The sequence below is a fragment of the Nocardia arseniciresistens genome (assembly GCF_046764875.1).
Lineage (GTDB): Bacteria > Actinomycetota > Actinomycetes > Mycobacteriales > Mycobacteriaceae > Nocardia > Nocardia arseniciresistens.
The window spans coordinates 344,497-555,931 of the sequence record NZ_JBKORD010000002.1; the positions used below are offsets into that span (position 1 = coordinate 344,497).

The 211,435-nt window shown below is 66.0% G+C and carries 189 protein-coding genes, 5 pseudogenes and 2 riboswitches (1 of these 196 cut by a window edge); of the genes and pseudogenes, 129 read left to right on the forward strand and 65 right to left on the reverse strand.

What is annotated here, in order from left to right; all coding sequences use genetic code 11:
* From ACLMAJ_RS05180 to ACLMAJ_RS05240, 13 genes and pseudogenes are all read left to right on the forward strand, one after another.
* Positions 1 to 633, forward strand: the 3' portion of a protein-coding gene (locus ACLMAJ_RS05180) for a FecCD family ABC transporter permease (RefSeq protein ID WP_412012314.1). Its footprint begins 471 nt before the window's first position; the window shows 633 of its 1,104 coding nt (coding positions 472–1,104); its start codon lies beyond the left edge, outside the window; the stop codon is at positions 631 to 633.
* Positions 630 to 1,496, forward strand: coding sequence for an ABC transporter ATP-binding protein (locus tag ACLMAJ_RS05185; protein ID WP_412012315.1), 867 nt, complete (start codon positions 630 to 632; stop codon positions 1,494 to 1,496). Before ACLMAJ_RS05180 ends, ACLMAJ_RS05185 begins: the two co-directional genes overlap by 4 nt.
* 71 nt (positions 1,497 to 1,567) lie before the next feature.
* Positions 1,568 to 1,957, forward strand: a complete 390-nt coding sequence (locus tag ACLMAJ_RS05190) for a BlaI/MecI/CopY family transcriptional regulator (protein WP_412012316.1) — start codon at positions 1,568 to 1,570, stop codon at positions 1,955 to 1,957.
* Positions 1,958 to 2,020: 63 nt separating this feature from the next.
* A complete protein-coding gene (locus tag ACLMAJ_RS05195) occupies positions 2,021 to 2,959 on the forward strand; it encodes a M56 family metallopeptidase (protein WP_412012317.1) in 939 nt (312 codons plus the stop codon).
* Positions 2,960 to 3,076: 117 nt separating this feature from the next.
* Positions 3,077 to 4,450, forward strand: a pseudogene (locus ACLMAJ_RS05200) (DEAD/DEAH box helicase); the annotation flags it as partial.
* Positions 4,451 to 4,771: 321 nt separating this feature from the next.
* Positions 4,772 to 5,617 carry a DMT family transporter gene (locus ACLMAJ_RS05205; RefSeq protein ID WP_412012318.1) on the forward strand — a complete coding sequence of 282 codons (846 nt, stop codon included), beginning with the start codon at positions 4,772 to 4,774 and terminating at the stop codon, positions 5,615 to 5,617.
* A gap of 120 nt (positions 5,618 to 5,737) precedes the next feature.
* Positions 5,738 to 7,174 carry a GuaB1 family IMP dehydrogenase-related protein gene (locus ACLMAJ_RS05210; protein WP_412012319.1) on the forward strand — a complete coding sequence of 479 codons (1,437 nt, stop codon included), beginning with the start codon at positions 5,738 to 5,740 and terminating at the stop codon, positions 7,172 to 7,174.
* 254 nt (positions 7,175 to 7,428) lie between these two features.
* On the forward strand, positions 7,429 to 8,829 hold the full coding sequence (locus ACLMAJ_RS05215; RefSeq protein WP_412012320.1) for a hemolysin family protein: 1,401 nt from the start codon (positions 7,429 to 7,431) through the stop codon (positions 8,827 to 8,829).
* Positions 8,822 to 9,886, forward strand: a complete 1,065-nt coding sequence (locus tag ACLMAJ_RS05220; protein WP_412012322.1) for a hemolysin family protein — start codon at positions 8,822 to 8,824, stop codon at positions 9,884 to 9,886. Before ACLMAJ_RS05215 ends, ACLMAJ_RS05220 begins: the two co-directional genes overlap by 8 nt.
* A 16-nt stretch (positions 9,887 to 9,902) precedes the next feature.
* Entirely contained in the window at positions 9,903 to 10,859 is a 957-nt protein-coding gene (locus ACLMAJ_RS05225) for a 3-methyladenine DNA glycosylase (RefSeq protein ID WP_479725026.1), read from the forward strand.
* Positions 10,860 to 10,979: 120 nt separating this feature from the next.
* Entirely contained in the window at positions 10,980 to 11,159 is a 180-nt protein-coding gene (locus ACLMAJ_RS05230; RefSeq protein WP_412012323.1) for a ribbon-helix-helix domain-containing protein, read from the forward strand.
* Position 11,160: 1 nt separating this feature from the next.
* Positions 11,161 to 11,505: a VOC family protein gene (locus ACLMAJ_RS05235; protein ID WP_412012324.1), complete on the forward strand. Its 345-nt coding sequence runs from the start codon at positions 11,161 to 11,163 to the stop codon at positions 11,503 to 11,505.
* Between the two features lie 5 nt (positions 11,506 to 11,510).
* Positions 11,511 to 12,431: a class I SAM-dependent methyltransferase gene (locus ACLMAJ_RS05240; protein WP_412012325.1), complete on the forward strand. Its 921-nt coding sequence runs from the start codon at positions 11,511 to 11,513 to the stop codon at positions 12,429 to 12,431.
* A gap of 51 nt (positions 12,432 to 12,482) precedes the next feature.
* On the opposite strand, the gene ACLMAJ_RS05245 is transcribed toward ACLMAJ_RS05240, so the two are convergent.
* Positions 12,483 to 13,223, reverse strand: coding sequence for a GNAT family N-acetyltransferase (locus ACLMAJ_RS05245; protein ID WP_412012326.1), 741 nt, complete (start codon positions 13,221 to 13,223; stop codon positions 12,483 to 12,485).
* 159 nt (positions 13,224 to 13,382) lie between these two features.
* Between ACLMAJ_RS05245 and mgrA the strand changes: the two genes are divergently transcribed.
* From mgrA to ACLMAJ_RS05270, 5 genes are all read left to right on the forward strand, one after another.
* A complete protein-coding gene (mgrA, locus tag ACLMAJ_RS05250; RefSeq protein WP_412012327.1) occupies positions 13,383 to 14,426 on the forward strand; it encodes an L-glyceraldehyde 3-phosphate reductase in 1,044 nt (347 codons plus the stop codon).
* Positions 14,427 to 14,564: 138 nt separating this feature from the next.
* Positions 14,565 to 16,139, forward strand: a complete 1,575-nt coding sequence (locus ACLMAJ_RS05255) for an LVIVD repeat-containing protein (RefSeq protein ID WP_412012328.1) — start codon at positions 14,565 to 14,567, stop codon at positions 16,137 to 16,139.
* A 2-nt stretch (positions 16,140 to 16,141) separates the two neighbouring features.
* Positions 16,142 to 16,804, forward strand: coding sequence for a DUF305 domain-containing protein (locus ACLMAJ_RS05260; protein WP_412012329.1), 663 nt, complete (start codon positions 16,142 to 16,144; stop codon positions 16,802 to 16,804).
* A gap of 85 nt (positions 16,805 to 16,889) precedes the next feature.
* A complete protein-coding gene (locus tag ACLMAJ_RS05265) occupies positions 16,890 to 17,546 on the forward strand; it encodes a HEAT repeat domain-containing protein (RefSeq protein ID WP_412012330.1) in 657 nt (218 codons plus the stop codon).
* Positions 17,547 to 17,561: 15 nt separating this feature from the next.
* On the forward strand, positions 17,562 to 18,602 hold the full coding sequence (locus ACLMAJ_RS05270) for a MerR family transcriptional regulator (protein ID WP_412012331.1): 1,041 nt from the start codon (positions 17,562 to 17,564) through the stop codon (positions 18,600 to 18,602).
* Between the two features lie 266 nt (positions 18,603 to 18,868).
* Here the strand turns inward: ACLMAJ_RS05270 and ACLMAJ_RS05275 are convergent, their stop codons facing one another.
* Positions 18,869 to 19,444, reverse strand: a complete 576-nt coding sequence (locus tag ACLMAJ_RS05275; RefSeq protein WP_412012332.1) for a hypothetical protein — start codon at positions 19,442 to 19,444, stop codon at positions 18,869 to 18,871.
* Between the two features lie 389 nt (positions 19,445 to 19,833).
* The gene (locus ACLMAJ_RS05280) at positions 19,834 to 22,017 is read right to left on the reverse strand and encodes a malate synthase G (RefSeq protein ID WP_412012333.1); all 2,184 of its coding nucleotides are present in this window, start codon (positions 22,015 to 22,017) and stop codon (positions 19,834 to 19,836) included.
* A 273-nt stretch (positions 22,018 to 22,290) separates the two neighbouring features.
* Between ACLMAJ_RS05280 and ACLMAJ_RS05285 the strand changes: the two genes are divergently transcribed.
* The 4 genes from ACLMAJ_RS05285 (at position 22,291) to ACLMAJ_RS05300 (ending at position 26,150) form a co-directional block, all read left to right on the forward strand.
* A complete protein-coding gene (locus tag ACLMAJ_RS05285) occupies positions 22,291 to 23,046 on the forward strand; it encodes an SDR family NAD(P)-dependent oxidoreductase (protein WP_479725027.1) in 756 nt (251 codons plus the stop codon).
* A gap of 70 nt (positions 23,047 to 23,116) precedes the next feature.
* The gene (locus ACLMAJ_RS05290; RefSeq protein WP_412012334.1) at positions 23,117 to 24,166 is read left to right on the forward strand and encodes an alcohol dehydrogenase catalytic domain-containing protein; all 1,050 of its coding nucleotides are present in this window, start codon (positions 23,117 to 23,119) and stop codon (positions 24,164 to 24,166) included.
* A 23-nt stretch (positions 24,167 to 24,189) separates the two neighbouring features.
* On the forward strand, positions 24,190 to 24,858 hold the full coding sequence (locus ACLMAJ_RS05295) for a TetR/AcrR family transcriptional regulator (protein ID WP_412012517.1): 669 nt from the start codon (positions 24,190 to 24,192) through the stop codon (positions 24,856 to 24,858).
* Positions 24,859 to 24,860: 2 nt separating this feature from the next.
* Positions 24,861 to 26,150: an acyl-CoA dehydrogenase family protein gene (locus ACLMAJ_RS05300; RefSeq protein ID WP_412012335.1), complete on the forward strand. Its 1,290-nt coding sequence runs from the start codon at positions 24,861 to 24,863 to the stop codon at positions 26,148 to 26,150.
* Positions 26,151 to 26,153: 3 nt separating this feature from the next.
* Here the strand turns inward: ACLMAJ_RS05300 and ACLMAJ_RS05305 are convergent, their stop codons facing one another.
* Entirely contained in the window at positions 26,154 to 27,185 is a 1,032-nt protein-coding gene (locus tag ACLMAJ_RS05305; RefSeq protein ID WP_412012336.1) for a saccharopine dehydrogenase family protein, read from the reverse strand.
* Positions 27,186 to 27,326: 141 nt separating this feature from the next.
* Here ACLMAJ_RS05305 and ACLMAJ_RS05310 point away from each other — a divergent pair, with 141 nt between their 5' ends.
* Positions 27,327 to 28,277, forward strand: a complete 951-nt coding sequence (locus ACLMAJ_RS05310) for an AraC family transcriptional regulator (RefSeq protein WP_412012337.1) — start codon at positions 27,327 to 27,329, stop codon at positions 28,275 to 28,277.
* Here ACLMAJ_RS05310 and ACLMAJ_RS05315 read toward each other — a convergent pair.
* On the reverse strand, positions 28,274 to 28,981 hold the full coding sequence (locus ACLMAJ_RS05315) for a winged helix-turn-helix transcriptional regulator (RefSeq protein WP_412012338.1): 708 nt from the start codon (positions 28,979 to 28,981) through the stop codon (positions 28,274 to 28,276). The two genes, ACLMAJ_RS05310 and ACLMAJ_RS05315, sit on opposite strands and share 4 nt — an antisense overlap.
* A 92-nt stretch (positions 28,982 to 29,073) precedes the next feature.
* On the opposite strand from ACLMAJ_RS05315, the gene ACLMAJ_RS05320 reads away from it, so the two are divergent.
* The 5 genes from ACLMAJ_RS05320 to ACLMAJ_RS05340 all read left to right on the forward strand — a co-directional run bounded on the left by ACLMAJ_RS05320 (position 29,074) and on the right by ACLMAJ_RS05340 (position 34,247).
* On the forward strand, positions 29,074 to 30,204 hold the full coding sequence (locus ACLMAJ_RS05320) for an acyl-CoA dehydrogenase family protein (RefSeq protein WP_412012339.1): 1,131 nt from the start codon (positions 29,074 to 29,076) through the stop codon (positions 30,202 to 30,204).
* A gap of 202 nt (positions 30,205 to 30,406) precedes the next feature.
* Positions 30,407 to 31,270: a cutinase family protein gene (locus ACLMAJ_RS05325; RefSeq protein ID WP_412012340.1), complete on the forward strand. Its 864-nt coding sequence runs from the start codon at positions 30,407 to 30,409 to the stop codon at positions 31,268 to 31,270.
* 308 nt (positions 31,271 to 31,578) lie between these two features.
* Positions 31,579 to 32,148, forward strand: a complete 570-nt coding sequence (locus tag ACLMAJ_RS05330; RefSeq protein ID WP_412012341.1) for an HNH endonuclease — start codon at positions 31,579 to 31,581, stop codon at positions 32,146 to 32,148.
* Entirely contained in the window at positions 32,145 to 32,420 is a 276-nt protein-coding gene (locus tag ACLMAJ_RS05335) for a WhiB family transcriptional regulator (protein WP_412012342.1), read from the forward strand. Before ACLMAJ_RS05330 ends, ACLMAJ_RS05335 begins: the two co-directional genes overlap by 4 nt.
* A gap of 150 nt (positions 32,421 to 32,570) precedes the next feature.
* On the forward strand, positions 32,571 to 34,247 hold the full coding sequence (locus tag ACLMAJ_RS05340) for a VWA domain-containing protein (RefSeq protein WP_412012343.1): 1,677 nt from the start codon (positions 32,571 to 32,573) through the stop codon (positions 34,245 to 34,247).
* A gap of 151 nt (positions 34,248 to 34,398) precedes the next feature.
* On the opposite strand, the gene gcvP is transcribed toward ACLMAJ_RS05340, so the two are convergent.
* The 7 genes and pseudogenes from gcvP to ACLMAJ_RS05375 form a co-directional block, all read right to left on the reverse strand.
* Positions 34,399 to 37,209 (reverse strand): aminomethyl-transferring glycine dehydrogenase, encoded by a 2,811-nt coding sequence (gcvP, locus tag ACLMAJ_RS05345; RefSeq protein ID WP_412012344.1) that lies wholly within the window; start codon positions 37,207 to 37,209, stop codon positions 34,399 to 34,401.
* Between the two features lie 156 nt (positions 37,210 to 37,365).
* Positions 37,366 to 37,466: riboswitch (glycine riboswitch) on the reverse strand.
* 133 nt (positions 37,467 to 37,599) lie between these two features.
* A pseudogene (locus ACLMAJ_RS05350) lies at positions 37,600 to 38,151 on the reverse strand (MerR family transcriptional regulator); the annotation flags it as partial.
* 214 nt (positions 38,152 to 38,365) lie between these two features.
* Positions 38,366 to 38,839 carry a bifunctional nuclease family protein gene (locus ACLMAJ_RS05355; protein ID WP_412012345.1) on the reverse strand — a complete coding sequence of 158 codons (474 nt, stop codon included), beginning with the start codon at positions 38,837 to 38,839 and terminating at the stop codon, positions 38,366 to 38,368.
* A gap of 253 nt (positions 38,840 to 39,092) precedes the next feature.
* Complete coding sequence (gene ftsR, locus ACLMAJ_RS05360; protein WP_412012346.1) at positions 39,093 to 39,905, reverse strand: transcriptional regulator FtsR; 813 nt, start codon at positions 39,903 to 39,905, stop codon at positions 39,093 to 39,095.
* A gap of 72 nt (positions 39,906 to 39,977) precedes the next feature.
* Positions 39,978 to 40,463, reverse strand: a complete 486-nt coding sequence (gene odhI / locus ACLMAJ_RS05365; RefSeq protein ID WP_378681376.1) for an oxoglutarate dehydrogenase inhibitor Odhl — start codon at positions 40,461 to 40,463, stop codon at positions 39,978 to 39,980.
* A gap of 169 nt (positions 40,464 to 40,632) precedes the next feature.
* Positions 40,633 to 41,031 (reverse strand): glycine cleavage system protein GcvH, encoded by a 399-nt coding sequence (gcvH, locus tag ACLMAJ_RS05370; protein ID WP_412012347.1) that lies wholly within the window; start codon positions 41,029 to 41,031, stop codon positions 40,633 to 40,635.
* A 43-nt stretch (positions 41,032 to 41,074) separates the two neighbouring features.
* A complete protein-coding gene (locus ACLMAJ_RS05375) occupies positions 41,075 to 41,731 on the reverse strand; it encodes a CDP-alcohol phosphatidyltransferase family protein (protein WP_412012348.1) in 657 nt (218 codons plus the stop codon).
* A gap of 193 nt (positions 41,732 to 41,924) precedes the next feature.
* On the opposite strand from ACLMAJ_RS05375, the gene ACLMAJ_RS05380 reads away from it, so the two are divergent.
* From ACLMAJ_RS05380 to ACLMAJ_RS05395, 4 genes are all read left to right on the forward strand, one after another.
* Entirely contained in the window at positions 41,925 to 43,628 is a 1,704-nt protein-coding gene (locus ACLMAJ_RS05380; RefSeq protein ID WP_412012350.1) for a GMC oxidoreductase, read from the forward strand.
* A 109-nt stretch (positions 43,629 to 43,737) separates the two neighbouring features.
* A complete protein-coding gene (locus ACLMAJ_RS05385) occupies positions 43,738 to 45,129 on the forward strand; it encodes a DUF2252 domain-containing protein (RefSeq protein ID WP_412012351.1) in 1,392 nt (463 codons plus the stop codon).
* A 103-nt stretch (positions 45,130 to 45,232) separates the two neighbouring features.
* Positions 45,233 to 46,129, forward strand: a complete 897-nt coding sequence (locus tag ACLMAJ_RS05390; protein ID WP_412012352.1) for a nuclease-related domain-containing protein — start codon at positions 45,233 to 45,235, stop codon at positions 46,127 to 46,129.
* Between the two features lie 31 nt (positions 46,130 to 46,160).
* The gene (locus tag ACLMAJ_RS05395) at positions 46,161 to 46,808 is read left to right on the forward strand and encodes a phosphatase PAP2 family protein (protein WP_412012353.1); all 648 of its coding nucleotides are present in this window, start codon (positions 46,161 to 46,163) and stop codon (positions 46,806 to 46,808) included.
* Between the two features lie 19 nt (positions 46,809 to 46,827).
* Here the strand turns inward: ACLMAJ_RS05395 and ACLMAJ_RS05400 are convergent, their stop codons facing one another.
* Positions 46,828 to 48,780: an acyl-CoA dehydrogenase family protein gene (locus ACLMAJ_RS05400; protein WP_412012354.1), complete on the reverse strand. Its 1,953-nt coding sequence runs from the start codon at positions 48,778 to 48,780 to the stop codon at positions 46,828 to 46,830.
* 157 nt (positions 48,781 to 48,937) lie between these two features.
* Here ACLMAJ_RS05400 and ACLMAJ_RS05405 point away from each other — a divergent pair, with 157 nt between their 5' ends.
* Genes ACLMAJ_RS05405 through ACLMAJ_RS05415 form a run of 3 tightly spaced genes read left to right on the forward strand, consistent with a single transcriptional unit; the run spans position 48,938 to position 52,163 of the window.
* Positions 48,938 to 49,573 (forward strand): TetR/AcrR family transcriptional regulator, encoded by a 636-nt coding sequence (locus ACLMAJ_RS05405; RefSeq protein WP_412012355.1) that lies wholly within the window; start codon positions 48,938 to 48,940, stop codon positions 49,571 to 49,573.
* Positions 49,573 to 50,532: an ABC transporter ATP-binding protein gene (locus ACLMAJ_RS05410; protein WP_412012356.1), complete on the forward strand. Its 960-nt coding sequence runs from the start codon at positions 49,573 to 49,575 to the stop codon at positions 50,530 to 50,532. The genes ACLMAJ_RS05405 and ACLMAJ_RS05410 overlap by 1 nt, the downstream gene beginning before the upstream one ends.
* Positions 50,529 to 52,163 (forward strand): ABC transporter permease, encoded by a 1,635-nt coding sequence (locus ACLMAJ_RS05415; protein WP_412012357.1) that lies wholly within the window; start codon positions 50,529 to 50,531, stop codon positions 52,161 to 52,163. The genes ACLMAJ_RS05410 and ACLMAJ_RS05415 overlap by 4 nt, the downstream gene beginning before the upstream one ends.
* Positions 52,164 to 52,327: 164 nt before the next feature.
* Here ACLMAJ_RS05415 and ACLMAJ_RS05420 read toward each other — a convergent pair whose 3' ends face one another.
* Positions 52,328 to 53,182, reverse strand: coding sequence for a TIGR03619 family F420-dependent LLM class oxidoreductase (locus ACLMAJ_RS05420; protein ID WP_412012518.1), 855 nt, complete (start codon positions 53,180 to 53,182; stop codon positions 52,328 to 52,330).
* 253 nt (positions 53,183 to 53,435) lie between these two features.
* On the opposite strand from ACLMAJ_RS05420, the gene ACLMAJ_RS05425 reads away from it, so the two are divergent.
* The gene (locus ACLMAJ_RS05425; RefSeq protein WP_412012519.1) at positions 53,436 to 54,881 is read left to right on the forward strand and encodes a threonine/serine exporter family protein; all 1,446 of its coding nucleotides are present in this window, start codon (positions 53,436 to 53,438) and stop codon (positions 54,879 to 54,881) included.
* Between the two features lie 67 nt (positions 54,882 to 54,948).
* Here the strand turns inward: ACLMAJ_RS05425 and ACLMAJ_RS05430 are convergent, their stop codons facing one another.
* Complete coding sequence (locus ACLMAJ_RS05430) at positions 54,949 to 56,454, reverse strand: sugar transferase (protein WP_412012358.1); 1,506 nt, start codon at positions 56,452 to 56,454, stop codon at positions 54,949 to 54,951.
* A 488-nt stretch (positions 56,455 to 56,942) separates the two neighbouring features.
* On the opposite strand from ACLMAJ_RS05430, the gene ACLMAJ_RS05435 reads away from it, so the two are divergent.
* The 4 genes from ACLMAJ_RS05435 to ACLMAJ_RS05450 are packed head-to-tail and all read left to right on the forward strand — an operon-like array spanning position 56,943 to position 60,689.
* The gene (locus ACLMAJ_RS05435) at positions 56,943 to 58,217 is read left to right on the forward strand and encodes a methyltransferase domain-containing protein (protein ID WP_412012359.1); all 1,275 of its coding nucleotides are present in this window, start codon (positions 56,943 to 56,945) and stop codon (positions 58,215 to 58,217) included.
* The gene (locus tag ACLMAJ_RS05440; protein ID WP_412012360.1) at positions 58,214 to 58,996 is read left to right on the forward strand and encodes a sugar phosphate nucleotidyltransferase; all 783 of its coding nucleotides are present in this window, start codon (positions 58,214 to 58,216) and stop codon (positions 58,994 to 58,996) included. The genes ACLMAJ_RS05435 and ACLMAJ_RS05440 overlap by 4 nt, the downstream gene beginning before the upstream one ends.
* Positions 58,993 to 59,643 carry a PIG-L deacetylase family protein gene (locus ACLMAJ_RS05445; RefSeq protein ID WP_412012361.1) on the forward strand — a complete coding sequence of 217 codons (651 nt, stop codon included), beginning with the start codon at positions 58,993 to 58,995 and terminating at the stop codon, positions 59,641 to 59,643. The genes ACLMAJ_RS05440 and ACLMAJ_RS05445 overlap by 4 nt, the downstream gene beginning before the upstream one ends.
* 2 nt (positions 59,644 to 59,645) lie before the next feature.
* Positions 59,646 to 60,689 carry an NAD-dependent epimerase/dehydratase family protein gene (locus ACLMAJ_RS05450; RefSeq protein ID WP_412012362.1) on the forward strand — a complete coding sequence of 348 codons (1,044 nt, stop codon included), beginning with the start codon at positions 59,646 to 59,648 and terminating at the stop codon, positions 60,687 to 60,689.
* Here ACLMAJ_RS05450 and rfbC read toward each other — a convergent pair.
* On the reverse strand, positions 60,673 to 61,227 hold the full coding sequence (gene rfbC / locus ACLMAJ_RS05455; RefSeq protein WP_412012363.1) for a dTDP-4-dehydrorhamnose 3,5-epimerase: 555 nt from the start codon (positions 61,225 to 61,227) through the stop codon (positions 60,673 to 60,675). The two genes, ACLMAJ_RS05450 and rfbC, sit on opposite strands and share 17 nt — an antisense overlap.
* Before the next feature lie 29 nt (positions 61,228 to 61,256).
* On the opposite strand from rfbC, the gene ACLMAJ_RS05460 reads away from it, so the two are divergent.
* Both ACLMAJ_RS05460 and ACLMAJ_RS05465 read left to right on the forward strand, forming a co-directional pair.
* Positions 61,257 to 62,360, forward strand: a complete 1,104-nt coding sequence (locus tag ACLMAJ_RS05460) for a class I SAM-dependent methyltransferase (protein WP_412012364.1) — start codon at positions 61,257 to 61,259, stop codon at positions 62,358 to 62,360.
* Positions 62,361 to 62,544: 184 nt separating this feature from the next.
* Positions 62,545 to 63,183 (forward strand): MspA family porin, encoded by a 639-nt coding sequence (locus ACLMAJ_RS05465; RefSeq protein ID WP_412012365.1) that lies wholly within the window; start codon positions 62,545 to 62,547, stop codon positions 63,181 to 63,183.
* Between the two features lie 81 nt (positions 63,184 to 63,264).
* Here ACLMAJ_RS05465 and ACLMAJ_RS05470 read toward each other — a convergent pair whose 3' ends face one another.
* Both ACLMAJ_RS05470 and ACLMAJ_RS05475 read right to left on the reverse strand, forming a co-directional pair.
* Positions 63,265 to 64,098 carry a glycosyltransferase family 2 protein gene (locus ACLMAJ_RS05470; RefSeq protein ID WP_412012366.1) on the reverse strand — a complete coding sequence of 278 codons (834 nt, stop codon included), beginning with the start codon at positions 64,096 to 64,098 and terminating at the stop codon, positions 63,265 to 63,267.
* Positions 64,099 to 64,110: 12 nt separating this feature from the next.
* The gene (locus tag ACLMAJ_RS05475) at positions 64,111 to 65,520 is read right to left on the reverse strand and encodes a polysaccharide pyruvyl transferase family protein (RefSeq protein ID WP_412012367.1); all 1,410 of its coding nucleotides are present in this window, start codon (positions 65,518 to 65,520) and stop codon (positions 64,111 to 64,113) included.
* 416 nt (positions 65,521 to 65,936) lie between these two features.
* Between ACLMAJ_RS05475 and ACLMAJ_RS05480 the strand changes: the two genes are divergently transcribed.
* From ACLMAJ_RS05480 to ACLMAJ_RS05525, 10 genes are all read left to right on the forward strand, one after another.
* Positions 65,937 to 67,049, forward strand: a complete 1,113-nt coding sequence (locus ACLMAJ_RS05480; RefSeq protein WP_412012520.1) for a glycosyltransferase family 4 protein — start codon at positions 65,937 to 65,939, stop codon at positions 67,047 to 67,049.
* Positions 67,046 to 68,254 (forward strand): glycosyltransferase family 4 protein, encoded by a 1,209-nt coding sequence (locus ACLMAJ_RS05485; RefSeq protein ID WP_412012368.1) that lies wholly within the window; start codon positions 67,046 to 67,048, stop codon positions 68,252 to 68,254. Before ACLMAJ_RS05480 ends, ACLMAJ_RS05485 begins: the two co-directional genes overlap by 4 nt.
* Positions 68,247 to 69,638: a lipopolysaccharide biosynthesis protein gene (locus ACLMAJ_RS05490; protein ID WP_412012369.1), complete on the forward strand. Its 1,392-nt coding sequence runs from the start codon at positions 68,247 to 68,249 to the stop codon at positions 69,636 to 69,638. Before ACLMAJ_RS05485 ends, ACLMAJ_RS05490 begins: the two co-directional genes overlap by 8 nt.
* Positions 69,635 to 70,732 carry a CgeB family protein gene (locus ACLMAJ_RS05495; protein WP_412012370.1) on the forward strand — a complete coding sequence of 366 codons (1,098 nt, stop codon included), beginning with the start codon at positions 69,635 to 69,637 and terminating at the stop codon, positions 70,730 to 70,732. The genes ACLMAJ_RS05490 and ACLMAJ_RS05495 overlap by 4 nt, the downstream gene beginning before the upstream one ends.
* Positions 70,733 to 70,734: 2 nt before the next feature.
* A complete protein-coding gene (locus ACLMAJ_RS05500; RefSeq protein ID WP_412012371.1) occupies positions 70,735 to 72,132 on the forward strand; it encodes a hypothetical protein in 1,398 nt (465 codons plus the stop codon).
* Complete coding sequence (locus ACLMAJ_RS05505) at positions 72,123 to 73,400, forward strand: tyrosine-protein kinase domain-containing protein (RefSeq protein ID WP_412012372.1); 1,278 nt, start codon at positions 72,123 to 72,125, stop codon at positions 73,398 to 73,400. Before ACLMAJ_RS05500 ends, ACLMAJ_RS05505 begins: the two co-directional genes overlap by 10 nt.
* Before the next feature lie 2 nt (positions 73,401 to 73,402).
* Positions 73,403 to 74,758 (forward strand): glycosyl hydrolase family 28-related protein, encoded by a 1,356-nt coding sequence (locus ACLMAJ_RS05510; protein ID WP_412012373.1) that lies wholly within the window; start codon positions 73,403 to 73,405, stop codon positions 74,756 to 74,758.
* Between the two features lie 3 nt (positions 74,759 to 74,761).
* Positions 74,762 to 76,126, forward strand: a complete 1,365-nt coding sequence (locus ACLMAJ_RS05515) for a GNAT family N-acetyltransferase (RefSeq protein WP_412012374.1) — start codon at positions 74,762 to 74,764, stop codon at positions 76,124 to 76,126.
* A 78-nt stretch (positions 76,127 to 76,204) separates the two neighbouring features.
* Positions 76,205 to 77,572, forward strand: a complete 1,368-nt coding sequence (locus ACLMAJ_RS05520) for a glutamate-1-semialdehyde 2,1-aminomutase (protein WP_412012375.1) — start codon at positions 76,205 to 76,207, stop codon at positions 77,570 to 77,572.
* Between the two features lie 108 nt (positions 77,573 to 77,680).
* The gene (locus ACLMAJ_RS05525; RefSeq protein WP_412012376.1) at positions 77,681 to 78,796 is read left to right on the forward strand and encodes a glycosyltransferase; all 1,116 of its coding nucleotides are present in this window, start codon (positions 77,681 to 77,683) and stop codon (positions 78,794 to 78,796) included.
* Positions 78,797 to 78,895: 99 nt separating this feature from the next.
* On the opposite strand, the gene ACLMAJ_RS05530 is transcribed toward ACLMAJ_RS05525, so the two are convergent.
* Both ACLMAJ_RS05530 and ACLMAJ_RS05535 read right to left on the reverse strand, forming a co-directional pair.
* Positions 78,896 to 79,303 (reverse strand): hypothetical protein, encoded by a 408-nt coding sequence (locus tag ACLMAJ_RS05530; protein ID WP_412012377.1) that lies wholly within the window; start codon positions 79,301 to 79,303, stop codon positions 78,896 to 78,898.
* Positions 79,300 to 79,572 carry a hypothetical protein gene (locus tag ACLMAJ_RS05535; protein WP_412012378.1) on the reverse strand — a complete coding sequence of 91 codons (273 nt, stop codon included), beginning with the start codon at positions 79,570 to 79,572 and terminating at the stop codon, positions 79,300 to 79,302. Before ACLMAJ_RS05535 ends, ACLMAJ_RS05530 begins: the two co-directional genes overlap by 4 nt.
* 73 nt (positions 79,573 to 79,645) lie before the next feature.
* Between ACLMAJ_RS05535 and ACLMAJ_RS05540 the strand changes: the two genes are divergently transcribed.
* Together ACLMAJ_RS05540 and ACLMAJ_RS05545 are read left to right on the forward strand one after the other, a co-directional pair.
* A complete protein-coding gene (locus tag ACLMAJ_RS05540; protein WP_412012379.1) occupies positions 79,646 to 81,352 on the forward strand; it encodes a bifunctional metallophosphatase/5'-nucleotidase in 1,707 nt (568 codons plus the stop codon).
* Between the two features lie 338 nt (positions 81,353 to 81,690).
* Positions 81,691 to 83,724: an SDR family oxidoreductase gene (locus tag ACLMAJ_RS05545; RefSeq protein WP_412012380.1), complete on the forward strand. Its 2,034-nt coding sequence runs from the start codon at positions 81,691 to 81,693 to the stop codon at positions 83,722 to 83,724.
* A 76-nt stretch (positions 83,725 to 83,800) separates the two neighbouring features.
* On the opposite strand, the gene ACLMAJ_RS05550 is transcribed toward ACLMAJ_RS05545, so the two are convergent.
* Positions 83,801 to 84,463 carry a cutinase family protein gene (locus ACLMAJ_RS05550; RefSeq protein WP_412012381.1) on the reverse strand — a complete coding sequence of 221 codons (663 nt, stop codon included), beginning with the start codon at positions 84,461 to 84,463 and terminating at the stop codon, positions 83,801 to 83,803.
* Positions 84,464 to 85,010: 547 nt separating this feature from the next.
* Here ACLMAJ_RS05550 and ACLMAJ_RS05555 point away from each other — a divergent pair.
* Both ACLMAJ_RS05555 and ACLMAJ_RS05560 read left to right on the forward strand, forming a co-directional pair.
* A complete protein-coding gene (locus ACLMAJ_RS05555) occupies positions 85,011 to 85,673 on the forward strand; it encodes a TetR/AcrR family transcriptional regulator (protein ID WP_412012382.1) in 663 nt (220 codons plus the stop codon).
* Complete coding sequence (locus ACLMAJ_RS05560; protein WP_412012383.1) at positions 85,670 to 87,361, forward strand: FAD-binding dehydrogenase; 1,692 nt, start codon at positions 85,670 to 85,672, stop codon at positions 87,359 to 87,361. Before ACLMAJ_RS05555 ends, ACLMAJ_RS05560 begins: the two co-directional genes overlap by 4 nt.
* 20 nt (positions 87,362 to 87,381) lie before the next feature.
* Here the strand turns inward: ACLMAJ_RS05560 and ACLMAJ_RS05565 are convergent, their stop codons facing one another.
* The 3 genes from ACLMAJ_RS05565 to ACLMAJ_RS05575 form a co-directional block, all read right to left on the reverse strand.
* Complete coding sequence (locus ACLMAJ_RS05565; RefSeq protein ID WP_412012384.1) at positions 87,382 to 88,137, reverse strand: expansin EXLX1 family cellulose-binding protein; 756 nt, start codon at positions 88,135 to 88,137, stop codon at positions 87,382 to 87,384.
* 371 nt (positions 88,138 to 88,508) lie between these two features.
* Positions 88,509 to 89,762 (reverse strand): bifunctional 3,4-dihydroxy-2-butanone-4-phosphate synthase/GTP cyclohydrolase II, encoded by a 1,254-nt coding sequence (locus ACLMAJ_RS05570; protein ID WP_412012385.1) that lies wholly within the window; start codon positions 89,760 to 89,762, stop codon positions 88,509 to 88,511.
* A gap of 87 nt (positions 89,763 to 89,849) precedes the next feature.
* Positions 89,850 to 90,473 carry a PadR family transcriptional regulator gene (locus tag ACLMAJ_RS05575; RefSeq protein WP_412012386.1) on the reverse strand — a complete coding sequence of 208 codons (624 nt, stop codon included), beginning with the start codon at positions 90,471 to 90,473 and terminating at the stop codon, positions 89,850 to 89,852.
* Positions 90,474 to 90,623: 150 nt separating this feature from the next.
* Here ACLMAJ_RS05575 and ACLMAJ_RS05580 point away from each other — a divergent pair, with 150 nt between their 5' ends.
* Positions 90,624 to 92,258 carry an MFS transporter gene (locus tag ACLMAJ_RS05580; protein ID WP_412012387.1) on the forward strand — a complete coding sequence of 545 codons (1,635 nt, stop codon included), beginning with the start codon at positions 90,624 to 90,626 and terminating at the stop codon, positions 92,256 to 92,258.
* Positions 92,259 to 92,402: 144 nt separating this feature from the next.
* On the opposite strand, the gene ACLMAJ_RS05585 is transcribed toward ACLMAJ_RS05580, so the two are convergent.
* Positions 92,403 to 93,140 (reverse strand): IclR family transcriptional regulator, encoded by a 738-nt coding sequence (locus ACLMAJ_RS05585; protein ID WP_412012388.1) that lies wholly within the window; start codon positions 93,138 to 93,140, stop codon positions 92,403 to 92,405.
* Positions 93,141 to 93,489: 349 nt separating this feature from the next.
* On the opposite strand from ACLMAJ_RS05585, the gene ACLMAJ_RS05590 reads away from it, so the two are divergent.
* The 5 genes from ACLMAJ_RS05590 (at position 93,490) to ACLMAJ_RS05610 (ending at position 97,461) form a co-directional block, all read left to right on the forward strand.
* Positions 93,490 to 93,984, forward strand: coding sequence for a flavin reductase family protein (locus tag ACLMAJ_RS05590; RefSeq protein ID WP_412012389.1), 495 nt, complete (start codon positions 93,490 to 93,492; stop codon positions 93,982 to 93,984).
* 172 nt (positions 93,985 to 94,156) lie between these two features.
* Positions 94,157 to 95,299: a 3-ketosteroid-9-alpha-monooxygenase, oxygenase component gene (locus tag ACLMAJ_RS05595; RefSeq protein ID WP_412012390.1), complete on the forward strand. Its 1,143-nt coding sequence runs from the start codon at positions 94,157 to 94,159 to the stop codon at positions 95,297 to 95,299.
* 11 nt (positions 95,300 to 95,310) lie between these two features.
* On the forward strand, positions 95,311 to 95,538 hold the full coding sequence (locus ACLMAJ_RS05600; protein ID WP_412012391.1) for a hypothetical protein: 228 nt from the start codon (positions 95,311 to 95,313) through the stop codon (positions 95,536 to 95,538).
* A 59-nt stretch (positions 95,539 to 95,597) separates the two neighbouring features.
* Positions 95,598 to 96,560, forward strand: coding sequence for a 2Fe-2S iron-sulfur cluster-binding protein (locus ACLMAJ_RS05605; RefSeq protein ID WP_412012521.1), 963 nt, complete (start codon positions 95,598 to 95,600; stop codon positions 96,558 to 96,560).
* A 13-nt stretch (positions 96,561 to 96,573) separates the two neighbouring features.
* Positions 96,574 to 97,461 (forward strand): VOC family protein, encoded by an 888-nt coding sequence (locus tag ACLMAJ_RS05610; RefSeq protein ID WP_412012392.1) that lies wholly within the window; start codon positions 96,574 to 96,576, stop codon positions 97,459 to 97,461.
* Between the two features lie 136 nt (positions 97,462 to 97,597).
* Here the strand turns inward: ACLMAJ_RS05610 and ACLMAJ_RS05615 are convergent, their stop codons facing one another.
* Complete coding sequence (locus ACLMAJ_RS05615; protein ID WP_412012393.1) at positions 97,598 to 97,894, reverse strand: three-helix bundle dimerization domain-containing protein; 297 nt, start codon at positions 97,892 to 97,894, stop codon at positions 97,598 to 97,600.
* A 162-nt stretch (positions 97,895 to 98,056) separates the two neighbouring features.
* On the opposite strand from ACLMAJ_RS05615, the gene ACLMAJ_RS05620 reads away from it, so the two are divergent.
* A complete protein-coding gene (locus tag ACLMAJ_RS05620; protein WP_412012394.1) occupies positions 98,057 to 98,539 on the forward strand; it encodes a nuclear transport factor 2 family protein in 483 nt (160 codons plus the stop codon).
* 153 nt (positions 98,540 to 98,692) lie between these two features.
* Positions 98,693 to 99,742 carry an aminotransferase class V-fold PLP-dependent enzyme gene (locus ACLMAJ_RS05625; protein WP_412012395.1) on the forward strand — a complete coding sequence of 350 codons (1,050 nt, stop codon included), beginning with the start codon at positions 98,693 to 98,695 and terminating at the stop codon, positions 99,740 to 99,742.
* 75 nt (positions 99,743 to 99,817) lie between these two features.
* On the opposite strand, the gene ACLMAJ_RS05630 is transcribed toward ACLMAJ_RS05625, so the two are convergent.
* Entirely contained in the window at positions 99,818 to 100,885 is a 1,068-nt protein-coding gene (locus ACLMAJ_RS05630; protein WP_412012396.1) for an NAD(P)H-dependent amine dehydrogenase family protein, read from the reverse strand.
* A gap of 1 nt (position 100,886) precedes the next feature.
* Entirely contained in the window at positions 100,887 to 101,678 is a 792-nt protein-coding gene (locus ACLMAJ_RS05635; RefSeq protein ID WP_412012397.1) for an SDR family oxidoreductase, read from the reverse strand.
* 100 nt (positions 101,679 to 101,778) lie between these two features.
* Between ACLMAJ_RS05635 and ACLMAJ_RS05640 the strand changes: the two genes are divergently transcribed.
* Together ACLMAJ_RS05640 and ACLMAJ_RS05645 are read left to right on the forward strand one after the other, a co-directional pair.
* Positions 101,779 to 102,648, forward strand: coding sequence for a helix-turn-helix domain-containing protein (locus tag ACLMAJ_RS05640; RefSeq protein WP_412012398.1), 870 nt, complete (start codon positions 101,779 to 101,781; stop codon positions 102,646 to 102,648).
* 111 nt (positions 102,649 to 102,759) lie between these two features.
* Positions 102,760 to 104,301: a serine/threonine-protein kinase gene (locus ACLMAJ_RS05645; RefSeq protein WP_412012399.1), complete on the forward strand. Its 1,542-nt coding sequence runs from the start codon at positions 102,760 to 102,762 to the stop codon at positions 104,299 to 104,301.
* A gap of 13 nt (positions 104,302 to 104,314) precedes the next feature.
* Here ACLMAJ_RS05645 and ACLMAJ_RS05650 read toward each other — a convergent pair whose 3' ends face one another.
* Genes ACLMAJ_RS05650 through ACLMAJ_RS05660 form a run of 3 tightly spaced genes read right to left on the reverse strand, consistent with a single transcriptional unit; the run spans position 104,315 to position 107,861 of the window.
* Entirely contained in the window at positions 104,315 to 105,310 is a 996-nt protein-coding gene (locus ACLMAJ_RS05650; RefSeq protein ID WP_412012400.1) for a TAXI family TRAP transporter solute-binding subunit, read from the reverse strand.
* Positions 105,307 to 107,400: a TRAP transporter permease gene (locus ACLMAJ_RS05655; RefSeq protein ID WP_412012401.1), complete on the reverse strand. Its 2,094-nt coding sequence runs from the start codon at positions 107,398 to 107,400 to the stop codon at positions 105,307 to 105,309. Before ACLMAJ_RS05655 ends, ACLMAJ_RS05650 begins: the two co-directional genes overlap by 4 nt.
* Positions 107,401 to 107,459: 59 nt before the next feature.
* Positions 107,460 to 107,861 (reverse strand): nuclear transport factor 2 family protein, encoded by a 402-nt coding sequence (locus tag ACLMAJ_RS05660; RefSeq protein ID WP_412012402.1) that lies wholly within the window; start codon positions 107,859 to 107,861, stop codon positions 107,460 to 107,462.
* A gap of 104 nt (positions 107,862 to 107,965) precedes the next feature.
* On the opposite strand from ACLMAJ_RS05660, the gene ACLMAJ_RS05665 reads away from it, so the two are divergent.
* Positions 107,966 to 108,562, forward strand: coding sequence for a TetR/AcrR family transcriptional regulator (locus ACLMAJ_RS05665; RefSeq protein ID WP_412012403.1), 597 nt, complete (start codon positions 107,966 to 107,968; stop codon positions 108,560 to 108,562).
* 16 nt (positions 108,563 to 108,578) lie between these two features.
* On the opposite strand, the gene ACLMAJ_RS05670 is transcribed toward ACLMAJ_RS05665, so the two are convergent.
* The 4 genes from ACLMAJ_RS05670 to ACLMAJ_RS05685 are packed head-to-tail and all read right to left on the reverse strand — an operon-like array spanning position 108,579 to position 111,902.
* A complete protein-coding gene (locus ACLMAJ_RS05670) occupies positions 108,579 to 108,944 on the reverse strand; it encodes a VOC family protein (protein WP_412012404.1) in 366 nt (121 codons plus the stop codon).
* Entirely contained in the window at positions 108,941 to 109,951 is a 1,011-nt protein-coding gene (locus ACLMAJ_RS05675) for an alpha/beta hydrolase (RefSeq protein ID WP_412012405.1), read from the reverse strand. The genes ACLMAJ_RS05670 and ACLMAJ_RS05675 overlap by 4 nt, the downstream gene beginning before the upstream one ends.
* Positions 109,952 to 109,961: 10 nt before the next feature.
* The gene (locus tag ACLMAJ_RS05680) at positions 109,962 to 110,744 is read right to left on the reverse strand and encodes a glucose 1-dehydrogenase (protein WP_412012406.1); all 783 of its coding nucleotides are present in this window, start codon (positions 110,742 to 110,744) and stop codon (positions 109,962 to 109,964) included.
* 27 nt (positions 110,745 to 110,771) lie between these two features.
* Positions 110,772 to 111,902, reverse strand: a complete 1,131-nt coding sequence (locus ACLMAJ_RS05685) for an LLM class flavin-dependent oxidoreductase (protein ID WP_412012407.1) — start codon at positions 111,900 to 111,902, stop codon at positions 110,772 to 110,774.
* A 152-nt stretch (positions 111,903 to 112,054) separates the two neighbouring features.
* Here ACLMAJ_RS05685 and ACLMAJ_RS05690 point away from each other — a divergent pair, with 152 nt between their 5' ends.
* From ACLMAJ_RS05690 to ACLMAJ_RS05740, 11 genes and pseudogenes are all read left to right on the forward strand, one after another.
* Positions 112,055 to 112,804 (forward strand): glucose 1-dehydrogenase, encoded by a 750-nt coding sequence (locus ACLMAJ_RS05690; RefSeq protein ID WP_412012408.1) that lies wholly within the window; start codon positions 112,055 to 112,057, stop codon positions 112,802 to 112,804.
* Between the two features lie 25 nt (positions 112,805 to 112,829).
* Positions 112,830 to 114,506, forward strand: coding sequence for a 3-oxosteroid 1-dehydrogenase (kstD, locus tag ACLMAJ_RS05695; RefSeq protein ID WP_412012409.1), 1,677 nt, complete (start codon positions 112,830 to 112,832; stop codon positions 114,504 to 114,506).
* Between the two features lie 46 nt (positions 114,507 to 114,552).
* Entirely contained in the window at positions 114,553 to 115,284 is a 732-nt protein-coding gene (locus tag ACLMAJ_RS05700) for a glucose 1-dehydrogenase (RefSeq protein WP_412012410.1), read from the forward strand.
* Between the two features lie 13 nt (positions 115,285 to 115,297).
* Positions 115,298 to 116,116: an SDR family NAD(P)-dependent oxidoreductase gene (locus ACLMAJ_RS05705; RefSeq protein WP_412012411.1), complete on the forward strand. Its 819-nt coding sequence runs from the start codon at positions 115,298 to 115,300 to the stop codon at positions 116,114 to 116,116.
* Between the two features lie 747 nt (positions 116,117 to 116,863).
* Positions 116,864 to 119,020, forward strand: coding sequence for a pyruvate, phosphate dikinase (locus tag ACLMAJ_RS05710; RefSeq protein ID WP_412012412.1), 2,157 nt, complete (start codon positions 116,864 to 116,866; stop codon positions 119,018 to 119,020).
* A gap of 128 nt (positions 119,021 to 119,148) precedes the next feature.
* On the forward strand, positions 119,149 to 119,916 hold the full coding sequence (locus tag ACLMAJ_RS05715) for a tyrosine-protein phosphatase (RefSeq protein WP_412012413.1): 768 nt from the start codon (positions 119,149 to 119,151) through the stop codon (positions 119,914 to 119,916).
* A gap of 62 nt (positions 119,917 to 119,978) precedes the next feature.
* Positions 119,979 to 120,110 (forward strand): hypothetical protein, encoded by a 132-nt coding sequence (locus ACLMAJ_RS05720; protein ID WP_412012414.1) that lies wholly within the window; start codon positions 119,979 to 119,981, stop codon positions 120,108 to 120,110.
* A 5-nt stretch (positions 120,111 to 120,115) separates the two neighbouring features.
* Complete coding sequence (locus ACLMAJ_RS05725) at positions 120,116 to 120,994, forward strand: glycoside hydrolase family protein (protein ID WP_412012415.1); 879 nt, start codon at positions 120,116 to 120,118, stop codon at positions 120,992 to 120,994.
* Between the two features lie 77 nt (positions 120,995 to 121,071).
* The gene (locus ACLMAJ_RS05730) at positions 121,072 to 122,484 is read left to right on the forward strand and encodes an L-fucose/L-arabinose isomerase family protein (RefSeq protein ID WP_412012416.1); all 1,413 of its coding nucleotides are present in this window, start codon (positions 121,072 to 121,074) and stop codon (positions 122,482 to 122,484) included.
* A 20-nt stretch (positions 122,485 to 122,504) separates the two neighbouring features.
* A pseudogene (locus ACLMAJ_RS05735) lies at positions 122,505 to 122,870 on the forward strand (thioredoxin family protein); the annotation flags it as partial.
* Between the two features lie 89 nt (positions 122,871 to 122,959).
* Complete coding sequence (locus ACLMAJ_RS05740) at positions 122,960 to 124,006, forward strand: glycoside hydrolase family 172 protein (RefSeq protein WP_412012417.1); 1,047 nt, start codon at positions 122,960 to 122,962, stop codon at positions 124,004 to 124,006.
* Between the two features lie 3 nt (positions 124,007 to 124,009).
* Here the strand turns inward: ACLMAJ_RS05740 and ACLMAJ_RS05745 are convergent, their stop codons facing one another.
* Positions 124,010 to 124,510, reverse strand: coding sequence for a hypothetical protein (locus tag ACLMAJ_RS05745; RefSeq protein ID WP_412012418.1), 501 nt, complete (start codon positions 124,508 to 124,510; stop codon positions 124,010 to 124,012).
* Between the two features lie 104 nt (positions 124,511 to 124,614).
* Here ACLMAJ_RS05745 and xylB point away from each other — a divergent pair, with 104 nt between their 5' ends.
* Positions 124,615 to 126,027, forward strand: a complete 1,413-nt coding sequence (xylB, locus tag ACLMAJ_RS05750) for a xylulokinase (RefSeq protein ID WP_412012419.1) — start codon at positions 124,615 to 124,617, stop codon at positions 126,025 to 126,027.
* A 41-nt stretch (positions 126,028 to 126,068) separates the two neighbouring features.
* Here xylB and ACLMAJ_RS05755 read toward each other — a convergent pair whose 3' ends face one another.
* Positions 126,069 to 128,522 (reverse strand): PEP-utilizing enzyme, encoded by a 2,454-nt coding sequence (locus ACLMAJ_RS05755; RefSeq protein WP_412012420.1) that lies wholly within the window; start codon positions 128,520 to 128,522, stop codon positions 126,069 to 126,071.
* A 166-nt stretch (positions 128,523 to 128,688) separates the two neighbouring features.
* On the opposite strand from ACLMAJ_RS05755, the gene ACLMAJ_RS05760 reads away from it, so the two are divergent.
* The 4 genes from ACLMAJ_RS05760 (at position 128,689) to ACLMAJ_RS05775 (ending at position 132,953) form a co-directional block, all read left to right on the forward strand.
* Positions 128,689 to 130,170, forward strand: a complete 1,482-nt coding sequence (locus ACLMAJ_RS05760; protein ID WP_412012522.1) for an FAD-dependent oxidoreductase — start codon at positions 128,689 to 128,691, stop codon at positions 130,168 to 130,170.
* 118 nt (positions 130,171 to 130,288) lie between these two features.
* Complete coding sequence (hsaA, locus tag ACLMAJ_RS05765; RefSeq protein WP_412012421.1) at positions 130,289 to 131,455, forward strand: 3-hydroxy-9,10-secoandrosta-1,3,5(10)-triene-9,17-dione monooxygenase oxygenase subunit; 1,167 nt, start codon at positions 130,289 to 130,291, stop codon at positions 131,453 to 131,455.
* A complete protein-coding gene (locus ACLMAJ_RS05770) occupies positions 131,455 to 132,306 on the forward strand; it encodes an alpha/beta fold hydrolase (protein WP_412012422.1) in 852 nt (283 codons plus the stop codon). Before hsaA ends, ACLMAJ_RS05770 begins: the two co-directional genes overlap by 1 nt.
* A gap of 125 nt (positions 132,307 to 132,431) precedes the next feature.
* Positions 132,432 to 132,953: a DinB family protein gene (locus tag ACLMAJ_RS05775; protein WP_412012423.1), complete on the forward strand. Its 522-nt coding sequence runs from the start codon at positions 132,432 to 132,434 to the stop codon at positions 132,951 to 132,953.
* Between the two features lie 10 nt (positions 132,954 to 132,963).
* Here ACLMAJ_RS05775 and ACLMAJ_RS05780 read toward each other — a convergent pair whose 3' ends face one another.
* On the reverse strand, positions 132,964 to 135,258 hold the full coding sequence (locus ACLMAJ_RS05780; RefSeq protein ID WP_412012424.1) for an ATP-binding protein: 2,295 nt from the start codon (positions 135,256 to 135,258) through the stop codon (positions 132,964 to 132,966).
* A 206-nt stretch (positions 135,259 to 135,464) separates the two neighbouring features.
* Positions 135,465 to 135,884, reverse strand: a complete 420-nt coding sequence (locus ACLMAJ_RS05785) for a DUF2000 family protein (protein WP_412012425.1) — start codon at positions 135,882 to 135,884, stop codon at positions 135,465 to 135,467.
* A gap of 50 nt (positions 135,885 to 135,934) precedes the next feature.
* On the opposite strand from ACLMAJ_RS05785, the gene ACLMAJ_RS05790 reads away from it, so the two are divergent.
* Positions 135,935 to 136,768 carry a helix-turn-helix domain-containing protein gene (locus tag ACLMAJ_RS05790; protein ID WP_412012426.1) on the forward strand — a complete coding sequence of 278 codons (834 nt, stop codon included), beginning with the start codon at positions 135,935 to 135,937 and terminating at the stop codon, positions 136,766 to 136,768.
* A 138-nt stretch (positions 136,769 to 136,906) separates the two neighbouring features.
* On the opposite strand, the gene ACLMAJ_RS05795 is transcribed toward ACLMAJ_RS05790, so the two are convergent.
* Positions 136,907 to 138,685: a 2-isopropylmalate synthase gene (locus ACLMAJ_RS05795; protein ID WP_412012427.1), complete on the reverse strand. Its 1,779-nt coding sequence runs from the start codon at positions 138,683 to 138,685 to the stop codon at positions 136,907 to 136,909.
* A 259-nt stretch (positions 138,686 to 138,944) separates the two neighbouring features.
* Here ACLMAJ_RS05795 and ACLMAJ_RS05800 point away from each other — a divergent pair, with 259 nt between their 5' ends.
* From ACLMAJ_RS05800 to ACLMAJ_RS05815, 4 genes are all read left to right on the forward strand, one after another.
* Positions 138,945 to 139,604 (forward strand): FadR/GntR family transcriptional regulator, encoded by a 660-nt coding sequence (locus ACLMAJ_RS05800; protein ID WP_412012428.1) that lies wholly within the window; start codon positions 138,945 to 138,947, stop codon positions 139,602 to 139,604.
* Positions 139,604 to 140,488, forward strand: a complete 885-nt coding sequence (locus ACLMAJ_RS05805) for an ABC transporter ATP-binding protein (protein WP_412012523.1) — start codon at positions 139,604 to 139,606, stop codon at positions 140,486 to 140,488. The genes ACLMAJ_RS05800 and ACLMAJ_RS05805 overlap by 1 nt, the downstream gene beginning before the upstream one ends.
* Positions 140,489 to 140,614: 126 nt before the next feature.
* A complete protein-coding gene (locus ACLMAJ_RS05810) occupies positions 140,615 to 140,971 on the forward strand; it encodes a YciI family protein (protein ID WP_412012429.1) in 357 nt (118 codons plus the stop codon).
* A gap of 15 nt (positions 140,972 to 140,986) precedes the next feature.
* On the forward strand, positions 140,987 to 142,297 hold the full coding sequence (locus ACLMAJ_RS05815) for an RNA polymerase sigma factor (protein WP_412012430.1): 1,311 nt from the start codon (positions 140,987 to 140,989) through the stop codon (positions 142,295 to 142,297).
* A 26-nt stretch (positions 142,298 to 142,323) separates the two neighbouring features.
* Here ACLMAJ_RS05815 and ACLMAJ_RS05820 read toward each other — a convergent pair whose 3' ends face one another.
* From ACLMAJ_RS05820 to ACLMAJ_RS05830, 3 genes and pseudogenes are all read right to left on the reverse strand, one after another.
* Positions 142,324 to 143,301 carry an alpha/beta hydrolase gene (locus tag ACLMAJ_RS05820; RefSeq protein ID WP_412012431.1) on the reverse strand — a complete coding sequence of 326 codons (978 nt, stop codon included), beginning with the start codon at positions 143,299 to 143,301 and terminating at the stop codon, positions 142,324 to 142,326.
* A gap of 47 nt (positions 143,302 to 143,348) precedes the next feature.
* Positions 143,349 to 144,328 (reverse strand): annotated as a pseudogene (locus ACLMAJ_RS05825) (acyl-ACP desaturase).
* Positions 144,329 to 144,386: 58 nt separating this feature from the next.
* On the reverse strand, positions 144,387 to 145,355 hold the full coding sequence (locus tag ACLMAJ_RS05830) for an RsbRD N-terminal domain-containing protein (protein WP_412012432.1): 969 nt from the start codon (positions 145,353 to 145,355) through the stop codon (positions 144,387 to 144,389).
* 529 nt (positions 145,356 to 145,884) lie between these two features.
* Here ACLMAJ_RS05830 and ACLMAJ_RS05835 point away from each other — a divergent pair.
* Complete coding sequence (locus ACLMAJ_RS05835; protein ID WP_412012433.1) at positions 145,885 to 147,435, forward strand: acyl-CoA carboxylase subunit beta; 1,551 nt, start codon at positions 145,885 to 145,887, stop codon at positions 147,433 to 147,435.
* 236 nt (positions 147,436 to 147,671) lie between these two features.
* Here ACLMAJ_RS05835 and ACLMAJ_RS05840 read toward each other — a convergent pair whose 3' ends face one another.
* The 5 genes from ACLMAJ_RS05840 to ACLMAJ_RS05860 all read right to left on the reverse strand — a co-directional run bounded on the left by ACLMAJ_RS05840 (position 147,672) and on the right by ACLMAJ_RS05860 (position 153,499).
* On the reverse strand, positions 147,672 to 148,208 hold the full coding sequence (locus ACLMAJ_RS05840; RefSeq protein ID WP_412012434.1) for an Rv1733c family protein: 537 nt from the start codon (positions 148,206 to 148,208) through the stop codon (positions 147,672 to 147,674).
* A 68-nt stretch (positions 148,209 to 148,276) separates the two neighbouring features.
* Positions 148,277 to 148,924, reverse strand: coding sequence for a TetR/AcrR family transcriptional regulator (locus tag ACLMAJ_RS05845; protein ID WP_412012435.1), 648 nt, complete (start codon positions 148,922 to 148,924; stop codon positions 148,277 to 148,279).
* Between the two features lie 108 nt (positions 148,925 to 149,032).
* Positions 149,033 to 150,709 carry a methyltransferase gene (locus tag ACLMAJ_RS05850; protein ID WP_412012436.1) on the reverse strand — a complete coding sequence of 559 codons (1,677 nt, stop codon included), beginning with the start codon at positions 150,707 to 150,709 and terminating at the stop codon, positions 149,033 to 149,035.
* 14 nt (positions 150,710 to 150,723) lie between these two features.
* The gene (locus ACLMAJ_RS05855) at positions 150,724 to 151,908 is read right to left on the reverse strand and encodes a 4-hydroxybenzoate 3-monooxygenase (RefSeq protein WP_412012437.1); all 1,185 of its coding nucleotides are present in this window, start codon (positions 151,906 to 151,908) and stop codon (positions 150,724 to 150,726) included.
* 160 nt (positions 151,909 to 152,068) lie between these two features.
* Positions 152,069 to 153,499 carry a short-chain fatty acid transporter gene (locus ACLMAJ_RS05860; protein WP_412012438.1) on the reverse strand — a complete coding sequence of 477 codons (1,431 nt, stop codon included), beginning with the start codon at positions 153,497 to 153,499 and terminating at the stop codon, positions 152,069 to 152,071.
* 354 nt (positions 153,500 to 153,853) lie between these two features.
* On the opposite strand from ACLMAJ_RS05860, the pseudogene ACLMAJ_RS05865 reads away from it, so the two are divergent.
* A pseudogene (locus ACLMAJ_RS05865) lies at positions 153,854 to 154,162 on the forward strand (carboxyl transferase domain-containing protein); the annotation flags it as partial.
* A 53-nt stretch (positions 154,163 to 154,215) separates the two neighbouring features.
* A complete protein-coding gene (locus ACLMAJ_RS05870) occupies positions 154,216 to 156,285 on the forward strand; it encodes an AMP-binding protein (protein WP_412012439.1) in 2,070 nt (689 codons plus the stop codon).
* Between the two features lie 22 nt (positions 156,286 to 156,307).
* On the opposite strand, the gene ACLMAJ_RS05875 is transcribed toward ACLMAJ_RS05870, so the two are convergent.
* The 3 genes from ACLMAJ_RS05875 to ACLMAJ_RS05885 all read right to left on the reverse strand — a co-directional run bounded on the left by ACLMAJ_RS05875 (position 156,308) and on the right by ACLMAJ_RS05885 (position 160,382).
* Complete coding sequence (locus tag ACLMAJ_RS05875; RefSeq protein WP_412012440.1) at positions 156,308 to 157,255, reverse strand: helix-turn-helix domain-containing protein; 948 nt, start codon at positions 157,253 to 157,255, stop codon at positions 156,308 to 156,310.
* 273 nt (positions 157,256 to 157,528) lie between these two features.
* The gene (locus ACLMAJ_RS05880) at positions 157,529 to 158,980 is read right to left on the reverse strand and encodes a lipase family protein (protein WP_412012441.1); all 1,452 of its coding nucleotides are present in this window, start codon (positions 158,978 to 158,980) and stop codon (positions 157,529 to 157,531) included.
* Positions 158,981 to 159,206: 226 nt separating this feature from the next.
* Positions 159,207 to 160,382, reverse strand: coding sequence for a lipase family protein (locus ACLMAJ_RS05885; RefSeq protein WP_412012442.1), 1,176 nt, complete (start codon positions 160,380 to 160,382; stop codon positions 159,207 to 159,209).
* A gap of 347 nt (positions 160,383 to 160,729) precedes the next feature.
* Between ACLMAJ_RS05885 and ACLMAJ_RS05890 the strand changes: the two genes are divergently transcribed.
* The 5 genes from ACLMAJ_RS05890 to ACLMAJ_RS05910 all read left to right on the forward strand — a co-directional run bounded on the left by ACLMAJ_RS05890 (position 160,730) and on the right by ACLMAJ_RS05910 (position 163,212).
* A complete protein-coding gene (locus ACLMAJ_RS05890) occupies positions 160,730 to 160,972 on the forward strand; it encodes a hypothetical protein (protein WP_412012443.1) in 243 nt (80 codons plus the stop codon).
* A 75-nt stretch (positions 160,973 to 161,047) separates the two neighbouring features.
* Entirely contained in the window at positions 161,048 to 161,593 is a 546-nt protein-coding gene (locus ACLMAJ_RS05895; protein ID WP_412012444.1) for a DUF2599 domain-containing protein, read from the forward strand.
* Positions 161,594 to 161,649: 56 nt separating this feature from the next.
* The gene (locus ACLMAJ_RS05900) at positions 161,650 to 162,345 is read left to right on the forward strand and encodes an SDR family oxidoreductase (RefSeq protein WP_412012445.1); all 696 of its coding nucleotides are present in this window, start codon (positions 161,650 to 161,652) and stop codon (positions 162,343 to 162,345) included.
* 31 nt (positions 162,346 to 162,376) lie between these two features.
* A complete protein-coding gene (locus ACLMAJ_RS05905) occupies positions 162,377 to 162,679 on the forward strand; it encodes a putative quinol monooxygenase (protein WP_412012446.1) in 303 nt (100 codons plus the stop codon).
* Positions 162,680 to 162,984: 305 nt separating this feature from the next.
* Positions 162,985 to 163,212 (forward strand): hypothetical protein, encoded by a 228-nt coding sequence (locus ACLMAJ_RS05910; protein ID WP_412012447.1) that lies wholly within the window; start codon positions 162,985 to 162,987, stop codon positions 163,210 to 163,212.
* Positions 163,213 to 163,593: 381 nt separating this feature from the next.
* Here the strand turns inward: ACLMAJ_RS05910 and ACLMAJ_RS05915 are convergent, their stop codons facing one another.
* On the reverse strand, positions 163,594 to 164,481 hold the full coding sequence (locus tag ACLMAJ_RS05915) for a helix-turn-helix domain-containing protein (protein WP_412012448.1): 888 nt from the start codon (positions 164,479 to 164,481) through the stop codon (positions 163,594 to 163,596).
* Between the two features lie 87 nt (positions 164,482 to 164,568).
* A complete protein-coding gene (locus tag ACLMAJ_RS05920) occupies positions 164,569 to 164,790 on the reverse strand; it encodes a DUF397 domain-containing protein (protein ID WP_412012449.1) in 222 nt (73 codons plus the stop codon).
* A 326-nt stretch (positions 164,791 to 165,116) separates the two neighbouring features.
* Between ACLMAJ_RS05920 and ACLMAJ_RS05925 the strand changes: the two genes are divergently transcribed.
* The 10 genes from ACLMAJ_RS05925 (at position 165,117) to ACLMAJ_RS05970 (ending at position 176,047) form a co-directional block, all read left to right on the forward strand.
* Complete coding sequence (locus ACLMAJ_RS05925) at positions 165,117 to 165,914, forward strand: SAM-dependent methyltransferase (protein WP_412012450.1); 798 nt, start codon at positions 165,117 to 165,119, stop codon at positions 165,912 to 165,914.
* 227 nt (positions 165,915 to 166,141) lie between these two features.
* Positions 166,142 to 166,372, forward strand: a complete 231-nt coding sequence (locus tag ACLMAJ_RS05930; RefSeq protein ID WP_412012451.1) for a hypothetical protein — start codon at positions 166,142 to 166,144, stop codon at positions 166,370 to 166,372.
* Between the two features lie 177 nt (positions 166,373 to 166,549).
* Entirely contained in the window at positions 166,550 to 167,809 is a 1,260-nt protein-coding gene (locus ACLMAJ_RS05935) for a PucR family transcriptional regulator (RefSeq protein ID WP_412012452.1), read from the forward strand.
* A 110-nt stretch (positions 167,810 to 167,919) separates the two neighbouring features.
* Positions 167,920 to 168,351, forward strand: a complete 432-nt coding sequence (locus tag ACLMAJ_RS05940; protein WP_412012453.1) for a CBS domain-containing protein — start codon at positions 167,920 to 167,922, stop codon at positions 168,349 to 168,351.
* A gap of 115 nt (positions 168,352 to 168,466) precedes the next feature.
* Positions 168,467 to 169,765 (forward strand): aminotransferase class V-fold PLP-dependent enzyme, encoded by a 1,299-nt coding sequence (locus ACLMAJ_RS05945; RefSeq protein WP_412012454.1) that lies wholly within the window; start codon positions 168,467 to 168,469, stop codon positions 169,763 to 169,765.
* Entirely contained in the window at positions 169,762 to 171,084 is a 1,323-nt protein-coding gene (locus ACLMAJ_RS05950) for a heavy-metal-associated domain-containing protein (RefSeq protein ID WP_412012455.1), read from the forward strand. Before ACLMAJ_RS05945 ends, ACLMAJ_RS05950 begins: the two co-directional genes overlap by 4 nt.
* On the forward strand, positions 171,081 to 172,679 hold the full coding sequence (locus ACLMAJ_RS05955) for a type III PLP-dependent enzyme domain-containing protein (RefSeq protein WP_412012456.1): 1,599 nt from the start codon (positions 171,081 to 171,083) through the stop codon (positions 172,677 to 172,679). The genes ACLMAJ_RS05950 and ACLMAJ_RS05955 overlap by 4 nt, the downstream gene beginning before the upstream one ends.
* Entirely contained in the window at positions 172,679 to 174,001 is a 1,323-nt protein-coding gene (locus tag ACLMAJ_RS05960; RefSeq protein ID WP_412012457.1) for a pyridoxal-phosphate dependent enzyme, read from the forward strand. Before ACLMAJ_RS05955 ends, ACLMAJ_RS05960 begins: the two co-directional genes overlap by 1 nt.
* Positions 174,002 to 174,229: 228 nt before the next feature.
* Positions 174,230 to 174,859 carry a TetR/AcrR family transcriptional regulator gene (locus ACLMAJ_RS05965; protein WP_412012458.1) on the forward strand — a complete coding sequence of 210 codons (630 nt, stop codon included), beginning with the start codon at positions 174,230 to 174,232 and terminating at the stop codon, positions 174,857 to 174,859.
* Between the two features lie 62 nt (positions 174,860 to 174,921).
* A riboswitch (M-box (ykoK) riboswitch) is annotated at positions 174,922 to 175,093 on the forward strand.
* A gap of 234 nt (positions 175,094 to 175,327) precedes the next feature.
* On the forward strand, positions 175,328 to 176,047 hold the full coding sequence (locus ACLMAJ_RS05970; RefSeq protein WP_412012459.1) for an MgtC/SapB family protein: 720 nt from the start codon (positions 175,328 to 175,330) through the stop codon (positions 176,045 to 176,047).
* Between the two features lie 62 nt (positions 176,048 to 176,109).
* Here ACLMAJ_RS05970 and ACLMAJ_RS05975 read toward each other — a convergent pair whose 3' ends face one another.
* Together ACLMAJ_RS05975 and ACLMAJ_RS05980 are read right to left on the reverse strand one after the other, a co-directional pair.
* A complete protein-coding gene (locus ACLMAJ_RS05975; RefSeq protein ID WP_412012460.1) occupies positions 176,110 to 179,019 on the reverse strand; it encodes a tetratricopeptide repeat protein in 2,910 nt (969 codons plus the stop codon).
* A gap of 80 nt (positions 179,020 to 179,099) precedes the next feature.
* Complete coding sequence (locus ACLMAJ_RS05980) at positions 179,100 to 181,583, reverse strand: P-loop domain-containing protein (RefSeq protein WP_412012461.1); 2,484 nt, start codon at positions 181,581 to 181,583, stop codon at positions 179,100 to 179,102.
* A 136-nt stretch (positions 181,584 to 181,719) separates the two neighbouring features.
* Here ACLMAJ_RS05980 and ACLMAJ_RS05985 point away from each other — a divergent pair, with 136 nt between their 5' ends.
* The 6 genes from ACLMAJ_RS05985 (at position 181,720) to ligD (ending at position 186,899) form a co-directional block, all read left to right on the forward strand.
* Positions 181,720 to 182,655, forward strand: coding sequence for an alpha/beta hydrolase family protein (locus tag ACLMAJ_RS05985; RefSeq protein ID WP_412012462.1), 936 nt, complete (start codon positions 181,720 to 181,722; stop codon positions 182,653 to 182,655).
* A gap of 88 nt (positions 182,656 to 182,743) precedes the next feature.
* The gene (locus ACLMAJ_RS05990; RefSeq protein ID WP_412012463.1) at positions 182,744 to 182,977 is read left to right on the forward strand and encodes a hypothetical protein; all 234 of its coding nucleotides are present in this window, start codon (positions 182,744 to 182,746) and stop codon (positions 182,975 to 182,977) included.
* A gap of 18 nt (positions 182,978 to 182,995) precedes the next feature.
* Positions 182,996 to 184,096, forward strand: a complete 1,101-nt coding sequence (locus ACLMAJ_RS05995; protein WP_412012464.1) for an SPFH domain-containing protein — start codon at positions 182,996 to 182,998, stop codon at positions 184,094 to 184,096.
* A 32-nt stretch (positions 184,097 to 184,128) separates the two neighbouring features.
* On the forward strand, positions 184,129 to 184,536 hold the full coding sequence (locus ACLMAJ_RS06000; RefSeq protein WP_412012465.1) for a cold shock domain-containing protein: 408 nt from the start codon (positions 184,129 to 184,131) through the stop codon (positions 184,534 to 184,536).
* 276 nt (positions 184,537 to 184,812) lie between these two features.
* Positions 184,813 to 185,901, forward strand: a complete 1,089-nt coding sequence (locus ACLMAJ_RS06005) for an ATP-dependent DNA ligase (RefSeq protein ID WP_412012524.1) — start codon at positions 184,813 to 184,815, stop codon at positions 185,899 to 185,901.
* Positions 185,898 to 186,899, forward strand: coding sequence for a non-homologous end-joining DNA ligase (gene ligD, locus ACLMAJ_RS06010; RefSeq protein ID WP_412012466.1), 1,002 nt, complete (start codon positions 185,898 to 185,900; stop codon positions 186,897 to 186,899). The genes ACLMAJ_RS06005 and ligD overlap by 4 nt, the downstream gene beginning before the upstream one ends.
* Before the next feature lie 9 nt (positions 186,900 to 186,908).
* On the opposite strand, the gene ACLMAJ_RS06015 is transcribed toward ligD, so the two are convergent.
* The gene (locus tag ACLMAJ_RS06015; protein WP_412012467.1) at positions 186,909 to 187,661 is read right to left on the reverse strand and encodes a DUF4190 domain-containing protein; all 753 of its coding nucleotides are present in this window, start codon (positions 187,659 to 187,661) and stop codon (positions 186,909 to 186,911) included.
* Between the two features lie 308 nt (positions 187,662 to 187,969).
* Here ACLMAJ_RS06015 and ACLMAJ_RS06020 point away from each other — a divergent pair, with 308 nt between their 5' ends.
* Positions 187,970 to 188,320: a hypothetical protein gene (locus ACLMAJ_RS06020; protein WP_412012468.1), complete on the forward strand. Its 351-nt coding sequence runs from the start codon at positions 187,970 to 187,972 to the stop codon at positions 188,318 to 188,320.
* A 27-nt stretch (positions 188,321 to 188,347) separates the two neighbouring features.
* Here ACLMAJ_RS06020 and ACLMAJ_RS06025 read toward each other — a convergent pair whose 3' ends face one another.
* The 3 genes from ACLMAJ_RS06025 to ACLMAJ_RS06035 all read right to left on the reverse strand — a co-directional run bounded on the left by ACLMAJ_RS06025 (position 188,348) and on the right by ACLMAJ_RS06035 (position 191,089).
* A complete protein-coding gene (locus ACLMAJ_RS06025) occupies positions 188,348 to 188,977 on the reverse strand; it encodes a TetR/AcrR family transcriptional regulator (RefSeq protein WP_412012469.1) in 630 nt (209 codons plus the stop codon).
* 25 nt (positions 188,978 to 189,002) lie between these two features.
* Positions 189,003 to 190,148 (reverse strand): acyl-CoA dehydrogenase family protein, encoded by a 1,146-nt coding sequence (locus ACLMAJ_RS06030; RefSeq protein ID WP_412012470.1) that lies wholly within the window; start codon positions 190,146 to 190,148, stop codon positions 189,003 to 189,005.
* Positions 190,149 to 190,393: 245 nt separating this feature from the next.
* On the reverse strand, positions 190,394 to 191,089 hold the full coding sequence (locus ACLMAJ_RS06035) for a TetR/AcrR family transcriptional regulator (protein WP_412012471.1): 696 nt from the start codon (positions 191,087 to 191,089) through the stop codon (positions 190,394 to 190,396).
* A gap of 210 nt (positions 191,090 to 191,299) precedes the next feature.
* Between ACLMAJ_RS06035 and ACLMAJ_RS06040 the strand changes: the two genes are divergently transcribed.
* The 3 genes from ACLMAJ_RS06040 (at position 191,300) to ACLMAJ_RS06050 (ending at position 194,306) form a co-directional block, all read left to right on the forward strand.
* A complete protein-coding gene (locus tag ACLMAJ_RS06040) occupies positions 191,300 to 192,232 on the forward strand; it encodes an alpha/beta fold hydrolase (protein WP_412012472.1) in 933 nt (310 codons plus the stop codon).
* Positions 192,233 to 192,359: 127 nt separating this feature from the next.
* Complete coding sequence (locus tag ACLMAJ_RS06045) at positions 192,360 to 193,817, forward strand: SDR family NAD(P)-dependent oxidoreductase (protein WP_412012473.1); 1,458 nt, start codon at positions 192,360 to 192,362, stop codon at positions 193,815 to 193,817.
* Positions 193,818 to 193,922: 105 nt separating this feature from the next.
* The gene (locus tag ACLMAJ_RS06050) at positions 193,923 to 194,306 is read left to right on the forward strand and encodes a DUF2784 domain-containing protein (protein WP_412012474.1); all 384 of its coding nucleotides are present in this window, start codon (positions 193,923 to 193,925) and stop codon (positions 194,304 to 194,306) included.
* Between the two features lie 11 nt (positions 194,307 to 194,317).
* On the opposite strand, the gene ACLMAJ_RS06055 is transcribed toward ACLMAJ_RS06050, so the two are convergent.
* Positions 194,318 to 195,091, reverse strand: a complete 774-nt coding sequence (locus ACLMAJ_RS06055; protein WP_412012475.1) for a thioesterase II family protein — start codon at positions 195,089 to 195,091, stop codon at positions 194,318 to 194,320.
* A gap of 221 nt (positions 195,092 to 195,312) precedes the next feature.
* Here ACLMAJ_RS06055 and ACLMAJ_RS06060 point away from each other — a divergent pair, with 221 nt between their 5' ends.
* Genes ACLMAJ_RS06060 through ACLMAJ_RS06070 form a run of 3 tightly spaced genes read left to right on the forward strand, consistent with a single transcriptional unit; the run spans position 195,313 to position 198,565 of the window.
* Positions 195,313 to 196,518, forward strand: a complete 1,206-nt coding sequence (locus tag ACLMAJ_RS06060) for a PP2C family protein-serine/threonine phosphatase (RefSeq protein ID WP_412012476.1) — start codon at positions 195,313 to 195,315, stop codon at positions 196,516 to 196,518.
* Positions 196,515 to 198,125 carry a sensor histidine kinase gene (locus ACLMAJ_RS06065; RefSeq protein ID WP_412012477.1) on the forward strand — a complete coding sequence of 537 codons (1,611 nt, stop codon included), beginning with the start codon at positions 196,515 to 196,517 and terminating at the stop codon, positions 198,123 to 198,125. The genes ACLMAJ_RS06060 and ACLMAJ_RS06065 overlap by 4 nt, the downstream gene beginning before the upstream one ends.
* Positions 198,122 to 198,565, forward strand: coding sequence for a response regulator (locus tag ACLMAJ_RS06070; RefSeq protein ID WP_412012478.1), 444 nt, complete (start codon positions 198,122 to 198,124; stop codon positions 198,563 to 198,565). The genes ACLMAJ_RS06065 and ACLMAJ_RS06070 overlap by 4 nt, the downstream gene beginning before the upstream one ends.
* Positions 198,566 to 198,603: 38 nt before the next feature.
* On the opposite strand, the gene ACLMAJ_RS06075 is transcribed toward ACLMAJ_RS06070, so the two are convergent.
* Complete coding sequence (locus tag ACLMAJ_RS06075) at positions 198,604 to 198,954, reverse strand: STAS domain-containing protein (RefSeq protein ID WP_412012479.1); 351 nt, start codon at positions 198,952 to 198,954, stop codon at positions 198,604 to 198,606.
* A 208-nt stretch (positions 198,955 to 199,162) separates the two neighbouring features.
* On the opposite strand from ACLMAJ_RS06075, the gene ACLMAJ_RS06080 reads away from it, so the two are divergent.
* From ACLMAJ_RS06080 to ACLMAJ_RS06090, 3 genes are all read left to right on the forward strand, one after another.
* Complete coding sequence (locus tag ACLMAJ_RS06080; protein ID WP_412012480.1) at positions 199,163 to 199,594, forward strand: ATP-binding protein; 432 nt, start codon at positions 199,163 to 199,165, stop codon at positions 199,592 to 199,594.
* Positions 199,584 to 200,402: an RNA polymerase sigma factor SigF gene (locus tag ACLMAJ_RS06085; protein ID WP_412012481.1), complete on the forward strand. Its 819-nt coding sequence runs from the start codon at positions 199,584 to 199,586 to the stop codon at positions 200,400 to 200,402. The genes ACLMAJ_RS06080 and ACLMAJ_RS06085 overlap by 11 nt, the downstream gene beginning before the upstream one ends.
* Before the next feature lie 110 nt (positions 200,403 to 200,512).
* A complete protein-coding gene (locus tag ACLMAJ_RS06090) occupies positions 200,513 to 201,859 on the forward strand; it encodes a CoA transferase (RefSeq protein ID WP_412012525.1) in 1,347 nt (448 codons plus the stop codon).
* Between the two features lie 12 nt (positions 201,860 to 201,871).
* Here the strand turns inward: ACLMAJ_RS06090 and ACLMAJ_RS06095 are convergent, their stop codons facing one another.
* Positions 201,872 to 202,450 carry a TetR/AcrR family transcriptional regulator gene (locus ACLMAJ_RS06095; protein ID WP_412012482.1) on the reverse strand — a complete coding sequence of 193 codons (579 nt, stop codon included), beginning with the start codon at positions 202,448 to 202,450 and terminating at the stop codon, positions 201,872 to 201,874.
* A 99-nt stretch (positions 202,451 to 202,549) separates the two neighbouring features.
* Here ACLMAJ_RS06095 and ACLMAJ_RS06100 point away from each other — a divergent pair, with 99 nt between their 5' ends.
* From ACLMAJ_RS06100 to ACLMAJ_RS06110, 3 genes are all read left to right on the forward strand, one after another.
* Positions 202,550 to 203,758 carry an FAD-dependent monooxygenase gene (locus ACLMAJ_RS06100; protein WP_412012483.1) on the forward strand — a complete coding sequence of 403 codons (1,209 nt, stop codon included), beginning with the start codon at positions 202,550 to 202,552 and terminating at the stop codon, positions 203,756 to 203,758.
* Between the two features lie 61 nt (positions 203,759 to 203,819).
* A complete protein-coding gene (locus tag ACLMAJ_RS06105; protein WP_412012526.1) occupies positions 203,820 to 204,854 on the forward strand; it encodes a nucleoside hydrolase in 1,035 nt (344 codons plus the stop codon).
* Positions 204,854 to 205,741, forward strand: coding sequence for an amidohydrolase family protein (locus ACLMAJ_RS06110; protein ID WP_412012484.1), 888 nt, complete (start codon positions 204,854 to 204,856; stop codon positions 205,739 to 205,741). The genes ACLMAJ_RS06105 and ACLMAJ_RS06110 overlap by 1 nt, the downstream gene beginning before the upstream one ends.
* 12 nt (positions 205,742 to 205,753) lie before the next feature.
* Here ACLMAJ_RS06110 and ACLMAJ_RS06115 read toward each other — a convergent pair whose 3' ends face one another.
* Complete coding sequence (locus ACLMAJ_RS06115) at positions 205,754 to 206,395, reverse strand: NAD(P)-dependent oxidoreductase (protein ID WP_412012485.1); 642 nt, start codon at positions 206,393 to 206,395, stop codon at positions 205,754 to 205,756.
* A 90-nt stretch (positions 206,396 to 206,485) separates the two neighbouring features.
* Here ACLMAJ_RS06115 and ACLMAJ_RS06120 point away from each other — a divergent pair, with 90 nt between their 5' ends.
* The 3 genes from ACLMAJ_RS06120 (at position 206,486) to ACLMAJ_RS06130 (ending at position 208,563) form a co-directional block, all read left to right on the forward strand.
* On the forward strand, positions 206,486 to 206,980 hold the full coding sequence (locus ACLMAJ_RS06120) for a MarR family winged helix-turn-helix transcriptional regulator (protein WP_412012486.1): 495 nt from the start codon (positions 206,486 to 206,488) through the stop codon (positions 206,978 to 206,980).
* 94 nt (positions 206,981 to 207,074) lie between these two features.
* Positions 207,075 to 207,677 (forward strand): phosphoribosylanthranilate isomerase, encoded by a 603-nt coding sequence (locus ACLMAJ_RS06125; protein WP_412012487.1) that lies wholly within the window; start codon positions 207,075 to 207,077, stop codon positions 207,675 to 207,677.
* A gap of 208 nt (positions 207,678 to 207,885) precedes the next feature.
* Complete coding sequence (locus ACLMAJ_RS06130) at positions 207,886 to 208,563, forward strand: respiratory nitrate reductase subunit gamma (RefSeq protein ID WP_412012527.1); 678 nt, start codon at positions 207,886 to 207,888, stop codon at positions 208,561 to 208,563.
* An 82-nt stretch (positions 208,564 to 208,645) separates the two neighbouring features.
* Here ACLMAJ_RS06130 and ACLMAJ_RS06135 read toward each other — a convergent pair whose 3' ends face one another.
* A complete protein-coding gene (locus ACLMAJ_RS06135) occupies positions 208,646 to 209,677 on the reverse strand; it encodes an NAD(P)/FAD-dependent oxidoreductase (protein ID WP_412012488.1) in 1,032 nt (343 codons plus the stop codon).
* 80 nt (positions 209,678 to 209,757) lie between these two features.
* Between ACLMAJ_RS06135 and ACLMAJ_RS06140 the strand changes: the two genes are divergently transcribed.
* Positions 209,758 to 210,345 (forward strand): helix-turn-helix domain-containing protein, encoded by a 588-nt coding sequence (locus ACLMAJ_RS06140; RefSeq protein ID WP_412012489.1) that lies wholly within the window; start codon positions 209,758 to 209,760, stop codon positions 210,343 to 210,345.
* 342 nt (positions 210,346 to 210,687) lie between these two features.
* Here ACLMAJ_RS06140 and ACLMAJ_RS06145 read toward each other — a convergent pair.
* The coding region (locus ACLMAJ_RS06145) for an HNH endonuclease signature motif containing protein (RefSeq protein WP_412012490.1) at positions 210,688 to 211,435 on the reverse strand (748 nt) is incomplete at its 5' end.

Sequence of the window (211,435 nt, forward strand, 5' to 3'; positions counted from 1 at the left end):
ACCGCCGTCACGATCTACCTGCTCGCGTGGGGCCGCAGCCCGACCGGCGACCATGGCGTCACCGGCCTGCGCTTGGTGCTGGTCGGCATCGGCGTGAACGCATTCCTGGTGTCAGGCATCAGCTTTCTGCTCGCCCGCGCCAGCCTGCAGGATGCCGCCCGAGCCCAGCTCTGGCTCAACGGGTCACTCAACAGCGCCGACAAGACTCGACTGATCCCCGCGGTGCTCGCGCTGGCCTTCGTCATGGTGGTTGCTCTCGGCTCGGCCCGCACCCTCGCCACACTGCGCCTCGGCACCGAGACCACCCGCGTGCTCGGTGTGCGCATCCAAACCCAACAGGCAGTGCTGATGGGTGCGGCGGTCGTGGCCGCCTCGGTCGCCACGGCGGCGGTGGGCCCGGTCGCCTTCGTCGGACTGGCCGGACCGCAGATCGCCCGCAGACTGCTGCGAACACCTGGCGAACCGCTCGTCGGATCGGCACTCGTCGGCGCCATCCTGGTGGTCGGCGCGGACGTAGCATCGCGGACATTGTTCCCAGTGGATTTGCCGGTCGGCGTGGTGACCGCGGCGTTCGGCGGTCCTTTTCTGCTCTATCTGCTCGTGCGCATGAATCGGAAGGCGACCCTGTCATGACCACCGCATCCGCCGAAAGCTCCGACGCGCACCGGCTTTCCGCCGAGGACATCACCCTCGGCTACGGCGATCGCGTCATCATCGACGGGCTCAGCATCGATATCGCCCCCGGTGTGATCACCACCGTCATCGGCCCCAACGGCTGCGGCAAATCGACCCTACTGCGCTCACTGGGCCGACTGCTGCGGCCGCAACAGGGTCGAGTCCTGTTGGACGGCAAGGCGATCTCGTCGTTGAAGACCAAAGACGTCGCCCGTGTCGTCGGCATGCTTCCACAGTCCCCTGTCGCACCGGAGGGCCTGACGGTCGCCGATCTCGTTGCCCGCGGCCGTCATCCGCACCAATCCTGGATCAGGCAGTGGTCGGCCACCGACGAAGCCGAGGTCATGACCGCGCTCGAACAGACCGGCATCGCCGACCTCGCCGACCGCCCGCTCGACGAGCTCTCCGGCGGGCAGCGCCAGCGCGCCTGGATCTCCATGGCGCTGGCCCAAGGCACCGACATCCTGCTGCTCGACGAGCCGACCACCTACCTCGACCTGGCACACTCGGTCGAGGTGCTCGACCTCGTCGACCGGCTGCACGACGATCTCGGCCGGACCGTGGTGATGGTGTTGCACGACCTGAACCTCGCCATCCGCTATAGCGACGAACTGATCGTGATGCGCGCGGGCAACATCGTCGCCAAGGGCAAACCCGGCGATATCATCGATGCCGCATTGTTGCGCGAGGTGTTCGATCTCGCGGCCTCGGTGCTGGAAGACCCGGTGTCCGGCCGACCGATGATCGTGCCCATCGGCACCAGGCACGTGCTCGCGGCCTACGAGAATCCCACGCAGTCGGGCGCAGTCCGTGATAAATAACACACAGCTATCAGACAGTTACGACAGGGTGTAGTACGCAATTGTGTCGTTGGGTCCGTAAACTCGAGGGTATGGCAGGACTTGGTGAACTCGAGAAAGCGGTCATGGACCAGTTGTGGTCGAGTGACGAACCGCAAACGGTCCGGCAGGTGCACGAGGCATTGGCTGCGCGACGTGAGCTCGCCTACACCACGGTGATGACCGTGTTGCAGCGGTTAGCGAAGAAGAACCTCGTGGTTCAGCAGCGCGACGACCGGGCACATCGCTATGCGCCGGTGCACACTCGCGACGAGTTGGTCGCCAGTTTGATGTTCGACGCATTGCAGCAGGCCGACGAAGCGGGCAGTCGCGCAGCGGCACTGGTGCATTTCGTGGAACACGTCGGCAGGGATGAGGCTGATGCTTTGCGCGAGGCACTCGCTAAGCTCGAAGCATCCGAGGGCACTGCGCCACCGCAGTAATCTTGGACCTGGCCCCACAATGCCGTGAGTGCCGTGGCCCCCACAACGCAGTGAGCTGAGTCGATGAACGCAACCGCGCCGGTATTCGCCGGACTCGCTTTGCTTCTCGCGGGGCCTGCCCCAGCGCTGCTGAGCCGGGCGACCTGGACCTACCGGTCACCTCGTGCCGCACTCGTGCTGTGGCAGGCCATCGCGCTCGCAGCCGTGCTCAGCGCATTCGGCTCCGGCCTCGCCATCGCCGCCGAACTGCTCGTCCCTGGCCCCGACGGCCGGCCGACCACCTCACCGGCCAAAGAAATCGACGCACTCGGGCTGCCGCTGTGGCTGGCCTATGTCTTCGTCTTCGCGCTCACCCTGATGGTCGGCGCCCGGCTGATCTACGCGGTGATCCGGGTCGGCGTGCACACCCGCAGGCGGCGCGCGCGACACCGCATGCTGGTCGATCTGCTCGATCAGAGCGGACCACACCGCCGCGCGGCTGACATCCGGGTGCTCGCCTCGACCGAACCGATTGCCTACTGCCTGCCCGGCCTGCGCCAGCGGGTCGTGCTCAGCGAGGGCACGCTGACCAACCTCGAAGACGCCGAGGTCACCGCCATCGTCAGCCACGAGCGCTCACACTTGCGTGCACGCCATGATCTGGTGCTCGAGGCTTTCACCGCCGTTCACGAAGCATTTCCCGTGGTGGTCCGCAGCCGGGCCGCGCTCGGATCGGTGAAGCTGCTGATCGAGCTGCTCGCCGACGACTCCGCTGTGAAGGTCACCGGCCCGACACCCCTGGCGCGGGCGCTGGTCGCCTGTTCGAAATCCACCGCACCGCAGGGCGCGCTCGCCGCGGGCGGGCCGACCACGCTGATCCGTATCCAACGGCTGGGCGGGCGCATCGGCGACATCCGGGTCGCCTCTGCCGCATATCTCGGCTCGATGGCGATCCTTGTCGTTCCGACGATGGCCGTCGCGGTACCCTGGCTGGTCGAACTGGATCGCCTTTTCCGCAACTGAAACGCCCGGTCCGCACTGACCACCCGGCCCACGCTCTTCCCCGAAGGCCGGGCCGACCATCTCGGCCGCACCACGAGTGCCCGGCTTTCCCGCCGTGCCGAGACACGAAAGGCACACATACCTTTGACCTCCTCGACTCCTGCCACCGCGGCGCCCGACGTGACCTTCGCCGATCTGGGCCTGCCGGTCCCGCTCGTGCAGGCACTGCGCAACGACGGCATCGAGGCACCGTTCCCGATCCAGGCCGCGACGGTGCCAGACGCCATGGCGGGCAAAGATGTGCTCGGGCGCGGCCCGACGGGTTCCGGCAAGACACTCGCCTTCGGCCTGCCCATGCTCGCCCGGCTCGCCGGTGCACCGGCCAAGCCGGGTAAACCGCGCGGGCTCGTGCTGGTGCCGACCAGGGAGCTGGCCGCGCAAATCGAACGCGCACTGGACAATCCGGCGCTTTCGCTCGGACTGCGGGTCGCGTCGGTGGTCGGTGGTGCGCCGATCAAGCGCCAAGCCGACCGGCTCGCGCGCGGCGTCGACCTGCTGATCGCGACACCTGGACGGCTGGAGGACCTGGTCAACCAGCGCTCCGCGGATCTCTCGGAAGTCCGCATCACCGCACTGGACGAGGCCGACCACATGGCCGACATGGGCTTCCTTCCCCAGGTCACCAAGCTGCTGGACCGGACGCCGAAAGATGGTCAGCGACTACTGTTCTCGGCCACACTGGACAGCGAGGTCGACAAGCTCGTCAAGCGGTACCTGAATTCGCCCGTGACGCACTCGACCGCGCCCGCGTCGGCCTCGGTCGCGACCATGTCGCACCACCTGCTGCACCTGCGCAAGCTCGACAAGCGCACCGTCATCGCCGAGATCGCCGCGCGCGACGGGCTGACCATGATGTTCGTCCGCACCAAGCACGGCGCGGACCGGCTTGCCAAGCAGTTGCGCGCCTCCGGTATCGCCGCGGGCGCCCTGCACGGTGGTAAAGCGCAGAACAACAGGACCAGGACTCTTGCCGCGTTCGCCGACGGCTCGACCCCGGTCCTGGTGACCACCGACGTCGCCGCGCGCGGTATCCACGTCGACGGGATTTCCCTCGTCGTGCACGTGGATCCACCTGCCGAGTCGAAGGCCTACCTGCATCGCGCAGGCCGCACGGCCCGTGCCGGTGAGGACGGCATTGTCGTCACGCTGGTCACCGAGGACGAGCGCGATGATGTGGAGAAGATGACGCGCAAGGCCGGTGTCGACATCGACGCGGTCGAGGTCGGCCCGGGAGATCCGCAGTTGATCGCGATCACCGGTGCCGGGCAGCCGTCGGGCATTCCGATCGTGGCGGCGGTGGTCGATGTTGATGAACCGAAGACGGGTCCGGCCCGTGGCCGCTCCGGGTCCTCGGGCCGCGGGTCCGGTGGTGCCGCGGCGGGTGGACGTGGCGCCAGCGGACGTGGCACTGGTTCCAGCGGACGTGGCACTGGCTCTGGCAGTCGCGACGCGAGCTCCGGCGGACGCGACGCGAGCTCCGGCAATCGAAGTGCGGGGTCGAAGAAGGCTTCCGGCCGTTCGGCGAACGGCGTGCCGGGAGCACCGGGCCACACGGCAGGTACGACGAAGACCTCCCGCTCCGGTGTCGACGCCACGTCGAACCGCACCGCCGGTTCGGCCGGTGCCACGCACGCGGCGGGTTCCGCGGGACGCACAGGAGGCTCGGCGAAAGCAGCGCCCATTCGCACAGGTGACACGCCGGGGCGTGCGCGCCGACGCGCCGACCGGCCGCAGGGCGTGCCTGCTAACCGCAACCGCTCGGCAAACTGACAGATGTCCGGCCATCCGCTGGGTGCCATCGTCTGCGCGTTGCTCGCGGCGCTGCTGTTCGCAGTCGCGGCGGTCGCGCAGCAGCATGCGGCTTCGGCGGTGCCCGAGGGCACCTCGCTGATCCGAGCGCTGCTGCGCAATCCACGCTGGTGGGCCGGAATCGTAGGTGACGCCGGCGGATATGCCATGCAGGTGGCCGCGCTCTCGTTGGGTGCGGTGCTGCTCGTCCAACCGATCCTGGTGAGCATGCTGGTCTTCGCGCTGCCGCTCTCGGCGCGCCTCAATGGCCGCCGAGTCACCGGACCGACCTGGGCGACGGCCATCCTGCTCGTGGCGGCCCTGGCTTGCTTCCTGATCGTCGGAGATCCGACTCAGGGCAATGCCAACGCACCATTGCGGCACTGGATCGTGCCGCTGGCTATTCTGCTCGGCTTGATCATCGCCGCAGTCGCCATCGGCGCCCTCAGCGCCGATCCCTCCCACCGCGCGATGCTGTTCGGCACCGCGGGCGGCGCGCTGTTCGGTCTGGCCGCCGCGCTCACCTCGTACGTCACAACCTTGTTCGAGCACGGCCTCGGCGACGTGTTCGGCAGCTGGCAGACCTGGGCGCTGGTCACATCCGGTTTGGTCGGCCTGTACCTACAGCAGCTGGCCTTCCAATCCGGACCACTCGTGGCCTCATTGCCCGCCATCACCATCTCCGAACCCTTGGCCGCCGCTTTCGTCGGCATCACCGTCCTCCACGAGCGGATGCGCACCGACGCTCTCGGTCTGGTGGTGATCGGCGGCACGGTGATCCTCATGTGCGCGACCACGATCCGGCTATCACGCGCCCAAGCCGAGGCTTGAGGTTCGCAGTACGACCGGGATGGCGAGTGTCCGCCGGTCTGTGATGCTCATCTCCCTACGCCACGCATCGAATGGTGGGGAATTGCACACGACCCATCGGAGCCGGTTATCATCGCTCAAGTGCAGTTTCTCCCTGGCCATCAGCCGCCGTATGACCTGACCTACGACGATCTCTTCCTCGTCCCGAATCGGACGGATATCGCGTCGAGGTTCGACGTCGATCTGTCGACAGTCGACGGGTCCGGCACCACTATCCCCATCGTGGTGGCGAACATGACCGCCGTCGCCGGACGCAGGATGGCCGAGACGGTCGCCCGTCGCGGCGGCATCGTGGTGCTGCCGCAGGATCTGCCGATCAGCGCGGCCGCCGACACCATCGCCTTCGTCAAGAGCCGATCGCTCACCGTCGACACCCCGGTCACCCTCGGCCCGGAGCGTTCGGTGTCCGAGGCCGTCGCCCTGATGCACAAGCGCGCCCATGGCGCTGTGGTGATCGTGGAGGGCGGCGCGCCGATCGGTGTCGTGACCGAGGCGTCGTGCGCCGATGTCGACCGGTTCGCTCGGCTACGCGACGTCGCGATGCTCGATTTCGTGCAGGCGCCGGCCAGCACCTCACCCCGCGACATCTTCGAGCTGTTGGAGGCCAAGCACTCGCAGCTGGCCGTGCTCGTCGCAGAGGACGGCTCACTCACGGGTGTCATGACTCGCACCGGCTCGGTCCGTGCGGGCATCTATCAGCCCAATGTCGATGCCGCCAACCAGCTTCGGATCGCGGCCGCGGTCGGCATCAACGGCGACGTGGCCGCACGAGCCAAGGCCCTTGTCGACGCCGGCGCCGACCTGCTTGTCATCGACACCGCGCACGGCCACCAGGCCAAGATGCTCGAAACCCTCAGCGCTATCCGCGATCTCGGGCTCGGCGTGCCACTTGCCGCGGGTAACGTGGTCTCCGCGCAGGGCACGCGTGACCTTGCTGCCGCCGGTGCGACCATCATCAAGGTCGGCGTCGGCCCCGGCGCCATGTGCACCACCCGCATGATGACCGGCGTCGGCCGACCGCAGTTCTCCGCCGTCGCCGAATGCGCTTCCGCAGCAAAAGAACTCGGCGTGCACATCTGGGCGGACGGTGGCGTTCGGCACCCGCGCGATGTCGCACTCGCGCTGGCCGCGGGCGCGTCGAACGTGATGATCGGCTCCTGGTTCGCGGGCACCTACGAGTCGCCGGGCGACCTGCGTGTCGACCGCGACGGCAATACCTACAAGGAGAGCTTCGGCATGGCCTCCAAGCGTGCCGTCGCCGCGCGGACCGCCTCCGACAGCGGCTTCGACCGCGCCCGCAAGGCATTGTTCGAGGAGGGTATCTCCAGCTCGCGGATGCGCTTGGACCCCGAACGCCCCGGCGTCGAGGACCTGATCGACCACATCTGCTCGGGCGTGCGTAGCGCGTGCACCTACGCGGGCGCGCGCAACCTGGTCGAGCTGCACGACAAGGCGGTGCTGGGCGTGCAGTCGGCCGCCGGTTTCGCAGAGGGCCGCCCGCTGCCCAGCGGCTGGTAGACACGCGCCGCACCCGCACCGGCCCACGCGACAAGTCGCGTGGGCCGGTAGCATGAGAGTTGCCGGTCTCCGGTACCACAGCTGCCATTTGCCGAAAGGAACAAGTTGTCACCCGCGTCCGAGGGCGCCGCACAGGAGGGCTCCTCTACCGAGCCGGGTGACAAACCCGGCGCCCTCCTTCTCGCAGCAGTCCACTCTGATTCAGCTCGATTCCCCGCGGTCGACCGTCCCGCGTCCTGCGGGTGGTGCTGACGATGTCCGTCGCACTCACCGTGCTCAGCCTGCTCGGATTCATCGCACTCACCGCAGGGACCGCGCTCTTCGTCGCCGCCGAATTCTCCCTCACCGCACTCGAACGCAGCACCGTGGAGGCGCACGCGCGCACCGGTGACGCGCGATCGCGGATGGTCCGCCAGGCGCACCACACGCTGTCGTTCCAGCTCTCGGGCGCCCAACTCGGCATCACGATCACCACGCTGATCACCGGCTACATCGCCGAACCGGTACTGGCCAGGCTGCTTTCCCCGCCGTTCACCGCGCTCGGTGTGAGCCAGAGCACCGCGCACGGCATTTCGCTGGTGCTCGCGCTGGTGCTGGCCACCTCGCTCTCGATGATCTACGGCGAGCTGGTGCCCAAGAACATCGCGATCGCGATGCCGCTGGGCACCGCGCGCCTGACCGCGGGCCCGATGATCGCCTTCTCGGTGGTCTTCAAGTGGATGATCCACTTCCTCAACGGCACCGCGAATTGGGTGGTCCGCCGCTTCGGTGTCGAACCGGCGGAGGAACTGCGCTCGGCGCGTTCGCCGCAGGAACTCGGCTCGCTGGTGCGCACGTCGGCGCTGCGCGGCGCACTCGATCAGCGCACCGCGATAGTGATCGACCGCTCGCTGCAATTCGGCGAGCGCAGTGCAGAGGAACTGATGACCCCGCGGGTCAAGATCGAATCGCTGGACAAATCCGATACCATCGCCGATCTCATCGCGGCCGCGAGTCGCACCGGGTACTCCCGATTCCCCGTGATCGACGGCGACCTGGACAACACCCTCGGCGTGGTGCACGTCAAACAGGCGTTCACCCACCCGGCGAACGTCCGAAACACCATCCCACTGCACCTGCTCGCACACCAGGTCCCGATCGTGCCCGCCAGCCTCGACGGCGACGAGGTACTCGAACGGGTGCGCGCCGATGGCATGCAGGTTGCGCTGGTCGTCGACGAATACGGCGGCACCGCGGGCATCGTCACCATGGAGGACATCATCGAGGAGATCCTCGGAGACGTGCGCGACGAGCACGACGAAGAGGAGCGCGACGTCCGCAGGGTCTCCGACGGCTGGGACTGCTCGGGCCTGCTGCGCATCGACGAGGTGTCGCGCGCCACCGGCTACGACGCGCCGGAAGGCGAATACGAGACGCTCGGCGGCCTGGTACTGACCCGCCTCGGCCGCATTCCGGTGACCGGGGACGAGGTGGTGCTGCCGAATCCCGGTTCGCACAACCGGGGGCCGAATGGTTCGTCCGACGAGGGCGGCTGGATCGCCAAGGTCGAACGGATGGACGGGCGGCGCATCGACCGCGTACGCCTGATCCCGGTCTCCGCCGACGAATTGCACTCGCGCATGCACCACGCGGACCAGGAGCACAGCCGTGGGTGACCTGTTCGGAGTTCTGCTCACCGTGGTGCTGCTCGCCAGCAACGCCTTCTTCGTCGCCGCCGAATTCGCACTGATCTCGGCACGCAGGGATCGACTGGAAGCGCTTGCCGCTCAGGGCAAACGCAACGCCGACACAGTGATCCGGGCTGGTGAGAACCTGTCGATGATGCTGGCCGCCGCGCAGCTCGGGATCACCATCTGCTCGATTCTGCTCGGCCGGGTCGGCGAGCCGGCGGTGGCGCATCTGCTGGAGGGCCCGTTCGAGCTGGTCGGCATGCCGGATCAGCTGTTGCACCCGATCGCCTTCGCCGTTGCGCTGACGATCGTGGTGATCCTGCACATCCTGTTCGGCGAGATGATCCCGAAAAATATCGCCTTGGCGGGGCCGGAACGCAGTGCGCTGCTGCTGGTTCCGATCCACCTGGCCTGGCTGCGGCTGGCTCGCCCCCTCATCGCGATCTACAACCTGGCCGCGAATCTGTCGCTTCGGCTGCTGCGGATCGAGCCGAAGGACGAGCTCAACGCCACCGTCTCCAGCGTCGAGCTCGCCGAGATGATCGGCGAGTCCCGGTCGGAGGGCTTGCTCGACGAGGAGGAGCACCGGCGACTGACGCAGGCGCTCGGCACCTCCGATCGGGTGGTCGCCGATGTGATGGTGCCCTTGGACATCCTCAGGTCGGTGCCGTTGCGCGGCAACGGAACCACGCTCGGCGACATCGAATCCGCCGTCGCGGAGACCGGATTCTCCCGCTATCCGGTCCGTTCCACCGACGGCTCGCTGGTCGGATATCTGCACGTGAAGGACGTGCTCGACAAGGTCGCCGACGAGACGGCCGGGCCGGGTACCCCCATACCGCGCACAGATATTCGGCCGCTGCCGACGGTGAGCATGGGCACCACGTTGTACGAGGCGCTCGCCCGCCTGCGCCGCACCAACAGCCATCTCGGCCGGGTCGTGGACAACCGTGGCAACACCACCGGCATCGTCGCGCTCGAGGACCTGGTGGAGGAGTTCGTCGGTACGGTCCGTGACAACACCCACCGGGTGATCGAATGAGGCGGGTCACGCTCGAATGAGTCTGCCGGTACTGCCCGCGGCGCGGTGGCGAGCGCAAGCCGTTGCGCATCGGGCGCGACTGGACGAGCTCGTCGGGCCGTATCTCGAACGGCGCTCGGCGGGTTCGTCGCATCCGGTGATCGACTTCCTGTTCACCTACTACGGACATAAGCCCGCGCAGTTGCGACGCTGGCATCCCGGCTTCGGAGTGGCCATGGCCGAGGCGTCGGAATACGAGGGTGCTCGCGGATATCACCGGCTGCCGAGCGAAACCGATGCGAAACCGAATATCGTCGAGCCCGCTCGTTCTCCTCTCGGAGACGGGCGGGCCGAATCCGGTTCCGGCGGTGGCATATTCACCGCCGACCCCGGCTTCCTGGCGCGACGTCGGGACACCATCGAGTTCGTCGCGAACCTGTTGCGCGCCACCACATCCCGACCGGCACAGTTGTCGTGTTTCGGACTGCACGAGTGGGCCATGGTCTATCGCACCGAGGACGTACGCCACCAGCAGGTGCCGCTACGGTTGGGGCGGGCAGGCACCGATGAGGTCGTCGAGTCGATGTCGTTGCGGTGCACCCACTACGATGCCTTCCGCTTCTTCACACCGGAGGCGGTCGGTCGCAATATCGAACCGCTGACCCGAGCGGACCAGGTAGCGACCGAGCAGCCCGGCTGTTTGCACGCCAACATGGACCTCTACAAATGGTGCTTTCACGCGAGCCCGCTGATCAGTTCCGAGCTGACTTTGGACTGCTTCGAACTGGCCCTCGCCGCTCGTGAGCTCGACATGCGCGCCAGCCCGTACGACCTGGCCCAACACGGCTACGAGCCGATTCGCATCGAGACACCGACCGGACGTGCCGAGTACGTCCGCCGCCAATCCGAGATCGCGGAGCGCGCTCGAATTCTGCGAGCACGCCTCCACGACGCGTGCCTCGACCTGCTCGCACACGTTCCTGACGTGCGATAGTCCCGCAGCACCTCGCACAGCGAAACCGGTTGCCCTTCCCGAACATTCACTCAGACCAGGCCGATGGCATAACTACCGCGACGGCTCGACACTAGGTTGCTAGCATGCTAGCATTGACTTGTGGGCGACGAGGAGATCAAGCAGTTCAACGTGTACCTGCCGGTCGGACTGATCAAGCAGGTCAAACACCACTCCATCGAGACGGGCCTTTCACTGTCGGCGTTGGTCGCCCAAGCGTTGCGCGCCTACCTCGAGGACGCCCACAGGCAACGACAGCAATCGACCGGGAAGGAAACCTGACATGGCGACCGATGGGATAGAGGCCGTGTTCCTGGAGACCCACAACTGGGGCAAGGCAGCGAAGTTCTTCCAGGCACTCGGCTACGAATTGGAGTTCTCGACCGACCACAATTCCGGCCAGCTCCGAAACGGAAACGGTCCCTACATCTTCATTGCCGAGGTCCCCGAAGACAGGGAGCTCGGAGTGCAGATCGTGCTGAAAATGACCGAGGCGGGTGCGCTCGGTCCCGATCCTGCCGTCGAGGTGGTGACACCGCTCTCGGACACCCATTACGGAACCAAGGAGATGACCGTTCGCGACCCGGACGGCCGTCTCTGGAGCCTGCAAGCTCCGACCGAGAACTGACCGTCATGGCGATCGCAGACGAGCCGACCGAGGCGCCGGACAGCACGGCGGTGCGAGTGGCCCTGTGGCGGGCGATGCACGTCCAGGTCGATCCGCCGCCGCACGTGCTCGAGGACGAGATCGGCCTGCGCCTGGCCGACCCCGACGATGACTGGCACCACCGCCCGGACATGGATCCGAACGCCACCAGCGGGTTTCGGGCAGCCATTGTGGCCCGCGCTCGTTTCATCGAGGAGCTGGTGGCCGAGCAGGCCGCCGACGGCGTCGTCCAGTACGTCGTCCTCGGGGCGGGCCTGGATACCTTTGCCCAGCGCAGGCCGGAGATCGCCTCCCGCATAGCGGTGTTCGAGGTCGACCAGCCCGGCCCCCAATCCTGGAAACGGCAACGCCTCATCGAACTCGGCTACGGCATCCCCGACTGGCTGCGACTGGTGCCGGTCGACTTCGAGGCGAGCGAGTCCTGGTGGGATCAGCTTGCTGCGGCGGGCTTCGATCCTGACAGGCCCGCGGTCGTCGTCTCCACCGGCGTGACCATGTACCTCACAAAAGAGGCGACCGCGGCCACCCTGCGCCAGCTCGCCGGGCTCGCTCCCGGTTCGACGCTCGCGATGACGTTCCTGCTGCCGCCCCAACTCCTCGACGACGCCGACAGCACCGGACTCCGAGCGTCGGAGAAGGGCGCGCGCGCCTCTGGAACACCGTTCATCAGCTTCTACACCCCGCGGGAAATGTTGACTATGGCCGGTGAAGCCGGTTTCGAGGCCCCGCGACACGTGCCGGGAACGGTACTCGCGGAGCGCTACTTCGCCGATCGCACCGACGGACTCCGCCCATCGAGCGGAGAGGATCTGCTGGTAGCCACCATCCCCACGCTGCAACCTGACGCAGCGCCTACGGACCGGGCCGAGCAATCCTCAGGAGCATGATCGACGAAGGAGGTCGACTGCGATCGAAGGCGGCGGAGACGGTTTCGGTGACTAGTGCGGCGCCGTCGCGCCGCCCGCGGACGATTGCGCCAGCGGTGCCTGCACGATCGTCAACACCGAGCGCTTGCGCAGTGTGAATCCCAGCGTTTCGTACACACTGATCGCCGTCGCATTCTGAGCGACAGCGTGCAGGAACGGCGTCTCACCGCGCGCCCGGATGCCCGAGCCGACTGCTCGGATCAGACGTGAGGCGAAGCCGCGGCCACGGAATTCGGCGTCGGTGCAGACAGCGCTGATCTCGGTCCAGCCGGGCGGGTGCATGCGCTCGCCTGCCATCGCCACCAGCCTGCCGTCCACCCGCAGACCGAGGTAGGTACCCATTTCTATGGTTCGCGGCGCGTACGGGCCCGGTTCGGTGCGGGCGATCAGTTCCAGGATCTCGGGTACATCGGCCGCGGTGAGTATGTCGAATTCCGGATCGTCGGCAACACGCAACGCCGCGCCATCCATCTGCACCGAGGCGAGTTCGTTCACGACCGTCCAGCCCTGCGGCGGCACGTGGCCATGCCCGCGCAGTGCGGTGCTGCCGCCCGGCCCGAGCAGTGTGGCCAGGTCGGCCCAGTCCTGTTCGCCCAGTACCGGCGGATGGCCGACGAACCTGGCGACCGCGGGGTCATAGCGGCCGATCCGGCCCACCCAGCGGGCGAACCGTCGATGCTCGCCACGCAACGACGCCCGCACCGGGTCGTCGAGCGGATGTATCGAAACGTCGATGGTCGACTCAATGGTCACCGCACTCTCCTCCATGACAGCGTTCAACCACAGAACGTTAGCGAGGCGCATAACCACCGGGCACCGATTGCACTCACCGCGATTCCGATTCCGCGGCACGCAATCGTGTCGGCCGGAGCGCACTATGGGACAGTCGGTACAAGTGACGAGGAGGTCCGAATGACATACATTCCCGAACCCACCAGGTACGACGGTGCGATGCGCTACCGCCGCTCGGGCCGGTCCGGTCTCGACCTGCCACTGCTCTCGCTCGGTTTCTGGCACAACTTCGGCGACGATCGCCCCTACCTCGTGCAGCGCGAGATCGCCTTGCGCGCCTTCGACCTCGGCATCACCCATTTCGACCTGGCCAACAACTACGGCCCTCCGTACGGGTCGGCCGAGATCAACGCCGGACGAATATTGCGCGAGGATCTCGCACCGTATCGCGACGAACTCGTCATATCCACCAAAGCGGGATGGGACATGTGGCCCGGTCCGTACGGACAGGGCGGTGGGTCGCGCAAATACCTGCTCGCCTCACTCGATCAGTCGCTGGCCCGGCTGGGGCTCGACTATGTCGATATCTACTACTCGCACCGATTCGACCCGACCACCCCGCTCGAGGAAACCGCAGCGGCGCTGAATACCGCTGTCCGCCAAGGGAAAGCGCTATACGTAGGGATTTCTTCGTATACCGCAGAGGATTCCGCCGCGATGGCGAAGATATTGCGTGAGCTCGGCACGCCGCTTCTCATCCATCAACCGTCCTACTCGATGCTCAACCGCTGGATCGAGACCGAGGGGTTGCTCGATGCCGCCGCTGAGGAAGGGTTCGGTGTCATCGGGTTCACCGCGCTCGCGCAGGGCATGCTCACCTCGAAGTACCTCGACGGTATTCCAGCGCAATCGCGTGCCACACAAGGTAAGTCGTTCCAAACCGAATTGCTCACCCCCGACATGATCGATCGGTTGCGCAAGCTGAACGAGGTCGCCTCCGGACGCGGACAGACGCTGGCGCAACTGGCCCTCGCCTGGGCGCTGCGCGACGCGCGTGTGACCTCGCTCGTGGTCGGCGCATCCAGCACCGACCAGCTCGCTCAGAACGTCGCAGCGCTGGACACTCTCGATTTCAGCGCCGATGAGCTCGCCGCCATCGACGTCCTCCTCGACGACGACGGCGAAGTCGATCTGTGGCGGTCGGCGCGCAAAGGCGCCCTCTGAGCGGACCGAGCATTGGGGATATTTCGCGAAATGACTCCCATAAGTTACTGACTGTTACTACTATTCAGTCAGTTCGCGGCCACTGCATGAGTCAGTGACTCGCATGGTTCGAGATCGAGGGAGTTGGGGGATGCGACGATGCGCCCATTGGTGAGGATTCGCCGTGCCCGATCGCTGGCTTTGGTCACTACCGCGGTGGTGGCCGCGATGATGGTGCCCAGCAGCGCCTCGGCCGATCTGCAATCGGATATCACCACCTTCGTGCAGGAATTCCTCGATGTCGGGCGCAGTTCGGTGCCCCGTGCCGACTGCGGAGCCGGGTCGATGCCGGAAACCGGTCTCCAAGGCGATGTTCCGGCGGCCGACCGCAACAGTCGGCGCAGCACCCAGGGCTATCGCTGCAATATGAGCATGCTCGGCAACTTCGCGGGGCGTGGCGCGGGCATCACCTCCACCAGCTACGAGAACTGTGCCTACATGGGCTCGTTCTTCCCCGGCGACCTGATCAGCGAAGGTCGCGGCGTCCAGGTGCTCGACGTGTCCGATCCGGCGAACCCACGACCGACCGCGACCCTGACCGAGCCCGCCATGCTCGCGGGCACCTGGGAAAGCCTGAAGGTCAACGCCGAACGCAAACTGCTGGTCGGCACCGGCGTGCCGGTCGGCGAGGGCGTCGGCTACTTGTCGGTCTATGACATCTCCGACTGCGCGCACCCACGCCTGCTCAATCCGGGCGCGGGCACCAATCTGCTGATGCCGCTGCCGATCACAACCCACGAGGGTGGCTTCTCCCCCGACGGCAACACCTACTGGGCCTCCGGTATCGCCCCCGGCTTCGTCAGCGCCGTCGATCTCACCAACCCGAGCAACCCGCGCGTCATCTGGCAGGGCCTGACCGGAATCGAGGCGCATGGCTTCGGCATCAGCGCCGACGGCAATCGGATGTATCTTTCGGCACTGGGCGGATTCACCGTGCTCGACATCAGCGCGGTGCAGCGCCGCGACCCGAATCCACAGGTGCAGCACATCGGCAGGACCTTCTGGACCGACGGCTGGGCCACTCAGCACAGCATCCCGGTCACCTACGGCGGCAAGCCATACCTCTACACCATCGACGAAGGTGGTTCCGGCGGTGTGAAACTCATCGACATCTCCGATGACACCGCCCCGAAGGTCGCGGGCAAGATCAAATTGGAGATCAACCTCCCGCAAAATATCGACAGCAATATCGGTTCGTCCATGGGTGGTTCGGTCTTCGCCTACGAGTCGCACTACTGCGCAGCCGACCGCCCGACCGATCCCACAGCATTGGCCTGCGGCTGGATCTCTTCCGGCATTCGGGTGTTCGATATCCGTGACCCGCACGACATTCGCGAGATGGCCTACTTCAACCCGCCCGCACGCACCGGCCAGAACCTTTCACTGTGGAACTCACCGCACGCCTTGGCCTCGATCATCGGCGTCCCGCTGATGACCGCGCCGCCCGCCGCTCGCGCGGTACTGGAGGGACAGTTCAACCCGTGGGACGCGTTCACCCCGCGCACCGGCAACCTCGCCTTCGGTGACGTCTCCACCGACTGGTGCTTCTCCCCGCCCGAATGGCGCGGCGACCAGCTCTACGTCGCATGCTCGGACAACGGCTTCATGGTCCTGCAACTCGACAACGCGGTGTACACCCCGCCCGCGGACCAGCAGTCGATCGTCGGGTCGTAGCGGTGTGGAACACCCGGTGGTTCAAGGTCGCCGCGCTCACCTCGCTGGCCGTGGCGCTGCTGGTGATCGGGGCGGCCCTACGCCCACTGGTGCTGCCCGAAGACCACACCGGCACACCGGTTCTCACCTCGGTAGAGGTCGGCTTCGCGCAGGACATGACCGTCCACCACCAGCAGGCCCTGATCATGGTGCAACGCCTCGACCGCGGCGCGGACCCCACCGTCCTGCGCCTCGCGCAACAGCTCGCCGACGCCCAGCGCATCGAAATCGGCACCCTGCTCGGCTGGCTGCGCCTGGCGAACGAAACCCCGCTTTCCCCACACCCGATGGCCTGGATGCACGCCGAACAAGTCGCACCCCACCAACATTCGGTAGCCGTCGCCGATAACCCGCAGCCACCGCCGAACTCCCTCATGCCCGGCATGGCAACCATGGCCGAACTCGACGCCCTGGCCACCGCTCGCGGCCGCGACGCCGCAATCCTCTTCTTACAACTCATGTTCCGCCACCACCAGGGCGGCCTCACCATGTCCAGCGCCGCCGACCAGCTCCTGCCGTCGGGCCCGGTCAAGGAATCCGCCCGCTCGATGTTCCAAAGCCAAAGCCAGGAAGCCGGTGTAATCGGCGTCCTACTCACCCAACTCGGCGGCCGCCCCCTCCCCTGACTCACCACAGCGCCAGCTGTGACTCCACCGCTTGACCTTGACACTGTGATAAGGACTTGAGTGGTCGTCGAAGGAGGTGGTTGTCGTGAACACAACCAACTACGGTGAGCCGGATGCTCGCCTCGTCGACGCTCTTGCCGGTGTCGATTCGTCTACGCGACTACGGGCGGCGCTCGCGGTCGGCACACTGGGCGATCCTCGTCTCGCTCAGACCCTCGTCGCCCGGTGTGCCGTCGAACCGGACTTCTTCGTCCGGGACATGCTGACCTGGGCGCTATGCCGGATGCCTGCCGAGATCACGGTACCTAGCCTGCTCGAAGAGCTCGGGTCCGATACGACGCAGGCCCGCAGTCAGGCGCTGCATACCCTGTCCAAGATCGGCGACCCGAGTGCCTGGCCTGCGGTGTCGACACTGTTGCACGACGAACACGACGAGGTGGCGCGCAGTGCGTGGCGGGCCGCGACGGTGCTCGTTCCGCCCGGCGAGGAGGGTGAGCTCGCAGCCGATATGGCGACCGCGCTCGGACGGGGTGACTACCATGTGCAGCTCAGCCTGAGCCGGGCACTGGCGGCGCTCGGAGAGGCCGCCGCATCAGTTCTGGACGCCGCCACGGCGAATCCCGATCCACGCGTTCGCGCTCATGCGGAGGCCACCGAACGGCTCCGTCGTGACCCCGATAGCGGGTTCACTCTGGCGTTCGAGATGGCCGAGCGCGTCGCTGTGACAGGTCCGGACACCTAGCAGGAGGACGACGGGATGTTGATCGGTGAGGTCTCGCGGCGTTGCGGCGTCAGCACCCGCATGCTGCGCCACTACGACTCGCTGGGGCTGGTGACACCGACGGGCCGCACATCCGGCGGTTACCGTGCGTACTCCGCCGACGACATCCGTCGTCTCTTCCATGTCGAGTGCCTCAGGACCCTGGGGCTGTCGCTCAACGACGCCAAGCGGGCGCTGGACGAGCCCGACTTCGCGCCGGCCGAATTGGTCGGAGAGCTCATCGGGCACACGCGAGCGCGGATTGCCGCCGAGGAGGAACTGCTCAGGAAGCTCGAGCGCGTCGATGCGGCCGCGCCGGCGCAGTGGGGGGACGTCATGGGCATCGTCACATTGCTGCGCGCGCTCGAATCGGAGTCCGGAGCCCACCGTCAACAAGCGGTGCTCTCCCAGAACGAGGGCGCGGCGCTGCCCGTCGAAGCGCTGGTCGAGGCAGCACTGTCGGAGGACGACCTGAATGTCGCCGGCGCGCTGCGGTGGTCGTTGGCGAGGGCGGCCGGTGCCGGGCTGACGGACCTGGCTGTCGGCCTGGATTCGACGGTGGTCGAGGTCCGGCGCCGCGCGACTATCGCGATAGCGGCGGTGCCGGCCGCGGAAGCGACGGTGCTGCTGCGGAAAGCCCTCGACGACCACGACGCGACGGTGCGAGATCGCGCTGCCCTGGCTCTCGGTGCCCGGCGTGTCACCGAGGCGGTGCCTGCCCTTCTCGAGATGGTCGTCGAGGGCCGGTCCGACGTCGAGGCTGCCGAGGTGTTGGGATTGCTGGCGGAGGTCGTGACGGCCGCCGACGACATCGTCCGTGCCATGCGGAACACGCTCGACAACACCGTCGATGCCCCGACCCGCTTGCGAATCACGCAGGCACTCGCCGAGCTTCCCCCCGCCGCGGCACGGGAGGCTCTCAACGAGCTGGCCGGTGACGGCGACCGGAAGATCGCGGCGACCGCGTCTGCGATCCTGCGCACCCGAGACCCCCGGAAATCTGATTTCGCAGGTAGATCGGCAGTCGAGCTTCCCTAGCTCTCGGGTCGCTGATCCCAATAGTCCGGTCGTGCGACGAGATAGGTCGCGGCGACGCGGTTCGGTGGCATCGCAGAGCGCCGGTATCGTCGATCATGATCTGACATCAGGGATACCGAAAGAGTTGAGGCGGCGCGTGATCCAGGTCGCCTTGGCAACTCCTACAGGCGATCTGTGCGCCGTCGCCGAGGCGTTGTGGATCGAACCGAAGCCGGTCGAGCACTGACCCGATACACGAGTTCCGTTGCGACCAATGCTTATCGAAACTACGACGAGTCTACGAACCGGTACCAGCGCCCATCGTATTGCCAGTATTCGACGCCGCGTTCGACCGGAGCCCCCGGACTCGGTGGCGCGCTTTCGGGTGGGAAGTAGGCGAATCCTTCCGAATTCTCCGATGTCCCTTGGACATAGAAAAGGCAGCCGCCGTCGCGAACGGTCACGGCGGTCACGGCGTACACGCCGAGGCGGGTATGGCGGCCGGGGTTGACGCAGTCGATCGACTGGTCCTCCAGGATGCCTCGGGAAACGTGCCAGCCCGCGTCCTGCGGGGCCTCGAACCAAACCAGCGCGGCGAGCGCGATGATCAGCAATGGCACCGCCAGGCTCACCTGGATGGTGTGATATCGAACCAGCCCGATAAGGCCGAAGAACAACGCGACCACGCTGACCACCGAAAGCCCCACCCACAGAAGCACTTTGGTGAACTGATCACCGAGAGACGCCAACTCCCAACACAGGGCGACGCACAATAGCGCGACCACGCAGGTGAGAAAGCTCATCCACACAACGAACCAGCGCGGTGCGCCCGAACGCGCGCGGACCCTACCGGCACTGCTCATCTGAACAAGATACGTCGGCGGGCACCTCCATCGCGAGTCCTCATGCGAGAAACAAGAAAACCCCTGGCCGCGGGGCCGATATCGACGGCCGCAAAACCAGGGGTTTTCGAGTGCTGGACGTTCAGCCCTGCGTCACAGTGGCGGGAATCCGGCCGAGCCGGTGACCGCCCAATTCCAGAACGACGCCGCCCGATTGGCAAGCAGAGCGATCACATCAAGGACAACGCTTCCCATAAAACTTCCTCACATCGGACATCTTCAGTGCAGGCAAAGGGTAACGGAATCAGCATCCGGCTCGAAACTCGCCCGGCAGCGGGCAGCAACCATCGACTGATACGTGAAACCCCCCGATCGGCGGCGTGCCGACCAGGGGGTTCACGGTAGCGAACTCAGAGGCAGTTCAGCGCCTTGGCCTCGCGGCGACGGCGGTGCAGGATCGGCTCGGTGTAGCCGTTGGGCTGCCTGGTGCCTTCGAGGACCAGTTCCTTGGCGGCCTGGAAGGCGATGCTGCCTGCGAAGTCCGGCGCCAGCGGCCGGTAGCTCGGGTCGCCCGCGTTCTGCTTGTCCACCACCGGTGCCATCCGCTCCAGGCTCGCGAGCACCTCGTCGGCGGTGACGACACCGTGACGCAGCCAGTTCGCCATCAGTTGGCTCGAAATACGCAGGGTGGCACGGTCTTCCATGAGACCGACATCGCGGATATCGGGCACCTTGGAGCAGCCGACACCGTGGTCGATCCAGCGCACCACGTAACCGAGGATGCCCTGGGAGTTATTGTCCAGCTCCTGCTGCTTCTCCTCGGCCGACCAGTTCGGGTTCGCGGCCAGCGGGATCTCCAGGATCTGGTCGACGGTCGCGCGACGACCACCGGCGGCGATCTCCTGCTGCCGCTCGAAGACGTTCACCTGGTGGTAGTGGGTGGCGTGCAGGGTCGCGGCGGTCGGCGACGGCACCCATGCGGTGTTGGCGCCCGAACGCGGGTGGCCGATCTTCTGCTCGAGCATGTCGTGCATCAGATCCGGCATGGCCCACATGCCCTTGCCGATCTGCGCCCGACCTGGCAGGCCGGTGGCGAGACCGGTGTCGACGTTCCAGTCCTCGTAGGACAGGATCCATTGCTCCTTCTTCATTTCGGCCTTGCGGACCATCGGTCCGGCCTCCATGGAGGTGTGGATCTCGTCGCCGGTGCGGTCGAGGAAGCCGGTGTTGATGAACACGACCCGCTCGCTCGCTGCCTCGATACACGCCTTCAGGTTCACCGTGGTGCGACGCTCCTCGTCCATGATGCCGACCTTGAGGGTGTTGCGCGGCAGGCCGAGCACGTCCTCGATCCTGCCGAACAGTTCATTGGTGAAGGCGACCTCGTCGGGGCCGTGCATCTTCGGCTTCACGATGTAGACCGAGCCGGTCCTGCTGTTCTTCAGTTCGGTGTCACCGCGCAGCGAGTGCGTGGCGACCAGCGAGGTGACCAGGCCGTCCATGATGCCTTCGGGCACGTCGTAGCCGGCGGAGTCGATGATCGCGTCGCTGGTCATCAGGTGACCGACATTGCGAACGAACAGCAGCGAACGGCCGTGCAGCACCAGCTCGCCACCGCCGATCGCGGTGTAGACGCGGTCCTGGTTCATGGTGCGGATGAAGGTCTTCTCGCCCTTGCTGACCTTCTCCGCGAGATCGCCCTTCATCAGGCCGAGCCAGTTGTGGTAGCAGAGGACTTTGTCCTCGGCGTCAACCGCAGCGACCGAATCCTCGAAGTCCATGATCGTGGTGATCGCGGACTCGAGCACGACGTCCTTGACGCCCGCCGGATCGGTCTTGCCGATCGGCGACGAGCCGTCGATCTCGATCTCGGCGTGCAGCCCGTTGTGCTTCAACAGCACCGAGGTCGGCGAGGCCGGGTCGCCGAGGTAGCCGACCAGCTCGGCACCGTCGGCGGCCAACGTGGTCACCTCGTCGTTGGCCAGCGTGACGGCCAGCTTGCCGTTGTCGATGGCGTAGTGCGTCGAGCTGCGGTGCGAACCGTTGGCCAGCGGGGCCGCGGTGTCGAGGAAGTCGCGGGCGAACTCGATCACGCGGGCGCCGCGGACCGGGTTGTAGCCGGTGCCCTTCTCGCCGCCGTCGGCCTCGGAGATGGCGTCTGTGCCGTAGAGCGCGTCGTAGAGCGAGCCCCAGCGCGCGTTGGCGGCATTGATCGCGAAGCGTGCGTTCATCACCGGCACTACCAGCTGCGGGCCCGCGGTAACGGTGATCTCGGTGTCCACGTTCTCGGTGGCGATCGCGAAGTCGGCCGGTTCCTGGCGCAGGTAACCGATCTCTCCGAGGAAGCTCTTGTAGGCAGCCTTGTCGTAATTCGCGCCGGGATGCTCGGCGTGCCAGGCGTCCAGCTTGCCCTGGATCTTGTCGCGTTCGGCCAGCAGGACGCGGTTGCGCGGGGCAAGGTCATTGATGACCTGCTCGGCACCGGCCCAGAACGCGGCGGAATCTACGCCGGTACCGGGGAGCGCCTCGTTCTCGATGAACTCGTGGAGAACGCTGGCCACCTGGAGCCCGCCGACCTGAATCCGCTCTGTCATCTACTGCCTCACTTTTGAGAAAGTCGGGTAGGAAAATCGACACCAATGTTACCCGTGGGTAGTGACACCTCGGCGCGTTGGGTCAATACGCCACGCTCCAGCAGTTTCCGACACAGCCTGCCGCCGAGCCGAGCCGACGGTACCGATTCGTTCGCGCGTCGGACGTGCGCGAGGTGGATGCGCTCGGACCCTTGATTGTATCGGCCGGTCCAATTAATGTACTGACTGGAACATTTCCTATACGTTCGAGCGCCTAGATCAATGGAGTACAGGGTGTCGTTGCCGGGACAGTCGTTGTCGGACAAGGTCGTGCTGGTCACCGGGGGTAGCCGGGGCTTGGGTAGGGAGATGGTGCTCGCGTTCGCCGAAGCGGGCGCCGACGTGGTGATCGCGAGCCGGAAACTCGATGGGTGCCGCGCGCTGGCCGACGAGGTGAAGAGCACCCGCGGCCGCCGCGCCTTGCCGGTGGCCTGCAATGTCAGCGAGTGGGCGCAGTGCGATGCGCTGGTGGAGACCGTCTACGCCGAGTTCGACAAGATCGACGTGCTGGTCAACAACGCCGGGATGTCGCTGCTGTATCCGAGCCTGGACCAGGTGACCGAGACGATGTTCGACAAGGTGATCGGGGTGAACCTCAAGGGCCCGTTCCGCCTGTCCACCTTGATCGGGACGCGCATGGCGGCCGCCGGCGGCGGCGCGATCATCAATATCTCCTCCATCGAGGCGTCGCGGCCCGAACCACTCGCAGTCCCTTATGCGGCGGCCAAGGCCGGGTTGTCCAACCTGACCGGCGGTCTCGCGCAAACCTTCGGACCGACCGTGCGCGTCAATACCATTCAGTGCGGCGCATTCGCCACCGATATCTCCAAGTCGTGGCCCGATGAGTTGCGGGCGGAGATGACCAGGCACAACGCGATGGCCCGGGTGGGCGAGCCGAACGAGATCGTCGGCGCCGCACTCTTCTTCGCCACCGACGCATCGGCCTTCTGCACCGGAGCCACCCTCGCGGTGGACGGCGGCTGGCGATGACGGCTGTCAACCAAGGTACGCAACCGATTTCGCGCACACCAGCGCTCGACGATGGGGACGGCAGTATCCGATGAAGGCTTTGACCTACGCAGGCCCACAGCAGATTTCGTTCACCGAGGTTCCCGACCCCATATTGCCCGGACGCGACGGTGCGGTCATCCGCGTCACCGCGGCGGGCATCTGTGGTAGCGATCTGCATATCTATGCCGGACACGGGTTCACCGATGGCACCGGATACACCATCGGACACGAAGCGGTCGGCGAGATCGTCGAACTCGGGCCGGAGGTCAAGGGTTTCACGATCGGAGACCGCGTGCTCGCGTCCGCCTCGGTCGGCTGCGACCGGTGCTCGCAATGCAAGACCGGCATCGTCGCCGCCTGCGAACGCCATCCACTGCCGATCGACGCCTGCTACGGACTCGGCGGATCGCTGGCAGGTACGCAGGCCGAACTGCTCGCGGTCCCGCATGCCGAAGGGAACCTGGTACGACTCCCGGACGCGGTCAGCGACGAGGCCGCGGTCGTTCTGACCGATAACGCCCCCACCGCTTGGTACGGCGCGCGCCGTGCCCGCATCGCAGCGGGCGACACCGTGGTGGTTATCGGCCTCGGCCCGGTGGGGCTGATGGCCGTCCAGTCGGCATTCGCCATGGGCGCCGCGCGCGTGCTCGGTGTCGATCTGGTCGGCGAACGCCGCAAGCACGCCGCCGAATTGGGCGCCGAACCCATCGAGTCCGACGACCCGAAGGCCGCCATCCGCGACATGCTCGGCGACGGCGCGGATGTCGCGATCGAAGCGGTCGGTGCCGATGCCACCATCAAACTCGCCATCAGCGCGGTCGGTCATCGCGGCAGGGTGAGCGTTGTCGGCGTCAGTCAGAATCGCGCTTTCCCGTTCCACATGCAGCTGGCACAGGTCAAGGAGCTCGAATTCCACATCGGACTGTGCTCGATCCAATACGAGTTGCCCGCATTGCTCCGCCTCACCGCCGCCGGTCGGCTTGATCCCGAAGCGGTTGTCTCCCATCAGCTCCCGATGTCTGATGGCTCGAGCGCCTACCGGATGTTCGCCGACAGAGCCGACGGGGTCTCCAAGGTCGTACTGGATCCACGACGATGAGTGCGGCAGCGCGCAGTGACTCGATGCGGGGTGGCGGCCGAGTGCCGGATGGGCCGGACACCCTCGCGCCACGCCGCCGCGGCCGCCCGCCCGCCGCGGAAACCACCGCCGAAGCGACCCGCGAACGCATCGTGGATGCGGCGGTGGAGTTGTTCGCGGAGAAGGGTTTCCACGGCACCGGAGTTGCCGAGATCGGCGATCGAGCCGGTGTACAGCGTGGTGCGCTCTACTACCACATCGGGTCCAAGGAGGAACTGCTCTGGCAGATCCTGCGTGACTACATCCAACTGATGCTCATCGATGCGAAGCGGATCGCGGACAACGCTGACGACCCGATCACCAAGCTCCGCAAGCTGATCCACAGTCACCTCGACCTGATCGTGCGGCACCGGCGCGAAGTCGCCATCCAATTGCGCGATGTCACCGCGCTGACCGGTGACCGAGGCACCGAACTACAGGACCTGCGCGATCAGGTGCAGCAATGCTGGCAGCGCGTCATCGATGCGGGCTACGCGGCAGGATCACTGCGCACCGACGACCATGTCGTCACCAACAGCGTGCTCGGCATGCTGAACATGGTGACCTTCTGGTATCGCCCGCAGGGTGGACATTCCACCGAACAGATCGCCGACATCCTCGCGACCACCTTCCTCGACGGCATTGTGCACCCCACCGAACAGACGAAAGGCTGACCATGGCTTGGGATTTCGAAACCGATCCGGAATATCAGAAGAAGCTGGACTGGGCCGCGGAGTTCGTCCGCACCGAGGTGGAGCCACTGGATCTGCTCTACCCCAATCCCTATGACCGTACCGACACCGAAGCCATGGCGCTGATGCGGCCGCTCAAGGAGCAGGTGAAGGAACAGGGCCTGTGGGCCTGCCACCTCGGCCCCGAACTCGGCGGCCCCGGCTTCGGGCAGATGAAGCTCGCGCTGCTCAACGAGGTGCTCGGCACCTCGATCTGGGCGCCATCGGTATTCGGTTGTCAGGCACCGGATTCCGGCAATGCGGAAATTCTCGCGCACTACGGTACGCCCGAACAAAAGGCGAAGTACCTCACGCCGTTGCTGTCCGGCGAGATCGGCTCCTGCTATGTGATGACCGAACCGACCGGCGGCTCGGATCCGACGACATTCACAACGACGGCCGTGCGCGACGGCGACTCCTGGGTGATCAACGGCGAGAAGTGGTTCAACTCGAACGCGCAGTTCGCCAGCTTCCACATCGTCATGGTGGTCACCAACACCGAAGTCAGTGCCTACCAGGGCATGTCGATGTTCATCGTGCCCGCCGACGCACCCGGACTCGAGCTCGTCAAGAACTTCCACGTCAACGGCTTCAGCGAGCACGAGGGGCACCTGCGCTTCACCGACGTCCGAGTCCCCGCCGACCATCTGCTCGGCGCCGAGGGACAGGGCTTCATCGTGGCCCAGACCCGCCTCGGCGGCGGCCGCGTGCACCACGCGATGCGCACGGTCGCGTTGGTACGCAAGGCCTTCGACATGATGGCCGAACGCGCAGTCTCCCGGCCGATGCGCAAGGGCCCGCTCGCGGGCCTGCAAATGACGCAGGAACGCATCGCCGACAGCTGGATCGAGATGGAGCAGTTCCGCCTCCTGGTGCTACGCACCGCCTGGCGCATCGACAAGGAGCAGGACTACCTGAAAGTGCGCAAGGATATCGCCGCCATCAAGGTCGCGATGCCCAAGGTGATGCACGACATCGCCCAGCGCGCACTGCATCTGCACGGCGCCATCGGCGTCAGCACCGATCTCCCTTTCGTCGACATGCTGAACTACGCCGAGGTCATGGCCATCGCCGATGGACCGACCGAGGTCCACAAGATCACCCTCGCCAAGGAGGTCCTGAAGGACTACACCCCGGGCGACCCGGTCTACCCGAGCGGCTACCGCCCCGCGCTGCGCGAACAGGCACGCGAACTGGTGGCGCGACGCCTCGAGCACATCGTCGGAAGCCTCTGAGCCTCAGCGGAGGTCCTCGACCTGCCAGGTGACTGCCTCGGGTGTGAGGAAATCCAGAAAGTCGGCGGCATCGAACGCCTCGGCCGGGGCAAGTGCCCCGGCCGGTGCGCCGCCCGCGGCGAGTCGTCGGGCGGCTTCGACGGCGATCACCGCGGTGAGCCGATATCCGTCGGATCCGGCCACCCAGCCGCGCGCTCGACGGCCGTCGGTGCCGATCGCTTCGGCCATCATCAGCCAGCGCCCGGCCTGCCGCGCGTCCCGCGCGATCGACTCGGGGATCGACTCGACGATGTCGGAGGTCAGCGCGGAAAATAGCGCGGCAACTTCGGTTCTGATCGCGCTGCGCACTCGCCGGGTGCGAACGTGGCGCGGAATCGTCACGACACCGGGCAACGCGAAAGCAGAGACCGGCACCGCGACGGCCTCCCCCGGCGGGACGATCGGCTCCGGGCCCGGCTCGGTCGCCGCGATCCACTCGCCGTCGACGAACTCCCACGGACCTTCCTCGAAGACCGAGGCCATCGACCGCGCGGTGCCGCGCGACGCGCTGCCGGGCAACCGCAGATCGGCGATCACGACCTCCGCGACCTCCGGTACCCGAGACGCGGTCAGTGCGGCGATCAGATCACCCGGCCCGCCGTCATCCGCCATCGCGGGCACGACCGTCACCCCAGCCTCCTCGGCGTCCTTGCCGAACTCGGTCAGGATCCGGTGCAGATACCGCTGCTCGCCCGTGGTGTCGACGTAATGGCGGCCCGCGGCTATGGCGGCGCGGACGACCGGCTCACCCCAGCGTGTGAACGGCCCGGCACAATTGACAACCGCGACGCAGTCCGCGAATGCGGCCGTCAGCGCGACGGAATCGTCCAAACCCGCCACTCGCACTTCGGCATCGGGCACGCCGGATGCCACCGCAGCAGCCCGGAGCCGATCCGCATTCCGGCCGACCAGCACCGGTTCGATACCGCGGCGGACCAACTCCGCCACGGCCAACCCTCCGGTGAACCCGCTCGCGCCGTGCACGGCAATTCTCATGTGTCGAACTCCCAGATTCTATGAGCGACGGAAATGTCGCTCCCCAAACCTAAGCGGGCCGAAGAGGACGTTCCATAACTGAAACTCCTGCCGACATGTCCAATCGTCCTTCCCCGCGGGCGGATCCCGTATGTTGGCTGGGTGGACGTGCTCAGCGACGCGGTCGCCGCCATGCGGACAGGTCAACCGCATTCAGCCCGCACCCAACGGCATGCTCCGTGGGGAACTCGATTCCTACCGCAGGCGGGCGCCGGATTTCACGTGGTGCTACAGGGTTCGTGCTGGTTGCTCCCGGCGCGTGGCGAACCGATCCATCTCAATACCGGCGATGTGGCATTCCTGCCCCGCGAACTCGGCCACGCCATCGCCGATACACCGACAACTCCTCTCGTCGAGGTCACCACCCCGACTGGAGAATTGCCAGTTCCCGTCGCACCCAGTCCGACCGACGGCGCGACCACGCTGCTGCTCTGCGGCGCCTACCGCCTTGATCAGTCGCGCCCGCATCCGCTGCTGGCCGAACTCCCCGACATCGTCCACTTGCCTGCCCGTGTCGGCAGGTACCCTGCGCTCCGGTCCGCGATCGATCTCCTCGGCTATGAACTGGACACAGAACAGCTGCCCGGAGCATCCGGCGTCCTCACGCCCCTGCTGGATATGCTGCTGCTGTACATCCTGCGAGCCTGGTACGGCGAACAACCCGACCATATCGAAACCGGCTGGGGTGCAGCACTATACGACCCCGCAGTAGCGTCCGCCCTGCATGCGATCCACAACGATCCTGGCAAGGCGTGGACTGTCGAATCCCTCGGCGCGACCGCGCGGTTGTCCCGATCCGCGTTCGCCCGCCGTTTCACGACGATGGTCGGCACCGCGCCGCTGGCATATCTCACCTGGTGGCGTATGACCGTCGCCGCACGCACGCTCCGGGACACCGACGCCCTACTGCGCGTTGTCGCCGAAAACACCGGCTACACTTCGGAATTCGCCTTCGCCAAGGCGTTCAAACGCGAGTTCGGAATCGCTCCGGGTCACTATCGGAGCGCCGCACGGGTCCAACCCTCCCCGGCGGTCGTCCCGGCTGCCCGTTAGGAGGCACGGTTGGCGACGGCGTCGATTCGTGACGGATCCAGGTACGGGGCAACAGGACTCAATCGCAGGACTGCGGGCATATGGCGCGTCAGGGCGGAGGGACCGGTGAATTCCACTCTGCCGGTTCGGATCGCATGCGGCAGCGGCAATCGGCCCAGCCACACTTGATACAGCGAGCCGACATCTGCGGTAATGGTGACGTCGACCGGGTAGCCGGGGTCGGCATCACACACCGAAGCGACGCCGAATTCGACGACGATCCAGAAGCGGCGAGGTTCATCGGTGAATCGCACGCCGAGCACCTGGCGCTTGCCAGGAAACTTCGAGGTGTCCAGACGGTTGTGCATCCACCACACCAACAGCGCAGCATCGAGTTCCTCGGGTTCCGGATCGCCGAAGGTCCAGCGTGCACCCCATTCACCGAGGCCGAACAAGATCGGCTCGAGGTCGCGTCCCGCGTTGGTGAGCAGGTACTGTCCGCTGAGCTTTTCGACCAACCCCGCCCGCTCGAACTGGCGCAGTCGCTTGGTGAGCAGGCTGCGCGACAGGCCGGGCAGGCCGCGGGCGAGGTCGTTGAAGCGGGCTGTGCCGAGCAGCAGGTCGCGCAGGATCAGCAGTGACCAGCGATCCCCCAGCACGTCGAGGGCCCGCGAAATCGGGCAGTACTGGCCGTACCCCGTGGTCGTCGGGTGGTGGACGGGCATCAGAGTCACCTCGCGAACGGGTCCATTATCTGAACTGGAAGGGTCCACTTTCTGGACTATCTGTTTATCGCGGCCGTTCCTAGTTTCGAAACATGACAACTACCGCCGCAAACACCACCACCGACTGGATCGCCCGCGCGCGTCAGGTCGGCCAGAGCCTGAGCCCCGGCGTCGCCGCCCGCGACCGAACCGGCGACATCGCCGAGGACGCCTTCGATCTCCTGCGCACTACCGGACTCACCGCCGCGCTGGTGCCGACCGAATTCGGGGGCGGAGGCGCCACCCACCGCGAGATGGGTGAGATCCTGCGCGAACTTGGCGGCCACGATCCATCGACAGCGGTCGCCTTCGCCATGCATTCGCATCTGGTGGCCGCGCAGCTGTGGCGCCACCGCCACGGCATCGACGCAACGCCCCTCTTCACGAAGGTGGCCGGGGGCGCGATCCTGGTCAGCACCGGCGCCTCGGACTGGGTCGAATCCAACGGCAGGGCCTCGCGGGTCGAGGGCGGCTACCTGGTGAGCGCACGTAAGGCGCCTGCCAGCGGCTGTGAGGTCGGTACGGTGCTCGTCACCAGTATCCGATGGGATGACGCGCCACAGGGTCCGCAGGTACTGCATTGCGCGATCCCGTCCGTCGCACAGGGCGTTCGGATCGAAAAAACTTGGGACACACTCGGTTTGCGTGCAAGCGGGTCACACACGGTGGTCTTCGACGAGGTCTTCGTACCCGATGCCGCGGTGTCGTTGGTCCGCCCGGTCGGCATCTGGCCGCCGATACTGAACGTGGTGATCGGCGCGGCTATGCCGCTGGTGATGGCCGCCTATCTCGGCATCGCCGACGGCGCGGTCGAATCGGCCGCCGCGCTGGTGGCCGACCGTACCGATCCGCACATCTTCCAGCTCACGGGCGAAATGCTCAATGTCCACACCACCGCGGCCGATCTGATCGCGGCCATGTTCACCGACTCCGACAATCTGCGCTTCGACAACACCGACGCCTACGCCGGCCGCACCCTGAGCCGCAAAACCGTGGCCGCCGACGCCCTGATCTCTACCGTCCGCCTCGCCATCGAAACCGTTGGCGGCCTCGGCTATTCCCGCACCTGCGACCTCGAGATGCGCTACCGCGACGTGCACGGCAGCTTGTTCCACCCGCTCCCGCGAGCCAAGCAAACCCGGTTCAGCGGGCGCGTGCGGCTCGGCCATACCCCGCTCGGCTGAACCCCGCTCGGGACCGCTCCAAATAGCCACTCTGCGAAAAATGTCTGCCCTTCGTCGGCCGTGGTTCGCGCAGAACTCGCTGGCCAGACCGTACGGTTGTCTGCGTAAAGACCACAGGCAGCGGCGACAAGCCGGCTTCGGAACCAGCACACCGGGGTAATCAATGATGATTCGCAGGATGATCGGCGCCATCGTGGGAACCATGACGATCGGTACGGTAGGCGCTGTCGGCGGGACGGGCGCGGTATCGGCCGCGGCGGAATGTCCAGATCTCTACGTCGTCGCGGTTCCCGGTACCTGGGAAACCTCCGATAGCAAACCCGGCGAGGGCTTGCTCGCGAATGTCACCGACGATCTGCCCTCCGACATTCGCACCGACTACGTGAGCTACGCGGCCACCGCCTTCCCGTGGGAAGGCGATGTCTACGGCCGCTCCAAGAAGCAGGCGACCGACAACGCGCGCCGGTTGGTCACCGCCATGGCTCAGCGGTGCGACGCGACGAAGATCGCGCTCATCGGCTACAGCCAGGGTGCCGACGCCGCGGGCGACCTGGCCGCCGAGATCGGCACCGGCTTCGGCCCGGTCCGGCCGGAGCGCATCGTCGCGGTCGGCCTCGTTTCCGATCCGCGGCGTTCACCGAGCGACACCTTGATCGGACCGCCCGTGCAGGGCGCGGGTGCGGGCGGCCCTCGGATCGGCGGCTTCGGCCTCCTCGAGCACAAGACCAAGACTTTCTGTGCGGACGGCGACCTGTACTGCGCGACGCCGCCCACCGATTTCGCGGCTCGTTTCGCGGGCTTCCTCGCTCAGGCCTCCGACGCGAACCCCTCGCAACTGTGGCGATACCAGCAGGAAGCCGTCGCGATCATCGATGATCTGATGACCGTTGGTGTCGTCCCGATGCTGCAAAATCAGCTCGCCGATCCCGGCATGGACGAGCGCAAGCAGAAACTCGAGGAGTTCTACAACTCCTTCGTCCACCAGAACTATCCCGCCTACGTAGTCGACCGGTCGGGCGCCACCGCCACCACCTGGCTGCGCCAGTGGCTGGTCGACCAGACCTGAGCCGCCGGCCCCAGCAGCCCCGCACACACGCGCCCGCCGGAAAATGACCCGACAACAGCAGGTGTGGTGTGCCACCATGTGATTCGACGACGATCACTCCTTTCCGAGGGTGGTCATGAGCACGAAGAAAGGAGGAGGTGGCTTTGACCTACATGAATCCCATTGCGATTCAGCGGATTTCCGTGTCGGTCCCGTGCCGGTGCCATACCAGCAGCGGACCGGATCTCGGCCGCCTCCTGGCCGGCAACTGACGCCCAGCCCTCCTCCTTCGAAATCGCTCGCTCTCTTCTCGAAACATGGTGATTCCCATGACGTTCCGCCGTGCCACCGATCCGGTGGCGTTGACTGTCGACAACTGGATACACACTCGCGTTGTGGTGCTCAACGCCAGCTATGAGGCGCTTTCCGAGGTCACCGCGGAACGGGCCGTGGTGCTGCTCATGGGCGGGGTCGCCGAGGCTGTCGCCGACCGGGAGCCACACTTCCCGATCCGGTCCAAGCACCTCGAGATCGCGCTGCCGGAGACAATCCGGCTGCGACGCTACGTGTATCTCGAGCACATGGTTCGAGTACAGGACGAGAGCCGCGCGACGCTGGCAGGCGTGCTGCGACGCGACAGTCACCGGTGCGGCTATTGCGCCGAGCGGGCTCGCACCGTCGATCACATCCGCCCACGCAGTCGTGGCGGACCGAACACGTGGAGCAACCTGATCGCCTGCTGCGCACCGTGCAACACGATCAAGGCCGACCGCACCCCCGAGGAAGCGGGTATGCGGCTGCTGTGGCAACCGAGGGCGCCCACTCACCTGGCCACACGGCAGCGACAGATCTGGAAGCAAATGGCTTGCGACTGCAAGAGAGGAGAAGGATCGCCATGATCGTCCGACTGGAGACCACCGCACCCGCCGAAGTGACACTGACCGACCTGCTTCCGCTCTCCGACAGCCAGGGCTGGCACCGGGCGGCATGTCGCGGCGACGCGAACCACGAGGCGTGGTTCCCGTATCCGTCGCAGGATTTCGACTATGCCCGTGAGGTATGTGCGGGCTGCCCGATCCGGGCGTCCTGCGGTGAATTCGCCACGCGCACAAGTCAATCCGGAGTCTGGGGCGGCCATGAATTCGACCGGGGGCGGATGATCCGCGAGTAACAGTGCGCCGACGGGCGCAATCACGCAACGCCGGGACCCGCAGATGCCGAGTCCCGGCGTTTCGCTCTACCCGACCGGTGCATAGTGTCGGAAATCTCGATCGGTGCCACGGTCGCTCGGCGAATCCGACGTGAACATACACTTGATCTCGTGGGCACTCATCGCAGCGGAACCCGGTCCCGTGGCATCAGCAAAGGTCCGGTTATCGCCGTAGTCGCCGTTGTGCTGTTGGTCGCGGGTGTGTTCGCGTGGAATCAGCTGAGCAACCGGGCCGCCGACCAGGACAGTGCCGCCGCGGCGGAATGCATGGAAGGGGCCGCGACGCTCTTTATCACGGCGGACCCGGACATCGCGCCCACCGTGCGTACGATCGCCGATGCCTACAACGCGACCAATCCGCGCATCCGCGACCACTGCGCGAAGGTGCAGGTGACTGCCCAATCGTCCGCGGCGATGGTGGCGGCCTTCACCACGACCGCGCCGTGGAACCAGCAGCTCGGACCGCAGCCCGCGCTGTGGATCCCTGATTCGCTGCGTTCCATCGAATCCATGCGGGCACCCGGCCTGATCGAGGGCAATCCGGCGCCCGTCGCGGTGAGCCCGATCGTGCTCGCCGTTCCAGAGGAACTGCGCGGCGCACTCGATCAGGCCAAGATCGCCTGGGCGGATCTGCCACGCCTGCAACAGGGTTCGCTCGCCGACATCGGCCTGTCCGGCTGGGCCGGGCTGCGCATGGCACTGCCGCCCGGCGACGCGACGGTGGCCGCGGCGGCCGCGGTCGGCTCGACCGTTTCCGGCACCGAGCCGCTGTCGGATCAAGCCGCGCAGTCGGGCCAAGTGGTGTCCGCGATCTCGCTGCTTGCCGCGAATGCGCCCGAGGCGCAGGACATTACGATGGCGCTGGCCGCCGTGGCCGGAGCGCCCCAACCAGCGAGCGCGCCGATTCATGCGGTGGCCGCTACCGAGCAGCAGGTCAAAGCACAGGGCGGCGGGGTAACCTTCAGCCCCGCGGGCTCCGCGCCCGTCGCCGACCATCCGGCCGCGCTGATGTCGGGCCCATGGGTGGACAAGACCCAGAATCTGATCGCGGGCATCTTCGCCGACTATCTACGTGCCCCGCAACAGACACAGACCTTCACCACCGCCGGTTTCGCCGCCGCACCGGCCGGCCCGACGGCCGTGCCATCGCGCGCGGCGCTGGACAAAGTGCACGCTACCCTCGCCAACCCGGTTCTCGGTGTGCAGTCGACAGTGCTGGTCGATGTCTCCGCCTCGATGGGCAACACCGACGGCTCGGCCACGCGCCTCGCGAATGTTCTTGCCGCCCTTCGCTCGACGATGAATGTCATGCCACCGGACTTCGGCCTCGGTGTGTGGACCTTCGCCAAGAACCTCGACGGTACCGTCCCATACCAGATCCAGACCGTGACCGCACCACTGACCAACGACCAGCGCACCGCGCTCGGCACGGCACTGGACGCCGTCGTCCCCACCGAATCCCGCACCGACCAGGCCTACCCTTCCCTGCTGGCCGCCTACCGCGCGGCGGTCACCGGATACACCGCTAATCGCACCAATTCCGTCCTCCTGATCACCGACGGCCCCGACGACGACTCCACGCTGACCGGCACCAAACTACTCGCCGACATCACTGCCGCCACCGACAAGTCGCGCCCGGTCCGCATCGACGTCATCGTCATCGGTGGCAACGGCACCGAAACCCTGCAAAGCGCTGCCCAGCGCACCGGTGGCAGCTACACCCGCCTCGCCAGCTCCGACGACATCAGCTTCGGTACTGCCATGGTGCACACGCTGACAACGCCCTGATTCCGGCACGATCACCATCCCACCCGCACCTGGCCCCGACGAATAGGCCTGGCGCAGCGAATTCAGCGCGGTCGGCCGCGCGTGCAGCCGGGCTACCGGCACAGCGATTACGACACACCGCACCTGAGGAAGGGGCGGGCCGTATCCGCCCTCAGTCGGTGTACGCCTCCAGCGGCGGGCAAGAGCAAACCAGGTTGCGGTCGCCGTAGGCACCGTCGATACGGCGCACTGCGGGCCACACCTTGCCGCGAGCGGGGGTCAGGCCATGCGGGAACACCGCGACTTCCCTGCTGTACGGGTGATCCCATTCGCCGACAAGGCATGCCGCGGTGTGCGGTGCACCGCGCAGCGGGTTGTCCTCGACCGGCCATACGCCTGCGGCGACCTGGCTGATCTCATCGCGGATCGAGATCATCGCGCGGATGAAATCGTCGAGTTCGGCCAGGTTTTCGCTCTCGGTGGGTTCGACCATCAGCGTGCCCGCGACCGGGAAGCTCATGGTCGGGGCATGGAAACCGTAGTCCGCCAGACGCTTTGCGACATCGTCGACGGTGACGCCGGTCTGCTTGGTGATCTCGCGCAGATCGAGGATGCACTCGTGGGCGACCATGCCGTGCTCGCCGGTGTAGAGCACCGGGAAGTGTGCGTCGAGGCGGCGGGCGATGTAGTTGGCCGAGGCGATCGCCGTCAGTGTCGCCTTGCGCAGACCGTCGGCACCCATCATCCGAATGTAGGCCCAGGTGATCGGCAGGATCGAGGCCGAACCGTACATGGCGGCGGACACCGCGTGTGAACCGGTCTCGAGCGGATCGCCCGGCAGGTACGGCGCCAGGTGCGAGCGCACCGCGACAGGGCCGACGCCGGGACCGCCGCCGCCGTGCGGAATGCAGAAGGTCTTGTGCAAGTTCAGGTGGCTCACATCGCCGCCGAAGCGGCCCGGACGGGCAAGCCCGACAAGCGCATTCAGGTTCGCGCCGTCGACATACACCTGACCGCCCGCATCGTGCACCAGCGCGCACAGCTCGGCGACCTCGTGCTCGTACACGCCGTGGGTGGACGGGTAGGTGATCATGATGCACGCCAGCCGGTCGGCGTGGTCGGCGATCTTGGCGCGCAGGTCATCGAGGTCGACGTCGCCGTTGTCGCGGCACTTCACCACCTCGACGCGCAGCCCGGCCATCGAGGCGGAGGCCGCGTTGGTGCCGTGTGCGCTGGACGGGATCAGGCACGTATCCCGGTGTGTGTCACCGCGATCCAGGTGGTAGCGCCGGATGGCGAGCAGACCGGCGTACTCACCCTGACTGCCGGCATTCGGTTGCAAGCTGACCGAGTCGTACCCGGTGATCGCCGAGAGCCAGCCCTCCAGATCGTGGATCACCCGCAATAGGCCGGGGACGTCCTCGACCGGTGCGTAGGGATGCACTCGCGCGAAACCGGGCCAGGTGATCGCCTCCATCTCGGCGGTCGCGTTCAGCTTCATGGTGCAGGAACCGAGCGGAATCATGCTGCGGTCCAAGGCGATGTCTTTGTCCGAGAGCCGCCGCAGGTACCGCAGCATCGCGGTCTCGGTGTGGTAGCTGGTGAACGCCGGGTGCGTGAGGTACTCGGAGGCACGCGTCTCGACCGATGCGGCGGCGGTCGCGGGCGCGGAAACCTCCGAAGACAGTGCGGTGCCGAAGGATTCGAGAACAGCAGCGACATGCGTCGCGGTGGTCGCCTCGTCGCAGGCGATACCGACGTGATCGGCATCGACGAGCCGCAGGTTGATACCACTCGACTTCGCCTTCGCCACAACGGCTTCCGCACCCCCGGGCACATGGGCGAGCACGGTGTCGAAGAAGTTGTCGTGCACTACGGCGCCGTCGAGTCCGGTGGCGATGGCCCGCGCGTGCCCGTGCACCCGTCGCGCGATTTCGCGCAGTCCGTCGGGGCCGTGATAGCTGGCGTACATCGCGGCCAGAATCGCGAGCAGCACCTGGGCGGTACAGATATTGGAGGTCGCCTTCTCGCGGCGAATGTGCTGCTCACGAGTCTGCAGCGCGAGCCGGTAGGCGACCGAGCCGTCCGCGTCCACCGACACTCCGACCAATCGGCCCGGCAGCTGCCGGGCATGCTTGGAATGCACCGACAGGTACCCGGCGTGCGGCCCGCCGAAGCCCATCGGGACACCGAAGCGCTGCGTAGTGCCGAAGCACGCGTCGGCCCCCTGCTCCCCCGGCGGCGTGATCAGTGTCAGCGCAAGCAGATCCGCGCCGACGGCAACCAGCGCGCCACGCTCGTGCGCCGCCTCGATGAGCGGCGCCCAGTCGACCACCCGACCCGACGCGCCAGGGGCCTGAACAAGTACACCGAAGAAGTCGCCGTCAAGCAGACCGGAGGCCAGTTCGGCCTCGACGATCTCGATCCCGAGCGGCTCGGCTCTGGTGTAGAGCACGGTCTTGGTCTGCGGAAACAAATCCGTGTCGATGAGCAACCGCGCCGACTTCGACCGGCCTGCCCTGCGCAGCAGCGTCATCGCCTCGGCGGCCGCGGTGGCCTCGTCGAGCATGGAGGAATTGGCGACTTCCATGCCGGTCAGGTCCGACACCATGGTCTGGAAGTTGAGCAGCGCTTCGAGGCGGCCCTGGCTGATCTCCGGCTGGTAAGGCGTGTAGGCGGTGTACCAGGCCGGGTTCTCCAGCAGGCTGCGCACCAGTACGGGCGGAGTCAAGGTGTCGTAGTAGCCCAGACCGATCATCGAGGTGGCGACGGTGTTCGAATGGGCAAGCTCGGCCAGCTCCGCCAGCACCTCGTGCTCGGTGGCTGCCGCCGGGAGTACCTCGAGGCCGGAGCTGTCGAGAATGCTCGCGGGCAACGCGGCGGTCGCGAGCTCATCAAGCGAACCGACACCGACAACGTCCAGGATCCGGGCGAGTTCGTCCAGGTCGGGTCCGATGTGGCGGTCGGCAAATGATCGAGTCACGGCAGCTCCAAAAGGTCGGGCGGGTCGACCACACGGTCGACGAGTACCAGCCCTCCCCCTCTGTCGCGGAGCCTGAGAGATTCGGGGTGCGACCCCTTTCCCCATGGGCGGGCGACCACGCGCTGTCTGCAGCGGTCACCACTTTCCAGAGGCGTCGAAGCCCGTACGGTCCCTGTTGCCTGAGAGATTGACGGGGAGGTGCTGCTCCTTCGGCGCCCGGGCTCTTATGAAGACCAGGACTCTCCCGCACGGCGGCGACGCATCGCTAGTTTATGCCGCGCGCGCAACGAATCGCTCCACCGGACCCCGAATGGATGTGTCGTCCTCGTCACTTTCGCCGCATACGAACAGTGCCCGCCGCGGACGACGGGCACTTCACAGCGAAAATTTTTAGCCGGTCTTCTGGTTCATCCGCGCCTTGCGGCGGAACGACAGTTCATCCTCTGGACGCTCGCTCGCGCTGCCACTGACGGCCCGCTCGGCTGGGAAGTTGGCGATCGCGCCGGTCAACTCGCGCATTGCACCGCTCACCGCGATGCCGAAAACGCCCTGCCCACCCTGCAGTAAATCAACTACCTCCTCGGCCGAGGTGCATTCGTACACCGAGGTGCCGTCGGAGAACAGGGTGATACCCGCTAGGTCCTGCACGCCGCGGCTGCGCAGATGATCGACCGCGATGCGGATGTTCTGGAGCGAGATGCCCGCGTCCAATAGTCGCTTCACGATCTTGAGGACCAGGATGTCCTTGAACGAATACAGCCGCTGGCTGCCCGAGCCCGCGGCGCTACGGATGGACGGCACCACTAAACCGGTACGCGCCCAGTAGTCGAGCTGCCGGTAGGTGATCCCGGCCACCTGGCACGCGCTCGGAACGCGGTATCCGACGAGATCGTCAGGTACCGAGTCGTCCGGGAACAGGCCTGGCTGTACCACTCCCTGCGATTGCTCTGCCACTGACCACTCCCTTGCTTCGCCGCCGCCTTGGCCTCATCAATAACCCGGCTCCGTTGACCACATACACCCAGTCAGAACGCACGTGGTCCAACTATCGAGATTACTCCCCTTGATTGTCACGGGAGCGGCATCGTCGGACCAAACGCGACGCGCGGTACGAGTCTCGACCTGTACTAGAGGTCTAAAAGATAGTTCTGACCTCTCAGCTGTCGGTCGCCTTGAAGTCGTCCGGGGAGACCGATTCCAGGAACTCCTTGAACTTCTCGACCTCGTCCTCGCGCTCGTCGGGCATCACCAACCCGGCCTCCTCGAGGACCGGTTCCTCGGCATAGATCGGGCAACCGACCCGCAAGGCGATCGCTACCGAATCCGACGGCCGCGCCGAGACCCGCAGATCGTTCTCGAAAACCAGATCCGCGTAGAAGGTGCCCTCTTGCAGATCGACGATCCGGACTTCCTTGAGTGTGTGCCCGAGGTCGGTGATCAAGATCTTGATCAGATCGTGAGTCAGCGGACGGACCGGGGTCACCCCCTCCTGCTCGAGCACGATCGCGGTCGCCTCGGCCTGCCCGATCCAGATCGGCAGATACCGATCCCCGGACGCCTCACGGAGCAACAGCACGGGCTGGTTCTGTGGCTGCTCGACACGAATGCCGATCACACGCATCTCACTCATGCCTGAGCCTCGCTAACACTCGGCTCCGACATGAGCGAAGCACACTGCATCATGATTCGTTCGCTGCGCTCACTCATCGCACTGCCTCCCAATACTTCGCCGGCCACCCGGCATGAACTACCGCAGAGCTCGCCGTACCTCCGAGTCTAAGCGAACAAGAAGGTGTCCAGCATTCCGTGTGCACAGCCGAAATCAGTGTGTTGTGACCAGCGGTACCTGCTTTGCGGCGCGCGGAGAACCCCGAGCCGAACGCTCAGCCGCCGAGCGAGTTCCGCACCGACGCCTTCACCAGGCAGGTATGCAAGGTCAGCGACAATGCCGCGAGCTCGCGCACCATCTCCTCGGCCCTGGCACGGGCGCCCGCGTCGCGGCTTTTGGCAATCGGGGCCGCGATCTGGGCGACCAGGGCCGCTTCCCGGTCGGCGGCGAGTTTGAAGGCACGCAAATGCCGTGCCTCCAGCCCGAATTCCGCCATCGCCTTCGCGGTCCGCGCGAGCGTCACCGCCTCGGCGTCGAAGAAGCCCGCGGCACCGGGGGTGATCAGGTTCGCCCGGATCAGGTCGTTGAGGAACTTCTCGTCGATGTCGGCCTGCGTGAGCAGATCGGCACGAGTGAGCCGGATTTCGTGATCGAATCGCAGCTCGTCCGGCGAGACCTCACCCGGCACGACGCCGAGCCTGCGCGGCCCGCCGACGCTCGCGCCGTGTGCCGACTGCCCATTCTCCGATGGCACGGCGAGCTCGTTGTCACGGGCGGAGTGCGCCCGGGCGCGGGCTTCCCGCACACCGAGCGTCGCCGCACCGCTATCGATCGCCTCGAGCTGTTCCTTGATCACCTTCAACGGCAGGTACTGATCGCGTTGCGCGGTCAGTACGAACCTGAGCCGTTCACAGTCGGCAATCGAGAATCTGCGGTATCCGGACGGAGTGCGCTCCGGCCGGATCAGACCCTCAGCCTCGAGAAAACGGATCTTCGAGATGGTGATGTCCGGAAAGTCCGGCCGCAGCAAGTCCAGCACGGAGCCGATCGACATACCTCCGCGCGCCCACTGCGCCGCGCCCGTCATAGCATCGAGTCTTTCATGAAGCCGCGTTCTTCCCTGCCAACACGGCCGTCACGAGGACCCGTGCCGCTTGCGTCATAGACTGCCGGCACCCGCAGACGACTCGTTCACCTGGGCGCGCGGACCGGTGAGGAAGACGAGACGGAACTTTCCGATCTGCACCTCGTCACCGTTCTGCAACTCCGAGGAATCCACCGGCTCCCGATTGACATAGGTGCCGTTGAGGCTGCCCACGTCGACCACCTGGAAGGAATCGTCGTCCTGCCGGAACTCGGCGTGCCGACGGCTGACGGTGACGTCGTCGAGAAAGATGTCACTGTCGGGATGGCGCCCTGCCGACGTAGTCGGCTGATCCAGCAGGAACCGCGAGCCCGCATTCGGTCCGCGCTTGACAACCAGCAGAGCCGCGCCGACCGGCAGACCCTCGACCCCTTGGACCGGCTGCTCGCCGGTCTGCTCTGCGGAGCGCGACGCGTCGACCTCGTTCAGGAAATCCGCGCGGAAGACCGACGTCGTCTCGGCCGCGGTCTCCCCGTAACCCGGGTCTTTGTTCTCGCTCACCGTTTCTCTCCTCCTCGAACCTGATTTTCCATGCAAGCAGGTGCTGCCTCACCGCCACGACCTGGGATCGTTGACGCTAGAAACACCGGAACAGCTCACCGGCACATCTGTTGGCATTGACCGTACCCTGCCAGGGCGTGCCCGTGCAGGTAGAACCGGGAAGGCTGATTCAGCCCCCGATAACTCCTTGATAACCTGCGGCATCCAGCAGCTCGCCGAGTGCAGCATCCAGGGTTGCCGGGTCGGCCAGTTCGAGCTCGAACAGCCATCCCTCGCCGTACGGATCGGTGTTCAGCGTTTCCGGCTTCTGCACCAAATCCTGGTTCACCGCAACAACTTTCGCTGCCAGCGGTGCGTAGATATCGGACACGCTCTTGGTCGACTCGACCTCCGCGATACTTTCGCCCGCTGCCGCATCCCGATCCGCCTCCGGCAGCTGCACGAACACAACGTCACCGAGTTGAGACTGGGCGTAGTCGGTGATGCCGATTCGAACCCGCGTCGGGCTGATCCGCTGCACCCACTCGTGCTCTTCGGTGTAGTGCAGATCCTCTGGGGTTTGGGTCACAGGCCATCCTTTCTGTCGGGAACCTTCACGCAAACTCTAATCACTATGTCCTCCGGTGCGGCACAGCCGGTATCGCTCGCGCGACCGCGACGGCTTTCCCCGCATAGAGGACACCGGTCCACACATACACCGCCGTACCCCAGACCAGGAATGCCCCACCGAAGGCCCGGCCGAAACCTGCCAGTGCCCAATCCATCTGACCGGCCAGCAACCATGGCAATGCCGACATCAGCGCGAAGGTGGCCGCTTTACCCAGGTAGATCACCTCCGGTGGGTCCAGCTCGCGACGTTTGTACACCGAGAGCGTCAGGGTGAGCAGCAGATCACGGCCGACGAGAATCACCGCCACCCACCATGGGAGCAGTCCGCGGATGACGAAAGCGGCCAGAGTCGTGACCAGGTAGAGCCGGTCGACGAACGGATCGAGCAGTGCGCCCAGGCGCGAGGACTGGTCGAGTAGCCTGGCCAGCTTGCCGTCGAGGAAGTCGGTGAAGCCACTGGCGATCAGCAGCGCGAATGCCCAGCCATCGGCCCGCTCGACCAGCAGCAACCACACGAACAGCGGCACCCCGAGGAGTCGGAGCACGCTCAGCGCATTGGGGACAGTCAGAATGCGGTCGGCGAAGATACCGCCTGCCGCACCGTCACCGCTGGAGTCGGCGCGCTCGCCCGGCTCCGTCGTCCCCGATTCCGTTGTCACAGCCCGTGCATACCGCACCGACCCCCACCGGCGCCATCCGGGCACGCCGGTTTCGGACATATCGGCCGATCGGCGGGGTGCCGCTCGGAGTGCTCGCGGGTCGCTCGAAAGTACATGGATTCCATCGCATCCGACTCGGTGACAGAATGACTATGAAAGTATCTCATCCGTTGTCCGGTAGTGAGAGGAAGTCATGCCCGAATTCGACTACGACGTGGTGGTGATCGGTTCCGGATTCGGCGGCAGTGTGAGCGCATTGCGGCTGACCGAGAAGGGGTATCGGGTCGGCGTGCTCGAGGCAGGCAGGCGCTGGAACGCCGAGGACATCCCGAAGACGAATTGGAATGTGCGCAAGTCGATCTGGGCGCCAAGACTCGGCCTGACAGGCCCGCAGCGGATCAGCGTCCTCGGCAAGTGCGCGGTGTTCTCCGGCGCGGGTGTCGGCGGTGGCTCGCTGATCTACGGCAACACACTCTACGAGCCGCTGCCGAACTTCTACACCGACAAGCAGTGGTCGCACATCACCGACTGGAAATCCGAGCTCGCGCCGTATTACGACCAGGCTCAACGCATGCTCGGCGTGGCACCCAACCCACGGATGACCCCGGCCGACGAGGTAATCAAGGAGATAGCCGACGACCTCGGAGTCGGGCACACCTTCCATGCCACGAACGTCGGCGTGTTCTTCAACGAGGACGATCCCGGCACCGAAGTGGACGACCCGTACTTCGGTGGCGCTGGTCCGCGACGGCGCGGCTGCGTGCACTGCGCGCAATGCTTCACCGGCTGCCCGAACAATGCGAAGAACACCACCACGACCAACTACCTCTACCTGGCCGAGCAGGCGGGCGCCGAGGTCCACCCGCTGACCACCGCGACGGTCGTGCGCCCACTCGGCGCGAGCGGCTACGCCATCGACACCGAACGCTCCGACCGCTGGATCCGCAAACAGCGCAGGACCTTCACCGCCCAACAGGTGGTCTTCGCGGGCGCCGCACTCGGCACCCAGAAGCTGCTGCACAAGATGCGCGACGAGCACGTGCTGCCCAACCTCTCGCCACGCCTCGGCGAGCTGACCCGCAGCAATTCCGAGGCCATCCTCAACGTGGTGAGCCGCTCGCGCCGCGATTTCGCCGAGGGCATCGCGATCACCTCCTCGATCCATCCCGAGGCCGACACCCACATCGAGGTGTGCCACTACGGCAAGGGGCAGAACGCCCTCTTCCCGATGTCGGTGCCGATCGTCGACGGCGGCGCGTTCCGATTCCTGCGTTTCCTGCTGGCAATCGTGTTGCACCCCTTGGTGTTCCTGCGCAGCCTCAATGCCAGGCACGCCTCGGAGAAGTCGGTGATCCTGCTCGTAATGCAGTCGCTGGACAACTCACTGACCTCCTTCCGCAAGCGCGGGCTGCTGAAAACCAAGGCGGGCACCGGCGAACCGAACCCGACCTGGATTCCATTGGCGCACGATGTCGGCCGTCGCTTCGGCGAGAAGGTGAACGGCGACACCCAAGGCCTGATCATGGACGTGCTCAATATCCCGGCGACCGCGCACTACATCGGCGGCTGCGTGATCGGCGAGAACCCGGAGACCGGCGTCGTCGACCCGTACCAGCGGGTGTACGGGCATGCCGGCCTACATGTCGCGGACGGTTCGGCGGTAACAGCCAATCTGGGTGTCAACCCGTCGCTGACCATCACCGCGCAGGCCGAGCGGGCGATGGCGTTCTGGCCCAACAAGGACCAGGCGGATCCGCGCCCCGAGCTGGGTTCCGCGTACATGAGGATCTCTCCGGTCGCACCGAACCATCCGACCGTGCCGAGCGCTGCGCCCGGAGCACTGCGACTGCCGATCACCCCGATCGCTCCGGCCGACCCGGTCGTTCCGGCCAACTGAGCAAGCCGAACCGTCGTCCCACCCGGCGCGGGTGGGACGACGCGACGGCGCCACGGCGTGGCGAATCCGACACCATCAGGCAGCTACACACCGGCTAGCGTTGGCTGTTGTGTCCAACAGTGGTATCGACCTTCGCACCTTCGTGCCCGCCGACGAGGTGCGCGGCCGCGGCCGAGCGCAACGGCAGCGGGTTCCGGTCACCGCGCGTGATCGCGCGGCCACCTGGGCTACTCGACCGAGCGTGCTCGACTTCATCGAGGCAAGCAATGCGGGCCGCTTGGCGCACCTGGTGCCGTTGCGGATCGGCCGCATGCTCGCCTCGCCGTTCACTTTCTATCGTGGCGCGGCCGGGCTGATGGCCGCAGACCTGGCAGGCAGTCCCGACAGTGGCCTGCCCGCACAGATCTGCGGTGACGCGCATGCCGCGAACTTCGGTCTGTACGGCACGCCGCGCGGCGAAATCATCATGGATATCAACGACTTCGACGAAACCGTCGTCGGGCCGTGGGAGTGGGATCTGGAGCGCCTCGCGGCCAGCCTGGTGCTCGCGGGCCGCGAGGGCGGTGCCGACGAGGACAACTGCTATCGGGCGGCCCGTGACGCGGCGACCTCCTACCGGCTCGCGATCACCGGGGCCGCGCAGCTGCCGTTCATGGATTCGTGGTCCGCGCTGCCCGATGAATCGGTGATCAGCACGGCAAGGGCCGACGCGCTGCTCGACGACTTCAAGAAGGCCGCGAAGAAGGCGCGCAAGAACAACAGCGCCAAAGTAGTGGCGAAGTGGACCGAGCACCTCGAGGATCATGAGACAGGCATCCGCAAGCACCGATTCGTCAGCGACCCACCGATTCTCACCCACGTCGAGGACAAGGTCGCCGAAGCGGTCATCGATGGCCTACAGCGATACACCGAAACACTGCCCGAGTCCCGCCAGAATCTCATCACCCGATTTGCCGTGTCCGACATCGCCTTTCGAATCGTCGGCACCGGTAGTGTCGGAATGCACAGCTACGTAGCGCTGTTGCACGGCAATGAAGGAGAGGCGCTGGTACTCCAGGTGAAACAGGCGAATCCCTCTGCTCTCGCTCCGTTCCTGCCCGGGGCGAAGACGCGGCACGAAGGGGAACGAATTGTGCAGGGCGCCAGGCTGGTTCAGTCCGAGAGCGATATCCTGCTCGGCTGGACCTCACTGGAGCTGCCCACAGGCGAGTTACCATTCATCGTGCGCCAATTCCGCAATCTCAAGGGCGACATCGACCCGGCCGAGCTGCCGCAGAGCGACCTCGACGATTACGGCAGGCTGGCGGGTGCCCTGCTGGCTCGGGCACATTCGCGGTCACTCGATCCACGGCTGGTCGCGGGTTATCTGGACGGTGACGATCGCTTCGACGACGCGGTCGCCCGATTCGCCGTCCGCTACGCCGACCGCACCGAAGCCGACCACACCGAACTGGTCGCCGCCGTGCACGCGGGAAAGGTCGTCGCCGAACAGCCGCAGTAGTTCTCGTGCCCAACACGCCGTGTCTGGCCGTACGCGCGAGGAACCCGGCCCGTTTTCTCGTATCCTTTCCACCATCGAGTGTCGACGTGAAGGGCGGTCGTGAATGCTCGTGCGAGTGCAGAATCCGGCAGGCACCAATGCCGAAAGGGCGTTGCTCGACTGGCTGCGCACCTGGAAAGACGCGGCCAGCCCGCATGGTGTCGCCACGATCAATTGCAGCCTGTTCCACAAGGATCGACTGCACCAGTTCGACGCCGTGGTCTGGACACCGAACAGTTGCGTGGTGATCGAGGCGGAGGCGCTGGTCGCCCGCCAGGACGGTGTGCTGGAGATCCCGCTCAACGGAGCATGGACGATCTCGGGCGAACCGGTCGCGATGGAGAGCAGGGATCGGCGTACCCCGCTGGAGAAATCGCGCGAGCATACGTTCGCACTGCAGACCTGGCTGGCCGCGCGTGGCCTCGGCCAGCGCGCGGTACATGGCGTCGCGCTGATGGTCCCGCTGCGCGGTGCGGAGTTGAAGGTCCAACAGGCTTGGAGCGACCCGAGTTTCGATGTCATCCTCGGCAACGACCCCGGCAGGCTGCGCCACTACTTCGACGTGCTCGCCGAGAGCGAGAAGCAGTTGTGGACCGCCAACGATGTCGCGGTGGCCTTCCGTGGCCTCGGCATCCTGCCGTATCTGCCCGCGCCACAGGAACTGCTCAACGAGGGTTTCATCGGCCCGATCGACATCACGCTCTGGCACGGCGGCCCGCAGCAGGCGCAGGCCGAGGCTTACGCCGACGAACTCGCGATGGCCGAGCGCGAGGCGCGCTCACCCGCCATGGTGATCGAAGCGCCCTGGTACAGCCCGTGGAAGTTGTATCCGCGCGAGTCGGGAGACATGGATCTCGGCCGTGCCTTCATGCGGATCACGTTGGCGATCGGCATGATCATCGGCTTCGCCTGGATCCTGTGGTTCTTCATCACCGCGATCCTGACCTACGGCCCCGGCTGATCCACCGCGACCCGACGCTATCGTCGTCGGCGTGAGCACCGCACGACAGGACCGTGATCGGCCGACCGCACTTCGGCTCTGTCTTGTGCTGTTCTGTGCCACGGTCGCGATCGGGCTGCCGCTGACCTTTCCGCACGGCGGCGGGCCGACCGAAGTCGATAACGACCTTGCCGCGCCGATCCACTCAGCACTCGACAGCCATCGCGGCGTGTACCGAGCCCTGGTGATCCCGAGCAATGGCTACATCCTGATTCCGCTGCTGCTCGCGGCGGCCTGCTGGTTCGCCTACCGGGGCCAACGGTGGCGCGCGGCAACAATGGTCGTGGTTCCTGAGCTCGCCGTGGCGATCAACAGCTGGCTGCTGAAACCGCTGTGGGACCGGCCGCTGCACGACTACCTCGCCTATCCGAGTGGGCACACGGTGCACCTGGTCGCGGTCGGCACCGCCTTCGTGCTGCTGACCGATGTGGCGAGGGCGCGGACGAGCGCACTTGTCCTCGGCGCGCTCGCCCTGCTCGGTGCGGCAATCGGCATGATCGGTCTCGGCTATCACTTACCGACCGATATTCTCGGCGGCGCGGCGGCCGCGATCGCCATGGTCATCGCGCTGTGGTGGCCTGTCGAACGGTGTGTCCTGCGGACCGAACGCGTGCAGTCGGCGGTGCGAGTCCACAACTGAGGGCAGCCGTGCGCGCCGCCTACACCGGCGCCTCGCTGTGAGCCGTCCGCTCGAATACGCTCGCATCCGCCAACATGGCCGCACGCAGCATGCTCTCCGGCACACCCATGCCTTCGACCAGTGTGAGCGCGTCCGGACGCAGCCGGTCGACCAACTCGTTGACGCCGCGGCGCACCGCCTTCGCACGCTCGACCGACATGAATCGGTGCATGATGAACCAGGCCGAATTCTCCTCCAGCATCGAGTACACGAACAGGTCGCAGACCGTCTCGGCGAGCTCGCGCGCCGCCGGATCCTCGATGCCCGCAATGCCTTCGATGAATTCCTCGAGGATCAACCGGTCGATATGGGCGGTACCCGCGGCGAGGATGTGGTCCTGCGCGTTGTTGAACGCCTCGAACGGGGCGGTGTCCTCGGCGCGTGCGCGCAGCCGGTGTCCCGCTGTGCGAACCAGGTAGTCCTCACGGTCGGCGAACAGCTGTAGCTGCACCGAGCGGCGCGACACATCGGCCTCGTCGACGGTGTCGTCGCCGCGGTCGCGCAGGGTCTGGATCAGTTGGCGTACACCGGAACGCTTGCGCACCACGTCACCGGCCATGGTCGCGGCGAAGCGCACCCAGCCGAGTGCGTCGAGCTCGCGAATCTCATCCGAGTAGGAGGTGAGCAGTTCCTTGGCCACCAGCTGGGTGAGCACGACATTGTCGCCCTCGAAGGTGGTGAACACATCGGTGTCGGACTTGAGCGTGACGAGCCTGTTCTCGGTGAGATAGCCTGCGCCGCCGCAGGCTTCGCGGCATTCCTGGATGGCGCGGGTCGCGTGCTCGGTCTGCGCGACCTTCAAACCCGCGGCGCGTTTCTCGAGGGCGCGCTGCGCGCCGGGGTCCAGATCCTGACCGGTTTGCACCAGGTGCATACGGCGCACCAGGTCGTTCTGCGCGAAAGCCAGCGCGTAGGACCTGGCGATCAACGGCAGCAACCGGCGCTGATGGCTGCGGTAGTCGAGCAGCAGCGTTTCCTGGCCGTTGTCGGGGTCGGAGAACTGCCGCCGCTTCAGCGCGTACCGCGTCGCGATGCTCAGCGCGACCCGCGCACCGGCCGCCGCCGCGCCACCGACACTGACCCGGCCGCGCACCAATGTGCCGAGGGTGGTGAAGAATCTGCGACTCGGATTCTCGATGTCGGTGTCGTAGGTACCGTCCGGCGCGACGTCGGCGAACCGGTTGAGCAAGTTCTCCCGTGGCACCCGCACTCGGTCGAACACGATGCGCCCGTTGTCGACACCGGGCAGGCCGCCCTTGAGCCCGTCGTCATAGGTGGTGACGCCCGGCAGGTCGGTGCCGTGCTCGTCCCGGATCGGTACCAGCAGGCAATGCACGCCACGGTTCTCCCCGTTGGTGATCAGCTGCGCGAAAACCGCTGCCATCCTCGCATGTTCGGCCGCGCCCCCGATGTAGTCCTTGCGTGCCGAGGGTGTCGGCGAATGCACGACGAATTCCTGGGTGTCCGGATCGTAGGTCGCGGTCGTCTCGAGGTTGGCGACGTCGCTGCCGTGCCCGGATTCGGTCATCGCGAAGCAGCCGAGCAGATCCAGTGACAGCAGTCGCTTGACCACATCCCGGTGTCGTTGGGTGCCGAGGTTCTCCACGGCTCCACCGAACAGGCCCCATTGCACACCCGCCTTCACCCACAGCGACAGGTCCGCGTAGGCCAGCATCTCCAAGCCGACCACGGCCGCGCCGGGTTCTCCGGTGCCGCCGTTCTCCAGCCGGAATCCGCGCTCGGCGATGCCCATGGTCGCGATGGCCCGCATCTGATCGAGGACCCGCGCCCGCGCGGCCCTGTAGTCGAGGTAGGGGTCTCCGGCGAATTTATCGTCCGCGAGCTGGATTCGAGCCGCTTCCCGGACCGCGCCCCACGGTCCATCAAGTGCTGCGCGGAGGTGATCTGCCGTCGATGCGATGCCGGTAGTCATAACTCGACATTAGCCCGCGCGGGACCGCGCAAACCGTGACCGTTGACACGACATCCCGGACCGACCTCTTGCCGATTGTTGAACGAGCGTTTAATGTATTGAACATGCGTTTAATCAGAGTTCCATATCGCAAAGACCCGCCGAGGTAGGGTTCGCCATGAAGCCGACGACGACCTCAGACCTCACAACCGCCGCCCGGATTCGCGACGCCGCGATCGAGGTGTTCGGTGAGCACGGATTCCAAGTCGGCGTCCGTGTCATCGCCGCCGCCGCCGGTGTCTCCCCCGGATTGGTGAACCACCATTTCGGCTCCAAGGACGGCCTGAGAGCCGCCTGCGATGAGCGGGTACAGCAGCTGACCAGGGACGAGAAGGCCAAGACGATCGCCGGGCCGAACATCGCGAAGGGCATGCTCGCCGCCCTGGCCGATATCGAGGAATACGGTCCGCTCGTCGCCTACATGGTGCGCAGCTTGCAGTCGGGCGGACCACTGGCCGAATCGCTTTTCGAGCACATGGTTTCCGATGCCGAGGTGTACATCCAGGCCGGTGTCGACGCGGGCACCATCAAGCCGAGTCGAGACCCGGCAGCTCGAGCCAGATACATCATGATGCTCAATCTCGGCGCGACCTTGCTCTACGTGCAAATGCGCCAGAAACCGGGCGAAAAGCTCGACTTCCGCAAGATCACCCGTGAGCTGACCGACGAACTCACCCCACCGGCCCTGGAGTTCTACACACAGGGCCTGCTCACCGACCCAACGATTTTGGACACCCTCAACAAGGAGACCTGATGTCCGACATCATCGAAGTTCATGATCTGCACAAGAACTTCGGCCACGTCGCCGCCCTCGATGGACTGGATCTCGCTGTCAGCGAGGGCGAAATCCATGGCTTCCTCGGCCCCAACGGGGCGGGCAAGTCGACCACCATCCGCGTGCTGCTCGGCATTCTGCGCAGCACGTCGGGACGGGCCGAACTGCTCGGCCGCGATCCGTGGACCGATGCCGTCGCTCTACACCGCGAACTCGCCTACGTACCAGGCGATGTCACGCTATGGCCGTCACTGTCCGGCGGCGAGACCATCGACCTACTCGCCAGAATGCGCGGCGGCATCAACGCCGATCGACGCGCCGAGCTGATCGAGCGGTTCGACCTCGATCCGCGCAAGAAGGCCCGCACCTACTCGAAGGGCAACCGGCAGAAGGTCGCACTGGTCTCCGCGCTCGCCTCCGACGTGCGCCTGCTGCTACTCGACGAACCGACTTCGGGCCTGGATCCGTTGATGGAGCAGGTATTTCGCGAATGCGTCGAGGAGGCCAAGCAGCGCGGCACCACCGTTCTACTGTCCAGCCACATCCTTTCCGAGGTGGAGGTGCTCTGCGACCGGGTGACCATCATCCGCGCGGGGCGCACCGTAGAGACCGGCTCGCTTTCCGATATGCGACACCTTTCCCGGACCGCCATCACCGCCGAATTGCTCGGCGACCCAGGCGATCTCAGCCGGATCGCCGGCGTCGAGGACATCGAGCTCGACGGTTCGACACTGCACTGCCAGGTGGAGGGCGAACATCTCGGCGAGCTGATCCGAATACTCGGCGACACCGGAGTGCGCAGCCTGACCAGCGCACCGCCGACGCTGGAAGAGTTGTTCATGCGGCACTACCACGTCGATGGGGACGACTCTCATTCCACGGCAAAGCATTCCGGGGCAGAGCGCGCCGACCATGCCGGGGAGAAGGTGCAAGCATGACCACCATCGCCGCGGGCAGGCATTACGCCGCCCCCGCCGTGCGCGGGTCGGCCGACTTCGCGGGCACGGCCCAACTACTGCGGCTGTATCTGCGCCGTGATCGCATCGTGTTGCCGCTGTGGGTACTCGCCTTCGGGCTGCTGCCAGCCTTCTATGTCGCGAGCACCAAGGGCGTGTACGACACACAGGCCGAACTCGACAATTACGCGCGGTCCATCACGGACAGCCCGGCTCTTGTCGCCATGTACGGGCCGGTATTCAGTACCGATCTCGGCTCGGTCGGCCTGTGGAAGGCCGGGCCGTTCTACGCGTTGGTCGCGATCGCGACCATCCTCACCGTCATCCGGCACACCAGGGTCGAGGAGGAGACCGGTCGCGCGGAGTTGGTCGGTGCCACCAGCATCGGCCGCTACGCGGGTCTCACTGCCGCCATGGTGATGACCACGGCGGGTTGCCTGATCGTCGGAATCCTCAGTGCCGTCGCGCTGTACGGCATTGACCTGTCCGCCGCCGGTTCCCTGGCCTACGGGGCGACACTCGCCGCGTCCGGCCTGGTGTGGGCAGGCGTCGCGGCGGTCGCGGCACAGGTGAGCTCCGGCGCGCGGGTCGCCCGCGGTGTGGCATTCGGCGCGCTCGGCACGGCCTTCGCGCTGCGGGCGGTCGGCGACGCCGGAAACGGTGTGCTGACCTGGTTTTCACCGCTCGGTTGGTGTATCAATATGCGGCCCTTCGCAGATGAGCGCTGGTGGGTGCTTGTGCCATTGCTTGTCGCTGCCGTGGTGGCGAATATCGCCGCCTACTCGCTACTGCGCCACCGTGATACCGGATCGGGTCTACTCGCCGAACGGTTGGGGCCGCCGACCGCGGCAACGGCGTTGGCGGGTCCGACCGGACTGGCTTGGCGTCTGCAACGCGGCACGCTGCTGGCCTGGTCCATCGGTTTTCTGCTCTACGGATTGCTCATGGGCGGTGCCATCAACAGTATCGGCGAGATGCTCGACGACAGCCAGCCGATCCGTGACATGCTCGCCCGCGTCGGCGGCACCGATGCCCTGCAGAGCTCCTTCATCACCTTCGCGATCGCCATGCTCGCCATCGCGTCGGCGGCCTACTCCATCTCGGCAGTACTGCGACTGCACGAGGAGGAAATAAGCCAACGCGCCGAGGCCACCCTGGCCGGATCGGTGAGCAGGGCGCGATACGCGCTCAGCCACATCGGTTTCGCCCTGCTCGGACCCGCGGTAATCCTGCTGATCGCAGGCGCGGCGCTCGGGATCGTCTACGGCGCGACCGACGGCGACCTGGCCGGCAAGCTGGGCGACTCGCTCGGCGCCGCATTGGTCCAGCTGCCCGCGGTGTGGATCGTGACCGGAATCGCGGTGGCCATCTACGGCATCGCGCCTCGATTCACCCCGGTCGCCTGGGGCGTGCTGAGCGTCATGCTGGTGATCTTCTTCGTCGGTTCGCTCGACGGTCTGCCCCAGTGGATGGTCGACCTGGTGCCGTTCGTCCATCCGCCGAAGCTGCCCGGCGCGGCCTTCCAGGTGGCCCCGGTGCTGTGGCTGCTCGGGATCGCGGCCGTGTTGCTCGCGGCAGGCATCGTCGCCTTCCGCCGCCGCGACCTGCGCTGAGCAACCGGCGGCCCGCCAGGAGTTCCCACTCCTGGCGGGTCGCCGTGCGGTGGCTGAACAGTTGCTGTCTCCCATACGCGCGGGAATCGACGAGGACTCCATGGTGTACACCGGTTCCGGCGGTGCGGCGAGTGGGGAATTCGTCGATGCGATGGCGGGTGAGGTCAGCGAGCAGCTTCGATGCCGAGTTTTCCCGCCAGCCGCGTGAGGTAGCCGCGCACTTCGTCGGCGTCGCGGTCCGGCACTCCGAAAACTGCCTCGGTGACCCCCCATTCGGCCCATTGCGCGAGCTGGTCACTGTCGTGGCGCCCGGCGAGCGCGATGACCTCCGGCGTCCCCGTCCGCTCGTGTTCGCGCCAGACCCGGTGCAACAATTCGATCTTGGTATCCAGACCGTCTTCGGTCGGCGTGGTGAGCCAGCCATCGGCATTCTTCGCCAACCAGGTGAAGGACTGCTCGGTACCCGCCGCGCCGAGGATGACCGGAATGCGCTTCTGTACCGGCTTCGGCCACGACCAGCTCGGCCCGAAATTCACGAACTGCCCCGCGAAACTCGCTTCCTCTTCCGACCAGATGGCCCGCATCGCGTCCAAATGCTCGCGCAGCACCGTGCGCCGCTTGTTGGCTGGCACTCCGTGGTGGGCAAGTTCGTCGGTGTTCCAACCGAATCCGACACCGAGGCTCACCCGGCCGCCGGAGAGGTGATCCAGCGACGCGAGGGTCTTGGCGAGGGTGATCGGATGATGCTCAGCAGGCAGCGCCACCGCGGTGGAGAGCGTGATCCTGCTGGTCACCGCGGCGGCGGTGGCCAGAGCGACCCACGGATCGAGCGTGCGCAGATACCGATCGTCGGGCAGGCTCGCATCTCCTGTGCGCGGATGCGCCGCAGCACGCACCACCGGGATATGCGTGTGTTCCGGCACGTAGAAGGCGTCGAAGCCGGCCTGTTCGGCGGCGGCGGCCGCTTCGGCGGGCGTAATGCCCCTGTCACTGGTGAACAACACAATTCCGTACCGCACCGTACGCACTCCCATCGCCAAATTAGAACAAGTTCTACCACCTTTACCAGACAGGACCAAGGACCGTGCGCTATCGCGGCAGTACTGGCACACGTGCTACGAGCAGCCCGGATGACCGCGCCACCCTGAAGTGACTATGTTCGCGTCCATGGGTCCTGACACTTTTCCGGAAGGAGACACCGCCGATCCGCGGATCGGCGAACTCCACGAGCGCCGCGCGCCGTGGTTTCGCCGGGCACCGCGAATTTCGGTGATGAGCCAGGCCATTGGGCGCCTGGTCGCCGACCGGCAGGCCATCGCCGACACCATCGTCTCCGCGCCGACCCCACTTCAGCCGATCGATCTCACCGACGACGCACGGGTCGCGGAGGTCCTCGATCTCGCCGTCCGGGTCGGCGAGGTGGTGCTGGCATCGGGCACCGGCGTGGTCGACACGACCACCCAGGTGCGGTTCATCGCCGCCACCTATGGTCTGTCGCGTTGCAGCATCGACGTCACCTTCGACGCGATCAGGATCTGGGCCGAACGCGGAGCGGAACTGCCGCCGGCCAGCACCATGCGCATCGTGCATTATCGATCGCTGGATTTCACCAGGCTCGCCGCGGTCGATCGCCTCACGCGCCGCATCCGCAACGAAGTGGTCGCACCCGACGACGCGCGCGCCGCGCTCGATGCGATCACCTCGGCGCCCCATCCTTATCACCGCTGGATGGCCACCTTCGGCTGGTCTCTGCTCGCCGCGTCCATCGCGGCTCTGCTCGGCGGTGGCACGCTGGTCGCCGCGATCAGCTTCGCGACCACCTTGGCGATCGACCGGGTCAACCGGGTGCTCAATCGGTTCGGCCTGCCGTTCTTCTTCCAGCACATGGTCGGCGGCGCCATCGCGGCCACTCCGGCGATCGCACTGGCCACATTGGCGGGTCCGATGGACATCGATGTCGACCCGACACTGATCATCGCGGCCGGAATCACGGTGCTGCTCAGTGGTTTACAGTTGGTCGGCGCGGTTCAGGACGGCATCACCGGCGCACCGATCACCGCATCCGCGCGCATGCTCGAGGTCGTGATGATGACCGGTGCCATCATCGCCGGCATCGCGGTCGCGTTGCGGATCGGCGATCTCGTCGGCGCCACGGTGCCGCCGGTCTATCTAGCCAGCCGCGACATCACCGACCTCGCGGTCAAGGTGGTCGCGGGCGCGGTAGCGGCGCTGGCCTTCGCGTTGGCCTGTTATGCCGAGCGCCGTGCGCTGGCCGCGGCCGCGATCAGTGGCGCCGCGGGCACCGTCTGCTTCCTGCTCGTGCAGCAGACCGGGTTCGGACCGGTCGTCTCCTCCGGCGTCGCCGCGACACTGGTCGGCCTGGCCGGTGGTCTGATGGCACGCCGGGCACTGACGCCGCCGCTTGTCGTCGCGGTCGCGGGCATCACGCCGCTGCTTCCCGGCCTCAAGGTGTACCGCGGCCTCTACGCGCTACTCAACGACGAGTTGCTGATCGGAGCCAACCAGTTGCTGGCGGCCATCGGCGTCGGCTGCGCACTGGCCGCGGGCGTCACGCTCGGCGAATGGTTCGACCGGACGGTACGCAGGCCGCGGATCCTGAGCCGCTTCGGTTCACTGCGCAGGCCGATTGTGCGCCGCCGACGTGCCGACAGAGGATTGCGCGCTGCGTTGCGGGACTCCGTGCGATCGCCGCGGTGAACCGGTACCGTCGTACCAATTCGGACGTACCTCTCCTCGACGATCTCGAGCGTCCCGCCTCGGAGCTTCAGTACGCGCCTTCGCCGCGAGCCACAGCGCCGATGGTCTTGGCGATGAGCAGCAGATCCAGCACCATCGACCAGTTCTCGACGTAGGAAAGATCCAGTCGCACCGAATCTTCCAGCGACAGATCCGACCGCCCGCTGACCTGCCACAACCCGGTGACACCCGGCTTCACCAGCAGCCTGCGCCGCATGTTGCCGTCGTAGGAGTCCACTTCGCGCTGTACCTGCGGCCGTGGCCCGACCACGCTCATCTGCCCACCGAGCACGTTCAGGAATTGCGGCAGCTCATCGAGGCTGAACTTGCGAATGACTCGCCCGATCGGAGTGATGCGCGGATCGTCCTTCATTTTGAAGAACACCGGGTTGCCGCCATTGCGCTCGATGAGTGCGGCGACGTTGCTGTCGGCGTCGACATACATGCTGCGGAACTTGATCATCTGGAACGGTTTGCCGCCGCGCCCGATTCGCTCCGACAGGTAGAACACCGGCCCCGAGCTCGTCAGCTTGACCGCCAGCGCGATGGCGAGCAGCACCGGCGCGATGGCAAGCAGCACAGTGCCCGCGAAGCAAATGTCGAACACCGCCTTGCCCGTCGACTTGGCCCTGTCGTATTGCGGCTTCGCGATGTGCAGCATCGGAACACCCGCGACCTGACGGTTTGTCAGGCGAGTGCCCGCGATATCCACGACACCGGGAGCCACGATGAGCTCCACCCCGATCGTGTCGAGTTCCCAGGCCATGCGCCGCAGTTCGATCGGCCCGAGATGATCGGTCGCGGTGACCGCGACGGTGTCGGCACCGCTGCGGCGCACCGCCTCCAGGACCGACCGATCGTCACCGACCACCGAAAACCGGCTCGATGCATCGTGGTGCGCGATGTTTCCCTCGACGCCATCCGGAATGCACACGCCGACGACCTGATACCCGGAATCCGGATCGCGCGAGAACGCCGTCGCCATCGCCTGCGCCGCCTCGGCACCACCGACTACCAGCACCGATGTCCGGTACTCGCCCGAGCCGCGGCGTGCACGCGCGTGCAGTCGCCACATCAACCTGCTGAACATCAGCCCGAGCAGGCCCAGCGGCAATGCGATCGCCAGATATCCGCGCGCGAACTCGATCTGGAAGATCAATGACGCGATGGCGAGGAACCCGAACAGCCGCATTGTCGCCGAGACCAGGCGCCGATATTCTTCGGAGCCGTTGCCGACGACTTGCGGCGATCGGGTGTTGCACACGGCAAGGAAAGTTGCCCATGCCAGCGCGAGGGTCGTCGAGACCACGCCGTAGCCGACCTCGTAGGGCATCGGCCAAGCCAGCGGCGGCGCGACAGGTCCGCCGAAGCGGATACCCTGCGCCAAACCGACGGCGACGGCGATCACCACCAAATCTGTTGCGGCCAAGCGCCGCAAGTACTCGGCCTGCCACCGCTCACGTTCCGAGCGCGGCAAGGTCAGCGGCGGTCCGGACACGTCCAGATCGTCGCCATCGGTGAGCTCGAAGCTCATGGATAATGCACCTCCCCCTGGGAGAGAAGTCGATTGCCCCCGATCTACATCGATCGGTCCCTCGGCTCAGCCTGACCGCCTGCGGTGTTCCATCAGTCGTTGATCAGAAGCTGATTGTTACAGAACACAATCTGTTTCACATATCGAATCACAAGGGCCACAAAGTGTTCCACGGGATAGCCAACAGAGGGTCGGCCGGTTCTCCTCTGCTCGTTCGATAGCCATCACCGCGATAACTCAGCAGGTGACGCACCTGCAATACTGATAGCCGAACTCCATAATTGGGTTATTACCCCCGGTAATTCAGGTAACCAACAGAATGCTACCGGCCATTAGGCTCCGAATTGCGTCCGGAAACCGCTACTGCGCGGTCGGTTTCAAGATCGCCACGCAGGCGATTTGTTGTAACGTCTCACGGGATCATGCCGACGTCAGGGCGTGCCGGTAATGCGCCGGGCGATCGAACTAGTCGCAGAAGTGGGGCCTGCATGCGTTGTCGACTGTGTGATTCCTATCGTCTATCAAGCGTTCTCGATCTCGGCGCGACCCCGCCCTGCGAGAAATTTCTCGGCGCAGACGAACTCGATCTTCCGGAACCAACCTACCCACTGCACCTGCGTTTGTGTGACGACTGCCTCCTGCTGCAGATTCCGGCATTGATCACGCCCGAGGAAACATTCACCGAATATGCCTACTTCGCCTCGTATTCCGACAGCTGGGTCAAGCATGCCGAGGTTTTCATTCTGCAAGCTATCGAAAAGCTCGGCCTCGGACCGGAATCGTTCGTAGTCGAGGCCGCGAGCAACGACGGCTACCTGCTGCAACACGCGGTGGCCGCGGGCATCCGGTGTCTCGGAATCGAGCCATCGGTCAATGTCGGCGCCGCCGCCCGGCTGGCGGGGGTTCCCACCGAAACCGCCTTCCTCGACGAAGAAACCGCCGCGAAGATTCGCGCCCAGCACGGGCCCGCGAACCTCGTCGTCGCCAACAACGTCTACGCGCACGTCCCCGACCTGCGCGGATTCACCCGAGGGCTGCGCGAACTCCTGGCCGAGGACGGCTGGCTGTCCATCGAGGTGCACCATGCGCTGAACCTGATGCGGCTCGGGCAGTTCGACACGATCTACCACGAACACTTCCAGTACTACACGGTGCTCTCGGCCCAGCGGGCGCTGGCCAGTGCCGGATTGACGGTGGTCGACGTCGAACTGCTTGCCACACACGGCGGCTCGATTCGGCTGTGGGCCCGGCCCGAAGCGGTCGCCGGCGCACCGAGCGAACGGATGATCGAGGTGCTGCGAACCGAGCAAGCCGCAGGCCTTCATGACGTCGAGGGCTACCGCGACCTGCAACCCCGTGCCGACGCGGTGCGCCAGGAGCTGCTTCGCTTCCTGCTCGAGCAGCGCGCCGCGGGTAAGCGGGTCGTCGGCTACGGCGCACCGGGCAAGGGCAACACGCTGCTCAACTATTGCGGCATCCGGTCTGACCTGCTGAACTATACGGTCGACCGAAACCCGTACAAGCACGGGAAATTCACGCCGGGCACCAGGATCGCGATCCACGCACCCGAGCGGATCGACGCCGATCGGCCCGATGTCGTGCTGGTCCTGCCGTGGAACCTCGAAGCCGAGATCACCGCGCAGTTGAGCCACATCGCCGAATGGGGCGCCCACCTGGTCTACCCACTGCCGACCCTGCACATCGCCGATCTCGACAACGGCGCCGATCTGAGCAATCAAAACATCGAAAGGCCTGCGCGATGAAAGTTGTGCTGTTCTGTGGCGGCTACGGCATGCGGATGCGTGACGGCACCGACGACGTCATCCCGAAGCCGATGCAGATGGTCGGTCCCCGACCGCTGCTGTGGCATGTGATGCGCTACTACGCACACTTCGGGCACAAGGATTTCATCCTGTGCCTCGGCTACGGCGCCCAGCACATCAAGAACTTCTTCCTCAACTACCAGGAGTCGGTATCCAACGACTTCGTGATCCGCGACGGCCGAGTCGAATTGCTACACAGCGATATCAGCGACTGGTCGATCACCTTCGTCGACACCGGAGTCCAGTCCGCCATCGGCGAACGGCTGCGCCGGGTGCGCCCCTATCTCGAGGGTGAAAAGACCTTCCTCGCCAACTACGCCGATGTCCTCACCGATGCGCCACTGGACGAGATGATCGAGAAGTTCACCGCCTCCGGCGCGGCCGCGTCGATGATGGTCGTGCCGCCGCAGTCGTCGTTCCACTGTGTCGACGTGGAGCCCAACGGCGAGGTCAAGGCGATCATGCCGGTCTCGAGGATGCCGATCTGGGAGAACGGCGGCTACTTCGTACTCACCCAGGAGGTCCTCGACCTGCTGCCGCCCGGCGGCGATCTGGTCGAGGACGCCTGCGGCGCGCTCGCGGGACAGGGCAGGCTGTTCGGTTATCAGCACGACGGTTTCTGGAAGCCCGCCGACACCTTCAAGGAGCGCGCCGAGCTCGACGCCGGCTACCGCACCGGCATTCGTCCGTGGATGGTCTGGGAGAAGCAGCCGGCATGATCGCCCTCACCACATCGCCACTCACCGAAATCGCCGTGCTCGGCGCACATTGCGACGACATTGCCATCGGCATGGGCGCTACCCTGCTTGCGCTGGCCGACAAGCATCCCGGCCTGCGGGTACGCGCCCTGGTGATCTCCGGCGGCGGCAGTGAACGGGAGTACGAGGAGCAGACCGCCCTCGCCGACTTCTGCCCGAATGCCGACCTCGATCTCACCGTGCTCGATGTCCCCGACGGCAGGGCGCCCGCGCATTGGGACCGGATCAAGAACGCGCTGCAACGCTTTCGCGGCACGTCGGACCCGGAGCTTGTCTTCGCGCCACAGCGCGGGGATGCCCACCAGGACCATCGACTGCTCGCGGAACTGGTCCCCACCGAGTTCCGCAACCACCTGATCCTCGGATACGAGATCATCAAGTGGGAGACCGATACCCCGCAGCCCACCGTATTCCACCAGGTCACCACGGAATTCATCGAGGCGAAGTCCCGGCTGCTGCTGAAGCACTATCCGTCGCAGGCCGGCCGTGACTGGTTCGACGAGCAGGCGTTCACCGGCCTGGCCCGGTTGCGCGGTGTGCAGTGTCGAGCCGAATATGCCGAGGCATTCATGATCGACAAGGTTGTCCTCGATTTGGGAGGGAAATGAATATGCGAGTTCTGGTCACCGGACATCAGGGATATCTCGGGACCGTCATGGTGCCGGTGCTACGCGCCGAAGGACATGACGTGGTCGGACTCGATTCCGGGTTCTTCGCCGACTGCGTCCTCGGCAAGCTGCCCGGCGATCCTCCCGGCATCGCGGTCGATCTACGCGATGTGACCGTCGAGCAACTCGCCGGTTTCGACGCGGTGATCCACCTGGCCGCACTGTCGAACGATCCACTCGGAGCATTGCATCCGGAGATCACCTACGACATCAATCATCACGCGTCGGTCCGGCTGGCCAGGCTCGCGAAGGAGGCAGGCGTACGACGCTTCCTGTACGCCTCGACCTGCTCGGTGTACGGCGCGGCGGGCGAGGACCTTGTCACCGAGGACGCACCGCTGAAGCCGATCACGCCCTACGCGGAGAGCAAGGTGCGCGTCGAGGACGATGTCGTCGCGCTCGCCGACGCCGACTTCACGCCGGTATTCCTGCGCAACGCCACGGCATTCGGCTTCTCGCCGCGGCTGCGCGCGGACATCGTGCTGAACAATCTGGTCGGATACGCGGTGCTGACCAGCGAGGTCAAGGTCCTGTCCGACGGAACACCGTGGCGGCCGTTGGTGCACGCCGCCGACATCGCTTCGGCCTTCGCGACCTGTCTCGCAGCGCCGACCGAGTCGATTCACTGCCGAGCGTTCAACATCGGCACCGAGGCCAATAACCTGACCGTCGCGGACATCGCGCGGGCCGTGGTAGACGCGGTCCCGGGTTCGCGGCTCAACATCACCGGGGAAAGTGGAGCGGACCCGCGTTCTTATCGCGTTGACTTCTCCGCCGCACGCGAAGCCATCGGCTTCCGCGCCGCATGGAGCGTTCCGGCGGGCGCGCAAGAGCTCTACCAGGAGTACACGGCCAGGGGACTCACCAGTGACGACTTTTTCCATCGGTTCACCAGACTGCCGCACCTGGAAAAGCTCCGCGATGCGGGGATTCTCGATGAATCAATGCGTCGGATCGTTGGCGCCGGTGTCACTGCGCCCGCGTGATCAGCTGCTGCCAACTGCCTGCGGCGCGGTCCCGAGCGGACACGACGGTGACCGGCAATGGCCAGGTGATCGCCAGGTCCGGGTCGTCGTAGGCGACGCCGATGTCCTCGGTCGGATCGTGCGGGCGGTCGATGCGATAGCACACGTCGGCCGTCGCGGTGAGCGCCTGGAAACCGTGCAGAAAGCCGGGCGGCACGTACAGGTGCCGGAACTCGTTGTCGTCGAGCAGGAACGCCTGCTGCCGCCCGAAGCTCGGCGACGACGGCCGAATATCGACGAGCACGTCGTGCACCGCGCCGTTCGCGCAGCGCACGAGCTTCGCCTCCCCACGCCCGCTGCGCCCGTGCATGCCTCGGATCACCCCGCGCGTCGAACGCGACTGCGAGTCCTGACGAAACGAGGCAGCGGCGCCGGGAACACCCAGCTCGGCTTCGAACTCCTCGGCATCGAAAGTCCTGGTGAAAAGCCCGCGTTCGTCACGAAACGGCTCGGGTACCAGGACAAGGACATCGGCGAGTTCGGTCGGCTCGATACGCACGAGGCCATGGTGTCACGAATGCGGGCGTCGTGAATCCCGACCGGGGGCGTTGTCGCGGCTGCGGGAGCAACCGGCTGACAACGGTTCTGGATCTCGGCACGGTGCCCGCCGCCGATTATTTCCCCGAGGCCGGCGCGGCGATCGGCGCCCGAGAGAACGTGCACCCGCTCCGGATGGACGCGTGCGCGGCGTGCGGGCTCGCCCAGTTGGCCGATGACGACACCCGCGCCGAGGAGCCACGCGGGGTAGAACCGCGGGCACTGCGCGATCAGGCCGCGGACGCGGTCGAGCGGGTCGCGATGGCGGGTCTGCTGCGCGGTACCACCGTGCGCGAGTTCGGCAGCCCGCACGGCGGTACCTGGCTGCCGCTGCTCGCCGAACGCGGTTTCCGTACCGACGCCGGACCCGCCGATATCGTGCTCGACTGCTTCGGCATCATGCATGAGCCGGATCAGGCCGCGGCATTCAAGGAACGGGCCGCGGCCACCGCACCCGACGGTCTGCTGCTGATCCAGTACCACTCGCTGGCCGCCATCGCATCGGCGGGTCAGTGGAACGCGCTGAGACACGGACACTTTGCCTACTATTCGCTGGCGGCCCTGAGTCGATTGCTCACACTCGCCGGTATGAGCGTGGCCACGGTATGGGAATTCGACCTGTACGGCGGGACCGTATTGGTCGGTGCCGTACACGGCGAGGTCGAACCGGATCAGACGGTGCGTACGGTCCTCGCCGCCGAGTCGGAGCACACCGATGTTGCTGCGCTGCGACGGCTCCAGCACACGACCGATCGGCATGCCGCATCGTTGCGGGAGTGGCTCGAAGCGGCCGCCGCCCGCAGGCAACGGGTGTACGCGTACGGCGCCGCCTCCCGCGCGGTGGCATTGTTCAGCCTGGCGGGGCTGCACCGTGGACTCGTCGCGGCGGTGGCCGACGCCTCGCCGACCAAACACGGACGCCGGATGCCCGGCACCGACATCCCGATCATCTCACCCGCCGAACTCGTCGCGGCCCAACCAGATTCGGTGCTGCTGACGCTGCGCGATCTCCTGCCCGAGGTTCGGGCCGGGTTCCCCGAGCTGGATGGACGCTGGGTACTCGACGACCCCGCCGGCCCCTCGGAAGGATGGTGAGATGTTGCATTGAATTCGCTGCCGCAACCTGAGTGTTGCCGGAATACCGCAATGTAGTTGAAGTTTATTTACCGCCACCAGCCCACCCCGGACGATTGAAGGCTTTAGTCCCCACAGCCGGGGGGTCGGGCGCCGAGTGCGGCAGTGCACTCGGCAGTGTGGGGGAATCAAAGGGGTAAATCTGATGAAGGAAACTACCAATTTCGGTAGTCGAAGTGTGCGTTCTTTCGCGATGGCCTCGGCTGTCGCGACCGGCTTGATCTTCGCGAATGGGGGCATCGCGAGCGCCGCTATCGACAGCAGCAACCAAGTCGTCGACCATGGCGACCGCGTGGTCGAAGCAATACAGCAAGATACTCGAATAGATTTCGTGCCACCGCTGGACGGCAACCCATTCACCCGTGAGTGGTACCACAACGGCGAGGCGGCGTTCCGGATCTCCGGCCCGAACGCCGAGGGCTGGACCGGCCATATCACCGTCGGCTACCAGGTCGGATTCCCGGCCACCTTCAGCGGCAAACTGCGATTCGAATGGTTGTCACCGGGGGTCGGCATCGATCTGGGCGGGTTCAACCCCGGGCTCCACCTCAACGACCTCGTCCCGCGCGGCGGAATCCAGCTCGAGGTCGGTCCAGGTCCCGGCATCCAGACGGTCGAATGCGCGGGCGGCGAGGTCTCCGGTTCTTCGGGATTCATCCGCATGTCCGGATTTCACGGCACCGTCACCGGTGTGCTCGGCCCGACCAACATCCGTCCGTTCGTCCGGGTGGTCAGCTCCAGCGGCGACACCGTTGTCACTTACGGCAGGCTCTGGACGATCTGAGCTCCGAAACAACGAACGTGGTGTCCACCGCAGCGGACGCCACGTTCGTCGTCGAACCCGGATTCAGCGTATGGGGGGGATTCAGAGTAGATCGGGACGGTGCCGCACGGTCGCGACGGTCCGGATCCGCAACCGTTGCAGCGCCGCCCTCGCCAGCCGGGCATCACCGGCCAGCACATCTGCGGTCTTCACCAGTTCCGGGTAGTCACCCGCGAGGCGGTGGTGGAAGCGCAACATATCGGTGAGCTTGCTCACCGTCGAGGTGCTGCTGCACAGATTGAACGATGAATTCCGCCATGCGGCAGTGATTTCGGGCATGCCGTAGAACACACCGAACGACGACACCCGCGCGAACAGGTCGACATCCATCGGAAACACCAGATCCCCGCGCAGGCCGCCGACGAGGTCGAAATGCTCGCGGTGGAACATCGCCGCCGCGGTCGGCCCGAAGTCGGCGGGGCCGCGGCGCACGATTGTGCGGGCCAGCGCGCGGGCGGACTGTCTGCCCTCCAAACCGGCGAGCCCGAGATCGGTTTCCAGGATCTCCCCGGCCTCGTCGATCACCTCGAACCGGCTGGCACAGATCGCGATCGACGCGTCGGCCATTACCGCCAACTGTGCGCTCAGCGCGCCGGGTCGCAGCACATCGTCGGCGCAGACCACCTTCACGAGCTTCCCGGTCGAGGCCCTGATCACGGTGTTCCAGTTGTCGCCGATCGGCAGCACCGAATCATTGCGGATCACCCGGATGCGCGGATCGTCGAAGGAGTGCGCGATCTCGGAGGTGGCGTCGGTGCTCGCGTTGTCCAGTACGAGGAGCTCGAAATCCACCTCCTGTTCGAGCACCGAGCGCAGCGTCGCCGCGAGCGTGCGCGCGGAGTTATACGCCGGAACACACACCGACAACGTTGTCATGACAGGTACCCCCTAGACGGTTGCCCGGCGCACCGGGCCGCTCTCGACCAACCGGAACACTCGCTCCAAGCCGGCTCGACTAGCGTCGATCTGCTCGACAGCCTTCTGCCGCAATGGATCACGGACAGCCGGCGCATCGTCCCATACCTCCTGGATCGCGCGACCGAGATTGTCCTCGAGCGCGGCGTCGTTCAGATGTACCACTCGCAACCCGGTACCGAACATTTGGGCCAGTCCGTGGAACTTGTCGTCGTAGTACTCCGAGGCGGTAATTCCGACCGCAGGAATGCCTTGCGACAGTGCGAATACCGCTAGATGGTAGGCACTCGTTACAAGGAGCCTGCATCCGGCGACCTGGCGTGCCACATCGTGCGCGGTTCCGCCACGTCCGACCGGCGACACCGTCCTGGCCGCACCGGCCAGCAACGGCATGGTCCCCAGCCGATCCTCCGAGGCGTATTCGGAGATGATCAGTGGCACCACCCCCGCATCGCGCTCGACGGCCCGGTCCCGGACCACCCTGCCGAGCGTCGTCTGGGCGGCCGCGGTGACCTTCGAATAGTCGGCCACCCGCAGACACAGCCCGATATCGGTCCCGATCCGCGCGCCGCGCCGCCGGTAGCCGAATTCGACCGCGTCGTCGCCGGTGATCATGACCCGACTCGGCTCGACACCGAATCCGGTCAGTAGATCCGGGCCGCGGCGGCCTTCGCGCAGCGCGATGAAATCGGCGGACGGCAGCACCTCGGTGGCACGGCGCAGCAGCACTGGATCGCGCAGCGGCCCCAAACCCTGGCCGACCATCGCAGTCGGAATACCAAGCATCTGAGCGCGTTCGAGCAGGTTGATGGTGCGATTGGCCTGATAGCGGTCCACGTCGGTCATGTAGCCGCCGCCGAGCGCGAGCACAAGCGACGACTGTGCGATCGCGGCCGGGATCTCGACAGGAAATCCCTCGTCGGCGGCCTCGGCACCCAACTCATCTGGAGCACAGTGGGTGCGCGCGCTGGAACGCAGGGCGCGCAGCCGGTCTTTCGGACCGTCGGTCGCGGCGCGCCAGCGTAACGCCGCGGGGCCGAAGAGTTTTGTTCCCGCCGTTCGGGAAAGCCGCCCCTGCCAACTGCCCGAACCCCAGCACCACTCGGGTCCGCAGATCGGTTCCACTTCGGGCAGCAATGCCTGGAGTACAGCGGGTTGATGGGTCAGCACGCCGATGCGCGCATGCGGCCAGCGTTCTCGCAGCCGCTCGACGGTAACGGTCATCATGGCGACGTCGCCACGATTACGGAGCCAGTACTCGCCATTCTCGACAAGTACTCGAATATCTTGTTGGTCGATACCGGAACGATCTGCAACCGAATGCTCGGACCCCACTGTGTTGTCCTCCCGCCAGCGCCCCGCGGGTCGGTTCGTGCCGAACACGAACTCGCTGTGAAATCTACCGTACCCGCGGTGGGCGCGGCCAGATGTGACATACGTGCGGACGAACTTCGATCTGGCCCACCATGGAAGGCGCCGACGAAGCGGGCAACACCGCAGTTGATGCCCTGCTGGAGGCGGCGGGTTCGAGCGCACCGCATGCCCAATGGTTCATCCGCGGATCGATACCGGCTTTTGAGCCGCTGCGCCAGCAAACATCTCACCGAGCTCGGTCCTCCGCTCGTCGGTCGCTGACACAAGACTGCTCCCGCCGCTGGTAGATCTACTTCGGGTGCCCGCGATGCCCGAAGTCACCTAGGATGTTGCGCGGAAACCGAGTTCGTCAGAGGGGCTCGGATCAAGATCGCCAGCAACAGGGGGCAACGGTGACGGCACCGACTGGGCCGCTCCGCGTACATATGACAGGGTCCGAGTGGTTTGCGGCAGCGCCCGGCGGACTCAATCGGTATTTCACCGACCTGTTCGACGCACTCACCCGACAACCGAATGTCACCGTGTCCGCCACGGCCTTCGGCGCGGTGTCCGCGGATTCCGCCGAGAGCCTCCTCGGGGCCCGATCCTGGGGTCCGCTCGGCGGATCCACCCTGCGTCGCGCGCGCACGGCCTTCTTCGACCGCGCCGAACTGCGTCGAGCGACGGTGCTCGACCGGCACTTCTGTCTGTACGGACCCGCCGCGATCGATCGGCGCGGACGATTGCCGCTGGTCGTGCACTTCCACGGTCCCTGGGCCGCCGAGAGCAGGCTCACCGGTCAGAGCGAACTCGGCGCGAGGGCGAAATACCTGGTAGAGCGCCTGCGGTATGCCGGAGCCGACCGATTCGTCGTGCTGTCCAACCACTTTCGCGATGTGCTCAGCAACGACTATCGGGTGCCCGCCGAGCGGATATCGGTCATCGCTCCCGGTGTCGATCTGAGCCGCTTCCGCGCGACACCGATACCGGCTGCCGATAGTTCCGTCACCGGGCCCGCGCGGCGCACCGTGCTGTGTGTACGCAGGCTCGAACGCCGCATGGGCATAGCCAATCTGCTGCGCTGCTGGCCAGAGGTCCTCGACCAACATCCCGATGCCCGTCTCGTACTCGTCGGAACAGGAACGGCGGAGCAAGAATTGCGCGCACAGGCCGCCGCGCTGGACAGCAAGGCCGCCGAATCCATCGTCTTCGCCGGTCACATCGACGACACGCGACTCACCGAACTCTACGAGCAGGCCGAACTGACCGTCGTCCCGACTATCGCCCTGGAAGGATTCGGCCTGATCGCGTTGGAATCGCTCGCCGCGGGCCGCGCGCCCATCGTGACCGACTGCGGCGGACTCCCGGATTCGGTACAGGGACTCGACCCCTCGTTGATCGTGCCCGCGGGCGACGCCGACGCGCTCGGCGACCGAATCACCGCAGCGCTGCGCGGCATTCTACCCTCCCCTGCCGAATGTCGATCGCACGCAGAAACTTTCTCGTGGGATGTCACAGCGGCGCGGCATTCAGCGATGTACGAGGAATTAACGCATTGACGAAAGCCCTCTTCCTCGCGCACACCGCCGCACCCTCCGGCGCCGAACTCGCCACACTGCGGCTGCTGGCCGCGTTGCGGGAGCTCGGGCGCACCGAGGTCACGGCGATATTCACGGAGGATGGCCCGATGGTCGAGCGCATGCGAGCGCGCGGGATCGAAACCCGCGTGCTGCAAAGCGGATTCGACAGCCGCGCCATGACCATCGGATCCGGTCCCTTCCGCCTGCTCGCCGGATTCCTCGCCCTGCTACGTCTCGGCTGGACAATCGGCGCGACCGCGAAAAGCACGGGGACCGAAGTGCTGGTCGCCGAGAGCAGCAAAGCACTGGTGATGGGCGCGGTCGCCGCGCGCCGCGCGGGCATTCCGCTGGTCTGGCAGGTGCACGACCGCATCGCCGCCGACTACTTCGGCCGGGTGCCGACCCTCGTTCTGCACACTCTCGGACGACTGGTTGCCGCCGGCTATATCGCTAATAGCAAAACAACATTGGCGACACTCCGTACCGGACGTAGTCCCGCGATCGTCGCCTATCCCGGAGTCGAATTCGGCACCGATACCACCCCGGAGCACTGCGGCGACCAGCGCGAGCCCGAGGAAACGGTGGTCGCCGTCGTCGGCAGACTCAGCCCGTGGAAAGGCCAGGACGTGCTGCTGCGCGCCGCGGCCGCCGCGAAAGTGCGCCCGCGCCGGATCCTTCTGATCGGCGGCACCTTCTTCGACGAAGAGCCCTACCGCGCCGAATTGGAACAACTCGCGCACGACCTCGCGCTGCCGGTGACCTTCACCGGGCACGTCGAGGACCCCAACCCCCACCTGCACGACGCGGACATCCTGGTGCACTGCTCGGTCCTGCCCGAGCCGTTCGGCCAGGTCGTCGTGGAGGGCATGCACGCGGGCTGCGCGGTTATCGCCACAGGTCCGGGCGGCCCGGCCGAGATCGTCGAGCCGGGCGTCAGCGGACTGCTCGTGGACGGCGGCGACGAAAAGCAACTCACCGCCGCGCTCGACACCCTCATCGAGAATCCCGACCTGCGTACCCGCCTTTCGGCTGCGGGCCGGGCACGCGCCCGGCATTTCGATGTCGACGAATCGGCGCGCACCGTCGCCGATTTCCTCGACACCCTCACCCGACGCACCGACGCTGCGGGACACCAGAATCCGGAAAAACGGACTCCGAGTGTCGAACGGAACCCGCATGTCTGAGCGCGAAGAAGGCGAGGACCAATCCCTGCCGACCAACCAGCGAACGCCAGGCGCCCACCGCAAACACGGCGGCGGCAACGGCGGCGGCGCGCACCGCTCGCAGGGCATCGTCGCGGTGCTGCGCGATATCGGCCTGGTCACCTTCGGCAAATACGGGCAGTACGTCATCACCCTGGTGACCGTGCCACTGATCGCCAGGGTGCTCGGCGCACACGGCCTCGGCCTGCTCGCGATCGGCATGTCGTCGTACTTCATCGGATCGCTGCTCGTCGATCTCGGCATCACCTCCTTCCTCGCCGCGCGCGTTCACGACGCACACGACCGCGAACGCACCGCGCACATCAATCAACTGCGCGGTGACTACCTCGCCATCCGCTCGGCGATCCTCGGTCTCGTCGGCGCTACCCTGCTGATCAGCCTGGCGGCGGGCGCGTCGGATCAAGTGGAAATGCTGCTGCTCGGACTCTTCGCGGGTGGGTTCTGGTCGGTCTCCGAGGATTGGCTGCTGATCGGGCAGGGCAGATTCGGCTCGTCCACCGCCTATCAGGCGGTCGGGCGGGTCGGCTATCTCGTACTGCTCGTGGTCGTATTGCCGCGAATTCCCAGTGCCGAGATCGCGATGCTGTGCCTGCTCGTCTCGTCCATTCCCACCGTGATTCTCACCTGGTGGGACTCACTGCGGACCTTCGGTCCCCCCTCGCGGCCACGGCACTTCCGCGAGGTACTGCGCACCGGTGCGCCGGTTTTCGCCTCACGCCTGTTGGTCACCACCTACGGCCAGGGCGCCGCCGCGGTGTACGCCGCGGTACTGGACGCGGTCTCCCTCGGCCTGTATTCCGCGGGCGACCGGCTGGTGCGCGCCATCCAATCCACGCTGGACCCCATCGGTTTCGCGTTGCTGCCGCGGATGGCCAAGCGCAGCGCCGAGTCGGGGTTCTGGCGGCGCGCGCTACAGGCACTCTCGGCCTGCGTGTGTCTGGCCTGCATCGCCGTCATCGCCGTGTGGCTGGCCGCGCCCACACTGATCCATCTGGTTTTCGGCGACGAGTTCGCCTCGGCAGTCGGGCTATTGCGCGTCGAGGTCTTCATGCTGCCCGCCACCACCATCACTTCCTTCATCACCACCGCCTTGCTTCCGGTCCGCCAGGACACCACCGGCGTGCTGATCGGCGCGATTCTCGGGACATGCATCGCGGCCGTCGCGCTGGTCATCGCCTTCCGCACGCACTCGGTGTGGACGCTGGTCTACGGCAGTGTGATCGTCGAATGGACGGTCGCGCTCTGGTATCTGGCGCGCATCCGCGCCCTCATCACCCGCGAGCGCGCGCTCGCGGCCGCCGGAGCTCCGGCGGTCGTGCTCATGCGTGAGGAGAGACGGTCGTGAAAATCCTGTACGTCGGTGACGATTGGATCGGCAGCAACGCCCGCTCACTTGCCGACGGATTCCGGCAGGCCGGGCACGAGGTCGTCGTGATCGACTCCACCCCGGTCACCCTGCCGACCCGACTGTCACCACCCTGGGTCTACGCCAAGGCCACCCACCGGCGCGCGCCATGGGCGGTCGAGCGGGTGCACGCCGAGATCGACCGTGCCGCAGCCGATTTCCGGCCGGATATACTGTTCGCCTTCAAATCCGTACACCTCGACCAGCAGCGGCTGCTGGACACTCCCGCCCGTCTGCATGTGCACTACAGCCCCGACGACGTCGCCAATCCCGAGAACATCAGCCCCGAATATCTCGCGCACGAATCGAAATGGGACCTGATCGTCACCACCAAACAGCACAACGTCGCAGAGCTGCGCGATCGTGGCGCCCGTGCGGTGAGTTTCGTGCGCAGCGCCTACGACCCGGCCTGGCATCATCCCGCCGCGCGCCGCGGCGCCGGGCAATTCCTCGTCGGCTTCATCGGCGTCTGTCGCCCCGACCGTCGCGACGACATGGTCGCACTCGCCCGCACCTACGGTGACCGGATGCTGGTCCGGGGCCCTGGCTGGCGTCGGGTCCCCGAACTGCGCGCCACCGGCGCGGTGGTGGCCGGACCGGTGTACGGGCAGCACTATTCGGCGGTGATCGCCGATGTCACCGCCAATCTGGTGCTGCTCAACTCCGACAACCGCGATACCCACACCTGTCGAAGTTTCGAAGTGCCCGCGGCGGGTGGCCTGTTCGTCGGCCAGCGCACCGACGAGCATGCCGAGTTACTGCGCGACACGGTCGAATGTTTCCTGTTCACCGAATCGGCCGAGCTGCACGAGATCTTGACGTGGTGCGCGACCCATCCGGAGCAGGCGGCGGCGGTCGCGGCGGCCGGCCACCGCCGGATCGTCGAGGACGGCCACCGGTATGTCGACAGGGCACGCGAAATCATCGCCTCGATCGAACGACCCGCGCGCGCCTCGCCCGTCGGTGATACCCCGCGCACAGGTCACAACACGACACTTGTCGGTAACGCGCGGCGCCGCGCCGACGAGGCATAGTCGTGAGTGCCTATACCGAGATCGCGTTGATCGTGTGCGCGCTGGCCACGCTGGTGGTAGCGGCAGCGTGGGTTCCCGGTGTCACGCGGGTATTCGTGATCGCGCAGGCCGCCTTCTGGTCACTGTCGTATGTCGCTCGCCCGGTCGTCCTGCTGGTGGTCAAACCCGATCCGCACTACGGCGACAACGTGCCCGACCCCCGGCTCGCCGAATACGGCTACGACGACATCATCGCGCTGGTCCTGCGGCACGTGGTGTTCGGCATGTGGGTATACGCGGTGCTCATCGTCGGGTACGCGATCTGGTCGCGTCGGCGATCCTCGGCAGTCGGCGTCGCGCGCGAACCCGCGATCGTCGCCGACCCGGACTTCATCCCCGCCCTTACCGCCATCTACGTCGTGGGTGTCTTCGGACGCGGCGCGACGATGGCGGCGGGCGCCACCGGCAAGGCTGGCGATGTCGACAGCGCCAACCCGATTCTCAACTTCGTCGCCATTCTCGGCACGGTGGCCGCGCTCGGGCTGATCATCTTCGCAAGGCCCGCGCGACAGGCGACTACGGTGCTGCTGCTCGGCGGACTACTGGTTATGGAGCTGGGATGGACCGTGGTCACCGAATCCAAGACCCCCATTCTCGGCGCAGCGCTCGCGGTGGCGGTCCGGTTCGCGATCGTCGGGTGGACAAAGGGCAAGGCCGTCGGAGTGATGGTGATCGCGGTGCTCGGCATCGGCGGCTTCGGCTGGTTACAGTCGTTCAAATCTACGGAATTCGCGAAAAGTGAATCGGCACTTGCCAATTCGAGTTATCCGCCGACGGTCCAGCCGTTTCTCAGTATCCTGCGCCGCTTCGACTTGCTCGAGGCCGCCACTGACGCCTACTATCACGGCCCGGGCTTCTGGGTCGCGCCCGGCGAGGTAATCCAGCACGCCGCACTGACCCTCATTCCGACCCAGTTGCTCGGCGTCCAGAAGTTCCAGTCCGGTACCGCTTGGGCCAACGACGTTCGCGGCTCCTCGGTGGATATGACCACTGTCTCGGTGTCACTGGCCGAAGGCAATGTCAATGAGGGCTACGTCCTCGGCGGCTACACGGGCGTGGTGGTCTCGGTCGCCTTTACCTTCGTGCTGCTGCTGGCGTGGGCCAAGTCGCTGCACTCGCGTTACTTCCCCATCGTGGTGCTCGGCCTTGCCATGACCGGCGCTTCCGCGCTGTTCGAGCGCGGGATCCTCGGCAGCATGGAAGCCCTCGGCAAGTTCGTGCAGTCCGCCGTGCTCGCATGGCTCATCTATCTGGTGGTCAAAGAGTATCGGCGACGCGCCCTGCCCGGGCCGACGCCGCTCGCACCACCACAGGCAACACCAGTATTCATCGCGAAAAGAGGATCCGGGCAATGGGTTTGATCGACTATTGGCACATCGCGCGCAGGCGCTGGCTGATCATTGCCGGTGTGCTGCTTGTGTGCGTTCTCGCGGCGGCGGGCTATGCGCAAAGCCTGCCGACCACCTATGCCGCCTCCAGCAGTATGTATGTGTCGATGGCCACCGGAACCTCGGTGAACGATTCGTATCAGGGCGGCCTTGCGGCCCAGCAGCGCGTGCGCTCCTATGTCGATCTGGCCGCCAGCGCGACACTCGCCAAACGCACCATCGATGACCTCGGACTGAAGATGTCCATCGGTGATGTCCAGGGCAAGATCACCGCAACCTCGCCGCCGGCGACCACGATGATCATCATCACGGTCAACGACAGCAATCCGGTGCGCGCACGCGATATCGCCAACACCGTTGTCGCCCAATTCCGGCGCCTCATCGGCGAGCTCGAAACCATCGAGGTCGGCGCGGCCCCCGCGGCGCGCGTCGAGGTCATCGATCGCGCCGAGGTACCCACTGAACCGACCGGTCCGCAGAACACCCGGCTGCTCGCACTCGGGGTGCTCGCCGGTCTCGGCCTCGGCTGCCTGGCCGCCTACACCCGCGACCGCACCGACCGCAGGCTGCGTACGTCCAACGATCTCGAGGCTGTGCTCCCGGTGCCCATTCTCGCCATCATCGACTCCGGCCGCCCCGGCGCCGACGACGAAACCCGAAGGCTGCGTACCCGGCTGCTGCGCAAAGGCGAGGCGGCCACGATCATGCTGACCAGTCTGTCGGCCAAGTCGGAGTCCGAGGTCACCATGGCACTGGCGAAGGCATTCGCCGACACCGGCCGCCATGTGGTGCTCATCGATGCCGACACGTCGCATGCCGGACGCTCACAACCCTACAACTCGGAGCAATCCCCCGGGTTGGCTCGCGTACTGCGCGGCTCAGCTCAGGTCTCGGAGGCGCTGACCTGGTGGCAGCAGACCGGCGTCACCGTGTTGCCGCTCGGCGACGCCGACCCACAGACCTCCGATCTGCTTGCCTCCGACCGGTTCTCGGCCGTGATCGCTAAACTGCGCACCGATTTCGATCACGTCATCGTGCAGGCGGCCCCGATTACCCACGCGGCCGACGCCATCGCGATTGCTCCGCTGTTCGAACAGACTCTCGCCGTCGCACAGCTCGGTACCACCTCCTCCGCGCAGGTTCGCGGTGCGCTCGCCACCTACGGTGACGCCCCGCTCACCGGCGTTGTCGCCCACAGCGTTCCGAGTAGCTGGCTGCAGCGACTGATGGGGAGGCCGTAGGAATGCCCAAGGACGCCGTCGGTCGACGACGACTGCTCGCCGCGTCGCTGGGGGCCGCCGCGGCACTTCCGCTCGCGGCATGTGCCTCCTCCGATGTTCCCGCCACCCCCTACCGCTCGCCGAATGTCACCGACGCACCCGCCGCGCGTAATGTCCGTGACTTCGGCGCGGTGGGTGACGGCGTCGCCGACGACACCGCGGCCTTCGCCGCGGCGGCCGCGGTCGGCAACACCGCACTGGTGCTGTATCTGCCCGCCGGGCACTACATGGTGCGGTCCTGGCCGGAAATGTCGGACTATGCAACGGTTCTCGGCGATGGTGCGGACGTATCGATCATCGTCTGCGACACCGACACCACACTGATCAACCTCAGCAAGCGCAACCGAGTCCGTTTCGCTCGCCTCGGCATCTTCATGGCGGGGGCGCATTCCACCGCCGTCGTGCTTTCGGAGTGCTTCCGCTGCTCGTTCGACGCGGTGGTGATCCGCGGCAACCATCTCAGCGACAACCACCCGAGGTATCTGGAACAGCGCGGCGTCGTCCTCGAAAACAACACCGGCGGTACCGCATTCATCAACTGCGACATCAACAATTTCGGTGTCGGCATCGTCACCTCGTGCATCCAGAACTACGTCACCTCCTCCAAGCTGACCAGCAACTACATCGGAGTGCTCGGCACCGGCAGCGACCACAATGCCGGATTGGCCATGACGAACGTCGAGTTCGTCTCCGACAACGACCCGCGCACCACCGACAAGCACATCGCCATCGACGGTGCGGCCAACGACTGGTGGCTGACCAATGTCTGGTTCGAGGGCGCGGACATCGCGCTATCGGTCGGCCAGCGTGATCGCGGCGGACCCGCGCAGTTCGGCATGATCAACTGCAAGGTCGCCGCCCGCACAGTCGGCATCGACCTTGTCTATTGCCGTCAGCCCTATCTCACAAATGTGCAATTCGACGCCGACCTCGACAAGCCGCCGATCGAGCTGCGCATCGACCCCACGGGCTGCCCCGAGGGCACCGCCATCAACCTGATCTCCGGTTCCACCGATGAGCTGAACCCGGCGATGTTTCCCGACGCCTGGCACGTGATGGGCCGCAACAGCGTGCACTCTCCTCGATTCACCGGAACGATCGTCGGAAGGGCCGGGCGCGGCGATACCGACATCTTCCAGGCCCAGACCGCCGACGGAGCGGTGCGCTCGGCCGTACTGTCCAGTGGCGCATGGCTTTCCGATCATCCAGAGAGCGGGATTGTGCTCAAGGACCCGGCGGGCGGCTACTGGCGACTCTCGGTCGCTACCGACGGTGCAGTGAAAACAAGCTCGCTCGGCAGTCAGCGCCCCAGGGAGTGAGCCGTGACCGATCACCGACCCGCGTTGTCCGGAATCCGGCTGGGCCCTGCCATTCTCCACGGCGCTACCGTCGTGCTGCGGCCACCCCGGATCGGCGACTACGCACAGTGGCGGCGGATACGGTTGCGCGACCAGCACTCCATCGAGCCCTTCTGGACAAGTTCGCCGCTGGACTGGAACGACCGGCACAGCGGAAAGCAGTGGGTCCGTGAATGTCTCATGGTCCGCGCGCAGGCACGCGCGGGTCGGCGGCTGCCGACGGTGATCGAGATCGACGGCCGCTTCGCCGGGCAGATCGAGCTCGTCTCGGTCGAATCAGGCACCGGATCGGCCGAAATGGGATTGTGGGTGGATGCCGACGTGGCCAGGCACGGTTTCGGCGGGCTCGCGGCGTCGCTGATGCTGGACTTCGCTTTCGACGTGGCGCGCCTGCAACGGATCACCGCACCGATCTCGCCCGCGAACATCGCCACTTCCCGCGGCGCCGCACTGATGGGTTTCCGACGCGAGGCGATGATGACTCGCTATTTCGATGTCGGCGGCGCACGGCGCGACCACGAGCTGTGGGCGATCACCCGGGAGGCGGTCCCGCCGAACGGCTTCACCGCACGCTGGATCGACCGCTACGACACCGAACAGTCGGCGATGCCGATGCCGCCGGAGGTCCCGAGCATTTCCGAGAACGCGCCGGTGCCGCTTACCACGGTGCTCGTCGCCACCGCCAGGTATTACGCGGGCCGGACACTGCACATGATGGATCCGCTGCGGACGCCGAAACCCATCCGGCTCACCGACGCCGAGCATCCGGCACTGGTGCTGCGCAGCCGCAGGAGTGCGGACTGGGCGCAGTGGTGCGCAGCGCGCTTGCACAGCCGGGGCAGACTCGACCCACGACCGGGCGAACCGGAGGCAGCCTGGGCCGCACAACACTCCCGTTTCCGCTGGTGGCGTGAACTGCTCAGGGCCCGAACCGGTTTGCCGTCCTCGGGCGGACTGGTGCTGGCTATCGAGGTGGACAGCGGGTACCGCGGTGAAGGCAGGCTTTTCGATCTCGACATGTTCGACCACAACGCCAAAATGTTCGTATGGGCCGACACCACCTGCGACGAACAGACCCGGCTCGCGGCCACCCAACTGCTGCTCGACTACGCCTTCGCCGAACTCGGCCTGTGCCGGATCGAAACGGCCATCGAGCTCGACGATCACAACGCCGCAGAAGTCGCCGCGCGCGTCGGCATGATTCGCGAGGGGCGGATGCACTCCTATGTCGGCGCCACCGGCCGCCGGGCCGATCACGACCTGTGGGCGGTCACCACAGCAGCCGACCAGTCTTCGCGGGGACAAGTCCCAGAACCGGACGTACAGTGATTTCGAGATTCCATCGCACGCAAGCAGATCGTGCCGACGGCTTTCTGTGCGTGCCTGACGACCCATCGGGAGCCGATCATGGTCCACCTCTCGGGTAGCAACCCGTCGGCCGATCGCCGATCCTTCACCCGCAGCAATGAACTGCAGTCCCGCCTGCACGATCTGGTGCCCGGCGGTGCCCACACCTATGCGCGCGGGGCCGATCAGTATCCCGAGTTCATGGCGCCGATCCTGGTCCGCGGCAGCGGCGCGAGGGTGTGGGACGCCGATGGCAACTGGTATGTCGAGTACGGGATGGGACTGCGTTCGGTCACACTCGGGCACGGGTACCGACCGGTGCTCGACGCCGTCACCGCCGCGATCGCCGACGGTGTCAGCTTCAGCCGCCCGACCGAACTGGAAGTGCTTGCCGCGCAAGACTTCCTGTCTCTGGTGCCGGGCGCGGACATGGTGAAGTTCGCCAAGAACGGCTCCGACGCGACAACGGCAGCGGTGCGCCTGGCCCGTGCGGCCACCGGGCGCACCGTGATCGCGATGTGCGATCAGCCGTTCTTTTCGGTGGACGACTGGTTCATCGGAACCACACCGATGGACAGCGGCATCCCGCCCGACGCCTCGGCGGGCACCATGAAATTCCGGTACAACGACCTGCCGTCGGTCGCCGCCGTGCTCGATACCGGCGCCGTCGCCGCCGTCGTGATGGAGGCCGCCACCGCGCTCGCCGAACCGGAACCCGGCTTCCTGCAGGGCGTTCGCGACCTGTGCGACCGCTACGGCACCCTGCTCATCTTCGACGAGATGATCACCGGTTTCCGCTGGTCGGCCGGTGGCGCGCAAGCGGTGTACGGCGTCCGCCCCGACCTGTCGTGCTGGGGCAAAGCCATGGGCAACGGCTTCCCCATCTCGGCGCTGGCGGGCAAACGGGAATTCATGGAACTCGGTGGACTGCGCACCGAACACGAACGTGTGTTTCTGCTGTCCACCACACACGGCCCGGAATCAGGGTCGTTGGCCGCTTTCCGCGCCGTCGTCCACGAATACACCACCGGCGACCCGGTCGCCCGTATGGAACACGCCGGGCAACTGCTCGCCGACGGCGTCAATGCGGTCGCCGCCGAGCTCGGCATCGGCGACTACCTTCAGGTTCTGGGCCGCCCCTCCTGCCTGATCTTCGTCACCCGCGATGCCGATGGCCGTCCCTCCCAAGGGTTTCGCACGCTGTTGCTTCAGGAACTTCTCGAACACGGCGTCCTCGGCCAGTCCTTCGTCACCTCCGCGGCGCATACCGACGCAGATATCGCACACACCGTCGGCGCCTGTCGCGAAGCGGCATCGGTCTATCGCAAGGCAATCGAACAGGGCGGCGTCGACGGACTGCTCGAAGGCCGCCCGGTCGCGCCCGCACTGCGCAGACACTCCGCGCCCCGCAGGATCGACCCGACATGAATTCCCCTACTGATTCCACCCCCATGCTCCGACAGGATGTCGAATGATCCATCGCCGCCGCGACGACGGCTTCCACCCACGCACACATATCGCCGAATATGCCGTCGGATGAACGAGCCCCGAATCGCGATCGTGCACGAACGTTTCACCGAATTCGGCGGCTCCGAGGCCGTAGTCGGCGAATTCGTCGAAACATGGCCGCACGCCGAAGTATTCGCACCGATCGTGGAACCGAGTGGAGTTCGACCGCCGCTGAAAACGGTGCACGACACCTGGCTCAGCCGCGCCTACACAGCCACCGGCGGGCGCTCGCACGCCCCGCTACTCCCCTTCGTACCCCGGGCCCTTCGCGGCCTACCGCTGCGCGCGGGGTTCGACGCCGTCCTCATCAGCCACCATTCCTTCGCCACCCAAGCCGTATTCGCCACGGACGCACCGACAATCGTCTACGTCCACAGCCCGGCTCGCTGGGCCTGGGACGCCGAGTTCCGTGCACAGGAGGCCGGTGGTCGCGCGGGCCAGGCGGCACTCACCGTCCTCGGGCAGCTCGCCCGCCGCGCGGAACTGCGCGCGGCCCCGCACCTCACCCACATCGTCGCCAACTCGCACGCGGTCGCCGACCGTATCCAGGACTGGTGGGGCCTGCCCGCCACGGTGATCAACCCACCGGTGCAGGTCGAGCAGTTCACACCGGATCCCGCGATCCCTAGGGAAGATTTCTTCCTCTTCGCGGGTCGCCTGGTCCCCTACAAGCGTCCCGACCTCGCCATCCGCGCCGCGCAGCGTGCCGGGGTGCGCCTCGTCATCCTCGGCGACGGCCGTTTCCGTGCCCAACTCGATGCCGTCGCCGGCCCCGAAACCACCTTCCTCGGCGCCACATCCTTCAACGTTCTACTCGACACCTACCGGCGCTGCAGGGCGTTGCTCATGCCGGGCATCGAGGATTTCGGAATTGTCCCTGTCGAGGCAATGGCTTGCGGTACACCGGTTCTCGCCGTCGGCCAGGGTGGCGCCATGGACACCGTGCTGCCCGGCGTCACCGGTGCGCACGTCGAACACGGCACCGACGAGCACGTCATCGAAACCATGGCCGAGGCAATGCGCACCTTCGACCCGACCGCCTTCGACCCCACCGCCATCCGCGACCACGCGATATCCTTCTCCCCCAGCGCTTTCCGCGCCAACATCGCCGAAACGGTCGCCGCCGTCACCGATCACCCGTAACAACGGCGACCCCGGCGCTATCGGTCGGAGAGGTCGGTTCCGAGGTGTTGCAGGGCGGCGCGAATCCTGGACTTCGCCGGGCCCTCCACACCAGGGCGCCTATGGAATAGGGTCGGCCTGAACTTCCGCGTGCAGCCCTCGCAGTACCGTCGCACGGTCGGTCAGCACGGACCAGTTGCGGGAGATGGCCTCGTGCACGGCGTGCGCGGCCGGGACGAGGGTGTCGGCGTCGGGGTGCTCGGCGAGCAGACCGCCGACTTCGGCGGCGATGCGCAGGTCCAGGGCCGGGACGATGGTGTGCGGCATGCCGAGCAGTGCGGCGAGAATGTCGAGTTGATCGGCTGGCACGAGTGCTCGTGCCGCGGCGAGCACGGTGGCGGGGACGACGATCGTGTTGCCGGAACCTGCTGTGGCCCATGCGATCGCGTGTGGATAGGGGTCACGTCTACACCAGCCGAGGACCGCGCCGAGGTCGAGGACGACCCCGGTCAGGGTTGCGGGGTTCACGCGGCGCCGGCCGCGTACTCATCCTCGGTCAGGGGCGGTAAGCCCAGTAGTCGGCGACCGTGATTGATCATTTCCAGCGGTGGCTTGCCGCCGTAGACGCGCTCGATGGTGGCGACCGACTGCGCGCGGTCCATCCGCTGCTGGACCGACTCGGCGACGAACTGGGATACCGACTCGATCCGGCCGCCCTCACGCCATCTATCCAGGGTCACGGCGATTTCCTCGGGGACCGTGACCGTCACCTTCCGAGTTTTACGCTCTCTCGCCATATCGGAAGTGTACTCGGATATGGCGTGCGAACAGCGGGTGCATATCCGGCGGTGACATGGGAAAGTCTCGGTCATGAGAGCGCACGGTCGCATCGCCGTAGTCATCGCCGGGTTCGTGAGCGTCATGCTGGTGGCGGGTTGTGGCGCAGGCACCCAACCCGGCGACGGGCCTACAACCTCCACCGTGTCCGGGGTTATTCCACTGATCTCGACCGATGACCTCAGCAACGCACTGCCGGACGAGGTGCATCTATTCGGACTGAACGACCTACACGGCAACCTCCAGCCGCCGACCGGATCGACCGGAAAGATCGCAGGCCACGACGCGGGTGGGGCCGCGTACCTTGCCACCCATTTGGCGCGGCTGAAGAAGGCCTATCCGGCCAGTGCCGTCGTCGCGGCGGGTGACAATATCGGGGCGAGTCCGCTGATGTCGGGTCTGTTCCGCGACGAACCGACGATCTCCTTCCTGAACTCCATCGGGCTTGCCGCATCCTCGGTCGGCAATCACGAATTCGATCACGGTGTCCTCGAATTGGCCCGCATTCAGCGGGGCGGCTGCGCACCGGACGGCTGCGCCCCCGGCGCGCCGTTCACCGGGGCGAAGTTCCCGTACCTCGCCGCGAATGTCACCGACGCCCAGGGCAAGCTGCCACAACCCTTGCGCCCGTGGACCATGCTCGAGGTCGGCGGCCATCGGATCGGTGTGGTCGGTACCGTCACACCCGATACCGCCAATATCGTTTTCCCCGAAGGCATTCGGGGGTACAAGTTCGGTGATCAGGTGGCCGCGATCAACGCTTACGTGCCCGAGATGAAGGCGGCGGGCGCCGAAACCATCGTGGCGCTGCTGCACGACGGCGGCGTCCAGAAGGCGGCGCCCGACGCCGCGGTCGACTACAACGGCTGCGCGAACATCTCCCCCGAGGTCGCCGCGCTGGCCACCGGCACCGACCCCGCCGTACGGGCGCTGGTCACCGGGCACACTCATCAGCCGTATGTATGCACGATCGAGGGCAAGGTCCTGACCCAGGCCGCCTCCTACGGTCGGCTGATCACCGACATCACCCTGAAATTCGGCGGTGGCGAGGTGCAGGCTTCGGCGGTGAATCGGGTGGTGACCCGGGAGGTCACCCCGGACCCGACCAGCACGGACCTCGTCGATTTCTATGCCGATCAGGCCAAACCCCGAGCGGCCAGGGTGGTCGGCGCGGCAGCGCAGAACCTCACACACGAACCGGCGGCCTCCGGCGAATCGCCGCTCGGCGATATCGTCGCCGACGCGATGCTCGCGGCCACCACGGCCGCGCCCGCCGCAGCGGTTGCGGCGGTGATGAACCCCGGCGGCGTGCGCGCGGACCTGAAGTCCGGCGAGATCACCTACGGCGACATCTACACCGTCCAACCGTTCGGCAACCAGGTCGTCACGGTCACCCTCACCGGCAGCCAGATACTGCGCCTACTGGAACAGCAGTGGGACAACCCCAGCAAGCCCACAGTGCTGTCGCCCTCCGGACTCACCTACACCTATGTGGCCTCCGCGCCCAAGGGCGGCAAGGTCGTCGCCGCCAGCGTCCGCATCGCGGGACAGCCTCTCAACCAGGTCGCCACCTATCGAATCACCACAAACAGCTTCCTGGCCGGGGGCGGCGACGGCTTCGCGGTCTTCACCGAGGGCACCGACAAGGCCGTCGGCCCCATCGACCTCGACGCGTTCGAGGCGTTCGCAAAGGGCCGCCCACCGCTGCAAGCACCACCCGCGCGCGCCGAAAAACGGTAGCGCGCAATGCATCAGGACCCTGCGTTGGCGGTCGATCACAGTGCCCGGGTTAATTTGGACGAATGACCAGTCATTACTCCAGGTAACTGAAATTCTATGTAACACACACCCTTTGACCTGCACATACGGTGACCAACCCCACAGGCCGCGCGAGGCCCGACGGCTTGCCGCGACCGCACCGAGCCGCTTAAAGTTACTCATCAGTAAAGGACGAAGATGTTCCTACTTCGGCCCGACCATTATTACTCGGGGGCCTGATAATCGAATTCCGCATTCACTGCCGCATGCCGGATGAGCGTTGTCCGACAACTTAGTTCGAATAAGAGCAGGAGAATGCGATGACCACATACATCGTGACCGGTGGTACCGGTTTTCTGGGCCGCCGGGTCGTTCAGGGACTCCTCGACGCGGATTCCGACGCCATTGTGCACGTTCTGGTGCGCGCCGCGTCGCTGGCGAAGTTCACCGAACTCGCCGAAGGCTGGCACGGCGGTGAGCGCGTCTTCGCGCTGGTCGGCGATCTCACCGCGCCCAGGCTCGGACTCGACAAGGACGCGCCACAGGCCGATCACATCATCCACCTCGGCGCCGTCTACGACATGACCGCCGACGAGGACACCGCGCACGCGGCCAACGTCGCGGGCACCCAGTCGGTACTCACGCTTGCCCGCGAGCTCGGCGCGGTCCTGCACCACGTCTCCTCGGTCGCCGTCGCAGGCGATCACAAGGGCAAGTTCTTCGAGGAGGATTTCGACCTCGGCCAACGACTCACCTCGCCGTATCACCGCACCAAGTTCGCGGCCGAGCGACTCGTGCGCGAATCGCACGACGTGCGCTGGCGGGTCTACCGGCCTGCCATCGTTGTCGGCGATTCCCGCACCGGTGAGATGGACAAGATCGACGGTCCTTACTATTTCTTCCCCGCCATCGCCAAGCTCGGTTCCCTGCCCACCGACCTGCCGCTGCCGCTACCCGATCTCGGTGCGACGAACATCGTCCCTGTCGACTACGTCGCTGCCGCCATGGTCGAACTCGTGCGCCGAAACGGCCTCGACGGACGCACCTTCCACCTGGTCAACCCCGAACCGCAGCCTTTCGGTGATATATATGCCGCGCTCGCGACGGCAGCGGGCGCGCCCGCCGGGATCGGCACGATACCGGGCAGCGGGCTCGCGCTGAGCGGCCTCGCTCACCTGCCCGGCGTTCCCGCCGCACGCGATTTCCTGTTGGAGCAGCTGGGTATTCCGGCCGCCGTCGCACCGCACACGTCGTTCTCCGCCGAGTTCATCTCCGACTCCACTCGCGCCCATTTGCGCGGCAGTGGTTTGTCGGTGCCGTCGTTCGACAGCTACGCCGAGCGACTGTGGGCGTACTGGCGCGAGAACCTCGACCCGAACCGCGACCACGTAACGGGAAGCGGTGACCCATTCGCCGGGCGCACCGTGCTGATCACCGGCGCGTCGTCGGGCATCGGCCTGGCCACCGCGCATGCCGTGGCCAGGCGCGGCGCCACGGTCCTCATGGTCGCCCGCGGTCGTGAGGATCTGATCGCCGCCGCCACCGCCATCGGCGCCGAAGGGGGTGCGGCCTACGCCTATCCGTGCGACATCACCGATTCCGAGGCCGTCGAAACGCTGGTCTCCACACTGCTCGCCGACCACGGTCATGTCGACTACCTGGTGAACAATGCGGGTCGCTCGATCCGCCGTTCGGTGCTCAATTCCACCGATCGCATGCACGATTTCGAACGAACCATGGCGGTCAACTACTTCGGCGCGGTCCGGCTCATTCTCGCCCTGCTCCCCTCGATGCGGGCGCGGCGCTTCGGGCATGTCGTCAATATCTCCTCGATCGCTGTGCAGACCAAGGTGCCGCGCTTCGCCGCCTATGTGGCGAGCAAGTCGGCCCTCGACAACTTCAGCGAGATCGCCGCCGTCGAAAACCACGACGCCGGAATCACTTTCACCTCGGTACGGATGCCGTTGGTACGCACCGCGATGATCGCACCCACCGACCTCTACCGCTCGCTGCCGGTCCCCGACCCGGACCAGGCCGCCGCCATCGTCGTACGAGCGCTGACCGACCGGCCCGACCGCATCGATACCCCCGTCGGCACCTTCGCCCAGGCGGTCGAGCTGCTGATGCCGGCGGTCAAACGCTCCATCATGCACCAGGGTTTCCGCTTTTTCGGCGAATCCCATGCGGCACAAGGTGTTCCCGCCCTGGTCCCCGCCGCGCCCGACAAGAGCACACCGGCACCGAAGCCAGAGCGCAGCGCCCTGCTGGCCCTCGCGCCGGTACTGCTCCCGCTGATGGCGCTACCGAGCCCTGCCGCGCGGGTGGCACGGGTGATCCCCGGCCTGCACTGGTAACAATCGCCCGGTTCCGGACACACCGGCGGCGGGGCCGACCCGATATCGGCCCCGCCGCGCGGATTTCCCGGCGGGTTTATACCTGGCTTGCCGCGAACCAGGCAGCAGGCCACATGGCCCAGCCGTAGTTCGAGTGCTGGGTCGGATCAATTCCGCCGCCGCACACCGGATCGCCGCCCGCACAGTAATTCGCTGTCCGCCAACCGAATTGGCCGGGAACTCCCCATCCGATCAGTCGTATCGGGTCGCCGAACAACAGCACCGAGGACACCTTCCACTGCAACTCGCCCGGCAGCGGGTAGATGCCGGGCAGTGCGGTGACGATGCCGGTGCCGAGGACACCGTGCACGACCGCCGCGCCCTGCGAGTAGCCGACAAGAATGAACCGCTGATCCGGGCAGGCCTCGGACTGCTGGATAACGTGGTTGGTCATATCCTGGGTTCCGCGCGACAGCGATGCGGCATCGAGCAGGTCCGCAGGGTAATTCACGCGGTACGCGCCCGCGCTCACCGGAAGCGCTTGCTGGAGTGTGTCATACAGTGGATCGCCGATGGTCGCGCCGAGGAATCCCGGCTCGTGAGTGCCCCTGGCGACGACCACATCGACCGCCGCACAGTCATCCGCGTGTGCCTGCATTCCCAGATTCGTTGTGGCCGTGACTCCGACCCCGAGCAACAGCACCGCGAATATCCGCGCCGCACGCCACCTTTCGAACAGAGAAACCTTCCGATTGACCATCGTGATCACCTCTCACGCCGTTGTGAGGAGCCAAGAATCTGACGATTGTCAGTGACAATTGCTCGGCTATATACCCGATGGTAAGAAGGACCGGCGGTCTCGTCGAGCAACCGTACTCGAGCGATACCGAGTTACCGCACAATCGTGTCCTTGCTGGTCTCGCGGGAGTTACGAGAACCGCTGCGCTGGTGACACGCTCGCGCGCAAGATCCGCCAAGACGCGATCCGCCGTATCCGGGGAGTACCCCCGCAGGGGCAGGTGTATGCGACATTCGCTTGCGAGCGCATGGAATTCACGCGCGACAGCGTGGGGGTCCGCAGTCATCGAGCAAATTTTCCGCTCCTGGAACAGGTGCCGCTGACCGTTCAGCACCCGAGCCATGATCGAGCGCTACCGGCGCCGCGGGTAAGGAGCATCGCGAGGGGCGCGCCCGACCCTTCCTACCCGGTTTCCCGACTCCGCGACACCCGTTCTGATACATTTCTGTATTGAATACATTCATGTATCCATTGGACCGGGCAGCCGGTCCCCCAGAGGAGGTCTGCCTTGGCATCGTCCAGCGCTGCGGCGACCCCAGCTCGCCGAGTCACCCGACGACGCACCGAGACCAGAAACCGCCTGCTCGAGGCCGCCTACGAGGTGTTCGCCGAGGACGGCTTCGGGCGATCGACGGTGGAGCGAGTCTGCGACCGAGCGGGATTCACCCGTGGTGCGTTCTACTCCAACTTCTCCTCGCTCGACGAACTGTTCCTCGCCATGTGGGAACAGCGGTCCGCGGCCATGCTCGCCGATGTCCGCGCCACCCTCGACGGCTTCCCGGTCGACGGTGTGACCGACCTGCGCGCGGCAATCGAACGCCTCGATCGAGCGGTGCCGATCGAGGAGGCCTGGTACCGCATCACCGCCGAGTTCACCACCCACGCGTTGCGCAATCCGGCGCTGCGGCAGGTCATGGCCGCCCGCGAAGAGGCGATCGGCGCGGCACTTATGCCGACCGTCGTTGCCGCACTGGCCCGCGTCGGGCGCACCGTCCCAGAACCGGCGGCACTCGGCCAAGCTCTCGTCGCCGTGCACGACGGCACCGCCGTGCAGGTCCTGATGGAACCACGCAGTCGCCGGGTGCGCCGTCGACGCACCGAGCTCTTGTGCCACGTCGTACTGGCCTACAGCCGCACCACCACCGACCCCAGCCACGCAACCAAAGGATGAACATGGCCGACCGCAGTCCCGAATTCGCGCAAGAGGCAGACGTTATCGTCGTCGGCGCCGGCCTGGCCGGTCTGGTAGCGACACACGAACTGGTCAAGGCGGGCCGCAAGGTGCACGTGCTGGACCAGGAGAACCGCAACAATCTGGGCGGGCAGGCATTCTGGTCGCTCGGTGGCCTGTTCTTCGTCGACTCCCCGGAGCAGCGTCGCCTCGGCATCAAGGACTCCTACGAGTTGGCCATGCAGGACTGGCTCGGCTCAGCGGGCTTCGACCGCGATACCGAGGATCACTGGGCTCGCCAGTGGGCGCGGGCCTACGTCCAATTCGCCGCAACGGAGAAGCGGGACTACCTGCGCGACTTGGGTTTACGTGTGACACCACTGGTCGGCTGGGCCGAACGCGGCGGCGCCTTCGCCGATGGCCACGGCAATTCGGTACCACGCTTCCATCTGACCTGGGGCACCGGTCCCGAGGTAGTCCGGGTCTTCCAGGAGCCGGTCCTCGACGGCGAGCAACGCGGCCTTGTCGGCTTCGGTTTCCGCCACCGGGTCGATGAGCTCATCGTGGAGGACGGCGCGGTTGTCGGCGTGCGCGGTAGCGTGCTCGAGGACACCGACCTGGAGCGTGGCAAAGAATCCTCGCGAAAGGTGGTCGGCGACTTCGAGTTCCGCGCGAAAGCCGTGATCGTCACCTCCGGCGGTATCGGGCACAATCATGAACTGATCCGCCGCAACTGGCCGACCGAACGGCTCGGCCCCTGCCCCGAAACCCTCATCTCCGGCGTACCCGCGCACGTGGACGGCCGAATGCTCGGGATCTCGGAGTCCGCCGGCGGCGCGATCGTCAACCGCGACCGCATGTGGCACTACACCGAGGGCATCATCAACTGGGATCCGATCTGGCCCGACCACGCGATCCGGATCATTCCCGGACCCTCGTCGCTGTGGTTCGACGCCAACGGAAAGCGGCTGCCCGCACCGTGTTTTCCTGGTTTCGATACCAACGCAACCATGAAGGAGATCCTGGCCTCCGGCCACGACTACTCCTGGTTCGTGCTCACCCAATCGATCATCGAGAAGGAGTTCGCGCTCTCGGGTTCCGAACAGAACCCGGACATCACCGGCAAAGACCTCAAGCTCACCCTCCAGAGTCGAGTGGCCAAGGGCGCACCGGGACCGGTCGAGGCCTTCAAGCAGCACGGCATCGATTTCGTGGTCGCCGACAACCTTGGCGAACTTGTCGAGGGCATGAACAAGATCGCGCGCGGACCGCAGCTGGACCAGAACGCCCTGGAACGCCAGATCGTCGCCCGCGACCGCGAGCTGACCAACAAGTTCTCCAAAGACGCCCAGCTGATGGCAATCGCCAACGCGCGTCGATACTTTGGTGACAAGGCGGGCCGGGTGGCAAAACCGCACCGCATCCTCGATCCCGCGCACGGACCGTTGATCGCGGTGCGGCTGAACATCCTTACCCGCAAGACCCTCGGCGGCCTACAGACCAATCTCGACTCGCAGGTGATGCGCGAGGACGGAACGGCGCTGCCCGGCCTGTACGCCGCGGGTGAGGTCGCCGGGTTCGGCGGTGGCGGTATGCACGGCTATAACGCACTCGAGGGCACCTTCCTCGGCGGCTGCATCTTCTCCGGCCGGGCCGCCGGTCGCGCACTGGCCGCGAAACTCGCCTGACCGCAACACTTCCTCTTCGATCAGGGCCGGCAGCCCGCAACCCGGCCCGGTATCTGCTCGGCCAGGGCCGTGGTCGGCACCGGGGCCGCCGCGGTCGGTGCCGCGACGGTCGCTGGTGTCGGTACCAGTTCGACGGAGTAGAGCCGCGCGCCGGTGTGTCGCTGCCCGGGTTCCAGCGAGATGCCCGACACCTCGACCTGATGTCCGTACACATCCACGACTCTGGCGGAGAAAGGTCCTGGTCCCGCGCCGGAGATCGTCCAGAAGTTGTCCATCCGGCGGTTGAGTTCCTGCCAGCGCCCACCCGTGCTCGGCCGGATCGCGACACGCTGGATCGGATTACCCGTTCCACTCACCAGGATCGCCAACCACTGCGCGGAAGAATCCGGCTTCACCTCATAGACCAGCTCAGGCGCCGGATCCGGGTCGCGGACAACCGAATAGCCGATCTGCGCGACACCGTCGGACTGTTCGGCGATCTGCTCGAAGGCGTCGGTGCTCAGATCCAGTTGCCCCGGAGCGCATCCGGGACAACGATCGGCGATGAGTGCCCGCACATCGCCGCGTGGACCGTGCACATCGAGGTACGCGCCGCATAGGTCGGCGGTGCGGTACTCCTGCGTCGACACCCCGACATAGAAGCCGTCGAGAGGTAGGTCGGGGAAGGAGCAAGCCACACCCTGACTGAACGAGTAGTACCGCGCCTGACCTGGCACACTGGGATCCGGAGGCGACGGAGTGTGGCGAGCCGCGACCTTGGAACTATTGGTAGCCAACGGTATTCGCATCGTCGTGGGGTTCTGGCCGACGGTGTGCGAGGCTTCGCACGACGCGGGATCCGGCCGCGCGGCCCAGACCGCCAGCCCGACAACCGCCACCACCGCCCCGGCGGCCGACCATAGTCGACCCGAGCGGAAATGTACTTGCCTGATAGGTATTCGGTGCACCGCTGTCCCCGGCTTCCGGCTCACCCCGCTCACGGACTGTCCATCCTGACTGCATCAGGAAAGCAGTTGAAACGGCAATGTGTGTCTCGAACGAAAATCTTCGTGGTGAAACCACGATTGTTCGGCAATCTCGCCGCAAATAGCCAGCATTCACCTCAGCGACAGCGAGGCGAGCCGGAAAAGATCCGGAGCACCGACGTTTACGATGTCGCCCGTTCTCGGACCGAGTCGACCTCGGAAAGCTGACGGTCCATCCGGTCCCGCTTGGCGCGCAGGTACCGGATGTTGTGTTCGGTCGGCGTCGTCTGCAACGGCAGCCTGCGCACCACCGCGATGCCGTGCGCCACCAATCCGGCCGCCTTGGCCGGATTATTGCTCAGCAGCCGCACCGACCGGAGGCCGAGGTCGGCGAGCACCTGCGCACCCGCCGCATACCCACGGGCATCCACTGGCAATCCGAGCGCGAGATCGGCTTCGACGGTATCCGCACCGTGATCCTGTAACTCGTAGGCCCGCAGCTTGTTCAGCAGTCCGATGCCGCGACCTTCCTGGCCGCGCAGATACACGACAACGCCACTACCCTCCGCCGCCATCGCGCGCATGGAGGCGTCGAGCTGATCGCCACAATCGCAGCGCAGTGAGCCGAGCGCGTCACCGGTGAGGCATTCCGAATGCAACCGCACCAGTGCGGAATCGGGGCGCGGCGTTCCGAAAATCAGTGCGAGGGTTTCGGTTCCCGTGATGTCGTCGCGGTAGCCGACCAACCGGAACTCACCGAACCTCGTTGGTAACCTTGTCTCGACGATCCGGGTCAGCGTGTGCTCGACGCGGCGGCGGTAGTCGATCAGGTCGGCGATCGAAATGATCGGCAGGCCATGGGTATCGGCGAAGTCGAGCAGGTCGGGCAGCCGCGCCATCGATCCGTCGTCGAGCACGATCTCGGCGATGACACCGGCCGGCGCCAGCCCGGCGAGCCTGGTCAGATCGACGGCGGCCTCGGTATGTCCTGCGCGGCCGAGCACACCGCTGGGATGTGCGCGCAGCGGGAACACGTGCCCCGGCCGTGTCAGCTGACCCGGTTCGGTGTTCGGATCGGCGAGCGCCCGCACGGTGTGTGCCCGATCGGCGGCCGAGATACCTGTCGTCACACCGGAAGCCGCGTCTACCGACACCGTGTAGGCGGTGCCCTTGGGATCCTCGTTGACCGACATCATCGGCGGCAGTCGGAGCCGATCGAGGTCGGCGCTCGCCATCGGCGCACACAGCACGCCACTGGTGTGGCGAACCATGAAGGCGATCGTCTGCGTCGTCGCCGATTCGGCGGCGAGCACCAGATCGCCTTCGTTCTCCCGGTTTTCGTCGTCGACAACCACCACCATGCCACCCGCCGCGAGCGCGGCGAGCGCCGTATCGATCGAGTCCAACGAGCGCTGCCGCACGAATCCGGTACCCATGAGCACCTCCTATATGACTAGTAGATATATACCTGCCAGTCATAGGAAGTGAGTGTCCCGCTCAGCGGACCACCGTAGGGGCCCTCCTCAGGAACCGCGCTTGCCCTTGGCTTTCGGAGAATGCTCGATGGCGAGCCTGTCGACGTCGGCGAGCAGTTCCTTCGCCAGGTCGCGCTCGGCTTCGTAGTGGCGCACGCACCACCGCAGCACGGCGCCAGGGTAGGCCCAGTCGGGATTCTCGTCGGCACCCTCGGCATCGACCTCGGCCAGCTTGCGCATCTTCTCGGCGTAGCCGATGTGCTCGGTGAGAATGCCACGCAGCCGCTCCGGCTCGGCGAGGTGGCCGAGCCAGGCGCGCAGCATCACGCTGTGCTTGAGCACCGGCGCTTCCACCGGCGCGTGGTTCACCCAGTGCGAAGCCGCCGCGCGGCCGCTGTCGGTGATCGCGTACATCCTTTTACCGCGCACGCCATCGTCCTGCAGGACGGTGCGCGAGGTGGCGTAGCCGTGCTTTTCCAGGCGTTTGAGCTCGGCGTAGATCTGACTGAACGACGGGCTCCAGTAGAAGAATTGCAGGCTCCAATCGGCCCACTTCTTCAAGTCGTAGCCGGAGAGCTCGTCGGCGTGCGAGAGCATTCCGAGCACGGCCCAGCTGGTCGTGGGCAGATCGAGAATCCCGGCCTCCACAGAGGCAGGCTTGGCAGCGGTCACACTAGGACTATATCGCTTAGGCATATTTCGGGTGAAACATCTCGTTGAGCGGGATTCGGGTGATCCGGATGCCCCGACCCTGTGACAGGTTTCACAACACGCAACTCCTGCGTATCCGAACGTAGTTCCCGAAACACCGGAGCGTGGCCGATGTCCACCATTTCCAAAGACCCTTCCGCTACCGAAAGCCCTGGCAGCACAGTTGAATCCGATGTCGACACCGGCAGGCTCGACGGCGCGTCGCGTGCCAGGATCTTCACCGTCCTCGCGGTCATCGTGCTGTTCACCGAGGTAGCGCCGATGCAGTACACCATCGTCGCCGCCGCGCTGCAGAAGATCGCGCCGACCTTCCCCAGCGTCGGCGCCAATATCAACTGGGCGATCATCGTTTTCGGCCTGATCGGCGCCGCCGCGTCCCCGCTGATCGGGAAAATGAGCGATGTCTGGGGCAAGAAGCGGATGTTCCTCGTCTGCGGCGTGCTGTTCATGATCGGCTGCGTGCTCTGCGCCGTCACCGACAGCTGGGCGATCTTCCTGATCGGCCGCGGCCTTCAGGCCACCGCCATCGCGACGGCGGTGATCGCCTATGGCCTGATCCGAGATCTGATGCCGCGCAAGTACGTTCCGCTCGGACTCGGTGTCACCGCAACCGGTCTCGGATTCTCCGCGATCGGCGGACCGCTGCTCGGCGGTTACCTCGTCGACAACTACAGCTGGCGCGCCATCTTCTGGGTGCTGGCCGGATTCACGCTGCTGATGCTTCCGCTGGTGTGGATGGTCGTGCCCGAGTCCAAGCTCCGGGTCAAGGAGCGGATCGATGTGCTAGGCGCGCTGCTGCTGTCGGCCGGTGCCGGGCTCACGCTGATCTACCTGGACAAGGGCCAGGATTGGGGTTGGAGCAAGCCGCTGACGCTGGCCTGGTTGTTCGGCGGCATCGCGCTGCTCGTGCTGTTCGTGGTGGTGGAGCTGAACGTCGCCCGCCCGATCATGGATATGAAACTACTGTTCCATCCCCGCGTGACGCTGGTACTCGGTGGTGCGCTGTTCGCGTCGTTCCTGATCGGCGTCCAGTCCTATGCCCTGGGCTACATGACACAGTCCCCGGACTCCGATACGGTCGTGGCCGGCGTCCAGCAGGCGACGCTCGCACAGATCCAGCAGCAGACCGGGCAGCCGATGCCCGCCGCCGCGGTCCAGGTAGCCCTCGACCCCGGCTACAGCTACGGAAACGGTTTCACCCTCCTCGAATTCGCGATACGCATCGCGCTGCTGCAAGCCGTGCTCGCCATGATCTGCGGCGCGGCGGCAGGTGTGCTCGCCCGCAAGATCGGCGCCCGCATCCCCCTGGTGTTCGCCCTCGCGCTGTTCGCGGGAGCGGGCGTCTGTTACGCCGTCCTTCCCCACACCTGGGTCGTATTCCTTTGGGTCAGTGCGGCATTCGGCATCGGCTTCGGCTTCTACTACGCCTCCATGCCTATCCTGATGGTCGAAGCGGTCCCCCAGGAACAGCAGGGCATCAGCCTCGGCATGCTCGGTGTCATGCAATCCATGGGCGTCGCCGTCGGCCTGGCCATCGTCACCGCCTACCTCAACGCCAGCCCCATCACCGCCCAGGTCAGCGTGGCAGGCCAACCCCCACAGGGCAGCGTCATCCCCCAGGTCTTCGCCGACCACGGCTACGAAATGGGCTTCTGGTTCGCCGCGGCCGCCGCCCTCGTCGCCCTGATCATCGCGGTCGTCATGCGCCACGGCCGCACTCCCGCCACCGGCGGCACCGCCTACTGAAAGGCCCCCTCGCTACACCCGGCGAACGGGACATGACAGAGCAACTTCTCGCACGTTGCCGCAGTCATGTCCCGTTCGCCGGACTTGGCGGCCGAGGCGGGCGGCCTCCAGTCCGGCGCTTCACCCCGTTGCCACGGGAACCGGCTACCGCCAGCGGGCGTGCCGGGGAAACAAGGCGCGGGCGGCCTCGTGGGAAACCTCGACAAGTACCCGAGCCAGGCGGGCGGTGTCGAGAGCCGGTCGGTCGGCGCCGATTTGGCCCGAGAGCGACAGCGCGCCCACCGCGGCGCCACGGCCCCGGATGGGGACCGCGACGCAGGCGATGCCGGCGACAGACTCCTCGTTGTCGACGGAGACACCCTGGCGGTGCCGGATCCGGGTCAATTCGCGGTGCAATTCCGCTTTGTCACAGATCGTTCGGGGCGTCAGTTGAGGTAGTCGGTCTCGGAAGGAGGCTTCGACGATGCTCGGTTCCAGGGTCGCCAACAGCGCCTTGCCGAGGCCGGTGCTGTGCGCGGGCATCCGACCGCCGAGGCGGGTCGGGATGCTCGCGGTGAAGCGGCCGCCCGCCTTGTCCAGGAAGAGCACCTCGCGCCCGTCGAGCACGCCGAGGTGCCCGACCATGCCGGTTCGCTGCGAGAGATCGTGCAGCAGTGGGCTCACCACATCGCGAATCTCGTTGTGGTCGGCGGCAAGTCCGCCCAGTTCGAACGGCCGCAGCCCGAGCCGGTAGCCGCCGGGTGCGTGCGCGAGCCAGCGCAGCCGGATCATCTGGTCCAGAATGCGGTGCACGGTCGAACGGGGCAGCCCGGTGCGCTCGGCCAGACCGAGCAGCGTCAGGACCGGCGTCGAACCGTCGAAAGCATCTAGGATCAGCGTCATTCGCTCGATCATCGAAACCGGTGGTTGATTGTTGGTCCGCGCTGTAGTGGGATTTGCTCCCGACCACTGCTCTTCGGACTCGGGGTGGGTCATCACCTCGACCGTCATGGCTCACCTCCACTGTGTAGCTTCTCTAGCTTAGAAGTATTTCGATTAGGCATGTCCATTTTCGGCATATCGCGTTGTGCCTCCCATCACATTGCCGCCGCGAAGGCCAGAGGGAATCCCGGAAACTACGTAGACCGCTACGGATCTTCTCGGTGGTCGGAATCCGTTATTGACAGGCATCCGAGGTCGCCGGTTTCCTTTATGACGAAACGGAATATTTCTAGTCGAAACTAGGAGCACCATGGCCGTCGCCCTCGACTTCAAGGCCGTCCTCGGCCGGTTCTGCACCGGAGTCACCGCGATCACCGCACTCGACGGCGACGAACCGATCGGGTTCGCCTGCCAATCGTTTTCCGCACTCTCGCTGGATCCGCCCGCGGTGGCATTGTTTCCCGCGCGCACCTCCACTACCTGGCCGCGGATTCGCGTGGCCGAACGATTCTGCGTCAACGTCCTTGCCGCCGACCAGCAAAACGTGTGCAAACAGCTCGGTCGCAGCGGAGCGGACAAGTTCGCCGGTCTCGAGTGGAGTTTGTCGCCCAACGGCTCGCCCCTGCTCGCGGGCACCATCGCCTGGATCGATTGCACGCTGGCCGGTGAACTCGACGGCGGCGACCACACCATCGTCATCGGCAATGTGACCGAACTCGGCGAGGGGCACGATGCGGACCCACTGCTGTTCTACCGCTCCGGATTCGAGCGCCTGCTGAGCACCGCGGACCCCGCCCGTCCCTAGGCGCTCATGAGTGAAGCGCGGACCAGGCCGAGCGGAGACACGCCGCTTACCAGCGTTCGAGCGCTGCGCAACGGCCTCGGGCAAAAGCGTCCGATCAGTGGGACCACGCCTTCCGACGACGGCCGCCCCACCGAACTATCGAAACAACGACGACCGTGGAGGAACCGACATCATGAGCCTCGCGAACACCGACGATCAGGTGCGCGTGATCGATACGGGCGCACCGCCGGCCCGATATGCCCGCGGATGGCACTGCCTCGGCATCGCCGAGCGCTTCCGTGACGGAAAGCCGCACACCATCACCGCTTTCGGCACCGAACTGGTGGTATTCGCGGCCTCGGACGGCACCCTCAGCGTGCTCGACGCGTACTGCAGGCACATGGGTGGCAACCTCGGTGACGGCACCATCAAGGGCGACACTCTGGCCTGCCCATTCCACGATTGGCGATGGAAGGGCAGCGGCCGCTGCGCCGCCATTCCCTACGGCCGCCGGGTGCCACCGCTGGCCCGCACCAAGTCATGGGTGACCCTCGAGCAGAACAAGCAGCTGTTCGTATGGAACGACCCAGAGGGCAACCCACCGCCCCAAGACATCACCATCCCCCGCATCGACGGCGCGTTCAGCGACGAATGGAGCGACTGGACCTGGAACGAGATCGTCATCGACGGCGCGAACTGCCGCGAGGTCATCGACAACGTCGTCGATATGGCGCACTTCTTCTACGTGCACTTCGCCTTCCCCACCTATTTCAAGAACGTCTTCGAAGGCCACATCGCCAGTCAGTACATGACCTCGATCGGACGCGATGATGTACAGGGCGAGACCGCCAAGGAGACGGGCGGCAAGAACGAACTGCAGTCCGAGGCCCACTACTATGGGCCGTCCTACATGATCGACCACCTGATCAGTGCCTCGAACGGGCAGAGCGTCGAATCTGTGCTCATCAACTGCCACTACCCGGTCTCGCCCACCAAGTTCGTGCTCCAGTACGGCGCGATCGTCAAGAAACTGCCAGGCCTGTCCCCCGAGGAAGCCGACGCGATGGCAGTGCGGTTCGCGGGTGGACTCGGCCGTGGCTTCGAACAAGACGTCGCGATCTGGCAGCGCAAGACCCGCATCGACAATCCGTTGTTGTGCGAGGAGGACGGGCCGGTCTATCAGCTGCGCCGCTGGTACGAGCAGTTCTACCGGGATATCGCCGAGGTCGAGGACAAGATGACCGACCGCTTCGAGTTCGAGGTCGACACCTCCCGCGCGGTTTCCGCGTGGGAGGCGGAGGTCGCCGAGAACCTGGCCGCCCAGCGCGGCGTCTGAACGGCACGGTCATGGACTCCATCACCTGCCGGACCTGCGGAAACCGGGTTCAGGTAGTCAAATTCAGCCCGGCGCACACCAGCGTGCAGTGGAACGCGGCCACCGCGAAGAACTGCGCCGAACTCGCCGACAACGGCGGCGGGCCCGTCCGCGGGTGCGCAGCCTTGCGCGCGGGCATCGAGAGTGCCGTCACCGCGGGAGTGGTAGGGCTGAGCACCCGAGATCGGGACCTGTTGTGAATCCCGGTGTCGCGGTGGCATTGCGGGTGGTCGGGGTGGTCGCCGAAACCCGGGATGCGATGTCGCTGGAACTGGTCGCAGAATCAGGTGAGCCACTGCCCTATCGTCCCGGCCAGTTCCTGACACTGCGGATTCCCAGCGACCGAACGGGTTCGGTGGCTCGCTCCTACTCACTGTCCAGCGCACCGCACGAGGGTGGGCCGCTGAAGGTCACCGTCAAGAGGATCGCCGACGGATATGGATCGAACTGGTTGTGCGACAACGCCAACGCGGGAATGATCATCGACAGCCTGCCCCCTGCGGGCGTGTTCATCCCCGAATCCCTCGACACCGACCTATTGCTTTTCGCGGCGGGCAGCGGGATCACCCCGGTGCTTTCGATTCTGAAATCCATACTGGCGCAAGGCAATGGGCGCTGCACGCTTATCTACGCCAACCGCGATGAGGAGTCGGTGATCTTCGCCGACGAACTGCGCGCGCTTGCGGCCGAATACCCCCATCGACTGGTGATACTGCACTGGCTGGAGTCGGTGCAGGGCCTACCTGCCGCGCGCTCGCTGACCGATCTCATCGCTCCGTGGTCGGACCGAGAGATCTTCGTCTGCGGCCCAGTCCCTTTCATGGATGCTGTCGTAACAGCAGCGCGCGACCTCGGTGTCGACCGCGAACGGGTGCACGTCGAAAAGTTCGTCTCACTGTCGGGCGACCCCTTCGCGCAGGCGGTGATCGACACACCGGACACCGCGGATTGCGCCACCGTCGAGGTCGAGTTCGATGGTGACACACATGAATTCGCGTGGCCACGCAGCGCGATGCTGCTCGACCTGCTGCTGGTCCGTGGCGTGGCTGCGCCCTACTCCTGCCGTGAAGGCGCGTGCAGTGCCTGCGTCTGCCGTGTCGTCGACGGCGAAGTGAAACTGCTGCGCAACGACGTACTGGAACAGCAAGACCTGGACGAGGGCTACGTGCTGGCCTGCCAGGCGGTGCCGGTCACCGACTCGGTCCGGATCACCTACGAATGAGGAGAACGACCCCATGACTGCCATCAGCTCGCTCGGATATGTGAAGGTCGCGGTCGCCGACCCGGATGCCTGGCGCACCTTCGCCTTCGACGTGATCGGGTTCGCCGAGGGATCGGGCCCCGACCCCGACGCGATCTATCTGCGCATGGACGAGCGCGTCGCGCGCATGGTCCTGGTGCCGGGCGACACCGACAAGGTGCTGGCCATCGGCTGGGAGGTTCGCGACCATCGAGCACTGTCCGAGGCGCGTGAAGCCGTGCAGAAGGCCGGAATCGCGGTAACCGCACTGACGGTCGCGGAGGCGGACGCGCGCAGCGTCGAAGCGGCGATCACCTTCGTCGATCCCTCCGGTACTACCGTCGAGGTCTTCCACGGCCCGGTCCTCGACCACAGCCCAGTCGTCGGCAAGCACGGCAACCGATTCGTCACCGACGGCCTCGGTCTCGGCCACGCGGTGCTGCCGGTCCCCGACCTGGATGTCGCCTTCCGCTTCTACACCGATGTTCTCGGCTTCCTACCACGCGGCGCGTTCCGCCTGCCGACACCGCCGGAGTACGGGCCGATGCGCATCCGTTTCCTCGGCGTCAATCAGCGCCATCACAGCCTCGCGCTGATCCCCTCCGGCGGCAAGGAGGGCTCGGGACTGGTGCACATCATGGTCGAGGTCGACCGCCTCGACGACGTCGGCCGCGCGCTGGATCGGGTGAACAAGGCCGGATATCACCTGTCCTCGACGCTGGGCAGGCACACCAACGACAAGATGATCTCCTTCTACGTCCGCACCCCGGGCAGCTGGGATCTGGAGTTCGGCACCGAGGGTGCGCTGGTGGACGAAACCACTTACACCGCAGAGGAAATGACCGCCGACAGCTACTGGGGTCACGACTGGGATCGAAGCTGAACCGGGGAACCGCTGGTGATGGCGCTGCCGTGGCCTGTCGACCACACGGGCCAGATCCACGCCGTCGGCTTCTCCGACTACTTCCCAGCCGGCTATGGGGAACGAATGGTTTTGCAAGCCATGGCTTCGGAACCGATCAGATCCTGGTCCGACCGGATCTGTGAACGCCACGGGCGGGCCGGGCCGAGGAGACTTCGTCCGTCATCGCGTGCAGCCATTCGCGGGTGTAGCGCTCGGCCAACAGGGGTAGAAAATTGTCGACCGTCGCCGGTCCGGCCACGTGATCGTAGGCGGAGTGCAGGCACTGGTCGATGGCATCGCTACCGACGGCATCGAACTCGCGAGCCAAGCGGTGGGCGGCGGTTCGCAATGCGGCCTCTTGGTCGATCGACGGGTCGGGCAGCGGCTGGCGGGCAGCTGGACCTTCAGTCATGGCGGACTCCTGGTCATGTCGGAGCGTGAAAGACAACGGACGCAGTGGTGCGTACCGACGACTGCGTCCACTCCCTGAATACCCGATCCGCCCGATCGAACACCCACTACCCAAATAGAACAGGTTCTTGTCTCGGCACCGCGCACGTGCCAGGCTTGACCAATGGATCTCGCGGCCATCGAAGCCATCCGCCAGCTCAAGTACCGCTATTTTCGGACGCTGGACCTCAAACAATGGGACGAGTTCGCCGACACGCTCGCCGCCGACGTCGCGGGCCGCTACGGCACCCACGCACTCGGCGAGCCGCTCACCCTCGACGGCCGCGACACCATCACCGCCTTCATGCGTGAGAACCTCGGCCCCTCGGTGGTCACCACCCACATCGCCAACCACCCCGAGATTGTCGTCGACGGCGAGACCGCCACCGGCTCATGGGCTTTCGAGGACACCGTGATCGCCACCGAATACGGCGTCCTGATTCGCGGCGCGGGCTACTACGCCGACAGCTACCGCCGCGACCCCGACGGCCACTGGCGTATCACCGCAACGACCTACCAACGCATCTACGAATCGATGCAAGCCCTCTCCGACACCCCCAGCTACCAACTGCTCTCGAACATGTGGGCAACTCCGACGCCCCAGTAGTCCGCCGCAGACCCTACGGCTGTCCGACCAGCACACCCGGGGACAACGACATCTCGCCCGAGTGCCAGGTGCCTGCCTGCCGTATCCCGAAATCGGTCCACTATCGGACTGCTGGCGCTGGACGCCGGCTGCCTACGGGCGCATGCTGCGGATATGACTTCGCTGGCGCCGGATGAGTTCAGTCCCGAGACCACCTATCTCAACACCGCCTCCTACGGGCTGCCTTCGGCCAGGGCATCGGCCGCCGTTCGGGATGCCAACGCTCAGTGGGCGGCGGGCCGTGGCGGGCCGATGGCACACGACAATGTCATCCCCGATTTGCGGGCCGCGTTCGCACGGCTGCTGGAGGGTGCCACGGTCGATGACATCGCGTTCGGCAGCGGTGTCGCCGGGCTCATCGCACCGGTAGCGGTCGCGCTGCCGCCGGGTGCGGAGGTGCTGCTCGCCGAGGGCGAATTCTCTTCTGTGTCCATGCCTTTCGTGCACCGCGGCGACCTGTCGGTGCGCTTCGTGCCGTTGGAGCGATTGGCCGAAGAAGTCCGCCCGGAGACCGCGTTGGTCGCGGTAAGCGTGGTCCAGTCGAGGGACGGCCGGATCACCGACCTGTCGGTGCTGCACGCGGCCACCCGAGCGCATAACGCCAGGCTGCTGGTTGACGCCACCCAGGCCGCGAGCTGGCTTCCGCTGCGTTTCGCCGACGCCGACTATTGGGTGTGCGCGGCATTCAAATGGCTGATCGGCGCCCGCAGCATCGCCTTCTTCGCCGCGACGCCGCAGACCGCGGCACACTTACGCCCGCTCGGTCCCAGTTGGTATGCCGCGGCGGACGCCTGGGCCGAACTCTACGACCCGATCGCGCTCCCCACCACGACCAGGCGCTTCGACGCGACACCGGACTGGCTCGGCGGGATCGCGGCCGCGGCGGGTATCGAACTGATCGAGGAACTCACGGTGGAGAAGATCGGCGCCCACAACCTCGACCTCGCCGACCGCTTCCGTGCGGGTCTGACCGAACTCGGTTACGAGCCGATCCCCGGCCCCTCGGCCATCGTCTCGGTACCCGGTGCGGGCGACGCCGCCCCCCACCTCGAACGAGCCGACATCGTCGCCTCGGTCCGCGGCGGCGGCCTCCGCTTCGCCTTTCATCTCTACAACAGCACCACCGACGTCGACCACGCCCTCGAAGCCCTTCCGAAGAGGTAGGCCGAACCGGCGCGTGCCTTCATGGAGTGCCGCTCGCGCGCGAAAGTTTCGGCAGGCAGTCGAATTCCGCGAGGCTCAGTGGGTGGCGGGGGTGGTTATCAGTGGGAGGTCGAGGGCCGTAAGGATTCCTGGGGGTGCTCGGACCACCGCGGGGACGGCGTTGACTATGCGCATGGCGGTGGCGAGCAGGGTGGCGTGATTGTGGTCGCCGTGCGGGCTCGAGGTGACCAGGTCCATGGAGTAGCTGGGGTCGCCGGTGATTTCTACTCGGTAGGAGCCCTCGGGGTGGGCTGGTTGCGGCCAGTCGGGGCAGAGGTCCTGGCGGAGGCGGGTGACGTGTTCGAGGACGGTGACCGGTTGGTCGCCGACCATGCCGCGCACCTCGAAACGCAATGCGGCAGCGGTTCCTTCGGCGATGTGGCCGGTGGCGATGTCGAAGGCTTCCGGTGCCGGAATGCGTTCGTAGGTCTCGGTGACGGAGTCGAGTGTTACCCCGATGCCCGCGGCGAGTTGGCGCACCGTGCCGCCCCAGGCGAGGGAAAGGACGCCGGGTTGCAGCAGCAGCGGAATGTCGTCGAGTGGCTTGCCGAAGCCCATGATGTCGAACATCACCTCACGATTGTCGTAGCTGGCGTAGTCGACGATTTCCAGACACCGCAGTTGATCGATGCGCAGACAGGTGCCCGCGAGCGCCAGCGGAAGCAGGTCATTGGCGAAGCCCGGATCGATGCCGTTCACCCATAGTGACGAATTGCCTTCGGCCGCGGCCTCTTGCACGGGCTTCAGCAGCTCATCGGGCAGCACACCGTAGGGGTATTGGAAGAACACCGGCGCGCACGCGACGACGTTGATGCCCGCCCTCAGCAGCCGTTGCAAATCTTGTACGGCCTCGAACAGGCGGTTGTCGGTCATCGAGCAGTAGACGACGCAGTCCGGCGCGGCGTCGAGGATCGCCTCGACATCCGTCGTCGCGGTCACGCCTACCGAATGATCGAGTCCGGCAAGGGTTCCCGCGTCGAGCTTGTCCTTCGAGGGCCCCGACACCCACACGCCTGTCAATTCGAGGTCGGGGTTGGCGATGATGCCCGCGAGCGCGTGCTTGCCGACATTGCCTGTACCCCACTGCACTACGGAATATTTCATGTCACAGATCCGGAATCGGGAGGTCGAGGTTGGGACTGATGAGGCCACCGTCGGGTTCGAGGATCTTCCCGGTGACGTACTTGCCCGCGGGCGAGACCAGATACAGCGCGGCGGCCGCGATGTCCTCGGGATCGCCGATGGTGTGCAGCGGTGTCTTCGATTCCAGCTCGGTGCGCATGGCTTCGTTACCCGCGACGATTTCCAGCGCCGAGGTCAGGATGGACCCCGGCGCGATGGCATTCACCCGAATGCGCGGGTTCAGATCGAGCGCGGCCAGCTTGGTGTAGTGCGCGAGCGCCGCTTTGGCCGTGCCGTACGCGGCGAACGCCCGGCCCGGCAGGCGGCCCATCGTCGAGGTGATATTGAGAATCGAACCGCCACCGGCGGTTTCGAGGATTCTCGGCACCGCGGCCCGCACCAGCGCGTGCGCATTGGTGACATTGAAATTGAACGCGTCGACCAATGCTTGCGGCGTCGTGTCCAACAGTGTGCACGGCAGCGCGCCACCCACATTGTTGACCACGATATCCAGCCGTCCGAAGCGCTCGACGGCGGCGGCAGCCAGGCCCGCCGTCGCCTCGATATCACTCAGATCGGCGGGCACCACATGCGCTTGCCGCCCGACCGCGGCCACCTTTTCGGCCACCTCGTCGAGCTGGCTCTTGGTGCGCGCGGCGATGACGACATCCGCACCCGCCTCGGCGAAGGCAACGGCGATAGCCGCGCCCAAACCGCGGCCCGCACCCGTGACAACGGCGACCTGCCCGTCGATTCGGAATCGATCCAGAATCATCCAGCGCTCCATCCATCACAGTTATGTCGGATATTCGACACGTCGTGTACTAATATTCGACATCGTAGGTCGTCCATCCGAACCGAACAAGAGGTGCGCCATGCCGGACCGGTCACCGTCGCCCCCGACCCGCCGCGTCGTCGAGGTCATCTCGCTGCTCACGGCCGCTGCCGAACCGATCAGCGTCGCGGGCATCGCCGACCGACTCGATATCGCCCGCGCCACCGCGACCGCGATTCTCGTCGAACTGGATTCGGCGGGCTGGGTCGTGCGCGACCCGAACCGGGGTTACGCCATCGGCCCCGCACTCGCGGGCCTCGGCAACTCCGCGCTCCCCCATGGCATCGGCGAAACACTGACCGCCCTCACTGCCCGCACCGGCTGTGGCGCCACGCTCAGCCGCATCGAACCCCACCGGCTGACCGTCCTCGAGGTCCGGCACGGCCCGGCCCGTGTGGTCCCCGGAATCCCTGTCGGACACCGCATCCCGCTGCAATTCCCCGCGGGTGCCAGCGTCATGCCGTGGCGCGCGGCCGCGGAGCAGAACGCGTGGCTCGCCGCCGCACCCGACGGCGATCGCCGCACCGCGAGCACGCTGCTCGCACTGGTCCGCGCGCGCGGCGTCGCCGTCTTCCGCCCACTCGCCGACGACGCGGGCATGGTCGAGCTCCTCGCCGACCTGCTCGGTGCGATGGGACCCGAACTCCTGAAACCACATCTACGCACCCGTACACTCCGTCAACTCGCGTCCCTCACCTCCCGCCCCTACACCAAGAGCGAACTCGATTCGGACACCACGCTTCCCCTGAGCTACCTGGCCGCGCCCGTCTTCGACACCGAGGGCACCGCGGCCTATGAAGTCCAGCTCGGCCCACTGAGTACGGCGACCACCAAGCCCGAGCGCGACGAATACATCGCCGCGACCCTCGACGCCGCCCGCGCCTTGACAGCCGCAATGACCTCTCGCTAGCGGCCCGACGCAGCCCCTCACGGGTTTTTACCGGTGCGTACGATAGGCGTAGTTGCCGCATGGCCAACCGTGGGGCGCGGTGCGCTAACAGCTGTCGTTGTGGGGATTCACATGTCACAAGAGACGTTTTCCGATCGACTGGTAGCAGGCCGGTACCGATTGACGGGAGTGCTCGGACGCGGCGGCATGGGAGTGGTGTGGTCCGCCACCGACGAGGTGATCGGCCGGCAGGTGGCGGTCAAGGAGATCAGAGCGCCGGCCGAGGATGACGACGACGACAACGACATCTTCATGGCCAGGGCACTTGCCGAGGCACGCAATGTGGGACGGATAAGCCATCCGGGGGTCGTAGCGCTCTACGATGTCATTCCCGCTGGTCAGGACGATGACGCCGTCTATCTGATCATGGAATTGGTCGCCGCGCCGACGCTGGAGCGGTTGATCAAGGTGTACGGGAAGATGCCCAGCCACGAGGTGGCCGAGATCGGGTTGCAGATACTCGACGCGCTAGAGGCCGCGCATGCCCTGGACGTCGTCCATCGCGACGTCAAACCGGGCAATGTCTTGGTACTGCCCAGCGGCCAGGTCAAACTCCTCGATTTCGGCATCGCCCGCGCCGCCACCGATCCCCGGCTGACCCAGTGGGGCGCCCTCGGCACCGTGTCCTACATGGCCCCGGAACGGTTCGCCCCCGGACCGATCACCCCCGCCGTCGATTACTGGGCTCTGGGAGCGACGCTCTATCGTGCCGCGACAGGCAGCGGCCCGTTCGAGCGCGAGTCCACCGCACAGACCCTGCAAGCCATCATCTACCAGGACCCGCCGACCCCCGACTGCGAAGCACGGCTGGCGGCCGTCATCAGTGCCCTCCTCGCCCGCAACCCCGACGACCGACCAACCGCCGACCGCGCACGCGCCATGCTTCGAGATGCCGCGAAAACTCAGCTACCGACGCAAGCTGATCACCAGGCAGATCGATCACCAACGATGGCCGACAGCAATGTAGATCAATCGCCGACGCGGCCAGGCCGCGACACAGATCGGCCATGGACGCCGGTCGACAGCGAGACAGCTCAATCACCATTGCAAGCCGACACCGAGACAGCTCAATCACCATTGCAAGCCGACACCGAGACCAATCAATCACCATTGCAAGCCGACTCCGAGACGGATCGACCACCAACCCAGGCTGATGGCGGGACAGATCGTTCATCGACCCACGCTGATGGCAACGTTGGGTACGGATCGTTGAACACCGCGGTGACGCTGCCCGCCCCACGTCGTATCGCTCGCGATCCGGCACCCGATCCGCAGCAGGAGTCCTCGGCCGAGGCTGCCCTCGCCGAGGCGCCGCGGCCGGAAACGGCGGCAGCCCGAGCGATCAAACCGCTGGCAGCGGCGGCACTCTGGCTCTTTTGTGGTGTCGTGTTCCTGACCCCCGGCGTGACGGTCATCGCGATCGCGGCCAAGACGATGCTCACGGACTCGAACGCCGCGACGGCTGCCGAGCGCTTCGTCGGCCCTGGCATCGGCGCGCTGGTCGGTTTGGCGATGATCGCTCTCGCCGTCTTCCCGATATCGATCGGAATCCGCGAGCTCAAAGACCTGCGAGCCCAACGAGCGGACGCCCGCGATCTGCTGAAAGGCGAGTAGCCGCCAGCGATGATTACTTGGTCAACGCTGCGGCGGCGCCTCGGTGCAGGTTGACAGGTGAGGTCAGTGTCGCGGCATCGCGAGTGATGCCCTTGGCTGCCGAGTTGGCTTGTTCCAGTTGGGTTTTGCGGTCGAAGAGGGTTTTGGTGAGAACACAGGCGAGGTCGGCGTCGAGATCGTCGCGGACCAAAAGAACGTTCGGTACGACGATGGTTTTCACATCAGCGGGCAGGTCGTAGGTGGCGGCGGGGATGGTGCCCTCTTCGTACACGGGGTTGGACGTGCGCATGCTGCCCGCGAGATCGGCGATATCGAGGAAGCGCACCTTGTCCTCGGCCGAGGTGAGCAGGTCGGTGATGCCAGGGGTGGGCAGGCCGCCGGAGAAGAACATTGCGTCGATGGTGCCGTCCTTCATGCCGTCCACGGTCTTGGTGAGATCAAGGCGCTGGGCCGAAATGTCGTTGTCCGGGTTGAGCCCGGCCGCCTGTAGCACCCGCTGCGCGATCACCTCGGTGCCGGACTTGGGCGATCCGGTGGAGACCCGCTTGCCGCGCAGGTCGGCGAGCGAACCGATACCGGCGCCGGTCCGAATGATCACCTGGGTGTAGTTCGGATAGAGCCGCGAAAGCGCTTGTACTGGTTGCCTTTTCCCGTCGAAGCTCGCCGAGCCGAGCACCGCGTCGGCGGCGGTGTCGGCCAGCGAGAACGCCACTTGATAGGTGCCAGCGACCAACTGCTGGATGTTCTGCACCGAGGCGCCGGTCTCCGCCGCGGTGGCCTTCACCTTGCCACCGGTGGCCTGTGAGATCTGTTCGGCGTACGCATTACCGAGTGCGAAGTAGACACCGGTCGCGTTGCCGGTCGCGATACCGACCCGGGTCTCCTGCTTCACCTCACAGGTCACCGCACCACCCGCATCGGACCTCGGCGCGTCACGGCGTCCACCGCAGCCGGCGAGCAAGCCCGCCGCCATTACCGCGATGACGAAACCTATAGCGACTCTTCTCATGTCGTCCTCCTTCGAGACAGCAGAGTGATCCCGACGGCCACGGTCGACGCGGCCACTCCGGCGACGAGCGCGCCGGGCTCCAGGTACAGCAGCGCCAGCCCGCCGAATCCGGCGAACACCCGCGCGACCGGTCGCGCCGGGCCGATGCCGAGGATCCAGCCGCCGGTCGCCGTCGCCAATGCCGCGACGCCGATGCAGGCAACCACCGTCGTCCACAACACACCGAGCACCGGCCCACGCCCCAGCAGATATTCACCGGGACCGCTGAGCACGAACACGATCGGCACCAGGAACGCGGGCAGCGCGTATTTCAGCGCCTGCCACATGGTCGGCACGGTGCGCGCGCCGGTGATCGCGGCCGCCCCCACTGCCGCGAGCGCGGTAGGCGGGGTCACCTCGGAGAGCACCGAATAGTAGAAAACGAACATCGCGGCGGCCGGGGCAGGCACTTCCAGCGCGAGCAGCGCGGGGCCGATGATGACCCAGCCGATGATGAACGATGCCGTCACCGGTACCGCGAGACCGAGCACGGCCAGCGCAATGGCCGCGAGCACGACCGTGCAGGCCAGCACCACGGTGCGATTGTCCGACACGTTCTTCGCCGCGCGCACCAGCAAGGACGCCAGTTGCGCGCCGAGACCGGTCTTCGTGGTCATCGCCGTGATCACACCGGCCGAGGTGCACACCGCCACCACCGGCAGCGCCGAACGCACCCCGCTGCCGAGCGCCTGGAACACCTTGCGCGGCGAACTCGCCGACGCACGGGTCCGCGAATCGAAAAACGCGAGGACGAAGGCGAGTGCGGTGGCATAGACGACCGCGCGCGAGGCGCTCACCCCGATCAGCAGCAGCACCACGATCGCGAACAAGGACAGGAAGTGGTATCCGAACCGCGCGAGTAGGCGCCACACGGACGCACCGCCGATCTCCACCGGCTTGGTCCGCAACCGGCGCGCGTCGATTTCGACCGCGAGCAGGATCCCCAAGTAGTACAGAATCGTGGGGATCATCGCCCAGCCGAGCACCGTCACATAGGAGACGTCCAGATATTCGGCGACGATGAACGCCGCGACTCCGAGCGTCGGCGGCGACAGGATCGCACCGACTCCGGCCGCGGCGAGCATGCCGCCCGCCTGCTCGGGTGGGTAACCGGCCTTCCGCAAGATCGGCCAGGTGACCGCACCGACGGTCACCGCCGTCGCGGTGCCGGAGCCGGAGACGGTGCCGAGCAGGAAACCCGAAGCGACCGTTGTCCTTCCGGCCGCGCCACGCGAGCGACGGAACGCGGCGACCGACAGGTCGACGAAGAACTGTGCGGCGCCGGAGAATTCCAGGACCGCGCCGTACAGGGTGAACAGCACGATGTAGGTCGCCGCGACATCCAATGGGGTGCCGTAGAACCCGCTGCCCGAATTGAACAGCGCGTCGATGATCTGCCCGAAGTCCAGGCCCGAGTGCGCGACAGTCCATTGCTGCGGGAGAAATCCGCCGTAGTAGCCGTAACCGACGAACGCCAGACACACCAAAGGCAGCACCCACCCGGTCGTACGTCTGCATGCCTCCAGCACCAACACCAGCAGCACCGAACCCGCGCCGATATCGACCGGATCGAACTGTCCCTGCCGGTCCAGGAACGCGTTGTACCCACCGCCGCCAGAGCCGATTGTCATCGGCAACAACGGATACAGGCACACCAGCAGCGTCACCGCGGCCAATATCCAGTCGAGAACCCCCGGCCCGTCTCCGCGATCGAGCCAACGCACACCCGACCGATACGCGATGAACACCAACGGCAGCGTCCCACTGAGGAACACCACCAGGTAGTACTGACTGCCCTGCGACAGCGGCCGAAACACCTGCCACAGCACCAGAATCGCCACCGCGAACATGGCGGTCGCGACCACTTGTTCGGGCAGCCCGGTCAGTACCCGCGCCGGGCGCTCTTCATCGTCGACCTCGATCTTCAGTGGCTGATCGCCGACCGGATCGACATTCGTCTGTCGTCGATCGCCGTCGAGCTTCTCCTCGGCGCCCCCACCGCTATCTTTCGGTAGCGCCGTAACTGGATCAGCGCCACGCCTGTCCGACATGGCGCGACACTATCAACGCACGGCCGTCCGTATGTGGCTAATCCGGAGTGCTCGTCGGTTCAGGCGCCCAATGGCGCTCTTCGCGCACTCACCTTCCGATACGAGATTCGCCAGCCGTCCGGGCTGCGGACGACCACATCGTCGTATCGGGCGCTGCGACTGGTTCCGTCGGCATAAATGCCGATACCCTTGGATTGCACTCGCGCCGAATCCTCTTCGGCGTCGACGATAATGACATTCGTGATGTGGTGTCCCACCGGGTTCGCCGCACCCAGTGTGATCGCGGCGTCGCGCAATGCCGGGATCCCGTGCAGTTCGCCGAGCCCGAAATCGCTCAGTTCATAGACGATTCCGTCGGTGAACAGCTCGTCCATTCGATCGAGCTCCCCGGCATCCATGAGATGGCCGTGCCGCGCGATCAAGTCGTTGATATCGATTCGGTCTTGTGCCGACAGCATCATGCGACGACCTCCTGCCGCCTCACTCATACAATAAGATGAGGCATAGTCCGGTTATCCGAGATATTAACGGACTATGTCCCCGGTTATCAAGAGAGGTGGCGACAATGCGCGAAACACCGTCCGGCGCAGCGCGGCCGATGCGCGCCGATGCGAGGCGAAACTACGAAAAACTGCTCGACCAGGCCCGCATCGCCTTCGCCGATCATGGCGTCGACGCATCTCTCGACGACATCGCCCGCCGTGCCGGAGTCGCAAGCGGAACCCTCTACCGCCACTTCCCCACCCGCCTCGACCTCATCGAAGCGGTGCTGGGAGAACGCGTCGCCGAGCTCACCGAGCAGGGCCGCAAACTATTGGACGAGCCGGACACCTCTGCTGCCCTCGCCATCTGGCTGCGCGCCGCGATCGGCCACGCACTCACCTTCCGCGGCCTCTCCGCCGCCGTCATGAATTCGGCGATCGACGGCGGCGCGGAGCTGGTATCGGCCTGGCACACAGAGACATTCGCTATCGGGGCAGCACTACTCGACCGCGCCAAGCAGTCCGGTGCCGTCACCGAATCAGCCCAAGATACCGACGTACTTCGCATGATCGGCGCGATCGCCTGGGCGGCGCAGGACACCGTGGATCCCACGGCGCAAGCCGACCGACTCCTGACGCTGCTTCTGAACGGCCTACGCCCCACCGCCTCGCACCCCTGACCGACAGTTCCGCACGTCACCGAGGGGAAGGCGTTACGGCGGGCGTGGGTTCGTATAGGACTATCGCCCACGGGGATTCGAGCGAGGGGCGAACCGAGGTGCGGCGTTCGTGTGGGCCGGTGACCGGGTCGGCGGCGGCGAAACCGGCGGCGCGCAGGCGGGCGAGGGTGGCGTCCAGGTCGGTTACCTTCGCCGCCAGGGACGGGGTGTCGCCTTCTCGGTCAGTACCCGCGAGGCTCACCCGGGTCGGGCCGATGTCGAACTGTGCCCAGCGGTCGTTGTCGACGAATGTTGCCGCCGTGCCGAATACGGCGGTGAGCAGATCGATCGCGACAGCAAGGTTGTCGGCTGGGAAAATCGTGCCGAGGCGTTCTATTGTCATCGTCGGACCTCCAATGCTCGACGGAGTACGGAAAAGGCCGTGGTAGTGGCTTCTTTCGCGTCGGGCAGGTTCTCGGACATGCTGAAGAAGCCATGGAATTGGCCGTCGTAGCGGATCACTTCGGCACGCACGCCGGATTCATGAAGTCGCACACCGTATTCCTCACCTTCGTCCCGCAATGGGTCGAACTCAGCGGTGACGATGTGCGCGGATGGCAGGCCGGACAGGTCGGAGGCGCGCAGTGGCGATGCGTAGGGATGGTCGGTGACGCCGTGGGGGCCCAGGTATTGCTCCCAGTACCACCGCAGATGGTCGTCGGTGACGAAGTATCCGCGCGCGTTGTCTCGGTAGGACACCGTGTTCCTGGCCGGATCCAGCATCGGGTAGACCAAGAGCTGGAAGGTGACGGCGGGGCCGTTGCGGTCCCTGGTCATCAATGTGGTTGCCGCAGCCAGGTTTCCGCCGGAGCTGTCACCGGCGACGGCAATCCTCGCCGGGTCGCCACCCATCGAACCGGCATGCTCGGCGACCCAGTTCAGGGCAGCGAAGCCGTCCTCGGCGGCGGCGGGGAACCGGTGCTCGGGCGCCTGCCGGTAGTCGACCGACACCACGATCGCGCCGACTCCGTTGGCCATGGAGCGGCACAACTGATCGTGGCTGTCGAGGCTACAGATGACGAATCCGCCGCCGTGGAAGAAGACAACGACAGGCAGCGGCGTTGTCGGGTCGGTGCAGCTCGGGTCCGATCCCGCACCGGTTGCCGACGAACCCGCGCCGAGCGGCGCTCGCGCGGGCCGGTAGATCCGCACCCGGACCTCCGGGTCACCTGCGGGCCCCGGGATCAGACGCTCCTCGACATGCCCGACGGGGATCGGTTCGACCGGCGCCCCCGGACGCGCCGCAAGGATGCGGCGCGCCTCGGCGGCGTCTTGAATCTCGGTGCCCAACAGGGGAAACGACGCGGCAGCCAGGTCGACGATCTCCTGCGCTTCGGGTTTCAGCGGCATGCCCGGATCCTCACGCTCGCGCCGTCGCACCCGGCAACGCGCCGGGCGGAATGAACTGTCCTGCGGACAATCCGCCATCGATCGCCAACTCGGCACCGGTGATGAAAGCCGATGCGTCGGAGGCGAGGAACGCCACCAGCTCCGCCACTTCGCTCGGCAGACCGACGCGCCCCAGCGGCAGCGACGGGAAACTGCCCGGGCCGGTGCGCAAGCCCAGATGCCCGATCATCGGGGTGGCGATCGGTCCAGGATGCACCGAGTTCACGCGAATGCCGAGCGGGCCGAGCTCGAGCGCGGCCGTCTTGCTCAGCCCGCGCAGGCCCCACTTCGACGCGCCGTACGCGGAATGCCCCATCAGGCCCTGCAATCCGGCCTGCGAGGAAATATTGATGATCGAGCCGCCACCCGCGGCACGCATCGGCTCGATGACCGCCTGTATGCCGAGGAACGAACCGATGAGGTTGATCCGCAGAATGCGTTCCAGCTCCTCGGCCGTGGTGTCGGTGAGCGGTTTGGCGGTGTAGACGGCCGCGTTGTTCACCAGCACATCGAGCCGCCCGAACTCGCGCACCGCCGTCTCGACGGCGGTAGCCCAATCGGCGGCACTGCTCACATCGTGGCGAACGAAACGCGCGGCGTCACCGATGGATTCGGCGACTTCCTCGCCCTCGGGCTGCAGCACATCGGTGAGCACCACGCTGCCACCGCACGCGGCGACAAGGCGGGCCTCTTGCGCACCCTGGCCTCGGGCGGCACCGGTGATCACGACCACCTTGCCGGTCAGATCAGTCATATTCGGCTCCTTGCTCAGTGGCGGGGACTACTCGCCCTTGCGGAAATGTGGAATGACCTTCTCGCCCCAGTGCCGGATGGTCTCCATGCACGCTTCCTGCGGCACGGTGCCCATCTGGATCAGGCACAGGATCTCGTCGGCGCCCGCTTCCTGTAGCCGCTCGACGTAGGCGATCGCGTCCTCGGGGCTGCCGTAGGCGTGCTCGGCGTTGAATACCGAAGTGGCGCCGGTGCTCACCGGGATCTTGGCCTCGTGCAGGTAGGCAACGTGCTCCTCGGCGGCCTCGCGAATCTTGGCCACCTCGTCGACATTCGGGTCGACGGCCTCGTCGGGGACCGGGCCCGCTCCGTACCAGTGCTTGATGGACTGGGCGAAGAAGCGTTGTCCGCGCGCACCGATCTGCTGGGCCCGCTCGCGGTCGTCGAGGACGATGGTCGGGCACAGCGCGGCGAAATGATCGTTGACGACGGTGGAGACGAACTTCTCCCCGGTGCGCGCCGCGATGGCAGCGTCGTAGGTGCGGCGCAGCTCAGCGATCTCCTCCACACCCGCGAAACCCAGTACCAGCGCGCCGATTCCGTACTCGGCGGCCCGCTCGAGGGTGTCCTTCTTGGTGCACGCCATGAACAGCGGGGGGTGCGGAAGCTGCACAGGGCGCGGCAGCATCGGGTGCGGGTCGATATCGAGAAGCTCGCCGTGCCACTCGAATTCGCCCTCCGGGTCCTGCCATGCCTTGCCGATGATCCGCAGCGACTCCTCTACCTCCTGGTAAGTGCTATCGGGGTCCACGCCGCACATGGAGGTTTCTTGCGGGGTAGCGCCGCGGCCGGCGCCGAGGTTCACCCGACCGTTGGACAGCACGTCGAGCATGGCCGCGCGTTCGGCCGCACGGACGGGATGGTTGAAGTTGAACGGCATGCACACCACGCCGTGGCCGATGCGGATCCGTTCGGTGCGCGCGGCCACCCAGGTGAGGAAGATCTCGGGGGCGCTCATGTGGGCGTACCACTTCAACCCGTGATGCTCGACCGCCCATACGGTGTCGAAACCCATCTCCTCGGCCAGTACCGCCTGCTCGACGCAGTCGCGCAGCACCTGCCGTTCGTGATCGGCGGACGGATTGGTCATTTGTGCCTCGAAGATCATCGAGAACTTCATGCATTGCCTCCACTTCTTCATATACCTAGTAGGAATATTTCCGATGCTCTCGTTGAGGTCAGGTGCATGTCTCGGTGGATGGGACTGTGCGGGCTCGCGCAACCGTCGCGCCCCTAGCGTTCGGAGGTGACGCTGGAGAAAGGAAGGGCCAAGTGGGCCGACTCGATGGCAAGGTCGCACTGATCACCGGTGGCGCACGCGGGATGGGCGCCGAGCACGTCCGTCGCTTCGTCGCCGAAGGTGCGCGGGTGGTGTTCGGTGACGTGCTCGACGCCGACGGCAAGCAGCTCGAATCCGAGATCGGAACCGACTGCCGCTATGTGCACCACGACGTGACGAGCGAGGCGGACTGGGTCGCCGCGGTGGCCGCGGCTCGTGCGGAATTCGGCAAGCTCGACGTGCTGGTCAACAATGCGGGAATCCTGCGATTCCAGTCGATCATGGAGATGAGCCTCGCCGATTTCAGCACCATCATGAGCGTGAACGTCACCGGCGCGTGGCTGGGTATCAAGACCGCGACGCAGGCGATGACCGAGGCAGGTGGTGGCTCCATCGTGAACATCTCCTCGGTCGAGGGCTTCATCGGCGCCGCGAACCTCTCCGCCTACAGCGCGAGCAAATTCGCGATCCGCGGCCTGACGAAATCGGCCGCACGCGAGCTCGGCAAGCACGGGATCCGGGTCAATTCGATTCACCCGGGCGGCATCGCCACACCGATGACCGCGGCCGCCGGTTCCGGTGTCGACGGCGACAAATTCTTTGCCGGACTACCGATTTCGCGCTGGGGACAGCCCGAGGAGGTGTCCGAGGCCGCGGTGTACCTGGCCTCGGACGGCGCGAGCTACTGCACAGGAACCGAGATCGTCGTCGACGGCGGCATGCTCACCGGCGCGGGTTACTGATCACGTGAACGACAAGGAGACGGCGATGTCCGAGGAACACGTGTACGACGTCGTGGTTGTTGGTTCGGGGGCCGCTGGCATGACCGCGGCCCTGACCGCCGCGTATCGCGGGCTTTCGGTGGTGCTGATCGAAAAGAGCCGCAGCTTCGGCGGTTCCACCGCGCGCTCCGGCGGCGGCGTGTGGATTCCCAATAATCCGGTACTGGTCGGTGAGGGTGTGCCCGACAGCCCCGATCTGGCCCGCGTCTACCTGAAATCGGTGGTCGGCGACCGGGTTCCGCAGGAGAAGCAGGACGCGTTCCTGGACAACGGTCCGCGCATGATGACCTATCTCGGCGCGCGCACCGGTCACCTCCAGTTCGTCTACGACCGCGGCTATTCCGACTATCACCCGGAGCTGCCCGGCGGACTGGCACAGGGTCGCAGCATCGAACCGGCGATCGTCGACGGCCGCCTGCTCGGCGAGGACCTGGACAAGATCAACCGGCCGACCATGTCAGGCCCCAAGGGAATCGCGTTCACCGTCAGCGACTTCCACGACCTCAATATGATCGCGCGGACCTGGAAGGGTAAGCGCACCGCCATGAAGGTCGGCGTACAGGCGGTGCTGAACAAGCTGCGTGGACGACTGCCGCTGAGCCTCGGCAAGGCACTGGTGGCACGGCTATGGCTTGCGTTGCGGGATGCGAACGTGCCGGTGTGGCTGAATACGCCGCTCACCGAGCTGATTATCGACAGCGACACGGTGATCGGTGTGCGCGCCGAGCGCGATGGTGCGCCGATCATCATTCGGGCAAGGCGCGGTGTCGTGCTCGCCGCGGGCGGCTTCGAGCACAACCTCGAGATGCGCAAGCAGTTCTTCACCGGACCGGTGAGCACCGACTGGACCGTCGGCGCGACCGAGAATGTCGGCGAAGGCATTCGCGCCGGTGAGAGTATCGGTGGCGCATTGGACCTGATGGACGACGCTTGGTGGGGACCTTCGGTGCGGAACCCGGACGGGCCGCCCTTCTTCTGCCTGGCCGAGCGCTCACAGCCCGGCGCCATCATGGTCAACGACGCGGGTGAGCGTTTCACCAACGAATCGGCCAGCTACGTCGACGTGGTGCACACCATGTACGAGCAGCACGCGAAGGGCATCGGCCATGTACCCGCGCACTTCATCATGGACCAGCGCTTCCGCGACAGGTACCTGTTCCTCGGCACCTTCCCGAAACAGGCCATCCCGCAGAAGTATTACGACTCCGGGATCATCAAACGGGCCGACACCCTCGCCGAACTCGCCACCGAGATCGGCGTGCCCGTCGACGCACTGACCGCGACGGTGAACCGGTTCAACGGTTTCGCGAAAACCGGTCGCGACGAGGACTTCCAGCGCGGCGAATCCGCATACGACCGCTACTACGGTGACCCCACCGTCGAGCCGAACCCCTGTCTGGCCCCCATCGATCAGGGTCCGTTCTACGCGGTCGAGATGGTCCCCGGCGACTTGGGGACCAAGGGTGGTCTCGTCACCGACGAGCATTCCCGTGTACTGCGCGCCGACGGCACGGCGATCGCGGGACTCTATGCGGCGGGCAACAATTCGGCCGCCGTCATGGGCAACAGCTACGCGGGGGCGGGGGCGACCATCGGCCCCGCCATGGTGTTCGGCTATATCGCCGCCAACCACCTGGCCGACGCCGAGCCGAAGACCGCCTGATGCCTCAGCAAGCAAGTCGATCAATTCAGCGGAACAGGAGCATGACGTGGACAGAGTGAGTGGCAAGACGGTGATCGTGTCCGGCGGGGCTCGCGGCATGGGCGCAGCCTTTGCCCGACGCCTCGCCGCCGAGGGGGCATCCGTCGTCGTGGCGGATGTCCTGGTCGAGGAGGGCGAGGCGGTCGCGGCCGAGCTCGGTGACCGGGCACTGTTCGTCGCACTGGATGTCACTGACGAATCCGCGTGGCACGCCGCCGTCGCCGCGGCGGAGGAGGCTTTCGGCCCGGTCTCCGGTCTGATCAACAATGCGGGCATCGTGCACGTCGACCCCATCGAGAAGCTGGCGGAGGCCGACTACCGCCGCGTGATCGACGTAAATCAGCTGGGGGTGTTCCTCGGTATGAAAGCCGTTGTCGCGTCGATGCGTTCGGGCGGTGGCGGCTCGATCGTCAATATCTCCTCGATCGGCGGCATCATCGCCTTCAGCAATATCCTCGGTTACGTGGCCTCCAAGTGGGCCGTGCGCGGGATGACCAAGGCCGCGGCACAGGAGTTCGGCGGCGACGGAATCCGGGTCAACTCAGTACATCCCGGCGTCGTCGCCACCGAGATGACCGCCACCTCCACGCGCTCCAACTCGATGGTGCACGACCTGCCGCTGCCGCGCGCCGCCGCGCCGGAGGAGTTGGCAAGCCTGGTGCTGTTCCTCATCTCCGACGAGGCAAGTTATTGCACCGGTTCCGAATTCGTCGCCGACGGCGGCTATACAACCAAATGAAGGACTAACCGCTGTGAAGAACTTTCAGGACAAGGTCGCGGTCATCACCGGCGCGGGCGCGGGTATCGGGCGCGCGCTGGCGGTGGAGCTGGCTCGCCATGGCGCGAAGCTGGCGTTGTCCGGCCGAAATCTGGCCAACGTCACCGAGACTGCCGCACTGTGCGAGCAGGAAGGCGCGAAAGCCCGTGCCTACAAGCTCGACGTGACCGACCGCACCGCGTTCTACCAGCACGCCGAGGAGGTCAGATCCGACTTCGGTCCCGCCAATCTGGTGGTCAACAATGCGGGAGTCTCGCTCACCGCCACTGTCGAGGAGCTGAGCTGGGAAGACTTCGAGTGGATCGTCGACATCAACTTCTGGGGCGTAATGTACGGCACGAAAGCCTTTCTGCCGCAAGTCATCGCCTCCGGAGACGGCCACATCGCCAATGTTTCCAGCATGTTCGGCCTCGCCGCCTGCCCGAGCCAGGGTGCCTACAACGCGACGAAATTCGGCATCCGCGGCTTCACCGACGCGCTACGCCAGGAAATGAAGATCGCCGGATACCCGGTCAGTGTGAGCAGTGTGCATCCCGGCATGATCAAGACCGAAATCGCTTGGAAGGCCAGGGCGGGCGGCGACCGCGACCGTGACGCGCTCGCCGCGAACTTCGACAAGCTGGCGAAGACCACCCCCGAGTCCGCCGCCACCACCATCCTGCGTGGCATCCGCAAGGACAAGGCCAAGATTCTCATCGGCGCCGATGCCCGGGTAATCGACCTGTTGCCAAGGCTTTTCGGCTCCGGCTATCAACGCATCATCACCGCTCAGATGAAGAAGGAAGTCTCGTAGGAGTCAATAGAGCGCGGCGGCTGCAGCGCGATCGGCGACCGGCGCCCCGCACCGAGACTCATCCATGGTGCAACCCTTCTCCAAACTATGCGGCTCGTGACTACCGACATGCATGAGAACTCCGTTGTCCTCGAAAGTCGCCATTGACTCCCAGGAACCCGATTCTGCGCCATTACCCACCTGTTTCCGCGAGTAGTCAACTACCTGTCTTGGACCGCATCAAGGCAGGTCAGAGCACTCTCGATCCAGCAACAGTAGGTAGGTCGCCAGCTCGGACGCGGAAGCTCTCGATCGGTTCCGGCGCCGAGGCGTGCACCAGGAACACGACGCGGCGCGTCGGGCGGGAATGGGCCAGTGACCGGGCGACGAGCGCGGCCGCGACCTCACCGACCCATGAGCCTGACCGCTGGCGGCCGAGGTCGGTGTGCCTACGTCTTGCTGACCGGGACGTTCGATACGCCGACGGGTTGTCGGCAGGCAGGCTGACATCACGCAGCCCCGCGATTGCTTCGCGCACGACCGAGACTCGCGCTATTCGCAGGGCGACCGGCGACTGGCGACCGGCAGGCCGGTGACCACCAGAGTCGCCTACACGCCATGGCGTAGTCGGCAGCACGACACCCACAACTCAACCAACGCCACCGACGAATGCTCGCGCATCCAACCCCTGGAAGGAGGATGGCGCTTCCCCTCCCCCGTGACCGAGGGAGTATCCGCCAACACCCAATGACGACCGGAGTGCAGCCTGTGGATCGACCGGAACTTGCCGCTGTGGAGAGCATCGCGCCATCGGTTGCCGAACTCGACGGCGCCTGTCCGCTGTCGCGGGATCGGATCGGTGGAAAGGCGTGGAGCGTGAACCATATGCGCGCGCTCGGGCTACCCGTTCCGCCCGCCTTCGCGTTGACCACCGATGCGTGGGCCGACTTCGGGGCGAGCGGAGTGCTCGGCGCGGAAATCTGGGCCGGGGTGCGCGCCGGAATCGCTGCCCTGGAACGTGGTACGGGTCGGGAGTTCGGTTCGACCGAACGCCCGCTGCTGGTGTCGGTACGCTCCGGCGCCGCGGTGAGCATGCCGGGCATGATGGACACGGTGCTCAATCTGGGTATGAACGCCGAGGTCGAGCAGGCACTGACCAACGAGACGCGAAACCCGGGATACGCCAGCGATACGCACCGCCGCTTCCTCGCCCAGTACCGCGAGATCGTGCTCGGCGACCAGAGCGGCCTGGTGCCGCAGGACCCGTGGGAGCAGCTGCGCGGCGCCATCACAGCGGTGTTTCGATCCTGGGATTCCGCGCGCGCCAAGACCTATCGGCGCACCCGTGGTGTGTCCGACGAGCTCGGGACCGCGGTCACGGTGCAGGCCATGGTTTTCGGCAATCTCGATGCACTCTCCGGGACCGGCGTGCTGTTCAGTAGGAACCCGAACACAGGCGAACGACCCGTTTTCGGCGAATGGCTGATCGGTGGACAGGGTGAGGATGTCGTGTCCGGCCGTACCACCCCGCGCCCACTCGACGAGCTGGCGATCATGCTGCCCGAGGTGCACACGCAGCTCATCGCCGCTGCCGAACTGCTCGAGCGTGACGGCCGCGATATCCAGGACATCGAGTTCACCGTCGAATCCGGACAGCTCTGGCTCTTGCAGTCGCGACCCGCGAAACGCTCTGCGCGCGCGGCGGTTCGCGCTGCCGTCGCCATGTCGGATGAGGGGCTCATCGGGGCCGGGCAAGCGTTGCGCCGAGTCACCGCCGAACAGTTACGCACCGTTTTGCGCCCCGCCTCCACCGAGAATGCCGGGCTGTGGCCACTGGCCAGCGGCGAGCCCGCGTGCCCCGGGCTGGCTTCCGGCGTCGTAGTGACCGATCCCGACGAAGCCGAGGCCCGTTGCGCGGCGGGTGAACATGTCATCCTGGTCCGCCCGACCACCAGTCCCGACGATCTGCACGGCATGATCGCCGCGCGGGCCGTGGTGACCGAACTCGGCGGTGCGACATCCCATGCCGCGCTGGTCAGCAGGGAGCTCGGCCGTCCGTGCGTGGTCGGGTGTGGTCCAGGTGTCGTCGACGCGCTCGTCGGACGCATCGTCACCGTCGACGGCGGCGCGGGAACCATCTGGCCGGGCGAGGTCACCGGCAAACCGGTCGACGACTCGGTGTTCGAGGACGTTGCGCGCCTTGCCGAGTGGGCCGAAGTCGACCCCGCCCAGCTACCCGCCTTCTTGTCCGGCGACCTGCTGTCCTCCGATGAAACCAACTCGACGACAACGCATTCCATTGCGGTACGCCAGATTTCGGAGCTGAGCCTGCTGCGGCTGATCGGGATCAAGGGCCGCGTCGAGCCAGAGGCCATCGTGTCCAGCCTTGGCCTCGTCGAATCCGAAGCGGTCTCGCGCAGTGCGGATTTCGTCGCGCGCGGGCTATGCGCGAGCACACCCGTCGGCGCGCGCCTGACCCCGCAGGGCCGCGAACATCTTGACCGACTCCTCGAACAGGAACGCGACGATGTGGACCAGAACGCCATCGCCACGGCCTACGATGAATTCTGCGAGTTCAACGCCGAGCTGAAAGAAGTCATTACAGCTTGGCAGATGAAGGACGCGAGCACGGTGAACGATCACTCCGACACTGCCTATGACGCAGCGGTATTGGACCGGCTCATCACCATGCATCGACGCGTCGCACCCCTCGTCGCACAGATCGGAGCCATCGCACCGCGCCTTGCGCACTACGCCGATCGCCTCGAGCTGGCGGTCGAGCGGATCAACGGCGGCGACAACTCCTGGGTAGCCCGGCCGATCATCGACAGCTACCACACGGTGTGGTTCGAACTGCACGAAGATCTGATCGGTCTGTGCGGACTCAGCCGCGCCGACGAGGCGGCGGCGGGCCGAGCACATTAGCCCCTGCTCGGGTCGATTACAGCGACCCGACTCGGGTGCGGCACAACAGCCCGACGCGGGCGCACCGCAGCCCGACGCGGGCCGAGCCAACCAGCCCGAAGCGGGCCGAGCGCACGAGCGAGGATTCGATGTATACCGATAGCGCACAACGGCGATGGGTGGAATTCGCCGAGATCGACAATGTCCGCGACCTCGGCGGTCTTCCGGTGAGCGGCGGCGGCACCACACGTTTCGGCGTCGCCTTCCGCGCCAGCACGCCACAGCATCTCACCGAGGACGACCTCGGCAGGCTGATCGGGCCGGTCGGCCTACACACGCTGATCGACCTACGACTACCCGACGAGATCGAACGCGAAGGCTACGGCCTGCTGGCAGGCTCCGACGTGCGCCTGGTCAATCTTCCGGTACGCAAAAGAACCCAGACCGACGCCACCCCGGCAGACCTCGTCCCTGACGGACGCGAGTACGACCTCGTCGCGCTCTACCGCGAACTCCTCGCAGGCAGTATCGAATCCGTCGTCACCGCCGCCAGAGTGATCGCCGACGCAGCACAGCATTCCGTTGTCTTCCATTGCGCCGCGGGCAAAGACCGCACCGGTCTGCTCGCCGCCGTCCTGCTCGACGCGGTGGGAGTCCCCTCGGACGCGATCGCCGCCGACTACGCCCTCACCGGCGAACGCCTGGAGCGCATTCGCGAACGCCTCGACACCCTGCCCTCGTATCACGGGCTGCCTCCCGTCCGTACCGGCATCCTCGCCGTCGACCCGGATGTGATCATCCGATTCCTGGCGGAACTACACGCCACACACGGCAGCGCCGCGGGCTGGCTGCGCGCCAACGGACTCACCGAAACCGAACTGGCATGCCTGCGAGCGGTTCTGGTCGAAGCTCCGTAGGCGCAGCAGACGCGCGGCGCCGGGTGCCGATCCCGTACCTCGAGTAGGGCCCCGATCGGGTGGTGAAGTCCAGCCTCACCGACGAGGCCGCCGAGTCGCTGGCCCCTGTGACTGCCCTGACCGGCGTGGTCACCGCGGCGCGCCGCCGCAATTTCGCTACCTGGCCGCGCTGGGCGCATTCGGCGGCATCATGATGCTTATGGCGACGCGCGAAGTGGTGAAGGCGGGCGTGTTTGCGAGGGTGTACGACCCTGGCATCGGTGAATCGGAGCCGTGGTACATCAACGACCACACCGTGGTTCGCGACCACTCGGAGCGCTGGCACCTGTTCGGCATCACCCACAAGGAACCGGCGGATCCCTTCGATGAGATCGAGTTCGCCCACGCCACCGCCCCGGAGCCGCACGGGCCGTGGACCAAGCGCCGATCCGTGCTGACCGTCGATCGAGAATACGGCGAAACCCACCTGTGGGCACCGCATGTCATCGCGGCGCGGGGCAGGTATTTCATGTTCTACGCCGGTGGTGGCGCCGATCGAACGGCCGCCGCGATGAACCTGGCCACCTCGACCGACCTGTTGCACTGGACCCGCAGCCCGGCAGGTCCGCTCTTCCGCGACGGCTACGACGCCCGCGATCCGATGGTGCTGCGGGTCGGCGAGAAGTGGATCATGTACTACTGCGCGACAAGCGCACCTACGGGCGGGCACCACGTAGTCGCCTATCGCACCAGCACCGACCTCCTGCACTGGAGTGAACGGCGCATCGCTTACACCGACCCGACCAGCGGCACCGAGGCCGGCAACACCGAATCCCCGTTCGTCGTGCCGCACGGCGGCTCCTGGTACCTGTTCATCGGCCCGCGCCCTCACTATGTCGGCACCGACGTGTTCCGCAGCGACAACCCCGTCAGCTTCCGCATCGGCGACAAGGTCGGCCATGTGGCGGCGCATGCCGCCGAACTCATAGCCGACAAAGGCCGCTGGTGGATTACCAGCGCGGGGTGGGCGCAGGGGGGTGTGCACCTTGCTCCTCTCACTTTTCCCAACCCACGCACGATCAGCGACGTGTCCCGGTAGCCCGAGATGCCCACTCGGCGACCCGCGGGCATGGATAATCCGATCTGGGTGGTCCTGCGGACATGGAGGCGATCTGAATGGCGCGTATCGGAGTAATCAGCATTTCCGACGGTCGGCCCTATGTGCACGGGGGCATTGCGGAGTTCATCGAGTCGGCTGAGGACCGGCTGGTTTCCGCGCTCACCACGGCCGGGCACGAGGTCATCCGTGGTTCCGAACCGATCAGCACCAATGCACTGGCCGGATCCGTGGCCCGCGAGGTCGGCTCCGCCGGAGTGGACCTGACGGTAGTGCACTACGCGGTCTGGGCATTCCCGCACTTCACCATGCTGGCCGCGGGCGCGACCAATGGGCCGCTGCTGCTGTTGTCCAATATCGACCCGGTCCAGCCCGGCATGGTCGGCATGCTCGCCGCGGGCGGTGCCCTCGATCAGATCGGTCGCGCGCACACCAGGCTGTGGGGCGACCCGGCCGACCCGACGCTGATCGAGGAGATCGGCGTGCAGGCCACTGCGGCGGCCGCGGTATCGAGCCTGCGCGGAGCTACCTTCGGACGTTTCGGCGGGCGGCCGATGGGGATGAACACCGCCGTCGCCAATACCGATCAGTGGCAGCGGCTGTTCGGTATCGACGTCGAGGAGATCGATCAGTGGGAGATCGTGCGGCGCGCGGAACTCGCCGATGCCGGTGAGGCGCGTGGCGCACGAGAATGGTTGGAGCGCAACACCGCGGGCGTGCACTACGACGGGGTGAAGCTGACCCCGGAACTGCTGGAGCGCCAGATTCGCTCGTATCTGGCCGTGCGGGAACTGATCGATGAATGGCGGCTGGACTTTTCGGGAATCAAAGGGCAACCCGAACTGACCCAATACTTCGCCACGATGGACATCACCGAGGCCTTCCTCAACGACCCCTACGATTGGAACGGCCCCAAGCAACCACACGTCTGCGCCACCGAGGCCGATATGGACGGCGCGCTGACGATGCAATTGCTCAAGCAGATCACCGCGACCCCGGTGCTTTTCGCCGACGTGCGGCACTACCACGCCGACCGCGATATCTGGGATCTGTGCAACTCCGGCCAGCACGCGACCTGGTACGCCGCCCGCAGCGACGACCCGGCCGAGAACCTCGCCAAGGTGCATCTGTATCCGGAGGTGTTCTTCTTCCCCGCGGGTGGCGCCTCAGTGCATCATCTCGCCGCGCCGGGCCGGATGACCCTCGCGCGGCTCACCCGCAAGAACGGCGACTACCGAATGCAGTTGATGCTCGGCGAGTTCGAGAACTACGACACCGCGACGAACGAGGCCCTCATGAGGCAATCCACCTGGGAATGGCCACACGCGTTCGCCCGCCTGGACGCGAAGGCCGAGGATTTCCTTTCCCGCTTCGGCGCCAATCACATTCATGCCGTTCCCGGCGATCACCGCGCGACCGTCCGCGCCGCGTGCACCCTGCTCGGTATTACCCTCGACGAGTTCACGCGCTGAGGAGCCGAAAGGCGGACACCATGCCCACATCGACCCTGACCCAACAGAATTTCCAGACCACGATCACAGGCCATCCCGTTGTGCTGGTCGACTGGTGGGCGGGCTGGTGCGGGCCGTGCCGCCAATTCGCGCCCGTCTATGAGGCCTCCTCCGACCGGCATCCCGAAATTGTGCACGGCAAGGTCGATATCGAGGCCGAGCAGGCGCTGACCGCATCGGCGAAGGTCGACCGGTTCCCGACCCTGATGGCATTCAGGGAGGGGCTGCTGGTGTTTTCGCAGCCCGGTTTCATGACCGCCGAGGTGCTGGAAGATCTGGTGCAACAGGTCCGATGGCTGGATATGGAAAAGTTTCGACGCGAAGCGGCACAGCAGCTCGACGCCGAGCCCTCCGTCACCAACGATTTGCCCAGTCCCGGCTCCGCACGGCTGGCCGGTCACGCTGCCGTGGCTGTTCGATACGGCTGGCCAGGGCTGTGACCGCCCCGGGATACGAACTATGGCGGCTCGACGGCGCGCGCACCCGATCGATCAGCGCGGAAAACCCGACCGGCGCACCGGGAGCGGGTGCTCGTGCGGTCGACGGCACCGGAGCCGACGCAGCCCGGCTCCTCGGACCAGGGTGGAAGATTTCGCCATCGATCGAACTGGCGGTCGGCGAAACCGCGACGCTCGCAGATATTTCCGGCCCCGGTGTCATCCGGCACCTGTGGCTTACCACCGCGCGCACCGTGCTTCGTCAACTGAGGCTGCGGATGTACTGGGACAACGAAGCCGAGCCATCGATCGACCTGCCGCTGGGCGACTTCTTCTGCAACGGCTGGGACGAGCTGGCGCTGTTGAGTTCGGAGATGGTGGTCGTCGCGCCCGCGGGTGGGCTGAACAGCTTCTGGCCCATGCCCTTTCGAGCGGCTGCCCGCATCACCCTGCACAACGGCAGCGATCGCTCGGTACCGGTGTACTACCAGGCCACCTACACCGAGGAGGACGTGCCCGACGCCGCGGGCTATCTGCACACCCAATGGCACTCGAGTGGTCGGCTCGGCGACCCGGCGGTACACACCATCCTCGACATCGTGCCCGGTCCCGGCCGTTACGTCGGGACCTACCTCGCCATCCAGCCCGGCGCACCTGGCTGGTGGGGCGAAGGCGAAATCAAGTTCTACCTCGACGGTGACACCACCCACCCGACCCTCTGCGGCACCGGTACCGAGGACTACTTCGGCGGCGCGTGGAATTTCGACCTCGACGGCGCCTACCGCACCTACTCCACGCCCTACCTCGGCCTGCACCAGGTCCTGCCCCCGGACGAGATCTATCAATCACACCAGCAATTCGGCATGTACCGGTGGCATGTCCGCGACCCGATTTGCTTCCACCGCGAACTGCGAGTCACGCTGCAGGCACTTGGCTGGCAGGACGAACAGACCTACCTGCCGCTTACGGACGCGCGAATGGCCAGTACCGCGCTGTGGTACCAAAGCAAGAGCCCCATCGCGCAAGGGTGGCAGTACCCGGCGTAGTTCTCAGATGTCGTCGATGTCGATCGACAGATCGGGGATATCCATCGCCAGCAGCTCGTCCGCTCGCGCCATCGCGTCATCCATCGTGGATTGGATATCGTCCATGACGGTGAAGCCGTCGAGCAGGCTTTCCAGCTCGCGGCGCGTGGTCTCCAGTTCCGCGATCGCCGGGTCGACGGGGAACCACGCGACGCCCTCACGCCACCAGCGGTTGCTGTCGATCCAGGCCCACATGACATCGCGAACGAGGCTGGCGTCGGGGGTGTACATCTGGAAATACTCATCCGGAGAGCCCGCGCGATGCTCGAGTTCATAGACGCCGTCGGGCAGCAACCGCGTCTGGATGTAGTCGTGGTCGCCGCGGCTGACGACGATGAATGGGCATTCCGGATCGGGCAGCGCGCTGAGCAGGTCGTCGAGTAGCGGGTCCGTCAGGTGCGGCACCGTGGTCCCGTCGACGGTGCGGACGTGCACGTCGGCGTGTGGGTCCGGATCGTCGCTCACCCGCGACAGTCTGCCTCATGCCCGGTGGCCGCGACTGGACCGGACGGCGAAACCGGATGCCCGAAATCCACCGGGCGCCGGCCGATCGGGGCAGAGTGTTGCTGATGGCCAGAGTCGCAGGAGTGGACAGCTCCACTCAATCATGCAAAGTCGTCGTCTGCGATGCGGACACCGGCAAGATATTGGCGCAGGCGCAAGTCCCGCATCAGGCGGGCACCGAGGTGCCTGCCGAATCGTGGTGGCAGGCTCTGCGCGCGGCGGGAGACGGCTTGATCGATGATGTCGACGCCATCGCCGTCGCCGGTCAGCAGCACGGTCTTGTCGCGCTGGATGCCGACGGGCTGCCGGTGCGCGATGCGCTGCTGTGGAACGACACCCGGTCCGCGGGCGCTGCCGAGGACCTGGTCGCCGAACTGGGTGGTCCGCAAGCATGGGCCGACGCGGTCGGCAGCGTACCTGTCGCCGCGTTCACCGTGGCGAAACTGCGCTGGATGGCCGATCACGAACCCGATCTGGCGGACCGGACGCGCCGCATCATGCTCCCGCACGACTATCTGACCTGGCGGCTGCGTGGCGGTCCGACCGCGCGGGACATCGAACCGAGCACCGACCGAGGGGATGCCTCCGGCACCGGCTACTGGTCACCGGCCGCGAAACGCTATCGCACCGACCTTCTCGCCCTTGCCTGCCGCGGCCGGACACCGGAGCTGCCCCGCGTCGCCGAGCCGTCCGAAGTCGTCGGTCGGACGGCCGCTGGCGCGCTGATCGCGGCGGGTACCGGCGACAATGCGGGCGCCGCACTCGGATTGGGTATCGAGGACGGCGATATCGTCATCTCCCTCGGCACCAGCGGTACCGTCTTCACCCGGACATCGCACCCAAGCGCCGATGCCACCGGCGCGGTGGCCGGATTCGCGGACGCCACCGGATCTTTCCTGCCGTTGGTATGCACGCTCAACGCCGCCCGCGTCCTCGGTTCCACCGCCGAACTGCTCGGAGTCGAGCTCCCCGAGCTGGAAAGGCTTGCGCGACAGTGTCCCCCGGGATCGGACGGGGTCGTGCTGCTGCCCTATCTTTCCGGCGAACGCACCCCGAACCTCCCAAACGCGACCGGCAGCCTGCACGGGCTGCGACCGGATTCCATGCGACCGAGCACCATTGCCCGAGCAGCCTTCGAAGGCATGCTCTGCAATATGGCCGAGGCGCTCGATCACCTACGCAGCCGCGGCGTCCCGGTCCGGCGCATCCTGCTCATCGGCGGCGCCGCGCGCTCCGCGCTCGTCGCCGAAATCGCCGCCCAGATCTTCGGCGTCGCCGTCACGGTTCCCGAACCGAACGAGTACGTCGCCATCGGCGCCGCCCGCCAGGCGGCCTGGGCACTGAGCGGAGCTGCGCAGGCCCCACACTGGCCCGCGCACACGATCGCCGAGGTTCCCGCACCCGGCGACGGCAGCGCCGCCGGAGCCGGAATTCGGGCGGAATATCAACGTGCCCGGGAGTCCGTTTACGGTCGCTGACACGGTGCGATACGCGCTGCTCCGCTGTAGGACCGACGCACCTACTGTGTGGCGGCCTCGAGCAGCGTGACGGTGCCCGCGGCACCGTCGACACGAACAAGTTGGCCGTCGGACAGGCTGGTGGTGGCGGTCTTGGTGTCCACCACGCAGGGGATGCCGAATTCGCGGGCCACGATCGCGGCATGCGAGGCCGAGCCGCCGATATCGGTGATCACCGCGCCGGCGTAGGCGAACATCGCGGTGTGGCCGGTGTCGGTCACCGACGCGACCAGGATGTCGCCGGGTTCGATGTCGTCGTCGAGTGAGAGCACCAGCTTCACCCGGCCCTCCACCACACCCGCGCACACACCGATGCCGGTCAGGCTCTCGTCGGTACCGAGCGCACCGGCGTCGGCGGCCGGTTCCCAGTGTCCGGCGATGACATCCGGCATGCGCAGGGCTTGCAGTCTGGTCCGCTCGGCGCGGCGACGGGCGACCTTGGCAGCGACATCGGCCGGGGGGCTGAAGATTTCGTCCAGCGTCAGATAGCAGGCGTCGTCGATCTCGCGCAGTCCTCCCGCACGGACCAGACGGTCGGCGCGTTCGCGCACCGTGAGCCGCAGGCAGTGGGTGATTCGAACGACGCCGTCGCGGGCGCGTTCGCGCGCGACGGTGGCGCCCGCCGCCATCTTGGCGGTGCGGCTCGGTGACGAATCGGCGGGCGCGCGCATGGGCGCGGACAGTTGCGCGGCGCGGGCGGCGGCACTCACCAGCAGGGCGGGCCGATCACCGAAGGTCGGATTGATCAGCTCGCATTCGCCGGGTCCGCGGTGCCCGATCTTCACCAGCTCCTCATCGAGCGCGGCCGCGAAAACAGGCGATTTCGCCCGTGCCGCAGCAACATCCCCTGCCCGCGCCGCCTCGTGGAGGTCGGCATCGGCACGGCACAGTTGCGCCAGCCGTTCGACCGCGAGCATAGGCTTCGCCGACTCCAGGCGGTTCAGATCAATCGGCACCTCGCCCGCGTCCTTGCCTCGGGCGTGCACGGCGGTGGCGGCACCGGTCATCATCACCCCGATCGAGGCGACCTGCCAGGCTTGATATAGCCGGTCGCGCCACAGTAGGGCGCGCACGTGCAGTTGTTCGTCGCTCAGTTCGCGAATCTTACCGGGGCTCAACGCTTCCACGTGCGAGGCCGCATTGATCAGTTCCGCGGACTTGCGGAACCGGGTCGCAGTCGTCAGCACCCGGGAGGTCGCTCGCCAGGTCGCGACGATACTCGCGAATCCGGTGGGCATCGCCGGCTTGCCATGCGGCTGCAATGCGATCTCCGCCGGAATGTTGCCGTAGGCGTCGCGGCGGATGCTCTCCTCGTCCCAGCCCGGCATGTTCTCGGCGGCGAGCACGCCGATCGAGGCATTGATGTAGACGTGGTGGCCCAGGACGGTAGTGACTCGACTCGTCCAGTGCTCCAACGCGATTCCGTCGAGCGCGATCATGGTGCCCATCGCCTCGTTGGCGAGGCGGATCGCACCCGCGTGCAGGTCGATGGTCAGCGGAGTCATCGGTCCCGGCAGCGCTTCGGAGGTGTTGGTCGCGGTATGTACCGGGTAGCGTTCGTCGACCCGATCGTCGAACTCGCCCTCCAAACCTTCCGGCGCGACATCGGCCAGCCGATGGTTGTCCGAGGTGGCGGCGCGCGAGGGAATAACGTGGGCAGGCAAGGGAATCGCGCCGCGTCGGGTGCGGAAACCGTCACCGTCGGGCTTGCGGCCGATCAGTCCACGCACCAGATCGGCGACGACCTCGCGGGCGGTCCAGCCGCAGCGAAAGTCCCACAGCTCCTGCGCGAGAGTCGGATCCAGTAACTCGCGGCGGCTCGACCGGCCCGGCACCCACGCGGAATAGCGCACGCTCGCTTCACGCATCATCCGGCGCACCTCGTCCTTGGTGACGACACCGGAGGCAGCGAGCTCGACGATGTCCAGACCGTCGAGCGGTTCTCGAGTCGGCACAGTGGTGGCCACGACAGCCAGGAAGCGGTCCAGGTCATCGCTGTGCAGCAACTGGAATCCGTCGTCGGAGCGCGACCTCAGAATCGGCTCGAGCGCCCTTCTGGTCTCGTTGCCGATGCGACGGCCTGCGACAGGTGCGGTACGCACCAGCAGGCCACCGGCTACGGAAGCGCGCAAGATCGTCGCTACGTCGCCCTCCGGCAGTCCTCCCGAACGCGCGCCCGCTATCACCGGAACCACCATGCGCGCACCAACATTGCGCGCGGCGGCGGCGACCTCGGCAACCCCGCGACCGGACAGGTGCACGACGCTCGCACAACCGTCGACGACTCGGGCGCAGGCACCGGCATTCGCGGGATCACCCGCAGTGAACCGGACCCGCGGATCGACGTGGCGATGCCACCGGCGGTCGAGGCCGACCACTTCGTGCCCGGCGGCCAACAGCATGCGCGCCACCGCGCGGCCGCTCGGCTCGGTGATTCCGGTGACCAGGACCCGCATCGATATCCTCTCTTCGTCGGCGTCGGGAGCACACGTGACGCCGTTCACACACCATCACCAGTGCGCCGTCGGACAACCGGATTCAGTCTCACTGACCGGGCGGATCGGGTCGGCTACCGAGATGGTCGATTCCCTCGCGGACCCCACCGACTGGAAAGTCGAGCCCATGACGGTCCGGAATTCGGTGGCGCCGCGCGCCGCCGTCGAGGTGAGCCAATACGACATCGAGACCGACGTGCTGGTCGTCGGGTACGGCTGTGCCGGTGCGGCAGCCGCGTTCGAGGCGGCTCGCGCGGGCGCGGAGGTGCTCGTGCTCGACCGGGCGGGCGGGCCGGGTGGGGCGTCGGCCATGTCCGGCGGCGAGATCTACCTCGGCGGCGGCACCCCGATCCAGCAGGCCTGCGGATTCGATGACAGCCCGGAGCAGATGGCGGCATTCCTGCTTGCCGCACTCGGGCCCGGTGCCGACGAGCGGAAGATCGTGCACTACAGCGAGCAGAGCGTCGCGCACTTCCACTGGCTGGTCGATCGCGGCGTGCCTTTCAAACCGAGCCTGTGGGATTCCCCCGCCTGGGTGCCGCCCACCGACGACGGGCTGATGTGGCTCGGCGAGAACAGTTGGCCGTTCACCGAGATCGCCACCCCTGCCCCGCGCGGACATCGGCCGACCGCCAACGACTTCGGTGGCCGCCTACTGATGGACATCCTGGCTTCGGCCGCCCAATCTGTCGGTGCGACAGCACAATATGACACCTACGTGACCAACCTGATTGTCGGCGTGGATGGTTGCGTCGTCGGCGTTGTCGCTCGCCGCTACGGCAAGGAGCTCACCATCCGGGCTCGGCGCGGATGTGTACTGACCACCGGCGGTTTCGTCGACAACGATGACCTGCTTGCCGCGCACGCGCCCCGCTTGCTCGGGCATACCAAGGTCAGTGCGGGCACCGACGACGGCAGCGGCATCCTGCTGGCGCAGGCCGTTGGCGCGGCGGTGCGGCACATGGCGACCGGACAGGTCGGCATCTCGCTCATTCCCGCTTTCGCGGCCCGCGGCATGATCGTCAACGAGCACGGCCGACGGTTCATCAACGAGGACACCTATCCGGGCCGTATCGGTCAGGCGGCCCTGTTCCGACAGGACATGAACGTGTGGGTGGTGCTCGACGAGCGGGGCTATGAGCAGGTGCCCGAGCGGGAACGGTGGGGTGTACGGCCGACACACGTCGCGGAATCGGCGGCCGAGCTGGACGAACTGCTCGGGATGGCGCCCGGCGCGCTGGCCGCGCAGATCGAGCGCTACAACGAATCCGCCTCGCGCGGGGCTGATGTCGACTTCCACAAGTCGGCGCGTTGGTTGCGACCACTGACCGCACCGCTGGCCGCGATCAATGTCAAAGCCGGAATCCGCCCGCCGGCGGAATCAGGCGACCGCCGAGGCACCGGCGCCTCGGTCTTCACCCTCGGCGGGCTGCACACCGCACTCGACGGGCACGTGCTCGATCTCGACGGCGCACCCATCCCAGGGCTATTCGCCGCCGGCCGGGCGAGCTCCGGCCTGCACGGCGAGGGCTACATCAGCGGCACCTCCCTCGGGGACGGCACCTTCTTCGGCCGCAAGGCCGGAACCGCCGCAGCCCGAAACACCTGACCCAGTGCGGCACGATTCCGATCACCGAGACTCTCGCCCGTGCACGGGGTCGCACGCGCATAGCGTCACAGCAAGCGCCATTCGCGCCGCAGCCCAGAACCACAGGAGGACACCCGCCATGACCAACAAGGTGCTCGATCGGGTCCGGGATCTGCTCCCGGCGATCCGGGAACGAGCCGCGGACACCGACGCGCAGCGGCGGGTTCCCGTTGCGAGCGTCAGGGAGCTGACCGAGGCCGGGGTGTTCCGGATGTTGCAGCCGTCCCGATTCGGCGGCGATGAGGTCTCCCCTGTCGAGTTCTACGAGGTCATTCGCGCGATCGCCTCGGCGTGCCCGTCCACCGGGTGGGTCTCCTCGGTGCTCGGCGTGCATCCGTGGCAGCTCGCGCTGTTTCCGTTGCAGGCGCAGCAGGAGGTGTGGGGCACCGATTCCGACACCCTCATCTCGTCGTCGTACGCGCCCACCGGCCGGCTGACCCCCGTTACGGGCGGTTACGAACTCACCGGCCGGTGGAGCTTCTCCTCCGGATGCGACCATGCCCGATGGGCTTTCCTCGGCGCCCTGGCTCCGGACGAAAACGGTAATCCCCGTGACTATTTGACGATTCTCGTGCCGCGCGCCGACTACACGATCGACGACACCTGGCACGTGGTCGGCCTGTCCGGCACCGGCAGCAATGACATTGTTATCGAGAAGGCGTTCATACCGCACCATCGCGCCTACAGCGCCACCGAACAGTCCCAGCTGCGCGGACCGGGTCAGGAGGCCAATCCCGCCGCGCTCTACAAGATTCCCTTCGCGGGCGTGTTCTCCAATACGATCACCGCACCGATCATCGGCGCCGCACAGGGCGCCTACGCGGCGCATATCGAGATGATGCGCGAGCGGGTGCGGCTGTCCTATGGCGGTCAGAAGGTCGCCGAGGACGGTTTCGCGCATGTCAGGGTCGCCCGTGCCGCCTCCGAGATCGATGCCGCGATCCTGCAGATGGAACGCAACATCTCCGAGCAGTTGCGTTATGCCGAAGCAGGCGAGGAGATTCCGGACGAAGTACGCCTGCGCACGCGGCGCGACCAGGTGCGCGGCACCGAACGCGCGATCGCGGCGATCGAGCTGCTTTTCGACAATTCCGGCGGCCACTCGATTCGCAAACCCAATACGATCGAACGGCATTGGCGTGACGCGCATGCGGGCAGCGTGCACGTGATCAACGATGTGGAGCGCGCGTTGGCGATGTTCGGCCGTGGCGAGTTCGGGCTGCCGGTCGAAGATCGGATGGTGTGATGCCGACCGCCGAGGCCACCAGTCACCATGCCACCGTCGACGGGCTGAAACTTCGCTATCACGAGGCGGGTTCGGGCCCGCCGCTACTGCTGTTGCACGGCTCTGGGCCCGGCGTCTCCGGTTGGGCGAACTTCGGCGGCAACCTGCCGGTGCTCGCCGAGCACTTCCGCTGTCTGATCCTGGACCAACCGGGCTTCGGTGCCAGCGAGCGGCCAGAGGTCTACGAACGCAACTACCTGCGCATTTCCGCCGACGCGGTGATCGGGCTGCTGGATCGGCTGGAGTTGCCGAAGGTGCATCTGCTCGGTAACTCCATGGGCGGTGCGGTGGCTACGCTGGTCGCGCTCGAGCACCCCGATCGGGTCGAGCGCGTTGTCCTCATGGCCCCTGGTGGTGTCGGAATCAATGTGCTGGGACCCGAACCGTCCGAAGGGATTCGGCGCCTGCTCGACTTCACCGCCGATCCCACCCGTGAGCGGGTGGTGAGCTGGCTGCGGACCATGGTGTTCGACGAGGCGGTGCTCACCGAGCAACTGGTCGACGACCGGCTCGCCGCGGCCTCGGATCCCGCCGCGATCGCGGCCATCCGGGACGCCTACATCACCTTCGCGAATCCCACTCTCGCCGAACCGCTTCCGCTGTGGGCGCGGCTGCGGAATCTGCGGCACGAGGTGTTGATGCTGTGGGGCCGCGATGACAGGGTCACTCCCGTCGAGGGTGCACTGCTGCCGTCACGACAACTCCCCAACGCGGACCTGCGCCTGTTCGGCCGGTGTGGGCATTGGGTGCAGATCGAGCGCAAGGACGCTTTCGAGCGCGCGGTCATCGACTTCCTCTCCACGGGGCTGTAGCGCCTCCACCAGCGAGGACACCGCCCATACCGAATGCCGCCGTGCCGGGGTGAACACCATCGGCAACGCGGCACATGGCGTTTATTCGGGAGCTGCGTCAGAGGGTTTCGGGTTACAGTCGGCCGGTGACGTGGACCGCTCCTGATATCGACCGAAGCAAGACACCTCTCATCGCCGACGAGCGTCCGATGCTGCAGGCGTGGCTCGATTTCCACCGGCAGACGCTGCTGGTCAAGTGCGCGGGCCTCAATCCCGAGCAGCTCAAACAGCGCTGTGTCGCGCCGTCGACGCTGTCGTTACTCGGCTTGGTCCGGCATATGACCGAGGTGGAACGCGGGTGGTTCCGCGCGGGCGCGGGCGGCGAAGCGCTGGATTATGTCTATTGCAGCACCGACAACCCCGACGGCGACTTCGACGACATCGCGAGCGCGGACGCCGCCACCGATTTTGCCGCCTATCGGCAAGAAATCGAACTGGCCGACAAGGCGGTCGCCGCACTGGCACTCGACTACACGTTCACCCATTCACGCCGCCCGGTCGAGTACGGCTTACGCTGGGTCTATGTGCACATGATCGAGGAATACGCCCGCCACAACGGCCACGCCGACTTCCTGCGCGAACGCATCGACGGCGTCACCGGCGACTGATCGCGCCGATTCAGCTCAGGTTCTCGACGACCCAGCCCACGATCTGCGTTCGGGAGGTGAACCCGAGCTTGGTGAGAATGTGGTCGACGTGGCTCTCGGCGGTGCGGATCGAGATGACCAGCTCGCTCGCGATGGCTTTGTTGCTGCGACCGGCGGCGATCAACCTGGCCACATCCCGCTCGCGGCGGGTGAGCACGTCGGCGACGACGGCTTTCACCGGCGCGGCGTCCGGTTTCGATTCCGTGCCCAACGCGTAGTCGACGGCGTCGTCGAGTCCAAGGGCCGCGCCCGCGTCGAAGGCGGCGCGGAAGTCCTTGTCCCCCATCGCGGCACGCACCTGCGACTGGACCTTGTCTCCCACCGCCTCGGTCATAGCGTGCGCAAGGCGCTGCGTACTGCCGTGCCGCACGGTCGAGGCGGCACCCATCAGCCGCGCCGCACGGACCCGATCGCCTTCGGCGGCAGCCACCCACGCCAACCCATCGAAGCCCGACGCGGTCCACACGCATCGATCGAAGAGCCGGAACATTTCCACCGCCCTCCGTAGGTCGCCGATCGCCTTGCCCTGGTTGCCTTTACGCCACTGATCGGTCCCGACCGCCCAGTACCCGAGGCCACCCAACAGGTGCGAGCCGTATTCGGCGGTCTCGGCGAGAAAGCGCTCCGCGATGGCCCCAGCGCGCTCGTCTTCGAGCACCAGCGCGCACACATATGCGAATGCGAGGCTTTCCATCTCCGCACCGTGATGCGCGCAGGTGCGCGCCTGGTCCGCGGCCGATTCGGCGATGTCGAGAGCCCGGCGCGGGTCGGCGTCGGTGAAGGCTAGTAGCGCGGAAAGCAGGGTCGCCTCCACCAGCACCTCGACCGCGTTCAATTCGGTGGCGATCTCGACGCATTCCTCGACGTACCGCGTCGCCGCCGCGGTGTCCGAGAGCATGGCCGCGATCACCGAAGCCGCAGCCAACGCCCTGGCCCGGTCTCTGGTGTGGCGTAGGTCCTTCACCAGCGCATCGCGTAGCCAGCGGTAGCCCTCGAGCAGGAACCGGTAGTGCTCCCAGAACGGTCGCAGCTCGGTGGCGATTTCCAGCCCGCGGTAGGCAAGGTCAGGGTCGGCCAACGAGAATTGCAGTGCCGCACGCATATTGGCGTGTTCGCGAGTAACGTCCCGGAACCAGGTGACATCCTGGCTGCCCCAGTAATCGGTACGCCCGCGTCGAGCGACACGATAGTAGTAGTCGCAGTGCCTGATACGGACCATGCGCTCGTGACCGTGCGCTATGAGCCGGGCCAGCGCGAACTGCCGCAGCGGTTCGAGCATGGTGTACCGGCCGGTGCCGTCGCTGTCGTGCCGGTGGCCGAGCACCGACTTCTCCACCAACCCGGTGAGCGCGTCGAGCAGCGCGTCCGGTGGGTCGACCAGACAGACCGATTCGGCGGCTTCCAGATCGAAACCGCCCGCGAACACCGACAACTGCTCCCACAGCCGCTGTTCCTCGGGCGTGCATAGGTCGTAGCTCCACCGAATCGCGGCTTCCAAGGTCTGCTGCCGCTGCGGGGCGGTCCGCAGCCCGGTGGTGAGTAGTCGCATCGCATCGTCGAGCCGTGCGAGCACCTGATCCGGCGTGAACATCCGCAACCGCAGCGCGGCCAGCTCCAAGGCGAGCGGGATCCCGTCGAGCCGTCGGCAGATGGCCACGAGCGCACCGCGATTGGCGTCGGTCAGCTGAAAGTCCGGGTTCGCCGCGGCCGCCCTCTCGATCAGTAGCCGCAATGCCTCGCTGTCGACGGAGAGGGCGTCGACCGGCGCATCGGAGCCTTCGTCCAGTTCCGGCACCGGCAGCGGCGCCACTGGCATGACCTGTTCCCCGGAGACGCCGAGCGGTTCTCTGCTCGTCGCGAGAATCCGCACCTCCGCCGTGGCCGGAATCAACCGGTCGACCAGTTCCGCGCACGCGTCGATGAGGTGCTCACAGTTGTCGAGAATCAGCAGCAGGGTCTTATCCGCAAGAAACTCCGTCAATCCAGCCAGCGGCACACTCGTGTCATCACTCAACCCCAGCGCCTGCGCCACACTCAACGCCACCAGTTCGCCGTCATTGACGTGCGCCACTTCGACCAGCCACACCCCATCCGGAAACGCGCGGCCCACCACCTCCCCGACCCGCCGACTCAGCCGCGTCTTGCCCACCCCACCCGGCCCGGTCAACGTGAGCAGCCGCGTACTGGCCAGCAGCTTCCTGGCCGCGGCAACCTCGGCACCACGACCGACGAAGCTCGTCACCTCAGCGGGAAGGTTCCCTGACACGTGCCGCACCACGCTGGATACCTTCGCACGACCGCACCCGATATAGGGCATTTTGCTAAATATGTCGCATACTCGCGACGGCCCAGCACATCTCGCGGCCATCCCGCACCCAGCCGACGTCAGCAGCATGCCGACTCCGCGCATCGAGCGGCGCGAGTCGAGCAACGTCACAGCGAACCGAACGCCGGGCGAAGGTGGCGCTCGGTTCACGGATGCATACGGGCACCTTTGAGTACCTTGTCCACGACGTTGCGCGGTCCGTACACCGCGACGCCGACGAGGTCCAGGCTGTCGGTGCCGACAGCCCGCACCGCGGCCCGGTTGTCCCGATCGTTTCCGGTGGTGAACAGATCGGAAGTGAACACCGCCGTCCGCAGCCCCCGAGCCAGTGCCTTGCCGTGCACGCCGCGCAGCACCTCCTTGCTGCCCTCGAAGACGAGCAGCGGCTGCCGGAACATCGGGAGGTAGATCGTCGCGTCCGCGTCCTCGTAGGGGTCCCCGATCACCTCCGGTTGCGCGGTGCCGAGACCGCTGACCAGAAATGCCGTCACATTCAGCCGCTGCCAGGTCTGTAGGTCCGCGCGCAGCAGTACCGCGATCTTGGTGTCGAATCGCACGTTCTCCATGCAGATGACTGTGCCGCCATCGGACCCGCCGAGGCTTGTACGATCCTGGCATGGTTGCCGACGGCACAGTCGAGCAGGTCAGGGCCTGGCAGCCGCGAGTGCCGGGCATTGCCGAAGTTTTTCACGCGCGTTTCATCGAGCACGTCTACCCGATGCACGCCCACGACTTCTGGACGCTACTGATCGTCGACGATGGAGCAGTCCGCTACGACCTCGACAGGCACGAACACGGAGTCCTCGGCTCGGTGGTCTCGCTGCTTCCGCCGCATGTTCCGCACAACGGCCAGGCCGCGACCGCGCACGGGTTCCGCAAGCGTGTGCTGTACCTCGACCATGACCACCTCCCCGAGACGATGATCGGCTACGCCGTCGACACCCCCACCTTCAGCGACCCACTGCTGCACAGCCGCGTCCGCCGACTGCACGCGACACTGACCTCCCTCGGCGAGGAACTGGAGGCCGCCAGTCGCCTCGCTCTCATCCACGACCGGCTCCGCGACCTGCTGCGCGGCACCGATCCGCCGTCTCGGCGCGCCGATCCGAGGTTGGCTCACCGCCTGCGGGGGCTGCTCGATGCCCGAACCACCGAAGGCATTTCCCTCACCGAGGCCGCGGTCATATTGCACGCTGATCCCACCCACCTCATTCGCGCGTTCGGCCGCGAGTTCGGGATGCCACCACACCAGTATCTGATCTCCCGCCGTGTCGATCTCGCCCGCCCGATGCTGCTGGGCGGCATGTCTGCGCGAGACGTGGCCGCTGCCACCGGTTTTCATGACCAGCCGCACCTGATCCGACACTTCAAACGCATTCTGGGCACGACGCCCGGGCAGTATGCGAGCAGCGCTGACGGCCCCGCGCGGACGACGAGCCTGGATTCATGAGCTATCCGTGAGCAAGCCAAGGGGCGGCACCGGCCATCGCTACACCAGCGGCGCACCTCTGCCCCGCAATAACCGATCTCCCAACCCGTTGCCCCGCTGAGCCTCGCAAGAAGCCCAGCGGGTTGAGACGGGGCGCGACTACTGAACCTGGCGGTCGATGGTGTTCGCGGCGCGGAGGATGGCGGCGAAAGACGCCTCGAGTACGGAATGACTTCGGCCACAGGTCCATTCGGTTCGGCCGTCGGCGCGGTATTCGAGGTAGGTGATCGCGGTGCCGTCGTTGCCTGCGCCGATCGACTGCTGGGTCAGGTCGAGCACCTCGATTCGGTGGCCGATGCGGGCCAGTGCGTCGGTGAGAGCTTCTATGGGGCCGACGCCGCGGTGTTCGGTTCGATGGGTGGCGTCGGCGGCGGTGAGGGTGATTTCGGTGTGCGCATCGGAGCCGTCGCCGGTTCGCCAGTCCTTCAGGGCGACCGGGCTCGAGTCCGTGGCATCGAGGTAGGTTGACTCGAACAGGTCGTGGAGTTCGGTCGCGGTGGTTTCCAGGCCGGTCTCGTCGGTGTGTGCCTGTACATGGCGGGCGAAATCTATTTGCAGGCGACGGGGCAGGTCCATGCCGTATTCGGTGTGCAGCAGGTAGGCGATGCCGCCCTTGCCCGATTGAGAATTGACCCGGATCACGGCGTCGTAGCTGCGGCCGATGTCGGCGGGATCGATCGGCAGATATGGGACCTGCCAATCGAGTTCGCGTTCGGGAATGCCCGCGGCGCTCGCGCGGGCGCGATGCTCGGCCATGCCCTTCTTGATCGCGTCCTGATGGGTGCCGGAGAACGCGGTGTGCACGAGATCGCCCACGTAAGGATGCCGTTCGTGGATGGGCATGCGGGTGCAGTACTCGACGGTGCGGCGGATCTCGTCGATATCGGAGAAGTCGATCATCGGATCCACGCCCTGGGCATGCAGATTCAGCGCCAGCGTGGCGATGTCGACATTGCCTGTGCGTTCGCCGTTGCCGAACACGCAGCCCTCTACCCGTTGCGCGCCCGCCAGCACGGCCAGTTCGGCGCAGGCGATTCCGGTTCCTCGATCATTGTGCGGGTGCACCGACAGGATGACACCCTCGCGCCGAGCCAGGTTCTCGTGCATGTACTCGATCTGGTCCGCGTATACGTTGGGTGTCGCGACCTCCACTGTCGCAGGCAGATTCAGGATCACCGGCCGCTGCTCGGTGGCATCCCAGAGCTCGGTCATGTGGTCGCAAATATCGAGAACGAAGTCGGGTTCGGTCAGGTTGAACACCTCGGGCGAGAACTCGAAGCGAACATTCGGCATACCGCCGACGAAGTCGAGCACATCGCGCCCGCCCGACAGGATCAGCTCGCGCAGTTCGCCACGCCCCTTGCCCAGCACGGTATCTCGCCAGGTGGGCGCGGTAGCGGTGTACATGTGGATGACCACGTCGTTGCGGATTCCGCGGACCGATTCGACGGTGCGTTCGATGAGATCGCGCCTGGCCGGTGTGAATACGACGATCGCGACGTCTTCCGGCGCGATATCGGTGTCGGCGATCAACCGAACGAAGTCGAAATCGGTCTGCGACGCGGACGGATAGCCGACCTCGATCTCCTTGTAGCCCATCGCGACCATCAGTTCGAAGAAGCGGCGTTTGCGTGCCGGATTCATCGGCTCGGCCAGTGCCTGGTTGCCGTCGCGCAGATCGACAGGCACCCACAACGGTGCCTGGATGGTTCGTGAGTTCGGCCAATTACGTTGCGTGAGCGGCACATCCACGCGGTTGTAGACATCGCGATAGCGCTGCGATGGCATCTGGGAATGCCGTTGCCGATTCCAGGCAGGGGCGGTGGTCGGCACGGCACCGGCGGGCGTCGCGATGGTGGGGAAAACGCGGGTATTCATCTTTCGGATCTGCTTCCTGGCCATCGGCCGTCACTCACAACGGTGACCGGCGACGACAAAGCCCCACGGCGGGGGGCCGGTCGTTCAGGCCCCGCCGTGGCGGCTAAGGAGAAGCAGCGCATGCGTCATGATGGTTAGACTGTACACAACTCCTCAGACAAGTAGAGAGGTCGGCATGGTCCCTCGAACCGCTCGGGCGGCAGCGTCCGCGACCGCCGCGCCGCGGGCTCCAGTGGGCGGACCCCCTCCCGTCACACAGGTGCGACGGCATCCCTTGGCAGCTCAGGCGGCCGAATTGCTGCTGTCACGCATCAGGGATGGTGAGTGGCCGCTCGGTCATCGACTACCGGGGGAAACCACTCTGGCCGCCCAACTCGGCGTCGGCCGTTCGACACTGCGTGAAGCCATCCGCGAGCTCGCGGGCAAGGGTGTGCTCGACAGTCGCCAAGGCGCGGGCGTCTTCGTCACCGCTCTGGATACCAGCGAGGACTGGGATGTCGTGCTGCGCCGCGCCACTATCGCCAATGTGATCGAGGCCCGCATCGCCATCGAGGCCGAGGCCGCCGCCCTCGCCGCGCAACGACGCACCCCCGCCGATCTGCGAGCGATCCGGCGGGCGCTCGCCGCGCGGGAGACCCGCGGCGAGCCGATCCCGGAGCACGTTGACGCGGATATGGCCTTCCACCGCGCCGTCATCGTCGCGGCGCACAACGACGTGCTCACCCAGCTTTTCGACACCTTTCTCCCCCGGCTCCGCACCGCGATGATCGACATGCTGAAAATCCGCCCCGTGCCGTCCGAACCGGCCGATCACGACGCCCACATTCGGCTCGCCGATGCGATCGCCCATCGAAATCCCACCGCCGCAGCGGAATTCAGCCGCTCCCACTTGTCGAGATTGAAAGAGGCCTTCACGTGATCGGCGCACCCGTGCTCGAACTGTCGGACGTGACATTCCGTCGCGAGGGCAAACAGATCATCGACGGCATCTCACTCACTGTGCACGCGGGCGAACACTGGGCCCTGCTCGGACCGAACGGCGCGGGCAAGAGCACCCTGCTCGGCTTCTGCGGCGCTGTCACCTTCCCGACTTCGGGCCTCGTGCGGGTGCTCGGCGAGCAGCTCGGGCGCGTCGAGCTGGCCACGCTGCGCCACTCCATCGGTCATGTCAACCCACGCCACCCACTGCAATATCCGCTGACGATCCGCCAGGTCGTACTCACTGGCATCACCGCGACCATCGACACCCCGATGCGCTGGGCTCCGTCACCCGATGACGCACGCCGCGCCGACGCCATGATCGACACCGTCGGCCTCAAAGGCAAGGCCGACGACACCTGGCCAACCCTGTCCCAGGGCGAACGCGGCCGCACCCTGATCGCCCGCGCCCTCATCGCCGGGCCGCGCCTGCTCCTGTTCGACGAGCCTTCCACCGGCCTGGACGTCGCGGCCCGCGAACAGCTCCTGGAAACCATCGACACCCTCGGCGAAACCCACCCTGAGGTGGCCTCGATCCTTGTCACCCACCATCTCGAAGAACTCCCGAGCACCACCACCCACGCCCTGCTCATCGCGGACGGCCGCACTGTCGCCACCGGACCGGCCATCGATACCGTCACCACCGACAACGTCACCGACGCTTTCGACCACCCCGTCGAGGTGACCTACGACCGCGGCCGCTGGACCGCTCGCGCCGCCCACAGCACCGGCGCTTGGACAACGCCGACCGACGCCGGGTCGATCAGCCGCTGGATCCCTCCCGTCGCCGCTGCCGAACCGCGTGCCGAGTGGCAGGATCTGTGATGGGCGAAATCAGCAGCGGTGGATTCTCGAAAAAGTTCTGAAGTGATGTCGATTCTGGTCGAAGCCGTTCGATGCAGTGGAGTGAGGGTCGGACGATCCTGACGACGACGAGCAAGGGATGCCACTATGCGATACATGATGCTGATCCGCGTCGATCGGTCCACCGCGCCCTCGGAGGTACCCGATGACGCGTTGATGGAAGACATCGGCAAGGTGATCGAGGATATGACCAAGGCGGGGGCGCTGCTCGATACCGCGGGGCTGCGCCCGATCACGGAGGCGACGCGGATTTCGTTGTCCGGCGGCAAGCAGACCGTGCTGGACGGGCCGTTCACCGAATCCAAAGAGGTGATCGGCGGGTACTGCCTGTTGCAGGCGAAGTCGAAGGAGGAAGCGGTGGAGTGGTCTTCGCGGTTCCTCGGCGCCCATGGGCCGGAGTGGGAGATCGACCTCGAGATCCGGCAGCTCGACGATCCTGCCTGATCGGGCCGGCCGCCGATGAGTCGTGAGCAGCACGCGGGTCGCGCCGTCGAGGCGGTGTGGCGGATGGAGTGGCCGCGCCTGGTCGCGGGGCTGACCCGGGTCGTCGGCGATATCGACTCGGCCGAGGAACTGGCTCAGGACGCGTTGGTCGCGGCACTGGAGCAGTGGCCTCGCGACGGTGTGCCACCGAACCCGGGCGGCTGGCTCATGCTGACCGCGAAGCATCGTGCGATCGATCTGGTGCGGCGCAATCAAACCTTCGCACGCAAGGTCGCGCTGCTCGGTCACGAACTCGTGACCGAGCAGCAGCAGCATCCGGGACTGTCGGCCGCAGTGGACCCTGATCAGGCGATCGAGGACGATCTGCTGCGGATGATCTTCACCGCATGCCACCCCGTGTTGTCAGCGCAAGCACGGGTGGCCTTGACATTGCGCCTGGTCGGCGGCCTGACCACCGAGGAGATCGCGCGAGCTTTCGTGGTACCGGAATCGACTGTCGCCCAACGTATCGTACGAGCAAAGCGAACAATCGCCGCACGCCGAATCCCGTACGCGGTACCGCACGGCGCCGATCTGGCCGAACGCCTCGATTCCGTACTGGAGGTGATCTACCTGATCTTCAACGAGGGATATTCCGCAACCGCGGGCGAGGATTGGCTGCGCATCGAACTGTGCGAGGACGCACTGCGATTGGTACGAATACTCGCCAACCTGATGCCCGAAGAAGCCGAAGTGCACGGCCTGGTCGCACTGCTCGAGTTGCAGGCCTCGCGTTCCCGAGCTCGCGTGAGCCCGGCGAAAACCCTTGTCCTACTGGCAGATCAAGAGCGCAGCCGCTGGGACCAGCTGCTGATCCGCCGCGGCTTCGCCGCGCTCGCTCGCGCCCACGCCGTCGACAGGAACCGCGATCTGCCGCCGGGCCGCTACACCCTGCAGGCCGCAATCGCCGCCGTCCACGCCATGGCCCCCAGCTCCGAGCACACCGATTGGCGACGCATCGCGGGCCTCTATGCGATTCTCGCCGAACGCTTTCCATCGCCGATCGTCGAACTGAACCGAGCGGTCGCCGTCGCCAAAGTGCAAGGCCCCACCGCCGGGCTCGAACTCGTCGACGCGCTGGCCGCGGCCGGCGCCCTCGATAGCTACCACCTGCTCCCCGCGGTCCGCGGCGATCTACTCGCCGAACTCGGCCGCCACCACGAGGCTCACACCGAATTCGTCCGTGCCGCAACCCTTACCGGCAACGACGCCGAACGAGCCCTACTGCTGGAGCGCGCGGCGGAGTGTGCACGAGCAGCGGATACCAAGGCCACCGACCAGAGCTAGCATCGCGGCCCCAGGTACCGCGGAGGCTATTTCGGCTCGGGTAGTCCGAGCGCGGAAGCGAGCACCCGCCAGGCGCGCGGCAACTCCGCCTCGAAATCGGCCCAGGTGTGCATGCCGGTCGGTTGATACTCCACGGTGACAGGGATCTTCAGCTCGCCGAGGCGGGCGGCGAGCCGCTCGGTGCATGCTCGCGCGCCTGCCTCCAGCGCCGCTCCCCCGCCCACCAATCCGAGCGCGTCGACGACGGACGGTGAGTTGGCGACGGCAACGAGATCAGCGCCGGTCGGCAGGCCGGGAGCGGCCGAGAGATAGATCGTCGTCCCGCGAAGGCCCTCGGCGCCGAGCACGCTGTCGTGCGCGACCCATTCGGGTGAATTCGGTGGCCCCCAGAGGTTTTCGACATCGCCGCCGCGCGAGGCGACGGTGATGGTGGTGACGGCGTGACCCAATGGGTCCGCGGTGGAATAACATCCGCTCATCCCGGCGACCGCACGGAAGCGGCCGGGGTGGCGCTGTGCGAGCATCATGGCCGCCTGCGCGCCCATCGACACACCGGCGATCGCGCGGCGCCCATCGGACTGCAGCAGCGACTCCACGATCGGCGGCAACTCCTCGGTCAGGAAGGTCTCCCACCGATTCAGCCCGAGCGCCGCGTCGTGGCGGTCCCAGTCGCTGTACATGCTTCCGGCGCCACCGCTGGTCAAGACGACGTCGACCGCCTTGTCCGCGAAGAACTCCGCCGCCTTCCCCTTGCTGAGCCAGCCCGAGGTGGCTTCGCCGTCGACGCCGTCGAGCAGGTACAGCGTTGGACGCGGTCCGATACCGGTGCCGCGTAGCACATCGACCGTGATGACCCTGCGCATGGCGGCCGAGGCGATGTTCAGACGTTCTCGGCGCGGGCCGATGCTTTCCTGGCTGATCAGCCCGGTCCTGGTCATCGCGGGATCGATCGGTGGCGGCGCGGGCACCATCGTGTCCTCGGCCAGTACAGGCGCAGCACTCATCGCGACAATGGTTACCATCGCCGCGACGGTAATCGGCACACGTAGGTTCATCTCGCTGCGGTGACTCGCTCTGCCCGGCGGGCGGCGGTCCGGTCCCGCTGCTCCTCGAAACACGTTGCCTTGATTTCTAATTCGTCGAGGTAGGCGGCGAGAACCTCACGCGCGCGTTCGCCCGCACCAGATACGTCGGTGCGGTCGAACACATTCCACGACCGCAAGACCGGACGGACAACCACATCGAGATGCTGGCGCACGTCGTAGATTCCATGCTTGGCCAACACCACCGCGTTGCGACGGAAGTTCGGCTGGGTGAGGCCGGGCATTTGGAACTGGGTCACGATATCCGTGATAGCACACAGCATCGCGTCAGATGTCAGGTCCAACGCGGCGGCACTCAGGTTGCGATAGAAGATCATATGCAAATTCTCGTCGGCGGCAATCCGCTGCAGCATACGCTCGGCGACGGGTTCTCCGCACGCTGTACCGGTGTTGCGGTGGCTGATCCGAGTCGCCAACTCCTGCAACGTCACATAGGCGACCGAGCGCAGAAACTGTGATCCCTTCACAGGCTTCACGACGCCGGTGGTCATATGCGTACCTCCGCCTTCGCTCCGGCCATGCGCGGCGCCATCCTGGCCTCCAGAGCCACCGGGTCCACCGAACGGGTCACCACCAGGTAGTCACGCAACACGATCCCGTGCCGGTTCTCCTCGGCCGTCCAGCGCCCGACCCAGGTGCCCCACACGCCGTCGACGGAGAAGGAATCCGCGATCTCCCGATGATAGGAGGGCAGGTTGTCCTCGGTGAGCAGGTTGGTCACCATCGCGATCTGCGCGACTTCCGATAGCACCGATTGTCCGGGTTCCCAATCAATTCCGCCCATAGCGGCGAAATTGCGACCGTCATCCCATGGCACATAGTCGTGCGGATTCCACGACCTCGCTTTGCGGAGATGGTCATTGAGATTACGTTCGGCGACGGGTTCAAGCTCGCGCAGAATATCGATATCGGTCAACGCGATTGTCACTCATAACTCCTTCGCACACCCCGTGCATCGAGGTGAGTTCGACGATAGGACCGAATATTCACGCCGTGCGGCCGATTCGGCGATCGTTGGGTGAGGTGACTACGGACCTGTTGGCCTGCTGGGGTTTGTCATAACCCGCCGCGTCGCGGCCGATGGCCTCGGGCAACTCGGCCATCGGATAGAGCCCCGGCGGGCGGCCCTCGACCAGCAGTCGCTCGAGCAACTCGTGCGCACGCGCGGCCAGTTCGGGAATCCGAACGGAGTCGCCGGAACCGACGGCGGCGGTGACGGGGACCTCGGCGGCTTCGCTGAGCAACTCGAGCACCTCGGCGGTCATGGCCAACGACGTGCGCATCGAGGCGTCGTCGATCGGCACAAGCACCGTGCCGCCGTCGGTGGACAGCAGCGAAAGAGCCCGGGACCCGAGCGGGGTCGCCAACGCGGCCTGGACGCGGCGCAACTTGCGCCGCGCCGCGGACGGTGTGGCGAGTCCGGGTCTTCGTTCGTCCGTATGCGGTGGAATCGACAAGGCGACCACCTGATAGGAGGAGGCGATGGTGATACCGGTCTGCCTGGCAAGCTGAGTCACCCCATGCCCGCTGAGCAGCGCCGACACCAAGGTCTGCGCCGCGGTCTGCTGCTCTCGTGCGACGTGGCGATGCTCATCGACGTAGGCCGCCGAGGCCGCCGAGGTCACGGTTTCCAGCACCCGCACCATCAGTCGCGCACCGGCCATCACCTGATCGACATCAGTGCCGGCTGCCTGTTCGGCAAGGAAGTCGAGGCCGGTCCGGATGCCGTGGTGGTATGCGTCGAGGACGGTTTCCAATTCGAGGCCTTCGCGTGCCCAGCGCGCCGCGGATCCGGTGATGTCGGCCTGCGGCGATCCGCTCGCGGCGGCAGCGACGATATTTCTGGTCGTGGTCGCGAGGTCGCCGTGTGGCGCGCCGCGCGCGTGATATCTCAGATGTTCGACGAGTTTCGATTCCAGGCTCGTGATGCCCGAGCCGGCGTGTGTGCCCACCATGATCGAGGAAGGCTAGTGAACCGCCGTGCCGGAATGGGGCGCCGAATGGAGAATTAGGGATGTCATTAGCCGATACTCCGACCGTTGGGCGAAATCACAAGTGAGCCGCGGCCTTTCGAGACAATAACGATCGCGGCGCTCGCATTCGAAATATCGGAATCATTGAGCGCCGCCCGACATTTACCGCGGCGACGTTCGAGTCGCAGCGCCGACCGCGCAAACCGGCGCTGCTTCTTCGCACCCTACGGTGAGCCACGCGCGGAGAGGTGGCGTTCACCAGCGACCCGGGTGTCACCAGGTACGATCCACAACGCGCACGGACTCGACCTCGAGCAAATGCATCCCGCCCGGCGCCGGGCGGGTGACACACGCCAACAGCGGACCCAGCAAACCTGTGAGCTGTCCCATGAGAACCGCTCGAGATGTGTGCTTTGGGTCATATCCCGGATACCATCGAGCGCCTCGGCCCCATACGACGAAATCGGCGGGGCAACGACGAAACGAGCGATTCCGAAGGGCATAACCAGACATGAGCGGTACGCGAGACAAGCTGGAACAGCTGCAGGGCATCCTGGAGCTGGCCCAGGAGCCGGCCGGCGAAGCCGGTATCGCGAAACGCAAGGCCAAGGAGATACCCAGCGCCCGCGAGCGCGTCCGCATGCTGCTCGACGCGGGCAGCTTCATCGAACTCGGCGCGCTGGTGCGCCAGCCGGGAGCCCCCGGCTCCATGTATGGCGACGGTGTGGTTACCGGCCACGGCCGCATCGACGGCAGGCCGGTGGTGGTGATCGCCCACGACCAGACCGTCTTCGGTGGCTCGGTGGGCGAGATGTTCGGCCGCAAGGTCGCCAATGCGCTCGACTTCGCACTGAACAACGCCTGCCCGGTGGTGGCGATCAACGACTCCGGCGGCGCCAGGATCCAGGACGCGGTCGCCTCACTGGCCTGGTACGCCCTGATGAGCAGGCGCCAGGGGCCCCTGTCGGGCTTCGTACCGCAGGTCTCGATCATGCTCGGCAAGTGCGCGGCCGGATCGGTCTACGCACCGGTGAACACCGACATCCTCATCGCGACCGAGAACTCCTACATGTTCGTCACCGGGCCCGAGGTCATCAAGGACGTGACCGGTGAGGAGGTGACGATGGAGGAGTTGGGCGGCGCGCACGTGCAGGCGGCCAACGGCACCGTCCACCATGTCGCCGCCACCGAGCAGGCCGCCTTCGACTGGGCACGGAACTACCTCAGCTACCTGCCCTCGAGTGTGATGGAGCAGGGGCCGATCGTGAACCCGGGCCTGGAGCCGGAGATCACCGACTCCGACCTCGAGCTGGACTCGATCATCCCGGACTCCGACCGCACCGGTTACGACATGCACGACATCCTGCTGCGCATGTTCGACGACGGCGACTTCCTGGAGATCGGCGCGGCCACCGCACAGAACCTCATCACCGGCTTCACCAGGGTCGACGGGCGCAGCGTCGGCGTCATCGCCAACCAGCCGATGGCACTCGGCGGTGCCATCGACGCCAAGTGCTCGGACAAGGCGACCCACTTCATCCGACTGTGCAATGCCTTCCGGATTCCGCTGGTGTTCGTCGTGGACACCCCCGGTGTGCTACCCGGGGTCGAGGAGGAGCGCAATGGCGTCATCAAGCGCGGCGGGCGTTTCTTCCGTGCCGTGCTCGAGTCGACCGTGCCGATCGTGACAGTCGTGGTGCGCAAGGCTTACGGCGGCGGTTACGCGGTGATGGGCTGCAAGCAGCTAGGCGCCGACATCAGCCTCGCCTGGCCCACCGCACGCATCGCGGTGATGGGCGCCGAGAGCATGGTGACCATCGTCGGCAAGCGTCAGCTGGCCCAGGTGCCCGCCGATCAGCGCGCGGCCGCGCGGAACTTCCTGATCGACCAATACAACGAGAACATCGCCACTCCGTGGATCGCCGCCGAACGCGGTTACATCGACGCCGTTATCGAGCCCTCGCGCACTCGCCTGGAAATTCGGCACGCGCTGCGGCTGCTGCGCGACAAGGAAGCCGCCACCGAACACGAGAACCGCAAACACAGCCTGTTCCCGGTCTAGACCGCCGGTTGTGCTGCGTCACAACGTAAACCGACGATATTCGTGGCATGTGCCGATCTTTGTTTCCCGCCGCGCATGGGCCAGTTCGAGTGCCTAACGTATCAATGTGCCGGCCCCGCGTTCGCTGCGCGACGGCCGGGCACGCGGTGTGCCCGCCGACCTCGTCCCTACCCTTGGCCGACGGGCACACCGCACTCCGCACGAGTTTCGCAGTTCGGATGACTTAGGGTTCGACGTTAGTTCTGGTCAGGTCGGGTGCCGTGGTTGCCCCAATTGAGTCCCACTGTGGCCCACTCGGATTCCCACAATCGCGAGCGCCTGCGGTCGAGTGCGCGGCGCAACAGCGCATAGCAACTGCCGCAGAAGGCGAGCACCGCCAGTACCGCGCCCGAGGTGATGAGCACCGCCTTGCTGAGGGCACGGGTATCCGAGGGCGGGTGTCCGACGCGCCCCGCGCTGTCGAGCCAGATCTTCACGGTGGAGCCGGTTTTCGCGATTCCGCTCGTCTGGTAGTCGCTGGTGTGGGTGCGGCCGTCGGGATCGGTCCAGGTGACCTTCACGGGTGTCACCGGCGCATACAGGGGCGTCTTGTCGACCTCGACGATCGTCGCCTCGACCTGGTGCAGTTGCGCCGCCTCCGCCTGTGCGGCAAGGGTTTCGGTCTGATAGACGCGGCCGCCGATGGTCATGGTCGCCACCGGAACGATGACGAGGAACAGCAATAGCAATAGCACCCCCGCCACCGATTGGAGGCGATCTTCCTTCCTGCGCATCGGATTACGATCCAATCCGACGCGTCGGCACGTCCGACGGACAACACCCGCATGCACCGACCCAGTAGTCATGACGGTGACTCCTCGTAGTGGATATCGCTGGTCAACCCGGCGAGAGTGGCGAAAAACCCTTCGATGAGATCAGGCAGGCTTGCGGGATCCGCTCCGAGCGCCCATGCCTGCAGCGCCGCCATGAGCATCCCGGAACCCGCCGCTACGGCGGCGGCCGGACGCAGATCCACTACTGGGTCTGTACCCAGCCTGGCGGCGATGATGCGCACCGACTCCTGTTGCCCGACAAGACGGATGCGCTGATAGCCCGCGAACAGCGCGGGCTCGTCGTCGAATCGCTGGAACAGTTCCCAGCGGCGAACAAGCAGTTCGGCACGCGGGCCACTGTATTCGGCATCCAGCCAATCGTGGATGGCATTGCGGTAGGCGGCCAGCGGCGGCTCGTCGACCGGCCTGGCGCACAGCGCGTCGTTGAACAGGTGCACGTCCTGGTCGAGATCGGCAAGCACCGCCTCCTCGATCGAGGAGAAATGCCGACTGAAGGTTCGCCTGGTCACCCCGGCGCGCACAGCGATATCCTCCACCGCCACCGAGTCGAGACCTCGCTCGGTCAGCAGATCGAACGCAGCAGCCGACATGGCCGCCCGGCTGCGCCTCGTGCGCAGCCGACGGCCGTCCAGGTCGACACCGTCGTCGCCACCCATACCGATAGCGTAGCAGCTAATTGTCCCACAGGGACAATAGTTCGCCAGGTCTTTCTGATACACCGCGCAGCGCCGGTCACCGGGCCCGGTCGGATATCGACTAACGGATCAGTCGGTGCGATGTGCGTGCAGGATCGCGAAGCCGAGTGGCAGTTCGTCGTGCGTGGTGAGTTCGAGGCCGGCGGATCGCAGCAGGGTGCGGTAGTGGGTTCTGGTTCGTTCGCGACCGCCGACGTTGCACAACATGTGCAGGTCCCACGCAGGGACAAGGGAGCGGGAATCGTCCTCGGGGAGCAGCCTTTCGATGACGTAGAGCCGCGATCCTTCCGGCATGGCATCAGCGCAACGACGCAGGATGGTGCGACAGTCCTCGTCGCTCCAGTCGTGCAGGACGCGGGCGAGCAGGTAGATATCGCCGCCGGTCGGCACGGTAGTGGTGAAGAAATCGCCCCCTACCAATTCGCAGCGAGTCAGGCAGCCGGCTCGGTCCAGGGTGGCGCGGGCCCGCTCGAGGGTGGTGGCGCGCTCGAACAGCACACCGCGCAGGCGTGGGCTCGCGGTCATGACTCGGGCCAGCAGTTCGCCGCTGCCGCCCCCCACGTCGATCACTGTGTCGGCAGTGGCGGTATCGATGAGTTGGCCGACATGGCCGAAGATCGCCGCACTGGCGGCCATCGCGAGGTCGAACAGGGCCGCGCGATCGGGTTCGGCGGTGAAGTAGTCGAAGTGATGCTGCCCGAAGTGGTGGTCGAACGCGGTCCGACCGGTGCGCAACGCAAAGTCGAGGCGGCCGAAGGACTCATAGAAAGCGCCGCCGTAGAGCCGCGCCAACGGGTGCAGTGAGCGTTCGGCACCGGCGGCGAGCAGCGCACCCATCTCGGTGAGCGCGAACCCAGTGCCATCGGACTGCACGACATCGAGATCGATGAGGTAGCGCAGCAACCGAGCAAGCGCGCCTGGATCGGTACCGGTCAACTCCGCTAGTTCGAGCACCTGGCTGCCTGGCGCGGCGGCGAGCCGGTCGGCGACTCCGAGTTCGGCGGTGACCGCCAACGCCTGAGTGGCCCAAGCTCCTGTCAGCAGCCGCAGTAACCGGTCGGCGGGGCCCTCGGACTCGGCCGAGTGCGCGGCAAGCGTTCGTGGGTGATTGCCCGCGAAATGCAATTCCAACCGCTGGTAACCCGGTCGTCGCCATGCGGTGCGGGCGAAGTAGAGGACCGTCGAGTCCTCATGCCCGTTGTAGCCGCCGCCGTCGGCGCGCAGGCGGCCACGTCCGGTGAGCATCGCGCGCAGGCCGGTGAGGGCGATCTCGTCGATGGGGCCGGTGGCGAGCGCGATGTGCGCTTCGTGTTCGGCGTCGCGTTCGCCAGCGGCGACCTCCGCTTCAGCATTCACGAGTGCGAAAACTTCTATCTCGCAGGGTGTTCCATCGGCTGCATGGACCGGTGCGCGCACGATCTGCACCGGCAGCTGATCGGCGGGAAGGCCGTGGCGGGCGGCAAGCCGCTGCCGGACAACCACACTCGGCGCCGTCGAGCTCGCGGTGAGATCATGGGCGGCGAGCATGGCGTCGAGAGCCTGGAGATCAGGCGGGAACACCAGCAGAGCCGCATGCGCGAATCGACAGTAGGCGGCGATCGCGGTGTGTTCGGCTTCGGTGAGGTCCGGCAGCATCTGTGCGAGCACGCCGTCGATGTCGTGGGTCCGGATGAACTGCACGGCCGCGGCCAAGCGGTCGTCGTCGGTGGGGGCGATACGGGGTGACACTTCCAGCGAGCGGGTCACGCGTCCTCCTGGATTCAGATGGTGACGTAGTTTTCCGCGAAAAAATCCTGGTGCCTTCGTGAGGTGGCCAGGCTGTGCAGCTGAGCATGTTGGAGTTCACGCTGGAACGCGGCGTGCGGGCCCGCGGGCGGGTGCAGCAGCCCGATCATCCAGTTCGAGAATTCGTGCGCGCGCCGGATCCGCGGCACGCAGTCGGACGAATACCGTTGCAGCGCGGACTCATCGCCGTGACGGATGACCGGAGCTATGGCCTGCGCAAGGAGATTCGCGGCAAAGATGGCCAGGTTGGCCCCTTTGGCGGCGGAGGGGCTGATCGAGGAGGCCGCGTCGCCCGCCAGGAACAGCCGTCCCTGCTGGATCGGATCCAGGATCTCCGAGCGCAGCTGGACAAGGCTGCGTTCGACGATCTGCCCCGTAGACAATGGCCCATACCGGTCCGCGCCGAGGCGTTGCGCCAGTTCCGCCCAGATACGCTCCTCGGCCCATGCCAGCGGGTCCTCGTGCGGGGTGCATTGCAGGTAGTAGCGGGTCACGTCCGGGCTGCGCGGCATCTGTCCTGCGAAGCCGTCGGAATGGACGCCGTATACGACGGTTTCGGTCGTCGGCGGCGCCTTGGCCAGCAGCGCCAGCCAGGTGATGTCGTACTCGCAGGCGGATCGCTGCACCGTGATGGTCTGCCGAGCCAGGCCCTTGGCCCCGTCGCAGCCGATCAAATACCGTGCGGCGATCGGGTATTCGCTGCCGTCGGCGGCGCGCGCGAGTACCCAGGGCCGCTCACCGTGATGGTCGCCGATCTGCTCGGCAGTGGTTTCGAAACGCAGATCGCCTCCCCTACGGAGAAATTCGGCGACCAGGTCGGTGACCAGAAACTGCTGCGGGTACACGGTGTGCGGCTCGCGCCGCCCGAGCTCACCGTACGACAGCTCGAAACGCCCCGCCGCGCTGCGGAATTCGCACGTCTGATGAGTGCGCCCCCGTGCACGCAGACCAGCGTCGAGGCCGTGTTCGCCCAATATCTCGACACTGCCAGGAGCCAGGAAGCCGGCGCGCGCTCGTTGTTCGATGTGCTCACGACTGCGCCGCTCGAGGATCACAGTGTCGATTCCGGCGGCTTGCAGGATATTACCGAGGACAAGGCCCGCCGGACCTGCGCCGAGAACCAAGACATCGGTCGTGCGACCGCTTCTCCCAACGCGCATGGCAACGAAGCCTAGATCACCCAACGGGTTTCAGCTTGCCGAGTCCGTTCTCCGAACGCGCCCAACACATCTGGGTTCTCGACGAACGGGCACCGGCTACTCGCGGAGTCGACTGATTCATACAGTCCGGAACTATTTCTCGGCTAGGGCGTCGATGCGGTCACGGCATGATCGGTGGGACGTAGTCGAACGTCATTCCGAGCAACCACACGAGAAGCAGCACCACCGGCAGGTGGAACATGAATTGCAGGAACGTGAACCCGACGAGGTCGCGGGCCCGCAGTTTGAGCACTGCCAGCAGCGGGAGCATGAAGAACGGGTTGATCAGGTTCGGCAGTGCCTCGGCGACGTTGTATATCTGGACCGTCCAGCCGAGGTTCATGTGGACATCGGTCGATGCCTGCATGACATAGGGAGCTTCGACCAGCCACTTTCCGCCGCCCGACGGCACGAAGACGCCCAGAACCACGGTGTAGAGGGCGATAACGATGGCGAAGCTTCCGCCGCCGCCGATGTTGGTGAAGAACTCGGCGAGATGCTGGGAGATGGTGAGACCGCCCCGGCCCTTCGCCTTGGTGAGGATCGCGGCCATGGCTGCGTACAGCGGGAATTGCACGAGAATGCCGGCCGTGGCGGGCACCGCGAGGGAGACCGCTTGCAAGAACTTGCGCGGCGTTCCGTGCAGCGCCAAGCCCAACATGAGAAAGACGAGCAGGTAGCCATTCAGGCTGCTGACAACGGTCAGCACTGGTTTGGTGACGAGCTGGGAGATCAACCAGCCCACCGTCATCAATACAGCCAGGACCGGCAGAACGCGGCTGTACTCGAGCCATTCGCCTGGCCGCGATCGTGGCGCCACCTCCGCGGGCTGGTCGTCCAGATCGACCTCCAGCTCCTCAGCGGTCTTGATCGCGTCGCCCTTCGGGGCCGAGAAGTGCGCGATCACCACGGTCAGCGCGATGATGATGGCGCACATGAGCAGGGACTGCCAGGTGAAGATCGTGCGCCCGAAATCGAGAACACCGGTGATCCTCAGCAGTGCCGGAGGCAACGAGGCGGCAGTGGCCTGTAGCTGGGCGGCAGAGGAGGATATGCCCAGCGCCCACACCGCGCCCAACCCCATGAACGCCGCCGCACCGAGTGCGCGATAGTCCACGCGTAGATCGGTCCGACGAGCGATCGCGCGGGCGAGCAGACCGCCGAAAACCAAACTGAGTCCCCAGTTCAGAAACGATATCGACATGGAGAGGAACGCAACGGCACTCACTGCGCTGCTTGCGGTTTGCGGCACAGTGGCCAGCCGGTCGATCAGCCGGGCAGCGGGTGGGGACGTGGCGACGACGTACCCGGTGAGGACCACCATTGCCATCTGCAGGGTGAAGGCCGTCAGATCCCAGAACCCGTCACCGAACGCGTTGACCACTGTTTGCGGCGACGAGCCGTTGGCCAGCGCGGCGGCGGCAACGATGAACACCCCGGCCAGCGCGACGACGTAGGCGTCCGGGAACCACTTCTCCGTCCACCTTGCGAGCGACTGCGCGACCCGCGCAAGGCCCTTTTCGGAGCTGGTTTCTTCAATGGTGGACGTCATCCGGTTGTTCCCCTTCTTTCCACACGAAGCCGCACGTTTGCATGTGACGCACCGCACACAGGCTCGGTTGGTCAGTATTGATGCCCACCCGCGCGCAGACAAGAAGGAAATGCGCAGGTACCGTCTGCAAAAACGCAGAAACAGTCGGTACCCGCTACGCGCCGGCTACACCAGACGTCGAGGTACAGCACGCCTGCGATGGAGCCGAGATCGCATGTCGTGACATCGTCCAACTCCCCTCGGTCGACGCTGTGAGCTGCACAAGTGGGCGCAGAAACGCTCGATCTCAGCTGGCCCTATGGCTACCGTCGGCCTAGGGACAACGAGGCCGGAAGGCGGCATCCGGCATGGCGCGACATCAGCATCGCCTGGCCCACCGCGCGGATCGCGGTGATGGGCGCGGAGAGCGCGGTCGGAATTGTCGGCAAACGCCAATTGGCTCGAGTCCCCGCCGATCAGCGGGGCGTCGTGCGAGAATTCATGATCAACAGCTACAACGAAACCGTCGCAACACCGTGGATCGCCGCCGAACGCGGCTACATCGACGCCGTCATCGAGCCCACCCGCATCCGACTGGAAATTCGGCACGCGCTGCGGCTGCTCAGGGAGAAGGAATCCGCGGCCGAACCAAACCCTCGCAAGCACAACCTGTACCCGATGTGACCGCGGTGCCGGACTCGCAAGTTTTCGACACCGCCTGCCAGAATTGCACGTAGTTGATCACCGATGTCATCGATGTAGTCGCCGAATTCGCGATCACCCGAAAAGCCGTGTGGGATCTGCTTCTCGATCCACAAACCTATCCACGAATATTCGAAGGTATCGGCGCCTGCGAGCCCTTGGAGACCGTCGCGGGCCATCCGGTGCTGCTGGTGCGGGTCGGCTCGGCCGAAGTTGGAATCCGTTCCCACACCATGCAATTGATCGTAGAGCGGGAACTGGAGAGCTTCGAACTCCGCTTCCCCATGCTGGGCGGTTTCGCCTCGGTGCGGCTGCGCGACGAGCACGAGCACACCAGGATCAGCGTCACCTACTTCGCTCCAGGCCGGGTGCATCCGCACCTTGCCGAGCTGAACAATGCCGCGATCGTCGATTGGACGAACGCGGGGCTGCGGCTGCTCGCCGACCTCGTCCTCGCCGCGCCGACCTCGGTGATCGTCAACGGCGAGAACTCGCCCATGCGGCGTCGAGCCGGTGTCGCGAAACAGATCATGACCTCCGGGGTCGGGCGTACCTACCGCCCGGACTCGGCGTTCAAACAGTTTCGCCGCCTTGCCGAATGGGGATTCAACCTCGCCGGTGGCTACGCCGCCGCAGCCGTGCGGTCGCCGCATACCGCGGCCGTCATCGATGACAGGGCGCAGCGCACCTTCGCCGAGATGCACCAGCGCACCCACGCCTTGGCGGCCGCGATGTCGGCTGTGGGGCTGAACGCGGGAGACGCCGTCGGACTGCTGGCCCGCAATCACGCGGGAATGGTCGAAACGATGGTCGCCGCGGGCAAACTCGGCATCGATGCGGTGCTACTGAATACCGGTCTGCCCGCCCGCAGGATCGAGGAGATCGTGCAGCGCGACAAACTGTCGGCGCTGTTCGTGGACGCCGAATTCGATCCGCTCGTCCAGTATCTGCACGACGATATCCCCCGCTACACCACCGATCATACGCCGCCGACACCCGGCGCAACCACGATCGATGACCTGATAGCGCTGGGGCACACGGAGTTTCGCAAGCCGACACAGCCGGGCAAACTGGTCGTGCTCACCTCGGGCACCTCCGGCACACCGAAGGGCGCGCGCCGCCCGCACCCGAAGGGCTTCGGCACCATCGCCGCCCTGCTGTCGCGGATCCCGTTCCGCATGAACGACACCATGCTCATCCCGGCCCCGCTGTTCCACACCTGGGGTCTCGCGGCGCTGCAGATGAGTACACCACTGCGCGCGACGGTGGTGCTGCCCGAGCATTTCGACGCCGAGGACTGCCTGCGCCTGATCGCCGAACACCGCGTGACGACGCTGATCGCGGTCCCGATCATGGTGCACCGGATCCTCGAATTGCCCGCACCCGTTCGCGCTCGCTACGACACCTCCAGCCTGCGGGTCGTGGCCAGCTGCGGGGCACCGCTCACGGCGGCGACCGTACTGAACTTCATGGACGCCTTCGGCGACATCCTCTACAACGTCTACGGTTCCACCGAGGTCTCGTGGGCGACAGTCGCCGACCCGGACGATCTTCGGACCGCACCGACCACCGCGGGCCGCCCGCCGCTCGGCACCAAGATCGGCATCCTCGGACCCGACCTTCGCCCGCTGCCGGTCGGTGCGACCGGGCACATCTTCGTCGGTAATCACATGCTGTTCGACGGCTACGTCAATGCCGCGCCACCCAATGAGGCCGACGGCATGCTCGACACCGGCGATCTCGGCTACCTCGACGCCTGCGGCAGGCTGTTCATCGCGGGCCGCGACGATGAGATGATCATCTCCGGCGGGGAGAACGTCTTCCCACGGCCGGTCGAGGAGGCGCTATCGCATCTCCCCCAGGTCAGCGAGGTGGCGGTGGTCGGCGTGCCGGACAACGAATACGGCCAGCGGCTGGCCGCGTTCGTGGTGAAAAGAGAAGGCGCGGGGTTGGATTCGGATATGGTCCGTAGCTACGTCCGCCACCGCCTCAGCCGCTTCTCGGTGCCACGCGATGTCACCTTCCTCACCGACCTGCCGCGCGGCGAGACCGGGAAGATCCTCAAACGATTGCTCGGCGGCCCGGACACCAACGAGGCGACCTGATCGCTGCGTGCAGCAACGGCGTTCAGGATTGATCCGCGTTCAACGGCCGATCGAGCGTGCGTGGCATGCGCTCCCGCAGTGCCTCCAGCAGTCCGATGGAGTACTCGGGCGGTGCGGCGTGCACCGACAGCACGTTCGCCACGCGCAGGTAGGCATCGAGGTCAGCGAGCTTGTCCAGGTACAGGGCGCTGGTCAACTGCTGGAGATAGACGATGTCGGGCAGATCGGTCTCCGCGAAGCGCAGCACGGTGAACCCGCCGTCCGCGATCGCGGATCCCCCGACGTGGTCGGCGAGCACCTGAATGCTGATGTGCGGTTGCACGGCGAGACGGACCAGGTGGTCCACTTGGTCGCGCCACACGGTCGAACCGCCGATCGGGCGACGCAATGCCGCCTCGTCGACGATCACCCACAGTTGCGGCGGATCGCGGCGGGCCAAGATCTGCTGCCGGCGCATTCGCAGCGTTACCCGCCGATCGATCGCCTCCTGCCCCTCCTCCGGATGCGCGAGCGTCAGTAGAGCGCGGGCGTAGTCTGCGGTCTGCAACAGCTCGGGCACCGCCCTCGGCTCATAGCACCGAATCAAGCGCGCCGCCTGTTCCAGGCCGAGATAGGTGTCGAACCACTTGGGCAGCCAGTCGGTGTCGCGGTGCCACCACCCTGATGCGCTGGCTTGGCGCGCCAGCTCGATGAACTCCTCCACCTCCTCGCGATCGGTGACACCGTAGCGGGTGAGCAGATCGACAAGATCGCGTTGCCGAAAGCCGACACGCCCCAACTCCAGTCGGCTGATCTTCGAATGCGATCCACGAATGGCCTCGCCCGCGTCCTCACGGCTGATCCCGCACGCCTCCCGCAGCCGCCGCATGCGGCCACCGAGAACCATCCGCAGCACCGTTGGTCCACCGTCGGCGGCCACGCTTGCGGCAGACCGGGCGCCATCCCCTTCTCGTATCTCCGATGCGGGCATACCCATAGTCTGCCATGCCGCCACCACGACTCTCTATGGCCAAAGTGCCTCGAACGCACAGATATTCGTACAGTTGCACATACATCGGGCTCACCGCAAATCGACGGGCCGCGCGCCGGTCACGACGCGATCGGTGTTGTGACAATTCCACGCAAATTTCCGGCTGCGCTGGGCATCGCACAGTTCCGCCACCGAGGCGGCTCGATCGGCGTGTCGGAATAATACGCTGATCTCACGGCTCCGACACCGGCCAACGGTGCCGCACGCGCGAGGTCAGCATTCATCGGGCGCCGGCACGCCGTGCAATCGTTGATCCAGCCAGCCCATCGCCTCCGGATAGCCGAGGCCCCCGGCGATGACGTGCTCACCGAGCACACTGCGATAGACCGAGCGGACACCGAGCCCGCACTGCTCATGGTAGAGATTGCGGGCGCCCTCTGCCGGAATCCAGAATTCCTGTTCGCCGTTGTAGATGTAGAGCGGCGTCGCCGACCTCATACCTTCCATCCTGGTCACCCGATAGATCTCCGCGGCGAGCCCGGAGTGCAGCGGATCGGCGAAGTTCGCGGCGACATCGATCGGCAGCATCAGCACCCCGACAATGCCGAAGCTGCTGCCGCACAGGTCCTTCAGCGGTGATGTCGCCGCCCATTGCGCCAGATTGTTCATTCGAGCCAGTATCTCGGGGCGTTCCCTTCCGACGGCGAAGGTCGCGGCCATGAACACCGCCGAGGCGAGATTGCCGTTCATACTGCGCGCGAGGATCTCGAAATCGGCAGGCACCCCGCCCAGCGACGCACCGACGATCACCCCGGCCAATTCCGGTGCGTAACTGCCGATCAGCTTGACCGCGCCATGAGTGGCGATCGCACCACCGGAGTATCCGGCCATCGCGAACCTGCTGTCCCCGAATTCCTCGGGCCGCAGCTCGCGCACCGCGCGAATCGCGTCGAGAATGGCATGACCGGCCACATACGGCTCCGCATAGGCCATCCACGGTCCCTCGTGGTCGGGAATCAACACAGCGTAACCGCGCAGCGCCGCCAATTGCGTTGTCGGCGGGATGAAGTCGGTCAGGGCGGTTTTGTTCGACAGCCCGTGCGCGAAGCTGTATCCCGGCGTGCAATCGCGGCCGAGCGCATTGATCGGCAGGTTGTTCACCAGCACCGGCCTGCTGCCTGGACCCTGCCACACCGTGGTCGGAACAACCAGCGTCGCAGTCGCATACGACGGCAGCCCGTGCGCGTCGGTGGTGCGGAACTTCAGCAGCAGTGCCTGCCGGATCGGAACGAGTACCAGCGGTGCTGCGGAGGGGGTCACGTCTCTGACCTCGAGCAACTGCCCTTCGCCGAAGGCTTCCAGGTCCGCGGGCCAGGCATCGAAGATCGGGTCGCCGACCGGCGAGGGCAGCACGGCCTGTCGCAACGCGGCGAGCGCGGGCGTCAGGCCCGTGGTCGACAGCATGGGGGCAGGCGTTGTCGGTGCGATCGGTGGCGGCGGCACCACCCGGTCGATCCACTCCTGCAGGCCCGGCAGGATCGAGCCGTTCGCATCCGGACTCAGCAGTCCGGGCAGTCCCGAAAGATCAGGTAGCGCAGGCAATCCCGGTAGCGCGGGCAATCCCGGCGGCGCGGGTGGGTCCGGTGGCGGCTGCGCGGCCGCCTGGCCTGCCATCGGCGAACAGACCAGTAACAAGGCAAAGAAGAAGGCCCACAAACATTTCATGACACACGCCTCTGGGTGCGACGTCGGTTGACTGGCGCCCGGGGAGGGTATGTGGCTCCTTCAACCCCGAAATGCCCCCTGTCGGATCGAGGCCAGGAAGTCAGGCTAACCGACGCAGACCCCGCCGTGTTCGAGTTGTGTGTGACACGTCGCCATATCGCAACAACCGAGCCGAATGCGATTGGCTGGAATCACATTCGGCTCAGTGGTGACTGCTACCGCGTCCTCAGCAGTTGGTCGGCGCGGGCTGCCCCTGGAAGCGGGCGCTGAGCCAGGTGAGCGCCGCGGGAATACCGAGCACCGCCGCAGTCAAATGATCGGGCACCGGCATCGTTTCCGCCTGCAGCGGGGTCCCTGCCGCGCACCAACGGCGATCGGTGTTGGTGATCGAATCGACCGGGATGAGCCCGTCGATCGGCGAATGCCATTCGAAGACCGGCGCCTTCGGCACGCCGTCGTAGAGCTCGAGGCTGTTCTCCTCCACGACCGCGCGCGCATCGCCGTCGTTGATCATCGACGTCGTCTTCGCGAAATCTATCGCGCCGTGTCCCGCACCCGCGGCGAGGATGTCGTTGGTGCAACTGTTGGCAATGGCCGCGCGCGCGGCGAGTCCGCGGTCGTTGAGCTGTTCGCTGAGCGGGAACCGATCGGGGTACTCGCGCTCGAGACCGAGCCCGGCGGCGAGCGCCAGCCCGAACACCGGATGCGAACCGAGACCGAGGGATTCGAGCATCTTCACCAGGTTCATCGGCACGCCGCCCATTGCCGCGCCGACGATGTCGAGTTCCGGCGCATACCGCGGTGCCAGCGCGGCCGCCCACGCGGTGGCCATGCCGCCGCCGGAGTAGCCGACCATACCGACCTGACTGTTCTCCACCTGTAGCTCGGAGACCTGCTTGACCGCACGCACACCGTCCAGGGTGATCTGACCACCCAATTTAGCCGCGCCATAGGCGAACTGGGGCCCGAGATGATCGGGCAACGCGACAGTCCAGCCCTGCTGCAGCAGTACATTCCAGGCGGGCGCCTCACGCACTTGCAGGTTCGGATCGTCGGTGTAGAGCACACGCGACACCGAGCACTCCGCACCGAGGCCGTTGATGATGTGCTGGTAGGACAGCAGTGGGCCATCCTTCTTGTGCCCGCGCGGCGTGAGCACCGTGGTGATCGCCGCGATCGGCTTGCCAAGGGAGTTGGTCGAACGGAACCGCACCACTGTCACAGTGGTGTCGGGGAAGATCGCCAGCGGCGGCATCGAGCGCGTCTCGATGACCTCGCCCGGCCGCATGTCCGCCAGATTCTGAGGGATCGCATAGAACGGATCCGGATCCGCCACCGGATATAGCGGTGCGCTATATCCGGTGCCCCCGACCGCGACCACCATCAGTAGCCCGATGGCCATCGCACCTACTGTGCGTACCACCCCCCTGCCGGGCCTCTTCCTGCCTAAAACACGTAGGGCCTGTCTCATCGACGATTGCCTCCAGAATGGGTCCAACGTTGCGACCATCGTTTACAACAACGTGCCAGAGTGACACATTAGCGGCGAATCGTTTTGACAACTCACAAGTTTCGGGCCGACCGCCTGTGACCATCATGCATCGTTCCTGGTGACGCGCCCCGACCGCCCCCGACGTGATCTGTGACATGTCCAGGCGCCGCCCTGGAACATATTCCCCACAATGGTGGGGACTTACCGTCACAAGTACCGACGGCGTTGCAGCGCCGGTGGCGGAAGGAGACAGTGGCATGGACGGCACTGCGCGAAAACTCACCGATCGGGAGTACGCCCAAGAGACGCCGACCCGCCGGATCACCGTCTATTTCGACGGACCGACGCCGGAGGACACCTTGGCCCTCGAGTACGCGGCCACCCGAGCCGAGGCCTGGGAGTTCACCTCCGCAGCGGTGCATGCCGGGCTGATGGTCACCGTGGACAGCAAGGTGCGGCCCGAGCTTCGACCGCTGCCCTGCCGTTCCCTGTGGCATTGAGAAGCACCCGCACGCTCATGCCACTTCGGTGAGCCTTGACTACTCTCGATGTGACGACCATCGAGAGGAACGGCAGTGAAGCAGCGGAGCCCGGTTTCGCCGAACCCTCGCCTACCGCGCCCATCGCCGCGGTCCGGAGCGACGTTCCTGCTGTGCACAGCCCTGCTGCCCGCGCTCGTCGGTTGTGGTGACGATCAGCCGACCTCGGTGACGGACCCGACGACCACCATTCTCGCTACCACCACCCCCGTCGCCGCCACGACACCGATCTCGACGCCATCAGCTGCGCAACCCACCGTCGATCCTTATGCTGATCAAGCACTCATCGATCATGTCGAGTGGACCGAAGCCATCGATGGCTCGCGGCTGCTCGTCTTCCCCACACCGCCGGGGCGGCAGACCACCTTCCCCGGCTCCGAGGAACGCGCCTGGCAGGAAGTGCTCGCACAGTCGACGGATGCCGACACCCCCGGCATGCGCGACCAGTTCGTGTGTCACTGGGAATGGGCCCGCATGGTGGCGCCGAACAAGCCGAGTTGGAATCTGGAACCCTGGCGTCCGGCCGTCGACTACCAGGCCACCGTCCGAGCGGGTTGCAACCCCGGCGGCCCCGAACGCTGAGCACCGCACGTCCACCACACCGAAAATCAAGTGGCACCGACCAGAAAGGACCACCGATGCGCGTTGTCATCGCAGGCGGACACGGAAAGATCGCACTACTGCTCGCTCCATTGCTCACCGAACGTGGCGACAAGGTCGAGAGCCTGATCCGCAAACCCGAGCAGGAAGGCGACATCACCACCACCGGCGCGCGCGCCGTCGTGCTCGACCTGGAACACGCGACCCTCGCCGACGTGGCCGCGGCCATTCGAGGTTGCGACGCTGTGGTTTTCGCGGCGGGGGCGGGTCCAGGCAGCGGCGCGCAGCGCAAGTACACAGTCGACAAAGGCGGCTCTGTGCTGCTCGCGACCGCCGCCGAGCAGGCAGGCGTTCGCCGTTTCGTGCAGATCTCGACGATGGGTGCCGGAGCACCTCCCTCGGCGGGCACCGACGAGGTCTGGGCGGCCTACATCGACGCCAAGACCCAAGCGGAGGACGACCTGCGGGCCCGCGACCTGGACTGGACGATCCTGCGTCCCGGCAGCCTCCTCGACACACCTGCCACCGACCGTGTCACTCTCGGCCCGCCGCCGCTGCCACGCGGCAGCGTCCCACGGGCCGATGTCGCCGCCGCCCTTGCGGAGATTCTGCACGCTCCGCAGACTGCCGGAACCACCCTCGAAATCGTCTCGGGTGAGACATCGGTGGCATCCGCGATCGAAAATTTAAATAACCAGACGGTCGCCGAAGGCGGTGCCGCGGCGACCGATTGACTCCTGCACCCCCCGATTGGAGCCCGTCACCATGTTCAGCCGCATCGTTTCCATGAAGATCCGGCCCGGCTCTCGTGCGGAATTTCTCGCCGCCGTCCGTCGCAGCGCCACCGCATCGGTACGCGATGAGCCGGGTTGCCTGTGGTTCGATGTCTGCGCCGACCGCGTCGATCCGCACCGGTTCTTCCTGTACCAGGTGTATGTCGACGACGAGGCGGCGGAGGCCCATCGATTTACCGAACATTTCATTACCTGGCGCAGCGCGGCGGACCGATATGTCGAGCCAGGAACTCAGGTTCACTACAGCACCGACATCCTCGTCAACGCCAATTGAGTTGCTGGGTGAAATTGTGCTGCGGGAGGTGTTCGCGGGCGGTTAGCAGGCGCGAATTCTCCTCTGCGCACGCGCAATCGGTCGTGCAGATGTACTTGCATCCGAAAGCCGCACCGCCCTAAACTCAGTCCGCAACGGTATATAGGGGACAACCAGGGAGGACGCGTGGGCGAGCCAAAGGCCAATGTTGCCATTGGTTTGCCGTCGCCAGACGTCAGGGCGTTCGAATGGATCAACCACTTTATGGCGGCCGGCTCGGAATAGCCGATGCCGCACTGGCCGACCAGCCAGCGAACGGTAAAACTATGAGCACACCTTCGGTACGATCGGGCCAGAAGACGACCGCACTCACGCGGGAAACCGCCGTCGCCTTTGTCATCCACGCTGTCGAGCACACCGGCGCGGCAACTCGTCATGATTTCGACATCGACCGGATCGTCACCACGGCGCACGCGATGGCCGACGACTGGGATCTCGAGGTCCTGCAGCCTGATACCTTCTGGCGCATCGCCTCCACCTTCATCAAGCAGTGAGGCACGGCGCTCTCTAGCGCAGGCACCGGGATACTGTTGTGCCGCTACGCGATACAGAGCGCCGTACTGCACCGCGGGCACACTCGGCGCGGCACGCACTGCGCGAACGCGCGTGCCACCGGCCGATCGTGGCATCTGAATGCCCTTGCGCCCCAGCCCACATGACTGCTCCGCCGTATGGCGCCGCACCCGCGGCTCACCGTGTATTTGCACCTACCGCACACGTCTGCGCCAATACTCGGCACACCGATGCCCCTCGGCACATCGAACGCCGACTCGGGCGCCAATCGCCCAACCAGCAACCAAGCAGGAGCGCCAGCCCTCAGCGGCGGCAACAAACCTGCGGATGATCGGCCGACCCGCGAGCGAAAACCGCAGACCTCACTGCTCTTTGGCGTACTCCCCGAGGATCTGCACCGACTTCTCCGGGCGCTCGGACTGCACACTGAGTCGGTCCATGACCGATAGGTACATCGCCAGATCCTGCCGACGATCCAGGTACAGCGCGCTGGTGAGGTGCTCCAGGTAGACGATGTCGGGCAGTTCCGGCTCCGCGAACCGGAGAATGCTGAACGAACTACCGGCTGCCGCGTGCTCCCCCGCCGCGTACGGCAACACCTGAATGGTGACGTTGGGCAGTTCGGCGAGCTTGATGAGATGCTCCATCTGCTCGCGCTGCACGTGCGCGCCGCCGACGGGCCGGTGCAGCGCGGCCTCATCGATCACCGCCCACACGACTGGTGGATCCTGCCGGAACAGGATCTCCTTCCTGCGCTGACGCATCGCGACGCGCCGGTCCATGTCGGCATCCTCGTAGCCGAGCGAAACGACAGCTCGCGCGTACTCAGGGGTCTGTAGGAGTCCGGGAATCAGATTCGCCTCGTAAGTACGAATCTTGTTGGCGGCCTGCTCGAGACCGAGATAGGTGCCGAACCAGGACGGCAGCAGATCGTTGTAGCGATGCCACCAGCCCGGTTCGTTCGCCTGCCTGGCGAGATCCAGGAATCGTTCGCGCTCTACGGTGTCGTTGACGTCGTAGAGAGTCAATAGATCGCGGATGTCGCGTTCTTTGAAGCCGGTGCGGCCGAGCTCCAGCCGACTGATCTTGGCGTGCGAACCACGGATCGCGTCGCCCGCAGCCTCCCGGGTGATATTCGCCTTCTCCCGGAGCTTGCGCAACTGACCGCCGAGTGCGATTCGCAGCACGGTCGGACCACGTTCCGCGACAACCGATTGCACACGACCGTCGTCATCGGGTTCTGCGATCATGAAGTCATCTCCGATACTCGGGTTTGACCACAGTGTGTCACAAACACCTCATTCGAAACACACCGCACCGACCGCCTATGTTACCGCTCAGCTAGTCAGATCGTCGAACTCGCCGGCCTTCGCACCGCGGACGAACGCGTCGATCTCGGGGCGGGTGTAGAAGAGCGTGCCGCCTTCGGGATCTCGCGAGTTCCGAACGGCGACCAGGTTATTGGTTGCCTCTGCCACTTCGACACAGTTCCCGCTCGGGTTACTGAACGAGCTCTTGCGCCAGCTGCCATCGATCTTGTTGGTAGATGTCTCCGACATTGTCCCCACTCCTCGGTTTCGCCAGTGGATCAACTCGAGTCAGTTCTTGCAGATGCACTTTCAAACGTTCTTGCATTTGCACTGACACTTTGGACGATAGCACGAAGTTCACCCCCGCGCGCCTGGTAACTCGGACCCACCCACTCGCCAAGACCGGCCGACCGGTCCGACCCGTGAAATACCGTGCTCAGCTCGCCGATCTCGACCGCCTCGCACGCGCGAATCTTGTACTGTCACAGTGCACATCGGATATACCAGTCATTAGCGGCACCCGCTGCGCCAGCATGCCCCGGGTGCCGCGACCGCTTGTTGAGGAGCCCACTCTCATGCCCGACGATCACAGCCCATTGATACGCACCGACATTCCACATTCGGCGCGTATCTGGAACTACTGGATGGGCGGTAAGGACTACTACGAAATCGACCAGATAGCCGGTGACGCCGGTGTCGAGGTCGACCCCGACATCAAGACCATGGCGGTGCAGTCCAGGCAGTTCCTGATCCGCGCGGTCCGATACCTCGCCGGCGAGAAGGGGATTCACCAGTTCTTGGATATCGGCACCGGCCTACCGACCATGCAGAACACCCACGAGGTGGCGCAGAGCGTCGTACCCGAGGCGAAAATCGTTTACGTCGATAACGATCCGCTGGTGCTCACGCACGCGAGAGCACTATTGACCAGCACCTCCGACGAGGGGGTGACCACCTACATCGACTCCGATTTCCACAATCCGGAGCAGATCGTCGCCGACGCGAAGAACGTGCTGAATTTCAATGAACCGGTGGGCGTCATGTTCATGGGTGTGCTCGGCCACGCGAAGACCTACGACGAGCTGCTGCGGATCGTGCACACGGTGCTCGACGCGGTGCCCTCGGGCAGCTACCTCGTCATGTGGGACGGCACCGACGACAGTCAGGCCTACGTCACGCTGTGCGAGAACTACACCGGCACCGGCGGCGCGCCCTACGTTCCACGGCCGCAGGCCCAGATCCGGGCCGTCTTCGACGGTTTGGAGATGGTCGAGCCCGGTTTCGTCTCGATCACGCAGTGGCAGGCGGGCGACACCGAGGTCGGCGACATCCGTCCCATCTCCGCATACTGCGCCGTGGCGCGCAAACCCTGAAGGCGAAGGTAAACGTACACATAGGCGGTCTCGGAACGGCACATTCGCACCGGTGAACATCGGCTCGGCGGCCAATGTTCGCCGGTGCTATTCCTGTCGGTTGTTCGTGCAAATGTACTTGCATCTGTAAGAGACAGCGGCCTAAACTCGTAGCCATAATCCGGGAGGTACGCAGGGAGTTCGCGCCGGCGTCGCCACAACCTAACGCCATACGCGAGGGACGGTCGATGAGTCAGCCATTCCGAACTCCCCACCGGGTCGCGATCGCCGGTGCCACCAGGATCGATGTGCTGCGTGCGGTTCCCGACTTCGCATCGCCGGACTGCGACGCCGAACCCCCCGGCCTCACCTACCGACGGGCACGCGAGATTCTGCATATCCACGATGTCCACGGCCCACAGTGCAGACAATGGCTTGCCGCGGCCGCATATCTCTCGGCCGGGCTCGACGACGAATAGCCGCCATATCGATTGGCGTGCAATAAGAAACAGACCGGCCGCTCCGATATGTAAATCGGAGAATCTCACAATGGATCTCGTCGATCGCTACCCACATTCATCACAGTTTCGTATAGTGATGCATACGATTCGGGCTCAGTTCGATAACGCCCGACGTGGTTACCTGGAGCGACGCGTATGACCTTTTCGACGCTGCATCTGTCCACCAGCACGCCCGAGACGGCGTTGGAGATCGGCGGGCAACCGGCGTCGGTTCCGTTGCAGAACACCGATCGGGTGGCCGCACGGATGGTCGGCTACTTCGCCACCTGTATGGCCCCCTGCCGTACCCTGCCCGGCGAGCAACTGCGTGGTGATGTCACCGAACTGACCCGAAGTTGTCTCGCGCTCGCCGCCGAAATGTTCGACAAGCGAGCGGTTCCCGACGACGAACAGCTCAATGAGGTCCGTGAGGCCGCGGCGCAGTGGGCGCGCGAAGCCGTACCGCTCGGCACCATCCTGCGCGCCTATCACGAAGGGCTGCGCATCGCCTTCGGTCTGGTCACCGCGCGAGCCAAGGCCGACGATGTCGACGAGTTGCTGGTGGCCACCGATCTGATGCTCGAACTCCTCGAAGCGATCACCGCCGCGGTGTCGGACGCCTATGTCGGCGAACAGCATCTCGTCGCGCGCGAACACCAAACTGCCGCACAGACACTGGCCTCGGCACTGCTCAGCGGACGTGGCAGCTCCGCGTTGGCCCGCCAAGCCGGCATCCCCATCGCCGAGTCGTATCAGGTTCTGGCCCTATCTATTCCGGAACATCCGGACGAGCGCGACACGCGGGTCGACACGCATGTGGCCGCTCGGCGCAAGCTTCGCCGTTTGCAGTCGGAACTGGCCACCGTCTTCGACTCCCGCGCGCTTGCCCTGCTCAGCACCAAGGGTGGCACGCTGCTTATTCCGGTCGACGAAGGCACGGTCGTGCTCACCATCGATTCACTCGAAATGCTCACCGACGCCGCGGGGGTGCCGCTCACCGTGGCCATGGTCGTCGGCGACACCGATCAGATCCCCGACGCCGCCGATCAGGCGCACGAGCTACTCAATCTGGTGCGGGTGGCCGGACGAGCGCCCGGCCTGTACCAGATGGCCGACCTGGCCGTGGAATATCAGCTCACGCGCGGTGGACCCGCGACCCGCCGCATCGCCACCATTCTCGACCCGTTGGACGCACATCCCGAGTTGTTCGACACCATGCGCGCCTATCTCGGCAACGATATGAACCGCCAGCTCACCGCGAAGCAGCTGTATGTACACCCGAACACTGTCGACTACCGGCTACGCCGCATCTCCCAGCTCACCACCGTCGACCTGGCCACCTCGGCGGGCATCTCCCAGGCCGCGATCGCGCTGCTGGCCCGCGATCTCGACCGCAGCGTCGCGCGACGCCTATAGGTCCGCCGGCACACACTCGAGACCTTCCCGCGACCTGATACAGATTTGTGCTGGTCACGCGGTCACGAACAAGAGATCCTTGAATTGCCGCGACTTCTGGATGGTGGAATATGCGAATTTCGGAAATCCTGCGCAGAAAAGGCACCGAGGTGACCACCGTGCCGCCCGATACGACGGTGCGGAACCTGCTCGCCACGCTCGCCACGCACAACATCGGTGCGGTGATCGTATCGCCGGACGGCAGCCGGATCGACGGCATCGTCTCCGAACGCGATGTGGTGCGCAGCCTGCATGCACACGGCGCTGCCCTCCTGGACACCCCGGTCTCGGAGATCATGACCGTCGACGTACGCGCCTGCGCACCGGACGACCGGATCGACGGACTGCGCCGCACCATGACCGAGCATCGGATCAGGCATCTTCCCGTAGTACACGACGGGAAGCTGATCGGCATCGTCAGTATCGGCGACGTGGTCAAGAGCGCGATCTCCGAGCTCGCCACCGAACGCGAACATCTCGTCGAGTACCTGCAAGGCAGGTAGCGAACACGCCATACCCGTGGCGCGTGAAAGATGTTGTGTACGAGAAAGCTTCGAACACCCTTCGCAGTTGCGTATCGTTGGTGAGGTCCAGCGGTTCTCGGAAGGGAGCGACACGTTGCGTTCATTTGCGTCCGGGTCGCACCTCACCCGGCCTGCGGCCACCCGGCCGCCCGCACCGGCTACGCCGATCTCCACACCCGCCGCTGTACGCAAACTCTTTCCCGCGCTCGCCGAATCCTCCGAGGTCTATCTGGACAGCGCGGCAACCACACAGAAACCGGTGCCGGTCATCGACACCATCCACCGGTATCACAGCTCGCGCACCGCGAACGCGGGCCGAGGCACCTATCCATGGGCAACCAGCCTGACCGGACAGATCAGCAGAGTTCGGGCGCGAACCGCGGCGTTCATCGCCGCCGAACACCCCGACGAGGTCGTCTTCACCGGTGGCGCGACCGCAGCACTCAACGCCGTCACATTGTCATGGGGCCTCGGCGCGTTGGAGGACGGCGACGAAATTCTCTACAGCCCGCGAGATCACGCCTCGAACGTCTATCCATGGCATCATCTGCGCCGGATGCTCGCTCGCTTCGGCCGGCACATCGAACTGGTCCCCTATCGGATGACCGAACTCGGTGAGGCGGATACCGCTGACATCCTGGCCAAACTCACCCCGCGTACCCGACTGATCACCACAAGCCACCTGCATCATGTCTTCGGCGGCCTGACCACCCTCGAGGAACTGCGTGGCAGCCTCGACCCCTCGGTACTGCTGTGTTTCGACTGTAGTCAGAGCGGCGGGCACCTACCGGTGGACGTGACCGAACTCGGCGCCGACTTCGCGGTGTTCGCCGCGCACAAGATGTTCGGCGCGCCCGGCACCGGAATCCTATACTGCCGCCGCAGCGTTCATGACCAACTGCTGCCGTTTCTGCCCGGCGGCAACTCCGGGGTACAACTGACCGACGCTGGACTCGTCCCGACCGGGATGCCGGATCTCCTGGAGGGCGGCACCCAGAACATCCCCGGCATCCTCGCACTCGGCAGCGCGCTGGAAGTCCTCGAATCGTTCGACGTGGGGGCGATCGCCGCGCACAATCGCGAGCTCACACTGCGGCTCATCGCGAACCTGCGTCAGGTGCCCGGCCTGGAATTCCTGCCGGGACCCGCGCACGCACCGTGTGCGATCGGCTACGGCATCCTGTCGTTCACGCTGGCCGGAATCTCCTCGACCGACCTCGGATTCGTGCTCAGCGAGCTCGGCTTCCTGGTCCGCACCGGCGCCCATTGCACCCCTGCGGCCGCCGACGACGGCGCCGACTCGGTCCGGGTCAGCACTCACATCTACAACACGCTCGAGGAAATAGACCGCTTCACGGAATGCGTCATGACCATCGCCATGGAGGTCCGATGAGTATCGACGACACCCCGCGCTACGACCGACGGGCCGCATCCCGGGTGTTGGCGGGGCTCGCCCAGCCAGGACTTTTCACGACATCACCGCGCGTTACCGCGGTGCCGATCGTTCCGAGCAACCTGCAACCAGTCGCCAGCGGAAGCATCGAATACACCTGTGCCGCACTGCGTCCCGAACCGAACAGTCATCTCACCTTCTCGCAGCGGCTGTACCTGGAGCGGTTCATGCGCCCCTGTCGCCCCGACCAGGTCACCACGGCCACGCATCGGATGACCTGGACCGACAGTGCTGGAATCCCCAACACGGGGCACTTCCGGGCCGACGGCCTCGGTCCGCTCGTACCGATCGCCATGCGGGAGACCGTGCTGACGCTATGGCAGGCGCTGGCCACGAATTCCGCTCTCGCGGAACGCATCAGCGCCCTCGGATCGAGTGAGCACGAGGTGCTCGAAGCCACTACCACCGATCACGAGCCGATGGACATCTTGCGCGTCGGAATCGAGGCGACCGGGCGGGCGCTGGCTCAGCACGCATTGCTGGCGCGGCAGACCCCCTATCGCAGCGCGGCCGAATTGGCCGAGGGGATGCGCGATTCCGGCCTGTTCGCCGCCGTCGCCACGCGCTGGTACTGGGAGCTACAAGCCTCGAGCTATCGGCGCGGAATGATCCCGGTAACCCTGGCAACCCAGCCCGATGGAACCGTGCGCTACACCGCCGACAGCGTTGCGACGCTGCGCGCGATGAAGGACGGGACCATCGACGACGCGCACCGCGTAATGCGCAGGGCCACCAGGGTAGAGGGGTTGAGCGTCGAGGACGCGATCGCCAAATACCACGATGATCTCGATCTCATCTCTCGCCAATACGCGCTGCTGCCTTCCAATACCCGGCCCGCCTGCCTTGCCGCGATGCCGCACCACCTCGGCGGCCGGCATTACACCCTGTTGCCATCGGTGGTTGACCAGTTCGTCACGGTCTTCGGTCAACTCGCCGGACGCTGCCAGATCAGCGAGGTGCCCAGCGATCTCGACGAGCTCACCGCCGATCGCGAGGCGAGTGCCGAGGACCAGGTGTTCTATGTGCCGGATATGAACTGCAAGCACTGTGTCCGCACGATCACCGGCGTGCTGGAATCGATGGGAATCAAGGTCGTCGATATCGATCTGATCAGCAAACGGGTCGTCGCCGAATTCCGTAGCCCGCGCAATCGGGTACGTGCGTTCGAGGCCATTCGCGACGGCGGCTACAACCCGAGCGCACAACAGCCGGTCGCCTCGGCGACCGAGACGCCCGAACACTCGGAAACCGCGGTATGACGACGCCACTACCGGCGTTACCAGCGAAGATCCACCCACTGGTTCGCGCATTCCTCGACACTCGCGACGCCGTCGAAGAGACCATGGTCCGCTTCGGCTCCCCGGTCCACCTGGTGTTCCCACAGGTATACACCGAGAACCTGAAACAGCTTCGCGCCGTTCTCGACCTGCATGTGCCACGATACCGAATCTGCTATGCGCACAAGGTGAATCAGTCGCGCGCTTTCGTCCGCACGGCCGAGCACGCCGGCGTCGCCATCGATGTCGCCTCGCCACGGGAGCTGAGCAGCGCCATCGGAGCCGGGTTCGGCCCGATGCGCATCGAGGTGACCGGGCCGAAAGGCGAAGCGTTCCTTCGCGATCTGATCGAGTGCGGCGTCACTATCAATGTGGACAATCTGTGGGAGCTGCGCAGGATCGCCGAGCTGGCCGGTGATCGTTCGAAAGTACCTGTACTGCTGCGTGTTTCCGACTTCGACGACACCGCGGTGAGCCGATTCGGCGTGCCGCTCGCGCATATCGATCGCGCCTTCGATCTGTTGTCGGCCCATCGCAGCCGAATCGCCTTCCTCGGCTTCGCCTTTCATATCGACTCAGGGGAGCCCGCCGAACGTATCCGAGCGATCGATGCCTGCCTGGCATTGGTGGAGCAGGCATACGGCCATGGGTTGACGCCGTCGGTGTTGAACATCGGCGGCGGTTTTCGGCAGGTCTTCACCGCCGACGCGGACCGCTTCGACGGATACGTGCTCGCACTTCGCGAATCGCTACTCGGACGCGGTGAGCAGATGAGCTGGGGAAACAATACCTTCGGCTATCACGTGGACGGCACTGCCGTGCACGGGATTCCGGTGTTCCACAAGTATGCCAATACCGTCCCCGCGACCACGATGCTCGCCGATCTGCTCGCCGCTCCGCTGGAGCGCCACGGCGGGCGCACCGTGGCGCAGGTCGCCGGGGACAACATGCTCGAGCTGTGGCTCGAGCCGGGCAAATCCCTTGTCGACCACGCCGGAGTGACCGTCGCGATGGTCGAGTTCGTGAAGGAGCTGGCCGACGGCACCGTGCTTGTCAACCTCGATATCAGCCGAGACTCGGTGACGCCCGCGGATCAGGAGGTCATGGTCGACCCCATCGTGCTGCCCAGTAGCGCGCGCAGCCAGAACGAGCCGATCGGCAACGGCGTGGTGACGCCGCCGCGCACCGCGGCCGACACCACACCCACCCCGCATCCGGTGCACGAATCCGGGCCGGTGGCCGTATATTTCGCCGGTCGGCTGTGTCTGGAGCGTGATCTGATCACCAACCACAAGGTGTGGCTGCCACAACGGCCACGGCCCGGCGATCTGGTGGTCTTCCCCAATACCGGCGCGTATCACATGGACCTATCGGCGGCGACGGCCTCGATGCATCCGGTGCCGATGAAACTCGCCGTCGCCCACCAGGCGGGCAGTTTCCAGGTGTATCGCGACGGCGACTACGAACCATATGTGGCGGTGGAGATACCGCAGACACACTGGGCTCCGGCACGCGGCCCGCACCGCCCTTCGGCGCCGCGCCTACCTTCCCGCGCCGATAACGATGGAGCTCTGTGATGCGCTACGACCACATCACCGAACTCATCGGAAACACTCCGCTGCTGCGCCTCGATCCGGCCGTGCACGGCCTGGATAACGTCGAGCTGTACGCGAAACTGGAGTCGCACAATCCTTTCGGCTCGGTCAAGGACCGGGTGGCCTGGGGCATGATCCGCGACGATCTCGACGAGATCCGGGCGAACGGGCAGACCCTGATCGAGGCCTCCAGCGGCAATACCGCCAAGGCACTGCGGATCCTGGGCGCGGTGTACGGCGTCGGCCTGCGCGCGGTGACCAACCGGATCAAGGTGGCCGAGGTACGGGATCTCTTGCAGTTGTTCGGCACCGACATCGTCGAGCTGCCGGGGCTGTCCGAATGCCCGGACCCGACCACACCGAACGACGTGTACTCGGTGATCGAGGCGACGATGACCAAGGATCCGGACGCCTACTATCACGCCTCGCAATACACCAACGAGAAGAACATCGAGGCCCACCACCACGGCACCGGCCGCGAAATCCACGAGGATCTCGCCGCCGACGGCATCACCCGCGTCGACTACCTGATCGGCGGCCTCGGTACCACCGGCTCCACCCGAGGCACCGCCACCTATCTGCTCAAACACAATCCCGAATTGCGTACCGTCGCCGTGGTTTCCGACCGCACCGACTTCATTCCCGGCATTCGCTCGGAAAGCGAAATGTGGGACGTCGGCCTGTTCCAACCCGACTTCTACGACCGCATCATCACCGTCGACGCGCCGAGCGCCGTCGACGCGACTCTGCGGCTGGCCTCCGGCTACGGCATCCTGGCCGGTCCGACCAGCGGCGCCAGTTACGCCGCGGCGCTGGAAACCTTGCGCACCGCAGCCACTTCCAGCAAGGACGGTCCGCTCATCGCCGTCTTCATCGTCTGCGATCGCTTGGAACCATATCTGTCCTACATCAAGAAACGCAGGCCCGACCTGTTCGATCGCACCGACCGCCGCACGCCGCCCACGGCGACCGAATTGGCCGCGACTCCGGCGCTATCCCCCACCGAACTCGCCGACCTCGATCGCACCGACCGACCGACCATCGTCGACACCCGTGGCGCCATGGCCTACCGCATCGGCCATGTCCCCGGCGCCATCAACATTCGCGACGACCAGCTCGACGACATGTTCACCCACGGCATCCCCTTCCCCCGCTCGCGACCCGTCGTCTTCGTCTGCCCGGTCGGGGAGCTCTCACTGCGCTTCGCCAGCACCGCCCGCACCGCGGGCTTCGACGCCTACAGCCTCGAAGGCGGCATCGTCGCCTGGCGCGACACCGGCCTGCCTCTCGAACGAGGTGCGTGAGTCGGCCCATTACCGATACCGAAGGGCAACAACACCGTCTACGCGGTGCGCAACGGCGGCGACTACATCTGCGCCGTCGGCACAGGCACGAACCTGGGCGTAGCCTGCGCCGTCCTGCCGTGAGCGTGGACTTAGCCGCCCGATCGGTCCGCACGCTTCTTCGTCACTTTCCGGGCGCCCGACGGCCGCGAAAGACGTCGTGCGGTCGAGGCCCATTAATGTGAGGCGGTGCAGACAGGGCAGGAATCAGACGACGACGCCGGTCCCCGTATCTGGGGCGGCACGACGCTCACCGAGCGGAGGCAGGCGCGCCGCGCCGCGCTGCTCGAGGCTGCGCTCGACCTGATCGGGGAATCCGGCGCGGCCGGGGTCACCATGCGCGCGGTGTGCCGGCGAGCCAATCTCACCGATCGGTATTTCTACGAGAGCTTCGCGAGCCGCGACGAGCTGCTCGATCTGCTCTATCGCGAGGTGGCCGACGAATTCCTCGAGCCGATGACCGCCTTCGCCGCCACCGACGATCCGTCCCGCGACCACGCACTGTCGGAGGTGCTCGTCGACAAGGTGCTCGCGGATCCGCGCAAGTCCCGCCTGTTTCTGGTCGAGCCGTATTCGAGCACCGGCCTCGGCCAGACCACTATCGCCGTTATGCCGGTATTCACCCGCCTGATGCAGGACCACCTGTTCGCCCACATCGACGACCCGGTACGCCGCCGCCTTGCCGCTGTCACCATGGCCAGCGGCAATGCGGGCATGTTCTCCGCGTGGCTCAATGGATCATTGCGAGCTACCCGAGAAGAAATCATCGACCACTGCGCCGAAATGATCGCCGCCTACCGCTCGCTGTACCGGTCCTGACCCGACAGCACTCACAACCGCATTGCCAATGCTTTCGTTTGGGTGTTTACTGGCCAACGCAAGGTGCCGATTGTTCGCTGAGGCTCCTTCACGGATACAGGCCAGCGACCCCGAACGTCGAGAGACGCCCCAGGTCAGGACAGGTCTCCCCGGATTAAGGGGTGATCCCGATTGGCTCCCGACGATTGCCGGGTTCACGCCGTGAAGTGCCAAAGGTCTTACGAGAAGGGCCCCCACCGGCAGGTTTGCCGGGACCCTCGTGCATGCTCCGCGACGATCGCGCTACCAGCGCCCGGCTCTGCCGTGCGCACAACAGCCGAAGGAGGTGAGCCGGATGCCCGGCGGAGATAGTTCGACAACCCTGTTAGCCAACTATTCACCCGGCGACACCTCCACAGCCGATTCCGGAACGGGACGAGCCCCGTAGCCTGCTGTGCGATGGTGCGCCGACCAGTCAGGGAGTGCGTGATGTCAACGGTAGAAATGATCATCCGGCTGCTCGTGGGCGTCGGCCTCGGCACGCTGATCGGCTTCGAGCGGCAATACCGGGCCAGGGGTGCGGGGCTGCGCACCAACGCGTTGGTCTCCGCGGGTTCGACCCTGTTCGTCCTGCTGTCGGCCAACGGTTTCGAAGGCGGTACCGCCGACCCGACCCGGGTCGCGGCCCAGATCGTTTCCGGTATCGGCTTTCTCGGCGCGGGCGTCATCATCCGCGACGGATTGAACGTGCGCGGTCTGAATACCGCTGCGACCCTGTGGTGTTCGGCGGCCGTCGGTGCACTGGCCGGAGCGGGAATGCTCACCACCGCACTGGCGGGCACGGTTGCGGTGGTCGTGGTCAACATCGCATTGCGAGCGGCAGGACGGGCGGTGGATCGGCAGCCCGACTCCTCCGACGAGCAACCCGCGACGTATGTCTTCGTCGCGGTGACCAATGACGAGCACGAGGCGCATGTCCGGGCGCTGCTGGTGCAGGCGTTGACGCGCACCGATTTCCGGCTGGTCTCGGTGGCAAGCGCGAACACCGACCTCCCGGGCCGGGTGGAGGTCCGCGCCGAGCTCGCCAGTGATCAGCGCGACGACCGGCAGATGGAATCGGCGGTGAGCAGGCTGAGCCTGGAGCCGGCGGTGACCAGCGTCGGCTGGCACATCTCGGTGCCCGAGACGGCGGGCCGTGCGCAGGCATGACCTTGCTGCGCCATCGCTATGGTCCGTCTGTCGACGCAGCCGGTTCGATGGCGGCGAGGCCGCTAGTCACCGTGCTGCGCGCGCCAGTAGTCGAGATTGCTCCGGGTGAGTTGGGTGTGGGCGTTGTCGAGACCCAGGATGCGTTCCTGGTCGGCGAGTAGTTGTTCGTATTCGGCGACGGCGCCCGCGATGTCGCCCGCTTCACCGTGGCAAGCGGCGAGGCAGTTGCGGGTGTAGAAAGTGTCGGGGTGGTCGGGGCCGAAGATACGGATCTGGTCGGCCAGCAGGGACTCGTATTCGCGGATGGCCTTTTCGGTTTCGCCGCCTTCGCGCAACCAGCGGGCGATGCTGTTGCGGGTGCGGATGGTTTGGGCGTGGTCGGGGGCGAGCATGTGACGCTGATCGGCGAGTAGTTGTTCGAATTCGGCTAGGGCGCGGTCGATTTCGCCCGCCATCGCGCGACTTCTCGCGAGATCGTGCCGGGTGCGCAGCGTTTCGGGGTCGGCGGTGCCGAGAATTCTCGACTGGTCCTCGATAATCTGCTCGAACTCGATGATGGCGCGGCGCAGGCTGCCGCGCTCGCTGCGCCAATAGGCCAGGGTGTTGCGAACTCGCAGGGTCCACGGATGGTCGGGGCCTCTTATGCGGGTGTGATCGATCACGAGCCGTTCCAGTTCGGCGACGGCACGCTCCAAGCGGCCGGTATGGCCGCGCCAATCGGCGGTGTCCAGTCGGGTGGTGAGGGTGTCGATATGCTGTTCACCCAATAACCGCGCCTGGTCGGGACCGAGTTTCTCGAGTTCCTCGATGGCGGTATTGATATCGCCGCTGCGGCCACGGCTATTGGCGAGGCGGTTGCGCACGCGCAGGGTGTCGCGATGGTCGGTCCCCATCACAGTGCTGAAACTCGGTAGCCACGCCGACCACAGATCGCGATTGTCGGCGGCACGCGGGGTCTGGAGTTGCTCGAGGAAGTCGAAGGCGGCCGAGGAGTGATCGAAGGCCAGGTAGTGCCGCACCGCGGCACCGCGAGCGTAGCTGGTGGCACTCTCGGTGCGGTTGTCCTCGATCGCCGCGATGATCGCCCGGTGGCCGTCGTCGAGTTCCACTCCCAGCCTTCGACATTCGGCACGCAATCCACCGAGCAGCGCGGCGTGCGTCACACCGACCGCCTCGCGAACGGTGCCGGGACGGCTGCGGGTGACCAACGAGCCCAAACCGACGGTGAGGTCACGCAGCCGCGCGATCTTGGTCCGGTAGCCCATCCACGTCATCGCGGCGTCGAGCAGTTCGATCGGCAGCGCGGGCCCGACGCCTGCCGCGGCGAGGACACCGAGCAGCGCGCCGATGGTCTCGGCGGCCGCGGTACCCGCGAGCTGGAGGGCGACACCGATACGCAGCGCCACCACACCGTCGAGGTCGATATCCTGCGCCATCGCCCGATCGGCGACCGCGCCCGGGATTTCGGTCAGTAGCCGCGCCATCAGCCAACTCGCTGTTACCGAGTCGGAATCACTACGGGCTGAGGGTGTTTCGGCCAACAGTACATCCGTCCATGCCGTCCATTCGCGCTCGTCGAGAACCATGCGAGTGTCACGTGCCGATTCCACTGTCGCGGCGATGTCCTCGGCGACCGGCTCGGAGACCACGATGCGACGCATGTGGGAGAGCGCGTGGTCGTCCTCGATCCCCATGCCCTGGCGAATACCGAGGATCACCCGCACGTGGCGAAGATCGTCGCTGCGCGTCAGGTCCGCGAGCACGTCGATCAGCAATCGCCGCGTGCCGACCTCCGGGTGATTGAGTCCGTCGACGATGACGGTGACTCGCCGACCGTCTTTTCGCAACCGCGCCAGCGGATGTCGCACCTCGATGTCGAACACATCGTGCGCGGCGCCGCTGTGTTCGTCGAGTTCGCGCGTGGTCTTGGCGGCCTCGACGAATCCCGGCAACCTGGCGCTCAACTGCGCCGACAGCTCAGCGGCCACCGCGCCGACGGAGCTGTTCACCGTCAAAAAGATAGCGGCGGTGATGTATTCGGGTGAGATCGTCAAGGTGTCGACAAGACTGGGGCGGATGAGCATGGCAAGCAGCGTCGACTTGCCGACGCCGGGTGGACCGATGACGCCGCGCAAACGGTCACCGCCGGATTCGATGATGTCGCCGAGTGTCTCCCTGACCGCGGCGGTGAGCAACAATCTGCTGGTCAGCTGGTCGACGAATCCCGCGGCGGGACGATTGGTGACAGCGTCCCTTCGGCGCGCGATATTCGGCACGAGCCACAGACCAGGATCGCCGCCCTCGCTCGCCGTGACGGTGCCCGAAGTGAACGACAAATGCTCCGGCTGCTGCCTGACACAGACCGCAGCGATGGGGTCGACCAGGTCCGAGGGCAGCAGATTCTCGCCGCGCAACGGCAGCCCGGAGGCAAAGGTGGACAACAGGGTTCGGGTGAAACACCCCGCATAGGCCGGACCGTCGCCCGCCGCGACCAACAGCTCCATCCTGCCCGCCGCCCTTGCCAGCAACTCTGGCCATCGGCGGGCCGCGCCGAATACTCCCTGCTCGGTCTCGCAGGCGTCCACCAGGACGACCAACCCGTCGAGCGCCGACCTGTTGAGCCGCTCTCGAATCTCCTGGGTGAGATGAAATGCCGTGTGGGAATCCGGCATCGACGGCGAGTCATGGCCGAGCAGAAAGAAGTCCTCCGCGCTGGTGGCCGTCCCGTGCCCGATGAACCCGATCAGCAACGTGGCCTGCTGCTTCGCTGCCGCAGCGAAGGCCGCGCTCACCGCCGAACTGAGCTGTGCCGCAGTAGGATTGAGCAGTGGTCCAACGGTGTCGGTCGCCGCCTGCCAGCCACCGACGGTCCTCAGACTGTCATAGAGTCCGGTGGCGAGTTCACCGGTGAATCCGAGTTCCCCCAGCGCCCCACATTCGGACCCGACGACCAGCGCGAGCCTTCCTCCCATTAAGGCAACCTACCCTCCCCATCGAAACCGGGAACCCGCAATGCCTGCCTTCCGCAGGACATTTCGTTTCGATACCGGGTTCAGCTGCCCGATCGCCCGCGCCAGTACGCGAGATCGTCCCGGGCACGCAGCAGATCCGGATGATCGGCTCCCAGCACCCGGAGTTGGGCAACGAGCAGCCCCTCATACTCGGCGATCGCACCGGCCCGATCGCCGCTGGCGCCGCGGGCGGAGGCCAGATGTGCCCTGGCCGCAAGGGCATCCGGATGGTCCTCACCGCAGACCGCGACGATCGAGGGCAGCCATGCGGTCCACAGGTCGCGGTTGTCCGCGGCTCTGGATGTCTCGAGATGCGTGAGGTATTCCACCGCCGCCGCGGTGTCTCGGCACGCGAGATGGTGGCGCGGCGCTGATCCCCGCGCATACTGCGTGGCCCGATCGGTGTCGGTGCGCTCGATAGCCGTGAGTATTGCTCGATGCGCGTCGACGACGGCGACGCCGAGACGGCCGCATTCGGTCTGCAAGGCCGCGATCAAGCGGCCGTGCGTCACCCCGAGTGATTCGCGAGGTGTGCCCGGGTCACTGCGGCTGACCAGGACGCCGAGACCGACTGTGAGATCGCGGATCCGCGCCGATTCGAGAACGACGCCCATGGCTGCCATCGCGGCCTCCAGCAGTTCGAGTGGCAGCACCGGCCCCACCCCCGCCGCGACAAGGACGGCGAGCAATGGGCCGATCGCACCCGGATCCCCCGATCCGATCGCGGCGCGCACCCGACGCTCGACCGCCGTGTCGAATCCGGTGACACCCTCGGTCGCTCCCAGCTCGATCAGCAGGCGCGCGAGCAGCCATCGGCTTCCCACGGACGAACTGTCCCGCGCGGCCGGCCGACGACGCAAAGATCGTTCGTCGGCAGTGTCCGCGTCGTCGGTGGTGTCCTCCTCCGCCAGGTCCTGTGTGCGCGCTCGGTCATCCTCCTGCGCTTCGCGATCGGAAAGCCAGGGTGGCAGCGGCGGGATACTTCGGTCTTCGCGCGGACCCGTCGCTGGATCCGGACCAACCGAGCGGGAGATCGAACCCCAGCCCGTGTCCCACGACGGCACCTTTTGCTCGCCGGGACGCCGAAGGAGATCCCGCCTGACAAGCCGCCCGGGTTCGGAAGGTCGCAGTCTGGAAGTAACACCTGTGCGGTTGGCTCGCACGATGGCTGCGACGTCGCTGTTCGCGGGCTCCGCCAGCTCGATGCGATGCATGTGGGCGAGGCCGACGGCCGATTCGACGCCGGTCCCCTCGCGGATAGTCGCGATCACCCGCACATGAGGCAACCGCTCGTAGGTCGTCAGATCACGGACCGTGGCGATCAGTAGTCCTCGACTGCCTTCCTCCGGCTGGTCGAGTCCGTCCAGCACGATGGTGATGCGGGTGCCGACTCTGCCGACGACGACCAGCGGCTGCCACACCTCGATATCGAAGATGTCGAGGTGTGATCCATTGGAGTCGGCCGACTCCCGTGCCGCGCGCACCGCTTCACGGTAACCGGGAACACGGGTGCTCAGCTGCGCGGACAGCTCCATCGCGACCGTCTCGATCGAGCTGTGGCCGGTAAGGAATATCGCCGCACTGACATATTCGGGCCCGATGGGCAGACCGCGCACCAGACTCGGGCGAATGAGCATGGCCATGAGGGTGGACTTTCCGCAGCCCGCGAGTCCGACAACGGCGCGCAGGGTGTGGCTACCCGACTCGATGATCTCGATGAGTCGCTCACGGATGGTGTCCGTCAGCACCAAACTACGGGTGAGGTGGTCGACGAAACCGGATGCCGGACGTCCGCTGACCGCGTCGCCGCTGCGGGCGGTATTGGGCACAAGCCAGAGACCGGGATCTCCGCCAGGTCCCACCGAAACCGTGCCCGCGGTGAACGAGAGATGTTGCGGGCGTTGACGAGTGCAGGTGTCGGCGATGGGCGCGACGAGGTCGGACGGCAGCAGGTTCTCGCCACGCAGCGGCATTCCGTCCGCGAAAGTGGCGAGAATGGTGCGGGTGAAGCACCCCGCATAGGCGGGACCCGCGCCCGCGGCGACGAGCAACTCCATTCGTCCGGCGGAGTCGGCGAGTACATCGGTCCACCGACGGGCGGCACCGCGCACACCTTGCTCGGTGTCACAGGCGTCCACCAGCACGACGAGCCCGTCGAGGGCGGATTGGTCGAGTCGCTCCCGAATACCCTGCGCCAGATGAAATGCCGTGTGCGAGCGCGGCACCGCCGGGGAATCGTGAGCGAGCAGGAAAAAGTCTCCGTCGCCGGTCGCGATGCCATGTCCGACGAAGGCGATCAGCAGGGTCGCGCGCGCAGCCGACGCGGCCCGGAAAGCGTCATCTATTGCCGAAACCAACTCCGCGGCAGTGGGATTGAGCACGGCACTGTCATCGGCAGCGGCAGACTGCCAGCCGCCTACTTCACGTAGCTTGGCATACAGGCCACCGGCGAGTTCGCCCGTGAACCCCAACTCCCCTAACGCGACGCACTCGGATCCGACAACCAGCGCGAGCCTTCCTCCCATGCGAGCAACCTACCGTCCTCGCCGAATCCGGCCATCGGACGTCACGGTTTCGCGCGGACGACCACCGCGGGGCTCCCGTCGTGATAGGAACGTACTGGAACACCACACCGTGGCGAGTGACAACCGGGGGCCTCGAATGGCAGCGATAGTGCTCGTGCACGGTATCGCGCAGGAACAATATGCGGCCGATGTGCTGGAGTCCCAATGGATTCCCGCGCTGGCGGGCGGGGTTCGCGCCGCAGGGCATGCCGAGCTGGCCGACAGGTTGTGGCGCGGTCCGCTACCTGGGTCGCCAGAGGTGCGGATGGCCTTCTACGGCAACGCCTTTCTGGATCCCGGTGCACAAGGCGGTACCGCACCGATAAACGAGGAATACTCCGAACTCGCCGAACAGCTCGCAACGGCATGGCTCGCCACAGCAGCCGCGCACGCGCTCGACCTGCGCGATCAGGTGGAAGCGCAGCGCTACCTCGACAACTCCACGCTCGATGACGAAGGCGCGCAGGGGGTGCGGGCCCAGACCAGGCCCGCCACCAACGCACTCGCGAAGCTGAAATGGTTCGCGCCCTTCGGATTCGGGCTCGCCGGGAAATTCGTCGATCGGTCGCTGGCACAGGTCACCCGATACCTCGCGGACGAGACCGTGCGCAAACACGCTCAGCAGCAGGTGCTCGATCTGATCGGACCCGAGACCCGGCTGGTCATCGGGCATTCGCTGGGTTCGGTCGTCGCGTATGAGGCCCTGCATCACACCCGGCGGCCGGTCACGCTGATCACGCTGGGCTCCCCCCTTGCCTTGCAGTCGATCATCTACCCACGCCTACGTCCACAACCGCCGACCGTTCCGCCCGCGCTCATCCGCTGGGAGAACATGGCCGACCGCGACGACATCGTCGCCGCACACCTGGACCTTGCGCCGTTCTTCCCACCGGCCGCCGGCAGCGCGGTGGTGCCGACAACGCACCCCGCCATCGACAACGGCGCCCAACCGCACAGCGCCGCCCATTATCTCACCAAAAGCACGGTCGGTCGGATCGTCGCCGAAGCGCTCTCCGATCAGGAGCGGGCATAGTCCTCGGCCGTGGCGGTTCCCCGAGGCCGAATTCGGCTCCGCCGCGTACGCTGACAGCCCGGCCTTCCAGTCCGAGGAGTTCACCGAGATGACCGACCCCGTGCGGGGTTTGACGGGTACGCTGACGGCGGCAATTCGGGGCGCCGGAATGTTGGGCGAGGTTTTGGTAGCGATTCGTGGGGGGACGGAACTGTATATCGCGCGGGGGCAGGAGCCGATTCCGGCCGGCAGCACCGTGTTGATCATCACCGTCGATCCAGGACGCATCGTCGATGTTGTTCCGTGGATTCCGTTGGCTACGGATCTACCCGAGAAGATGTAAACAGATAGGGAGTAAACCGTGCTGGGGTATCACGTACCTGACCCGGACGAAGCAATGCTCGTCAGCGGTGCAAAGGGTAAAGACGATGTGCCGTTCGGGGTGGTGATCGGGCGCGGCAAATGGGTCATTCCGTTCTTCCGCAAGGTGAGCTATCTGTCGCTGGCGATGTTCGAGTCGGAGATCAAGGAGCGGTGCGTCACCAAGCAGGCCATCCAGCTCGAGGTGCGTGCGGTGATCGCGTTCAAGGTTGCCAACGACGAGAGGTCGATCGTCAACGCGGCACAACGGTTTCTGTCCGAACAGGAGCAGGAGATGTCGGTGCTCACCGGACGCATCTTCTCCGGTCATCTCCGCTCGATCGTCGGTTCGATGACGGTCGAGGAAATCATTCGCGAACGCCAGCGCCTCGCCGATGAGGTGCTGGTGGCGTCCAAGGTCGAAATGAGCAATATCGGGCTGTGGGTGGATTCCTTCCAGATCCAGTCCATTGATGACGGCAACCTCGGCTACATCACCGCGCTCGCGGCCCCGCATAACGCCGCAGTGCAGCGTGACGCCCAGATCGCGCAGTCGCAGGCCGCTCAGCTCGCCGCGCAGGCGGAGCAGGAATCGCTGCGCCGCCAGGCCGAATACGAGCGCGAGACCTCGATTCTGAAGGCCCAGTATCAACGCGACATCGACAAGGCCAATGCCGAGGCGGCGCAGTCGGGTCCACTCGCCGAGGCCAAAGCCATGCAGGAGGTGCTGACCGCGCAGGCCGAGCAGGCCCGCAAAGGGGCCGAATTGCGCGAACAACAATTGCAGGCCGAGGTGGTCAAGCCCGCACTCGCGGAAGCCGAACGGGTGCGCATCCTCGCCGAGGCCGAAGCCGACCGAACCAGGATCCAGGCCGACGCGGCGGCCTCGAACAACCGAATCGCGTTGGACCAGTTACTGATCGAACAGTTGCCAGAGATCGTCAAGCAGGCGTCCAACGGGCTGGCCAACGCGAACCTGACGGTGCTCAACGGGCCGGATGGCGTCAGTGAATTGGTCAACGGAATGGTCGGTCAGGGGCTCACTGTCTTCAATTCGTTACAAAAGGCGCTTTCATCCAACGACGGGGAAAATGCGGGCTAAAGTGACCGAATAGCTACGGCGAGGAGCGGGTTTTGGTGTCCATCGGGAAATTGGTGTCGTTCGACGGCTCTCGGGGGTTCGGGTTCATTCGTCCCGACGATGGTGGTCCGGATGTGTTCGTGCACGTGAACGACATCGGTCTCGATGAGGACGAACTGCGTCAGGGCCGGGTATTCGAATTCGACGTGACCGAGGGTGACCGTGGACCCAAGGCGGTCAATCTGACCCTGGTCGGCGGTCAGCTGGCGCCATCGACCCCACCGCCTGCTCGGCACAAGAAGGAACGACCATCGTCCTCCGGCCTGCTGACGGCCGCCGAACACAAACGTCAGATCACGGAGCTGCTCTTGGACGCCAGCCCCGCACTGACCGCGGGCGAGATCATCACCATCCGGGACCGCCTCACCACCTACGCCGATCAGCACGGCTGGCTCGACTGAGCCGAAGTCCCGATCTTGTCGGACCGGAGATCTACGATCGATCCGGATCCCGCACCGATGATTTTTCGTCCCCGGCGACGTCGACATCGGTGCGGGCACGACCGGAGGAGGACGAGTGGATGCGCTGGTGATCCCCCACTACGCAAGAGCTGGTCAGGCGAGTACATGGGTAACTCGCCGGGGACGGGCCAACTTGCCTACACCCTTGCCGCCGGACGCCAAGGCTGCTTGCGTGGCACGCGAGTCCGGCCCGAAGACGCGGAGAGGCGGGCCAGCGTGGACCTACCGGTGATGCCACCCGTCCGGCCGATGTTGGCGAAAACGGCGCCGTCGGTGCCGCGCGAACCGGGCCTGAGCTACGAACCGAAATGGGACGGATTTCGCTGTGTCGTATTCCGCGACGGCGACGAGATCGAACTCGGTTCGCGCAACGATCGCCCGCTTACCAGGTATTTTCCCGAGGTCGCCGATCTGCTGAAGCAGGCGCTGCCGGAGAAATGCGTGGTGGATGGCGAAATCGTCATGGTCACCGATCAGGGCCTCGATTTCGACACGCTGCAGAACCGGCTGCACCCGGCTGCCTCCAGGGTGAACAAGCTGGCCGTGGAAACACCGGCCAGCTTCGTCGCCTTCGATCTGCTCGCGCTCGGCGGCAAGGATCTCACCGGCGAACCGTTCGCCGAACGCAGGCGGCTGCTGGAGACCATTCTCGATACCGAATTGGCCAGGGTGCACCTGACGCCGGTCACCTCGGATCCCGATATCGCCGAGGACTGGTTCACCAGGTTCGAGGGCGCGGGTTTCGACGGCGTCATGGTCAAGTCGAACGATCTCGCCTATCTGCAGGACAAGCGGGTGATGCTCAAGGTCAAACACGAGCGCACCGCGGACTGTGTAGTAGCCGGTTTCCGGTGGCACAAGGACGGCGAGGGTGTCGGTTCGCTGCTGCTCGGACTCTTCGACGACGAAGGGCATATGCATCATGTCGGGGTGGCGAGCAGTTTCACCGCGGCCCGGCGCAAGGAACTGGTCGAGGAGCTGAAACCGCTGCGCGAGAACGCGCTGGAGAACCACCCTTGGCGGGAATGGGCGGACGCGGCCGCGCAGGCGAGGGCCGACGGCAAGATGCCGGGCGGGGTGAGCCGATGGACCGGGGGCAAGGATCTGTCATGGGAGGCGCTACGCCCGGAACTTGTCGCCGAGGTCCGCTATGAGCACGTGCAGTCGGGCCGGTTGCGCCACGGCGGCAGGCTCGTTCGCTTCCGTGCCGACCGCACCCCGCAATCGTGCACCTATGCCCAGCTCGATGAGGTCGCGCCCGCCGAATTGAGCACCCTGTTCACCGAAATCCAGGGAAAGTCATGAGCGCGTCCGTCGATATCGAGGTGGACGGCAGAACCGTCGCCATCAGCAATCCCGACAAGATCTATTTCACCAAGCGCGGCGAAACGAAACTCGATCTGGTGCACTACTACCAGGCCGTCGCCGAACCGTTCCTGAACGTGGTCGGCAATCGCCCACTGCTGCTCGAGCGCTATCCCGATGGCGCGTCGGGGAAGTCATGGTTCCAGAAACGGGTGCCGAAATCCGCGCCGGATTGGCTGCACACCGTCGAGGTATCCACCCCGAACGGCACCACGAGTGATGCCCTTGTCGCGCACGATCTCGCACACATTCTGTGGGCGGTGAATCAGGGCTGCTTGGGTTTTCACGTCTGGCCCAATCACGTGGACGATCTGAAGATCGCCGACGAGTTGCGCATCGACCTCGATCCCTCCCCCGGTATCACCTTCGACGATCTCAGGCATGCCGCCGTGCTGACTCGGAAACTATTCACCGAATTGGGCATCGCGTCGTCGATCAAAACCTCCGGCTCGCGCGGGCTGCACATTTACGTTGCGCTGGAACCGAAGTGGGATGGCTATCAGGTACGAGCCGCGGCCGTCGCATTGGCTCGCGAACTGGAGCGCCGCCATCCCGACGAGATCACCGCGCAATGGTGGAAGGAAGAACGCGGCTCTCGCGTGTTCATCGATTTCAACCAGAACGCACCGCACAAAACGGTCTTCGGCGCCTGGTGTGTGCGCCCGAAGGTCGGCGCCCAGGTGTCGACACCGATCGCCTGGCCCGAACTCGACACCATCGTGCCCGACGAACTCACCATCGCCACCGTGCCCGCTCGATTCGCCGAGCTCGGCGATCCATGGGCGGACCGTCCTGCGCAATCGATCGCACCACTGCTGGAAATGTCCGAGCGCGATATGGCCGCGGGTCTGATGGATGCGCCGTGGCCACCGCAATATCCGAAGATGCCCAACGAGCCACCGCGGGTGCAGCCGAGCCGGGCGAAGAAGGCCGAATAACAGCAACAGCTATTCGGTCCAGAGCTGCCAGACCTTGCTCTCGCACGCCAGCGCATGACCGTCCGCGGTGCGCGCGCTTTTGTTGGTGCCGGAAATTTCGCACTTCGTTCCGGCTTGCTGTACCGCGGTCGCGATCGCGTACGGCCCCGCCCACTGGTAGCCGCCGCTCGCCGCATTGGCCAGGCACAGCAGCGTGTTCCCGTCCGCACCGGTACCGATCTGCGCGGGGTCCGCGCAGGCCGTGCCCTTTTTCGGAGTGACGAGGTTGGTTGCCGCCGGCGGCGTCGTCACCGGCGGCACGACCGTGGTCGGCGCCACCGTGGTCGGCACGACGGTTGGCGCGGCAACCGTCGTTACCTCGGTGACCTTGTTCGCGCGCGAGACCGAATCGGTCCAGTTGGTTCCGGACAACACCACGAATCCCGCGACGGCCGTCATCTCGGCAACACCGAGGAGCAGGGCGGATACCGCCATAGCCTTGCCGCGCGGATGACTGAAGGCGATGAAGCCGAACACGATGGCCACCGGGAAAAGCCCGAGCAACGCGGCCACCAGCGCGACGATCGCATACGGGTTGATGATCGGCGGAATCTCCACTCGCAGCCGACCGGTCCTGCGGCGCCCCGGTGGTGGCGCTTCCTGTCGGCGGCCTTCGGATTCCGCGTCCGGCCAGCGCTCCTCGGGTTCCGGTTCTTGCCAGCTCTCCTCGTGCTGCGCCGCTTCCGGCCAACGGTCGAGCTCACGGCGTTCCGTCCGTGCCATGCCAGTACGTCCCTCTCCACACCACAATCGCGCAGGAGTCTCGGACTTCCCGGACCCGCCCCCATTATCGACACAGAATAGAGGCGAACAGCCGCCGGATCATCCGAAACGTCCAATCGGCCGTCATCAAAGCGTAATAACGAACGCGGAGCAACATTTCGCAGCAGTGGGAACAGTTCGCCCCATCTGCCAGGGCCGCCTCGCAATTACAAACCAGCAAACACCCCTCGCGGTTCGCGCGGCGGAGGTTCATGCTGATGACGAGGTGAAATCGCTGACCATGTGCTGACTCGCACCCAGGAGGATCCATGTTCGGTACTACCGATTCGACCGAAGGGCGGCCGTGGCACGCCCAGGCGGGCGATCTGCTCGGCGACGATTACAACGTGCCGGGCCTCATCCTGTGTGCCCTCGGCATCGTGGCGCTGGCGTGCACACTGACCGCGGCCGGTTCCGGGTTCAGCGGCTGGACGGAGGTCGGCGCGATCGCGACCGCCGCGCTGTGGATCGCGGGCATCGGCGCGTTGGTGGTCGAGCACCGCCGGGAGGAAGTGATCGAACTGAAGTACGGCAGAGGTGGACACGCGCCGGGGCATGTCCGTCACGTCCGCGACAGCGGTGCGGGGCAGGCCGTCGCGGGCGAGCCGGGTACGACCTGACGATCCAGGCCACGGGAGCGGGCACGCTCAGCGCCTGCGGTCCACCTTGGGCATGGTTTCGGTCATCAATGTCATCAACATGTCCGAGAGCAGCACATGGACCTGTTCGCGGGTGAGTGTGCCCCGGGTGATCCACTCCCGCCCGGCCACTTTCACCAGGCCGCCGAAGGCTCGCACCATCGCGCGCAATTCCGCACTATGTGTCGAAGCGGCGCGCCCGACCATCAGCAGCATGCGCTCCGCGGCCGCGTCGTCGGCCTGATCGAGGATGTGCTGCACCTCGGGATCGTTGCCGACGCCCTCATGACTGGTCACCTTCACCCAGGTGCTGCCGTGTTCGGAGATCACATCCAGCAGCCAGTGCACACTGGCGTCGACGCGTTCCCGATCGGTGCCGCTCGGGGTCACCATGTCGTCGAGGCGCGGCAGGGTGACCATCCGGCGAACCACCGCGAGGTAGAGATCGCGCTTGTTGCCGAAGTAGTGATTGATCAGGCCGCGCGCGACCCCGGCGCGCTGGCCCAGTTCGGCGGTGGAGACGGCCGCATACGGTCGCTCGCCGAACATATCGATCGCGCAGGCGAGGATCTGCGCACGCCGCTCGTCGGGTTCGAGCCTGCGCCGGCGCGGCTGTGCCGCGTCGGAGGAAGGGTCCACCGACGAAGCCGTCTCGCTCCGGACTTCAGAGAGACCGGGCAATGAGATCCTTCATCACCTCGTTGCTACCCGCGAGAATGCGCAGTACACGGGCGCCGGTGTAGAGCTGGGAAATCGGATACTCCGTCATGTAGCCGTAACCGCCGAACAGTTGCAGGCAGCGATCGACAACGATACCCAGCTGATCGGTGAGCCAGAATTTCGACATTGCCGCTGTTGGGACGTCGAGCTCCCCACGCAGGTGCTTGACGAGGCAGTCATCGAGGAAGGTACGACTGACGGTGGCGACGGTCGCACACTCGGCCAGCTCGAACTTGGTGTTCTGCATGGCGAACAGCGGCTTGCCGAACGCCTCGCGGCCCTTGGTGTACTCGACGGTCAGCGCGACGGCCTTCTCCATCATCGCGACCGCGATGATCGCGGTCACCAGGCGTTCCTGAGCCAGCAGCTGCATCATTTGGTAGAAGCCTTGCCCCTCGGCCGCACCGAGCAAGTTCGACGCCGGCACCCTGAGGCCGTCGAAAAACAGCTCCGCGGTGTCCTGGGCCTTGCCGCCGATCTTGTTCAGGATGCGACCACGCTTGAAACCTGGTGTGTCGTCGCCGACCTCGGCGAAGACCAGCGAGACACCCGCCGCGCCCTTGGTCGGGTCGGTTTTCACGGCGATGATGATGCCGTCGCAGAGCCAACCGTTGGTGATGAAGATCTTGGACCCGGTGATGACGTATTCGTCACCCTCCCGGACCGCCCTGGTCTTGATGTTCTGTAGGTCCGAGCCGGTGCCGGGTTCGGTCATAGCGATCGAGAGCACCATCTCGCCGGTGGCCGCCTTGGGCAGCACCCGCCGCTTGAGCTCCTCGGAACCGAATTCGTTGAGATAGGGGGCGATGATCGAGCTGTGCACCGGCATGCCGAGCGCACCGTCTCCGGCGAACGCCTGCTCCTCGATAATGGCGGCGTCGTGCGCGAAAGTACCACCGCCACCACCATATTCGCTCGGCAGCGCGGTGCACAGCAGGCCGAGTTCACCGGCGCGGTTGTACAGCGCACGGTCGGGGTGTCCCTGGGCGACGAACTTCTCCTCGTGCGGGACGACTTCCTTTTCGAAGAAGTTCTTGGCCAGGTCCCGTACCGCTTCGACCTCATCATCACTCCACGCGGCACGTGCCATCGTCGGATCCTTTGCTCGCCACGGGCCGACCTCGCCGCCGGCGCCTCGACATCAGATTCCACCACTATTGACATGATGTCAACAAGCCGGACACGCGTCGGCTCCGTGGGAAGATGTTTCGACGAGTTCAGCGATCATTCGCGAGACGATTCGGTCGACCTGCTGGACTATTACCTGGAGGGCTTGGACGACAGCTGGCCGATAAGAACGGTACCGGATCGGTGATGTTATCCGAGGTTCCGATGTCACATGGCGGACTGCGACTGGTTGACCGCCGCCATGGATGTGAAGATCGGGGTGTCAGGATCTGCCGAGATGCCTTGGCGGCGGAGGAAGCCGTCGATCAGACCCCAGACGAATTCGGTGGCTTGTTCGACGAATTCGACAGTGGTGGCCGGGCGCGGCAACGCCGAATCGCCCAGCCACAGGTCGGTGATCGAGACGACGACACCGACGACCGCGCGAGCCAGGTAGTCGATGCCGGTCGCGTCGATCGGGATGGATTCGGCGACCTCGCGCGCCTGCTCGGCGAAGCGGCCCGCCGCGGCGCGACCGAGGTCGAATTGGAGCACGGAACCGTCGGCGTTCTGGGTGACGTGCGCCTGCCCGAGGAATCGAAAAACGTTGGGGTGCTCCAGGATACAGTCCGCATAGCCGGTAAGGACACGACGAAGCGCGATACGCGGCGGCTGCAGCATCAGGGTGAGATCGTTGCCCGCCGCGGCGCCCGCGGCCTTGGCCATCCGGTTGCCGATCTCGGTGTAGAGGTCCGCCTTGTCGGCGAACCGGCGATACAGCCGAGGTTTGGTGATGCGCGCCTCGCGGGCGACGTCATCCATGCTCGGCCGCGGACCATCCCTATCGATCACCCGGATGGCGGCGTCGACGATTTCCTCGCGGGTGATCGTCCTGGCTGCGGATCTGGTGTCGGATCGGGGCACAGCCGGGAGCATACACGTACTGGCGGTACGCATCGAGAATCAGACAGACCAGAAAACAGTTGCATGCCGTTCACCTGCAGATCACGTGACTTACCTCATATTCACGCAAGCTCACACCCATTGATTTCCAGCACTTCGTACTGTCAGTATCAGAACACGTACCGGCGGTACACACAGCATCTGCGACAGCTCATCGATCGAGGCGCGAACATGACCGAACAGCCCGACATCATCGAAACCACTCGACGACCGGACCGAGAATCGACCGTGTCCGCCGCGGGTACCGAGCTGGCGGTCTTCGAATGGGGCGATCGCGGCGCAGAACCGTTGGTGCTCGTGCACGGCGTCACCGACACACACCAGGTCTGGGCCGAGGTCGCGACACTGCTTGCCGACGGCTTCCGCGTGATCACCTACGACCTGCGCGGCCACGGCAGGTCGGCGAACTCGGCCGCGATGCGCGACTATCGACTCGAGCGCCTCGCCGCGGACTTCTATGCCGTGGTCGACGCGGTCAGCCCGCGCAGGCCGGTGCACGTGTGCGGCCACGGCTGGGGTGCGGTGCAGGCATGGGAGGCGGTGTGCGACCCACGCGCGAACAACAGGGTCGCGTCGTTCACCGCGATCTCCGGACCCAATCTCGACCATGTGGGAATGCTGTTGCGCGACATCGCCTCTCCGTCACGCCAGCTGCACAGATTGGCCGCCGACCCCAGTTGGTTGTTGCGCGGCGCCGGATCGGCGCCCGCCGCCGCGCAACGGATCGCCTACCCGCCCCGGGTCAGGTCCTGGCTCATCGAGCGGCTCGGCGGCGTCCCGCGCGCGTACGCGCCGATCGCCGCCACCTGGCGGGCCGATCTGGTCGCCGGTTCCCGCATCGTGCGGGCCAACTTGCTGCATCATCTGCTGCGACCGAGGCAACGACAGACCGCGGTGCCGGTCCAGATGGTGGTCGATACCACCGACGTGTTCGTCCCCCCGTTCCTCTACGACAGCAGCGCACCGTGGGTGGATCGCCTGTGGCGCTGCGCGATTCCCGCCGACCACTGGCTGCCGGTGACCGAGCCCCTGCTCGTCGCGGAGGCCATCGCCAACTTCGTCGAAGACCTGCACGCGGCCGACGCCACGATCCATCGTCGATAAGTCACGCAGGCGCTCGGGTCAGCCGGTCGCCGGCGGTGCGGCCGGGGCGCGACCAGCGGACTGCGGCCTCGATGCGACAATGGATCGGTCAGCCCGCCCAGTTCACGAAGGATAAGTCCGCATTCCGATGGCCGAAAATACCGCGTCGACAGCGCCCGATACCCAGGCCATCGACCCGGCCGACCTAGCGATCTGCCTGCGTGTGCTCGACCAGGCGGGGCAATTGGACAAAGACGATCCCCATTCCATCGCCGTGCAGCGTGCCGTCGGGCACATGTTCAAGAAGCTCAAGCTGCGTCGTCGCAACGAGGCCCGAGACGCGGTGGCATCCGCGGATCGCGAGGTAGTCGCGGCGACGGCGACCGGGTCGCCGAATCGGATCGATGACGAGACCGCGGGTATCCCGCTGAGCTCGAACGCCGCGGGAGCCAGCGCGGGCACCCTGCTGCGACCGCGCCCCTGCTACATGTGCAAGCAGCGCTACACGCGCGTGGACGCCTTCTATCACCAACTCTGCCCGGAATGCGCCACCAACAGCCATGCGAAGCGCGACGCCCGCACCGATCTCACCGGCCGCCGCGCCCTGCTGACCGGCGGACGCGCCAAGATCGGCATGTACATCGCGCTGCGACTGCTGCGTGACGGCGCGCACACCACCATCACCACGCGCTTCCCCAACGACGCCATCCGCCGCTTCGCCGCGATGGACGACAGCGCCGACTGGCTGCATCGGCTCCGTATCGTCGGCATCGACCTGCGTGACCCCGCCCAGGTGGTCGCACTCGCCGACGACGTCGCCGCGCACGGCCCGCTCGATATTCTCATCAACAATGCCGCGCAGACGGTGCGCCGCTCCCCCGGCTCCTACAGCGCGCTCGTCGACGCCGAGTCCGGGCCGCTGCCAGCGGGCGCGCTGCCTGATGTGATGAGTTTCGGCAAGACGATGCAGGCGCACCCGACCGCGCTGACCGCATCGCTGACCCCGACGCTGTCCTCGGCCGACATCGCCGAGCTTGCGCTTGTCGCGGGATCGGCCACACCGGAACGCATTTCGCGCGGCATCGCGATCGACGCGGGCGGCCTGGTTCCCGACCTCGCCCACACCAACAGCTGGGTGCAGACCGTCGCCGAGGTAGACCCGACCGAACTGCTCGAGGTGCAGCTGTGCAACTCGGTCGCACCGTTCATTCTCGTGTCCCGACTGCGCCCGACCATGGCCGCTGCGCATGCGAGGCGCAAATACGTCGTCAATGTTTCCGCCATGGAGGGCCAGTTCTCCCGCGCATACAAGGGGCCGGGCCATCCGCACACCAATATGGCCAAGGCCGCGCTGAACATGCTGACCCGCACCAGCGCCAAAGAAATGCTCGAGGAAGATTCGATCCTGATGACCGCCGTCGACACCGGCTGGATCACCGACGAGCGCCCGCACTACACCAAGGTCCGCCTGGCCGAAGAGGGCTTCCATGCGCCACTGGACCTGGTCGACGGCGCCGCACGGGTATACGACCCGATCGTCCAGGGCGAGAACGGCACCGACCTGTACGGCTGTTTCCTCAAGGACTACGAACCGTCCCCGTGGTGAATCGACGCGCATAGATCTCGGCACGGCGCAGCCGGCTGATCGGCGCTACACGCGCGGTAGGACGATCCCGGCCGCACCACACCCGTGGACGGCTACGCTGAAAAAGTGCTGTACCGGCTGCTTGCCGACGTTACCGCCGCCGTGCACTTCGCGTTCGTCGCCTACGTGGTGGTCGGTGGATTTCTCGCGTGGCGTTGGCCGCGCACCATCTGGCTGCACGTGATCGCGTTCGGATGGGGTTTCAGCACGGTCCTGCTCGGGTTCGATTGTCCGCTGACCTATTTGGAGAACTGGGCGCGGCACCGGGCAGGTGTGGCGGGGCTGCCTTCGAGCGGGTTCATCGACCACTATCTGACCGGGGTGATCTACCCGCAAAGCGCACTCGGGTTGGTGCGAATGCTGGTCGCGGTGTGTGTCGTGATGTCATGGGCCGGGTTCTTGTGGTTGTCGCGGCAACGGACCGGTTCCCGAGTTCACACGCCCGAGTAGCCACGCGGATCTCACGCTACGGAATGGTGCCGTGCCAGGCTGCGGGTGATGAAATCGGCTACCTCGGAAACCTTCTCGTCCAAGTAGAAATGGCCGCCGGGGAATAGCGCACGTTCGAAACTGCCCATGGTGTGGTCGCGCCACTGGTCGGCCTGCTCCGGGACCATCGTGGGATCCTCGGTGCTCACCAATGCGGCGATATCCCCGGCGAGCGGGTCGCCCTGGCAATAGTGGTAGGTCTCCACTGCCTGGTAGTCGCTGCGGACGGCGGGCAACACCAGCTCGGCGAGGCTCGGTTCGTCGCGCAGTATCCGCACCGAGGCCGGGTCGGTCGCCAAACGCTCCAGATCACCGATCAGCTCGTCGTCCGATGCCAAATGCAGGCGACCGGGCTCCACAAAAGTCGGTGCGGGGCGGCCGGACACGAACAATGTCGTCACCGACTGTCCGGCACGCTCCAGCTTGCAGGCGGTTTCGAACGCCACCGTCGCGCCCATGCTGTGGCCGAACAGCGCCAGTCGCTCGATCGGCCCCTGGCGCAGGATTTCCTCGGCAATCCGACCCGTGAGGGTGTCCATATCCGAGATCGCGGGTTCGCCGAGCCGATCCTGTCGGCCCGGATACTGCACGGCGGCAACGCCGATCCCTGCACCGAGTTTCGTGGCGAGCGCCCGATACGCGGTAGCCGACCCGCCGCCGGGCGGCATGCACACCAGCTGGTGCCGCGCGGGGGCGTCGGCCCGCAGCACTCGCAACCAGTCCGTGGCCGCGATGGTTCGCCGCACGTCGATCTCCTTACTCTCTCGGAACTACCGGCAAAGCAGAATTCCTTTGTAGCAAGTCGCACGCAGGTTTGGGCCGATGCGTCAGAACCTTGGTCTACGGTTGGCGAGTGCCGCACGAGTCGGCGCGCTCTGCCGCGTGCCACGACGGTAGGTATCCTTCGCGGAACGAAAAGGAGAACGGGGCGATGCTGTCCGGGCGGGGTGTGGATGCGGGGCGCCCGATGAGTAGTGATGCGATCTGGAATCGGCGAGAGCCGTCGGTGCTACTTGTCGAGGATGACGACGCGGACGCCCTCCTGGTGGAGGAACTGGTCGCCGACGGCGCGCCTGGACTCCGGTTGACTCGAGCGCGCTCTATTGCGCAGGCGCTGCGACAGCTGGCCGCCGAGCTACCCGATTGTGTGCTGCTCGACTTGAATTTGCCCGACGCCCATGGGCTCGAAGCACTTGCCAGGCTGCACGATTACACCGACCAGGTCGCCGTGGTGGTCCTGACCGGATTGGACCAGGAGCAGACCGGGCTCGCCGCGGTCGCGGCGGGTGCGCAGGACTATCTGGTCAAGGGGCGGGTCGAGCCGGAATTGTTCGGTCGCGCAATGCGATACGCCGTGCAACGTAAACAGGCCGCGCGAGCCGCCGCGGAATTGCGGGTCGGCCAGGTGCGCGCGCAGGAGAACGCCAGACTCGAACGTGGACTGCTCCCGACCCCGCTGCTGCGCGGTGAGCGCGTCATCGACATCGTGTCCCGCTACCGGCCCGGCCGCGTCAAGGCCCTGCTCGGCGGCGACTTCTACGATGTGGTGCAAGGCGTGGACGGCACCGTGCACGCCCTGATCGGCGATGTGTCGGGCCACGGCCCCGATGAGGCCGCGATCGGGGTGGCACTTCGACTAGCGTGGCGGACTTTGGTTCTGAGCGAAATCACCGGCACCAGGCAGCTGCGACTGCTGGAAGAAGTGCTGCTCGCCGAGCGGACCGGCCGACGGACATTCGCGACCGTGACCAGTCTGATCATGCAGCCGAGTCAACGGCTGGTGCGGGTGATGCGGGCCGGGCATCCAGGCATGCTCATGCGCGAGGGCGGCATCGTGGAATGGGTGGAGGTACCGGGCGGCCCGGCGTTGGGATTCGTACCGGGACAAGCCGATTGGCCCGTCCACGAGCTGACGCTCCCGCGCGGAGCGGGGCTGCTGCTGTTCACCGACGGCCTGTTCGAGGGCCACTCGGGGTCCGGTGACGAGCGTCTCGGGGAAGACGGGCTGCTGGAGTTGGCCCGAACCGTCACCGCCGTCGAGCCGGAGGCTTTCGTCGACGAGATGATCGAGCGTGCGGAGACTCTGGCCGCCGATCGTGGTGGGCTTGCCGATGATGTGGCTGTGCTGTACCTGCGGTGGCACAACGGAAGCCTGGGCGAGCGCCCCAGATGACGCCCCCACCACACACGACGCCGCTTGCCGGTCGGCTGACGGTCCAGGCCTGGTTTCAACTCGTGCTCGGACTGATGGCCCTTCTGGTCGTCATCGGAGCCATTGTCGGAGCCCAGCTGATCGCGCAGACCAACCGTGTCGCCGATCAGCTGCTCGACGAGATTCAGCCCGCCGCCGCCGAGACCTACCTCTTGCAAAGCGCACTGGTCAACCAAGAGACCGGTATCCGGGGCTACGTCATTACCGCGGACCGGCAGTTTCTCGAGCCGTACCTGGCGGGCAAGCAGGAAGAGGCACGCACGGCAGCCCGGATCCGCGGACTGCTCGCCGACCACGAGGCACTGATCGACGACTTGGAGGTGGTAGAACGCGCCGCCGAGGCATGGCGCACCAGCTACGCCGAACCCGTGATCGCCGCCATCACACCCGGCACTCGCCGAGCCGTCGATCCGACCGTCGCGGCACGCGGAAAGCAGCAGTTCGACGAGTTGCGTACTCACTTCGCCGCCCAGAACACCGCCATCGCGACAGTGGTCGACCACGACAGCGCCGAGCTCAGCCGACTGCGGACCATCCGCGATGTCACACTCGGCGCCATGGTCGTCGCCTTCCTGCTGACCGGTGTCGCGCTGACCTTCCTGGTCCGGCGGCTCGTCGCGCACCCGCTCGATTATCTGGAAGCCGAATCCCTTCGCGTCGCAGGAGGCGATTTCGACCACCGGATCACCGCATACGGTCCGGCGGACCTGGCAACGGTGGCCGAAGCGGTGGAGGCGATGCGCCGTCGCATCGTCGCCGAACTGGCGTCTTCCCGCGTCAAGGAGACGCTGCTCGAAAATCAAGCGGCCGATCTGGACGCACAAACCCTCGAGCTGCGCCGGTCCAACACCGAACTCGAACAGTTCGCCTATGTCGCCTCCCACGATCTACAGGAGCCGCTGCGCAAGATCACCTCGTTCTGCCAGCTCTTGGAGAAACGCTACGGCGATCAACTCGATGAGCGCGCAACGCAATACATCGCCTACGCCGTTGACGGCGCCAAGCGAATGCAAGTGCTCATCAACGACTTGCTGACCTTCTCGCGCGTCGGGCGTGTCAACGACAGCACCGTCGCGACCAGCCTCGACCACACCCTGGACAAGGCCCTTGCCAACCTCTCCGCCGCGGCCGAGGACGCGGGCCTGCGGATCCATCGCCCGGCGCAGCTGCCCGAGATCGTCGGCGACCCGATGCTGCTGACCATGCTGTGGCAGAACCTCATCGCCAACGCGATCAAATTCCGCCGACCCGGCCGGCCACCCATCATCCAGATCGAGTGCGAGCCCGAGGAAGGAGATAGGCCAGGCTGGCGAATATCGTTGACCGACAATGGCATCGGCATCCCCGCCGAATTCGCCGAGAAGGTGTTCGTGATCTTCCAGCGGCTGCACAGTCGTGAGGAATACAGCGGAACCGGCATCGGACTCGCGCTGTGCAAGAAGATTGTGGAGTACCACGGCGGCCGGATCTGGATCGACTCCGATCACACTGCGGGCACCCGCTTCCGCTTCACCCTCTTCGATGCCGTGCCACCGCTCGAAACATCAGACAAGGAGCCATCCACGTGACCACTCTCGGCCAGCCCATCGACATCCTGCTTGTGGAGGACGATCCCGGCGACGTACTGATGACCCGGGAAGCCTTCGAGGACAACAAGATCGGCAACACCCTGTACGTCACGCGCGACGGCCAGGAAGCTCTCGAGTTCCTTTATCGGCAAGGCGCCCACCGGAGCGCGCCGCGCCCGGACCTGATCCTGCTCGACCTCAACCTGCCCAAGTACGACGGCCGCCAGGTCCTGGAAAGGATCAAATCCGATCCAGACCTCGCCCATATCCCCGTAGTGGTGCTCACAACCTCCGCCGCCGAGGAGGACGTCCTGCGCAGCTACAAGCTGCACGCCAATGCCTACGTCACCAAACCGGTCGACCTCGAACAGTTCATGGCGGCGATCAAGCAGATCGACGACTTTTTCGTTCAGGTCGTCCGGCTGCCCAGCCACCACTGACTCGGCGCGGCAGGCCGATCGAGCAGAGGCCGGGCGGTTCAGCCTGCGGCCAGCGCACCGTCCAAGGTGTCGAAAAGCACGAGAAGCTTGTCGAGGCCGGTCACCTCGATGGGGCGACGCACCTGATCCGATACCACCACCCGCAGCCCATCCTGTCGCGCGGATTCGGAGGCCATGAGCAACACGCTCAGCCCGGCCGATCCGAGAAACCCGACGCTCGACAAGTCGAGGACCAGCAGCACGGGATTGCCCCGCAGCGCGTCTTCGATCGCGGTCTGCAGCCGCGGCGCGGAAGCGACATCTACTTCACCGCTGACGGTGATCACCGTTGCCGAGCCGACCGACCGCGCGTTCACCTCGATCGCCCACGGCTTGCCTTCAGCACTCATCGCGTCGCTACCTTCGCAACCACTTCACTGCCCTCCGCTGCGTTTCGAACCTCAGCCGCGACGCATCGCGGCACAGAGGGTGGACCTTCGCGGTCAACCTACCCGATTCCGGCGACGATGATAGGTCGGCACGCGCCGATACGCCAGTGACCACGGCAGGTTATTCTTGCCGCTCGGGTGGGCTGTTCGTATCGACGAGGCGGTAGGTATGACGGAATGGACGACAGAGCAGTCGAGTGAATCGACGACGATCGAGATTCGGGTGCCCGCACAGCTCGAACAGCTGGTGATGTTGCGTGCGCTCGCCGAAACCGTTGCCCTCATAGCGGATTTCGGGCTCGATGAGGTCACCGACATTCGGCTGGCGCTCGACGAGATCGCTACCGAGCTGATACTCGGCGCCGTTGCCGACACGACCATCGACTGCCGGTTCACCTACCGCGAGTCCGCGATGCTCGTGCAGGTTTCCTCTGTCGCTGTGGCCGATGTCGTTCCGGGCCAGGACAGCTTCGGCTGGCACATCGTGCGGACGCTGACCGACACCGTCAACGCCGCGCAGGCCCCGCTCGATACGGCGAGCGGCGGGTATCCGACGGTCGTCGACTTCCGATGGGTGCGAGGCGGCAGCGATGGCCGATGAGCAGGCCTCGTCGCCGAAACCGAGACCGCGCAGAGCACGTCCCGGTGGAGACCCCTACGACAATATCGAGCCGCTGCTCGCCGAGTTCGGCGCGCTCGACGCCGACGATCCGCACCGTGAGGTGCTGCGCCAGCGGGTAATCGAGCGCTGCCTGCCATTGGCCGAGAACATCGCACGTAAATTCAGTGGCCGCGGCGAGAACTTCGACGACCTGCACCAGATCGCCAGGGTGGGCATGGTGCAGGCGGTCGACCGCTTCGACCCGTCCTTGGGTACCTCGTTCCTGTCGTTCGCGGTGCCGACGATCATGGGCGAAGTGCGGCGGCATTTTCGCGATCGCACCTGGGCGCTGCGAGTTCCTCGACGGCTCAAGGAGATTCAACAGACGATCGGCCCGGCCACCGAGGAATTGGCGCAGCGGCTCGGCCGGATGCCGAAGGCAAGGGAGATCGCCGAGGAAATCGGCGCGGAGCTGACCGAGGTCACCCAGGCCCTCATCGCGCGCAACGCTTACCAGACCGCCCCCATCGACCCGACGCCGAGCAGCGGCGACGACGGCTCTCCGGTCTCGGTGTTGGACACCCTCGGCGCCGACGAGCCCAGCTACCGCACCATCGAGGACTACTTGGCGGTCAAACCACTCATCGCCGCGCTGCCCGAGCAGCAACGTCAGGTCCTGATCATGCGGTTCTTCCAATCCATGTCACAGGCCCAGATCGCCGAACAGCTCGGCTGCTCGCAGATGAATGTCTCCCGCATCCTCTCCAAAACCCTCAACACGTTGCGCGAGCAAGCGTTGCGCGACTGACGGCTCGGTCCCACCGGAGCCGTTGAGGGCCAACGAGACCGCGTCCGTCCGCTGTGACAGTATGAGCACTCGTGAATCTCGACGCTGCTGCCTCCAGGGTGTTCGATCCGGTGAACGCGCACGAACGGCTGGTCCACGACTACGACGCCGGGATCGGTGTCACTGGCTCGAGCATCGCCCCGTCGTTTGTTCCTGGTAGGTACCTTGCTGCCAAGCTGCCGGTCGCGGCGTTGGCGGCGGGATCGGTCGCGGCACTGAACACCGCGGCGAATCGAATCCGGGTCGCACACGGCCTACACCCGGTGTCCTATCGGCTCGACCCTGACCGCATCGCCGCCGCCTTCTCCAGCGACCGCCTGCTGCGCGTCGATGGACAATCGCCGGCGATGTTCGCTGATCTGTCGGGCTTCTTCCCCACCTTCGACGGCTGGGTCCGCACCCACGCCAACTATCCGCACCACCGCGCCCGGCTGCTTGCCGCCCTCGGCCTGCCCGAGGACGTCCCTGTCGATCTGGTCGTCGCGCAGATGGCGATGAGCCGTGCCGGCGATATCGAGGAGCACGCCGCGGAGGCGGGCGCGATCGCGGTGCGGGTGCGCACCGAAGAGGAATGGGCCGAAAGCCCGCAGGGGCGGGCAGCGGCGGCGGGACCACTGGTCGCCATCGAATCAAGGCACGATCGTGGCGAGTCCGGCTTGCCCATCGGCGCAACGCCTTTGCAGCCACTGCGTGGCGTTCGCGTACTCGATCTGACGCGCGTGATCGCCGGTCCGGTCGCGACCCGCGCGCTGGCGCTACTCGGCGCGGAGGTGTTGCGCATCGATCCGCCGGGGCTTCCGGAGATCCCGTGGCAGTTCGCCGACACCTGCCAGGGCAAATACTCCACGCTGCTCGACGTGCGCACCCAACTGCCGGTGCTCGACAACCTGTTGGCCTCTGCCGACGTGCTGATCACCGGCTACCGCCCCGGTGCGCTCGAGTACGCGGGGGTCAGCGCCGCCGCCCGCCCCGGCCTCGTGCACGGGCGTGTCAGCGCGTGGGGCGAATCCGGGCCGTGGGGCGAGCGCCGCGGTTTCGACAGCATCGTGCAGGCCGCGTCCGGCATTTCGATCCTGGAGGGCGCGCCCGCCCTTCCCGGCACGTTACCCGCCCAGGCCCTCGACCATGCCTCCGGCTACTTGCTCGCCGCCGGTGTCATCGATGCGCTCCTCGCAAGGGCGTCCGACGGTATCGGCCGCGACGTCCGAGTTGCCCTCGCGCGCACCGGTTCCTGGCTGCTGTCCGCACCGAACCGCACGCCGAGCCATCCGCAGGCCGCCGCACCGAACCCCGCCGCGACCGTAATGCACGCGGATGTGGTCACCGCGGCTCCCGCACTGCCCGAGTATCCCGACTACGCCTGGCCCGCTCCCGGGTACGGCACAGATGCACCAGCTTGGCCCATCCGCACGCACTGACCCGACCGGCGGTCAGGTGCGCAGATCCTGGGCGAGGATCGCGATCGCTTCGGTGAGCCGTGCACCGTCGGGCAGGTTCTTGCCCCTGGTGATCATCCACAGCACGCCGAGCCCCTGGGTGAGCATGAAATACAGCTCGGCTACCGCCCGCGCCTGGTCCTCATCCAGTACGGGATGCGCCTCCCGAAGGGACCGTGTGATGTCGCTGTACGCACCGGTGAGGCTGTCGGTCATGAATTCCTGCGACTCCGGTGAGCGAGCCACCCGCAATAGGTTCTCCAGGCTCGCCAGCATCCCTTCGCGGTTGTTCTCGAATACCTCCGACATGCCGTCCCACATCTGGGCGAACGCCTCCAGCAGCGGCGTGCCGCTGGTGTCGCGGATCAGCGCCTCCATACTGTCGCCGATGCCGGTGCCGAGCGCCGCCGTCAGCGCCTCGGTGATCAGCCGTTCCTTGGAGCCGAAGTGATAGCCGATCGCGGCCAGGCTCACCCCCGCCGCCGTGGCGATGTCCCGCGCGGTGGTCTTCGCGACACCACGTTCCAAGATGGCCTTGCGCGCTCCCGCCAGCAGATCTTCTCGGTTTCCCATGCCGCCACCGTACAACGTATTAGACATTTGTACTAGACACACGTGCCAACAACGTGTTAGACATACGTCTTATACGAATGTCTTTCGAGGGGAATCATCATGAGCACCACCAACACACTCCACGTACTTGTCAGCGGCGGCGGCATCGCAGGCAACGCGGTGGCGTTGCAGTTACTGCGGGCGGGCATTCGCACCACGGTCGTGGAGCGGGCGGCCGAGCCGCGGCCCGGCGGCCAGGCGGTCGACCTGCGTGGACCCAGCCGCGAGGTAGCCGAGCGGATGGGCCTGATGCCGGGCATCCGCAGGTACCAGCTCGACGAGCGCGGCATGGCCTATGTCGATAGCAACGGCCAGGAATTCGCCAGGATGCCGTCCGAAATGTTCGACGGCAAGGGCCCGATCGCCGAAATCGAGATCACCCGAGGCGATCTGAACGAAGTGTTACTGACCGAGCTCGCCACCGTGGGAGGCGACCTCGACTACCGCTACGGGGAATGGATCGAGGGCCTGGATCAGAACGACACAGGTGTCGAGGTCACCTTCGCCTCGGGCGGCACCGACCGCTTCGACCTCGTGATCGGCGCCGACGGAGTGCACTCGGCGACCCGCCGACTGGCATTCGGCCCAGAAGAGCAGTTCGCGACCTACCTCGGCGGCTACATGTCCTTCTTCACCATGCCGACGCCCACCGGATCCGAGCCCGGCTGGTTCAAGATGCACTCCGTCCCACGCGCCGCGGTCGGAATCCGGCCCGACGCCGAGCCCGCCACCTCGAAGGCGATCATCACGCTGCGCACCGACGCCGACCCGGCGCTGCGTCGCGATGTCGGCGCGCAGCAGCGGCTCATCCGGGACATGCTCGCCGAGGCGGGCTGGGTGGCCCCGGCCGTGTTGTCCGCGATGGCGACGACGCCGGACTTCTATTTCGACGAGCTGGCGCGCGTCGACATGCCGACCCTCGCGGCAGGACGGGTCACACTACTGGGTGACGCGGGCTTCTGCGGCTCCCCGATGACTGGCATGGGTACCGCGATGGCCATCGTCGGCGCCTATGTGCTCGCGGGCGAAATCGCATCGACCCCAGACGATCTCACCGCTGCGCTGACCCGCTACGAAGCCATCGTCACGCCGTTCCTCGCCAAGGCCAAGGAGCTGCCGGGCGGCGGCATCAAGATGATGCTGCCCACCTCGCGCCTCGGCAGCAAGATGGCCCGCGCCGGCGTCAAGCTGATGACCTCACGATTGTTCAAGCCGGTGATGATGCGGATGATGACCGACACCGACGACTACGAGCTGCCGACGTACTGAACCTCGGGCCGGACAGACCGAGACCGCTCGCTACGCTCGCAGTGTGCGGCAACAGATAATCATGGACGTCGATACCGGGATCGATGATTCCCTCGCGCTGCTCTATCTGCTCGCCTCCCCGGAGGCCGACATCATCGGCATCGCCGCCACCGCGGGCAACGTTCCCGCCTCCCAGGTGGCGGCGAACAACCTCGCATGGCTGGATGTGTGCGCAGCGCCCGACATCGAAGTCGCGCTCGGCGCAGCCGAACCACTGGCGATCGCACTGCGCACCACCGAGGACACGCATGGACCGCAGGGCGTCGGCTACGCGGAGCTACCGCAATCCGGTCGCCGTGTTTCCGGCCGTTCGGCGGCTCAGATGTGGGTCGAGCTGGTCCGCGAGCGCCCCGGGCAGGTCGTCGGCCTGTGCACCGGTCCACTGACCAACTTGGCGCTCGCCCTGCGGCTCGAGCCAGAACTGCCCCGGCTGTTGCGGCGACTGGTGATCATGGGCGGTGCGTTCAACCATCCCGGCAATACGACCCCGACCAACGAATGGAACGTGCACGTCGATCCGGAGGCGGCCAAGGAGGTTTTCGACGCCTTCTCCGCCGCGCCACCGGACCGTCGACCGATCGTGTGCGCGCTCGACATCACCGAGACCATCGAGATGTATCCCGAACATCTCGCGCGGCTGGCCGAACGGGCGGGCAGCCTGCCGGTCGAGATCGTTTCGGAGACCGATTCGGTGGCGGCTCGGTCCGCGGCGAACAACCCCATCGTGCGGTACCTGACCGACGCGGTGCGCTTCTATTTCGACTTCCACCGCCACTACGACCAGGGCTACCTGGCACACATGCACGACCCGTTCGCGGCGGCGGTCGCCATCGACCCCGCGCTGGCCCGCACCCGCCCCGCGACCGTCGATGTCGAATTGGCAGGCACCATGACCAGAGCGACCACAGTGGCCGACTGGGCAGGGATGTGGGGCCGGGAACCCAACGCCGACATCGTAATCGGCACCGATCCGGCGGCCTTCTTCGAGCAAATGATCACCAGGGTCGGCGATTACGCCAGAGCCGTCTACCCGCCAACGACACTCGAGGACGCGTGATGATCGGCGACCACGACGACCATTCCTATCTCGCCGACTTCCGCGCCCGGCTCGCCCTACCCGGAATCATCGACGTGCACACGCATTTCATGCCGGACCAGGTGATGCGCAAGGTGTGGGCGTACTTCGATTCCGCGGGTCCGCTGACCGGCAAAGCCTGGCCGATCGCCTACCGCGACGACGAACAAGTCCGACTGAAGACGTTGCGCGGCTTCGGCGTTCGCGCGTTCACCGCGCTGGTGTACCCACACAAGCCCGATATGGCGGCCTGGCTCAACGAATGGACCGCCGACTTCGCCGAACGCACACCGGACTGCCTGCACACCGCGACGTTCTACCCCGAACCCCACGCCGCGAGCTACGTCGAGGCGGCCATCGAGCGCGGCGCGCGAGTGTTCAAGGTGCATGTTCAGGTCGGCGGCTTCCATCCCGGCGATGCACTGCTCGATCCGGTCTGGGGGTTGATCGAGGACGCCCGGATCCCCGTCGTGATCCATTGCGGTTCCGGTCCGGCGCCGGGGCAATACACCGGCCCGGAACCAATTGCGGCACTGCTGCAACGCTTCCCACAACTGCGACTGATCATCGCTCACATGGGCACTCCGGAATACTCCGAATTCCTGGATCTGGTCAAGGATTACCCTGGAGTCCACCTCGACACCACGATGGTGTGGACCGATTTCAGCGAGGCCGACGCGCCCTTCCCCGCAAACGAGCACGGCAGGCTGCACGACTTCGGTGACCGCATACTTTTCGGCAGCGACTTCCCGAATATCCCTTACTCCTATGGTCATTCGATCTACGCGCTGGAGCGTCTCGATCTCGGCGACACCTGGTTGAAACAGGTCTGCTATCGAAATGCCGCCCGGCTCTTCACGATCACATGACCGTCGCGGTCCTCAGCAGGCGGCGACGGTGAACCTGGTCCTGGAGTGCGCGGGTCGCTCGGCTTCATCGAGCAGGGCGACGGCGAAATCCTCCATGGAGATCGTCGAATTGCCGTCGGCGCCTGCGAGCAGTTCGTCGGCGCCCAGCTGGTAGGTGCCGGTCCGCTCCCCCGGCACCAGCTCGGCGGGTGGGCTCACGTAGGTCCAGTCCACGCCGGGATAGGAACGGCAGATCGCCAGCTGGTCCGCGCACGCCCGCGCGATCGGCCGTAGTTCGGGAGGAAATTCCGGGATCTCGTGCAGCGTCGCGCCGTCGGCGCCTGGCACGGTCAGAGTGGACGCGCCCCCGACGACAAGCAGTCGCGCGCCGGTCACCGCCGATCCGGCCAGCAGCACCGCCGTGAGCTCGGGCAGTTCGTGCTCACGGCCCGGCGCAGGCCGGGTCGCGGTGATCACCACATCCGTTTCGGCGGTGAGCCTCACGACGTCGGCCGGTTCCGAAGCATCGCCGGTGCGCAGCTGCGCACCACCAGGCACCGCGGCCGCGCGCGCCCGATCGCGGACCACCGCGACGACCTCGTGACCGCGTCGTAGCGCCTCGGCGACCACTCTGCTGCCCACCTCGCCCGCCGCTCCGAACACTGTGATGCGCATGATTCCTGCCTCCTCCGGGCCACCGCCCGCTGCAATTGCTTAGCGCTAAGAAATATAGCTTAGCGGTGAGATATTCGCTAGACTGCGCCAGTGACCGATCATGTCGAACAGGTGCTCGTGCAGTGGCAGGCGCAGCGGCCCGACCTGGACGTCTCTCCGATGGCCGTCTTCGGAAGACTCACAAGACTGTCCCAACTCGTCAGCGCCGAACTGCGCAAAACGTTTGCCGCACATGGCCTCGACGCCGCCTCGTTCGATGTGCTCGCCACCCTTCGCCGCAACGATCCACCGCATTGCCTGACCCCCACCGAGCTCATGCGCTCGGCCATGGTCACCTCGGGCGCCATCACCCAACGCCTCGACCGCCTGGAGGAACGCGGCCTGATCAGCCGCGCTCGCAGCGAACACGACGGCCGCGGCATCCTGGTGACGCTCACCGAATCCGGTCGCGAACTGATCGACGCGGCGCTGCCCGACCACGTCGCGACCGAGCGACGGTTGCTGGCACCCCTTTCCGGCGCGCAGCGCGACATACTCACCGAAACCCTGCGTACGCTGCTCGAATCCTTGGGCGATACAGCGTGATTCGACCATGGACACCGTCGACCGGACCCAGGCGGCCGAACGTGCCATCGACCACGCGGCCGGGCGCTGCGCGGGGTTTGGTTCACTCAGAGCCATGAGCGATCTCTTCGTCAAGATCTGCGGCTTGCGCACCGAGCAAGACGTGGATACCGCCGTCGCCGCTGGAGCCGACGCGATCGGCTTCGTCTTCGCGGCAAGTCCGCGCCGAATAGACGCCGCGACCGCCCGCCGTTTGACCCAACGCGTGCCGGCGCAAGTCCTGACCGTCGGGGTCTTCCGCGGTCAGTCCGCCGACGAGGTCCAGCGGTTGACACGCGAGAGCGGCATCCGCGCGGTCCAACTGCATGGCGACGAGGGCCCCGAGTATTACGACGCGCTGCGCGCTCAGGGCCGCACGCTGATCCGCGCCACCGCCGCCACGGAGGTCCCCACCCGATGCGGAGAGTTGGGTGAGGACCTACTACTCCTCGACGCCCCGGATCCAGGCTCCGGGAAACCGTGGAACTGGGCATCACCGAAGTTCACGGCGCCCGCCGGCCGCTGGCTCCTCGCGGGCGGCCTGCACCCCGGCAACGTCCGTCGGGCCGCCGAAGCGACCAGCGCATGGGGCGTCGACGTCTCCAGCGGAGTCGAGAGCGAGCGCGGCGTGAAGTCCCAGGACTTGATTCGCGCCTTCCTCGAGGCAGCACACGAATAACCGCGGTCGACGCCGCTGCAGGCGAGCGCTACCGCTCACGCCTCCTCGGATGCTGCTGTGACCGAACGCCATTCGCGACTCACCGCCGATCGAATCGCCACGCGAGCGACTCGCCGTAAGGGGCCTTTCGCCCCTTGTCTGCAGTCCGCGCTTCTGCGAAAGTGGGGGCCGGTCGGGCACGAAGCGGAAGAAGGCGAACTCGACGGTGATGTCGCTGCTGTGGATTATCTTGCCTTACAGCGCATTTCTCTCGTTCGGCGTAGGCCACCTATGGCGATTCCGGCGCGACCGATTCCACTCCTACATCGCGCACCAGGATATGGATCGCGCGCAACTCCTGGGCTCGACGGCGTTTCCCGCCGGTTTCGCGATCGTGGTCGCCGCCCGAATCACCGACATGATCACCTCGGGAGCACACAACCGCCCCGATGGCGCCATCTATTTCGCCATCCTCATCGTCGAGGTCATCGCAGGAGTCGTGGCGACGATCGGCGCGGTGTTGCTGTTCGTCCCCGACTTGATCGCAAGCCCGGCACAGCACGCGACCACCTCGCTGGATCGCATCACGCTCCCGGTCTTGGTCGCGGCCCTGCTCTCCGGCGTGATGATCAGGTTCGACCCGAACTCCTCCGACAACGGATACCGAACCGCTGAGTCGCTCTTCGCCTGGTCCCGATCATTGTTCACGTTCCATCCCCGGCCCGAAGCCATGTACGACGCTCCCTCGATCTACCAGGCCCGCGGGCTGATCCTGATGCTACTCATCGCAATCTGGCCCTACACCCGTCTCGCGGGCCTCTTCGCGGGCCCGATCATCCGCCTCGGCATGAGAATCCGCCTCGAACTCCGACGCCCCTTCCGCACGCGAACAGCGCAGGACCACTGATCTTTCCGTGCGCAGCAGCGCACGACCACTGAGCAGGTCAGCACCCGCCAGCGGCGGACCTCACCGGGGTGCGGGAGCCGACCTATAAGCCGTGGCGGCGATCGCCCATCACCAGTTCCGAGACACGCGTTTCCGATTCGGCCGAGAACGGGTCCTGCCGCGCCCTGAAGGCGGCGACCGCCTGACCGGTCTCCTCGGCAATCAGGTCGGCATTGATCTGGGCCGCCGCGCCCGCGCCCGCCGCCGCGGCGGCACCGACTTGGGCAACAAGGTCGGTGACGTTGCCCGCGAGCCACACCCCGGGCACTTCGACGCGGCCGGTCGGGTCGGCCGGGATGTATTCACCGGCTCCCGACGGATGTTGCGCGGGCTGAAGTCCGAGCGACGCGAGCACAGCCCCCCGCGCCACCATCCGCGATTGAACCGCCACCGCTGCCCTGAGGACCACCGTGCCGTCACTCAGCCGCAGTCCCACCAGCCGGTCCTCGACGACCTCGAGGGCTGCGACTTCACCGTCCACCACCCTGATGCCGCGCGCCGCCAGTTGCTCGGCCTCCGCGCCGGTCGGCGAGGGCATGGTGTGGGAGAAGAACGTGACATCGGTGCTCCACTGACGAAACAGCAACGCCTGGTGCACCGACATCGGCCCAGTGGCCAGCACGCCGATGGGTTGGTCGCGAACCTCCCATCCGTGGCAGTACGGGCAATGGATCACATCCCGGCCCCACCGCTCCCGAAGTCCACCCACGTCGGGAAGCTCATCGACCAACCCCGTGGTCACCAGCAACCGACGAGCACGCACGGACCTGCCGTCGCTCAGCGCGACAGTGAACCCATCAGCCTCCCGAACCGCCGCGACAACCTCCCCCGTGACCACCTGACCGCCGTAGCCGCGAACCTCGGTCCGACCACGCTCGAGCAATTCGCCCGGCGGAGTTCCCTCACGCGCCAGCAGTCCGTGCACGCCTGCGGCAGGTGCGTTGCGCGGTGCCCCCGCATCGATCGCCACCACCGATCGCCGTGCCCGAGCCAGCATCAGCGCTCCGCTCAATCCCGCAGCGCCACCGCCGACCACCACCACGTCGTAGTCGTCCCTCAGTTGATCGGTCACCATGACCACCTCCTCTCGAACCACCCTGCGAGACCACACGCCAATCCGGCAAATTATTTTGCCGATATGGCAAGCTGTTGGGTATGGACGACGACCTCGACCACACGCTCGACGCAGTCGGACCCCGGCTACGCGCGCTACGTCGCCAACGCGAAACCACGCTGGCCGACCTGTCGGCAGCAACCGGAATCTCGGTAAGCACCCTGTCCAGGCTGGAGTCCGGCACCCGACGACCAACCCTCGAACTGCTACTTCCCCTGGCCAGAGCACACGGCGTCACTCTCGACGAACTAGTCGACGCACCACCCACCGGCGACCCTCGCATCCACCTGCGCCCCGTCAACCGCCACGGCATGACAATGCTCCCCCTGACGCGCCGCGCAGGCGGCATCCAGGCATACAAGCTCGTAATCCCCGCGCACAGCGGCCGCAGCGAACCCGACCCGAAGACCCACGAGGGCTACGAATGGCTCTACGTCCTCAATGGGCGGCTGCGCCTAGTCCTCGGCGAACACGATGTGGTGCTCACCCCCGGCGAAGCGGCCGAGTTCGACACCCGCGTACCGCACTGGTTCGGCGCCGCCGACTCCGAACCAGTCGAGTTCCTAAGCCTTTTCGGCAAGCAAGGCGAACGCGCGCACCTTCGCGCCAGCCCGAAGGCAACAGACTAGTTCCTGCGCAATCAGGCACGCGGACGGTCGATTCCCCTGCGGTCACACCGGCAGTGAAGACATCCCCCGCCACCAGAAGTGAAGATCCGTGCGCGATGAACTCTGTGGCCTGGATGCCCCGCTGTTGAACGGAGGCCTTCCTCCACGGCGTTGAACGAGTGTGGTGCCGATGGCATCACACACGTTGGTATTGCCCATGGACTCGCCGTACTCGGTCGTCGGAACGCCAAGAACGGTGCCAGTCTCAGCGTGGCCCGCGGCGACGGCCAGGGACTGCACCCAGTCGCTGGCGAAGACGGCAATCGTCGGTTGATCGGCAAGCGGACCACACCTCCCGGTCCGCTATCCGGATTCTCGGCGGGGTGGATTGGGTTGTGGTGCAAGGTATTCGTTCGGATGATGGTAATGGTTGATCCGAGGTCTTTGCCGGGAGTCGGTGGTTTTTGGTGGGATCCATTGCGTGCGTCCGGGTGTCGAATGGCCTGCCGGTGCCGGGGTGGTGGCCCACTGCATTTCCCCGCTACCGACGAGGCGGTGGTGGGGTTCGCAGGCGAAGGTGAGTTGATCAGCATCGGTGGAACCGCCGTGGGCCCATTCCTGACGGTGGTGGGTTTGGCATAGGTATCCGGGTTTCGAGCAGCCGGGGTGGGTGCAGCCGATATCGCGGGCATGCAAGATGATGCGTTGGTCAGCGGTCGCGATGCGTTTGGTTCGCCCCAGATACAGCGGTCTTCCGTTACTTTCGTCGAAGACAGCGAGGTAGTGGTAGGCGTGGGCGGCCATCCGGATCAGGTCATGCATCGGTAGCAGGCTGCCACCACCGGTGACTACCGGTGGCCCGGAAACGAAAACTTCACTCGGACCGTGCGCGGGATCGGTGTGTCCGACAGCGTTTTCGAGGTCTTGCAGTGTGGTGGTCACTACTACTGAGACGGGAAGTCCTCGGTGTTGGCCGAGGTTTCCGGAGGCGAGTATCGCCCGCGCTATGGTTTTCAGGGCGTCGTGTTGGCGTTGGCTGCTGCTGCGGTCGTCACGGTCGACGGCCTCGGGATCGGGTTCGCCCTCACTTTGTGCGGGTGTGGTGTCTTCG

Bases quoted from the DNA above. Each gene is read 5' to 3' on its own strand.
- ACLMAJ_RS06080 (WP_412012480.1), top strand. From the start codon at position 199,163: ATGACGGAATGGACGACAGAGCAGTCGAGTGAATCGACGACGATCGAG.
- ACLMAJ_RS05275 (WP_412012332.1), bottom strand. From the start codon at position 19,444: ATGAGCAGTGCCGGTAGGGTCCGCGCGCGTTCGGGCGCACCGCGCTGG.
- ACLMAJ_RS05970 (WP_412012459.1), top strand. From the start codon at position 175,328: ATGTCAACGGTAGAAATGATCATCCGGCTGCTCGTGGGCGTCGGCCTC.
- ACLMAJ_RS05445 (WP_412012361.1), top strand. From the start codon at position 58,993: ATGATCGCCCTCACCACATCGCCACTCACCGAAATCGCCGTGCTCGGC.
- ACLMAJ_RS05955 (WP_412012456.1), top strand. From the start codon at position 171,081: ATGACGACGCCACTACCGGCGTTACCAGCGAAGATCCACCCACTGGTT.
- ACLMAJ_RS05415 (WP_412012357.1), top strand. From the start codon at position 50,529: ATGACCACCATCGCCGCGGGCAGGCATTACGCCGCCCCCGCCGTGCGC.
- ACLMAJ_RS05990 (WP_412012463.1), top strand. From the start codon at position 182,744: ATGACCGACCCCGTGCGGGGTTTGACGGGTACGCTGACGGCGGCAATT.
- ACLMAJ_RS06110 (WP_412012484.1), top strand. From the start codon at position 204,854: ATGATCGGCGACCACGACGACCATTCCTATCTCGCCGACTTCCGCGCC.
- hsaA (WP_412012421.1), top strand. From the start codon at position 130,289: ATGACCAACAAGGTGCTCGATCGGGTCCGGGATCTGCTCCCGGCGATC.
- ACLMAJ_RS05885 (WP_412012442.1), bottom strand. From the start codon at position 160,382: ATGGCCATCGGGCTACTGATGGTGGTCGCGGTCGGGGGCACCGGATAT.
- ACLMAJ_RS06140 (WP_412012489.1), top strand. From the start codon at position 209,758: ATGGACGACGACCTCGACCACACGCTCGACGCAGTCGGACCCCGGCTA.
- ACLMAJ_RS05480 (WP_412012520.1), top strand. From the start codon at position 65,937: ATGACAGGGTCCGAGTGGTTTGCGGCAGCGCCCGGCGGACTCAATCGG.
- ACLMAJ_RS05730 (WP_412012416.1), top strand. From the start codon at position 121,072: ATGGCGCGTATCGGAGTAATCAGCATTTCCGACGGTCGGCCCTATGTG.
- ACLMAJ_RS05840 (WP_412012434.1), bottom strand. From the start codon at position 148,208: ATGCGCAGGAAGGAAGATCGCCTCCAATCGGTGGCGGGGGTGCTATTG.
- ACLMAJ_RS05525 (WP_412012376.1), top strand. From the start codon at position 77,681: ATGAACGAGCCCCGAATCGCGATCGTGCACGAACGTTTCACCGAATTC.
- ACLMAJ_RS05675 (WP_412012405.1), bottom strand. From the start codon at position 109,951: ATGCCGCTGAAACCCGAAGCGCAGGAGATCGTCGACCTGGCTGCCGCG.
- ligD (WP_412012466.1), top strand. From the start codon at position 185,898: ATGAGCGCGTCCGTCGATATCGAGGTGGACGGCAGAACCGTCGCCATC.
- ACLMAJ_RS06115 (WP_412012485.1), bottom strand. From the start codon at position 206,395: ATGCGCATCACAGTGTTCGGAGCGGCGGGCGAGGTGGGCAGCAGAGTG.
- ACLMAJ_RS06030 (WP_412012470.1), bottom strand. From the start codon at position 190,148: ATGGCACGTGCCGCGTGGAGTGATGATGAGGTCGAAGCGGTACGGGAC.
- ACLMAJ_RS05600 (WP_412012391.1), top strand. From the start codon at position 95,311: ATGGACTCCATCACCTGCCGGACCTGCGGAAACCGGGTTCAGGTAGTC.
- ACLMAJ_RS05545 (WP_412012380.1), top strand. From the start codon at position 81,691: ATGACCACATACATCGTGACCGGTGGTACCGGTTTTCTGGGCCGCCGG.
- ACLMAJ_RS05635 (WP_412012397.1), bottom strand. From the start codon at position 101,678: ATGATTCTGGATCGATTCCGAATCGACGGGCAGGTCGCCGTTGTCACG.
- ACLMAJ_RS06020 (WP_412012468.1), top strand. From the start codon at position 187,970: ATGTTCGGTACTACCGATTCGACCGAAGGGCGGCCGTGGCACGCCCAG.
- ACLMAJ_RS05570 (WP_412012385.1), bottom strand. From the start codon at position 89,762: ATGGGTACCGGATTCGTGCGGCAGCGCTCGTTGGACTCGATCGATACG.
- ACLMAJ_RS05280 (WP_412012333.1), bottom strand. From the start codon at position 22,017: ATGACAGAGCGGATTCAGGTCGGCGGGCTCCAGGTGGCCAGCGTTCTC.
- ftsR (WP_412012346.1), bottom strand. From the start codon at position 39,905: ATGACGGGCGCGGCGCAGTGGGCGCGCGGAGGTATGTCGATCGGCTCC.
- ACLMAJ_RS05650 (WP_412012400.1), bottom strand. From the start codon at position 105,310: ATGAGAAGAGTCGCTATAGGTTTCGTCATCGCGGTAATGGCGGCGGGC.
- ACLMAJ_RS05760 (WP_412012522.1), top strand. From the start codon at position 128,689: ATGACGGTCCGGAATTCGGTGGCGCCGCGCGCCGCCGTCGAGGTGAGC.
- ACLMAJ_RS05900 (WP_412012445.1), top strand. From the start codon at position 161,650: ATGCGCGTTGTCATCGCAGGCGGACACGGAAAGATCGCACTACTGCTC.
- ACLMAJ_RS06060 (WP_412012476.1), top strand. From the start codon at position 195,313: ATGAGTAGTGATGCGATCTGGAATCGGCGAGAGCCGTCGGTGCTACTT.
- ACLMAJ_RS05660 (WP_412012402.1), bottom strand. From the start codon at position 107,861: ATGATGCTGTCGGCACAAGACCGAATCGATATCAACGACTTGATCGCG.
- xylB (WP_412012419.1), top strand. From the start codon at position 124,615: ATGGCCAGAGTCGCAGGAGTGGACAGCTCCACTCAATCATGCAAAGTC.
- ACLMAJ_RS05980 (WP_412012461.1), bottom strand. From the start codon at position 181,583: ATGGGAGGAAGGCTCGCGCTGGTTGTCGGATCCGAGTGCGTCGCGTTA.
- ACLMAJ_RS05820 (WP_412012431.1), bottom strand. From the start codon at position 143,301: ATGAGTGCTGCGCCTGTACTGGCCGAGGACACGATGGTGCCCGCGCCG.
- ACLMAJ_RS06100 (WP_412012483.1), top strand. From the start codon at position 202,550: ATGAGCACCACCAACACACTCCACGTACTTGTCAGCGGCGGCGGCATC.
- ACLMAJ_RS05715 (WP_412012413.1), top strand. From the start codon at position 119,149: ATGTATACCGATAGCGCACAACGGCGATGGGTGGAATTCGCCGAGATC.
- ACLMAJ_RS05205 (WP_412012318.1), top strand. From the start codon at position 4,772: ATGTCCGGCCATCCGCTGGGTGCCATCGTCTGCGCGTTGCTCGCGGCG.
- ACLMAJ_RS05625 (WP_412012395.1), top strand. From the start codon at position 98,693: ATGACTTCGCTGGCGCCGGATGAGTTCAGTCCCGAGACCACCTATCTC.
- ACLMAJ_RS05425 (WP_412012519.1), top strand. From the start codon at position 53,436: ATGAGCCAGGCCATTGGGCGCCTGGTCGCCGACCGGCAGGCCATCGCC.
- ACLMAJ_RS05255 (WP_412012328.1), top strand. From the start codon at position 14,565: ATGCGCCCATTGGTGAGGATTCGCCGTGCCCGATCGCTGGCTTTGGTC.
- ACLMAJ_RS05905 (WP_412012446.1), top strand. From the start codon at position 162,377: ATGTTCAGCCGCATCGTTTCCATGAAGATCCGGCCCGGCTCTCGTGCG.
- ACLMAJ_RS05330 (WP_412012341.1), top strand. From the start codon at position 31,579: ATGACGTTCCGCCGTGCCACCGATCCGGTGGCGTTGACTGTCGACAAC.
- ACLMAJ_RS05490 (WP_412012369.1), top strand. From the start codon at position 68,247: ATGTCTGAGCGCGAAGAAGGCGAGGACCAATCCCTGCCGACCAACCAG.
- ACLMAJ_RS05380 (WP_412012350.1), top strand. From the start codon at position 41,925: ATGCCCGAATTCGACTACGACGTGGTGGTGATCGGTTCCGGATTCGGC.
- ACLMAJ_RS05190 (WP_412012316.1), top strand. From the start codon at position 1,568: ATGGCAGGACTTGGTGAACTCGAGAAAGCGGTCATGGACCAGTTGTGG.
- ACLMAJ_RS06040 (WP_412012472.1), top strand. From the start codon at position 191,300: ATGACCGAACAGCCCGACATCATCGAAACCACTCGACGACCGGACCGA.
- ACLMAJ_RS05390 (WP_412012352.1), top strand. From the start codon at position 45,233: ATGCTCGTGCGAGTGCAGAATCCGGCAGGCACCAATGCCGAAAGGGCG.
- ACLMAJ_RS05595 (WP_412012390.1), top strand. From the start codon at position 94,157: ATGAGCCTCGCGAACACCGACGATCAGGTGCGCGTGATCGATACGGGC.
- ACLMAJ_RS05560 (WP_412012383.1), top strand. From the start codon at position 85,670: ATGAACATGGCCGACCGCAGTCCCGAATTCGCGCAAGAGGCAGACGTT.
- ACLMAJ_RS06015 (WP_412012467.1), bottom strand. From the start codon at position 187,661: ATGGCACGGACGGAACGCCGTGAGCTCGACCGTTGGCCGGAAGCGGCG.
- ACLMAJ_RS05505 (WP_412012372.1), top strand. From the start codon at position 72,123: ATGGGTTTGATCGACTATTGGCACATCGCGCGCAGGCGCTGGCTGATC.
- ACLMAJ_RS05590 (WP_412012389.1), top strand. From the start codon at position 93,490: ATGGCCGTCGCCCTCGACTTCAAGGCCGTCCTCGGCCGGTTCTGCACC.
- ACLMAJ_RS05320 (WP_412012339.1), top strand. From the start codon at position 29,074: ATGACAACTACCGCCGCAAACACCACCACCGACTGGATCGCCCGCGCG.
- ACLMAJ_RS05270 (WP_412012331.1), top strand. From the start codon at position 17,562: ATGTTGATCGGTGAGGTCTCGCGGCGTTGCGGCGTCAGCACCCGCATG.
- ACLMAJ_RS05835 (WP_412012433.1), top strand. From the start codon at position 145,885: ATGAGCGGTACGCGAGACAAGCTGGAACAGCTGCAGGGCATCCTGGAG.
- ACLMAJ_RS05510 (WP_412012373.1), top strand. From the start codon at position 73,403: ATGCCCAAGGACGCCGTCGGTCGACGACGACTGCTCGCCGCGTCGCTG.
- ACLMAJ_RS05910 (WP_412012447.1), top strand. From the start codon at position 162,985: ATGAGCACACCTTCGGTACGATCGGGCCAGAAGACGACCGCACTCACG.
- ACLMAJ_RS05880 (WP_412012441.1), bottom strand. From the start codon at position 158,980: ATGAAATGTTTGTGGGCCTTCTTCTTTGCCTTGTTACTGGTCTGTTCG.
- ACLMAJ_RS05295 (WP_412012517.1), top strand. From the start codon at position 24,190: ATGCGGGGTGGCGGCCGAGTGCCGGATGGGCCGGACACCCTCGCGCCA.
- ACLMAJ_RS05225 (WP_479725026.1), top strand. From the start codon at position 9,903: ATGAGTCTGCCGGTACTGCCCGCGGCGCGGTGGCGAGCGCAAGCCGTT.
- ACLMAJ_RS05240 (WP_412012325.1), top strand. From the start codon at position 11,511: ATGGCGATCGCAGACGAGCCGACCGAGGCGCCGGACAGCACGGCGGTG.
- ACLMAJ_RS05235 (WP_412012324.1), top strand. From the start codon at position 11,161: ATGGCGACCGATGGGATAGAGGCCGTGTTCCTGGAGACCCACAACTGG.
- ACLMAJ_RS05325 (WP_412012340.1), top strand. From the start codon at position 30,407: ATGACGATCGGTACGGTAGGCGCTGTCGGCGGGACGGGCGCGGTATCG.
- ACLMAJ_RS05845 (WP_412012435.1), bottom strand. From the start codon at position 148,924: ATGGGTGGCGACGACGGTGTCGACCTGGACGGCCGTCGGCTGCGCACG.
- ACLMAJ_RS05685 (WP_412012407.1), bottom strand. From the start codon at position 111,902: ATGAAGTTCTCGATGATCTTCGAGGCACAAATGACCAATCCGTCCGCC.
- ACLMAJ_RS05930 (WP_412012451.1), top strand. From the start codon at position 166,142: ATGAGTCAGCCATTCCGAACTCCCCACCGGGTCGCGATCGCCGGTGCC.
- ACLMAJ_RS06075 (WP_412012479.1), bottom strand. From the start codon at position 198,954: ATGAGTGCTGAAGGCAAGCCGTGGGCGATCGAGGTGAACGCGCGGTCG.
- ACLMAJ_RS05620 (WP_412012394.1), top strand. From the start codon at position 98,057: ATGGATCTCGCGGCCATCGAAGCCATCCGCCAGCTCAAGTACCGCTAT.
- ACLMAJ_RS05335 (WP_412012342.1), top strand. From the start codon at position 32,145: ATGATCGTCCGACTGGAGACCACCGCACCCGCCGAAGTGACACTGACC.
- ACLMAJ_RS05755 (WP_412012420.1), bottom strand. From the start codon at position 128,522: ATGCGGGTCCTGGTCACCGGAATCACCGAGCCGAGCGGCCGCGCGGTG.
- kstD (WP_412012409.1), top strand. From the start codon at position 112,830: ATGTCCGAGGAACACGTGTACGACGTCGTGGTTGTTGGTTCGGGGGCC.
- ACLMAJ_RS05610 (WP_412012392.1), top strand. From the start codon at position 96,574: ATGACTGCCATCAGCTCGCTCGGATATGTGAAGGTCGCGGTCGCCGAC.
- ACLMAJ_RS05290 (WP_412012334.1), top strand. From the start codon at position 23,117: ATGAAGGCTTTGACCTACGCAGGCCCACAGCAGATTTCGTTCACCGAG.
- ACLMAJ_RS06105 (WP_412012526.1), top strand. From the start codon at position 203,820: ATGGACGTCGATACCGGGATCGATGATTCCCTCGCGCTGCTCTATCTG.
- ACLMAJ_RS05810 (WP_412012429.1), top strand. From the start codon at position 140,615: ATGCGATACATGATGCTGATCCGCGTCGATCGGTCCACCGCGCCCTCG.
- ACLMAJ_RS05605 (WP_412012521.1), top strand. From the start codon at position 95,598: ATGTCGCTGGAACTGGTCGCAGAATCAGGTGAGCCACTGCCCTATCGT.
- ACLMAJ_RS06085 (WP_412012481.1), top strand. From the start codon at position 199,584: ATGGCCGATGAGCAGGCCTCGTCGCCGAAACCGAGACCGCGCAGAGCA.
- ACLMAJ_RS05405 (WP_412012355.1), top strand. From the start codon at position 48,938: ATGAAGCCGACGACGACCTCAGACCTCACAACCGCCGCCCGGATTCGC.
- ACLMAJ_RS05435 (WP_412012359.1), top strand. From the start codon at position 56,943: ATGCGTTGTCGACTGTGTGATTCCTATCGTCTATCAAGCGTTCTCGAT.
- ACLMAJ_RS05400 (WP_412012354.1), bottom strand. From the start codon at position 48,780: ATGACTACCGGCATCGCATCGACGGCAGATCACCTCCGCGCAGCACTT.
- ACLMAJ_RS05875 (WP_412012440.1), bottom strand. From the start codon at position 157,255: ATGCCCGCATCGGAGATACGAGAAGGGGATGGCGCCCGGTCTGCCGCA.
- ACLMAJ_RS06045 (WP_412012473.1), top strand. From the start codon at position 192,360: ATGGCCGAAAATACCGCGTCGACAGCGCCCGATACCCAGGCCATCGAC.
- ACLMAJ_RS05915 (WP_412012448.1), bottom strand. From the start codon at position 164,481: ATGATCGCAGAACCCGATGACGACGGTCGTGTGCAATCGGTTGTCGCG.
- ACLMAJ_RS05935 (WP_412012452.1), top strand. From the start codon at position 166,550: ATGACCTTTTCGACGCTGCATCTGTCCACCAGCACGCCCGAGACGGCG.
- ACLMAJ_RS05920 (WP_412012449.1), bottom strand. From the start codon at position 164,790: ATGTCGGAGACATCTACCAACAAGATCGATGGCAGCTGGCGCAAGAGC.
- ACLMAJ_RS06130 (WP_412012527.1), top strand. From the start codon at position 207,886: ATGTCGCTGCTGTGGATTATCTTGCCTTACAGCGCATTTCTCTCGTTC.
- ACLMAJ_RS05615 (WP_412012393.1), bottom strand. From the start codon at position 97,894: ATGACTGAAGGTCCAGCTGCCCGCCAGCCGCTGCCCGACCCGTCGATC.
- ACLMAJ_RS05985 (WP_412012462.1), top strand. From the start codon at position 181,720: ATGGCAGCGATAGTGCTCGTGCACGGTATCGCGCAGGAACAATATGCG.
- ACLMAJ_RS05585 (WP_412012388.1), bottom strand. From the start codon at position 93,140: ATGACGCTGATCCTAGATGCTTTCGACGGTTCGACGCCGGTCCTGACG.
- ACLMAJ_RS05185 (WP_412012315.1), top strand. From the start codon at position 630: ATGACCACCGCATCCGCCGAAAGCTCCGACGCGCACCGGCTTTCCGCC.
- ACLMAJ_RS05950 (WP_412012455.1), top strand. From the start codon at position 169,762: ATGAGTATCGACGACACCCCGCGCTACGACCGACGGGCCGCATCCCGG.
- ACLMAJ_RS05300 (WP_412012335.1), top strand. From the start codon at position 24,861: ATGGCTTGGGATTTCGAAACCGATCCGGAATATCAGAAGAAGCTGGAC.
- ACLMAJ_RS05440 (WP_412012360.1), top strand. From the start codon at position 58,214: ATGAAAGTTGTGCTGTTCTGTGGCGGCTACGGCATGCGGATGCGTGAC.
- ACLMAJ_RS05430 (WP_412012358.1), bottom strand. From the start codon at position 56,454: ATGAGCTTCGAGCTCACCGATGGCGACGATCTGGACGTGTCCGGACCG.
- ACLMAJ_RS05790 (WP_412012426.1), top strand. From the start codon at position 135,935: ATGGTTGCCGACGGCACAGTCGAGCAGGTCAGGGCCTGGCAGCCGCGA.
- ACLMAJ_RS05925 (WP_412012450.1), top strand. From the start codon at position 165,117: ATGCCCGACGATCACAGCCCATTGATACGCACCGACATTCCACATTCG.
- ACLMAJ_RS05975 (WP_412012460.1), bottom strand. From the start codon at position 179,019: ATGGGAGGAAGGCTCGCGCTGGTCGTCGGGTCCGAATGTGGGGCGCTG.
- ACLMAJ_RS05640 (WP_412012398.1), top strand. From the start codon at position 101,779: ATGCCGGACCGGTCACCGTCGCCCCCGACCCGCCGCGTCGTCGAGGTC.
- ACLMAJ_RS05860 (WP_412012438.1), bottom strand. From the start codon at position 153,499: ATGACGTCCACCATTGAAGAAACCAGCTCCGAAAAGGGCCTTGCGCGG.
- ACLMAJ_RS05540 (WP_412012379.1), top strand. From the start codon at position 79,646: ATGAGAGCGCACGGTCGCATCGCCGTAGTCATCGCCGGGTTCGTGAGC.
- ACLMAJ_RS05355 (WP_412012345.1), bottom strand. From the start codon at position 38,839: ATGAGTGAGATGCGTGTGATCGGCATTCGTGTCGAGCAGCCACAGAAC.
- ACLMAJ_RS05890 (WP_412012443.1), top strand. From the start codon at position 160,730: ATGGACGGCACTGCGCGAAAACTCACCGATCGGGAGTACGCCCAAGAG.
- ACLMAJ_RS05410 (WP_412012356.1), top strand. From the start codon at position 49,573: ATGTCCGACATCATCGAAGTTCATGATCTGCACAAGAACTTCGGCCAC.
- ACLMAJ_RS06135 (WP_412012488.1), bottom strand. From the start codon at position 209,677: ATGGTGACCGATCAACTGAGGGACGACTACGACGTGGTGGTGGTCGGC.
- ACLMAJ_RS05795 (WP_412012427.1), bottom strand. From the start codon at position 138,685: ATGAATACCCGCGTTTTCCCCACCATCGCGACGCCCGCCGGTGCCGTG.
- ACLMAJ_RS05665 (WP_412012403.1), top strand. From the start codon at position 107,966: ATGCGCGAAACACCGTCCGGCGCAGCGCGGCCGATGCGCGCCGATGCG.
- ACLMAJ_RS05960 (WP_412012457.1), top strand. From the start codon at position 172,679: ATGCGCTACGACCACATCACCGAACTCATCGGAAACACTCCGCTGCTG.
- ACLMAJ_RS05645 (WP_412012399.1), top strand. From the start codon at position 102,760: ATGTCACAAGAGACGTTTTCCGATCGACTGGTAGCAGGCCGGTACCGA.
- ACLMAJ_RS05940 (WP_412012453.1), top strand. From the start codon at position 167,920: ATGCGAATTTCGGAAATCCTGCGCAGAAAAGGCACCGAGGTGACCACC.
- ACLMAJ_RS05195 (WP_412012317.1), top strand. From the start codon at position 2,021: ATGAACGCAACCGCGCCGGTATTCGCCGGACTCGCTTTGCTTCTCGCG.
- ACLMAJ_RS05550 (WP_412012381.1), bottom strand. From the start codon at position 84,463: ATGGTCAATCGGAAGGTTTCTCTGTTCGAAAGGTGGCGTGCGGCGCGG.
- ACLMAJ_RS05655 (WP_412012401.1), bottom strand. From the start codon at position 107,400: ATGTCGGACAGGCGTGGCGCTGATCCAGTTACGGCGCTACCGAAAGAT.
- ACLMAJ_RS05535 (WP_412012378.1), bottom strand. From the start codon at position 79,572: ATGGCGAGAGAGCGTAAAACTCGGAAGGTGACGGTCACGGTCCCCGAG.
- ACLMAJ_RS05670 (WP_412012404.1), bottom strand. From the start codon at position 108,944: ATGACAATAGAACGCCTCGGCACGATTTTCCCAGCCGACAACCTTGCT.
- ACLMAJ_RS06125 (WP_412012487.1), top strand. From the start codon at position 207,075: ATGAGCGATCTCTTCGTCAAGATCTGCGGCTTGCGCACCGAGCAAGAC.
- ACLMAJ_RS05630 (WP_412012396.1), bottom strand. From the start codon at position 100,885: ATGAAATATTCCGTAGTGCAGTGGGGTACAGGCAATGTCGGCAAGCAC.
- ACLMAJ_RS05305 (WP_412012336.1), bottom strand. From the start codon at position 27,185: ATGAGAATTGCCGTGCACGGCGCGAGCGGGTTCACCGGAGGGTTGGCC.
- ACLMAJ_RS05215 (WP_412012320.1), top strand. From the start codon at position 7,429: ATGTCCGTCGCACTCACCGTGCTCAGCCTGCTCGGATTCATCGCACTC.
- ACLMAJ_RS05785 (WP_412012425.1), bottom strand. From the start codon at position 135,884: ATGGAGAACGTGCGATTCGACACCAAGATCGCGGTACTGCTGCGCGCG.
- ACLMAJ_RS06095 (WP_412012482.1), bottom strand. From the start codon at position 202,450: ATGGGAAACCGAGAAGATCTGCTGGCGGGAGCGCGCAAGGCCATCTTG.
- ACLMAJ_RS05725 (WP_412012415.1), top strand. From the start codon at position 120,116: ATGGCGACGCGCGAAGTGGTGAAGGCGGGCGTGTTTGCGAGGGTGTAC.
- ACLMAJ_RS06065 (WP_412012477.1), top strand. From the start codon at position 196,515: ATGACGCCCCCACCACACACGACGCCGCTTGCCGGTCGGCTGACGGTC.
- mgrA (WP_412012327.1), top strand. From the start codon at position 13,383: ATGACATACATTCCCGAACCCACCAGGTACGACGGTGCGATGCGCTAC.
- ACLMAJ_RS05315 (WP_412012338.1), bottom strand. From the start codon at position 28,981: ATGCCCGTCCACCACCCGACGACCACGGGGTACGGCCAGTACTGCCCG.
- ACLMAJ_RS05815 (WP_412012430.1), top strand. From the start codon at position 140,987: ATGAGTCGTGAGCAGCACGCGGGTCGCGCCGTCGAGGCGGTGTGGCGG.
- ACLMAJ_RS05855 (WP_412012437.1), bottom strand. From the start codon at position 151,908: ATGCGCGTTGGGAGAAGCGGTCGCACGACCGATGTCTTGGTTCTCGGC.
- ACLMAJ_RS05680 (WP_412012406.1), bottom strand. From the start codon at position 110,744: ATGACTGATCTGACCGGCAAGGTGGTCGTGATCACCGGTGCCGCCCGA.
- ACLMAJ_RS05580 (WP_412012387.1), top strand. From the start codon at position 90,624: ATGTCCACCATTTCCAAAGACCCTTCCGCTACCGAAAGCCCTGGCAGC.
- ACLMAJ_RS05470 (WP_412012366.1), bottom strand. From the start codon at position 64,098: ATGACAACGTTGTCGGTGTGTGTTCCGGCGTATAACTCCGCGCGCACG.
- ACLMAJ_RS05830 (WP_412012432.1), bottom strand. From the start codon at position 145,355: ATGGTGGGCACACACGCCGGCTCGGGCATCACGAGCCTGGAATCGAAA.
- ACLMAJ_RS05465 (WP_412012365.1), top strand. From the start codon at position 62,545: ATGAAGGAAACTACCAATTTCGGTAGTCGAAGTGTGCGTTCTTTCGCG.
- ACLMAJ_RS05450 (WP_412012362.1), top strand. From the start codon at position 59,646: ATGCGAGTTCTGGTCACCGGACATCAGGGATATCTCGGGACCGTCATG.
- ACLMAJ_RS05770 (WP_412012422.1), top strand. From the start codon at position 131,455: ATGCCGACCGCCGAGGCCACCAGTCACCATGCCACCGTCGACGGGCTG.
- ACLMAJ_RS05520 (WP_412012375.1), top strand. From the start codon at position 76,205: ATGGTCCACCTCTCGGGTAGCAACCCGTCGGCCGATCGCCGATCCTTC.